Genomic DNA, 230,686 nt, shown 5'->3' on the forward strand with positions numbered 1-230,686 from the left:
TTATAATGAATTTGGAAGTATTTATCTGGCACAAGGCGATTATGAAAAATCCTTAAATTATTATTTAGAAAGTTTGGAGACCACGAAAGAGCTTAATGACGAAATGGGAAATTCATCCCAATACATCAATATCGGAAACCTATATGCGGAGCAGGAGGATTTTGAAAAAGCCCTTGAATACTATGAAAAAGGCTTGGCCATTGATGAAATACGAAACGACATACTAGGCATTGCCGTAGCATTATCCGGTATTGGAAATGTATACTATAATCAAAAAAACGAAGATAAGGCACTTGAGTACTTACAAGAAAGTTTAAAACTAAGCGAAAGTATAAATCATCTCCAAGGCAGCAGCGTCACTTTAGGTACACTTGGAGACATCTATCTGAACCTTGGGAATAATGGGAAAGCCATAACCTACTGTAAAAAAAGTTTAGCCTTGGCAGAAGAAATAGGCGATTTGAGCGGGCAAGATTACGCTTGCGAATGTCTTTACGAAGCGTATAGGGATATGGGAAACACGAAAGTGGCCTTGGCCTATCATGAACAAATGATCAGGATATCGGATAGTATAAAAACCGAAGAAACGTCCATTAAACTGCAACAAATGGAATTCTCCAAACAGGTAATGGAAGACAGCCTGGTACAAGTAGAAAAAGACTTACAAATTGAAATGAAGCACCGAACAGAGGTGCAGGAAAAAGATACGAACCGGAATATTGCGATAGCCGTTGGACTCATATTCTTTATACTGGCCATTGGATTCTTTACGAGATGGCGATATGTAAAAAAATCCCGCGCAATCATAGAAAAAGAGAAAGATCGCTCGGAAAGTCTGCTCCTGAACATATTACCCGCGGAAATTGCAGAAGAGCTTAAAAGCAAAGGGGAAGCGGCCGCCCGCGATTTTGACATGGTCTCTATTTTATTTACGGATTTTAAAAGTTTTACTGAAAAATCAGCAGAACTAACCGCAAAAGAATTAATAGGCGAAATAAACAATTGCTTTAAAGCCTTTGATTTAATCTGTGAAACGCATGGCATTGAGAAAATTAAGACGATAGGCGATGCCTACATGGCCGCTGGTGGGCTACCGGTACCGTCAGAAGATTCTGTAGACAATACAGTTTTGGCAGCCTTAGCGATGCAAACCTACATGACAAAACGGTTTGCCGAAAAAGAATCTACTGACGGATTTACCTTTGAAATGCGCTTAGGCATCCATACCGGGCCTGTTGTTGCAGGTATCGTTGGTGTTAAGAAGTTTCAATATGACATCTGGGGAGACACGGTAAACACCGCAGCAAGAATGGAGAGCAGCGGAGCAGTTGGCCAAGTAAATATTTCGCAGTACACCTATGAACTTATTAAGGACAATCCTGCGTTCAGTTTCACCCATAGGGGTAAAATAAACGCAAAGGGCAAAGGAGAGATAGATATGTGGTTTGTTCAAAAAAAATAGAATGCTTACAAAACTCGCTGTAACGAACAAATGCTAGTATGTAATGTAAAGCCTTTAGGGTGCGAACGGCTTTCAAAATTCTAGAAACCTTTTTTTGTATAGAGCCAAACGGTAAAAGCCCGTTTTTTAAAATTCTAGTTTAAAAACTGAATAATTGTTCTTTTTACAACGCTTTAAAACAATTATCTTAGGCTCAAAAGAAAGGAATGCTCAACAAAATTAGTATCATTAACCCTGAATTATATTCAAAAGCAAGTATTCAGAATAATACTTCTAAAAAGTTTACAATGAAAAATTTCTTGATTATTGTTTCTTTGATGGTGAGTCCCTACTTAATGGCACAGGAATTCCAGGCCATGTCCTACAATATTAAATACGACAACGTTAAGGATACGGTAAACAACTGGAACGACCGTAAACAAGCTATGGTAAAACTCATAAACCATTATGCCCCAAGTTTTATTGGTATGCAAGAGGTATTACACCATCAATTAACATATTTAGACGAACAGTTGCCTGCTCATAATTATATTGGCATAGGCAGGGATGATGGAAAGCAAAAAGGGGAATACTCCCCAATTTTCTATGACACTACCACTTTTGATGTTTTGAGCAGTAATACCTTTTGGCTCTCTAACACACCTGAGCAAGTTTCCGTAGGTTGGGACGCCTCCATGGAACGTATCTGCACCTACGGTCTTTTTGAACACAAAGCTTCTAAACAAAAAGTAATGGTGTTCAACACTCATTTTGACCATATTGGTGAGGAGGCCAGGGCAAACTCCGCTAGGCTTATTGCAAAAAAAATCGCAGAACAAATGGAAGATAATATGGGTTTAGTACTCATGGGCGACTTAAACCTTACTCCGGAAACCGCTCCCATACAGTACTTGCTACAACTATTCTCGGATGGACAAGCAGTTACAAGCAAATCCTTTTATGGCCCTACAGGTACGTTTAGCGGTTTTGATGCTACCAGAAATCTAGATAGCCGAATCGATTATATTTTCACGGATGGACTAAAGGTCGAAAGTTATATCCATATTGATGACCGCATGGAAAACAACAAACATATTTCCGATCATTTGCCTGTTTTGGCAAAACTTAGCTTTAATTGATGTAAACAAACCTTCATGGTAACGCGCATTCTCTTAGATGGATAATTCTCGTTACACCAGTTGACCTAAACCTATGTACATACCCGAAAAGTATAAAAACGAAAACCTATCCGAAGTCCGCAACTTTATAAAGGATAACAGCTTTGGCATCTTAATAAGTCAGGTCCATGGAAAACCTTGGGCTACGCATATTCCCTTGGAATTGGATACGGACGACCAAGGAAACGATATTTTAGTGAGTCATATCGCCAAGGCCAATCCGCAATGGAAAGAGTTTTCGGAAACCTCTGAGGTACTTTGTATTTTCAATGGCCCACATAGTTATGTTTCCTCTTCTTGGTACGCTGACGAAGAAGTACCTACATGGAACTACATTGCGGTACATGTATATGGAAAACTTAAAATAATAGATGAGCAGGCAGTTATAGCTTCTATGCACAAATTGGTGGACAAATACGAACAGTATTCCGAGTGTCCTATTTCTATAGACAAGCTATCCCCAAAAACCATGCGCCAAGTAAAAGGAGTTGTTGGGTTTCAAATACAAATTACCAATATTCAGGCGGCCAAGAAATTATCGCAAGGCAGGGAACGGGACCATCCTAGGATTATTAAGGAGCTGGAAAAAAGGGATTCCCAAGCCATTGCCGTGGCAGAAGCCATGAAAATAAAAATAGATTAAATCATTGCGAAATAAAATGAACACACGACGAAACTTTATCAGAAAAACAAGCTTGGGAGCATTGGCACTAGGACTTTCAAATGAATTTATTTTTGCCAAATCAAACACCTTATTAGAAAAAGAGTTGAAAATTTCCCTTGCACAATGGTCCTTGAACAAAGCCTTTTTTGCTGGGGAACTAGATGCTGAAAATTTTGCTGCCATAGCTAAAAATACTTTTGATATTGACGCTATAGAATACGTAAATTCCTTTTATAAGGAAAAGGCCACCGATGAAAGTTTTTGGTCCATAATGCGAATAAAGGCGGAAGACAGCGGGGTAAAAAGCTTGTTAATAATGGTAGACGAAACCGAGCATTTGGGTGATTTAAAGACAGCTAAGCGTAAAAAAGCGGTAGAAGACCATTATAAATGGATACATGCGGCCAAGATACTTGGCTGCCATTCTATCCGAGTAAACGCTTTTGGAGACGGTTCACCAGATGAACTGGAAGTTTCCCTTGTTGACGGATTAGGCCGTTTAACAGAATATGCAGCAAAAGAAAACATACATGTGCTTTTAGAAAACCATGGCCTGCACACCTCCAACGCCATATATATGGCAGGTATTCTAAAACAAGTGGACAACCCCTATTTAGGCACCCTGCCCGATTTTGGAAATTGGTGTATGAGTGCGGAATGGGGCGGCACCAGTGAGGCACAAAACTGTGCGAACAGCTATTCACCCGTAGCAGGTTTAAAAGAGTGGTTGCCTTACGCAAAAGGAGTAAGCGCAAAGGCTTATAATTTTGATGCGAACGGCTACGACACCGTAGTAGATTACCCTAAACTGCTTAAAATGGTCAAAGAATCCAATTTTGATGGTCATATAGGTATTGAGTATGAAGGCGATGGCATGAGCGAGGAAGCTGGTATAAAAGCGACAAAAAAACTCATTGAGCGGGTTTGGAAAAGTGTTTAAACAATAAACATCCGGCTAGCATTGAACCTAGTACACAATTTTAGAAAGCAAAGATCAAACACTTTTTAAAACAAACATACTCCCAAAATCACAAGAACTAGCCCCTTTGAGCATAACATCAAAATAATCGGTTTAGGCAGTATTATAATTGATAGCAATTATGTTAAAAAAACGATGGTTTTGTTTAACTTTTAAGTTGAAATTTACTAGCTTTAAATTAACACTGACCATGTTCATTTAAACCGATGGATATAGATGACGTACTTCACCTATCAATTCAAAAAAATCCTCACTCCGTTTCAAGTTGATGGCTTTTTGGCCAATAGTATTTTATTGGTTCCCAGGATCATAGCAGGTTTTCTTTTGGCCTTTGTCTATGCTCCGGTAAAATTTGGGACGCCATGGTCGCCTAAATCCGCAGAACTAGCGCTTTTTGAAGTAGCGGATTGGTTCGTTCTCAAAGTAAACGAATTTGGCGCACCGTTCAACTTAATGCCAGAACTATTTAGTTGGTCTGCCGGATTTACGGAAGCCTTTGGCGGTATTTTGTTGGTATTGGGTCTCAATACCCGAATAACCGCCTTTTTTATAACAACTGTAATGGCCGTAACGATATATTTTAGGGAATGGGACGATACGTGGAGCATACTCCCTACCTTTTTATTCTTTTGTATCGGATTGTTTTACCTAGGTTTTGGTTCTGGAAAATATGGCTTGGACTATTGGTACACCCATCGAAAGTCTTAGCTTTACAAATTGTCCAACTGATTACTTCGCTTATCATCGCTTAAGGTCCAGAAGAATCCTACGACAAAAAAAGCATCTGCCGTAGGCCGTATGGCGCGACGGTCAAAAACACCATCCATATTGGGCGTATTTGCATACTGGTAGCCGTTCACATTTTTATATCCTGTAATATTACTTACCGAGAAAAACAGTATTTTCTGTTGTGAGATCAAATAAGCCCAATTCATATTCAAACTTTTGAAAGGTCTGGTCTTTTCTGCCAAGAATTCTTGGGTATTAGGGTTGTTGAAAGGCCTTCCGGAACCGTAATTGTAAGAAATCCCTATTTGTGAACGCCAAGCCTCTACCCAATATTTGGTAACTAAAGAAAGACTGTGCGCAGGGGCAAAATTAGGCCTGGCTTGTTCAGGGAAATTTCTAAAGTCGCGTTTCGTGTTCAAATAGGAATAAGAGGCCCAATAATCCAGGTTTTTGATGCTCTTGTTATCCCTCCAGAACACATCTATGCCGGCAGCATAACCACTACCGAGATTATTAAAGGTTGAATTGAACCGTGGCATTTCTGTATCGAATTTTACGAGTCCGTCATAGTCCTTGTAGTAGGCCTCTGCCCTAAAGGTCTTTCCATCGGAAAGGTATTGATAGTTTAAAATGTAATGCGAGGTCTTTTCAAAATCCAAAGTCCTATCAAACTTTAGGGATTCGGACAGCGGGTTTTGATAAAAATCGCCATAAGCCAACGAAAACTGACCTTTATCACCGCTCTTGTAGGCTATGGAAACCCTTGGAGCCATATTTGTATCGGCTAAAAAACTAGAGTGCTCTCCCCTAAGCCCTAGTTTCATTGCAAAATCATTGCTTAGAAAAATATCCGCCTCGGCAAAAGCGGAACTTAAATTATCACGAAAACCGGAATCGAACCGAAACCCATCCGGCGCTTGAAACTTTTCCTGATAATCGGTGATGAAATGCTCCCCACCAAAATTCAACTGAAAGCGGTTACTAAAGTTTTTCTTCACCTTTAGTTTTAAATGTCCCGCTGTTTCATTGGCGGTACTATTATTTTGTTCAAAACCGATATCATTTCGATCCGAAGAAATACTTGCCCCAGCGGTTAAGGTCCATTCCTTGTCCAAGAAATGTTTGTAGGTAGTATTCGCATATAAATTGGTGTTCCTTAATCGGAAATTTACAAAATCATCAAAATTGATATCCTCCTGATCCACATCAAGATTTGCCTGATTGAATCCGGTGTAAAATTTAAACATACCCTTGTTCGTTGTACTTCTGTATACCGTTTCGCCAGAAAAGGACTCATAAGGCTTGTTCCAGCGTGCGCCTTGCTCATTGGGAATAATGAATTGATAAGGAGCCAAATTGATATATTGTGCGTTTACACTTACCGATTTGTTTCCCCAAATTTCCGTCCTGCCTAAACCTGCCCCAACGGATAGTACAGAAATATCGGTCTTCTCTTGGTCGGGCTCATCGGTCGTATTCAATAACAGCACGCTAGAGAGTGCTTGGCCATATTCGGCAGAATAACCACCGGTACTAAAGGTAATTCCCTTAAAAAGAAACGGGGAAAATCGACCTCTGGTGGGGATGTTGTTGGCAGTGGCATTAAAGGGCTGAAAAACTCGGAGACCATCAATAAATACTTGTGTTTCACCTGCTTGTCCGCCCCTAACAAAGAGGCGACCGTCCTCACTTACATTAGAGGTACCCGGCAAAGTCTGTAGCGCACCAACGAAGTCCCCTGCCGCCCCCGCGGTGGTAACAATATCCAGCGGTTTTAAAACCGAAACTTTTGAATTATCACCGGCTTCAAAAGTACCCGCGGTCAAAGTAACCCCCGTTAGCTGATTGATGGCTTCTCGTAGTTCAATTTTCATATCGTTTAAAAATGACACATCGCCATACTGCATAAAAGGTTCGTAAGATATCATGGAAACCACTAAGTTTTGATTTCCCGTTTCAGTGGTTTCAAAACGAAATTGCCCTTTGTCGTTTGTAGTTCCGCCATCATAGGTACCCTCTAAATAGACATTGGCACCGGCAATAGGATTCTTTTTCGTATCGGTTACGGTTCCGGACACCATCTGCTGTGCGTTCATAAAAGGGATGCTTACTATAAAAGCCAGGATACATACTACTTGTTTCATGGATGTTAATTTAATTGATGCCACAAAAATGAAGGGGATGCCAAACCTATCCCAATAGGAACTACCGAAGTGTAGAAAATCTCTCCTGAAATGTAACTATGTTCATACATAGCTATATTAAAAAGTATCCTTTAAGGATTCCGTTCCTAGCTTAAATTGTATTTTTAACCCTTATATTAAAAACAATAGCACTTTTAAATCCACGGTCCGTTATGAACAAAATACTCGCATTTTTAAGCTCTAAAATTGGGAAAGATTCTTCCGATTCCATTTCTCCTTTAATGCAATGGATGAATCCTACTTTAATACGCGCAGAAGAAGGAAAGCTGGAATTTTCACATACCATTCGCAAAGAAATGACCAACCCATTACACATACTGCATGGAGGTATAACGGCCGCCATCATAGACGACGCAATGGGTGCTGCGGTGTATTCCCTTAACAATAGCCACGCCTATACCACGGTAAACCTACATGTGGACTATTTTGCTCCGGCAAAAGAAGGAGATGTAGTTATTGCCCAAGCATCGGTCGTTAAAAAGGGTAAACAGATCATGAACGCAGAATGTCTGTTATGGAACAGCGATAAGACCAAGCTCATAGCGAAAGGAAATTCCAATTTAATTCGCACCAATCTAGAATTGGACACCAATTAATTTGCCCCACTTCATAAACCGTATTAAGAGGGTAAATCCGTATCTTTAATACTATGGACAATAAGCGAAGAAGATTTCTAAAAAATGTAGGTGTTGGCGTTGCGGGCAGCCTAGCCTTACCTGCCCAGAGTTGGGCAACTAGCGCCCAACCGATACAAGCTTCATTAGCACTCCTTAAACAATTTAGGAACAAAAACACCGAAGCCTATTGGGAAACGGTGGCCTCCCAGTTTAGATTCGCCAAAGGCGTCCATTATTTTAACAATGGCTCTTTGGGCGCCTGTCCACTGCCCATTAGGGAGGCAACCAATACCTTTAGAAATACCTTGGATGATTTCCCTTCTAAATATATGTGGGGCGGTTGGGAGACCGAAAAAGAAGCTACCCGAAAGAAAGTAGCTGATCTTTTCTCCGTCTCCGAAGAAGAGATAGCACTGATCCATAATACCACGGAAGGCATGAACCTTATTGCCCGTAGTCTGGCACTGAACAAAGGCGATGAAGTCATCCTTGCTGATCATGAGCATACCAGTGCCGTAGCACCATGGACGGTTTGGCAGGCAGAAAAAGGGATAAAATTGGTTCGCCCGGTGCTTCCGATCTTACCAAAAACAAAAGCGGAGATTGTTAGTGTTTTTAAAAATGCGATTACCCCGAAAACAAAAGTGATTTCCTTATGCCACATCGTAAACACCAATGGCATGATGCTGCCCATCAAGGAAATTTCAAAAATGGCCCATGAGCACGGAATTTTAGTAGCGGTAGACGGTGCGCAAGGAGCCGGAATGGTAGAGACCAATTTAAAAGAAATGGATTGCGACTTCTATACGGTAAGCGCGCACAAATGGCTATTTTCCCCAAAGGGAATCGGTATTTTTTATGCCAAGAAAGAAAAACAGTCGCTGCTAAAGCCTTTGATCGTGGCACGCGGCTACAAAGACAATAGCATTAGACGGCTAGAGAATTATAACACGAGAAATCTTCCGGAACTTTTGGCCTTGGGCGCGGCAATTGATTACAGAAATACGATTGGCGGCGCTATTATCCATAACCGAACCTATGAACTAAAACACTATTTCTTAGCAAAAATAAAGGACGTAGATAGTATTATTCTTAAAACGCCATCCAACGACGAACTATCCGCAGGAATACAGGTAGTGGAACTAAAAGAAAAAGACGTGAAAGATGTTAAAACTATGCTTTTTGATCACTACGGAATAGATTCTAGACCTATGACCAAATTTGGATTGAATGCCGTGCGTTTGTCCTTTGCCATTTTCATAACCAAAAAGGATATTGATATGCTAGTCGATGCCTTAAAAACCATTGCTACATAACTAAAAAACAAAACTATGGAATCGAACTACATAAAAATTTATAGCGGCAATGCCATAATAGGAAAACGAATTGAGTTGGAACTATTGGAACTAGGTATTTCGCCCATTTGCAAAGACGAAGGAGAATCCGCACGACTTGCAGGTTTTGCTTCTTCCATGCTGGGCAATATAGAACTTCACGTAAACCAAGACGAAAAAGAGAAGGCCTTGGCCGTTGTTGCTAAACTAACCGCTAAACCGTAATTAACTTCGAGGCAGGATAATAAGGAATTCGCAAGAAAACGAACCGTAAAATCACACGGAAGTAATTCACGTATTTACTTGCTTTTTTGATAAAAGTTTAATTCGCAATTGGGGTTATTTCCAATTTCCTGAACTCCACGGGGCCGTGATCGCCCTGAATCATAATAGGACCTGGAGCGGCCTCATCGTTATCCAAGGCACCACCGGTCATTCCCGCTATATTCTGCTCGGAAATTATTGTTTTCCCATTGGCTACAATGGTCACTTTTCTACCTATCAAAGTAATGTCGTACGTTTGCCATTGCCCGGCACTTTTTGCCGCCATTTGATTGGGCGTAAGCAAACCATAAATGCCTCCGAACAATATATCGGATGCTTCTGAACCTTTGTTATCCGCTATTTGCACTTCATAGCGCCCTCTTAGATACAAACCGCTATTACTGCCTTCAGGGTATCTAAATTCCGCATGTAGTTTAAAATCGGTGAATTTTTCCTCCGAAATTAAATTTGCACCCGATTTGTCACTGGTTAAAATTCCGTCCTTTACCTTCCATTGGTTATCGCCATCCGCTTTCCATCCGGATAAATCCTTACCATTAAAAAGTTTTTGGGCCTTGCCCCATTTAGGTTTGTCCGTTACCGGTAACTTTGGAGCCCTTGTTCCCGTCCATTCGTATGTTTTTCCATCGGTATAAACCATGGTTCCCTTTAAACCATCTCCTGTCCTTTTACCCCTAAACTCCATATTGGAAGCACCTTCCTCCCACTGCGGCGGAATAGAGAAATAAAATACATCGTCAAATTTTTTAACCTCCGCTATGGGTCTAGCGCTTCCCATGGCATAAGTAAACCTTCCTATTAGGGTATTCATGCCCGATTTTCTAATTTCCAACCAAGACGGCAATTCCTTACCTTCGTAAGAAACCGTGAGGTTCCAAGCACCTTCTAAGGAAGACGATTCCTGTGCATTCATTTTACCAATTCCCAAAACCGCTAAAATAATGAATGGCACTACTGAGCCAGCAAATATTTTTTTCATAACCGTAATTATTTTCATTCAAAGATAGCATTAAGTTAGAAATTGCCCTATGAAAACTATACACGAATTTCCTAGTGGCCTTACACCAGTTTTCCTTGATAATTACTACTTTTAACCGTTTTAGCGTACCAAATACCACCTAATGAAAAAGATAGTATCCAAAACCTTGATGCCCTTAGCCTTTCTAATCGCTGTAGCATCCTGCGAAACAAAAAAACCGAAAGAAAATCCACTAACGGTATACGAAGACTCCACAACTGTTCTGGAGCGTTCACAAGCCATAAGAAAAAGTGTTTCTGCCGTAGTGGCAGACGGATTGGAACTGAGCCTCTGGGCAACGGATTCCTTGGCACCTGATCCCATTGCTATGGATATTGATAAATACGGTAACGTTTATGTTACCAGAACCAACAGGCAAAAAAATTCCGAATTTGATATTAGGGGACACAGGGACTGGATGACTCCGTCCATTGCCCTACAGACAGTTGAAGATAGAAGGGCATTTCTGCGCGAAACCTTTGCTACGGAACGAAGTAATGAAAATGACTGGCTAAAAGACCTCAACAAGGATTCTATTCACGATTGGCGCGATCTTACCGTAGAAAAAGACGAATTGTGGATGCTACAGGACACCGACAAGGATGGCATTGCCGATGTTTCTACACGAATACTCAATGATTTTAACGATGAAATAAACGATGTTGCAGGAGCACTCTTGGTTCGCGATAATGATGTTTTTGTTGGCATAGGCCCGGATATGTACCGCCTAAGGGATTCCAATAACGACCTTGTTTTGGACGACAAAACCAATATTGCCCATGGCTTTGCGATCCACATTGGTTTTGGAGGTCATGGGATGTCCGGTGCTACGGAAGGTCCGGATGGGAAAATCTATTGGAGCATTGGTGATATTGGCATGAACCTTACCGATCAAGAGGGCATCAACCATAAATATCCCAATCAGGGCGTCATTGTTCGCAGTAATCCCGATGGCAGCAATTTTGAAGTTTTTGCCCATGGTCTGCGAAATACGCATGAATTTGTTTTCGATGCTTACGGAAATATTATTTCCTCCGATAACGACGGTGACCACGCTGGTGAAAGCGAACGATTGGTACATATCGTAGAAGGTTCCGATGCCGGATGGCGCGCCAACTGGCAATACGGAAAATACACCGATGAGAAAAATAACGGTTATAACGTTTGGATGGACGAACAACTGTTTAAACCTAGGTGGGATGGCCAAGCCGCCTACATTATCCCTCCCCTACAGAATTTCCATAATGGCCCTACTGGAATGGTCTACAACCCAGGCACCGCATTGGGCTCTAAGTGGACGGACAAATTTTTTCTGGTCGAATTCGTGGGCGACCCTAGCCGCTCCAATATATGGGCCTTTGACCTAAAGCCCAAGGGAGCATCTTTTGAGCTGGATACCGACCAAAGTATATTAAGCGGCGTACTACCAACGGGCATTCAATTTGCTCCGGATGGCTCCCTATTCCTTGCAGATTGGATCAACGGTTGGGGCACTAAAAATTATGGAAGAATCTGGAAGTTGGATGTTTCCGATGCTGAAAACGACCTGGAGGCAAAAAGAAAAGAGACAGAACAACTGATGACCCATAATTACGAGGATGACGACACCGATAATTTGGTGAAATTGTTACGTTATGAAGACATGCGTATTCGCAAGAAAGCACAATTTGAACTTGCTAAAAGAACCTTTTGGGGCTATCGGGCACTTGAAACGGCAATAACGGAGGAAACAAACCAGCTTGCAAGAATACATGCCATTTGGGGCATTGGCCAAATAGCCGATGGGGATAGCAAAAAAGCAGCCCCGCTAACCAAGCTTTTGTCGGACAAGGACCCGGAAATAATTGCGCAAGCATTGAAAGTTTTGGGCGATGTCCGCTATTCCGGCGCAGAAAACACCATGATTGCCTTATTACAACATAACAACGACCGTGTTAAATTTTATGCGGCCCAAGCGCTCGGTAGGCTACAAGCAAAAAATGCCGTGCAGCCCATACTGGATATGATCGTCGAAAACAATGATAAGGATGTCTATCTACGACATGCCGGTGTACTGGCCTTGGCACGCATAGGAGATACAAAATCCATGCTTGCCCTTTCCAACAACGATAATAGAAGCCTTCGGTTGGCCGCAGTATTGGTTTTGCGGAAACTTCAGCATCCGGAAATTGCACAATTTCTTTCGGATACGGATGAATATATTGTGACGGAAACGGCACGGGCCATTAACGACGACTGGTCCATTGAAACGGCACTACCCGCTCTGGCAGCCACCTTGAACGAAGAACGTTTCTCATCGGAACCCTTGTTACGAAGAGCAATAAACGCTGCCTTACGAGTTGGAACGGACAAAGAACTGGAATACCTCGTTAGTTTTGCAAAACGCGATGATGTTTCCAGCATTTTACGAGGTGAGGCCTTGGCCGCTCTTGGAACTTGGGCAGAACCTTCCGTTTTAGATCGGGTCGACGGCCGTTACCGAGGTGAAATAAACAGGGACGCGACGCCTTTAAAACAAAAATTAGAGAAGGACATCCCAAAATTCCTCGAAACCCAAGACCCCGAAATCTTGATCGGAATATCCAAAACATTAAGTGCCTTGGGCTTGGATTCCTACAACAACCAACTGTTTTCGATTTTTAAGTCGAACAAAGAGGCCAAAGTGCGCTCTACCATTCTCAGTACCTTAGGAAACCTTGGATTTACCGATATGGAAAATGCCATGGCCACAGGTATGAAAGATTCCAGTATGGAGGTACGCAGTGCCGCAGTAGGCCTATTGACCAAATTGGATCTCCCAAAAGAAAAGCTTCCCGGTATCGTAGGACCAATTTTTAAAAACGGTTCTATAAGGGAGCAACAGCGTATGCTCGGCGTACTGGGTGACCTTTCCGAAGAAAAAAGTAGTGCCATTTTAAGCAACCTTATCCAAAAGGCAAGCAACAACGGAATAGACCAAGGCGTGGTGCTCGATCTAATGGAAGCTGTAGAAGCGACGGAAAACGAAGCACTTATTGCGGAACTAGAGCAATTAAAACAAGGGGGGTACACCTCGGAATCCTACCAGGAGACCTTATATGGTGGCAATTGGTGGAGCGGCCGTGGTGTTTATAACAATAATCCTACGGCGCAGTGTGTTCGTTGCCATGCCATTAACGGTGCAGGTGGGGAAGTTGGGCCGGCTTTGGACAATATAGCGAATATCCTCACAAGAGAGCAAATTTTAGAATCGCTAATCGAACCCAGTGCCAGATTGGCACCCGGTTATGGTTCCCTTACACTTACGCTCAACGATGGACAAGTTGTACAGGGCGTGCTCATAGAAGAACGTGAGAGCGAACTGCTTTTACGCACCTCCGAAGCAGAGCCGATGAAAGTACCACTACGTCGCATCGCCAAACGGGAAAATTCAATTTCTTCCATGCCCGCCATGGGACGTATGATTTCCAAAAGGGAATTAAGGGATTTGGTAGCGTATTTAGGAAGTCTAAAACAAGAAGGGGTCTAATCTTATAGGGAAAGAACAGTCAACAAGAGAGCATACTTGTTTTTAACTGGCAAGTATTGGATTGGATTGGATTGGATTGGAAAATAAGAAATCTTGTCATTTTCTATACAATATGGGAACGATGCTATTTGGCATTCTCAAAGGAAGGACCTTTTATAAAAACAGGCACTTGACGGAAAATTAAACACTCGATTATTGAACTAAAACATCAATTTTGGTGCATTGGCATTGTGTATCGAATATTGTCAGCAATCAACTTTGGTAAAGCAAAATAATTATATTTTCTAAGTCAAATACAACTTTTTTAACATTTTATACGTTTAAGTGTGAACCAATTATACCAATTACACCAGTTATGGCCAATATACAGATGAAAGAAAGAAACATAAGTATCGATGTCATAAAGTTTATTGCCGCCGTGCTTATAACCAACTCGAGTTTCGAAATATTATATCCGATTAGTTCCTTAGCCACAGGCGGAACAATGGGAAACTGCCTCTTTTTCTTTGCTTCGGGATTCACTATATTTTTGAAACCACTAGGCCGGTTTGACCAATTTTATAAAAAACGGATAAATAGAATCTACCCAACAGTATTTGCTTGGGCCTTGTTAAGTGCTATCTTTTTCCACAATTCTAAGAACATGCTTGAAATTATCCTTTATGGAGGAGGATGGTTTATTTCATGTATAATGATATTGTATATTTTTCTCTACGTAGTAAATAAAACATTGTCAAAACAGCTTATTTTGAGTGGTATTATATCGTTTGTAGCTGTCATGATATGGTTCTTTATGATTGATAAAGATTCCAATTCCTCATTCTATGGTGATAATTCATTTTTTAGGTGGAGTTTCTATTTTCTATTTATGCTTTTAGGAGCCATTTCGGGGGTATATCAGGAAAAAATTACGCATAATTTTGGTAGCAGCTTAGCTATTCTGATACTTTCTATCTTGGTATTCTATGCGATGCTATATTACTCAAGACAGAATATTATTCCAAAAGAGATAGAAATCATATCGATTTTACCATTGTTAGGAATGACAATGTATTTTTATAAACTAGGTGGCACGGCGTTTTTAAAGAAGATTTATAATCATAAAATATTTGGGGCTGCAATAAAAATAATAGGTGGACTATGCCTAGAGATTTACCTGGTACAGGCGTCTTTACTTACAGCTAAGATGAACGATATTTTTCCCTTGAATTTAATCGTAATGTTCCTAATTATAGTAATAGCTGCATATATCCTTAGGTGTACTGCAAGGTTATTTTCACAGATTTTTAAAGATCAGGATTTGGATTATAAGAAAATCTTTCGATTATACTAAAACGAAGCAAATAGTTATCCTACTAAGACCGTAATTCAGAACCGCCGTAAATCACCAACCCTATCAACAGCGTTTTTAAAGTCGGCAAGAATCTCGTTAAGAATCTCGGCAGCCGGTTTGATTTCATGGATCAAAGCCGAAACCTGACCAATTTCCAGTTCGCCCTCCACCAGATCGCCCTCGAACATTCCTTTTTTGGCGCGCGCCCTACCCAACAATTGTTTGAGCTGCTCCGGGGTATAGCCGTTGGCATAGGCATTTTGCACATCTTCATAAAATTTGTTCTTTAACAAACGTACTGGCGCTAATTCTTTCAACGTTAATTGTGTATCGCCTTCTTTGGCCTGCACCACTTTCTCTTTAAAAAGTGGATGGGAAGATGCTTCCACACTTGCTACGAACCTACTTCCTATTTGCACGGCATCGGCACCAAGAACCATAGCGGCAAGCATGGCTTCGCCCGTTCCAATGCCACCGGCCGCTATCAAAGGGATGTTCACCTGCTCTTTTACGGATGGAATCAGCACCAAGGTCGTGGTCTCGTCCCTACCGTTATGTCCGCCTGCCTCAAAACCTTCGGCCACCACGGCATCCACTCCGGCAGCTTCGGCCTTTAGTGCAAAAGCAACACTACTGACCACATGTACCACGGTAATACCGTTCTCCTTTAAATAAGAGATCCATGTCTTGGGATTTCCCGCAGATGTAAATACAATTTTCACACCTTGATCTATAATGATGTCCATCAATTTTTCAATATCCGGATAAAGCATAGGAACGTTTACGGCAAAAGGTCTCTCCGTTGCCTGCTTACATTTTTGAATATGTTCCCTAAGCACATCTGGGTACATACTGCCAGCGCCAATGATACCCAAACCGCCGGCATTGGAAACCGCGGAAGCCAAGCGCCAGCCACTTGCCCATACCATTCCTGCTTGTATGATGGGGTAGTCAATATCAAAAAGTGCCGTTATCCTGTTTCGCATCTTTTACTCGTCTTAAGTGGATATCAAATCAATCTATTTTATGAAATAACCCCTGAACCTATCAGCTCATCGGCCAAATACCAAGCCACGAACTGACCTTCTTGAATGGCGGATTGTGCCACTTCAAAATCTACGTACAATCCTACATCTACTTTATACAAGGTGGCTTTTTGTAATTCTTGTCGGTATCGAATACGTGCCAATACGGAACGTTCTTCATCTACTTCCAAGCTCAAATCCGGTCGTACCCAGTGCAACTCTTCATTCTTAACGAACAAGGTGCGCCTGTACAAGCCTGGATGTGATTTGCCCTCACCTGTGTAGATGATGTTCTCGTTCACATCGGTCTCAATAACGAACAAAGGCTCCTTGGTACCACCAACGTTAAGGCCCTTGCGCTGCCCCTTTGTAAAATAATGCGCACCTTGGTGTTTCCCTACTATGCTGCCATCTTCTACACGATATGACGCTTTTTCAGCAAAAAACGCGAGCTCTTCGGCCTTGTTTTCAAATTTGGGAACTTCCCGTTGATATACCGGAACAGTTGCCGGCACCTGAATTATTTTACCTGTTTTGGGCTTTAATTGTTGCTGTAAAAACTCTGGTAGGCGTACTTTACCGATAAAACAGAGTCCTTGGGAATCTTTTTTATCCGCGGTAACCAAATCCATTTTAGCGGCTATTTCCCGTACTTGGGGCTTTGTAAGTCCTCCTATAGGAAAAAGGGTTTTGGATAATTGCTCCTGGGAGAGCTGACATAAAAAATAGGATTGGTCCTTATTGCCATCTTTTCCTGCCAAAAGTTGATAGGTTTCGTTGCCATCTTCATCGCTTAAAACTCCTTTTCTACAATAATGACCGGTAGCTACAAAATCCGCCCCTAGTTGTAGGGCAATCTTCATAAAAACATCGAACTTAATTTCACGATTGCAGAGGACGTCAGGGTTTGGCGTACGCCCCATTTCATATTCCCGGAACATATAATCAACGATACGTTCCTTATACTCCGAACTTAAATCAACGGTCTGGAACGGAATTCCTAATTTTTCGGCCACAATAAGCGCATCGTTACTATCCTCCAACCACGGACATTCCTCGGAAATGGTAACGGAATCATCATGCCAATTCTTCATAAAAAGTCCGATAACATCGTAACCCTGTTCCTTTAATAAGTAAGCGGCTACACTGGAATCTACCCCACCGGACAATCCTATTACTACTTTTTTCATATACCCCTTTTGTCGCTACAAAAATACAACATTACATGGTTACACTCCACTTGTGTGTCTAGGCTACTCCAATCATTGCAATAATTAATTCAAACTTTTGGCGAAGAACAAAACAGTCACATTCCATTCATAAGCTTATTTTTATTTTGTTAAACTTTTGTAAAAATTAAATAAACAAACGCAACCCTTTAGAAAACTAATCATCATAAGAATAATGTTTATAGATTCATACGCTTATACTAAAGATTAGTTATATATAGGTGAAACACTAATCGTAAAACATTAAATCAAGTTTTAACAAAAACTTTAAACAGATTAATTATTGTGTTTATACTTTTATATTTTTTATTAAACAATTTAACTTAAAATTTACTACCATGAAAGATTTATTAAAAATTTTTAAACCTACTTTGGTCGCATTTCTATTGATTTTTGCGGCTTCTTGTGATGATGACAGTGACGACAACAAACCTGTGGTAAACGTCGTAGAACCCTCTAACATAGTAGAGACCGCTCAAGGGAATAATGGCTTATCCAGCTTAGTATCCGCATTGGCAAAAGCTGATGAAAGTGCGAACAATGATTTGATAGCTGCTTTGGGTAACGAAGCAGGAACCTTTACGGTACTAGCGCCTTCAAACGATGCTTTCGCGGCGCTACTGGGTCGTTTGGACGGTTTCCAATCTTTAGATGATTTTAATGAGCAGCAACTTCAAGATCTACTAGCAACTATTCTAGCTTATCACGTAGCCTCCGGTGCAGCCTTGGCGTCCACAGACTTAACAGAAGGGCAAACTATTACTACGCTACAAGGTGAAAGTATAACGGTAAGCTTAGACGGAGGTGCAGCTTTTATAGACGCAGAGGGAAAAGCGTCTAACGTGGTAACTGCAAATGTAGAAGCCACCAATGGTATCGTACATGTAATTGACAGGGTGTTGTTACCCCAGGAAGCAATTGATGCGTTGGAGGGAATTTTATTAAATTCAATTACGGATTTGGCCATTGCAACTCCGGCTTTAAGCAATTTAGTTGCCGCCTTGGTTGCCGCGGACGGTGATTTACCCACGGTACTGGCAGGCGATGGACCCTTCACGGTGTTTGCACCAACTAACGATGCTTTTGATGCTTTCCTAGCTGCAAATGGCTTTGCCGATTTAGCCGCGGTTCCAGTACCAGTGCTTACACAAATACTGCTGAACCACGTAGTTGCAGGTGCAAATTTTTCAACGGACTTAACAACGGGATATGTACCTACATCTTCTACCGCAGGTGTAGACGGTAAAAACTTGAGTATGTTCGTAGACCTAACGGAAGGGGTTAGATTAAACGGAGTATCTAATGTTAATCTGGAGTTAGCTGATATAAAAGCTACAAACGGAGTTGTTCATGTTGTAGATGCAGTAATTGGATTACCGAACATAGTAGACCATGCGCTGGCTAATAGTGCACTAACATCTTTAGTAGGTGCATTAACCGCGGATGGCAATACGACCTTCACAGATCTATTATCCAATACCGAGGAAAAGTTTACCGTATTTGCACCAATAAATAGTGCATTCGAGGCTTTTGAGAATCCAAATGCAAATGAAATCGCAAATGTATTATCCAATCATGTAGTAGTTGGCGCGTCCGCTTTTTCCGCAGACTTAACCAATTCTTACATCCATACAGCAGCAGCCAATGCTGACGGTGATAATTTAAGTTTGTATATAAACACGGACGACGGTGTTACCTTTAACGGTTCCGGGGGAGTTGTTGCAGGCAACTTCGATATCGTAGCTACGAACGGTGTAGTGCACGCTGTAAGCGAGGTAATCGATATTCCTACCGTTGTAACTTTTGCCGTTGCAGACCCAACTTTTGCTCCGTTAGTAACGGCGTTGACCAGTGGAACTCCAGATACTGATTTCGTAGCTACACTGTCGGGTGCAGGTCCTTTTACCGTATTTGCTCCAACTGATGCCGCTTTTAAAGCTTTGCTGGATAGCAATATGGATTGGAACGAGGTCGCAGATATCGATGAAAGCTTGTTAACGGATGTACTGTTTCACCATGTAGTTAGTGGAAATGTGAGATCCGGCGATTTAACAGCAGACGGTGCTACTGTAGCGCCTTCTTTGGAAGGAGATAACATTACGATTACCCTTCCCGGCACTAATCCAAATATTGCCGATGTAACAGATGGCTCCGGAGCTACGGATATAGGAATAATAGCTGTTGACGTACAAGCAGGAAACGGAGTAATCCACGTACTTAACAAAGTGATGATTCCTGATACAACGAACTAAATCGTATCAAATATTGAAATTAAAAGCCGCTCTTACCAGCGGCTTTTTTATTTCTATTATTCGAAAAAGAGGAAGTATCATATCTATTTTGTTAAACTTATCTAAAAATTAAATAAACAAAAGCAACCCTTTTAAATTTTACACATCTCCTAAGTATAAATAAACAAAAAGGTAGTGCTGTTTAAAAAATTACCGATATATCAACAACAACCGGAAGATGACTCCACAAAAACTTGTAACTGTTGAAAGATATCCAAACAACAACATTGTCTATATAGTTTTATTTTATAAAAAATAAGTTAAACAATTTACCTAAAACACACATTATGAAAAAAGTAGTATCCTTTAAAAGCTTACTCGCGCTCTTGGCGATCGTTTTCGTTGCATGGTCTTGTGACAACGACGAAAATGATGAAACCGCAAAAGCCGCGATCGAAAAAAACATTGTAGAAACAGCAGTTGGTAACGATGCATTACAATCTCTCGTAGCGGCATTGACGAGCGCCGACAACAATGAAGGTACAGACCTGATCGGAACGCTAAGCGGAGAGGGGCCGTTTACGGTTTTTGCTCCAACCGATGCCGCATTTGCAGCATTATTAGAATCGCTTGACGATTTTGACTCTTTAGAAGACTTTGACACACCAGAAGAAAGAGCTATCCTAACCACCATATTAACATATCATGTTGTAAGTGGAGTTGCTGCCAAATCTTCTGATTTATCCGGTGGTCAAATGATATCCACCGTACAGGGGGAAGATGTAACCGTAAGTCTTGAAGGTGGGGTTTTCATTAAGGATAAACAAGCAGAAGAGGTGGCGGCCGCAAAAGTGGTGATAGCGGACGTAGAAGCAAGTAATGGTGTTGTTCATGTTATCGATAAGGTCTTGTTGCCCCAAGCAATAATAGATGCTTTGAATAGCGGAGATATGACAAACGAGATGGGAACCCTAGTTGATGTTGTCGTTGCTACGGAAGCATTATCGATTCTAGAGGCGGCCGTAATTAAGGCAGGCTTAGCAGAAACTTTGTCCTCCGAAGGTCCTTTTACGGTATTTGCCCCAACAGACGATGCATTTGTTGCTTTATTAGAAGTGTTGGGCGACGACTACAATGGGTTGGATGATTTTGATACCGAAGCTGAAATGGCTTTATTAAAGGATATCTTATTATACCATGTAATCGCTGCTAAAGTAATGGCTGCTGATTTAGCTCCTGGTTCAGTAGGTACGGCACTTGCTGAGAATAGCCTAGAAATAATTGCGTCCGGAGACACATTTACAATTGGAGACGCTTCCGGTACTGATGCGAATATTACAGCTACGGATATAATGGCTTCTAACGGTGTAGCACATACAATAGATAAAGTATTATTGCCACAATCTGCCATAGACTTTGTTGCTACTCTTTCACTCAAAAGTATCGTAGATACAGCTATTGCGACCGATGATTTAAGTTTATTGGTAGATGCTTTAATTCAGGCTGATGCCGGATTGGTGGAAACCTTGAACGGTGATGGTCCTTTCACAGTTTTTGCACCTACAAACCAGGCATTTGCAGATTTATTGGATGTGTTAGGAGATGATTTCAACAGCCTTTCCGATTTTGATACGGAAGCTGAAAAAGCCCTCCTGGTTAAAGTATTAACGTATCACGTAGTTGCCGGTACAGCTGCTTTCTCAACAGATTTGAGCAACGGTCAGAATATAGAGACTTTTCAAGGAGAAAACGTAGGAATCAATCTTAAAGACGGTACGGTACATATTATTGATGCGACTGAAACTAACGCGGCAGTTATAGCTGCAGACGTAAAAGCAACGAACGGTGTAGTTCATATCATCGACAAGGTATTATTACCTCAGGAAGTACTGGACCTGCTTGCTGAAATGAGCCTACAAACTATTGTTGAAATAGCTGTGGCAACCGATGACCTTAGCTTACTCGTCGGAGCTTTAGGACAAGCCGATGCTGGATTAGTGGAAACACTGAACGGAACCGGGCCTTTTACCGTATTCGCCCCTACAAATGCGGCTTTTGTTGATTTATTGAATGCTTTAGGAGATGATTTTAACAGCCTTGCAGATTTCGATACCGAAGCTGAAAAATCATTATTGGTAAAAGTATTGACGTATCATGTGGTAGCCGGCACGGCAGCTTTTTCTACAGATTTAAGCGACGGACAAAACATCGAAACTTTCCAGGGAGAAAATGTTGGCATCAATATTAAAGACGGTACGGTACATATCGTAGACGCAACAGAAACAAACGCAGCTGTAATAGCAGCGGACATCAAAGCAAGTAACGGCGTAGTGCATGTAATAAACAAAGTGTTATTACCTCAGGAAGTATTGGATATCTTGAACCCTCCAGTACCTAATATCGTGGAGACAGCGCAAAGTGTTCAGGACCTTAGCCTATTGGTTGAAGCCCTAATACAAGCCGATGCTGGATTGGTAGGTGTATTAAGTGGCGATGGTCCGTTTACGGTATTCGCTCCTTCTAATGCGGCGTTTGCAGCTTTATTGGATGCTTTGGGTAATGACTATCATAGTCTTGCAGATTTTGATACAGCTCAGGAAAAAGCATTATTGGCCAGGGTATTGACCTATCATGTCGTTCCGGGTGCAGCCGCCTCTACAGACCTTTCCAACCATCAAGAATTGGTGACGGTACAGGGAGAATCTCTTTTTGCCATACTTAACCATGGTGTACAAATTAGAGATAAATCGGCCGTAGACGCCAATGTAACAACAGCTGATGTAATTGCAAGCAACGGAATTGTTCATATCGTTGACAAAGTATTACAAACGCAAGAAATAGTAGATATCCTAAATCCAGGACACTAAATCTAGCTTCACTTATATTGGTTAAACATAATAAAACCTTCCAATTTTTTGGGAGGTTTTTTTTTGAAATCATTTTAAACAACAGAAGTAGATAGGTTAGCATACAAATACAACCACTTTACAACTCTATTTTTTTTTAGGTGGATTTTAGAAGCATATTTACCGTCCCAAATCTTACCACACCAAACCTTAATCAATGGCAAAAGCCGCTACAAATTGTAGCGGCTTTTTACTTTGTATACCTCCGGGTTATGACCAAATGATAAGAAGGCGGACAGCAGTAGCGATAACGCTCTACTTATAGACGCATTAAAACACTTTTAGGAAAGAAGAGATTAATTGCCTTATGATCGTACCACCGCATTACTATGAACGGTCGTGGCCATAAGCAGTTGTTGTAAAACGTTTTTTATTTTTTAGTTAATTGATTTACTCATTAAAAGTATTTCTTTATTAATTACTTCGGCATTTTCTTTTTTTGTAATTATGGAACCGTGATTTGCATCAATATAAAAATGTTTTCCTTTAGTAGATAAATTTTTCAATTCTTTTTGCATTTCGAACCATATTTCAGGGTCGCCATACTGTTTTTTTGCTGTAAAAACTAAAACGGGCAATGAGTCTAATTTGCTTGTTTGACTTGCTCTTGAAAGAATAGCATTATTTATGCTATTTTCCTTTAAATATCTACGATAAACTTTTCCCGAATAAGAAGTGAGATTACGTTTACGATTCTGACAATCTTTTGGTAAATCCTCATCTATAGATTTTGGATCGCTTATTGAATTATATACTCCTAATAGTCCCATATCGGAAAGAACTGCAAGAGTTTTTATGAGACCAATTTGGTTTTCTTCAAATAATCCATTTTCAGTCAATCGTTCCCATTGTTCTGGATGACTTGAGTCTATAAAGACCATTCCTTGTACTTCATTTGGATATAGGTCTCTGAATATTCGATTATACGGACCACCCATTGAGTGACCAATTAAAATATAAGGTGGTTTTTCTCCATTCTTTTCTAATAACGAATGTAATTGGCGAGCATAAAATTCTGGTTTAATACTGTCTTCACTAGGTTCGCTAAACCATTTTCCTTCTCTGTCATAACGTATAACTCTCATATTTTTTTTCAAACCTTCGGCAATCCAATGAAACACGTCTGTATCATTTCCCGCACCTGATTCAAGAATAAGAGTTGGAAAATCATTTTTTTGACCTTCTGCTCTTATATGAAGATTAGTACCATTTACGTCGACTAATTTTCCAGGAGGAACAGGTTTTGAGCTAAATAATCTGAAGCATAAACCTGAAGTTAACAGTATGATTATAAATCCAGCTAAAATTTTACCAATCCATTTGAATATTTTCAGTATTAATTTCATCGTAGTTTTTTCGTAAATGTTTTACAACAACCATTTTTCTATCAGGTACCGGCATTAAGTATTCTAAATAAACGGCGAAACAAATAGTATTATCAACTATTTGCCTCGCCGTTTTTAGGAATTAATCCATTGAAATTTACTTATTCTTCTTTTGAGCTTCGGCTTGCTCCATCATCTCACGCATTTTTTTCTGGAACTTATTTTCTTTCTTTGGTTTCTTTTTATTTTCCTGTATCTGGGCATGTATTTTATCATTGTCCAGGATAAAGTTCTTGATGACCAACATAATTCCAATGGTAATCATGTTAGAAACAAAATAATACAAACTCAATCCACTAGCATAGTTGTTAAAAAAGAACAACATCATAAAAGGCATCAAATACATGATAAATTTCATATTGGGCATGCCAGGTTGTGTTGGCATGTTCTGCCCCGTTGTCATCATCATATAAAAGAAAATGGCGATAGAGGCCAAAATAGGAAATAAACTAACGTGATCCCCGTAAAATGGTATAGAAAAACCTTCTGGAAATTGATAAATAGTATCAAAAGAAGATAGATCGTCCGCCCATAAAAAAGGTTTTTGACGTAAGGCAAAAGAAGTCGGGAAAAACATAAACAAGGCATAGAAAATTGGCATTTGCAAAAATGCAGGCACACAACCACTCATAGGGCTTACCCCGGCCTTGCCATACAATTTCATGGTTTCCTGCTGCTTTTTCATGGCATTGTCCTTATACTTTTCGCCCAACTCCGTTATCTCCGGCTTCAATACCTTCATTTTTGCCTGCGACAAATAAGACTTATAGGTTACGGGAGACATGGCCAAACGAACCAAAATAGTCATAATGATAATCGCAATTCCAGCAGGAAACATTCCGCCTAATAAGGAGTAAAAAGGGGTGAAAATATACCTGTTTATCCACCCGAAGATTCCCCAACCAAAAGGGATGGAATCCGCTAGGCCCAAATCCTCATATTCCGACAACACGGCTACATCGGTAGGCCCAAAATACCATTTCATGTTTTTTACCAGCTCCCCTCCTTTGATTTCCAATGGAAGAACCGATCTGTATTCTTTTGTAAAGCCAAATGTCCTGCTTTCTTCCTCTACCAGATCTTTGGAAGAAAGCTCTCCACTTTTAAACGGTTCATCTGTAGCTAAAATAGTACTGAAAAAATGCTGTCGGTAAGACAACCACTTAATGTCTTCTTCCGTCTCCTCGTCATCACTGCGTTCGGAGAGTTTACTTATTTTATCATCCTCATGATTATAAGTAAGACGTGTATACCTATTTTCATATTCGATACTCTTAGAATGTCGAATCGCTTTCAACCCCCAATCCAGAGAAACCGGCCTACCACTGCTAATGACCCGGTCCAAACCTTGGCTCCTGATGGTAAAATCCACCAAGTAATCCTCCGGTCTCATTTCATATCGGTATTCCAAATACTGGCTGTTGGATGTTTTAGCCTTTAAGGAGAGAACCTGATTTCCGTTGGAATTGCTCAATGAAGGCTCAAAAAATAGGTCTTTAGTGTTCAGCACACGATTGTCCGTTGTAGAAAATGTAAGTCCAAACTGCGAATTACCGTCCTTAACCAAGTAGACGGGAACGGAATCATGGGTTACAAAATTCTTCATTTTGGCCTCTACTACGGTTCCACCTTTATTGGCTATCCGTAAAAATAAGAGGTCATTTTCGAGAACGGTAGTTCCTTCCTTTGGTGCCGTAAATCCAAATGCCCCGATCTGACTTTTATAACTAGCTACGGCTGTGGAATCGTTTATATCCAACACCGGTGTTTCGTTAGGTACGGGTATTGCTCTTTCCGCTTCGACCGCTGCCGCTTGGGCATCGACCTGTTCTTGTTGTGCTTCTTTTTCAGCTATCTCTTCCGGTGTTGGGCGGTTTTGATAAAACATGAAGATGAGTATTCCAAAAATCAGTACGAAACCGATTATAGAATTCACATCTATTTTCTTTTCTTCCATCTAAAAAATATCTCGTTAATATGGTAATCTTACGGTTTATACTTCAAAACCCTTCTTCGTAAGCGCAAATATATGCCCAAATAGGGAGTATATGCCATAGTGGCATTGTTTTATGCCTTTTTATGCGCTAAGGCAGCCTTTACAAATCCAACGAACAAAGGGTGCGGGTTTGCTACGGTACTCTTATATTCCGGATGGTACTGCACCCCTATGAACCAAGGATGCTCCTCTAGCTCCACAATTTCTACCAAGTTTGTTTCACTATTTATACCAGAGGCGATCAGTCCCGCGTTTTCCAGTTGCTCTTTATATGTATTGTTAAACTCGTACCTATGGCGGTGGCGTTCCTTGATCTGTTTTACCCCACCGTAAATCTTCCGCACTAGGCTATCCTCCTTTAATACACAGTCCCAAGCACCTAAACGCATGGTACCGCCTTTGTTCGTGATGGTTTTTTGCTCCTCCATTATACTAATGACCGGATTAAGGGTGTCCTCTGCCATTTCCGTAGAACTGGCATCCTCCAAACCAAGAACATTTCTTGCGTACTCTATTACTGCCATTTGCATGCCCAAACAAATACCCAAAAATGGAATGCCCGACTCCCTTGCATGCCGCACCGCCTGTATCTTACCTTCTATTCCGCGTTCCCCAAAACCAGGAGCTACCAGAATACCGTCCAGGTCTTTAAGTTTTGCCTGATAGTTTTGATCGTTTATATATTCCGAATGTATGGAACGAACCTTCACTTTTACTTCGTTCTGTGCACCTGCATGTATAAAGGCTTCTAAAATGGATTTATACGAATCCTGTAGCTCCACATATTTACCTATCAAACCAATGGTAACTTCATCTTTTGGATTCTTATGTCTCTTTAGAAATTCTTTCCATTGAGTTAAATCCGGTTCTATTTCATCCGGAAGGTTCAATTTTTTCAATGTAACCGTATCAAGACCCTCGTCCTGCATTAGAATTGGCACATCATAAATGGTAGAGGCATCAATACTCTGTATAACCGCTTCTCGCTTTACATTACAAAAAAGCGCAAGTTTTTCTTTAATATCGTCCGAAATTTCGTGTTCGGTCCTACAGACCAGGATATCGGCCTTTATACCGCTTTCCATCAAGGTTTTAACCGAATGTTGTGTGGGTTTTGTTTTTAGTTCGCCCGCTGCAGAAAGAAAGGGTACCAAGGTCAAATGGATGACGATAGCATTATTATCGCCCATTTCCCATAGCATTTGCCTAACGGCCTCTATGTAGGGCAGGGATTCAATATCACCTACGGTACCGCCAATCTCGGTAATAACAATATCATAATCGCCACTGTTGCCCAACAGTTGAACCCGTTCCTTTATCTCATTGGTAATATGTGGTACAACTTGCACCGTTTTTCCCAAAAATTCCCCTCTTCGTTCCTTATCTATAACACTTTGATAAATTCTACCCGTAGTTACATTATTTGCCTGGGAGGTGTTTACGTTTAAAAAACGCTCGTAATGCCCAAGGTCCAAGTCTGTTTCCGCGCCATCGTCCGTAACGTAACATTCGCCATGCTCATAAGGGTTCAAGGTTCCAGGATCTACGTTAATGTAGGGGTCTAACTTTTGAATGGTAGTTCGGTAACCGCGTGCCTGCAATAATTTAGCTAAAGATGCGGCAATGATTCCTTTTCCTAGGGATGAAGTAACTCCTCCCGTAACGAAGATGTATTTGGTCTGTGACATGTGTGATTTCTGTGTTACGGGACACAAAGTTACAAATTGACTTTAAACTTACTTGGTTTCCTTTGGAAAATCTTTTTGAATTCGTTTAACCAGCGATTCCAATTCGTTTATCTTGATTTCCAAAACAGATTGAAGCATTTCTCCCAATTTCCCAGCGGGAAATCCTTTTTGTCTAAACCATATTAAATAAGGCTCTGGCAAATCTATGAGATACCGGCCTTTAAACTTGCCAAACGGCATTTTATAATGTGCCAACTCGATCAAAGCGCGTTTATCGGGTTTTAATTCCATTTTTTAAATCTAAAAAAATTATATTTAGAATCGCTTTAAAAAACCATAGAATGCAAAGACGTAAATTTTTAGGCACGTCGGCAGTGGCCTCGGTAGGTCTTCTCGCCGCTAGCTCGCTACAGGCCAAAGAACATCAAATTGCCGCCGCCACAAAACTAAAACACAATATAAACCATAGTGTTTGTTATTGGTGTTATAATACTATTGAGTTTGAAGACTTTCTTAAAAACCTGAACGAACTCGATATTAGGGCAATAGACCTAGTTGGACCAAAAGACTGGCCGTTACTTAAAAAATATAATATTCATGCCGCTATGTGCTGGGGTGCGGAAATTAGCCTTACCGAAGGGTGGAACGACCCACGGTACCACGACACCCTGATCAAGAATTATACGGAGATGATTCCGAAAGTAGCCGAGGCCGGCTACACTAATCTCATTTGTTTTAGTGGCAACAGAAGGGGAATGGAGGACACCACGGGGTTGGCAAACTGTGCAAAAGGCTTAAAGCAGATTATGCCAATGGCAGAAAAACATGGGGTGGTCATACAAATGGAACTCCTTAATAGCAAGGTAGACCACAAAGATTACATGTGCGACCATACCGCTTGGGGAGCGGCACTTTGTGAGGCAATTGGTTCCGAAAGCTTTAAACTTCTGTACGATATTTACCACATGCAGATCATGGAGGGTGATATTATCAGGAACATAAAAGAATATCATAGCTATATTGGCCACTATCACACGGGAGGAAATCCGGGCAGAAATGAAATCGATGAAACCCAAGAACTGTATTATCCCGCGATTATGAAAGCCATTTTGGAAACAGGCTACAAAGGTCATGTAGCGCAGGAGTTTATTCCAACTTGGGCGAACAAAATAGATGCGCTAAAGCAAGGGGTTACGATTTGTGATGTGTGAGGTAGGTTATAGAGGGTGGTTGGTCGTATTTGGATGTAGACAGTTGATGTACGTAGACAATTCTATGTGCCTATAAAAAGGAAAAAATGAACAGTTTAAACGGTTTAAAAGCTGAGCAAGAAAAACTAACGAAGGGCACCTCGGCCTTTGGAGGAATCCTAATAGTTATGGTCGTGGTCTGCGTTTATGGAACCGTACAAAATGGGGTAGATTTTATGACATTTTTACCCATTTTCTTCATTCCTATACTTCTAGTAAATATTTTTAAAATAGGGAAACTAAGGAAGGAAATAAAATCCAAGGAATAGGGTACAAAAAAAAGGAGTACTGCTTAAAAATAAAATTTCTTGAAACTTCCAATCCCCTAGGCAGAAGCTATCGGTGAATTATTAAGAATAAATTGACAGTGGGTAAATACCGGTAGTAGCGGTATCCACGACTATTCTTCTTGCAAGGCGTTTGCTATTTTTACTATCCATTCTTCCTGTTTGGCGCCATCACGAGAAAAGTTGGTCTCTTTATCATATAATTGCTGAAAATTTGCCAGCTCTTCATTTATTTCCCGATAAATCAATTTTACCCTTGCCTTGACCGTACCGTAGGTAAACTTTTCATTCTCCAAACGCTTTTTGAACTTTCTAGCGAATAGCTCGGAGATATCAAAATGTAGTTGTTCATGACTTAAAATAACGGAGTCGCATAGTGCTGGCTGATACCATGATTTAGCTGGATAAAAAAAAGTATCTATTTTAAAGTCGACCTGTATGTTGTCTTTAGTGCCAGAGGTAGAAAAGCTATAGGTAATTCCGCTCGCGGTAATTGCGGCTGCCCTGGCATTTTGCGGCACATCGCCCCTAAAATCATCCCAAGAAAGACGTTCTTCCGCTTTCCAAGAAACGGTTTCAAAATCTTGTGGTGATGCTAGTTGGATCATCACTAGCAAGAGAAAAAAAATATTAAATTTTATAGCTCCCAATAAAAGGTTATTACTTTTTCTATTTCTGGATGTAAGCTATAATGCACAGGACAGGTATTTGCCGTATGTTCCAATATTTTCCTGTTCTTTTCTGAAATATCAGCGGGAAGGTTCAATTCAATTTCAATTTTAGAAATTCGTCTTGGAGCCGAGGCCATGTGTTTAACTACCTCGGCAGTAGCGTTGGTAATATCGATGTCCAAGCCATTGGCCTTTATACCCATCATCGTAAGCATGCAGCTTGCCAAACCCGTTGCAACGGTATCCGTAGGTGAAAATGCCTGTCCTAGACCATTATTATCCAATGGAGCATCGGTCGTAAAGGAATCGCCGGACTTTAGATGTACACACGATGTTCTTAACCCTCCGTTATAGGTAACCTTAGCCGTCATATTACTCTAGTTGTTTTATTCGCATATCCTCGTAAGCCATGATATAGGAAGCTTGATTAAAATAGCCCGAAGTTGCATCCTTGGCATAATCGAACTTATTTCCAGCATACTCGGTCGTGCCAATAAATTTTGCGGCTTCCATAAGATTGTTCGTATAGGCCAACTTTAAAAGTATGTCATAGGTTACATCAAACCCTCTTACCGCATACTTATCTGGCTCTTCGCCAAATTTTTCGCGATACCGTGTCACAAAAGAATTGGCAGAAACTTCCCTGTAAACAGAAGGATAGGTGAAATTAAGGTTGGACAAATGGGTGCTGGAAATAACATCGTTCTCAAAACCATTGTTATGATCCGTGGTAAACATCCTTAACTTTAATTTCTCGGTACTTTTTTCCATATCCAATAGCGAGTTATTAAAAGCATTTAGAATTGAAACAACACTGGAAATCAACTTGAAATTATCAGATTCTACAAATACCCAATTCTCTTGTGTTTCACTTAACAATCCTCCTAGTTTTTCCCTATTTATCCCTATATTTTTTTCCTCTTCTTTTACCTTTACAACTTTTGCATTTGGAAAACTCCGCACTAACATATCTTGGGCTAGCCTACTTTTATCATCGGCAATAATAACGATGTTTTGATCTGTATAATTCTTCTTCACATAGTCTACCATGTGTTTTCTTAACAAATCATCATCGGTATACGAAAAGAAGACATTGTTAAGGCTAATATCACTTTTCGCCCGGACCGGAGCCACGACCGGAACCTTATAATTGGCTGCCTGTACAGCCACCTCTTTCATGGACAGCTCATCCAAAGGGCCAAATATGGCATTATATTCCGACAATCTTTCCCCTGCCAAGATCTCTTTGGTCTTATCGGTGTCCAATTGATTATCAAAAGTCTTTACATCTATAGAAACCCCTAATGCCGCTAAGGAATCCAGCGCTACAAGAGCACCAGAGTACAACCCTAAGCTAAATTTTAAACTGTTTCTGTTTTCAATGGCCCAAGCAACCTTTTCACTATCCGAAAGGTCCAGTTTATCCAATCTAAAGGGCAACATAAACATCACCTTGGGCCGTATAGCTGTATTTACGCTATCCAAAAGGTTTACCTTATCCAAGATCAGGGAATTCCTAACTTCAAAATTGCCTACCTGCTCTTTCGGCAGCTTTAAAATCATCCCCGCGTTTAATCCGTTTTTTAAATCGGGGTTCAAGCTAACCAAATCCGCCCAGGAAATTCCGAACTTTCTGGTTAACCTAAACTCGTTCTGTTTTGGCTTTACCTCATAAAAGATGTAGTTATCCGTGTTTATTTCACCTGGGGCAAGTTTGGTTTCCGGAATACGTATCACCATCCCTTCTTTTAATCCGCCTCTTTGGGTAATCTCCGGGTTCAAGCGTACAATTTCATCGGCTTTGACACCAAATTCCTTTTCCAGCCTGTAAAAGTTCATCTTAGCAGGTACGGTATAGGAAGTATACAATTGTGTCTGCTGTTCTGCAACCGTACTACCTGCTATCTTAGGCATTAATAGTTCGTACCCCTCCGCCAAGTAGTTTGTGTTTTGGGAGAGTGATGGATTAAGCACCAACATGCTGTCAATGGTAATTCCGTATTTATGGGCAATACTCCACCTGGTTTCCTTTGGAGCTACCGTATACTTTTCATACGCATCCGGATCAATGGAATTCTCCTTTTCAGCTACCTTTCGGTATTTTGGGATACGGATTTCCATTTTCTTTTTTAGCTGAGAAGCGTACAACTGTTTATTATATTTTTTAATCTCGTCCTCCGTAACATTGTACCGCTTTGCGATTCCATACAATGTCTCCCTCTTTCTTACTTTATGACTCGTAAATCCAATAGGCTCTCGGGTTTTAACAGAATCTTGCATCACATTTTTCATCAAGTTCTGGACATCGGATGTATTGGAAACATTTTTTGACTTGGCCTCAGGAACTACCAAAATCGTATTTATTGGCAACGAATCACCTTCCTTTATCTCTTTATTATACTTGAGAATACTTTCTGTGGATACCCCGTACTTTGCCGCAACGCTATACAAGGTCTCACCGCGCTTAACCGCATGGGTGGTGAATTTTTGCGCTAGCAAGGTTGTACTTGATACGATGCAAAGCACTACGGTTACTAAAAGTGTTGTTAACTTATTTTTCATTTTATTCCCATTCTATAGTTGCCGGAGGTTTTGAACTTATATCATATACGACACGATTCACTCCAGGGACTTTATTGATGATGTCATTTGACGTTTTTTGTAAAAACTCATAAGGCAGGTTCACCCAATCTGCCGTCATTCCGTCCGTACTTTCTACAGCTCTCAATGCAACACATTTTTCGTACGTACGCTCGTCTCCCATTACACCTACACTATTTACGGGCAATAACATAGCGCCTGCCTGCCAAACTTTATCGTAAAGGCCCCAATCCTTGAGTCCCTGTATAAAGATATGGTCCACTTCCTGTAAAATAGCTACTTTTTCCCTTGTAATATCCCCCAAAATACGGATGGCCAGTCCCGGACCTGGAAAAGGATGCCTGCCTAACAAGGCCTTATCAATACCTAAACTGGCACCTACCCTGCGCACTTCGTCCTTGAACAACATCTTTAAAGGTTCCACTACTTTTAGCTTCATATAATCTGGGAGTCCGCCTACATTATGGTGACTTTTTATCGTTGCCGATGGGCCTCCCGTTGCGGAAACGGATTCTATTACATCCGGATAAATTGTTCCTTGCGCCAACCATTGGGCGTTTTCTACCAAGTGGGATTCATCGTCGAAGACCTCAACAAAAACACGTCCTATCGTTTTGCGTTTGGTTTCCGGATCGCTCTCCCCTTCCAGTCCGTCCAAAAAACGTGCCGAAGCATCTACCCCTTTAACGTTAAGTCCCATTCCCTCGTATTGCTTTAAAACGGCACTAAACTCGTTTTTACGCAAAAGGCCGTTATTTACGAAGATGCAATGTAAATTTTTACCGATGGCCTTATGCAGCAACACTGCCGCTACGGACGAATCAACTCCACCAGATAATCCCAGTATCACCTTCTCATCGCCAATTTTTTCTTTTAAATCGGCCACGGTCGTTTCCACGAACGCATCGGGTGTCCAGGTTTGGGCAATACCCGCTATACCTACCAAAAAGTTTTCCAATAGTTGCTTCCCATCCGTAGAATGGTATACCTCCGGATGAAATTGGATACCGTATGTTTCCTCCCCATCAAACTTAAAGGCCGCATTTTCCACATCGTGAGTGCTTGCCAAGCGTTGGGCATTATCAGGAAGTTGTTTTATCGTGTCGGCATGGCTCATCCAAACTTGACTTCCGGTAGCGATATTTTTTAAAAACGCGTTTTTGGCATCTACCATGGAAAGGTTAGCCCTACCGTATTCCCGCGTATTGGACTTCGCTACACTACCGCCGTTAAAATGGGCCAAATACTGCGCGCCGTAGCACACTCCTAATAAAGGTACTTTTCCTCTTATCTGAGAAAGATCAGGATGTGGTGCGTCTGCTGCCCGCACCGAATATGGAGAACCCGAAAGGATGACCGCTTTGTATTCCGTTAGGTCTTTTGGTGGTTTGTTGTACGGTTTTATTTCGGAAAAAATGTTCAGTTCACGTACGCGTCTCCCTATAAGTTGGGTATACTGTGAACCGAAGTCTAGGATTAGGACTTTGTTTTGCATGCGCAAAAATAGCAAAATAGCAAATTTGGAGAAGCGTTCTTTAGAGTTATTTACGATAGGTTTTTAACAAGAAATACGGTTTTACCTAAAATCCCGGTTCTTTCTTTTGATCAATAGTATGTCCGTTTCAAAAATACGCTGGCCGGAAAGCGAAATACATTTCCAAACATCTTGCGGTTTTAAGCACGTAGCAACCAACAACATTTACCCAAATTTACCGTTCCTGATTAAAAGCGTTAAAATGAAACACATAACAGCGATTATTTTTGGAGCGGCGATCGTCATAGCCGCTTATTTTTTGGGCAATGCCTATGTGAACAGGGCCAATCCGCCACAGATTATATCGGTTACCGGATTGGGAAATGAAAATTTTACCTCCGATCTTATTGTATGGGAGGGACAATTTTCTACCACCAACGGCAATCTTAAAGCCGCTTTCGAACAATTGAAAAGTGACAAGGAAATCGTACGTTCCTACTTGGTATCAAAAGGCATAGTAGAGGACAATATTATTTTTAACAGTGTACAGACCACGGAACAGCGTGATAATAAATACGAAAACGGAAACTTTGTAGGCAGTACCTTTAGAGGATATATGTTGACACAAACCGTAAAAATAGAATCCCAGAACGTAGCCGTAATCGAAGGGGTTGCCCGAGAAATAACGGAACTATTGAACAAAGGGGTACAATTTAACTCCTACCCACCGCGGTACTATTATACAAAATTGGCCGACTTAAAAATTGAAATGATCTCTAAAGCTACCGAAGATGCACGTCTTAGGGCAGAAAGCATTGCCCAAAATTCCGGTAGTGGCCTAGGCGACCTTATTTCGGCCAAAATGGGCGTATTCCAAATTACCGGACAAAATTCCGGAGAAGACTACTCTTGGGGCGGTTCTTTTAACACTTCATCCAAAAACAAAACTGCGTCCATTACCATGCGTTTGGATTATAAAGTAAAGTAGTTATAGCGACAGGCACTAAAAAACGACGGAAAAAGTTCTGCCTTTTATATTATCTACTTTTTTCAAGGTATTCTATACAATCTAAACTAAGATGGTGCTATTGTATCAATAGTTCTAAATTTCTATTTCCCTTACCATCCTTATACCAATCCGCATTGGTTTTTCCTCCGGATGTGGCCCATGCGGCAAAAAAGTTATAGGCTTTAACTACCGATACTTTTTCCCTTGGAACTTTAAAATCATGTACAATATTAATAGCCCAGGGCAAGCCTTGCTCTGTCACATAATTTCCGTCTGGATCCTTATTTACGCCATCTTGGTCCACCGTCTTTTCACCTAAAGAGGTAGTATTAGCAAATGGCAAGTGTATTTCTTTTTTTCTTGTTTTATTAACAATAATGAAAGGATTAAAAGGCGCGGCACCCAGTTCTGCCGTCGTAATAGGCTCCGTGAACTTAATAGAGATGGTTCTATGTTCATTGAGTACTGCATTATTATTATCATAAAAAACTACCACCGCGTTTTCTTGATTCGCTTCTGTACCATTTGCGTTTAACTCTATATACCCCTCGCTAAGAGCCTGACCGGTCACCGATTCTATTTGAGAAGGATTTAAATTTTCAAATTCTACAGCAAAGGCATTTACGAAACTAGCTCCATTAGACTTAGCGGTGATATTAAAATCTACCTGAACAACCTCGTTTAAGGCATTTTGTACTGCAATTATTTTGTAGTTTACCGCTACATCATTAAAGTCGTAATCACCGGAATATGGCCATAAATCTTCAAAAGCAACGGTTCCAAAACCATATTTACTAGGAGTAAATACTTCAAACGCTTTGTCCGCATCTTCTGGAAAGCTATCATCACCATCAAAAATACCATCACCATCTGTATCTACTGGCTCTTGATTTTCGTCGAACACCCTAAACGTAGTTAAGTCATTTATAGTCCTTCCCACATTCGTGTTATTGTTAGCACTTATACCATATCTATACTCCCAACCTCCTGTTTCCGTATCCATTATTATCAAATCGGAACTGGAAGCATTATTGGCCAACCACAACTCTTGATTGGAATCAAAGGTCATGGATGTAGGCCTAAAAGGCAGGTTGTCCGCGCTAATACGGTCGGCCAAATAGTCTCCATCCGAATCTAGTGTAAGCTTGTATAAACCTGAAAAGGTGCACATGAACAAAATACCTTCCTTATTAAAGGCTAGATCTCCACCACCCTTATTATCCAGTCCTTTTATTTTCCAACTAGATATAAATGTACCGTTTAAAGGATCTATAGTGTATAAAACATCGGCATTGGCGAAATAAAGTAGCCCATCGTTTACATTATAATCCAACCTGGGGCCACCCCTTCCCAAATTAGAAACAGTCTCCCATTGGTTGTCCTGTATGGAATATTTCATTAAGGGGTACGGACTGCTCCTTCCTATACTATACAATACCTTATTTTCTTGATCAATTGCTGCAGTGTAACTGCCCATAGGCATTTCTGAAATAGCAGTATAAGCACCATCTAAGGGATCTATCTGATAAAGTTCAGCATTACCGTTTACACAGTAGAGATAGTCCAAAACACCCGATTTACCGGTAGTATTTGATGTTCCTTTATATTCATACTCCGCTTTTTTATCTACAATACTTACCACCTCGGAACTGTATTTATTATTTAGCTTACTCCTAATATATAGCTTGGTATAATACGAAGGAAGCACTATTTGATGCGTTAGTTTTCCATTTATCGTTACTCCTGTAAATAATAATTGATTAAGTATATCTGTTAGAAACTGAGGTTCAGTTATAAATTCCCCTTCTTGATTTTCGTAGGTAATAATTTCTCCCTCTATGAGCTCATCATTGTAGGCGTATACATCGTACTTGACATTAGCCCTTGCATCACTTATAAGTACGGTAATAATTTGCTGTGTGCCAAAATCGAACCCTTCAGGTATTGTTAAATTAGTAATCTCCAACGGTAGGTTTTCTTCTTGGTCATCGCCTGAGAGGGAGCTATCACGATTGTCCTCCAAAGTGGAATCAAAATTATCCTTTATACATGAAGCGAATAATAACATGAATAGTAGACTGAACTGATATAGTTTTTTTTGGGACATAGTTTTATATTATGAAATTTTATAACGTATTTTCTTACAGAATAGTATATTTAAGCATTTTGATGACAAAGATGTTATATTCATAGAAATTCTTTAAAAACTACAAGCTGGGCCATAAGTTTTGCAGGGTGAATAACACTAAGCTATAGACGAAGAGCAACCAGAATCCTCCCTAACACATTAAACCCAAAATATGCATTAAACAAACTACTACAGCACCGAGCTACTGCGACTACCACAGCTGCGCTACTTTTTTACGATGTAACCCTTGCGGTGCTATGCTAAAATAGATGCAACCACAGTATTCATTGTATCTCGAAGCTTCATAACGAAGTTCCAATACATAATTCGAATTAAATTATTCTATAGCGATCAGTAGCTAAATACATAAATTGCGAACAATGTAATGTGTTGAAAATCATAATATTAAATTATCACAGCGTTGTCAGTCCCAGCGCTCCCGAAGTTGTGGGAGAGAACACTTGATTGGCAAAACCGGACTTCGACTGCCTGCCTCGCTTGCAATTTAGGCGGGCACACAGCCAGACATATTTGCTGTTATTTCAGTTTAAAATAAGTAACCAACTGCTGACCTCTATAATTTTTACCACCAATTACTTTAATTCATTAAACTTAAACAAGGCCAATTATCCTGAATCACATAGACCGTACAACATGGAATTTTAATGAAAAGGACATTTTAAATTCACTAAGATGATTATCAGCTTTGATAAACTAAAGAAAATAAAAAACGAAAAAAGCTTGGGAACCACCCCAAGCTTTTCTTCGAAATCAAAAACCAACCAAAACGAATTATTCCATGAATAATTCAAAATTCTTTTTCACGACATTTATGATATAACAACCTAGTTTCGATTTACCCTACTTTTGAATATTTTTTTTATATTTTTAAGAAAATATAATTTTAATGACTCAGCAATTTTTAGAGGAAGCGAAACAAGAATTAAAGCATAGCCTTGTCAAAAAAGGCCATCCGTTTCGCTATTTTACCTTGGCAACCGTAGGTTTAGACCCAATGGCACGCTTACGCACCGTAGTGCTGCGTCAAATCACAGAGGATTTTAAATTGATTTTTTATACGGACAGGCGCTCTAAAAAAATGACGCACATTACCGAAAACCCCAAAGTAAGCTGTTTGTTTTATCATCCTAAACAACTGCTTCAGCTAAAAATAGAAGGAAAAGCACGTGTGGTTAACGACGAAAAAATCTTAAAAAAATACTGGCACGGTATACAACCCAACAGCAGAAAAGACTACTTAAGTGAACAAACTCCGGGAAGCACCCTAAATAACCCGGACGAACTCCAATACCTGAACGATGACAACCATTTTAGCATGGTAGAAATAGAACCGTTCAAAATAGAATACCTAAAACTAAAACGTCCCAATCATTTGCGGGTTCGTTTCTCCAAGAGCAACAACGATTGGGACGGTGAGTTTTTGGTGCCGTAGATTTCTCCGACCTAATTTTTTAGCACTACTCCATACTTTTTAAAATAGCTACAATATCCTCCTCGGTGGTATCTGGATTAATAAAGCAAAACCTACTTACGGTCTCATAGCCGCTACCGGTTTTCCATTTTGTTGGCGTTACCAGGGCAAATCCGGCATCATGGTTTTTATAGGTCCAATTGCGATAGTCGGTCGGTGTCCATCCTTTACGACGATACAGCACACAGGAGAGGCTTGGTTCCCGTACCAATTCCAATAAGGGATGTTCCATAATCAGTTTACCTGCTATATTGGCCAACTTTATGCCTTCTTCGACCGCCCAAGCGTATTTTTCCGTACCGTGTGTCGCCAAGGAATACCAAAGTGGTAAACCACGCAAACGCCGGGTCAACTGTATTTGATAATCGGAGGGATTAAAACCATGCGCACCTTCATCCTTAAAAATTTCCAAGTAGGAGCCTTCTTGCGCATGGGCTTCTTTGGCCTCTTCTGGGTTTTTGTACAGTACAGCACCACAGTCATACGGAGAAAACAACCATTTGTGCGGATCAATGGTTACACTGTCTGCCCGCTCAATACCGTTGAACAAATGCCGAACGGATTTCGCGGCCAAAGCGCCACCACCATAGGCGGCATCTACATGAAACCACACCTGTTCCCGTTCGCAAACCTCTGCCACTCCTGCAAGGTCGTCTATAATCCCTGCATTGGTAGTACCCCCTGTAGCCACGACCGCAAAGACGCGGGCCCTTTGTTCCGCATTCAATCTATTGATCACTGTTTGTAGTGCGGTTCCTGACATGGCATCTTCGGTATCTACCAAAAGCACATCTACATCTATGACCTTTGCCATGGCCTTTATGGAGGAATGCGCGCCAATAGCGGTAATCATCAATCCTTTTACATTCTGATTTTTTGGATTTTTTCGCCATTTTTCGCGTGCGGCCACCAAGGCAGAAAGATTCGCCGCCGTACCACCGCTGGTAAACACCCCAAAAGCAGGTTTGGGCATACCGGTTAGGGACACCAACCATTGCATGGCCTCGTTCTCACAAAAAATTCCACCGGCACCTTCCATCCAATACGCCCCGTGGATACTAGAGGCCGAAGTCACCAAATCGAACAAAATAGCCGCCCTAGTGGGCGCTGCCGGCACAAAAGCCAAGTGTCTGGGATGATCAATGGGCACCGTAGCCTTGACCAAAACATCACGGAAGAGCTCAAAGGCCTTCTCCCCTCCTATTCCCCTATTCGTAACGGTTTCGCCAACTAATTGTCTCAGTTCCGCTTCTGTTTTGGGCTTGCCCAATTCCGGATTGGTTTTGGTGATGCGGTTAATGGCATACTTGACCACGTCCAAGGTCATTTCCACCATTTCTATATCTATATCGTGCATTGTATCCTGATAAATCTTGTTCAACTTCAAAAATAACTACTCCGTAAGCGGTACAATAAATAATGTATCCTTTTCTTTTCCAAAATCCCAACTAGCATCTAAAGACACCTGCTGTGGATATCCATATTGCGTAATAAGCGCCCAATGGCCTCCCTTGCAAAATAGCTTTGCGTAGAACAATAATAACTCGTCCATTGAAAACACCTCCGACCTCGTATGCAGTAAACCTCTATTGTCCCAGTTATACCTAGCATACATCAAAAAGTAATATAAATAATAACCAAGGTGCCGTATTGTTTAAGCATCACCCCATTTCACAGCTGAGTCCTAAGCTTTTAAGATGCAGCTAAACCGCATGTAAAGTTTAGCGAACTTTTAGGTAAAAAATATAAGCGCGACAAAAACCCTATTCCCTGGATAAAAGTATTTACAAACAGGAAGCTGAACTTTTTACAAATTTAACAATTCATTAACAATCAAAAAAAAAAAAAAAAATAGTGCTTAATTTCATAGATTTAAAATGGCTTCGGTAATCGGTAAACTTTATGTAGATGAACATATTTCGGATTCTTATTATAGATGACCATCCCTTTATTTGTTTGGGGCTTAAACTATTTTTGGATAACTGGTCGGAAAAGGAACCAACAACTAGAGTCAATTGCACCCTGGCGAATACCTTAACTGATGGCCTTACTACCTTTAGTAAGGACCCGCTAGCTTTTGACTTGGTGATTCTGGATATAAGAATGCCACCGTGTCCGAATGAGAAACTGTTTTCGGGGGAGGATTTGGGCCTCAGGATAAAACGCTTGCGCCCCAAAATAAAAATTATGGTCATAACGAGTCTTATAGACCAACACCAGCTCTTCTCCATTTTCAAATCGCTCAACCCAGACGCCATGTTGGTAAAAAGCGATATAGACGATGTAACGTTTATAAAAGCCATAAAAAATGTTATGAATAACAAGCCGTATTACAGCGGCGAATTTTCAATGGCAATACGGCATCGGTTACAAAATGATCGCTTGCTACCGGAAGACCGTCAAATTTTATACTACCTTTCCAAAGGAATACCTACCAAGGACTTACCAAAAAAAATAGCACTTTCGTTGTCCTCCATAGAAAAAAGAAAGAACCTATTACGCAAACACTTTGGACTTAACGGACACAACGATCTGGAATTGGTGCATTTGGCACGCGAGAAAGGTTTCCTTTGAGCGTGCAAATTATGTTAAATTTACCTTAAAAATATATAAACCGTAAAACTGTACGGCTTTTTTGTCCCTAGAATACGCATACAATTGTACCTTGTTAAGGTTCAACGTTATTTTATGTATACCCTATGGATAATTGCGTAGCTGTAACAGATACTCTACTTGGCCGTTTGAAGGTAAAGCACACCCATGAGTTCGTTGCGGATACCGTACTTTCCCATGGTGAGCATCCTAGCTTGTTGGCCATAGCCGATACCTTGGAAAAATACAATACAGAGACACTTGCCGTGAAAATAGACTTCAAGAAGCTAAGTGAAATACCGTTACCCTGTGTTGTTCAATTAAAGGAAAGGCTTCAAGAAATTTTTGTGGTATTGAACGCCATTTCTAATGAAAGCGTTTCGTACGTTGCCGACACGGGCAAACCAATCCAGCTTTTAAAAGAGGAGTTTATTAAAAAATGGACGGGTATAGCCCTATTGACCGAAACCACTGCCGAAACCAAAGAGCCTGGCATCGAAAAGCGTTTGACGGTTAAAAGAACCCGTAGGTTTTTACTAGCTGGTATTTTTGCCTGTTTGGGTCTATGGATCCTACTGGCCTTACGCACAATTGCCGTTGCCGGCACTACCGATTTACTTCTGGCCGCAAGCTATACCCTACTAAAAGGGATAGGCTTGGTGGCGGGCGTTCTGCTCTTATGGTTTGAGGTGGACGAATACAATCCTACCTTACAAAATTTTTGTTCAGGCGGGGGTAAGGTCAACTGCAATGCCGTATTGAGCTCAGCACAAGCAAAGCTTTTTAATGGTACGGTAAGCCTAAGTAGTATAGGGTTCTCCTATTTTTTTGCCACCCTGGCCATCTTACTTTTAACCGATTTTTCCTCCTCCTCTTTGGCCTTGTCCGGTTATCTAAGTATAGCGACGCTACCCATTATTTTGGCCTCGGTCTATTATCAAGCGGTGGTTATCAAACAATGGTGTAAGTTCTGTATTGTGGTGCAGGCCGTATTGGTACTTGAAATCGTGCTAACTGTTTTGGGAGGGTACTATAAAGCTGCCCTTGTTTTGGAAAGCACGTCTTTATTGGCGGTGTTTTTTCTTGCACCTCTCTTATTGTGGTCTTGGGCAAAACCCTTGATCGACACCAAAAAAGAGACAAATCTGTACAAAAGAGGCCTCAAAAAACTAAAGAACAACCTTAATGTGTTTCATGGACTCTTGTCCAAATCACGGAAAATTACGAATACCACCGAAGGGCTGGGCATTATCCTGACCAACAAAAATGCAAAATATGATGTTATTAAGGTATGCAACCCCTATTGCGGCCCCTGTGCCGATGCACACCCTGTGTTGGAAGCGCTGGTACAAAAAGGCATTATTAATTTACAGATTTTGTTTACCGCAAGGATAGAAGATGACCATATTGCCAATCCAGTGCGCCACTTTCTTGCCATCGATACCTTGGGCAAGCCAAAAGAAACCCAAAAGGCATTGGACGCTTGGTACAATGCACAAACCAAGGATTATGCCCTGTTTTCGAAAGCATTTCCGCTAAACGGGGCATTAGCGGTACAAGATGAAAAAATAACAAAGATGCGTGCATGGTGCGATGTAGAAAACATTACCCATACCCCAACCCTGTTCATAAACGGCCATGAACTGCCCAATGAATATAGTGTAGAAGATGTAAAGGAAGTACTGGTATAAAACTAAAAAAAGCCCAAAGCAAGCTTTGGGCCATAGACGATATTCTCTCGAGAAGAATAGGCACAAACCTTGGGTGCCTTGAAACGTCCAAGGCAAAGACAAATTTTAAAACTTATAAAATGAAAAAGTTAAGTTTAGAAAAGTTAAATTTAAGGTCTGATGACCTTTTACAGCAAGAACAGTTGAAGACTGTTTTTGGGGGGTATGACCTATGTAAACGTGTTGCTTTTGATACAGTTGAGTCAATGGAAGCAGAATATGGTTGCTATAACGCCAGCCAATATAATTATGCGTACAGTCAAGCTTATAATAGATGTAGAAATCAATAAGCCTAAGTAATAACATTGCACTCATCTCGGGACTTAAAGCTCGAGATGAGTTTCACAAATACTACAATATGAGATATCTAATTCCATTGTTTATATATTTTTTTATGGGTTATTCTTATGGCCAGATTAAAGATACGACTCAGATACTGGGCATTAAGAAAATTATGGGGAGCACGCCTACAGAAGATATATATAAATATGTAAATAAAGTCTTGCCTAAATTTATACTTTCTGATCTTGAAGGCAATATGATAAGTTCTGAGAGCCTTAAAGGGAAACCAACGGTAATTAACTTGTGGTTTACAACTTGTGCGCCGTGCATAGAAGAAATGCCCCTGCTCAATGAAATAGAAAGCAATTATGAACAAAAAGTAAATTTCGTAGCGGTAACCTTTCAAGACATCAGTACTATAAAATCTTTTCTTAGAAAAAAGCCATTCAATTTTTTTCATCTTGTAGATTCAGAAGAATATTTAAAAACCTTCGGTTTGTTTGGTTACCCAAAAACTTTAATCCTGGACAAAAACCTTAAAATACTTCAAATTGAAAAAATGTTGCGAAAAACTCAAGATACAAGTGTTGACACTGGCATTGAATTTAAGGAAAGTATTAATACGCTCTTGGATACCTTATTGTAAACCTTAATGCTTTTAACTACAAACTTGAAACAAGGTTTTAGAAATAATCTTCAGGACGAGCACACGAGTAGTTTCTTGTAAGATAGTTTTTAGATTGGTTAACAGCCATTCTTTTTCAAACTTCGCTCCAAAAAGCAATGCAAGTCTCGGGCAATTAAACCCGGTTTAAAACTAAAAAAGGCCCAAAGCAAGCTTTGGGCCATAGACGATATTCTCTCGAGAAGAATAGGCACAAACCTTGGGTGCCTTGAAACGTCCAAGGCAAAGATAAATTTTTAAAACTTTTATATCATGAAAAAGTTGAGTTTAAAAAACTTGAATCTGGAGCCAAGTAACATGCTCCAAAGAGAACAATTGAAAACTGTTTTTGGAGGGTATTCTAATAATGGATGCCTCTGTTCTCATACGTGTGCCGGCATAGGAACTAGTTGTACCAACACAAATGGAACGACAGGAACATGTAAAGTTGGTAAATGTGATGGATGCGATACTAGAATGTGCTACACTTAATTTCATAAAAATTACCGGTCAGGTAACTTCAAAAAAGTCTGTCCGGTAATTCTGAATAAATCTATTTGATTAATACAAATAACCTATATTATTATCCTTGGCTTACCTAATTGTTCTAAATAGTCCCTAATCCATCGTTTAGTATTTAATTTAGGGAATGCGGACAACCAAGCTTACGATAGCTTATAAAATTTAAAAATAGGTTTTAAGTCTTAAAACTATTATTCAACGAAGAAACCGAATCAAGATAAAACTAAAATAATCGTAATGCGCAGTAATCCAATAACTATGAAATATTTATTCAATATTACGTTTATTCTCTGTATTTGCCTTATCAGCTGCAAAAAAGAACGTAAAGAGAGTAATGGTTTTGTGCTACATGGAAATATTAAGGGTAAAATAGATGATTACATCTATTTGGAATATGGGGGGAAACTTGATAGTTCGTTGGTGAAATCCAATACATTCCTATTCAACGGAAATGTAGCATATCCTACAAAAGCTACTATTCTTCCTGCCTCCCCAACTTCTGGAAAGGACATGACCGTAGGATCGTTTATGATAGAGAATAGCAGTATAAAAATATATACCAAATATAATCTCGGCAATCATAATGGAAAGTTGCTATACTCACTAGATATTGATAGCCTTATTGGTTCAAACAGTAACACCAATAAGGTTGGTTTTGATAAGTATATCCAAAAAATTATTAATTCGGATAAGTCGGTAAACCAAAAAGAACTTCTGCTGATTACTAAAATTGAGGATTTCATTAGAACCAATCCAACTTCTGAGCTATCGGGAGACTATGTTCTTGACTTAAGTAACTTTTACGGTCTGTTCAATAGTAACCAATTATCAGAATTACTGAACATGATGGATAAAAACTACCAAAATGAAGAAACACTATCTAAAATAAGTTTACTTATAAATCAAAGAAGAGTACTGGACATTGGAAACGCAGCACCTCCGTTTGAACTTCCAAGTCTGGACAATCGACTTGTAACAAAAGAACAATTTTTTGGAAAATATCTTCTTATAGAAATTTGGGCTTCTTGGTGCGCTCCTTGCCGTCAAGCAAATCCTGCATTATTAAAAACCTATAATTCTTATAAGAATAGAAATTTTGAAATTCTTGGTATTTCTCTGGACAAAGACCTCAAACAGTGGCAGCAGGCGATTAAACAGGATAGCATAAACTGGCTTCATGTCATAGATACGGCAAAAACCACACAACTAACATTTAAATATCCTACGATACCTTTTAACATATTGGTTGATAAAGAAGGTAAAATAATAGCCCGTAACGTTACTCCCGAAAAATTAAGTGAAATTCTGAACAGATTATTGCAAACAAATTGAAAATTTCATTTATGACTAATGACACAAAACTTATTTTACTGAATAATAGTACAGGTAAATCATTTGAGCATAAATTCTGTACACTTTTGTCATTTAAAACAAAGTACAAAAAAAAGCCCAAAGCAAGCTTTGGGCCATAGACGATATTCTCTCGAGAAGAATAGGCACAAACCTTGGGTGCCTTTAAACGTCCAAGGCAAAGATAAATTTTAAAACTTTTATAAAATGAAAAAATTGAGTTTAGAAAAGTTAAATTTAAGGTCTGATGACCTTTTACAACGAGAACAATTGAAAACTGTTTTTGGCGGGTATGGCAATGGCTGCCCCGACGGACATGCAAGATGTAGTTGTGCCGACCCTGGAGGTGGAGTCACGGTAGGTTGTTCTTCTACTGGTAACTGTGCAGGCTTTTGCGATTGACAGATTATAACATGGCGCGAAAAGCATTTCGCGCCATTAATCCCATATTTTATGTTAAAAAAAATCAAAAAATTTACAGCCTCTAGTTTGTTGGCGGTATTAACGATTTGGATTTTTTCTTGTTCCGAAATCACCAAAAAAAATGATGAAATAAAGATTACAGGCCTCGTAACTACTGCATCTGATTCGTCCTATGTCAAATTCCATAGGTTTTTAAATACAGACGCCACCAGTCATTTTAGAGGTTACGACAGTGTACCCACTATTAATGGTAAATTTGAAAAGACTTTCGATTCACCAGAAACAACGAATGTAATTGTTTTGGCAAGCAATGAACATATTCCCAGTATCCATATCATATGTGATGGCGATAGCGAAATAGGTGTTACTATTGAAAGATCAATACCGTATTTTGACATAACCTTTACGGGTAAAAATGCTAAGGGGCATGACCTTATTTTTGATTCGAGTCTCTTGCGCGTCATACATCTCGTAAATGTACTGGATGAATCCATTGGACAAGGTGTTGACTCACCTGCAAAAGTCATAACCACTACAGAAAGGGTTTTAGATAGCCTTTTCGCCCCATTTGATAAACTATTGATAAAAGAACGGATTACTACTACTTTTCATAAACGTGTGCAGATTCAAGCGGAGGGCAAAATGCTACACGCAATACATCACATCATAGATCATGCATACCGCTACCCTAAGACCTCGGCACTTAGCAAAGCGGCCAAAGATAAAATTCTGAAATATTTCTTTACGAAATACGACCCATTTTCCGATCGATATAGGTACAATCTTGGCATCAACCGCACCATTAACGCAGAGAACAAATGTAGACTCATAGGCCGTGGACTGCTCTCAGGAAAAAAGTTAGGTCTGGACATTTGGGGCAACAAGTATCAAGAGTATGACTATGCGCCCATGGAGCTTCAGGAAAAGATGATGGCCACACAAATAATACTCAGCAGAACTCATGAGGAGAAGCCGATTTGTGAAGATTTAGAACTATTTTATAAATTTAAAAAAACATTTCCGGAGAGTGCCTACAATATCGAGTTTCAAAATCGATATTTCAACAGACTTGACTGCGCCAATCAATCCGTGGCTCGCGCCAAGTATCCTTTTGCATCAATGAGTAACGATAGCCTAACCCTTATTGTGGAATACGGGAACAACAATCTGGACTCTTTGTTACAGAAACAATTTTCTAATAAAAAGGTCTTTGTGGACCTATGGGCTACATGGTGCGCCCCTTGCATTCAGGAATTTGGGCTCATCGATGAAATAAAGCCTACGCTAGACGAGTTGGGAATAAAGCAACTGTATATCTCAATAGATCGTCTTAGGGCTCGTAAAAATTGGAAAAATGCAATACAAAGCTATGGTTTAAATGGCAGCCACTTCTTGGCAGGACATGAGATTGATTCTGTACTAAGATCCAAATTGGAAAAAAACAATGAACTGAGTATACCGCGCTATCTTCTCTTTGATGAAAATGGTAAACTAATGGACGATAACCTTCCTTGGCCAAGTACGGGAAAATTAATTGGGAGGCTACAGGAACTATGCAAACCTAAACCGTAACATACTTTGTATTTTTCTTTCTACGAACAACCCGTGCCTTAACTCAAAGTCTCCAAAGAACAATTTTAAACTCAAATATTACGAACTACAACTTAAATTAAAACCGTAAAAACATACGGTTTAAAATGAAGAAAACCCAGTTTAGAAACGTAAATTCCAATAAAATATGCCGCAAATCTAAGCTGTTAGCCTTTTTTATAAGCAGGTTTATTAAATATTTGATACAATTGGGGTGCGCCCTTGTGGGTGCCTTAAAATAAAAAGCCCAAAGCAAGCTTTGGGCCATAGACGATATTCTCTCGAGAAGAATAGGCACAAACCTTGGGTGCCTTTAAACGTCCAAGGCAAAGCTAAATTTTAAAACTTTTATAACATGAAAAAGTTGAGTTTAGAAAACTTGAACCTAGAGCCAAGTGACATGCTACAAAGAGAACAGTTGAAGACTGTTTTTGGAGGGTATGGTGGTGGTTGTGGTTACCGCCATCCCACGCCAGGTGTATATGCTTGTAATGTTACTGCGTCTCAAGCACAACATTGGCAAAGCACCCTTGGTGGATGGTGGTGTTGTTCAAGCTGTGCTTCCAATGGAGGTAGTGCATCATATTGCTAAAAGAATAAACTAATAGGTCGTCATGAATTGTCATTTCGACCTTTTTCAGAACCAATATAATATGAAAAAGAAACACAGTATCCTATGTGCCATAACTGCTTATGGCATAATTTGTATATTCTTGGGTTGCAAAAACAAAAAAAAAGTTGACCATTCTACTTCAACGGAGATGGCTGGGAAAATAACGCTAATTTTTAATTCTCCTCCCGAAAATTGGAAATTAAACAAGCTTGACGGTAGCTATATTCACACCGGCAAACATGAAATAAAATATTATAAAAATAATATCATTGCTTCTTATTGGTCACCGGACTACTCCAAGAACACCGATACTCTAGTCATTGAAAATGTCTCTAAACCTATTGAAATACAACATAAATTTAGAGGAATTGAAAATTTAAGCTACTTAGTACGCCCAAATGATACCATTGAATTTGATTACAATGACTTCATGCCAGTCCCTAAATCACTCCATAGAAAATTGCGTAAATATGACCTTTTGTTTGAGAATTTAAAAAGAGAATTAATAATAGAAACTGATTTCTCACACTATGCAACACACAATTCAGTTATCTATACTTTAATTTCGATGAACCATAACCGAGGTGTAGAAAAAAACATAACAAGCCGCACCAATAGAGCTTTAGTTGAACTAAAAAAAGAAGAGGAATTATTGGATTCGTTGCGGGCGGCTTACCTAATATCTAAAGAGTATTATGATTTTTACGGCTTCAGGAATCAGTTTCAAAAAAAGACCTTACAAATAAAAGAAACAGATTCCATTTATAAAATGTCGGATTTTCATCCCTATGGGGCAGATTTTAAAAAGTTTTCTTCCTATAAAGAATATTTAGAAGCGATTGTTGAGAATAGATTTAGTAGAAATGAGTTACAGATAGCCGTACCCAATGGAAATATTCCAGATTATAAGGCAACCTATGATTCCATTAATGCACTAGCTATTTTTGATAATTATGACAAAAAGTATCTTTCCTACATCTATTTAAAAAGGATTATTGAAAATCTTTCTGTACAGGACATCAACGACTATTTTCTAAAATTTAAAGAACAGTTTAGGGATACACTAGTTACGCAATATATTGCTGAAAATTATAATCTAACCACTAAAATTTCAGATGAATTTATATTGGCCGATTATCAAAATAATATTATAAGTTTTGAAGATATTCTAAAGATTCCCAATAAGAAGTTATTATATGTTGATTTTTGGGCCAGTTGGTGTTTACCATGCAGGAAAGCACTACCTAATTCAAAAAAACTTAGGGAAGAGTATAGTAAAAGGGATATAATTTTTGTTTATCTGGCTTTAAATGATGACCAAACAAACTGGCAAATCGCATCTCAAAAACATAATCTTCATAATTATCACTACAGTTTCTTTATTAAGAATTCAAAAAGTTCATTACTCATTGATGATTGGAAGATTAATAGTATACCGAGATATATGCTTTTTGATAAAAATGGAGTTGTGTTACATCAAAACGCTCCTGGTCCCGAAGGACCAGAAATCAGAAAGCTTTTAGACAAATACTTGCTTGAATAATTACAAGTGAAAAAAACCTTCCCATTCTACAAACAACCCGATGCCAAAGACTGTGGCCCTACCTGCCTGCGCATTATTGCCAAGCATTACGGCAAACTGGTTTCCTTGGCCGAGATACGTGAACTCTCAGAAACCACACGCGAAGGCAGCAACCTCTTAAAACTAAGCGATGCGGCAGAGGCTATAGGTTTTAAGTCCTTGGGCATTAAAGTAGATTTTAACAAACTCCAAGAAGCCCCGTTGCCTCTGATCGCCCATTGGAACAACAGCCATTTTGTGGTGGTCTATAAAATCAAAAACGGCGAAGTATTTATCTCAGATCCTTCGTATGGCCTTATCTCCTATTCCAAAAATGAATTCTTAGCCCATTGGATCGGCAACAATGCCACCGAACAGACCAAAGAGGGCATCGCCCTTTTGCTGGAAACCACCCCAAAATTCAAAAAACTGCATTGGGAAAATACCGATAAAAAGTCCTTCAAATTTCTCTACCAATACCTTTTTAAATATAAAAGTTTGTTAGTCCAGTTGGTCATTGGCCTTTTGGTAGGCAGTCTTTTGCAATTAATCGTACCTTTTTTGACGCAGAGCATCGTAGATGTTGGCATACAGAACCAAGACATCAACTTTATCTATGTGATCCTCTTGGCGCAATTGATGCTCTTTTTTGGACGTACAAGCGTTGAAGTTTTTCGCAGTTGGATCTTGTTGCATTTGAGTACCCGCATCAATATTTCATTGGTCTCCGATTTTTTCATCAAACTCATGAACCTGCCCATCGCCTATTTCGATACCCGTATGACGGGCGACATTATGCAGCGCATCAACGACCACCAGCGTATAGAAAACCTGTTAACGGGTTCTACCCTAAGTACCTTATTCTCTATGACAAATTTGGTCGTTTTTAGTTTGGTACTCGTGTATTACAACCTGACTATCTTTTTCATTTTTGCCACGGGCAGTATTTTATATGTAGGCTGGATCATCTTCTTCTTAAAACGAAGAAAGGAACTGGACTATAAGCGGTTCTCGCAAATGAGCCAAGAACAGAGCACCGTGATAGAACTCATCAACGGCATGCAAGAGATTAAAATGCACAATGCCGAAAAGCAAAAACGCTGGAAATGGGAGTATGTGCAGGCGCGGCTGTTCAAGGTCTCCATAGAAAGTTTGCGTTTGGAGCAGACCCAAAGTGTAGGCTCTTCGGCCATTAATGAAGGTAAGAACATTTTTATTACGATCAGCTCCGCCCTTTTGGTCATCAACGGATCCATTACCTTGGGGATGATGTTGTCCATACAGTACATCATTGGCCAATTGAACGGCCCCATTACCCAACTGGTCTCCTTCATCCAATCGGTGCAGGATGCCAAGATTAGTTTAGAACGCTTGGGCGAAGTACACGATAAGGACGATGAAGAAAGTAAGGCCAAACAATTGATATCCATGGTAAAGCCCTATCAAAACCTAGCGGTCGAAAATATCAAGTTTCGCTATCCCGGCAACGATGAATATGTATTGAAGGGCATTACGATAAACATTCCCGCTAATAAGACCACGGCCATAGTGGGAGCAAGTGGCAGCGGCAAGACCACCTTGATGAAATTATTGCTGAAATTCTATGATCCCATCTCGGGGAAAATATATTATGGCGATGATGATCTGGGTGCTATCTCGCACCGTGCATGGCGAGACCAATGCGGGGTGGTCATGCAAGAAGGTTATGTATTTAACGACACCATTGCCTATAATATCGCTATAGGAGAAGATTCCATTGATCAGGCACGCCTATTAAAAGCGGTAAAAATCGCCAATATTTATGATTTCATTCAATCGCTGCCCTTGGGCTTCAATACCAAGATCGGGAACGAGGGCATTGGGATAAGTGCCGGGCAAAAGCAGCGGCTTTTTATTGCGCGGGCCGTGTATAAAGAGCCTAATATCTTGTTTTTTGACGAGGCCACCTCGGCCTTGGATGCCAAGAACGAGCGCATCATCATGGAAAACCTGAATACTTTTTTCGAAAACCGAACGGCCATTGTCATCGCACATCGCCTAAGCACGGTAAAAAACGCAGACCAAATCTTGGTTATCGACGAAGGCTTGGTAAAAGAAATAGGAACGCATCACGAACTTTTGGTCCAACAGGGCATTTATTACAATTTGGTAAAGAACCAATTGGCCTTGGAACAAATAACGGAAATCGAAAATGCCTGAAAATAGCATAGCGAACGATCTAAATCTACGGTCCGAGGAGGTTCAGGAAATCCTGACGAATCCGCCTGTTTGGATTGTGCGTTGGGGCATTACTTTGGTCTTTATATTTACCCTAATTATTACGCTGTTGTCCTTTATAATCAAATACCCGGATTTTGTGACCGCCAAAGTGGTAGTAACCACCCAAAAACCTACCCAAACGGTAGTTACCAGAAATGCCGGGCAATTGGAGGAGGTTTTTGTAAAAGATAGGGACACGGTTACCATAGGCCAAAAACTGGCCATTATCGAAAACCTGGCCGAAATGGAGGATGTGTATCTTCTAAAAAGTATAATGGATACCCTGCTGTTCGACAAAGAACACTTTGAATTTCCCCTTGAAACCACCACCGACCTGATATTGGGCGATCTGCAAAATGCCTATATCGATTTTGAAAAAAGCTATGTGGATTATTTTCTGTTGCGCGACCTGGAGCCCTACTCCAATAGGATTTATGGCAATCAACAAACTATTACCGAAATACGGCTACGATTGATAGACCAAATAAAGCAAAAACAGTTGTTGGAAGAGGAATATGCCTTGGCACAAACCGATATGGAACGGCACAAACAGCTTTTGGACAAAGGAGTCATTTCACAACAGGAATTCGACAACAAAAAACGTGAATTATTACAACTGCAAAAAAATCTGAGCAGTATGGCGATTTCGATATCCCAGATGCGAGAGGCCACCTCCTCGGCAAACCAGACCTTACGGGAAACCAAAATAGGACAGTTGGAGGACGATACCCGCCTGTTGAAAAACTTGGTACTGTCCTATAACGCACTAAAGAAGGCCGTTCGCGATTGGGAATACAAGTATGTATTGAGCTCTAATATAGACGGTGTAGTCAGCTTTCAGGAGTTCTGGGGCGTGAACCAGTTCGTAAACGCCAACGAGGTCATCTACACCATTATGCCTTTAGATAAATCAAAACTTGTTGGTAAATTGGTTTTACCTGCCCAAAATGCAGGAAAAGTAACTATCGGACAAAAAGTATTGACCAAACTGGACAATTACCCCTACCAACAATATGGCATGTTGGTGGGGAAAGTGGAAAACATGTCCGTTTCACCCGATACCGAAGGCAATTACTTTGTGTATATCTCCCTGCCCGATGGCACCAAGACTTCCTATGGACAAGAATTAGGTTTTGATCAGGAGCTATTGGGCAATGCAGAAATTATTACCGAAGATTTAAGCGTGGCCCAACGAGTATTTTATAAGTTCAAGGATATTTTCAAATATTAAATTTTGAAACACGATTTAGAAAATATAGCACATTTTTTATGTATTAATTCCGAGGCCATAACCCTTACAGGACTTCAAGGCAAGATGGGTTTACTATATTTTCTTTTTTCGCATGGTAACGATTCCAAAAAACAGTCTTATGTGGATTTTTCGTTCGAACTACTTGAGGAGTGCTTATCGGAGGAGCTGCTAAAAATACAATCCTCAAAAAATGAGTCAATAGATTTTGATATTCAAATTCTAGAGTTGGCATGGAGTCTACAAAAGTTCATTTCTATGGGATTTTTTGAATGTGAGGACAGCAACCCTATTTTAGAGCCTTTCGATAAAATGGTGGTTCAAGAAGCCGAAAAGGTAAAAAACAAGCCATTGCTCAAAGAAACACTATGTAGGACTGTTTTTATATACGACTATTTATCTGGTCGATTACCTTTATTAAAATCAGGATCACTTAAATATTTAAAAATAGCATCCACCCTAGAGTCGCTTTTCCCAGCAGTAAACAATTCGGAACTTATTGAAACTGAATTTCCAATGGTATCGACCCTCATAAAAAAGGATGTCAACTTTAATTTAGAAGTTATGACGAAGCTTACCCTTACTGTTCAATACATAGATGACCAAAATGATAATGACAAAGATACTGGGCAATTGCCCCATAAGGTTAAAGACGCTATGGGCAAACTTTATAAAGACCCAAAAAAAGGACGTAACCTGCTTCTGAATAAGATTATAATGGGCGGAAACCTAATACTGAATCTAAAAAAGGAAGCACAGCAAGAGTTCCTAGCGTACTATTTATTTTCCAACTTCAATAAAAACAATTAAATCCATTTACCATGAGCAATCCAAAACCAAGAATTTTCATGGTAAACCAAGGAGATGATTCCCAACGTTTCGGAGTAGGGAGATATATTTCTGAGATGGTAGGTGAAGCCAAAAACAGGAAGCGAATCTTAGAAATGGTATTGATAACGATCGGGGTAAATGATATTTCTAAAGTAGAGATTAAAAAGGATGGAAATATTACCCATTTCAATGTTCCAAAACCTTTTTTGGTAGGACAAGGTTTAATGTACGGAATTTCCAAACAGCTATCCAGTGGCGTCTTTTTACTACTGACCGATTATTTTACTTTTAACAGCAGCGATATTTTTCACTTCAACAGCAATATGCAGCACTTCCTACTTCATAAGATCAAACAAAATACCACGGTTAGAATTGTCTATACGGTTCATGTTTCTATGTGGAACGTTTTATACAATAATGATGAGGAAAAGTTTCTTTCAGAATGGAACGATCGCGAATGTTTCTCCTTATCGAAAAAAAACATTTTGGCCGAAATAGAAAATTGTAAGCTGGCCGACTTAATTATCGGACTTTCGAACAATACTGTGGAAGATTTGAGAAAGTATTATAAGGTACCAAAAAACAAGTTAAAACGAATTTTTAACGGAATAAGTACGGAACCACCGGAAATAGATGAGAAAAAACTAAAGAATATTCGCAAACAAGTGGGCTTGCATACAACGGATTTTATTTTTCTTTTTGCAGGCCGGATAAATGAACAAAAAGGCATTTCCGACTTGGTGGAAGCTTTTATAAGGCTAACCAACGGTGGTCATGGAAACATAAAGTTAATTGTTGTGGGCGATGGTCCGTTAAAGAAAACGTTGGAGGATAAGACAAAAGGCGATTATCCATTTATAAAGTACATCGGTTATGTCCCACAAAACGAAATTCAATACTACTATAAATTGTCGGACACTATTGTAATTCCTAGTCTTTACGACCAAAACCCCTATTCCATATTAGAGGCAATGGCCTATAAAGTTCCAATGATCCTTACCGATATTGATGCATTTTTGAAACTTCAGAACGGTTTGGTCTGCTTAAAAGTACCCCTGAAAAATGAATATAAAGTAGCCGTAGCACAATTAAAAAAACAGATGCAACACATTATCGAAAAACCTGAACTACGAATTCAATTGATAGAAAACGCGCATCGAATGTTAGTATCAAATTTTAGCGCTGCCCAAATGTTCAATAAAACCTACACTGTCTAAAAACAAGCTTTCAAAATATCGCCTATGGAAACCATACAAATGCTTTGGATCGGTAAAAAACTCTCAAAGATAGAACGCTTATCACTACTATCCTTTTTAAAAAATGGCCATGAGGTGCATTTATATTGCTATGACCCTATTGAAAACATACCGAATGGGGTTACAATATTAGATGCTAACGACATTGTTGATAACTCGAAAATATTTAAGGCACACGGGGAAAGCTACGGTGCTTTTTCTGATTTGTTCCGCCACGCACTGCTCTATAAAAAGGGTGGTTGTTGGGCAGATACGGACGTTATTTGCTTAAAACCCTTTACGTTTGAGGATGAAGCAACGCTGTGTGCCGAAGATATGGCAAGGATATCCACTGCCGTACTTAGGCTACCTAAAGGCAATATAATTTCCGAAAAGATTTTGGAGAATTTTAAAACTCCCTGGAGGTTTCTGCCAAAAAACAGTGAAGCCTTGATCGAGAAGATAAAAAAAGAACATGGCAACGGTTTTTTAAAAGAAATATATCAATATACCCAATGGGGCGAATTGGGCGGGCCCATGGCTCTAACAAAAATTTATGCTGAATTGAAACTAGACTATACCTTACTGGTGCCGGAAACTTTTTACCCGGTACATCCTACGGAATGGTGGTCTACCTTTTTTGATCCGCATTTAAAATCAAGAATCAAATGGGACGACTGTTATGGGATTCATTTATGGAACAATATGTTCTCCACCTATTCCCGTTTCGATAAAACGGCAGTGTTTCCAAAAGGAACTATCATTAATATGCTTTTTGAAAAATATGGTATTACCACTTAAAAATTCAATTATCAATACCCCAAACAGTTGTTACTATTCGCCGTAATTACAACTACAAAGTTTCTAAACATTATGGATAATAACTGTACAATTTTATTCTATGAGATAAAAGTGAACGATATCGTAAAAAAGTTTCAACCAAAATTTATAAATTACTCATACTTGACCACGTCCAAGGTCATTTCCACCATTTCTATATCTATATCGTGCATAGTCTGCTAATAAATCTAATTTTTCATTCAAAAATAACTACTCCGTAAGCGGTACCATAAATAATGTGTCTTTTTCTTTTCCGAAATCCACCAGCGTTTCCACCGGAATTCTGCCCTGCAGGCTTTCTTTGCCCAGAACAACTTCTACGCCCTCTATTTCACCAAGTTTGGAACTTGGCAGGGAAAAGTCGTCCCGTGAGAATACTTCCTTATGCGGATTCAAGATACGAATGTTTCCACCGTAGGTGACATCCGGGAGCATCCATTGTTTATTTGCGTAAGCATCATTCAAAATTGTAGAAAGCGGTTCAAATCCAAAATGTACGGAAGACGGTATTCCCAAGGATTTTTCTACCGGGGTACGCCCCACTTGGACACTAATAACCGCTAAAAACAATACAAACAAATAACGGGAAGCGCTACCAGGCATTTTAAATACCATACTCCGCATCAACAGCACCATATACGGCAAGACCAATGGTAACAACCAGCGTTCCTCCACTTTTTGCACATTCAGAAAGGTAAAGAAGAGCAGCAATACAAGCGACTGGGCAATTGCGAATTTGGCCAACCAATCCAGCTTTGGTTTACGAAACCTTACTTTTTTAAATACAACCGCCAAACCGACCACCGCCAAAAGTGGTGCCATCAATTTTACCAATGTCAGTACTAATGAAAATAAAGGACCAATGACATAAAGAACGGTTTGGGTATTACTTTCCGTTTTTAGGGCAATACTTTCGCGTAGTTCCGCGAGATAGCCATTAGCACCTAACAGCCAGCACAAATGGGGCGACAATAGCAGGCAAACAAGTAAAACGGTTACCAGGATTTTCTTATTGAAAATGATTTTCTGCAATCCCTTATCAAAAAACAGGGCCAGACCTAAAGCACCCAAGAACAGCACATAATTGTATTTACTTAATACTCCTACACCGATTACAAGTCCCAAAAGCACATAATTGACGAGCGACTTTTTCTGTAACAAACGCTGCAAGACGATAAAAGATGCCAAAATAGCCAAGCACAGCAGCGAGGTATGCGATAGCCGCCTAAACGTAAAATCGATAAAAACAGGCATCAATACCAAGGCCAAGACCGCCAGTTCCGACTTGGTCTTGTTAGTGCCCATTCTACGGGCAAAATGCCATAATGACAACAGGATACCAGCAAAAATGCTAGCCCTTAATACTGAAAAAGCGCCTTTTTGCACCCCAAAAACCTGATTTACGGCATATTGTAACCAGGTGTATAAGGGTGGTTGGTCGTCATAGCCCCAACGTAACCATTGGGAATAATAGGCTTGTTCCGCATCTTCCAGTTCCAGTGCACTTTTAAAAAAGGTAATACAGGTAATGGCCAAAAAAGAAAGCAAGGCCAGCAGACCGATTTTCTGTTTGAAAAGGGGGGCAAAAAACATACTAATCTGCCGTAAGAATGACAAATTCCTGTTTTAGCGGATCCAAGGCCTTGAACAGCATAGGAATAAGCGATTCTCCATATTCCAAGTACAGTTCCGAGAAATTAAGGTTACGTTCTTGTAAGGATTTCCCGGGGAAAAGTTCGTTTTGTATTTCCGCCAAGCGGCTCACGTGGTCGGCCAGTTTCCGTTTTTGTGCTTTAAGCAAGCGCTTTTCCAAATGGTCCAGTCCTTTTTTTTGCTTCACTTCTTGCGCCTTTACGGCACCTAGAAAGGATTTATCGGTCTGTTCTGCCAATTCGTATAATTTTTTGAACTGCGTTTCCAGCAACTCTTTTTGGGGCGAAAAATCGATATCGATATTGGAGACCTGCCGTATTTTTTTATTGATAAGGGTATTCTGTTTTAAGAAAATAGCTTCCAAAGAGACATCTAGCTTTTGTAGTTTTTCCTTTTGTTTTTGGGTAATGACCAAGGCGGAATTCCGCAATAACAACATCGGAAAAGGTACCTGCATCGCCGCAAAGGCCGACTTCAATTCCAGCCAATAGGCCAACTCACCGCCACCGCCTATATAACACAGGTTGGGCAATATCACTTCTTGATACAAGGGCCTGGCGATCACGTTGGGCGAAAACCGTTCCGGATGTGCGTCAAGCTCCGCCATCAATGCTTCTTTTGAAAATTTTATTTTGGTATCGTTTACCGCATAACCGTCATCCTGCATCACAATGCGTTCGCGTAGTCCATCCGTCAAATAAAAATAATTGATTTCCCTAGGGTTTACCTGAACACCATAATCGCTCGGTTGGGCCTGTATTCTTTCAATGGTTCTAGAAACGGCCTTATGAGCGGTCTGTTCCAAAATATCCTTTTTTGCATAGGGTACCAACAATCGTTTTAAATCTGCATCATCACCATCTACGATAACGAGTCCGTATTCCCCGAACAGGGCATTGGCCAAAAACCGTGTTGCTTCCGTTAAGGTATCATGCTTTAAATAAGCTTCTTCAAAGAGTTTCTTTAGCGCAATTGCATTGTTACCGGTACCCAAAAGATTGGCATAAGTGGTCAAAACCTCTTCCAGCCCTTCTGTACTTAGGTGTCCCACCGCACCGGAAGCTTCCTTGTTCCAATGCACCTTTTTCCCCTTAAAGTTAAAAAAATTTATTTCCTCAAAATCATGGTCCTCCGTTGCCATCCAATATACCGGTACAAAATACTGCTCAGGATACTGTTGCTTTAATTGCTTACAAAGATTAATGGTAGAAATAATCTTGTATAAAAAGTACAATGGTCCGGTAAACAGATTTAATTGGTGACCTGTAACCACGGTAAAGGTATTTTCATTGGCCAAAGCCGAAATGTGTGCTTCGGTATCCTTGGAAATTAAGTGGTTTTTATATTGCCCCCTTAAAGCGGTCTGTAAGACCTTTCTATTCTGTAATGGAAAACTGGCCTTTTTCTCCGCCATTTGCTGCTCAAAGTTTTCCAAATGTGGATAGCGATTATAAAAATAGGCCAACGCTTCCTCCTCGGTGACATAATCACATATAAGTTTTGAGAAATAACCTGTGTTTTTAAAGGGCAAACAATCAATATCCATAAGTACAAAAAGATAAAAGCGATTATAAAGGTTCACTTTATTAGCGGTCCTAAAAATACGGTAATTAGATGAAAATCGAGTTTTTGGGTCGATAAACAAAAATAGAAATCCGAAAGGTCCGGTTCAAGTTTTATTTATTAGATTTGAGGTCATCACATTTTAAACGGTTTACATGAAAAAATTTCTACTTACCCTGTTATTTACGCTACCCTTGCTAACTCTTGCTCAACTGAAATCTCCATCGGAATTTTTGGGTTACGAACTGGGAAGCCAGTTTACGCGTCATCATCAGGTATTGGATTATTATGAATACCTGGCAGAACAAGAGCCTGACCGTATGGTTTTAAAGGATTACGGGTTAACGAACGAACGCAGGCGTTTGGTCCTTGCCCATATATCATCTGCGACCAATATGTCGCAATTGGAGAATATACGTGCAGAACATTTAAAAAGTACCAAGGGCGAAGGACAACCAGAAAAGGCTATAGTTTGGCTAAGTTACAACGTACACGGTAATGAAAGTGTAAGTACCGAAGCATCCATGCAGACCATTTACGACCTGCTCACCAAAAAAAGTGATTATTTAGAGAATACGGTGGTCATTATGGACCCTTGTATCAACCCCGATGGGCGTGACCGTTATGTAAACTGGTACAACCAATATAAGAACACCCCTAATAATGTAGACCCCTATTCCAAGGAACACAACGAAGGCTGGTGGAGCGGCAGGAGCAATCATTACATGTTTGACCTAAATAGGGATTGGGCTTGGCTAACGCAGGTAGAAAGCCAACAACGCTTAAAGGAATTTAATAAATGGTTGCCCCATATCCATGTAGATTTTCATGAGCAAGGGGTAGACAACCCTTATTATTTTGCTCCGGCAGCAGAACCTTACCACGAAGTTGTCACCGATTTTCAACGCGATTTTCAAAAAACAATAGGTAAGAACCACGCCAAGTATTTTGACGCAAATGGCTGGCTTTACTTTACAAAGGAAGTTTTTGACCTCCTGTATCCCAGCTATGGCGATACGTACCCTACCTACAACGGCGGTATTGGCATGACGTATGAGCAAGGTGGCAGCGGCCGTGCGGGACTGGGCATTATCACCAGCATTGGCGATACCCTTACCCTAAAAGACCGTATTGCGCACCATTATACCACAGGACTTTCTACCGTGGAAGTGGCAAATATGAGCGCCCAAAAATTGAACGATGAATTCAAGAAATTCTATGAAAACAAAAACTTTAAATACAAGAGTTTTGTTCTAAACGGGAACGAGGATAAAATAAATTCCCTGGCCCGTTTACTGGACCAACATGAAATTGAATATGGTTTTGGAACCAATACCTCTGTAAAAGGGTATAACTATAGTACGGGTAAAAGTGGAAGCATGAGGATTACCGAAAATAGCATGGTTGTATCCACAGACCAAACTAAGGGCACCCTGGTCAAGGTTCTTTTTGAGCCAAAAGCAAAACTTAGTGATTCTGTAACCTACGATATTACGGCCTGGTCCCTACCCTATGCCTACGGTTTGGATGCGATAGCATCGGAAAGTAGTGTAAACCAAAATAAAAAAACAGTTAAAAAAGGCTCGTCAAGCGATGAAGTTAACGCTTCGAACTATGCGTATATAACGGATTGGAACAGCCTTACGGATGCAAAATTTTTGGCCTCCATGCTCAAACATGGTATCCGGGTACGCACAGCACACAAACCCTTTTCGGTAGACGGTGTATCACATGACCGAGGGAGTTTGATCATTACCCTGGCGGACAATAAGAACCATAAAGATTTTGTGGGTACTATGAAAACCATCTTAAAAGATCATCCAGAAATCGAACTACATATTGCCACCACAGGTTTTGTGGATAGTGGTAAGGATTTTGGGTCTAGATATGTAGATATGATTCCGGACACCAAGGTTGCCATATTGGCCGGCGACCCCACCTCTACCCTTCGCTTTGGTGAGATATGGCACTTTTTTGAGCAACAATTGGAATACCCTTTAAGTGTTTTGGACGAAAGCTATTTTAACCGTGTAGACCTTTCCAAATACGATGTTTTAATATTACCGGACGGTCGCAGCTACGGTAGTTTTTTAACGGAGAATACGACAAAAAAAATAAAGGATTGGGTAACCGGTGGTGGCAAACTCATTGCCATGGGCGGTTCCATAGATGGGCTATCGGCAAATGACAGCTTTGCCATCAAGAAAAAAACTACCGAAAAAGATACTACGATAAACCTAAATTCTTTTGATGTTACGGAACGGGAGCGCATAAAATTTGCAATTACCGGTGCCATTTTTAAGACCACGGTAGACCCTACAAATCCTTTGGCCTACGGATACGGTGATAGCTACTTTACCTTAAAACTGGGCAACCGAGCTTTTGACTACCTAGATGGGGGTTCCGCCGTATATCTTGCTGCCGGACAAAATAAACCTATCTCCGGTTTTGCTGGGAGTGAAGCCGCTAAGCAAATTGATAACACCCTTGTGTTTGGAACGCAAAATATGGGTCGTGGTAAGGTGATCTATATGGTAGATAATCCTTTGTTCAGAGGTTTTTGGGAGAACGGAAAATTGTTTTTTGCCAATGCCTTGTTTATGGTAAATTAAAGCCTGGCATACATAAAAACAAAAGATTGAAACACTGAATCCAGTATAGTAACATTACACCGGACACCAAACATATTGCAAATTCATCAAAAGCGGATATACAGTTAAAATTGGATGAATATGCAAAATACGGATGGTGTTTGGTCGTTACAGATGCTACCAACTTTGGGGTCGCAGTTTGTATTTATCGCTAATTTTGAGGTTAAGGTTTTACTAACCTTGTACCGATCAATTACCTATTACACCGTATTCAGGGAGTTACCTGAGTAAAAACCAGCTTATCTTGCCAACAAATATGAAATTGCGGCGTTCTACATCCAATGGCAAATCCATTGCTGAACGCTATAAAACCGAACTTGTATGGCCAACGATCAAGAACATCTGGGTAAACTTCTAGAAAAATTAGAGCTGTTGTTACGTAGACAGGAAGGCTTTAATCTGGAAGTAAAGGAGCTAAAAAAGGAGATTTTAGAGCTGCGCAATGGTTCTGTAAAGGCAACACAGAAAGCAAATGACCTTACTAAAGCAGTAGAGACCAAAGTACCCGAAACGGTTAAACCAACAGCCGAACAAACGATCGACTTCACAACACCGGTTGCAAAAAGCATAAAAGAGCGAACACCCAAGAATCGAAAACCAAAAGGCAAATCCAACATAGAAAAATTCATTGGAGAAAACCTCATCAACAAAATAGGAATTCTTATTACCATTATCGGGGTTGTCATAGGCGCAAAATATTCCATAGAGAACAATCTTATCAGTCCGTTAACCCGGATCATACTGGGTTACGTACTGGGCTTGGGACTTATCGGTTTCGGTATAAAACTAAAGGCAAAATACACCAGTTATAGTGCTGTTTTGGTGAGTGGCGCCTTGGCCATCATGTATTTTATCACCTTTGCCGGCTACGGTTTTTACGCCCTTTTCCCACAACTCTTTGCGTTTGGGCTTATGTTATTGATAACCGTTTTTGGAGTAGTGGCAGCCTTAAATTATAACAAACAAATCATTGCCCATATTGGATTAGTAGGTGCCTATGCCGTACCCTTTTTATTAAGCAACGATTCTGGGAACATTACAGTGCTGTTCAGCTATATCGCCATAATTAATCTGGGTATCCTTTTTATTTCCATCAAAAAGTATTGGAAAGCCCTGTACTTTGTTTCTTTTGTCTTTACATGGTTGAGTTATCTCGGATGGCGCATTTTCTCTTACGAACCGGAACAACATTTTCAGCTGGCACTGGTATTCTTGACCCTATTCTTCCTGATATTTTATGCCACTTTCCTTGGATATAAACTGATAAAATCAGAAAAATTCAAGGTTTCTGACGTATTCATGCTGTTACTCAATTCCTTTATCTTTTATGGGTTGGGTTACAGCCTGCTCGAAGGGAATGAAACAGGTCAATATCTTTTGGGACTGTTTACGCTTGCCAACGGCATCGTACATTTTGGTGTCACTACCCTAATTTATAAAAAGAACCTTGGAGACAAAAACCTGTTTTATCTGGCCGCTGGTCTGGTGCTAACGTTTATCACCATTGCCATACCTGTACAATTGGACGGAAATTGGGTTACCCTATTGTGGAGTGCAGAGGCTGCTTTATTGTTCTGGATAGGTAGATCCAAAAAGGTAAAGGCTTACGAGTATATGTCCTACCCCCTTATGATACTGGCCTTCTTCAGCCTTATACAAGATTGGGGAGACGCCTACGGCGTAAATTACCTGTACAACGAAAATAAACAGCCCCTGAACACAGTATTAAACAGCACCTTTTTAACATCGGTCCTGTTCTTGATAGCTACTGGATTTATTAATTGGGTACAAAACAAGCATACGTTCATCTTATCCAACGGAAAGAAACCGTTTATTGCAAAAGTGATGGAATTCGCCATCCCAACTATTTTACTAGCAGTACTGTATGGCGCAGGTTTTCTAGAACTGGAATACTACTTTTCTAAACTGTTCCATGCATCTGAAATTACAATACAGGATTTGGACGGCTATGACCTTACGAACCAAAATTACAACCTAAACGATATGAAGAGTATTTGGCTCATCAATTACACCCTGTTGTTCATATCATTACTGGCTATTGGAAATATGGCTAAGCTACAAAACAGAATACTGGGTATAGCTACCCTGGTACTTGCTATTTTAGCCGGAAGCATATTTTTAACAGGCGGACTTTACACCCTTAGTGAACTTAGGGACAATTACCTTATGGCCGAACTAAACGAGTTGTATAACATTGGTACGTACAATATCTGGATACGCTATGTGGCATTTGCCTTTTTTGCTTTCTTACTAGTGGCAATCCATAAGTTGATACGACAAGATTTCATGCGTATTACATTCAATATTCCTTTTGAGCTACTATTACATACCGCTATGGTATGGGTGTTAAGTAGTGAACTTATCAATTGGATGGCCATTGGGGAATCGGATCAATCCTACAAACTAGGACTTAGTATCCTTTGGGGGCTATATGCACTACTTTTAATCGTTCTTGGAATTTGGAAAAATAAAAAATACCTGCGGATTGGAGCCATTATACTTTTTAGTGTTACGTTGGTAAAACTATTCTTTTATGATATAGCATCGCTTAACACGATTTCCAAAACCATTGTTTTTGTATCCTTAGGAGTTTTACTTTTGATTATTTCCTTTCTGTATAATAAATACAAGCATAAAATTACAGGGGTAAATGACTAATGCCCGTTACTACGAACAGAGACAGCGTATCAATCTTAGAAATTATAAAAAATATGGACTGCTATCCTATCGATAAAATGAAAAAAACCACTTTTATAATAGTATTATTCTTCTGTCCTGTTGCACTAATAGCCCAGCTAAGGGATTACAATACCCAGGTACCGCTTGATCAACCCACGGACACTTGGCACACCCTAACACTGCCAAAATCTGTATTCTCCAAGATTAAAGACGATTTTTCGGACCTGCGTATCTACGGCACCACAGAAACAGATACAGTAGAAGTACCCTATGTATTGCGTTCCTCAGCTCCTACGGGTTCAGAAGAAATTCGGGATTTCAAGCTCATCAATAGTACCTCTAATAGCAGTGGTTATTTTTATACCTATGACGTTCCTGTGGACGAACCCATTAACAAAATCGAACTTTCCTTCGAAAATCAGAATTTTGATTGGAAAATTACGCTAGAAGGGAGTCAGGATCAAAACCAATGGTTCACCATAGTGGAAGACTATAGGATATTATCCATTAAAAACGAGCATACCGATTACACCTTTACAGACCTCACCTTTCCGGATACCAAGTACACCTATTACCGTATTCAGATAAAAACTAAGGATACGCCCAAATTAAAATCGGCCAGTATTCTATTGAACAATACCGTTCCTGCCACCTATGTGGATTACAGCACCAACAACATTAGCACATCGGAAAAAGGAAAAACAAGCCAAATACAGGTAGATTTAAAGGATCGATTGCCAGTAAGTTATCTCAAAGTAAATGCAGCGGACGATTATGACTTCTATAGAGGCGTAAGCGTTTCATACATAATAGACAGTGTGAAAACGGACAAAGGTTGGAAATACAGTTATAGAAATCTATTTACGGGCACCTTGACCTCATTGGAAAAAAGGGGGTTTTCCTTTCCAAACACACTCTTGAACAAATTGCGTATTTCTATTGTAAACGATGATAATCCACCATTGGAGATCACCTCCGTAGACGTAAAAGGATATTCGTTTGAACTAGTGGGCCGTTTTACACAACCGGCCAACTACTATTTGGCGTACGGAAATACAAACGCATACCCGCCTAAATATGACCTACAGCAAACCGGTTTTGAACTGCCCAAAAACGTAACGGCCTTGCAATTGGGGAAACCGATAAAAATAGAAAAACCGACTGTCTTGGAACAGGCTCCCCTTTTCGAGAACAAATGGTGGCTATGGGGCATTATGGGGCTTATTATTCTGGTATTGGGTGGTGCCACCTTAAAGATGATGAAGGAGAATGGGTAATTAGTTGGTAGAGGATGGTTTTTTAGAGGGTGATAAAAAAAGTAGGCAGTTGCAGTTTGCAGTATAAAGTATTAAGTAAAAAGTAATTAGTGAAGCTTGTTTTTTTTGAATTTAACAGCATTTCCCTAGTACATCTCTATTCTTTCTTGTTTCCTGCTTCTTGTATCTTACTTCTTGATTTTAGCCTCGGATAAATGCTCATTCTTTAGATAAAGTGTAGTTGAAAAAAGTAAGAAGAAGTGGTCTACACCAAGTAGCACAGCTTTCACTCAAATCGCAATACCCCAAAATAAGCGGGCTGGTGAAAATCCGGTCGTTCCGTACCTACTGGGTTCCATGTAAGGTAATGTGGCCGGGAAGTATCATCGCCACATTTATAAAAATTGGCATTTGCGGTTAGTTGCTGCAATTGAAGTTGAGGATTGTGAATAAAAACCGACATAGGAATAACCACGGTCATTTCCCAAGAATATGCTCCGCTTTTTTCCTCAAAAGGGGTATCGCCTAAAGAGGATACAATTTGAATGTTGTTTTCAATTAGTTCTGCAGGAATAAAAACACGATCATGTCGCCCGGCGCCATAGGCCAAATGCACTGTACCAATGCAGTTGAACTCAAAATTATAATACTTCCCCTTCTGTTCCGGATCTACAAAGAACTCCACACAGCTATCTTTATGCGTAGCCGAGTTGGTTTTGATGTGTTTCGCTAGAATATGCTCCTCCGTTACATAGAACTTTAACCAAATTTGGTCCTTGTTATGCGCTATTCTAAATTTCACCTCAGGTTGGTATGAAAAAGCATCCCAATTAACGACCGCTATTTCCTGAAGATCCGTTTCTTTTTCCAACAGCACGCCAACTTCAGCGAGTGAACTGGTCTTAGAATTCCTAATTTGTTTTACGAACAGTTCTTTTTTCATATCGGTTTGGGAAAAACTGGTTAAGGACTTCAAAATTAATAATAAGCCTAGAAGACCTATCCTGTTAATAATTATGAGGAATTTCATAGCACTAGATTTATCTTCAACTAATATAAGCCTTCAATGTGTTAGTTGTTAGAATACTCCGCTATAAGTGGGCACAGACCCTTTTTATTAAAAGCCCTTGTTTTGTTCATAGTGATCAAGCAACGGGCTCGCCATACAAATCAAAATCCGCCGCCTCCGTAATTTTTATATCCACAAACTCGCCTTGCTTTACATAGTGCTTGGCAGCATCTATCAATACTTCGTTATCCACGTCCGGCGAATCAAATTCGGTTCTGCCCACAAAATAATTCCCTTCTTTGCGATCAATAATACAGCGGAAGGTATGGCCAATTTTCTGCTGGTTCAGTTCCCATGAAATTTGGCTTTGTATCTCCATAATCTCATTGGCGCGTTCTTGTTTTACCTCCGCCGGAACATTGTCCTCCAAGTTATAGGCATGGGTATTTTCCTCGTGACTGTAGGTGAAACAGCCCAAACGCTCAAAACGCATTTCCTCTACCCATTGCTTTAAGGTCTGGAAATCTTCTTCGGTCTCTCCTGGGTAGCCAACGATCAAGGTGGTACGGATGGTCATATTGGGCACTGCCGCCCTAAAATCCTGCAACAACTTCGTAGTCTTGGCCTGTGTGGTACCCCTACGCATACTTTTTAAGATGCTATCGGAGATATGTTGTAAGGGGATATCCAAATAGTTGCAGATTTTGGGTTCACGGTTCATCACATCCAACACATCCATAGGAAAACCTGTGGGGAACGCATAATGCAAACGGATCCATTCAATACCCTCAACTTTTACCAGCTGCTCCAAAAGCTCCGCTAAATTTCGTTTTTTATACAAATCCAATCCGTAATACGTTAGGTCCTGCGCAATCAAAACCAACTCTTTTACGCCTTTGGCTGCCAATTTTTCCGCTTCGGTGACCAGTTCCTCCATTGGCTTGCTCTTGTGCTTACCGCGCATTAATGGAATCGCGCAGAACGAACAAGGCCTGTCACATCCCTCGGCAATTTTCAAATAAGCATAATTCTTTGGCGTGGTTGTTAAACGCTCCCCTATCAGTTCATGCTTGTAATCCGCGCCCAATACTTTTAAAAGCCCTGGCAGTTCACTGGTCCCAAAGTACTCGTCTACATTTGGAATCTCCTTTTGTAAATCCGGTTTGTATCGTTCACTCAAACATCCGGTTACAAAAACCTTATCCACCGTGCCTGCTTCCTTCTTCTGCACATACTCCAAAATGGTGTTTATACTCTCCTCTTTGGCATTGGCAATGAACCCGCAGGTATTGATCACCACAACGTTACCTTCCTCCTCATGCACCACCTCTTTGTTGTTGGCCTTCAATTGCCCCATGAGTACCTCGGAATCGTAAACATTCTTGCTACAACCTAGGGTTACTACGTTGATTTTGTTCTTTTTAAGTGATTTTGTACGCATAGCTTTTTTTATGGAACGGAATACCGTTTAAGGAGGTGCAAAAATACAATATGGCTACCGAACGCCACCTATTTCACAAGATTTCTTTGATTTTTACGTTAAACCATAAGGGCAAATAGGTATCCAACATAAAATTGACAGTTATGAAATCTAACCTTATTTTACTTGTTTTGGCGGCAGCAGTCGCTGCTATGGGTTGTTCTACCGACTCAGAAAACACGGAAGAAAACACACCGGATATGACATCGGCCTATTATCCGCCCATTGGATCGGACGACTGGGAAACCGTCTCTGTAACCGAATTGGGCTGGAACGAGGAAGCGCTACAGCCTTTACTTGATTATGTAGCATCCAAGGACACCAAGGCTTTTCTAATTTTAAAAAACGGAAGAATAGCCGTAGAATGGTATGGGCAAGATTTCACAAAAGACACGCCTTGGTACTGGGCTTCGGCGGGAAAGACATTAACGGCGTTTACCACCGGTATCGCCAAAGAAGAGGGCTTTTTACAAGTAACAGCTAAAACATCAACGTATTTGGGTGACGGTTGGACATCCATTCCAAAAGAAAAAGAAGATTTGATCCTTGTTCGACACCAGTTGACCATGACTACCGGTCTGGACGATACCCGAGGTGATTGCAAAACACCGGACTGCCTTGTGTATATAGCCGATGCCGGAACACGCTGGGGCTATCATAATGCACCATATACCCTTCTGCAAGATGTCATTGCCAACGCCACCAATACGGATTTTGAAAGTTACTACAACACTAAATTAAGGAACCGGATAGGAATGACCGGGCAGTGGCTTTCCACTAACGGTTCCAATAACGTGTATTGGAGCAACGCCCGCAGCATGGCACGTTTCGGGCTTTTAAATCTACATGACGGTGTTTGGGAGGACACTACAATTTTGGGAGATGCCGATTTTATGGAAGAAATGAAAAACAGCTCCCAAGAATTGAACAAGTCCTACGGCTACCTATGGTGGTTGAACGGGAAGGAAAGTGCCATGGTTCCGAAATCCCAAGTTGTTTTTAACAGAAAACTAATACCAAGCGCTCCAGATGACCTGTATGCAGGCCTAGGCAAGAACGACCAAAAACTGTACCTTGTCCCCGGTCAGGACTTAGTGATCGTTAGAATGGGAGAAGAAACGGGAATAGCCACCCTTGGCCCCTCTAGCTTTGATGATGAATTATGGGGATTTATTAATAATGTAATCAACTAATTGTTTTCAAAACAGGTGCTCCTCTAGTTATTCGTATCCTTTAGGACTTTCTCGTTTTGGAAACGCATTCTCAAAAGCGGCTCCCATTTGTAATAATTTCGTCTCGTTAAATGGTTTTGCAATAAAGGTGAGACTGATCGGTTCCCCAGAATTTTTATAGCCCATGGGAACGGTAAGCGCCGGATATTTTGCTACCGCGGCATATCCTGCATGGTAGTTGTTTATGGATAGTACGGCATCCAACTCAAGGGTATCCAGTGCGGCATCAAAAAAACTACGCCCATTCGCTTGTAAATTTACCTTGATTTTCTCCAAGCCTTCCGCACTTGTGGTATCAGCTAAAATACCGTGAAAAAGTGCCTGTCCGTAGGGGATTCTTACCAGTGAATCGGCTGAATTAAATGCAACAACATCCGCAATATCCTTGATCTTTATAGTATCGGTTTTTGTATGGTTTTTTAGATAGTTGGGCAAATCGTTTCGCATATCAATATTCAAAATGCTTAAAAACCCGTCCATGGAAGTCTCCGGAGGTGTAAACTCGATAACCTGGACCCCAAAACTCTTTAACTGCGCTACGGTGGCACTGTAGATAGTATCACCTTCCAGCAAAGAAGAAAAAGCCCCGAGTCGCATTTCCTTAAGATCGGTAGGATGCAGTCCGGCAGTGCCAATCCCGGGAAACTCCTCTTGAATGGATGCGCTATCCAATTCATCATGCCCCGTCATGGCCGATAACAAAATGGCGTTATCGATTGTATTTTTAGTCATGGGACCTGGCGTATCCAGGGTACTGGAAATAGGTACGATTCCGGAGCGACTTAACAAGCCCACCGTGGGTTTTAAACCCACAACGGAATTCTGGCTACTTGGTGACAAGATAGAGCCAGAGGTTTCGGTTCCAACCGCCGCAACCGCGTAGTTGGCGGCAACCGCCGTACCACTTCCCGAGCTGGAACCACCCGTTTCAAACTGTCCACGCCCGTACGGATTCATGGTCTGGCCACCAACGGCACTATACCCCACCGGACAGCCAGAGCAAAGAAAATAGGCCCATTCGCTTAGGTTGACCTTCCCAAGGATCAAAGCCCCGTTTTCTTTCAGCCGTTTTACGATAAAGGCGTCGTCTACATCATTATCCATCAAGGCTATACTACCAGCCGTCGTTTTCATTCCAGCGGTATTGATATTATCTTTCAATAAAATAGGCATGCCGTATATGGGATGATGACCGTTGGGATGGGTGCCTTTGCGCATCTTTTCATCCAAGCTTCGGGCTTCTTGCAGCACCTTTTCATTCAACGTAATGACGGTATTCAAGGTTGTTTTATTATCCAGTTCGTACTTGTAGATGCGATACAGGTAAAACAACACTAGTTTCTCATAGGTCAACAACCCTTTCTTAATACTATTTTGAAGGGAAAGAATGTTCTTTTCCAATACCAATGGTTTTAAGGCTATGTAAGCTGCATCGGTCATTTCGGAAACCTCATCATAGAGCGGTAGAAAAACATCGTTTTTGTCCAATACTTTGGATTGAATAAGCTTGTACCGCATGCGTTCCTTTTCATGGTCTGCATTTGCTTCTATATCCTTCGTATCATCATAAGGCTCCCAAATACGCGGGGCCTCCGTAGTTTCCGAAGTATGCTGTTTACAGGATGTGACTCCTATTACTATAAGTAGCAGTAGAACTTTTTTCATTTTTAATCCGTATTAGCACCATACAACTTTTTCCAATTCCTTATGTTCCTTTGATTCAAACGAACAAACTCATCCTTTCCTAAAGATTGCGAAATCTTTTGAGAAGTTGTCGCGGATAGCACCGCTTGCCGGTACAAACCAAGTGCGGCCTGTAACTCCGATTTTACCCGATAAAAATAATAGGTCTCCCCACCTAAATCCAGTGCTTTGTTTACGTAGTCCAAGGCTATCGCGGTTTTTACACCCTGTTCCTGGTAGTACCGTGCAATTTCGTAGTAGGTCTGTGCGGTAGTGCTATCTTGAAGTTTTTGCCGTATCCGTGCTTCCATTAGCTCCGGAGTGTTGAAAGCTACAGGAACGGTTATTCTCGTATTTGCCCATTGCAAGACCATTTCTGCGGAATCATGGGTAATTGCATCGAAAGAAATCATAAAATTCTCTTGATAACTTAGCACTTTTTCAGGGGTAACGGTAACTCTTAACACATCTTCGGAAGGATCGTACCGCTCCCTCCCGTCTCCCCAGTGTGCGGTATTGGCATGAAAAACGATTTCCCATTCGGTAGCGGCGGGAAAGGCATACAGCGCGTAGGTACCTTTAAGCAATCTACTCCTATTAACGATTACATCGGTATCAAAGGTGATTTTGGTAGATTCATTGGCACCAACCCGCCATATACGGCCATAAGGAACCACGCCCGGCAGTCCTAGGTTATCAGTACCAAAAATATGCCTTCCTTTGGCAGAAGGTCTGGAATATTCGATACTGATTTTGGATAGCCCTACTTTTTGTTCTATTGAGGCAAAAGGACTGGCTTTAGGATGCTCCAATTGCGCCCATGAGGTAGATGCGGCACATAGAAAAACTATACAAAAAAAGCGTTTCAAGAATTCATTTTAAAGAAGGAATCCACAAATTCGTATTTATTGAATACCTGTAAATCTTCTATACCCTCTCCTACCCCAATATATTTTACCGGAATCTGAAATTGGTCCGAAATCCCTATGACAACGCCACCTTTTGCGGTGCCGTCCAGTTTTGTCACCGCCAGGGCGGTTACCTCCGTAGCCTTGGTAAACTGCTTGGCCTGTTCAAATGCATTCTGTCCTGTAGAACCGTCCAATACCAAAAGTACCTCATGCGGTGTACCCTCTACCACTTTTTGCATCACCCGTTTTACTTTGGTGAGCTCGTTCATTAAATTTATCTTATTATGTAAACGCCCGGCGGTATCTATGATTACGACATCTGCATCTTGGGTTACGGCAGAACTAAGGGTATCAAACGCCACCGAAGCCGGATCGCTGCCCATTTGCTGTTTAACGATGGGCACTCCAACACGGTCCGCCCATACCTGTAATTGGTCTATCGCAGCCGCCCTAAACGTATCCGCAGCACCTAGCACCACGTTATGACCTTGTTTTTTAAATTGATGGGCCAACTTTCCAATGGTCGTTGTTTTCCCGGCACCATTCACCCCTACAACCATAATTACATAAGGCTTTTTATCCTTAGGAACTTGAATTTCCGTAGCATCCCCGGTATGGGTTTCGGATAAAAGTCCGGCTATTTCCTCCCGCAGTATTCCGTTCAATTCATCGGTACCCATATACTTGTCCTTGGCCACTCTGGCTTCTATGCGTTCAATAATCTTTAGGGTGGTGTCCACGCCAACGTCCGAGGAAACCAGTACTTCCTCCAGATTATCCAGTACATCGTCGTCTACCTTGGATTTTCCGGCAACCGCTTTTCCCAACTTGGAAAAGAAGCTTGTTTTGGTCTTTTCCAGTCCTTTATCCAAACTTTCCTTCTTCTGTGAAGAAAATATCTTTTTAAATAAACTCATTTTTGGTATCTAAATAGTTACTCAAATATAAAAATTAAAAAGCCCCTTTCGTAAGAAAGAGGCTTAATAACGTTATAATAAAGTTGTATTACTTTTTTGCAATCCAAGCATCTACCATTTCTGGTGCCATAACCGACTCAACAAAAACGTAAGCACCGGATTTTGGTGATTTTACCATTTTGATGGCTTTGGTCAATCTTTTGGAACTTGTCTGTAAACTTGCTACGGTCTTCTTTGCCATGACTCTTTATTTTGTTGTCGTTTCCGTTAAAACGGAACCTTATTTAATTTCTTTGTGAACTGTCATTCTCTTTAGGATAGGATTGAATTTTTTAATTTCCATCCTTTCCGGAGTATTCTTCTTGTTCTTGGTCGTTATATACCTAGAAGTACCAGGTTGCCCCGATTCTTTATGCTCGGTACATTCCAATATTACCTGTATCCTATTGCCTTTTTTTGCCATCGTAATCTATATTTTCGGGATTATTTTACCAATCCTTTAGCTTTTGCCTCTTTCAACACTGCTGAAATGCCTTTTTTATTGATACTTTTTAAAGCTCTTGCCGAGACTTTTAAAGTTACCCAACGGTCTTCTTCCGGAATATAAAATCTCTTTTTGGATAGATTTACATCGAATCTTCTTCTGGTCTTATTGATAGAGAAGGAAACGTTATTTCCGAACATTGCTCTCTTTCCGGTAATCTCACAAACTTTAGACATTGTGTCGAATTTTTCTTTTAAACAGGGTGCAAATTTATATCATTTTTATCTTACTGCCAACATTCTACTTCACATTTTTATAATTTCTTTTTGCAGCAGTTCAAAGGCCTTATTTACAGCCTTTTGCACTATGCGTTCCCTGTGTGTTCCCATCTGAAATTTCTCTACAAAAACATCCTTTGGGGTGGCTACTGCAATACAGACCGTTCCCACCTCGGCGTCCGAATCGCCTTTGGTTGGGCCGGCGTTACCTGTTGTGGCTATGGCAAAATCCGTTTTCATAAGTTGTTGCACGCCAGTAGCCATGGCTTTTGCTACCTCCTTACTCACCACCGAATGTTTCTCTATAAGGTTTGTTGGTACCTGAAGTACTTTACTCTTTGTTTCGGTCGCATAACTAACCACACTACCTTTAAAATAAGCGGATGCACCTGGCATAGAGGTAAGTATAGCGGCTATCTTGCCTCCCGTGCAGCTCTCTGCCGTTGAAAGGGTGCATCCCTTTACAACCAATAATTTCGCCACCACTTCCTCAATGGTTTCCTCATCTTCTAAGCCGTATACAATATCGCCCAACAGCGGAAGTAATTTCTTATGCTCGTTTTCTATGGCCCGGAGCAAAACGTCATAATCGGGACCTTTTGCGGTAAGTCGCAACCTTACCTTACCTAAGTTGGGCAAGTAGGCCAATCTCACAAAGGAAGGCAGTTCGTCTTCCCAGGTTTCGATCTTCTGTGCAATGGCACTTTCGCCCAAACCATAGGTAACTATCGTCCTGTGAATAATGTAGGGTCGTTTGTAAAACGTGGTTAATTTGGGCAATACTTCGGCCTTCATCAGATTTTTCATTTCAAACGGAACGCCCGGTAGGGATATAAAGGTAGTATCGTCCTCATGGATCCACATGCCAGGAGCTGTACCATGGGCGTTGTGCAATACGGTTGCCTTGCTTGGCAAAAGCGCCTGCATTCTATTTACATCGGAAATAGGGGTTGAAATATGTTTGGCAAAAAGGAACTCTACATGTTCCAATACCTTTTTGTCCTCTACCAGCACATCATTAAAAAAAGTACAAAAGGTATGCTTGGTAATATCGTCTTTTGTAGGGCCTAGACCTCCTGTAACTATAACAATATCGACTTTTGACTTTGCCTCGGCCAAAGCAGCGAGAATATGCGCGCTCTCATCTTGAACGGAGGTTATCTGGTAGACCGAAATACCGATTTTATTAAGCTCCTTAGCAATATAGGCGGAATTTGTATCTATAATCTGACCTATAAGTATCTCATCACCGATGGTAATAATTTCTGCGGTCATTAGCAGTCAAAGTCATTTTGTAATTCGGAAACAACTTGGTCTATATCGTTCTTTAACGAAGGAAAAATCCGTTTAATTTCTTCCATATTGGATTCACTTTTCCCAAGTGTCTCCATCTCCAAAGCCGCAGCACGGGTCTGCTCCATACCCAACAAATCTACATTAGGTTTAATTTTGTGCGCCAGCTGATACACCTTTTGGTAATTGTTTTCTTCCAAAGCCTTTTCCAAGGCCAGTAGATCAACTGGAACTTCTTCGAGAAAAACGGCCACTACGGAATTTATAAAATCCTGATCTCCTTCGGCCATTTCATTGATCTTATCCAGACTGTAAATCATTACTTTATTCTTAGGTTAAAAAGTTCCTTACGTTCCAAGCTTCCGGAAAGGTAGTCATTTGCCGTTACTTTCCCAACCCCGGCAGGTGTCCCCGTAAAAATAACATCTCCTTTTTTTAACATGAAAAAGGTAGACACATAGGCAATGAGCTCATCAATCTTCCAAAGCATAAGGCCAGTATTGCCGGATTGTACCACCTCATTGTTCTTTTTGAGCTCAAAATTAAGGTCGTTCAAATCCTTAAAGGCTGTTTTTGACACCCATGCCCCAATTACGGCGGCACCATCAAAACCTTTGGCCTTTTCCCACGGCAAACCCTTTGCCTTCAATTGGGCTTGTACATCCCTGGCCGTAAAATCGATTCCCAAACCAATTTCATCATAATAAGTGTGTGCAAAAGATTCGTCTATGTGCTTTCCTACTTTTTTTATTTTCACCAGCACTTCTACTTCATAGTGAATGTCATCCGAAAAATCCGGGATATAAAAATCCTGTTCCTTTGGCAAAACGGCAGAATCCGGTTTTATAAAGACTACGGGTTCCGTAGGCCTTTCATTTTTAAGCTCGGTAATATGATCCGTGTAATTTCTTCCGATACATATAATTTTCATAGGTCTCCTACTTATTCTTTGATACTTTAATACTTATTGCGGGGACAAGGCTCTCCCCGTTTCCTGGAGATTTTATAGCAAAATCCGACCATTCGCCCAACCCGTAAACCATCGTCCTAAAGTTTTGATTTTTCTGGTATACAGCTGCAAAGGTAGGTGCAAACCGGTCTTCGGAAACTGGTTTATTCGTCAGCGGATGCTGGTAAGCGTTCACATACCAATTGGACGGCAGAAACAACCATTCCAGACCAATATAAATACCTTCGCGTGGTATTTTAATACCCATTTCAGCTAGGTCTATGCTAACAAATTCTTTGTTTATATCGGATTCCAGAACAATACTTTTTTGCACCAGGTCACGGCTTGGCTTTTTGGTTTTAGGGTCTACATCGTAGATCCGTAATCTAAATTTAGAGAATTCGCGCTTAAATTTGGCCTCCTTTCTTACAAATACGGTAATTGTTTCCAGATATTTTTTGGCTGCACCGATATTGGGAAAATACAAAGCCAAAACCCAAGGTGTGGCGGCAGAAGAAAAACCACTTTTTATGCTATAGGAACTAATCGGGTTCATCACCTGACTATCACCAAGGCTTTGTGCCACCACTACCTCATCCAAAGCATAAGTCTCCTCGATCATTCGTACTTTCTTACCCAACTGCACGGCACTGCCCAGTGCTATGGTATCCTTGTACCCTAGAGAGGAAATATGCACTTTTTTATCGAGGAAGCGCTCTGGAATTTCTAAGTAAAAGTGCCCATCTTCGTCGCTTGAAGTACCTTTTAGGGAGTTTAAAAAACTAAGGTTGGCGTAGGGAATAGGATTCCCGGTTTTACTATCAACAACATGCCCTTCAAAAAAAACACTTTGTGCATTGCCCATAACGGCAACAAACAACAGCATACAGCATAGTCTCATCTAACCAAGTTTGGTATTTAATTTACTCAACTTTATTTGTGTCAGTATTTTTTTAGTGTACAACGGAAAATCGGCATTGAGCATCCAACCAAAATAACCTGGCTCCTTTTCCAGAACATCGTGCACTTTCTTTCCCTTGTGCTTTCCAAAGGAAAAAATCTCCTCCCCATCTTCGTCCATCGCAATAAAACCTGCAAAATCTACGGATTGCTTTCTCCTTGAAAATTCGGATAATTTCTTAATGTTATTTTCCAACTCCGGATAGCGGTCCAATTGCGAGAGCAAGACCTCGTAGGTAGCATTGGTATCCGCGGCGGCGCTATGTGCATCCGTCAAATCCTTATCACAATAGAATTTGTAAGCGGCCTCCAGGGTACGTTTCTCCATTTTATGAAAAATCGTTTGAACATCTACCGAAACCGTATTTTTCATATCAAAATCGATACCTACGCGCAAAAGTTCCTCTGCCAGCAAAGGAATATCGAACCGATCGGAATTAAATCCGCCCAAATCGGCATCCTTTATCATCTTATAGATTTCCTTGGAAAGTTCTTTAAAGGTTGGCTCGTTGGCCACTTTTTCGTTAGAGATACCGTGAATGGCAATTACCTCATCCGGAATCGTCATTTCTGGATTTACGAGCCATGTTTTACTCTCTTTGTTTCCGTTTGGAAACACCTTTAGAATGGCAATCTCCACAATGCGGTCCTTGGCCACATTGGTACCGGTAGTTTCAAGGTCAAAAAAGCAAATAGGTCTTGTAAGTTTTAATTCCATGTATACGGGACTTTTTACAAAGATAGGTTTAATCATACTTTTCTTGGCCGAAATAGTTTGTTTTTGACCCTTGACCTTACAATCTAAGATTGATTATATTGTTATAGGTAGAACCAAATGTATATCGCAAGCCTACCCTAAAACCTAGTTCAAAATCTGTAGCTATCTGCTTTTGTTGAAGGAGTACATCCTCTAGGGATGCATCTCCGGCAGGAAGCCCTATCTGATCTCGTATGACCTCAAAATCCCCCCTGAAGGTTACCGCTAATCCTTTAAAAACCCGAATGGCCAATCTACCGAACAACTGTATCCTATTTTTTCTAAAATCATTTAAAAATGCAGAACCACGCAAACGGGTGTAAATATTGCCCCAGGGCTGGCGATAGTTCAATTGAATATCCAGGGAATGGTTAAAAATTCCCTCCGCTTCCTGCTCAAAAATAGTGGTGTCTATGTAATTATTATAAAAATATCCGATGCGATAGGCAAACACGATTTCTCTTCGCAGTACTTCGTTATAAGGAAAAATATTGTACTCGATTGCGGGATTTACGTATGTTGAAAAATCCAAATTAGTAAACGTATTGTGACGGGCACCACCAAAAAGTCCGGCCGACCAGTGATCCGATAGACTCCGAACCACACTAGCATCTATAGAATATCGAATACGTTCACTGACAAACACCTCATCGCTTCGTTCAAATTCGCTTCTGGATTCGTTTAGCTCCCCATCTGCCCGAATTCGCCATTTTTCCGTTACGCGATCGCTTTCAAATCCAAATTCATATTCAAACTCCTTCCTACTCGTTTCCTTGTCCAGTCGCGCTTCGCCATACACTTCAAAAATCCAGTTGTTCCAAGGGTCCTCAAAATCGATGTCCTGCAGTTCCTCGGCCCCTTCGTTATCTATGGTATAATTGACTTTGTCCGCCAGATCTGATTGTATTACATAGCGCAAAAGACCTGCCTTGATCTGTTTTACCAAGCCTATCCTAATTTCATCGGAGGTCATGTTGGGATCGGTCTCGTAAGACGCATCACCCGTAATTCCCTCATAATCCCGCGTGCCTTTAAAATCAAGCACATACGTTCTACCGCCGGAACCATTGGCTACGTCGTAAATGAACAACTGAATGTTGGCCAAAGCCTGGTCACGGACATGGCTCACGAATTTTATTTCCTGTTGAATATACCGCCGTTCGCAGTTACACTCCACAAATAACTTCAGGGCTTCTTTATTGACGGGAACCGGCGGTCGTTGGCCATTTATAGTAAAGGATAAAACTAAAAAGAAAACGAGGGTTGCCCCAAATTTTAGAGAAACAGGTATGGTCATACTCAAGATTACGTACAAAATTAACCCTGAATATAAACGATTACGAACGCTATCCAGAAACTTATTAGCTCAACAACTTCGGACACTGGTCAAACATCAAATCTCGCGATTCACGTCCCAAGCTTCTAAATAATCGGCCACCGCTTTTGCGAACATACTTCCCAGCGCTCCGTTCACTACTCTGTGGTCATAGCTGTGAGACAAATACATTTTACTTCTGATACCGATAAAATCGCCCTCGTTTGTTTCTATAACGGAGGGCATCTTACGAATGGCACCAAGCGCCATGATACCTACTTGTGGCTGATTGATGATCGGGGTGCCAAATACACTTCCAAAAGTACCCACGTTAGTTACCGTATATGTACCATCTTGGACCTCATCCGGTTTTAAGGCGTTGTTTCTAGAACGGTTGGCCAGATCGTTCACCACTTTTGCCATACCCACCAAATTCAACTGGTCGGCATTTTTAATAACGGGCACAATAAGGTTGCCGTCCGGTAGGGCGGCCGCCATTCCGATATTGATGTTCTTTTTCTTGATGACCGAATCGCCGCTTACCGAAATATTCATCATTGGATATTTCTTCAAGGCTTTGGCAATGGCTTCCATAAAAATAGGTGTAAACGTAAGTTTCTCCCCTTCTTGCTTCTCAAAGGCCGATTTCATTTTTGCCCGCCAATTGACAATATTGGTCACGTCGACCTCTATAAAACTCTGTACATGTGCCGATGTCGCCAAACTATCGGTCATGTGCTTGGAAACCAGTTTACCCATACGGGTCATCTGGATTACCTCATCTCCTTGGGCAACCTTTACGGGAGCTTGCGCTGGTTTTTCCTTGGTTTCCATGGGTATTTCTACCGTTTTTTCGACCACCGGAGCTACCTCTTGTTTCTCCTCTACTTTAGGTTGCGAGGATGCTACCGCAGGACTGGATGCCGTACCTTTATTGCCTACATAGGCCAAAATATCGGTCTTGGTTACGCGACCGTCCTTTCCCGTTCCCGTAATAGCTTCCAACTCATCAAAAGAAACTCCTTCTTGCTTGGCAATGTTCTTTACCAGTGGAGAATAAAAACGTTCGGAACTACTGTAATCCGGGGTAGGTGTACTCACCATATCCTGCGCATTTGACAAGGCCTTCTCCGCGGCGGCCACCATTTCCTCCGCCTCGGCAGGGTTTTCCTCCAAAGTTTCTTCCATACTGGCCGCAGTTTCGGACTGCTCACCGCTAATTTCTATGATAGCAACGGTCTCCCCTACCTTAATGACTGCATCAACTTCAAAACACTTTTCAACCAACACACCATCTACCTCACTTGGCACCTCACTATCTACCTTGTCGGTCGCTATTTCAAAAATAGCTTCGTCCATTTCAATCGTATCCCCTACTTCCTTCAACCAAGACGTCAATGTTGCCTCTGCAACACTTTCTCCCATTCGTGGTAGCTTCAATTCAAATTTTGACATATCGATAATTTATAAGTGCTTTTGTTCGTATTTTTTGCAAAAATAATAAAATTTAAGGCTATTTTGTCGTTTTACATCAGGATAATCAACGTTAATTGGTTCTTAAGGAACCTTCAAAAGGCACCCTGTTCAAGATACTCCTGCCCAGCGTAACCTCATCTGCATATTCCAGTTCATCCCCAACGGCAATGCCCCTTGCAATGGTAGAGGTACGTACTTCCAAGCCTTCTATCTGCTTAAAAATATAAAAATTGGTAGTATCTCCTTCCATAGTAGAGCTTAACGCAAATATAAGCTCGTTTATTTCGCCCTGCTTCACTTTGTTGACCAAGGAGGCAATGGTTAAATCTTGGGGTCCGATGCCTTCCATGGGCGAGATTTTTCCGCCCAGAACATGGTACTTGCCCCTATACTGACCCGTATTTTCTATGGCCATAACATCGCGGATATCCTCAACCACACATACTAGAGTTCCATCTCTTTTTGGGTTTGCACAGATTTCGCATAGTTCCGTATCCGAAATATTATGGCAATTAGTGCAGAAGCGTACCGTACTCCGCAATACTGTAAGTGCGCTGGATAATTGCTCGGTTTGCCGTTCGGACTGTTTTAACAAATGCAATACCAAACGTAGGGCCGTGCGTTTACCGATACCCGGTAATTGCGACATTTCGTAGACCGCATTTTCCAATAATTTAGAAGAAAACTCCATGCATTTAAGTTTCGGGTAAAATTACGCACTATTTTTACTTTTTGTACTTTGCCTTAAAATAATTTCAAATGACCTCCCTACATATCCTCTTGCTTATAGGCGGCTACTTCGCCCTGCTGTTGCTCATCTCCTATTTTACGGGAAAGAACGATTCCAACGAGGATTTTTTTAAGGCCGGTAAACAGTCGCCCTGGTATTTGGTCGCCTTTGGCATGGTGGGCGCATCGCTTTCGGGCGTTACCTTTATTTCGGTTCCTGGCTGGGTAGATAGTTCGCAATTTAGCTACTTGCAAGTGGTCTTTGGTTATCTGGTTGGTTATCTAGTTACCGCTTATGTGCTGTTGCCCATCTACTACAAACAAAACGTGACCTCTATCTATCAATTTTTGGACGACCGTTTTGGATTTGTAAGCTACAAAGTAGGTGCCGTTTCCTTTTTTGTCTCTCGGGTGCTGGGAGCCGCGTTTCGCTTGTTTTTAGTAGCTATCGTATTACAACAATTTGTGTTCGATGCGTGGAACGTACCTTATGAGATTACGGTAGTACTTTCTATTTTACTGATATGGATCTACACGTTTAAAGGTGGCATAAAAACCATTGTGTGGACCGATACCTTGCAAACACTATTTATGCTGGTTTCCGTGGGATTATCCATTTATTTTATATTGAACAACCTAGAGTGGACTTTCTCCGACTTCCTTGCATCTGACGAGCTATCCGGTTTTAGCAAAACCATTTTTACCGATGACCTGTTCGCTAAAAACCATTTACTGAAATCTTTCCTGGGCGGTATGTTCGTAACCATTTGTATGACAGGGCTAGATCAGGATATGATGCAAAAGAACCTTACCTGTAGAAATCTAAAGGATGCCCAGAAGAACATGGTGTCCTTTAGCGTGGTGCTGGTGGCCGTCACCTTTGTCTTTATGCTTTTGGGTGCGCTATTGTTCATTTATGCCGAAAAGTATCAGATTGCAATTCCCCTAATGGACGGGCAACCCAAAACCGACCTTCTCTTCCCTGAAATAGCACTGAACAGTGGCTTGGGCATGACCGTGGCCATCACCTTTATGCTTGGCCTTATCGCAGCTGCGTATAGCAGTGCAGATAGCGCCTTAACCTCTTTGACCACTTCTTTTTGCGTCGATTTTTTGAACACCGAAAAGAAATCCGAAAAAGAAGCCAAAAGTATACGGCAACGCACCCATATCGGGATGAGCGTTTTACTGATACTGGTTGTTATTTCCTTTAAATATATTCTGGACCGAAACGTGATAGACGGACTCCTCACGGTGGCTTCCTACACCTATGGGCCCTTATTGGGACTCTTCTCCTTTGGTATATTTACCAAACATCAAGTAAAGGATAAATATGTATGGATCGTGGCCTTGGCCTCGTTGACCATTATTGTCATCCTAGGAAAACTACCGGCGGAAACCTTAGGGGGTTATGAAGTTGGTTATGAACTGCTTCCCCTAAATGGCTTGTTGACTTTTATTGGATTGTGGTTGATTAGGAGGAAGTAATGTAATTGAAGTGGTTTGCTTACGCGTTACGGCACGAGCGTGACGCTCGCGCTAGCGAGGAGGTTCATTAGGAGGAAGTAAAATTTTCAATTTAATATGTCTCCGCTCCCGCTAGTCTGTGACTAGTGGCGTACCGAGTAAGCAAAATATAGCGATTCAAAAAAAACCGTGATTTAACATTGTGCCTTTTTGTATTTTTAGAAAATGAGCAGAAACTACAAATTCCATAACAGGGACGGTGCTTATTTTGTTTCTTTTGCAACGGTATATTGGATAGATGTATTTACAAGGCAAGACTACTATATGGTGTTGGCAGAAAGCTTGGACCATTGCAGAAAAGAAAAAGGCATGGAGGTATATGCCTATTGTTTCATGCCCAGTCATGTTCATTTTATTTTTCGGTCGGTCAACGAGGACCCTTCGGGCGTTTTGCGCGATTTCAAAAAGCACACCTCCAAACAATTACTCAAAACCATTGAAGAAAACCCACAGGAAAGCAGAAAAGAATGGTTGCTTTGGATGTTCGAGAGGGCAGGTAAGAAAAAGGGCAATGTGTCCAAGTATCAATTTTGGCAGCACCATAACAAACCTATTGAACTTTGGAACACAACGGTTATAAAACAAAAATTGGAGTATATTCACAATAATCCAGTCCAAGCTGGTTTTGTAACCGAACCAACGGAATGGAAATACAGCAGCGCAAGGAACTATGCCGATGACCATACCGTTTTGAAAATAGACGATATTGGTTTTTTAGGCTAACAATTCACCTGCTTACGGTTGTGGCCACCAGTTACAAACTGGCGGTAGCCTTGGTTCCTATTCTGTTATGTATGCCTTACTCATACCCTACTTACTCTGTACGCCACTAGTTACAAACTAGCGGAAGCGGGGGAGACACAAGGGATGCTCTTCCGCCTTATCGATACCGTACTAAGGGATACCAAGGCCAAAAAGGCATATTTATGAAGGTGGCCACCAGACCCAAGGAGATCATCTATTTTTTCTTTGTGCCGGTGCAGACCCAACAGGGTACGGCCTATTTCTTCAATGCGATGGATGCCTATTCGGAATATGTCATCGATCTTGGTACTTCCCTTTCTATTGACGGGGATACCATTATCTCCCATATCAAAAAACTGTTGAAACACAGGGATTTTAAAAGGTCGCCAAAAAAACCGTTTACCTTGGTGTGTAATCTAGATGGGGATATCCAGCAAAGGATACGTGCCATTTTATTGCCCGAAAAGGGAAAGCTCGTCGTCGATGCCGATGCCGTGCAGGAGAACACCAAGTCCTTTAGAGCGTTCTTCGACAAAAAAAGGGAATGAAAAAACCACGACATTGCTGCCGTGGTCATTTTCAGTATTTCTTACTCGGTAAGCCACCAGTTACAAAATGGCGGGAGCGGGGTTCTCTAAAAAATTATTAGTATAGATTAGCTTCCAAAAAAATAGTAAAAGAAGTCAAGAATAACCTTAACCCAACTTTTCTTTTTATCATTCCCTTCTGAAGATTCCTTATCACTTACCTTTTTTGTCTGTTTCACTTTTCCCTTTTTGAAGTAAACGTAAAATATAAACTAATTGTCAAAATTAAAAAGCATAAAACCATCGCTGGAACAATAGTTTTATAAACTAATGTTAAGTCCAATGCATACAAATTTTCATTAACCTTAGGGGTAATAAAAAATACTAAAGCATTATAAAGTGCATGGGTAAGAAACACTAAAATAAAACTATTATAAAAATTATAAACAAAACCAAATATCAGCCCTGCCAAAAATACAGCAAGCAAGCTTGTATCTGTAAAATAATGTGTGAGCGCAAAAACTAAAGAAGATAAAATCAAGCTTTTCCTAAAAGAATATAAATTCATTAACCCTTTTAATATACTTTTTCTAAAAAGTAGTTCCTCAATAAAAGGAAATATGAAAACGGATAAAAGCCCAACTTTAAAATTACCGATATACATCTTTAAGTTTATTGAAAAAGTATCCCCATACAAGAAGATACTTAGTAAAATTTGCGCTGAATAAATTAACCCGTATAAAGAGATTACAATCAATGGTAAAAGAAGTATGCTTCTTTCATACCCATCTATTGTCAATAAATTAGTTACTATACGTTTTAAATCAAAATCATTAGAATATAGTATCAGTATAAGGTAAGCCAATATCATAATAAAAATACTCCAATCGTAGTGATTAACCGCTATTAAACTGGTAACGTATAATATGGTTGCTAACAGCAACCATATTATTATTAATTTCATTATTGATATACCAGAAGTCTTTATAGAATGATTCTTTAATAATTGAAACTTAGTCTTTGAGTATTTCAGTAGAATTAATCCTTTTTGTCATCATAAATTTGACGATTTTCGCACTATCCACTTCTCTCTGACTTGCATTTCCAGGCAAGCCTAATCTTCTTCTTTCTACTAGGCCATCTTCAAATTTATTTCCCTCCATTGGAGAAAAGTAACTACTACTCCTTCCAACCTTTAGTATTTTTTTGATTACTGCATCTAACCCTTTTTTTAGCCCACTCTGGATTCCTTTATCAACTGTTTTGCTAAACAAGTCAACATCACCTCCAAAGGAAAATCTTGTTGTATCTCCATCGATAATACCAGCATCTAACTTGCCATCTTCATTTAAATCAGCAACTTCAACTTGTGTATTTTCGGTTGTATTTCGACCACTTAAAAAAGTCTCATTAAACTTTTGATCGCTTAAGACGTCCGATTCAGGAATATCAACAACATCACCAACTTCAACATTAGACTTCAGGCCACCATCCTCGCCAATATAATTTTTTCCTAGTTGACCTTCAACAATTTCATTAGCTCTATCCATAGAAATACCAGCATCTTCAGCTAGTGTTGCTGCGCTATCTCCGGCTTCAGCTGTATATGTTCCATCGCCATTATTTATCCAAAATGGTTTCATCCCATCGGGATCTATAAAATTAATTGGATTACTAAATGCATAGTTGTGTGGGCTATGCCTTCTCATATCCTCTGCCAACGGGTCAATATTCATCCATCTACCGATAGCAGGGTCATAGTTCCTTGCGCCGAAGTCGTAGGTCTCCAGACCAAGGCTTTCGTCTAGTTCCTTGCCCCCGAACTTCCATTTCTGTGCTAGGTCGTTTCCAAGGGAGTTGTCGCCGCCGTTGTTGTACCCTTTATGTTTCAGTCCGAAGGGATGGTAGTTGTTCTCCTCGATGACGGTCGGTTCCCCGGGATTGCTCGGGTCTTCGGTATAACTCAACCTTACATTTCCGAGGTGGTCCTTGTACTGGTACACATAATCGAACCCCTGTGTATAATCGTTTGCGTCTTTCGGGAATGCATATCCCTCCGGTGTGCTGAAGAACTGAAGTACGGGGATGCCACCCTGTGGCTTCTCATAGATATAGTTGCCGGTATACTCGGTAGTTCCGTTTGCAGAACCCACGACCACTTTACAAAGCTTAACACCCCTAGCATCGCATACGTATGTTATGTTTCTACTAGCCTGTGAGCCACTTACATTTATATTAACTGGCAGATTCAAGTGGTTATATCTTATCGCAGAGCTGTCGGCCGTAAGGTACATAGCTTTATTTCTATCAAAGATCATATTGCCGTTAATATCATATTCAAAGTCGTCGTTGGTGTTCGTATTGTCCGTTGCGCTTGTGATTCAATCGAGGGGTTTGGTAAACTCAGCCATAATCTACTCCAACACTCTCCCCGGCGTATAAGGCGCTCCTGCAGCTTGTAACTTGGCCTCGTACTGCATCAATTCCGTCATGTATGCCTTCATATCCGTTTTAAAGGTTTTGAAATCCGTTTCAGCGATCCGTATGTTCTCTTGTTGTGTTTCCGTGGGCATTTGGCGGGTGCCCCAATGTCCGTACGCTACCGAGCCAGCTCTGGACATGATAGATGGTGCCGTTGCTTCGTTGAATTTATTTTTAATCGGGTGTCCGTAAAGTCGCTCCCTAAGTTCCGCTAGTTTGGTTTCCAAGGTTTTGAGCCCTGCAAACAATGCTGTATTTGCCTTTGGGGTTTCCAGTAGGGCCGCCTTCATGTGTCGTATACGATCGGCTACCTCCCCAATTTTGGAACTGGCGCCGTACATGTCCTTCAACAAGGCATTGGTTCGTTCCTGAAACTTGGCCACTTCTTCAAAATTGATATCGGATGGACTATTTGGCGTGGGTTTCAATTTAAATTGCTGTGGCGCACCTACTTGCTCTAAAGTGCCGTTTTGGAGCAGGTATAAGCTTACGCTGTAGGTACCCGGTGCCGCTAAGGGCCCTTCGGCGTCTCCGGCCCATGGCGGAACAAAGTCGGGCGTACTTAAATCGATAGCATCGGGCGGGGACAGCTTTAAATCCCAATGGGTACGGTGAACACCTGCTTTGGTTTCCCCTTTGATCCAGCGGATAGGCGTGTTGTTTTTATCGCTGACCAACAACAAAGTCTCGGATTTTTCTTCAAGTGATTCTTCTTTTAGACGTTCCCAGCCCGGAAAGGGAATATTGGCATTATTCTCCCTAGACTTCTTTTCGATAGCCTTTCGTTTTTCTTCCATTGTTTCTGGAAGTGCTTCTATATAATAGGTGAACATAGCTCCAAAAGGTGGATTTTCCGTCGCAAAACTCGTTGTTCCCTGCCCCGGCATTCCTTTGGCCTGCATGGGCACACTAGGTACATACCACCACGTATCCCTAACCGGAAATAGAACGGACGATTTATTTTCCATAGTGTTTGCTATGTTCCTTAGCGGGGTATAATCGTCCAGAATATAAAAACCCCTGCCAAAGGTAGCTCCGATCAGGTCGTTGTCCCTAGGGTGCAGTTCCAGATCACGAAATGCAATGGTTGGCGCTCCGGCTCCCAATTTGATCCAGTTGACCCCTTTGTTCGGGGAAAAGTATATGCCGTACTCCGTACCCGCGAACAATAGATTTTCATCGACCGGGTCTTGTTTGATCACCCACACAATGGTTCCTGCCGGCAAATCGCCTGCAATGGATTTCCATGAACGGCCACGATCGGCGCTCATAAAAACATACGGACTGTAATCCCCAAATTTATGAGCATCGGCAACCGCGAAGACCGTATTTTCGTTATGGCTGGATGCCTCTACATCATTGATAAAAGACCGTATTGGCACCTTGGGGAGGGCGGCACTTCTCCTCCAGTTTGCCCCAGCGTCTTCACTCACCTGCACCATACCGTCATCAGATGCGGTATACAAAAGTCCTTCTGCCAAAGGGGATTCCGATATACCTGTCAACGTGGCGTATTTGGACATTGCGCCTGTATCATACAACGCGTCTATACTCCATACGCGGCCCAAGGTCTCCAGTTCGTACCTGTTTGTATTGGTCGTTAAATCCGGACTTATGGCGGTCCAGGAATTTCCGCGATCATCGCTTCGCCAAAGTCGTTGTGAACCAAAATACAATCGTTTATGGTTATGCGGACTAATGATCAAAGGGCTGTCCCAATTCCATCGTTCCGGAGCATCACCTGGTGCGGGCTGGGGCTGAATGTTCAAGACCTCCTCCGTTCGTCTGTCCAAACGATGCAACAGTCCCTGCTGAATTTCCATGTAGACCGTATTGGGGTCCTCTGGATCAAAAACAGATTCATAACCATCCGCACCCAAAGGCACATACCAATCCTGATTGCGAACACCCTCTACATTGGTGGTACGCGATGGCCCTATTAAAGTACCAAGATCCTGGGCACCACCTACGATATTGTAAAAGGGCTCGGCATTGTCTACCCCAACTTTATAAAACTGTGAAATAGGCAGGTTGGGAAAGTGACGCCATGTTGTCCCTTCATCAAAAGACTCGTAAAGGCCACCATCGGTACCGGACAAGAGATGCTTCCCGTTATTTGGGTCTATCCATAAGGCATGATTGTCACTATGCTTTTCGCGACCGTTACCTAAGATTTTAAAGGTTTTACCACCATCGCGAGAAACCCGATAAAAAACATCCATCTGGTACACTAGCTCGGCAGTTGTGGGTGACGCCTCTATTTCTTGATAATAATGTGGCCCTGTTCCGCCAGAAATATAGCTGTTTCGTTTTTCCCAACTTTCGCCCTTGTCCATAGATCTATAAAAACCTTTTTCATCGTCATTGGCCTCAATAGTAGCATACACTCGGTTGGGATCGGCAGGGGTAACCGCCAAACCAATTTTTCCCACATCACCTTTGGGCAAACCCATGGTCACTTTTTTCCAGCTTAGGCCATTATCTATCGATTTATAGATGCCCGATTTAGGCCCACCAGCCAAGAACGACCAAGTTTGCCTGCGTCTTTGATAGGCAGCCGCATACAGCACCTCTGGATTACTGGGGTCAAATTCCACATCGGTTACACCCGTATTTTCATCGATCTCTAAAACCAATGCCCAACTTTTCCCACCATCTTCACTTCTGTACAGACCACGCTCCCCGCCAGAAGACCATAAAGGCCCCTCGGCGGCTACAAAAACAACATCACTATTTCTTGGATCGATTAAAATTTTTCCGATATGTTCGGATGTTTTCAATCCCATAGACTCCCAAGAAGCTCCACCATTATCACTTTTGTATACACCATCTCCCCAAGCTACGTGACGGCCACTTACATTTTCGCCAGTACCCACCCAAACGGTTTGCGGATTGTTGGGGTCAATGGTAACCGAGCCAATAGAATACGATGCCTGATCATCAAAAACGGGTTTAAAAGTTATACCGCTATTGGTTGTTTTCCACACGCCTCCGGAACCCACCGCAATATACCATGTACTGAAATCGGTAGGACTAATAGCAATATCGGCAATACGTCCACCCATAAAAGCAGGGCCGATACCACGTAGTTTCATCGCTGATGCAGCTTTTTTAACCTTATCTATCGTTGCGGTTTGGGTATAACTATTTGGTACGATAAAAAAACAAAAGAGCACTAGGGTAAAAACGGTCAGAAAATTTCTCTTAAACATAGGAACATCGATTATAGGTTGGCTTATCTTTTTGTTATTTAAATTTAAAACATCCTAATTTAATCAATGTATGCTTGTTTTTTGCATAACAAAACTATTTTTTGCCTAATACTGCCCCGTACTAAGCAGTACCAAGGTACAGGCAACTTCCACCGCTATGCCATTATTTTCCAATAACTCATAAAATTCGGGATTCTCCGTTCCGGGATTAAAAAGCACTCGTTCTGGTTTTAAGGCAATGATTTCATCATAGTAGGCAACTTGTCTTTGAGGGTTCAAATACAGGGTTATGGTATGGATTTCATGAATTCCATCTAGACTAGTTTGGATTTCCACTCCATTAACGGTTCCCTTTTTTAGACCAAATGCCTGTGTTGGGATTCCTTTTTCTACTAGGCGGTGTATGGCAATATTGCTGTAACGATTTGGTTTTAAGGAAGCTCCCAAAACTAGTGTGTTTTTCATAATGTTACTAGGTTGTTAAACTTTGATTTTGACTGTAACTATTCAATAAAAAATTCGTCTCTTAGTAGTCGCTTAGAAGAAAATGGTCTTAAAAACAGGAATAAAAGACATATAAGAGAGTTGATAACGCTATATATTTATAGTTAATGGTTAGTGTTTAGTATAGCCTATCAGCGTAGAAACCCAAGCAATTGCTTGGGTTTCGTTTTTTAAGTCCTGTTCAAACCTACGTTAACCATCTGTTAAATCCCAGTTTTGGCGTAACAAATGAAACTTTATCTCGTCTATTCCCTTAGAATTGATTTTGTTTCTGCAAAAGGATTGGTTGGTTTTCTTTTGCAGTTGATATCAATTTAGAAAACCCTTGGCGTTGCCAAGGGTTTTTATATTACCATTTTATAATAGCACTTCCCCAGGTAAATCCACTACCGAAGGCGGCCAAGACTACCAAATCCCCAGAATTTACGTTTCCGGACTCCCACGCCTCGGTCAAGGCAATAGGAATAGATGCAGCGGTGGTGTTCCCGTATTTCATTATATTATTGAATACTTGATCATCCGACAAGCCAAATTTCTTTTGAATAAACTGCGATATTCTAAGGTTGGCCTGGTGCGGTACCAAAAGATCAATATCGCTTGGATTTAAGTCATTCTTATTTAGCCCTTCCATAATCACCTCGCTAAAACGGACCACGGCATTTTTAAACACAAACTGTCCGTTCATATAAGGAAAATAGGATTCATCATTTGGATCATTATCCTCTATGATGTCCGTAACCCATCTTTTGCCCATACCGGGGGCTATCAATGAAAGTTCCTCTGCATGCTGACCTTCCGAATGTAAATGCGTAGATAAAATTCCTTTTGTCGTATCTTCTTCCCTACTCAAAATAGCGGCACCGGCTCCATCGCCAAAAATTACGGAAACCCCTCTACCTCTGGTGGTCATATCCAAACCATGGGAATGTAGTTCGGAACCAATGACCAAAACATTCTTGTACATACCACTTTTTATATATTGATCTGCAACCGATATACCATAAACGAACCCGGAACATTGGTTACGTACATCTAGGGCTCCTACCGTTTTAATTCCTAAATCTCGTTGTACCAGAACCCCTGGGCCTGGAAAGTAGTAATCCGGACTTAGGGTCGCAAAAACTATAAAATCGATGTCATCCTTATCTATACCTGCGCGCTCAATCGCAATTCTTGCCGCCTTAACGCCCATTGTTGTGGTAGTATCGCCATCTCCCTTAACAACGTGGCGCCGTTCCTTTATACCTGTACGTTCCTGGATCCAAGCGTCATTGGTGTCCATTTTTTTTGATAAATCATCGTTGGTCACCACGTTTTCAGGAACATAATAACCTAAACCTGCTATTTTTGAATTGTACATATCTTTAAAATTTGGTCTGTATGGTTTTCTTTAAAGTTGTTCTGCAATATAAAGAAGATCTGGCGACCTATCCCATTTTCAAGGAAAGCTTATCTAATTCCTTTAGATATCCCCTAAAACTATTTACCTCTATGTTGGCCTTTAGATCATGAAGCAGGTTGTACAGTCCAAAAAATGTTCGGTTCATGTATAAAAAATGTTTAGAACCCCTGTTACCATTCATTTTACGGATTTCCTTGTCAGCCGAAAAACGCTCTCCCAGCTCGGCAATTTTTGCCCAAAATTCGGAGTTTCCGAAGTCAAAGGTTTCGGCATGAAAAGGTAAGGTGAACAAACTTAACATTTCATGAAACAAGCCTTTAAAGAATTTAATTTCTTCCGGACTATCCGTAGGAATCAAAATTTCCAGATCGTACAGTGTTTTCGTAAACACGGCATCATTGGAAATATTCTCCGGTTTGGCCAATTCAAAATACGGGGTGTAAAAGGAATCCGGTACTTCTTTTATACAACCGAAGTCAATAGCTATAAGTTCTTCTTGCTCGTTTACCAAAAAGTTGCCCGGGTGCGGATCGGCATGCACCTTACGCAGACCATGAATTTGAAACATATAAAAATCCCAAAGGGTTTGCCCTAGTTTATTTCCTAATTCGGGCGAAAAGTTCGTCTTGGCGAACTCGCTGAGATGTTGCCCGGCCATCCAGTCCATGGTAATAATTTTTTCACTGGATAACTCCGGATAATATTGAGGAAACTTTAAGTTCTCTATTATGTGACACGCTTGCGTGATTTCCTGACTTTGGGCTATTTCCAATAAATAATTGGTCTCTTCCACCAATTTATCCTCTACCTCTTTAAAATATTTGTCCGAGTCTTTTCCTTTAATGTTAAACATTCTTAGGGCAATGGGTTTTACCAAAGCAAGATCACTACTAATACTTTGCGCCACCCCAGGATACTGGATTTTTACGGCCAAATCCTTACCGTCTTTTGTAGCTTTGTGCACCTGTCCAATACTAGCGGCATTTATGGAATCCTTGGTAAAGGTATCATATACCTCTTCTGGATAGTTACCCAAATATTTTTTAAAAGTCTTACGCACCAGAGGAGCGGACAAAGGCGGAACGGAAAATTGTGAAAGTGAGAATTTTTCGACATAAGCATTTGGAAGTAGATTTTTTTCCATGCTTAACATCTGCGCCACTTTCAATGCGCTTCCCTTGAGCGTTTTTAATCCGTCATATATATCGGAAGCGTTATCCTCGTTCAACTCATCTTTTGTGGTATCGGAATTAACTAGTTTTTTGCTATAATACTTAACATAGTTACCACCAATTTTTACACCGGTCTTAACAAGTTTGCTAGCTCTTTCAATTTTTCCCGTAGGTATTCTGTCGAGTGTTTTCAATAGATTTGGGATTCAGAAGTTAGGCAAAGGATTCTTTGTAGAGGAACTTTCCAAAATCAAGGATATTTTCTAATGGGGTGTTGTCGAAGACGTCAAAAATCGTATTCACCGATTTTTCAATGGCCATATCCGTCTTTTCAAAACGGGCGGAATCATCTTTCGTCCAAAACCGCAGAATGAACATGAACTGCAACCAAGCCCCTTCCGAGAAGAGCTGTGGATTGTGTTTCGTAATCTTTAGATTTTTTTCTGCATTTCCATCTTCTATAAGGTCCTTCGCAAAATGTTTGATATGTTTTCGCAGCCCTTTTAATTGTCCCATATTTTTCATTGGATTCTTCTCCTGCCCTAAAACAAAAAGCACATAGCTGCGGTTCAAGGTCAGGATTTCAAAAAAGGTAAAAAAGAAAGTGAGCATTTTGTCTTTATTACTAAAACTTTCAAATTCCTCGTTTTTCTCCATAACAGCAATGGTATTCACAAAAAATTGTTCCCAAATACCTTTTTGCAAGGAATCCAAGGAACCATAAAACAAGTAAAAATCCTCTTCTTTTATTCCACTTACTTTACAAAACTTATAAATGGATTTTGGAACCATCTCATGGTCCAGTACATAGTCCATATATTTACTTATCAGTACATCTGCCGTCGTTTTTTTCGCTTTTGTTGCCATCTGTATTTTCTTTTAATCAATTACCTCGGTGCAAACACACGAGATATGCGTTAGGAACTAAACTAATTTTTCGAAGCCGGCCCCAGGGAACCATGCCACCTTATAATTCGAAGTCGGAAATAAAGTTACAACTCATTTTACACTTCTAAACACGTTACAAAAAGTTTAGGTTTTATTTAGCAAAAACGTGCTTCCCGGGGGCGGAAAGCACGTCTTAAACAACCTAACCAATAAATAATCAAAACGTGATTATAACCTTAGAAACTTTTTCATAGCAATTTCTTTCTTTAATCACAATTCAAAGATACACAATGTTTAATGTTTTTACAAATTAATTAAACATAAAAAATGTTAAACTTTTATTAGGGCAAATATGTCAGTTTGTCACAGTTCTTCGTTGTGGTATTTTTTTTGACATAAGAGAGATGAATAATTAAAATAAACAATACTAAAATGGCTACAGGTAAAATAAATGTTTCGGTAGACAACATATTTCCGCTTATTAAGAAATTCTTGTACAGCGATCATGAGATTTTTCTAAGAGAATTAATTTCCAACAGTACGGACGCCACGCTTAAATTAAAGCACCTTACTTCTATTGGAGAAGCTAAGGTAGATTATGGCAACCCCATGATCGAGGTAAAAATTGATAAGGAAGGTAAAAAGCTTCATATCATTGACCAAGGACTGGGCATGACAGAGGAGGAAGTCAAAAAATACATTAACGAAGTTGCCTTCTCCGGAGCCGAGGAATTTCTGAACAAATACGAAGACTCTGCGAAAGACTCAGGTATTATAGGACATTTTGGTCTTGGTTTTTATTCTGCCTTTATGGTGGCCGAAAAAGTAGAGATCATTACGAAAAGTTATAAGGATGAACCCGCAGTGCATTGGTCTTGTGACGGCTCTCCTAATTTCAATTTAAAAAAATCAAAAAAAGAAACACGTGGAACGGAAATCGTTTTGCACATAGCCGAGGATTCTTTGGAATTTTTGGAGGACAATAGGATAAGTGAACTGTTGGGCAAGTACAACAAGTTTATGCCCATTCCGATAAAATTCGGAACCAAGACAGAGACCTTGCCAAAACCCGAGGATGCAAAAGAAGAGGATCCTGCGCCAACACAAGAGGTAGATAACATTATAAATAACCCGAAGCCGGCTTGGACAAAACAACCTGCCGATTTAAAGGATGAGGATTACAAGAGTTTCTACAGGGAAATGTACCCTATGCAGTTCGAGGAGCCGCTATTTCACATTCACCTAAACGTGGACTACCCTTTTAATCTAACAGGGATATTGTACTTTCCAAAGCTTACCAATGATCTTAGCGCACAAAAAGACCGTATTCAACTGTACCAAAACCAGGTATTCGTTACGGATAATGTAGAAGGTATCGTTCCTGAATTTTTAACGATGCTGCGTGGTGTAATCGATTCTCCGGATATTCCGTTGAACGTTTCACGCTCCTATCTGCAGGCCGATGGTGCCGTAAAGAAAATATCATCATACATTACCCGTAAGGTAGCTGACAAGCTTAATTCATTATTTAAAAATAATCGTGAAGACTTTGAAGCTAAATGGAACGATATTAAGATCGTTATTGAATACGGAATGCTTTCCGAAGACAAATTCTTTGATAAGGCCGATAAGTTTGCCCTGTACCCCACCGTAGATGGCAACTACTTTACTTTTGAGGAGCTTCAAGAAAAAATCAAGGCAAACCAGACCGATAAGGACGAAAAACTGGTGATTCTTTACGCATCTGACAAAGAGGCCCAGCACAGTTACATCGAAACTGCAAAGTCTAAGGGATATGAGGTTTTACTAATGGACTCTCCCATTATTGGACATTTGATGCAAAAACTGGAAACAAGCAAGGAGAAGATATCCTTTGCCCGTGTTGATGCGGACCATATTGATAAGTTGATACAAAAAGAGGATACACAAATCTCTAAGTTGTCCGATGAAGAAAAAGAAAAACTGAAGGCAGATCTAGAGAAAGTCTTTGGCGAAAAGAGCAGCTACACGGTGCAATTGGAAGCGATGGACAGTGATGCCTTGCCATTTACGATTACGGAGCCTGAGTTTATGCGCCGTATGAAAGAAATGCAACAGACGGGCGGCGGCGGCATGTTCGGTATGGGCAATATGCCGGAGATGTACAACATTGTAGTCAATACCAATCACGAACTGGTAGGCGAAATATTGAACACCAAAACGGCCAAGAAAAAAGAGCGGCTCATTAACCAATCCTTGGATTTGGCAAAACTATCCAAAGGCTTGTTAAAAGGAGCCGAGATGACCGAGTTTATTAAGCGAAGTTATGAAATGGTAAAATAGATAGTAGATTTGAGATGTTGGAAATGAGCGTTGATACGTGAAATTTTCATCTTGTATCTTGCTTCTTGACTGTTAGATTTGACGCTTAAAAGCCACCTTGATGTATTCAGGGTGGCTTTTTTTATGGTATACGCTTGGGTCATTATTCAACTTTTTCACTATTTTTCTTCTAACTAACCAACCCACCCGCAGATGCAGGACGAAAAAAGCGATGCCAAGTACCGAGAAATTCTAGATGAACTACAAGTGCAAAGTTGGCAACTGGAATTAGTAATATCAGGTTTTGCAATTTTTGGATTGTTCAGTGCCTTGGAACCGTTGCAAGATCTTGCAATGTTAAAACGTTTTGAAAGCCAACCACTACAGTCGCTTTTTATAAGCACGATCTATATTACCTGTATCCTTGCTATTTTCAATTTAATACTTCATGTCTTGTTACGTGGCTTATGGATCGGTGCTGTGGGTATCCGGTCAGTCTCCGGGGATATCGATTTTAATCAATTGAACATTGCAAAAGTATTTAAAACTCATCTTAAAAAGAGGATAGGTTCTTTTGATAAGTACATCATCAATCTTGAAAATTATTCCAGTATTTTATTTGGAGTGACTTTTTTAATAGCATTTATTACGATTGCAGTATCTCTAAACTTTCTGATTTTTTTATTCTTTACGCTATTTTTGGTAGAGAACGATTTTTTACCTTTCGAACTGAAAGCTGTACTTGGTTTTGTACTGTTTCCAGCATTTTTCCTAGGACACCTTATTACGATCATAGATTTTGTGATCCCCGGCATTGTAAAGCGCTCTCCGGACGTTGCCAAAGTGTATTTGCCCGTTTACAAGATTTTTAGTGTCTTGACACTTTCCTTTATTTACAGACCCATTCTTTATAACCTGCTGGACAACAAATTCGGCAAAAAGATTATCTACAGCTTAATTCCCATTTACGGCATCTTACTCTTCTTTTTTTCCTTAGAAATGAACCCCAGTAATTTCTTCGATTCTAGTGACCCCTCGTCAGAAAAAATTGGACATCGGCGTAATTATAGCGACTTGATCGTTAGCGAAAAAGAGCCTCTGTTAATGGCAGGAATTCAATCAAAAACAATTACCGACCCTTTTTTACAGGTTACGATTCCATATCGCAAGTTTTTGGAGGACGACATCATCAAGTACGACTCTCTCTTAAAACCAGAGTCCGATGAACGCATCTATAAGTCAACCTTCAGCTTCGTGCAATTTGAGAAAACCGAGGACAGCACTAAAATAACGCCCGAGGCATATTTAAAAACTATCAATGAAATGTTCCAGTTTCAACTTGATAGTAAAGTAATTGAAAGTGATTTGATTATAGTAACGAACGAAAACAAACGTTTGGACCTAGAGATGTACGTTGATCTTTTGGGATATAGACGAGGAAAACATATTCTTACGATTAAAAACAAGGAGTTTAATACCGATAGCGTATACCACAAAGATTGGGTAGCTATCCCCTTTTGGTATTTTCCGGAAAACCCTTCTGCAGTACTTCATACCAGTAGTACAACCAAAATGAAAGAAATCGACAGTGTGGTTCATTAAAAACAGTTTTTAAATAACTACCTGAAGGAGGTCCACGATTAACAAGCTTTTTTTATCTTCACAACATGAAGGTCATCGCAACAAATATAGGAACGCCAACAACTGTTACCTGGAACGGTGCCGAAGAACAAACAGGAATTTTTAAATATCCCACCAAAGAAGGGCTCTTTCTTACCAAAAACGACGTTAAGGGAGATACGGTGATAGACCGGGTACACCACGGCGGCATCAATAAAGCTTGTTATCTATTTTCCGCCGACTATTATCCTTACTGGAAGGCCCTGTATCCCCGCCATGAATGGGACTGGGGCATGTTCGGGGAGAACTTTACCATTTCTGGCATGGACGAATCCAAAATACGTGTCGGGAATATATATAAAATCGGAACCGCCACGGTACAGGTATCACAACCACGGGAACCATGTTATAAACTGGGCATCCGTTTTGGAACGCAAGCGATTCTGAAACAATTTATAGTGCATAACCACCCGGGTACCTACGTCAAAATTATAGAGGAAGGCAACGTAATGGAGGGCGACAATCTAAACTTATTAAAAGAATCCAAGAACAGCCTTACCGTACAACAGTTCTACGAACTTATGTTCCAAAAAGAAAAATCACAGGACATTTTAAAGCTGTTTATGGCCAACGAGTCGGTTCCCCAATACAAAAAAGACCGATTTTTAAAATATATCAAATGAGTTTAGCCTATCCTTGGCACCTGTACCTTATGGCCGGCATGTATATATTTGCGGGCGTTTATCACTTTATAAAGCCAAAAATGTACATGCGCATTATGCCCAGATACCTACCCAACCATAAGGCCTTGGTCTATTGGAGCGGTGTGGCGGAAATTGCCCTTGGTATAGGATTATGCTTTGCCTTAACGCAACAGTTGGCCATTTATGGCATCATAGCCATGTTGGCCGTATTCCTACTGGTGCATTTCTATATGCTAAGCAATGAAAAGGCCGGTGCCGGCATCCCTAAATGGATATTAGTGCTGCGCTTACCCCTGCAGTTTGGACTTATGTACTGGGCCTACGCCTATTTGTCCCTGTAGCAAAAGCACCTTCGCCCAAGATTCCGTGGCCAATGCAATTATCCGTAACATAAAAATTGGAACAAACAGGGACTGCCGCGCCAGCTTCCGATTTAGCTATAGCAGAGGCTTTTGGAGTCATGGTTGACCATAAAAAAAGGGGACGTTTCCGTCCCCTTCTACTTCAAAAGTAATTAACTCAACTTAATCAACTATGAAATTTTCAGCGTAGCTGTTCTTCGCATCGGTCACTACTATTCTATAATTTCCAGCAAAGGCTTTTTTAAAATCAAAGGCTTTTTCTACGATCATTTTTTCCATAATGGTTTCTGAGAATACCAACCGGTATTCGGCATCGTACACTTTGATTTCAACCTTGGACTTGTCCAAGTTTAAAAAGTTTATGAACATCTTTTCCTTTGTCTTACGAAAATGAGGCTTGGCAATATTTTCCTCAAGTAGAATATTGGCCTCTCCATTTTTTAAGGATACCGTGTAAATCAATGTTTTATATACATCTGAAGTACTAATATAATACATACCCTCGGGCAGGTTGCGCATATCAAAACGTTTTACCAGAGTACCGTCGGCCAAGGTTTCGGCATATAATAGATTATCATCGGCATCGGTAATGCGTACCGTTACATCGCTCAGCACTTTTTCCATGGTAAGCACTACGCTTTTTGCTTCTTTAGTAGTTCTTAAACTCACTTCCCCGTCCCTGGCCATTCCTATGGCAGTTGTTAATACGAAGGCTATTACTGCAGTTGTTTTTACAATTGTTTTCATACGATTTTGTTTTTTAAGGGTTCTTAATAACTACACTACAAAACTAGGCTGGCTTTCCCCGTTACACTACATCGTAATTTTCTATTTTCTATGCTATTTTATCCTACTTGAAGCACAAAATACTGTAATAGGTTAATACAGCACATATTTTGGTTAATTTTACAAACCTTGACCTTAAAAGTGTTGTTTACTTTTATATTAGAATTGTACATTATATGATGACCCCAAAACCCAAGTTTGAAGCCATAGCACCCACGTTTGGGCACTCCTTTACCTTTCAAAAATTCGATGAATCCAAATTGAACAAGAATTATGAGTGGCACTACCACCCAGAAATAGAACTGGTATATGTTAACGGTGGCTCCGGTAAAAGACAAATTGGTAGCCACGTTTCCTATTATACCAACGGAGAGCTTATTTTAATCGGAAGTAATTTACCGCATTGCGGTCTTACGGACAGACTCACGGGAAACATCAGCGAAACGGTTATACAAATGAAGCCGGACTTCCTAGGCAACGATTTCTTTACTATTCCCGAAATGAAAAAAATTCGGACACTTTTTGCAACTGCAAATGGAGGTATTACCTTCTCCGGAAAGACCAAAAAGAAAATAGGTGAAAAAATAGAAGTATTGGAATATCAAACAGATTTCCAACGTTTGTTGTCCATTCTCAATATTTTTAATGAACTCGCAAATTCAAAGGAAGTAAATTTATTGAACGCGAAGGGCTTCTCTCTGGCTACTGACGTAAAGGACAATGATAGGATAAACGTGGTCTTTAACCACGTAAAAAATAATTTTAGGGAGGATATTACCCTAGCTGAAATATCTAGTATGGCAAGTATGACGATTCCTAGCTTTTGCCGTTATTTTAAAAAAATCACCAATAAGACTTTTGTGCAGTTCGTAAACGAGTATCGTTTGGTGCATGCTTCCAAGCTATTGGCAGAAAAACATATAAGTATCACCGAGGTATGTTTTGAATGTGGTTTCAATAATTTCTCCCATTTCAATAAATCGTTCAAAGCATTTACCGGACAGAATCCCTCCGAGTATAGAAATCAACTTAAAGCAGTTATATCCTGATGAAAGAATTGTTCAATAGCGAACCCCAGCAGCTCAACCTCCCCGACAGTACCATTAGCTATTATCCTAATTTTATAAGCAACGAATTAGCTGATGTTTATTTTAAAAAATTCAAAACCGATATCGTATGGCAACAGGACGATATTAAAGTTTTTGGAAAGGTCTACCCCCAGCCCAGACTTACGGCCTTATATGCGAATAATAACAAACCGTACTCCTACTCCAATATTACCATGCAACCGCATCTGTTCACCAAGGAACTCCTAGCCATCAAGGAAAAAATCGAAAGGGTTGCCCCATGCAGTTTTACCACCTGCCTATTAAATTTATACCGAGACGGAAAGGACAGTAATGGCTGGCATGCGGACAATGAAAAGGAGCTGGGGCAAAATCCGGTTATCGCTTCGATTAGTTTGGGCGCACCGCGGTTTTTTCATCTAAAACACAATACCGTCAAGGAACAAAAACACAAACTGCTCTTGGAACACGGAAGCCTACTTTTAATGCAGGGCGAAACACAACACTTCTGGAAACATCAAATTGCCAAAACAATGAAGCCTATTGGTGAACGCATTAACCTTACGTTTAGGGTGATCAGGGGCTAGAATACAAGTGTCAATTCTCAAGTTCAAGTGTCAACTTCAAATACAAAATCAAGCTTGCCCGCCGGCAATCTATGAGCTGTAGTCGGATAGAATCTCAGTGTATACGGGATAGTGTAGTTTTTGCAATGGATGAAAATTGTAACATTGAGCAAAGTCGAAATGCCAATGAGACCATCCATTCCTAGGTCTTCGACTGCGCTCGGACCGACATTTTTTAAAAGGTTCAAATTCAAGTGTCAGACTAGGAGCACCCAGCATTTTTACTACCCTCTACCCTCAAAAAACTACCAACTACCCGCTACCCTCGAAAAACTAACAACTACCCGCTACCCTCTAAGAACTACCCACTAAAAAACCTGAAACAATAAAAACTTGAAACTCCGAGCATCGGACATCGAGCATCAAACAATTTTCTAATGTATATTTGCACCGCTATGGAGAAAGAATTTACAGACCGCGAACTGGACCGCATTATAGAAATGGCATGGGAAGACCGCACTACTTTTGATGCGATCAGGTTTCAATTTGGTATATCGGAACAGGAGACGATCGAGATTATGCGCCGGGAAATGAAACCTAGCAGTTTTCGTATGTGGCGCAAAAGAGTTCAAGGCAGGGCCACAAAACACGCCAAATTACGTACCGATGGTGTAGACCGATTTAAATGTTCGCGCCAAAAACAGATTACCGGAAATAAAATCTCAAAACGGTAATCCTTCAAAAAGCGGCACTTACTTAAAAATGGCATTCAATACGGCAGCCAAACGAATACCTCCTTTTTGCAATTGTGTTTCTACGGTAGCCCACCATTCATAACTATATCTATAACCGATCTTTTCGCCAACCTGCACAGATTCGTACACCTCATTGGCCAATTCCTGAGACTCCTCTACCCAAGTATAGACATCGCCCTTTTGCAAGAACTTCACTTGTTCCTTCGAAATCCTGGGCAACGTAGCCGCAAGCTCTGTATATCCCATGCCAAAATCATCTATCATATTACTGTCCCAGACCCGGTGTAAATTACTGCCCCTTCCAAACCATTGCACCTGTATATCATTACCTCCTTTGTCTTCCTTCCTACCCACATGCATGGGCTGATGAAGGTCACCTATAAGGTGTACCAAGAATTTTAAATAAAACTGCTTGTCTTCTAATGAACTGCTTTTATCCTTGATTATGGCAATACTCTTTTCTATACCCATGACGATATCCCCATCTGGGCTGGGCGCTACGTCGGTATATTTTTTATCGCTTGGAAAATTTACATAGTGCCAAGGACTAAACTCCCTAAATTTTCTATCGGCTTTAATTTCATCGCCGAATGTAGAAACATCGGCAAGAGTTTGTCCGTTCAACAGTTTGTCTATCGCCTTTTTAGCTTTGCGGCTAAGGTACTTTTCGGCTACCTCGCCCGTAACCCTATGTCCGGTCTTGGACCATTCCATATCGTTTGCGAGCCCTGTTTGAACAATTAAAAACGATACTAAAAGGAACATCTTTTTCATTCTCATAATTTTGCGTAAAAATAGGGCATCCGCTTTTAAGGTATTGTTAAATATATCCTTGGAACGGAATTTAATTTTAGAAGTCCTTTAAACTTTTACCGTTCGCTAAAAAATTGCTCTTTTTCACATCGCGCTTCAGCTGGCTCCTCATTCAAAAGCCAAATTGTCGGCTTTTGTGTCGGCCCTGTCTTTTTTTACCTCCGTAGCGATGCTAGGCAACTGAAAAAGGTCTTCAAATGTTCAAAAAATCAATTTTTACCTCGGGAACGGCATCCCAAATCCGATCTACCTATGGCCTTAAAAACGATATTGCGGGAAATACGGGCAACACCCAAAACAATTAAGGATGCGTGGTTCATTGAGGTAACACCAAAGTTGGTCCATGTTACCTGGGTGGGTCTGGACAACCATGAAATCGGCTTTAGAAATACAAGTCTGGGCCAAGGGGCAAATGCCGCCTTACCCCTATTTGCCCTGTTGTATCAAAAACTAAATTCCGACTCCGAGTTTACTACCATCACGAATGCCAAATTCCCTAAATAATCTGTATCTGTACAAGCCGCTTTGGATTACGATCCTGTAAAAAAAGACGGATTCTTTAAACGATTTTTTAAAAATCCGAAAAAGACAAAACGTAAAAAATACAGGAATACCGGTGAAAGTTTAAAATAAATTGATATATTTATGATATCAATTTAATATCATATACCATGTCAAACGAAAAAAACCACAGCCCGATCAACGGTTACATTATGCTTTTTCTACTACTCGCCCTGCTCATTGGCGGCGTTTTACTTTTACGCATCTATGTTGGTGCTTTTATGATCGTAGCGGCAGTACTCCTTATTCCCGGGTTTGTACTCGTAAACCCAAACAGTTCTAGAGTGCTCCTTCTTTTTGGAAAATATATGGGCACCATAAAGCAAAACGGCCTATTTTGGGTAAATCCGTTTTACACAAAAAAGAGAATATCCCTAAGGGCAAGCAACTTTGACAGCGAACGGTTAAAAGTGAACGACAAGCTCGGAAATCCCATTATGATCAGTACTATCTTGGTTTGGCGTGTTACGGACACCTACAAAGCCGCTTTTGAGGTAGATGACTATCAGAATTTTGTTCGTGTACAAACAGATGCCGCCGTGCGTAAACTCGCCAGCATGTATCCTTACGACAATTTTGCGGACGAAGGTTTGGACGAGGACATTACATTACGCTCCAGCGTAAACGAGGTTAGCGATGCCTTGGAAAAAGAAGTTCAAGAACGACTCTCCATGGCGGGTATAGAAGTTTTGGAAGCTCGAATAGGATATTTGGCCTACGCACAGGAAATTGCAAATGCCATGTTAAAACGGCAGCAAGCGACGGCAATTGTAGCCGCCCGGCATAAAATTGTAGAAGGCGCGGTAAGCATGGTTGAAATGGCCCTGACAGAACTAAGTAAAAAAGAAATGGTCACCTTGGATGAAGAGCGTAAAGCAGCGATGGTGAGCAATCTCATGGTGGTGCTCTGTTCGGACAAAGATGCGGCGCCGATCGTAAACACAGGGACTTTAAACCATTAGAATATGCGTGTTTTCAACGAGACACAACGATTTAACCAATGGTGGTTATGGCTAATTTTAGGAGCTTCTGCTTTAGTTGTTATCAATAAGCCCATTATTAATTGGATACAGTCCGATTTTAAGGACACCAGTGCTTTTGATACCGGTTTCTTGATCGGCTGTGGTACTGTGTTGTTTGTACTTTACCTATTTATCCTTTTTAAATTAACGACCAGTATAGATGAAAGAGGAATCAGCTATCAGTTTTTTCCGATGCAGCTACAACCTAAACTGCTGCTTTGGAAAGAAATTGAAAAAGTCTGGACCAGACAATACAGACCACTTATGGAAAATGGTGGTTGGGGATACAAATGGGGAACAAGCGGAAAAGTAATGACTGTAAAAGGAAACAAAGGCATCCAGATCAAAATGAAAAATGGAAAATCCCTCCTTCTTGGAACACAAAAAATGAAAGAGGCACAGGCAGTATTAAACAAATATCATACTACAAATGAAGGAATATAAAGTGGTTACATGGAAAATGGGCTTTACCAATAACGACGATCGGCTAGAGGACACCCTTAACACCTATGCAAAACAAGGATGGCGTTTGGTACAATTTGCAGATAGTTCTGCAAGGCTCGTTTTTGAAAGAGATAAAAATAGATAATCAAAAAAATAAAGAGCAGAAGGAAAATACTAGAAGCCAATAGCATGCTAAAGTGAACTACGGGCAAGCCCGCGAGGCATTCGAAGGAAACGAACCTTTAATTTCGAGGCAAGCCTCGGGGTATTATACCCTTTGGCGGTGCCAATAAAAATTCCAGGGCTAACATAAAAGCCAACTCGCGTAATGGATGCTATAAGCGATTAAAGGAGTGCTAAAACGGTTTCATTGTAACAGAAGGAACCGTTTTAGCACGCTCAAATAAAAATCAAAACTGTAAACCTACCAACACTCAAAAACAATTAGTATTGGACAGTATAGTAACAGTATTTAGTAAGGATAATGAGTAAAAAAAAGGCATTTGCATTACGGGTAAACGAGGATATGCTCAAGGCGATCGAAAAATGGGCCGCGGATGAGTTCAGAAGCACCAATGGGCAAATTGAATGGATGTTGATGAAAAATCTCAAAGAAGCCAAACGAATGCCAAAACCCAAAAACAAGGAATGATTTTAGGATTGATTTAACACTTTAAACCCTTAAATTTGAAGTCAAGTTAATTCGAACAAAATGACCAAGATTATAAGTGTATTCACACTTTTCTTTCTTACCCTTACTAGTTACGCCCAAAACCCTGAAAAATCATTCACAGTAAAATATATCTCGGACGCCATTCAATTAGACGGTTCACTTGACGAACCCATTTGGGAAATGGCAGATAGTGCCGCAAACTTTCAACAATACTTTCCAACAGATTCAGTACAGGCAAAGCAGCAAACCGACATAAAAATGCTGTATGACGATAAAAACCTGTATATAGGAATACGCGTCAACGCTATCGGTAAGGATTATGTTATCACATCCCTGGAGCGCGATTTTAGGGCGGGAGGAAATGATAACATAAGCTTGCTTTTTGACACCTTTAATGATGGCACCAACGCATTTTTATTTGGAATAAACCCGCTTGGCGTAAGACGCGAAGCCTTAATTACCAACGGAGGTTCCGGGCTAAACGGTTTTACGACCTCATGGGATATTAAATGGAAAGGTGAGTCGGTTATTTATGATGACCACTATACCTCGGAAATGGTTATTCCCCTGACTTCGTTTAAGTTTAGAGAAGGGGAGACCAAGTGGCGGTTTAATAGTTACCGTTTCGATATGCAGTCCAACGAGCAAAGTACGTGGTATCCAATACCCCAAAACCAACTTATCTTTAATCTGGCCTTTATGGGAGATATGGTTTTTGAAAAAGGATTGGGAAAATCCAGAACACCATTGGCCTTGATACCATACGTAAACGGAATTTCGGCAAAAGACTTTGACACGGGCGATAACAGTACTAATTTTAAAGTTGGTGCAGACGCCAAAATATCCGTAGGAAATAGTTTAAACCTTGACCTCACCTTAAATCCTGATTTTTCTACCGTTGAAGTCGATAATTTTATAACCAACCTTACGCGGTTTGAAATTGCATTACCGGAACGCAGACAATTTTTCATAGACAACAACGACCTTTTTGGAGGTTTTGGAGGTAGTAGGGATTCCAATCCATTTTTTTCAAGAAGAATAGGTATAGCAAGAGACACAGCAAACAACACCATTGAAAACCGTATCATTGGAGGAGCCAGATTAAGTGGCAAAATAAACAAAAACCTGCGATTGGGCTTTTTAAACCTTCAAACCGAGGAGGACAACGAAAATGGCATCCCATCCAACAACAATATGATGTTCTCGCTACAACAGAAACTGTTCTCGCGATCCAACTTGGGTGTTTTCTTTATAAACAGGCAGGCTATTGGGGCTTCGGATTTTTTATCGGAAGATGAAGAATTTAATCGCGTCGTAGGTATTGATTACAATCTGGCATCGGCGGACAACAGTTGGATAGGCAAATTCTATGCGCACAAATCCTTTCAACCCAACGACAATGAGGGCAACCACTCGCTTGGTTTCTTCTTGGGGAAGAACACCAGAAATTTTTCGGTATTTCTAGATGCCGTTAAAATCGACGAGGAGTTCAACTCGGATCTTGGCTTTATCCCAAGAAAGGATATCGTTAAGTTGGTCAATATTTTTGAGGGTCGCATCTGGCCCAAAACAGGTATCGTAAATAATTATGAAGCACAATTGTTCCATGAGGTAATTTGGCGGCCAGGTTTGGACTACAAACTTACGGACCAAAGTCTTTCATTACAAACGACTGCCGAATTCAAGAGCCTTGAGCAGGTAAGCGCGGAACTGTCCAGAAGGTTTATCTTTCTTTCCGAGGGTGACAACTTCATTCCATCTGGCAACGATGATGACCTACCCCTACCGGAAAACGTGGGGTACACGGTGAACACCTTTGTTATGTCATTTGAATCCGATAGAAGAAAAGTATTCTCTTACAGCTTGGAACCGGGAATCGGAGGTTTCTTTAATGGCAACCGATATTCCTTGGAAACGGAGTTCCAAGTTAGGCTACAACCAAAATTAAGGATAGGTTTTGAGGCTCAGTATGACAGAATAGACCTGCCAGCGCCTTATTCCAGTGCCGATATCGTACTTATAGCACCAAGGGTAGGCGTTACCTTTAGCAAGTCTGTTTTCTGGTCTACCTTGGTACAATACAGTAACCAAAGGGATAACTTGGGCGTTAATTCCAGGTTGCAATGGCGCTTTGCTCCTTTGTCCGACCTTTTCATAGTGTATAATGACAATTACTCGGTAGACCTTTTTGCCCCTAGATTTCGCTCCATCAACCTAAAACTATCTTATTGGCTTAACATCTAACATCAAACATCAAACAAAAATAATTGGAATTAAAATTTATGACCATCAAACTTTTTAGAAAATATAACATTCAAACAACCGGAGTATGCTAAGGTTTGTTTCGATGGTTGTATTCCTATGCACATTTTTGACCGCCTTTAGTCAAAAAGAGCAAAAATCGTTTACCGTACCTTTTATCTCAGAAACGATTACACCAGATGGCGTACTGGATGAGCCCATTTGGGCAAAATCCAGTGATGGTGCCGTAGAATTTTGGGAGTACTTTCCTCTAGACTCTGTACAGGCAAGCAAGCAGTCCTCGATCAAAATCCTTTACGACGACAAGAATTTATATGTAGGAATTAAGGCCTATTCCAGCGGAAAAAAATATGCTACCACAAGCTTACAACGCGACTTTAGAGGTAGCGGAAGCGATAGTTTTTCCCTAGTTTTCGACACGTTTAACGATGGCACCAATGCATTTTTGTTTGGCATAAACCCCTATGGTGTTCGCCGGGAAGCACTGATTGCAAATGGAGGAACGAGCCAGAACGACTTTAATCTTTCCTGGGACATGAAATGGAGAGGGGATGCTAAAATATATGACGACTATTTTACGGCCGAGATGGTAATTCCGCTCACCTCCCTAAAGTTTGAAGAAGGTGCTACCAAATGGCGCTTTAATAGCTACCGCATCGAAACACAGTCCAACGAACGAAGCACTTGGACAAGAATACCCCAGAATCAACTTATCTATAACCTAGCCTTTATGGGGGATATGGTTTTTGAAAAGCCTTTGGGCAAGTCAAGAACCCCATTGGCACTTATTCCTTATGTAAACGGTATTACGGCAAGGGACTTTGACAATGGTAAAAATCTGGATAATTTTAAGGTGGGTGCAGATGCTAAAATATCCGTGGGAAACAGTTTAAATTTGGACCTAACGCTGAATCCGGATTTCTCTACCGTAGAGGTCGATAATTTTATAACCAACCTCACCCGTTTTGAAATTGCCTTACCCGAAAGACGTCAATTTTTCATAGATAATAACGACCTTTTTGCAAGCTTTGGCAATGGTTTTGATTTTAGCCCATTTTTCTCTAGACGTATCGGTATCGCGAGGGACACCGCAGGGAATACCATAGAGAACAATCTTATCGGAGGGGCGCGCCTTAGTGGGAAAATTACAAAAGACCTTCGTGTTGGATTATTAAACATTCAAACGGCAGAGGATTTGGAAAATAGAATTCCGTCCAACAATAACACCATGCTGGCATTACAACAGCGGCTCTTCTCCAGGTCCAACATCGGTGTTTTTTTTATCAACAAGCAGTCCTTCAAAGACTATGACTTTGTAGAACGCGAAGATGAATACAATCGCGTTTTAGGGGTCGATTACAATCTAGCCTCTAAGGACAATACTTGGAACGGATCGTTTATCGTGCATAAATCCTATCAACCGGACGACAATGAAGGTAATTTGGCCTCGAGTGCCCTTATCCGCTACAATACAAGAAAATTCAATGTTTTTGCCAAAGGTACTTTTGTAGATGAAGATTTTCGTTCAGATTTGGGCTTCGTACGTAGAACCGATCTTTTTAAGACACTACTGAGCGCTGAACGCGTTTTTTGGCCTAAAAAGGGAATTGTCCAAAATCATGCTCTTCGCTCTTTTACCAACATACGTTGGAGTCCTAGCAGAAATTTTCAAAATACCGATTATGACCTTCAAGGAAGTTACGAGGTACAATTTAATAATCAGTCCCAGGCAAGGATCGAATATACCAATAGCTTTACGTTCCTGTTCGACTCGTTCGACCCCACAAGAACGCAGGGCGCCGTAGAGCTTCCGGCCAACCAAAATTATCATTATAACAGCGTTGAGGCCGGATATCAATCCGATCAACGAAAATTGTTTTCTTATGAAATTGAATCGTCCGTTGGAAGGTTTTTTAATGGGAATAGATTCTCGCTTGAAGGCGGCATGGCCATGCGTTTTCAACCTAAAGCACTGGTATCCTTGCTCTTCAATTACGACCAAATAGATTTACCAAATCCATTTCCTAGTGCCGCTATCTGGTTGATCAGCCCCAAAGTAGATATAACCTTCAGTAAATCTATTTTCTGGTCTACCTTGATACAGTATAGCAACCAGAGAGATAATTTAGGCATCAATTCCAGGTTACAGTGGCGCTTTGCTCCCCTATCCGACCTGTTCATCGTTTACAATGACAACTACTCGGTAGATGTATTTGCTCCCAGATTTCGCTCCATTAACCTAAAACTTTCCTACTGGCTAAACATCTAAAATGACCTATAAAGTACTATGTTCCGACTTGGACGGAACCCTACTCTCTACCAAAAGTGATGTTTCGGAATTCACCGTACAACAAATCCAACGCATACGCAAAACGGTTCAAATTATTTTGGTATCCGCAAGAATGCCCAGTGGCATGTATTATCTACAGGAGCGCCTGGGTATTGAACATCAACCTATAATCTGCTATAACGGCGCCTTGGTTCTGCAAAATGGAACGACAGTTTTATCTATACCCATTCCAACCAGTGTTTTATGGGCCGTGCATGAAATGACTTCCCCTTTAGGAATAGATTTAGGAATATATGTAGATGATAACTGGTTTGTGCCCAAAACCTCCGAACGAGTAAAAAAAGAGATTAAATACACAAAGACCCAACCCACTTTCCGGCCAACAGAAGCTACGCTTACCGCTTTGCAACTTACGGGTGCGCACAAAGTAATGCTAATGTGCAGTAAAGAAAGTGCAGCTTTGGTAATGCCACACCTGCAAAACCAGTTCGGTAGCGACCTACATATCTACAGGTCTAACGACACTCTTATAGAAATCGCTCCTAAATCTGTTTCCAAAAGCTCTGCAATAGCACACATCCTTAAACCCACAGAATCATTACGGGACGTCATCGTATTTGGGGATAATTACAACGATATTGAAATGATCAAAGATGCTGGGTGCGGAGTAGCCGTGGCAAATGCCCGTGCAGAAGTAAAAGTGATTGCGGACCATATTACATTGGCAAATACAGACCATGGTGTGGCCCACTTTATCCAACAACATCTGCTTATTTGATTATATTTGAAAAACTTCGCCCTTAACCATGGAAAACACGACCTTAGAACCTCTTATTACCAATGATACCGTTGTATTTGGGCTTTTGGCCATAGCACTTGGATTCATTTTTTATACCTCTAGTATCAAAACCGGCTTTTGGAGAAAATTCTATTCTATTGTACCGGCCGTGCTTATGTGCTACCTACTCCCCGCTATTTTGGCAAGCAGTGGTCTTATTTCGGACAAGATATCTAACCTTTATTTTATGGCGAGCCGGTATTTATTGCCGGCAGCACTGGTGCTGATGACCTTAAGCATTGACCTAAAAGCTATTGCGAACTTAGGCTCAAAAGCCTTGATCATGTTCCTTACAGGAACGACCGGTATAATCCTAGGTGGCCCTATCGCGATACTACTAGTTTCTATTTTCTCACCGGAGACTGTTGGCGGAAATGATTTTGATGCTACATGGCGAGGACTATCTACCATTGCGGGAAGCTGGATAGGCGGCGGTGCAAACCAAGCCGCTATGTTGGAAATATTTAAATATAATCCTGAAAAATATGGGGGAATGGTTTTAATAGACATTGTAGTCGCCAATGTTTGGATGGCCATTGTTCTCCTTGGCGTAGGAAAAACGGAACGAATAGACAAATGGTTAAAGGCGGATACCTCCAGTATTGAAAGACTAAAGCTAAAAGTAACCGAGTTTACAGACAAGATTACGAGGGTCCCAACCTTAAACGACTACATGCTCATGGTTTGTCTTGCTTTTGGAGCCGTAGGTATTGCGCATTATTTTGGTAATAATTTAAGTGATTATTTATTGCTGAATTTTGATGCCGTTAGCAATAAAAAAAGCTTTCTATCCTTTTTAGGATCTAGCTTCTTTTGGATGGTAGTGATTGCCACGACCATTGGTATACTGCTTTCCTTCACCAAAGCAAAAAATTATGAAGGTGCAGGTGCCAGTAAAATAGGAGGTGTGTTTATTTATATCCTTGTCGCAACCATAGGTATGAAGATGGATCTGGGAAAAGTATTGGAAAATCCCGGTCTTATAGCCGTTGGGTTTATATGGATCGCCATACATGCAGGACTCATGATCTTGGTCGCAAAACTGATAAGGGCGCCCTACTTCTTTTTGGCAGTAGGGAGTCAGGCCAATGTTGGTGGTGCGGCATCGGCACCGGTAGTGGCAGCGGAATTTCATCCATCCCTCACCTCGGTAGGTGTGCTGCTTGCCGTTCTTGGGTATGTTGTAGGCACCGGCGGTGCCTTATTCTGCGCATATTTGATGGAAGTGGCCTCTGGCTTATAGATCAACAACCTTAGTAGGAGTGCACGAATTATGTTTACGGAACTAGTTTTACATTTCAAGGCAAACCTAGGGGAATCAATCCTACTATGGGATTCAAAACTAAAAATTTTACAGCACCTATATTTACAAAATTTTATTGATATTTGCGCCCTAATAAAAAAACATGAAACGATTCCTATATTCCCTTGGCCTCTTATGTCTGTTAATTTCCTGCACGAGTGAAACCGAAAATACAATGACCATAAACGGCACGATAAAGGGACTCAAAAAAGGCACCTTGTATCTGCAGCACATAAACGATACCACTCTTGTTACGGTAGACTCGCTTGAAATTGAAGGTGATGGAAAATTTACCTTTAAAACAGAGCTGGAAAGCCCCGAAATTTTCTATCTATATCTTGATAAAAAAGACAACAACGACATAAACGACAGAATTTCTTTTTTTGCGGAACCGGGACTCATAAACGTGAGTACCCATTGGAATTCCTTTGACACTAAGGCTAAAATTACAGGGTCCAAAAGCCAAGAAAAGCTTGAGGAATTTAGAAAAGTTATGTCCGACAACAACCTCAGAAGCCTTGAACTGACACAACTCATCTCTAACCAGAATGCGACATACAGTGCAGAAGAACTAGACTCCATTGCGTTGCTGTACAACAGAAAAATACAACGCAGCTATGTTTTCGCCATTAATTTCGCGATCAACAACAAAGACTCCTATATAGCCCCTTACATTGCAGTTAAGGAAATACCGGAAGTGAATGTAAAATACTTGGATTCTATAGCTTCCGTGCTGCCAACTGAGGTAGCCAATTCCAAGTATGGCAAAGAGCTAAGCTTATTAATAGAAAAAAGCAAAGAATAAAAAAAAAGCATCCAATGTAGGGATGCTTTTTTTAGTTTAACCCATTTTGTTGGATCTAACTTAGTTTATTTAAATCGTCTACCAAACTTTTTGCTTTTGTCTCCAACTCGGATCGTACCGCTGTTAAGTGTGATTTCCTGTTTTCAACATCTTTTTGGTTCACTTTTGCAATTAAATCATCAAAGGTCGCTATTGCATCGTCAATGACTTTAGCACCCTCCTTGGAATCTTGCTTTCCATTAGCTGCTTCTACTATATAAACCGCTTCAATGATATCGCCTAGAACATAGTTGATATCCTTTTTTAAATCTCTAACGCTTGCCATTTTACTAAATTTTTTTACAAAAATACAACTTTAAGCTTGTAAAAATAAGATTCGTATTAAATAGTGACTTCCAATAGTTGTACACCGTTGGTTTCAATGTGAATTCTGTTTGCCATTGCCGGCACTAATACTGTTTCTCCTTTGTTGATCCTGGCGCTACCCTCATTGGTTTTTAGATCCGCAACACCATCAACGGCCATATAGATGGTAAAAGAGTCCCTTGATGCAGTATCTTGGATAAAGTCTGTTGTTAGATTTAAGAAATTGGTTTTAAAATAAGGGGAATCCACCATACTGTTCGTAGCATCCAAAGTCCTGTCGTAGCGTACCTTAAAATCATCCTTTTTTTCGTAATCGATTGCGTCCAATGCCATTTCTGTATGTAGCTCTCTAAGATTACCGTTTTTGTCCTTTCTGTTAAAATCGAAAACACGATACGTTACATCCGAGGTTTGTTGTATCTCCGCAAGTAGCACTCCGGCGCCAATAGCATGTATCTTACCTGTGTTTATGAAAAAAGTGTCTCCCTTATTTACGGTTTCATAGTTCAATAATTCCAACAAGCTGTCGTCTTCCAAACTCTTGGAATACTGTTCCTTTGTTACATTTTTATTGAAACCAACAATAAGTTCAGCTCCGGCATCCGCATCCATAACGTACCACATCTCGGTTTTACCAAAAGAATTATGGCGCTTTTTAGCCAATTCATCGTTGGGATGTAGTTGAATGGACAGGTCCTGTTTTGCATCGATAAATTTAATCAGAATAGGAAATTCCTTTCCAAAACGCTCCACAACACTTTTACCTAACAGCGCTTCCGGAAATCTATCTATCAACGTACGCAAAGACGTATTGGCGAGCTCTCCGTTAGATACAACAGAAACATCGCCGGAAACGGCAGAAAGCTCCCAACTCTCTCCCGTAATATCGCTAACTATGGGTTTTTGCAATACTTTTTCCAATTTGGTGCCTCCCCAGAGCCGCTCTTTTAAAATAGGACGAAATTTTAACGGATATATACGCATTACCTAGGTATATTAAAGTTTATTTGTTCATTGAAAGCAAGGTTTTTAATGCCCTTTTCTTATGTTCCGATGCATTTATACTGTTAAAGACCATGATAACCGTGCCTGTTTTATCAATAACATAGGTTTCCCTTCCCGGTAACAACAATAGACTATTCTTTATTTTAAATAGTTTGCGAACCGTGTTATGCTTGTCTGACAACAAAATAAAGGGCAAGCCATATTTTGCACCAAAGCGTGCGTGACTTTTTGCCGAATCCGCACTAATGCCAATTACTTCGGCACCCAAGGCTACAAAATCTTCATAACTATCCCTAAAATCGCATGCTTCCGTTGTGCAACCAGGGGAATTATTTTTAGGATAGAAATAAATAACTAAAGGTTTTTTTCCAAGGAGTTCCTGTATAGAAAAATTATTTCCATTACTATCGGGAAGCGTGAACAACGGAATTTTAGTACCTACTTTTAATCCCATTATTATCCTGAAAAGGTTACAAAATTTCGTGGTGTCTCGTAAAGCACAACTTCTAAATCCATTTCCTTATTTATGTGCGGTCTTAGTTTTTGCCATGTAACCACTGCAATGTTCTCTGCCGTAGGATTCAGTTCCATAAACTCAGGTACTTCTTTGTTGAGATTCTTATGGTCAAATGCATCCTCGATTTCTGATTTTATCAAATCTTTCAGCACCTTTACATCTATCACAAATCCGGTTTCAGGATCTATCTTGCCGGTTACACTTACAATAAGCTCATAATTGTGTCCGTGAAAATTTGGATTACTACATTTACCGAATATTTCGGTGTTTCGGGTATCGCTCCAATCTTTTCTATAAAGCCTATGGGCTGCGTTAAAATGCGCCCTTCTACTAACTTTCACCTTCATTTTTTTTCGATGTTATCCAACAAGTGTTCGTAAAACTTTTCAAATATTATTTTAAACCAAGCTGTGTAGATATGGGGGTTGTTACTTATATCCTCCTTAATGGCTCTAGGGGTCATCCATTTCCAACTCGCCACTTCATCGGTATTTATGACTGGCGCATCGTCATAATAGCCTACCATTACGTGGTCCAGTTCATGTTCCGTTAAACCGTTATCAAAAGGGGCTTTATAAATAAATGAAAAAAGTTCTTTAAGGTCTGCCGAGAAACCCATTTCCTCTTGCAAACGTCTTTTACCAGCTTGTATATTAGTTTCACCCACACGTTGATGACTGCAACAGGTGTTGGTCCACAATAAAGGGGAATGGTACTTATGCCCTGCCCGTTGTTGCAACATAGTTTCCCCTTTTTCATTTAATATAAAAACGGAGAATGCCCTGTGGAGTATTGCTTTTTCATGAGCTTCCATTTTAGGCATGGTACCTATTTGCTCATCGTTTTTATTGACTAAAATTACCTCTTCTTCCTTCATTATGTAAAAATAGCATCTTTACATAAGCTAAAGTACACATGGCGATAAAATAATTAGATATAAGTATAAGATGGAAGCTGTAATCGCCTAAAAGAACCTTGGTGACTTCAAATTGTCCTTTATAGAAATGAAATCATACCTTAAAATAACTTCAAAAGATCCATCGTTAAAGGTTGCTCCACCCAATGCCGTAGTTTCTCTGTCGTAGGCTATACCTAACAAAAATCCTTCGGATATATTAAAACCTACCATACCACTTAACGCGGCATCCCAACGATATCCGGCACCAAGAATAAACTTTTCGTTGAACATAAAGTTAGCGGAAACATCTACCTGTAAAGGTGCACCTTGGGTCATCTTGGTTAAAATGGTTGGCTTAAACTTCAAAAAAGGATTCACGTCCCAAACATAGCCCGTAATCAAGTAAAAATTCATTTGTTCTTTTGCCGTCGATAAGGAGGATTCTTCAAAATGCGATGTTTCCAAAAATCTAGGAACCGAGAGGCCTGCGTAAAACTTGTTCGTATGATAGTATATCCCAGCTCCAACATTAGGAGACAGTCTATTATCGATATCCTGTTGTAATATTTGGTCCGATGTAAATTGGTTCAGTTCAGAAAAACGGATATCCAATAAATTTACACTTCCCTTAAGTCCAAAACTAAGCCTGGCCTCACTAGCCATTTTTATGGTATAAGAAAAATCCGCATCAAAATTGGTCTCAGAAGTTGGACCTATTTGGTCATTCACTATAGAAACACCCATTCCCAAACCTTTGTAACCAATTGGAGTATGTATGTTAACGGTCTGTGTAACCGGAGCCCCTTCTAAACCTACCCATTGCGATCTATGCAAAGCAGCAATACTAATTTGACCTCTTGTACCTGCATAAGCAGGATTAATACTTACCGTATTATACATGTATTGTGTATACTGGGCATCTTGTTGTGAAAATGCGGCAAATCCTATAAAAAATAAGGCGATAAGCAAAAGCTGCCTAATCCTATGTATGTGGTTGATGTATTTTGGTATACCTAGCATGCTTTTATCTGTTTATATATAAATAACCTGAAAGTGATTTCATATTTCCACTTGGCTCTTTGTACTCAATGATATAGAAATAGGTGCCTACCGGTAATTGATTATCCTGATTTACGGTGACCCTGCCTTGAGAAGAACCATCGAACACATTACCATCGGTATCATAGGCTTTAGTAGTAAAGACAGATACGCCCCATCTATTATATATCCGAACTGTATTTTCTGGAAAGTTTTCCAAGCCATCTATACGAAGTACATCATGAACCCCGTCACCATTTGGCGTAATTACATTAAATACTTCCACGGTTTCTCCTTGAGCCTCTAAATCAGAATCTAAATAATTTGGAATACCGTCGTTATCACTATCGTCATTTAAATAATTACCATCGCTATTTAAGTCTTCGTCGATCGTGGCAATACCGTCATCGTCATCATCGGTGTCCCTATAATCGGATTCTTCATCATTATCCGTGTTTGGCAAGTCGTTAATTGGGTCATCTGTTTCGTCATTGACATCGTCATCGGTGATATTAGCCCCTTCATAACCATCATCAAGTCCATCACCATCGGCATCGGCGCCTACAAATAAAGTATCGGCTATACCATCTTGATCATAATCATGAGCCTCTATACGATCAAGTATATTATCATTATCGCTATCCTCATCTAAATAATCCGGAAGACTGTCGCCATCGGTATCAACAGGGAATAAGCCTTGCACCCCTGATACCTCGTAAGCATCGTCAAGTCCATTTCCATTACTATCCATACCCGTTGGTGCTATATAGGCCACTGTAGTCTGTGCTTCTACATTGTCCGGTATACCGTCATTATCACTGTCTATATCTAAATAATCGGCAATACCATCACCGTCGGTATCCGTAATATCCGTAGCGGGATTATTGTCCCCATCAAGGTTCAAGTCTTCAAAAGTGTTTAAAATACCATCATTATCGCTATCCAAATCCGCTCCTGAAGGACTTATTATAACCGTAACCGTTGCCGTACTACAATTTCCTAGGCTATCACACACCGTGTATTCAAACGTATCCGTACCTACAAAGTTATTATTTGGAAAATAGTTGATTATGTCATCTGATGGGTCGCTAGGTGTGCCATTATCATCAATGGTAAGTGAGCCATTTGTTGGTTGAGTTGCGCTATATGTGCCTACTGTAGGTAAATCATTATCATTTAGACTCCAAGTATTTATGTTTATGATTTCATTTACGTCTATAGTAACAATATCATCGTTTGTGTCTACAATTGGCAACACATCTATGGTCACCGTTGCGGTACTGCAATCACCTGATGCATTACAAATGGTATAATCAAAATTATCCGGTCCATTATAATCTGGGTTTGGCGAATAGGTAACAATATCATCCGTAGGGTCGTTTGGTGTTCCGCCATCATCCACAGTTACGGTTCCGTTCGCCGGATCTGTTGTTGTTAGGGTTCCTGTAGTAGGCAAATCAGTATCATTATCGAAGATATCTACTATTGCTAAAGTATCCTCATCTAACGAGACAATATCATCTACCAAGTTGGCGGCCTGACTCAAACACACCACTGTAAAATTGGGCAGATTTATGTTATTACCTGCCTTGGTTAAGGTTGCGGTATATTTAACCACGGTTTGGTCTGCAGTAACAGTTGGCTGCGTTTGATCTCCTGTAAGCATAGGCGACCAACTTACGGTAGCACCAGCAGGAATATTAGACCTAATATCCAGTGTTACCTCATTATTAGGTGCTTCACAATCCGTAACAATAAAGTAACCGGTAGCGTTGGAACCACATAGCGTACCATCATAGGTAGCAAAATAAATCCCGGGAGCTGTTACTTCCAAGAAAAATTCCGTTCCTAAAACCGTAGCGGTATCCGATGCCTCATACCATTGGTAATTATTTTCATCGGTGCTGTTTGGCGCCTGCAATAAAAACTGGGCGTTGGATACAAGTGTCCCTAGCATCGTAAAAACAATGCTAAGAACCAGGGTTTTATATATAGTGATATGTTTCAAATCGATTTGAGGTCGTTGCTGTGATTAAATTATTTTACTACAAAAACTACATTGATCAAGGCATTGTAATCCGCGGGTGAGTTGTAAATGCGATAGGTTAAAATACCATTGGCATCCACGCTCATATTTTGAACTGTGGTACCATTTCCGAAAACGCTAGGGTCTGCAAAGGTTACGTGATAATCGAGTTCCGTAGCTGCATACGTAGGTATGGTACCAGCACTACTGACAACTGGAGATCCAAATTGCGCTATGTACTGTGCATGCAAATCAATTGTTCTATTTGTTGCAGGGTCCGGTGTTGAAGCATCTATTGCGATGGATGGTGGATAAAATACCTTGGATGCCCTTAGACTATTGACCTGCCTCATATTTCCGTTCGCGTCTGCGGTAACCAATTGGTCGGTGTCGGCAGCTGTGGGAAGATTTCGCACCCGAGCAGTGCCATTTACATCCAAATTACCGGTAATATCGGTGTCTTGATTTAAGCGGATATTGTCGGTTCTGATGTCCATAACAGTAGTCATGGTTGGAGCAGCACCGGCGGTTACGTTATCTGCCAGTTCAAAATGCATTCTTGATGTGCTTGCATCCACATCGGTACGAATACGGGCACTAGATCCATCGCTATCAGGTATTCTATTCGTATGGTTAAAGGTAATGTTAGCATTACCCCCACCATCATTTAGCGTCATTGCCACAGCGGCCGAACCATCTGTCCCTACCTGCAGCCTACTGCCGGGCAGGTATATACTCGTATCCCCATTTTCGGCAACCGTGTCATCTGCAGAATTGTTGAATGGATTGTCATTAAAGGTTGTTGCACCCACTTCAATAATATCACCATCTGCGTCTACTGCAAGAATATTGGTAGCTGTTCCAGTAATTGTACCTGATCCATAGTCTGAGAACCTGACTGTTCCGTTTTCAACATCCAATTTGGCATTTGGAGTTTCCGTTCCGATACCAATATTCCCGTCGGGTTTTATCGTCATGCGAACTTCTTTGGTAAGTGAGCCCTCAGGGGTGGTAATGAAATCCATTTTACCGGGAGCGGAGGTGTTACTGACTGTACCGTCCATCGTAACACTGATTTCTGCTGATGTTGCGAAAGGGGCCAAAATGCCACTTGCTGCACCTACCAACCCATTAAATCGTATTCCGCCAAGGGCATCCCCATCTTGAATAGGAGCAATTGAAGTTCCTGCCAAACGGGTTCTATACATATCCAAATCCATATCATTGGATGGCGTATTACTTGAGGAAGAAAAGATGACATCTTCACCTGTCAAAGTACTGACATGTAATTTACCCAATGGTGTATCAGTGCCGACGCCTACCCTATCGTTATCACCACTTACCACCAAGGTGTTGGCATCAAAATTGAGGTCGAAATTGTTCTGGGTAACCGCTCTATCACCAGTTAGAATACCATCTACAGTATAGATATTATCCCCGAAGCCAGTTATGGTAGAAAGGTCTACACTATTACCGTTTGAAATTTCCAGGTTAGCGGAATTCAATGTAAGTTGTTGACTATCCGTATTGGTGACCCAACCCGAACTGGTATAGGTGTATATCCGTTGTTCATCCGTGTTAAACACAGAAGATCCAACATAAACCCCGGTTGCACTATTCATTTCGGCTGTAGTTAGGTTAGGCAAACTTGGAAGGGAAGTACCTTCAATCTGTGCACTTGCCGAGACACCAACAATAAACAACCCAATAGCTATTATTACTTTTTTCATTCTTTTAGACTGTGGTTAGATTTTACTTAAGGAATTAAGATTACCGTGAACATGAACTCTAAATCAATATCGTCTTTCTGCGTACCGCCATTATCACTGTCCCCAATATTGACCCTAAATCCTGTTGCCGTCTGGTTATAATAAGTAATCCCAGGGTCGTCATAATTTGTTGTTGTATTTCCAGGGCAGTCACCACCGCAGTCCAAGGTTGAAAGCTGAATCACGTAGTTGGAATTAGCCAAAGCGGTATCAAAAGTTACTTGATAATCACCTTCATTTATTCTTGTTACCGTAGCTTGGTACAAACTGCTATTGGCGGCGTCCACACCAGGGGTACCCACATATTCAATGGCTACTTTTCCTGTGGCATAAATAGATGGCATCGCGAGTAGAAAGGCGCCCCCATCTGACCCAACCGAAATCTGGTTATTGGCTTGAGCACTAACGACATTGGCCGTTTGGGCAGGTCCGCCATCTTCGTCCAGATAAGTTATCACACCCGTGCCGTTATCCTGGGACAAACTTGTCACCGTTTCATTGATATCCACCGCAGTAATTCCAGGTTCTGAAATTGTTGCAATTCTGTTACCCGCGACCGTATTTGTAACAGCTACATCATCATCAGAAAGTGTATTGAGGTTAACGGTGTTTCCTCCTGTAATGCCTAATGTAGTTCCGGAAAGTGTCAACGTTTGGTTATCTGTATTAACACTTGATAAGGTCACGGTCTCATTTGGTGCACCATCTTGGGTTAAGGTCAGTGTTGTTCCGTCGAAAGTAAGGCCCGTTACGGATTCATTTCCTATGACAGCATCCGCATCATCTACATTATCAATATTATCACCAAACCCTGCCGGGATATTGGTAATGTTTGTCCAATCTGGGTTCAATTCAGAATCGTTAACACTAAACTCAGTGCCGGTCAAATCCAGACCAGTGCCCGCAGTATACTGTGTGTCGGTATCAATTTCCGCTGCAATATCCGCAAGAGCAAGGGTCACCGTGTTGCCATCGCTGTCCGTGATGATAAGGTTGGTGCCATCCTCCGTTAAACTGGTGTTCGTGGTGTTGGTATCGACTCCACTGGTAATGTCCGCCAAGGCGACCGTTACCGTACCGCCGTCCGTGTCCGTAATCACAAGGTCCGTGCCTACGACCGCAAAAGTCGCGTTCGTTGTATTCGTATCGGTTTCCGCTGCGATGTCGGCCAAGGCCAAGGTCACCGTATTGCCATCACTGTCCGTGAGGATAAGGTCGGTGCCGTCCTCCGTCAGGCTTGTATTCGTGGTATTGGTGTCGACTCCGCTGGTAATGTCCGCCAAGGCGACCGTTACCGTTCCGCCGTCCGTGTCCGTAATCACTAGGTCCGTGCCTACGACCGCAAAGGTGGCGTTGGTGATGTTCGTGTCCGTATCAATCTCGGCGGCCAAATCAGCCAAGGCCAAGGTCACCGTATTGCCATCACTGTCCGTGATGATAAGGTCGGTGCCGTCCTCCGTTAAGCTGGTGTTCGTAGTGTTGGTGTCGACTCCGCTGGTAATGTCCGCCAGAGCGACCGTTACCGTTCCGCCGTCCGTATCCGTGATGACGAGGTCCGTGCCGACTACCGCGAAAGTCGCGTTCGTTGTATTCGTGTCGGTTTCCGCTGCGATGTCGGCCAAGGCCAAGGTCACCGTATTGCCATCACTGTCCGTGATGATAAGGTTCGTGCCGTCCTCGGTCAAGCTGGTGTTCGTGGTGTTGGTGTCGACTCCACTGGTGATGTCCGCCAAGGCCACAGTTACCGTTCCGCCGTCCGTGTCCGTAATCACAAGGTCCGTGCCGACAACTGCAAAGGTGGCATTCGTTGTATTCGTATCGGTTTCCGCTGCGATGTCGGCCAAGGCCAAGGTCACCGTATTGCCATCACTGTCCGTGATGATAAGATTGGTGCCGTCCTCGGTCAAGCTGGTGTTCGTGGTATTGGTGTCGACTCCGCTAGTGATGTCCGCCAAAGCGACCGTTACCGTACCGCCGTCCGTGTCCGTGATGACGAGGTCAGTGCCGACAACTGCAAAGGTGGCATTCGTTGTATTCGTATCGGTTTCCGCTGCGATGTCGGCCAAGGCCAAGGTCACCGTATTGCCATCACTGTCCGTGATGATAAGATTGGTGCCGTCCTCCGTCAAGCTGGTGTTCGTGGTATTGGTGTCGACTCCGCTAGTGATGTCCGCCAAAGCGACCGTTACCGTACCGCCGTCCGTGTCCGTGATGACGAGGTCAGTGCCGACAACTGCAAAGGTGGCGTTCGTTGTATTCGTATCGGTTTCCGCTGCGATGTCGGCCAAGGCCAAGGTCACCGTATTGCCATCACTGTCAGTGATGATAAGGTCGGTGCCGTCCTCCGTTAAGCTGGTGTTCGTAGTGTTGGTGTCGACTCCACTGGTGATGTCCGCCAAGGCCACAGTTACCGTTCCGCCGTCCGTGTCCGTGATGACCAGGTCGGTGCCCACAACTGCAAAGGTCGCATTGGTGATGTTCGTGTCCGTGTCAATTTCGGCGGCCAAATCAGCCAAGGCCAAGGTCACCGTATTGCCATCACTGTCCGTGAGGATAAGGTCGGTGCCGTCCTCCGTTAAACTGGTGTTCGTGGTGTTGGTATCGACTCCGCTGGTAATGTCCGCCAAGGCGACCGTTACCGTACCGCCGTCCGTGTCCGTGATGACGAGGTCAGTGCCGACAACTGCAAAGGTGGCATTCGTTGTATTCGTATCGGTTTCCGCTGCGATGTCGGCCAAGGCCAAGGTCACCGTATTGCCATCACTGTCCGTGATGATAAGATTGGTGCCGTCCTCCGTCAAGCTGGTGTTCGTGGTATTGGTGTCGACTCCGCTAGTGATGTCCGCCAAGGCGACCGTTACCGTACCGCCGTCCGTGTCCGTGATGACGAGGTCAGTGCCGACAACTGCAAAGGTGGCGTTGGTGATGTTCGTGTCCGTATCAATCTCGGCGGCCAAATCAGCCAAGGCCAAGGTCACCGTATTGCCATCACTGTCCGTGATGATAAGGTCGGTGCCGTCCTCCGTCAGGCTTGTGTTCGTGGTATTGGTGTCGACTCCGCTGGTAATGTCGGCCAAAGCGACCGTTACCGTTCCGCCGTCCGTGTCCGTAATCACAAGGTCCGTGCCTACGACCGCAAAAGTCGCGTTCGTTGTATTCGTATCGGTTTCCGCTGCGATGTCGGCCAAGGCAAGGGTCACCGTATTGCCATCACTGTCCGTGATGATAAGGTCGGTGCCGTCCTCCGTTAAGCTGGTGTTCGTGGTGTTGGTGTCGACTCCACTGGTGATGTCCGCCAAGGCCACAGTTACCGTTCCGCCGTCCGTGTCCGTAATCACAAGGTCCGTGCCTACGACCGCAAAAGTCGCGTTCGTTGTATTCGTATCGGTTTCCGCTGCGATGTCGGCCAAGGCCAAGGTCACCGTGTTGCCGTCACTGTCCGTGATGATAAGGTTAGTGCCGTCCTCCGTTAAGCTGGTGTTCGTGGTGTTGGTATCGACTCCGCTGGTAATGTCCGCCAAGGCCACAGTTACCGTTCCGCCGTCCGTGTCCGTAATCACTAGGTCCGTGCCTACGACCGCAAAGGTGGCGTTGGTGATGTTCGTGTCCGTATCAATCTCGGCGGCCAAATCAGCAAGGGCCAAGGTCACCGTATTGCCATCACTGTCCGTGATGATAAGGTCGGTGCCGTCCTCCGTTAAGCTGGTGTTCGTAGTGTTGGTGTCGACTCCACTGGTGATGTCCGCCAAGGCCACAGTTACCGTTCCGCCGTCCGTGTCCGTAATCACAAGGTCCGTGCCTACGACCGCGAAGGTCGCGTTGGTGATGTTCGTGTCCGTATCAATCTCGGCGGCCAAATCAGCCAAGGCCAAGGTCACCGTATTGCCGTCACTGTCCGTGATGATAAGGTCGGTGCCGTCCTCCGTCAGGCTTGTATTCGTGGTATTGGTGTCGACTCCGCTGGTAATGTCGGCCAAAGCGACCGTTACCGTTCCGCCGTCCGTGTCCGTGATGACCAGGTCGGTGCCAACGACCGCGAAAGTCGCGTTCGTTGTATTCGTGTCTGTTTCCGCTGCGATGTCGGCCAAGGCCAAGGTCACCGTGTTGCCGTCACTGTCCGTGATGATAAGGTCGGTGCCGTCCTCGGTCAGGCTGGTGTTCGTGGTGTTGGTGTCAACTCCACTAGTGATGTCCGCCAAAGCGACCGTTACCGTACCACCATCAGTGTCCGTGATGACCAGGTCGGTCCCTACGACTGCGAAGGTGGCGTTGGTTGTATTCGTATCGGTTTCCGCAGCGATGTCGGCCAAGGCCAAGGTCACCGTGTTGCCGTCACTGTCCGTGATGATAAGGTCGGTGCCGTCCTCGGTCAGGCTGGTGTTCGTGGTGTTGGTGTCGACTCCACTAGTGATGTCCGCCAAAGCGACCGTTACCGTTCCGCCGTCCGTGTCCGTGATGACCAGGTCGGTCCCTACGACTGCGAAGGTGGCGTTGGTTGTATTCGTATCGGTTTCCGCAGCGATGTCGGCCAAGGCCAAGGTCACCGTGTTGCCGTCACTGTCCGTGATGATAAGGTCGGTGCCGTCCTCGGTCAAGCTGGTGTTCGTGGTGTTGGTGTCGACTCCACTAGTGATGTCTGCCAAAGCGACCGTTACCGTTCCGCCGTCCGTGTCCGTGATGACCAGGTCGGTGCCAACGACCGCGAAGGTGGCGTTGGTGATGTTCGTGTCCGTATCAATCTCGGCGGCCAAATCAGCCAAGGCCAAGGTCACCGTATTGCCGTCACTGTCCGTGATGATAAGATTGGTGCCGTCCTCGGTCAAGCTGGTGTTCGTGGTGTTGGTATCGACTCCACTGGTAATGTCCGCCAAGGCGACCGTTACCGTACCGCCGTCCGTGTCCGTAATCACAAGGTCCGTGCCGACTACCGCGAAAGTCGCGTTCGTGGTATTTGTGTCGGTTTCCGCTGCGATGTCGGCCAAGGCCAAGGTCACCGTGTTGCCATCGCTGTCCGTGAGGATAAGGTCGGTGCCGTCCTCCGTTAAACTGGTGTTCGTGGTGTTGGTATCGACTCCGCTGGTAATGTCCGCCAAAGCGACCGTTACCGTTCCGCCGTCCGTGTCCGTGATGACAAGGTCGGTGCCCACGACCGCAAAGGTGGCGTTGGTGATGTTCGTATCCGTATCAATCTCAGCGGCTAAATCCGCAAGGGCCAAGGTCACCGTGTTGCCATCGCTGTCCGTGATGATAAGGTTGGTGCCGTCCTCCGTTAAACTGGTGTTCGTGGTGTTGGTATCGACTCCACTGGTAATGTCCGCCAAGGCGACCGTTACCGTACCGCCGTCCGTGTCCGTGATGACGAGGTCAGTGCCAACAACTGCAAAGGTGGCATTCGTTGTATTCGTATCGGTTTCCGCTGCGATGTCGGCCAAGGCCAAGGTCACCGTATTGCCATCACTGTCCGTGATGATAAGATTGGTGCCGTCCTCGGTCAAGCTGGTGTTCGTGGTGTTGGTGTCGACTCCGCTGGTAATGTCCGCCAAAGCGACCGTTACCGTTCCGCCGTCCGTGTCCGTGATGACAAGGTCGGTGCCCACGACCGCAAAGGTGGCGTTGGTGATGTTCGTATCCGTATCAATCTCAGCGGCCAAATCAGCCAAGGCCAAGGTCACCGTGTTGCCATCGCTGTCCGTGATGATAAGGTTGGTGCCGTCCTCCGTTAAACTGGTGTTCGTGGTGTTGGTATCGACTCCACTGGTAATGTCCGCCAAGGCGACCGTTACCGTACCGCCGTCCGTGTCCGTGATGACGAGGTCAGTGCCAACAACTGCAAAGGTGGCATTCGTTGTATTCGTATCGGTTTCCGCTGCGATGTCGGCCAAGGCAAGGGTCACCGTATTGCCATCACTGTCCGTGATGATAAGATTGGTGCCGTCCTCGGTCAAGCTGGTGTTCGTGGTGTTGGTGTCGACTCCACTGGTGATGTCCGCCAAGGCCACAGTTACCGTACCGCCGTCCGTGTCCGTAATCACAAGGTCCGTGCCTACGACCGCAAAAGTCGCGTTCGTTGTATTCGTATCGGTTTCCGCTGCGATCTCCGTCAAGGCTATCGTAACCGTGTTGCTGTCACTATCCGTCAAAATAAGGTTCGTACCATCTTCCGTCAAGCTAGCGTTCGTTGTGTTCGTGTCCGTCAAAGCCGCGATGTCCGCCACAGGGACGCTTACCGTGCCGCCGTCGCTGTCCGTGATGACAAGGTCCGTGCCGCTAACCGCAAAGGTGGCGTTCGTCGTGTTCGTGTCAGTGGCCGCTGCTAAAGCTGCAAGAGAAACGGATAATATAGTGCCGTCGGAATCTTCAAGTTCCAAATTGGAACCATTGATTTCCAACCTATCATTTGTAGTATTTGTATCAATATCAGCTAATGGAATGGTCACCGTATTGCCATCACTGTCCGTGAGGATAAGGTTTGTGCCGTCCTCCGTTAAGCTGGTGTTCGTGGTGTTGGTATCCACTCCGCTGGTAATATCCGCCAAGGCCACAGTTACCGTACCGCCGTCCGTGTCCGTTATCACAAGGTCCGTGCCTACGACCGCAAAGGTGGCGTTGGTGATGTTCGTGTCCGTATCAATCTCGGCGGCCAAATCAGCCAAGGCCAAGGTCACCGTATTGCCGTCACTGTCCGTGATGATAAGGTCGGTGCCGTCCTCCGTCAGGCTTGTATTCGTGGTATTGGTGTCGACTCCGCTGGTAATGTCGGCCAAAGCGACCGTTACCGTTCCGCCGTCCGTGTCCGTGATGACAAGGTCCGTGCCTACGACCGCAAAGGTGGCGTTGGTGATGTTCGTGTCCGTATCAATCTCGGCGGCCAAATCAGCCAAGGCCAAGGTCACCGTATTGCCATCACTGTCCGTGATGATAAGATTGGTGCCGTCCTCCGTTAAGCTGGTGTTCGTGGTGTTGGTATCCACTCCGCTGGTAATGTCGGCCAAAGCGACCGTTACCGTTCCGCCGTCCGTGTCCGTGATGACCAAGTCGCTGCCCACGACCGCAAAGGTGGCGTTGGTGATGTTCGTATCCGTGTCAATTTCGGCGGCCAAATCGGCAAGGGCGAGGGTCACCGTGTTGCCATCGCTGTCCGTGAGGATAAGGTCGGTGCCATCCTCCGTCAGGCTTGTGTTCGTGGTGTTGGTGTCGACTCCGCTGGTAATGTCCGCCAGAGCGACCGTTACCGTACCACCGTCCGTGTCCGTGATTACCAAGTCGGTGCCAACGACCGCAAAGGTGGCATTGGTGATGTTTGTATCCGTATCAATCTCGGCGGCCAAATCGGCAAGGGCGAGGGTCACCGTGTTGCCGTCACTGTCCGTGATGATAAGGTTGGTGCCGTCCTCCGTCAGGCCGGTGTTCGTGGTGTTGTCGTTATCGTCTCCGTCAGCTATATCTGCAGGGATGCTCGTAATGTTCGTCCAGTCCGGGTTCAGTTCTGAATCGTTGACCGTAAACACGGTTCCCGTCAGGTCGAGCCCCGTTCCCGCGGTATACTCCGTGTTCGTGTCCACTTGGGCAGCAATATCGGCTAGATTAACCCTAACCTCGTCTCCATCACTATCTACAATTACTAATTCATTTGCACCAGCATCAACTTCAAAAGTTGCGTTCGTTGTGTTCGTGTCCGTCGCTGCTGCTATACCAGATAGAGAAACCCGAAATTCCCCACCTAAATTATTCAAAATAACAAGTTCTCCTACTCCTGGATCTATAAAAAAATCGGTAACCACAGTATTGGTATCTATTATAGCAGCCAAACTTGCTAAAGAAATTGAGAAGGAGTTTAGGTCACTATCCGTTAAAACCAGGCTATTCGTACCTGAATCTATATCAAAATTTGTGATTGTGGTATTAGCATCTGAAAAGGTGTCTTCCAAACTACTTAAGTCAACGGTAACAGATCCTCCGTTTTCCAAATCCAATGTTAACTCATTGGTGCTATCATTAAATATAAAACCCGTAAGTTGCTGATCGTCGGTAGATGTTAATTCCCACGAATCCCCGTCCCAGAAAAAGATAGTTCCAGTCGTGGTATTTACATATAAATCTCCTAAATCGGCACCGATAGGGCTGGACACGCCAGCGATGGAGACATCAGTTCCCTGGAGTACCTCACAGTTGCATTGGTCCTCCAACGTAACCGTTGTCTGTGCAAACGTGAAACTGGACACTAAAAATAGCACCCACAAAATTCTTTTGTCCATAACAGCCTGTTTACTTGAAATATAGTTTTGTAACATCTTTTTATTCCCTAGTTCCAAATTCAAAATTTACCCAGTTACGCTAACTAGAAACAGCTCTGAAATTCAGTGAAATTCTTTTACGTAACCCTAATAGCCTACAAAATTAACGTTAAGGCTTCCTTAGAGAAATAAATGTTGTGTAACGATGAAATAGTATTGTATAGCTATTAATTTTTGAGGTTACCGATTCATCTTAAAATAAAAAAAAGAAGTTTATTTCATCGATAAGGTCAATAAATACAATATTTGAGGAATGTGCCAAAAAGTTTTACGGAGAAGAATTTCTCCATCTTTAACAATGGTGAAAAATATCTTTTTTTCAAAAACCTAAGGTAATCCAATGGAAAAATTAGTATCCCAATTCGATTATAAAATGCAGGTTAGATCGTAGTTTATAATTTCATTGATACCAAATAGATTTCTATACTTATAGCTATGGAAGTCATGACTAAAATAACAGAATATGAATACGTTCTAACGAGTCATTTCACACACAAAACACTAATCTCTGCAATCTTCGTAGTCAACAGGATTAAAAAGTCTACATAAACAGTCTAACGGGAAGTATAGCGCAGCCTTATTCAAGAAAACAGAACTTGACCAACCTTTAAAATTGAGGTAATAAATCAAATAATTTTTACTATTAGAACGAGCCTTACACTATTGAACCGAACTCGCCCAATCTAGACGATAGCTAGGGATTAATTCATCGAAACAAAATCGAAATCAGTCTATTCTTTAAGTTCCTAATCCCCGATTTTTTTGTGCTTAAGACCTGCCAAAAATAATTTTACCAATTATCTTCAACCAGTAAATTCATCCACCACTAAAAAATATGAGAATTAACAATCATTTATAGCGTCGTTCGATGAAAACCTAATTTATTGATCTCTAGTCCATAATTATGAACTCGGAACGTCTATTTAAATCGTGTTGCTGAGATGAACACTTCATACCGTCATAACAATCATTTATCAGCTTGGTTTCCCCGAAACCTTCACTTGCTAATCTGTCCGCTGAAATTCCTTTAGAGATCATATAATTAATCGTAGACTCCGCTCTTTTTTTAGAAAGCCATAAATTATACTCAGCAGGACCTCTGCTATCCGTATGGGAATTTACTTGAATTTTTAAACTTGGATATTTTTCCATAGCCGCAATGACTTTCTCTACCTCTATCTCAGAATCTTGACGAATGTTATACTTATTAAAATCAAAATAAATAGTACTTAACTGTAATAGCTTAGCCAAATCATCTCCAAACCCACCAGTTACAATATCTCTTTCCAAATAGAAATCTATTATTTTTGGTTTGCCGTCCGAGACACCTATATATTCTTCAGAAGGAACGTACCCTTCCATTAAAGCTCTCACAAAATTTCCCTTATTGCAATCCAACACCAGACTATAATTACCATCGGAGTTGGTAATATCCGATAATATCTCTTCATTATTCTCATTTATTATCTTTACCGTGGCACCTACCAAAACACTATTCGAAATTTTATCCCTAATGGTTCCCGTTATTTTTTGAGTACACTCAAATACCAAAGGTTCCTTTTCCAGAAACTTATATATATCGTCATCGCCTAAACCACCTTCTCTATTAGAAGCCATGTAACCTTCTTTGGTAAGTTCATTAAAAATAAAGGTGAAATCGTCCTTTTTGCTATTTATAGGTTCGCCTACATTAAGGATTTTACCAGTGAAATCCTTTCGCTTTATTCTTGTTGCAAATACATCCAATCCTCCCAAACCTGGATGACCGTCCGACGAAAAGTATAATATTTCATTTTGTGTAACAAAAGGAAACGTCTCTCTTGCTTCCGTATTTATATTTGCACCAAGATTTTCTGGTGTACCGAACGTACCGTCATCGTTAATGTTTACCATAAAGATATCGGACAATCCATAAGTTCCTGGCATATCCGAGGCAAAATAGAGTGTTTTCTCATCTGGACTTAAAGCCGGGTTGGCCACAGAGTATTCATCGTTATTAAAAGGAAGCTCCTCTATTTCCGCCCATACCCCATCAATCTGTTTGGCCCTAAATATTTTAAGCCTGATAATTCCTTTTTTATCTTTGACGGATTTTCCTTCAACAACGTTATTTCTCGTAAAGTATAATGTTTTTCCATCTTTAGTAACAACAGAGGCAGATTCATGCAATCTTGTATTTACATCATCACCGAATTTGGTTACCATATCCATGGAAACACTGTCGGAATTTACTTTATATAAATCCAAAAAATCCTTAGCATTCCAAGTATGTCTGTACCTAGCAAAATTACCCGTATCCCTATCCGATGAAAAAATTAGACCATCCTTATAATAAGCAGGTGCAAACTCGGAGTAAACAGAATTATATTCGAAGGGGGATAATTCATATCGACCTGAATTTGCTGCAATTTCAGCTAAATAGTCCCTTTCTTCTACAAATGCACTAGCTCTAGCATCACTAGTGGTCATTGCCGTAAACTTGGACATAACTTGATTAGAACCCTCATAATCGCCCAATGACTTCAAGGTTTGGGCATATTTGAAATAATCTTCCGGAGCTACATTATCAGGAAACTCCATAACCAATTTTTTAAATGTTTCCGCTGCCTCGCTGTAGTTTGAATTATAGTAGTACGAATTACCTAATTTTTTTAGTAAATCTGCCGATACAAACCCCTTCTCAAGAACCTTTTCGTAAATATCGATTGCTGGTCTAAACGAATACTCTTCGTACTTTTCATTTCCCTTGGTCACCAATCTTTCCTGTCCCCATGTTACGCCAAAGGCAGAAATTAAAAAGAAAATAACCAGTATTTGATTTTTTTTTGTCATGATTCTTTCCGTATTAGAAGAAACGAGGTGATACCAATCGTTGAAAGGACTTAACTAATTCATACCTTAAAAATACTTCGAAGGAGCCATCATTAAAACGGGTACCTCCCAATTCCGTAGTTTCTTTATCATAGGCCAATCCAAGCATTAACTGATCAGAGAGCTGAAAACCTGCCATTGCGCTCACTGCGGCATCCAATCTATAGGCTGCTCCAAACGTAAATTTATCTGCAAACATAAAATTTGCGGAAAGATCTACTTGTAACGGTGCCCCACCAACCATTTTCGTCAACAACGCAGGTTTGAACTTCAAATTTCCATTTAGGTCAAAGACATAACCCGTAATCAAATAGAAGTTGATTCTTTCCTTTGATAAAAACTGTACTGCATTGGCATCGGTAGCAGAATTATCAAAATGTTCGGTTTGAAGCAGATTAGGAGCTGATAGCCCGGCATAAAACTTATTGGTGTGATAATAAAATCCTAAGCCAACATTTGGAGAAATCCTATTCTCTATGTTATCCACATTAACCGGTTCCGCATCAAAATTTCGTAATCTATTGAAATCTAGATTTAAAACATTTAAGCCAGCTTTCACCCCGAACGATAGTTTAGCGTCCCTGGCAACCTCAATGGTATAGGATAGAACACCATCAAAATAAGTTTCCTGAACAGTGCCATCACCAATCTCGTCGTTTACCACAGATAATCCATAACCTAGTTTACTGTTTCTAATAGGTGAGTGAATATTTAAGGTCTGTGAAGTGGGCGCGCCCTCCAATCCTACCCATTGAGCCCTGTACAAAGCGGCTACACTTAATTGCCCTCGTGATCCTGCATAGGCGGGATTAACACTTATGGTATTAAACATATACTGGGTATATTGGGCGTCTTGTTGCCCGTTTGCCTCAGTTACAAAAACTAATGCCAAAAAAAGTAACCCTAAGAAATAATTCCTGATTTTCATTTGGTTATGCTATTATCTGCTTATGTAAATATACTCACTATCGACAACACTTTCACCTGTTAGGGTCGTATAGTCGAAGATGTAATAGTAGACCCCGGAAGGAAGGTAATCTTCCACACTTAATGTAGACCTACCCCTAGACCGACCATCGAAAACATTATTCTGATTGTTATAATTTTCCCCTTCATATACTGCTACACCCCATCTATTGAAAATTTTCAAAGTACTACTACGTATATTTTCAACTCCACGAATAAACAAAAAGTCGTTTTTACCATCGGCATTAGGAGATACAATCTGATTGACTTCAATAGCTATAATCTGTGGTTCATTGACCACTATGGTAACAAGAGCGGTATCACAGTTGCCTAAAATATCACAGACCGTATATTCAAAGGAATCGGTTCCGCTAAAACCGGCATTTGGCGTATACGTGACAAAATCATCCAAGAGGTCATCCGGTGTTCCAGCATCATTTTGAACAACTACACCATTGGAAGCTCCGGTAAAAGTTACACTTCCGTCATTCGGAAGATTAATATCATTTAAAAATATATCAATATCCACCCCAGTTTCCGGGTCAGTAATAGAAGAATCATCTACCACATCCAATAGAGGGAGGGTTCCAACCGTAATTATTACGGTTGCCGTGTCGCAATTTCCATTGACATCGCAAATCGTATATTCAAAACCATCCGTTCCATTAAAATCCGAGTTTGGTGTATAGGTTACAAAATCATCCCTTAAATCGTCTGGAGTTCCACCGTCATTTATCGCTACAGTTCCATCCAAAGGTTCTGTAAACGTAATGGTCCCATCTCTAGGTATACCAAAATCATTTGCCAAAATATCAATATCTACGGGGCTATTGGAAGGAGTAGTGGCAAAATCATCTACTGCATCCAATATTGGGCTATCGGGGTCCAGATAATCCGGGGTGCCGTCGTTGTCCCCGTCGTCGTCAGTGGGGTCCCCGTTGCCGTTAGGGTCCTCCTCCTCCGTGGGCGTTCCGTCGCCGTCGTCGTCAAGGTCCCGGTAGTTCACGTCCTCCGTCCCGTCCGTGTCGGGAAGGTCGTTCGCAGGGTCGTCGATCTCGTCGTTCACGTCGAACCCGTCGTTTACGTCACCCCCCTCGTAGCCGTCGTCCAGTCCGTCGCCGTCCGTATCCGTGCCCGTGAAGGCCTGGTCCGGAACTCCGTCGAAGTTGAAGTCGTTGCCCTCGTTGTTGTCGCGTACCGTATCGTTGTCGCTGTCGCCGTCAAGGTAATCGTCCGTCTCGTCACCGTCCGTATCAACCGGCGTAATGCCGTCATTGTCCGTTCCTTCGTAAGCGTCGTCAAGACCGTCGTTGCCCGAGTCGTTCCCGCTGGGGGCGATGTAACCGTCAGTGGTCTGGCCCTCCACATTGTCCGGGATGCCGTCGTTATCGGAGTCGATGTCCAAATGATCGGGGATGCCGTCGCCGTCGCTGTCCAATGGGTCGGTCAGGGGATCGTTGTCACCGTCTAAATTGGGGTCCTCGGTAGTGTCCAAAAGTCCGTCGTCGTCGTCGTCAAGGTCCGTAATATCGGGTACGCCGTCCCCGTCCGTGTCCTTGCCCCCGCTATCGGGGTCCAAATAATCCGGGGTGCCGTCGTTGTCGCCGTCGTCGTCAGTGGGGTCCCCGTTGCCGTTAGGGTCCTCCTCCTCCGTGGGCGTTCCGTCGCCGTCGTCGTCAAGGTCCCGGTAGTTCACGTCCTCCGTCCCGTCCGTGTCGGGAAGGTCGTTCGCAGGGTCGTCGATCTCGTCGTTCACGTCGAACCCGTCGTTTACGTCACCCCCCTCGTAGCCGTCGTCCAGTCCGTCGCCGTCCGTATCCGTGCCCGTGAAGGCCTGGTCCGGAACTCCGTCGAAGTTGAAGTCGTTGCCCTCGTTGTTGTCGCGTACCGTATCGTTGTCGCTGTCCGGGTCCAAATAATCCGGGGTGTCACCACCGTCAGTGTTCACCGGTACGATGCCGTCATTGTCCGTTCCTTCGTAAGCGTCGTCAAGACCGTCGTTGTCCGAGTCGTTCCCGCTGGGGGCGATGTAACCGTCAGTGGTCTGGCCCTCCACATTGTCCGGGATGCCGTCGTTATCGGAGTCGATGTCCAAATGATCGGGGATGCCGTCGCCGTCGCTGTCCAATGGGTCGGTCAGGGGATCGTTGTCACCGTCTAAATTGGGGTCCTCGGTAGTGTCCAAAAGTCCGTCGTCGTCGTCGTCAAGGTCCGTAATATCGGGTACGCCGTCCCCGTCCGTGTCCTTGCCCCCGCTATCGGGGTCCAGATAATCCGGGGTGCCGTCGTTGTCCCCGTCGTCGTCAGTGGGGTCCCCGTTGCCGTTAGGGTCCTCCTCCTCAGTGGGCGTTCCGTCGCCGTCGTCGTCAAGGTCCCGGTAGTTCACGTCCTCCGTCCCGTCCGTGTCGGGAAGGTCGTTCGCAGGGTCGTCGATCTCGTCGTTCACGTCGAAACCGTCGTTTACGTCACCGCCCTCGTAGCCGTCGTCCAGTCCGTCGCCGTCCGTATCGGTGCCCGTGAAGGCCTGGTCCGGAACACCGTCGAAGTTGAAGTCGTTGCCCTCGTTGTTGTCAGGTACCGTATCGTTGTCGCTGTCAGGGTCTATATAATCCGGGGTGTCCTCACCGTCCGTGTTCTCCGGTACGATGCCGTCGTTGTCAGTGCCCTCGTAAGCGTCGTCCAGTCCGTCGTCGTCCGTATCGTTCCCGCTGGGGGCGATGTAACCGTCCGTGGTCTGGCCCTCCACATTGTCCGGGATGCCGTCGTTATCGGAGTCGATGTCCAAATGATCGGGGATGCCGTCGCCGTCGCTGTCCAATGGGTCGGTCAGGGGATTGCCGTCCCCATCAAGGTCAGGGTCCTCCGTAGTGTCCAATAGTCCGTCGTTGTCGTCGTCTAGATCCGTAATATCGGGTACGCCGTCGCCGTCCGTGTCCTTGCCCCCGCTATCGGGGTCCAGATAATCCGGGGTGCCGTCGTTGTCGCCGTCGTCGTCCGTGGGGTCCCCGTTACCGTTAGGGTCCTCCTCCTCCGTGGGCGTTCCGTCGCCGTCGTCGTCAAGGTCCCTGTAGTTCACGTCCTCCGTCCCGTCCGTGTCGGGAAGGTCGTTCGCAGGGTCGTCGATCTCGTCGTTCACGTCGAAACCGTCGTTTACGTCACCGCCCTCGTAGCCGTCGTCCAGTCCGTCGCCGTCCGTATCCGTGCCCGTGAAGGCCTGGTCCGGAACTCCGTCGAAGTTGAAGTCGTTGCCCTCGTTGTTGTCGGGTACCGTATCGTTGTCGCTGTCCGGGTCCAAATAATCCGGGGTGTCCCCACCGTCCGTGTTCACCGGTACGATGCCGTCGTTGCCAGTGCCCTCGTAAGCGTCGTCAAGACCGTCGTTGTCACCGTCGTTGCCGCTTGGAGGTACATAACCTTCGGTCGTCTGGCCCTCCACATTGTCCGGGATGCCGTCGTTATCGGAGTCGATGTCCAAATGATCGGGGATGCCGTCGCCGTCGCTGTCCAATGGGTCGGTCAGGGGATCGTTGTCACCGTCTAAATTGGGGTCCTCGGTAGTGTCCAAAAGTCCGTCGTTGTCGTCGTCAAGGTCCGTAATATCGGGTACGCCGTCCCCGTCCGTGTCCTTGCCCCCGCTATCGGGGTCCAAATAATCCGGGGTGCGGTCATTGTCGCTGTCGTCGTCCGTGGGGTCCCCGTTACCGTTAGGGTCCTCCTCCTCCGTGGGCGTTCCGTCGCCGTCGTCGTCAAGGTCCCGGTAGTTCACGTCCTCCGTCCCGTCCGTGTCGGGAAGGTCGTTCGCAGGGTCGTCGATCTCGTCGTTCACGTCGAACCCGTCGTTTACGTCACCGCCCTCGTAGCCGTCGTCCAGTCCGTCGCCGTCCGTATCCGTGCCCGTGAAGGCCTGGTCCGGAACTCCGTCGAAGTTGAAGTCGTTGCCCTCGTTGTTGTCGGGTACAAGATCATCATCACTGTCGTAATCTAAAAAATCAGGCTTGTTAGGTCGCGGGGTACCATCAGTATTCACTGGTGTTAATCCACCAATATAAGCGCTGTTTATCCCATTGTTAGAAGCATAAGTTGCTTCATCGTCATCATTTGGAGCAATATAACCAGAGGTAGTCTGCGCTTCCACGTTATCCGGGATACCATCATTATCCGCATCTATATCCAAGTGGTTCGGATATATATCAGAATCTCTAGAAAACGGTACTATACCTTGTCCAGCGCCAGGATAACTTTCATAAGCGTCGTCCAGACCATTACCGTCACTATCAATTCCCGAAATAGGTTTATACAAATGAAAATTCGGCGCCTCCAAATTGTCCAGTATGCCGTCATTATCTGAATCGATATCCAAATAATCGGGCACTCCGTCACCATCCGTATCGGTAGGGTTGGTCTCCGGATTATTATCATTGTCCAGATTAGCGTCTTCCGTTACATCTGTAAGACCATCGCCATCGTCGTCTATATCGATATGATCGTACACTCCATCTCCATCAGTATCTATTGTACTAAAGTTTCCGGGTAGCTCCGCCCCATAAACAAAAGGATTATTGCAAAGTACAAACAGAAAAATAATTGAAGCCACATATACACCATGGGAAATCCATGGTTTGTCAATTGAAAACATATTTTTTCTCATAACGACAGTTTAATTTAAACGTATCACCATGACATGTAGGATTTTATTTCGGTAGGACGTGGGACCCCTATTTTGAAATTAAATGCAAGATACTCGTAATATTACTAGCTTCTTAGTTTCTAGGATAACTTGTTAATAAATCTACACGAAACACGTATCACAAAGCCAGTTTATATTAATTGATTATAAATATAGGAAACAAAATTATCATTTTGGTCACAATAAATCGAAGGGATAATAACATAGCTTGACACTAAAAATCAAGGAAAAAACCACGAAATTCATGTATTTTTGACCTCAAATTACTATAAATGAGTTTTAAGGAGGAAATTGAAAGAAGACGAACTTTTGGAATCATATCCCACCCAGATGCCGGTAAAACTACCTTAACCGAAAAACTTCTGCTTTTTGGGGGAGCAATCCAAGAAGCGGGTGCTGTGAAGAACAATAAGATCAAGAAAACAGCTACCAGTGATTTTATGGAAATTGAACGTCAAAGAGGGATATCCGTTGCAACTTCTGTTTTGGCTTTTATTTATAAGGATAAAAAAATAAACATACTGGATACGCCTGGTCACAAGGATTTTGCCGAAGACACCTTTAGAACCTTAACCGCAGTCGATAGTGTTATCGTAGTAATCGATGTTGCCAAGGGCGTTGAGGAACAAACTATAAAACTTGTGGAAGTATGCCGAATGCGGAACATCCCTATGCTGGTTTTTATCAACAAACTGGACAGGGAAGGACAAGACGCTTTTGACCTTCTAGATGAACTAGAGCAAAAACTTGGGCTTTCGGTTACCCCGTTAAGTTTTCCGATAGGAATGGGTTACGACTTTAAAGGAATTTACAATATCCACGAAAAAAATATTAATCTTTTTAGCGGCGACAACAAGAAAAACATAGAAGAAACGATAGCTTTCGACGATTTGGAAAGTCCTGAACTTGAACAGATTATAGGTAGCACCGCAGCAAAGGAGCTACGGGAGAATTTAGATTTGGTTTGGGGCGTTTATCCAGCATTTGACAAGCAACTGTATCTGAGTGGTGAGCAACAACCAGTGTTCTTTGGTTCCGCACTAAATAACTTTGGTGTACGGGAACTATTGGATTGTTTCATAGAAATTGCACCTCCGCCGAAACCCAAAATGGCCGAAGAACGCTTAGTCCAACCAAATGAAAAAGAGCTTACGGGTTTTGTCTTTAAGATTCATGCCAATATGGACCCCAAGCATCGTGACAGATTAGCCTTTATAAAGATTGTATCCGGAACTTTTGAACGTAACAAACCTTATTTACATGTAAGACAGAACAAAAAACTAAAATTCTCCAGTCCCAACGCTTTCTTTGCAGAGAAGAAAGAGATCGTGGATATATCTTATCCAGGAGACATCGTTGGATTGCATGATACGGGAAACTTTAAAATAGGCGACACCCTTACCGAAGGAGAATCCTTGCATTATAAAGGCATACCAAGTTTCTCTCCGGAGCATTTTAGGTATATTAACAATGCAGATCCAATGAAATCCAAACAGTTATACAAAGGAATCGATCAACTGATGGACGAGGGAGTTGCACAACTGTTTACGCTAGAACTTAACGGACGTAAAGTAATAGGCACCGTAGGAGCGCTACAATTTGAAGTTATACAGTACCGTTTAGAGCATGAATACGGTGCTAAATGCAGCTATGAAAACTTTCCAGTTTTCAAAGCTTGCTGGGTAGGTAAGGAAAACAGAAAGAGTGATGAATTTAAAGACTTTATTAGAGTTAAACAGAAGTTTTTGGCAAAGGACAAAAGGGGACAATTGGTATTTCTAGCAGATTCCCAATTTTCGCTACAAATGACACAGGCAAAATACCCCTTGGTAAAATTACACTTTGTGTCGGAGTTTGAATAAAAAAAGCCCAGCTACGGATAGCTGGGCTTTTTTTATGCCTCACCGATTGGGCCAAAATTAATAGGTACAGGTGTTTGTTCATAATCCTTTATAGCACCATGCGCCTTCTCGAAACGCTGCACGTTATCGTTTAAAGCTTTAAGAAACTTCTTGGCATGCTGCGGCGTAAGCACTATTCTACTTTTTACCTTAGCTTTTGGCGCTCCGGGCATCATACTAATGAAATCGACGACAAACTCGGATACCGAGTGGTTGATAATCGCTAAATTTGAATACACACCTTCAGCCATCTTTTCATCAAGCTCTATATTTATTTGCTTTTGATTTGATTTTTTTTGGTCGCTCATACTAAATACTATTACATAAAAAAGCCCTCAATTAAAAACTGAGGGCTTTCAAATTTAAAATCTCAAGGCTTCTTTTCTTGCCATTATTTCATCATATTCCTCTTTAGAACCTACGATTATACTCTCATAGTCCCTCATTCCAGTACCCGCCGGAATTCTATGTCCTACAATCACATTTTCTTTAAGTCCTTCCAAAGTATCTATTTTACCACTCACTGCTGCCTCGTTCAACACCTTTGTTGTTTCTTGGAACGAAGCGGCCGATATAAACGATTTAGTTTGAAGCGATGCCCTTGTAATACCCTGTAGTATTGGAGTAGCAGTTGCCGCAACGGCATCTCTAGCCTCTACTAAGGCTTTATCGTTTCGCTTTAACAATGAATTCTCGTCTCTAAGTTCACGCGGAGTAACAATCTGACCAGGCTTTAGATTTTCTGACTCACCGGCTTCCATAACCACTTTTTTCCCAAAAATCTCATCGTTTTCACTGATAAAGTCGTCTTTATGTATTAATTGGTTCTCCAAGAAAATGGTATCTCCCGGATCTACAATTCTAACTTTACGCATCATTTGCCTAACAACAACCTCAAAATGTTTATCGTTAATTTTTACACCTTGCAACCTATATACTTCCTGAACTTCGTTCACCAAGTATTGTTGTACCGCTGATGGGCCTTTAATTTTTAATATATCCTCTGGTGTAATAGAACCATCTGACAATGGCATACCTGCACGCACATAATCATTTTCTTGCACAAGAATCTGATTTGAAAGCTTTACAAGGTACTTTTTCACCTCGCCCAACTTGGATTCGATAATGATTTCTCTATTACCTCTTTTAATTTTACCAAAAGAAACAACACCGTCAATCTCAGAAACTACTGCTGGATTAGAAGGGTTACGTGCTTCAAATAATTCGGTAACCCTTGGAAGACCTCCCGTAATATCACCCGCTTTTGCCGATTTACGTGGAATCTTGACCAAAATCTTACCCTCCTTTATCTTATCACCATCATCTACCATGATGTGTGAACCAACTGGTAAGTTATAAGACCGCAAGGTTTCTCCTTTTCCGTCCTGAATAAGTAAGGTTGGAATCAACTTCTTGTTCCTTGATTCCGAAATTACTTTTTCTTGGAAACCGGTTTGCTCATCAATCTCTACTTGGTAGGTTACACCTTGATCTATATTCTCGTAGGCAATTTTACCGGGAAATTCCGATACTATTACTCCATTATACGGATCCCATGAACAAATAACGTCTCCTTTAGCAACCTTAGCTCCGTTTTCTATAAACAGATGTGAACCGTAAGGAATATTATTGGTACTCAGTACTATACCGGTTTTAGCATCTACCACCTTTATTTCCGAAGTCCTTGATATTACAATATTAGCAGGTTCCCCTTCTGAATCAACACTTGAAACAGTTCTCAAATCTTCGATTTCAGCAACACCGGAAAACTTAACTTCGAGTTTATTATCCTCTGAAATGTTACCAGCGATACCTCCTACGTGGAATGTACGAAGCGTTAACTGCGTACCCGGCTCTCCAATAGACTGTGCAGCAACTACACCAACAGCCTCTCCCCTTTGCACCATTTTGTTCGTAGAAAGATTTCTACCATAACATTTGGCGCAAATTCCTTTTTGAGCTTCACATGTGAGTGCCGAACGCACTTCAATTCTTTCGATCGGGGAGGCTTCAACTTTTTTAACATCGGACTCCATTATCTCTTGATCTGCACTTAACACCAATTCCTGTGTCAACGGATCGTAAACATCATGTAAAGAAACACGACCAAGAATGCGCTCTCCAAGCGTCTCAACGATTTCCTCGTTCTTCTTAAGCGCTTCAACTTCCACTCCCCTTAGGGTCTCACAGTCTTCGATATTGATGATAACATCTTGTGAAACATCAACCAATCTTCTTGTCAAATATCCTGCATCCGCAGTTTTAAGTGCAGTATCCGCCAAACCTTTACGTGCACCGTGGGTTGAAATAAAGTACTCTAAAATCGATAAACCTTCTTTGAAGTTAGAAAGAATAGGATTCTCTATAATTTCACCACCACCTGCAGTAGATTTTTTAGGTTTGGCCATTAATCCACGCATACCTGTCAACTGACGAATCTGCTCCTTGGAGCCCCTTGCACCAGAGTCTAGCATCATATATACAGAATTGAAACCTTGTTGATCTTCTCTAATACGCTTCATAGCCAACTCGGTTAGCATAGCGTTCGTTGAAGTCCACACGTCAATTACTTGATTGTAACGTTCATTATTGGTAATAAGACCCATGTTATAGTTGGCCATAATACCATCTACCTGCTGATTGGCATCTGTAATCATTTCAGGCTTCTCTTTAGGGATAATAATATCACCAAGACTAAAGGAAAGACCACCTTTGAAGGCAAATTCATACCCCATGGTCTTTATCTTATCCAAGAAATCTGCTGTTGTTGGTACATCGGTAACTGCCAAAATACCTCCGATAATATCTCTTAAAGACTTTTTGTTCAATACATCATTTATGTATCCTGCAGCTTCTGGAACTTCCATGTTGAACAAGACCCTGCCTACCGTTGTAGGTATAATCTGGTTGACCAACTCACCCTCTTCATTAAAATCTTTCGCTCGTACCTTTATACCTGCATTTAAGTTAACCATGCCTTCATTGAAAGCAATTTCAACTTCTTCGTAAGAGTAAAAAGTCAATCCTTCACCCTTAATTGGCACTTCAGGCGTCGATTTTCTTTCCTTGGTCATATAATATAGACCTAAAACCATATCCTGAGAAGGTACGGTAATCGGTGAACCGTTTGCAGGGTTCAAAATATTATGTGATGCCAACATTAAAAGTTGTGCCTCCAAAATGGCCTCTGGGCCCAATGGTAGGTGAACCGCCATTTGATCCCCATCAAAATCGGCATTAAACGCGGTACAGACCAAAGGATGCAGACGAATCGCTTTTCCTTCTATCAATTTTGGTTGAAAAGCTTGGATACCTAAACGGTGCAGCGTTGGCGCACGGTTTAACAGTACTGGGTGCCCTTTCAATACGTTTTCAAGGATATCCCAAACTACAGGTTCCTTTTTGTCTATTATCTTTTTAGCCGACTTAACGGTCTTCACAATGCCTCTTTCTATCAACTTACGGATAACGAACGGCTTATATAATTCTGCCGCCATGTCCTTAGGAAGTCCACATTCGAACAATTTCAATTCCGGACCTACAACGATAACAGAACGCGCGGAGTAATCCACACGTTTACCAAGTAGGTTTTGACGAAAACGCCCTTGCTTACCCTTTAATGAATCCGAAAGTGATTTTAAGGGTCTGTTAGACTCGGTTTTTACGGCCGAAGCTTTTCTTGTGTTATCGAAAAGTGAATCAACGGATTCTTGAAGCATACGCTTCTCGTTACGCAAAATAACCTCAGGGGCCTTAATCTCTACCAATCGTTTTAAACGATTGTTACGAATAATAACTCTTCTATATAAATCATTCAAATCTGAAGTAGCGAAACGACCGCCATCCAAAGGTACCAATGGTCGTAATTCTGGGGGTATTACCGGAATTACCTTCATGATCATCCATTCCGGTTCGTTTTCCCTATTTTCTTGAGATTCTCTTAAAGCTTCTACGACTTGGAGCCTTTTTAAGGCCTCTGTTTTTCTTTGTTTTGAAGTTTCTGTATTCGCCTTATGTCTTAAGCTGAAAGACAACTCTTTCAAATCGATTCTTCCCAATAGATCAATCAAACATTCGGCTCCCATTTTAGCAATAAACTTATTAGGGTCGGAATCTTCTAAATATTGGTTCTCTTGCGGGATAGATTCCATTATGTTTAGGTACTCCTCCTCGGTCAAGAAATCCATTTTATTAATTTCTTCACCCTCAGGACCTTTAGCTATTCCGGGCTGAATTACCACATATCTCTCATAGTAAATAATCATATCCAATTTCTTGGAAGGCAATCCAAGAAGATATCCTATTTTATTGGGAAGCGAGCGGAAATACCAAATATGCGCCACAGGAACGACTAAATTAATGTGTCCTACCCTATCTCTACGTACTTTCTTTTCCGTAACCTCTACACCGCAACGATCGCAAACAATACCACGGTAACGAATACGCTTATACTTTCCACAAGCACATTCGTAGTCTTTTACAGGACCGAAAATACGTTCACAAAAAAGACCGTCTCGCTCTGGTTTGTGGGTTCTATAGTTTATGGTTTCAGGCTTTAAAACTTCTCCTCTAGACTCTGCCAAAATTGCTTCGGGAGAAGCTAATCCTATGGAAATTTTATTAAACCTTTTTATTGGGTTATTATCTTTTATTCTAGCCATAATAGCGTGCTGATAATGATTTTAAATGTGTTTTTAAATAGTCTCCTGAACTATAAACTTATTCCTCAAGTCTAATATCCAAACCTAATCCTTTAAGTTCGTGCATTAATACGTTGAAAGATTCCGGTAAACCGGGTTCTGGCATAGTCTCACCTTTTACAATGGACTCATAGGTCTTGGCCCTTCCGATAACATCATCCGATTTAACGGTCAATATTTCACGTAGAGTTGCAGATGCGCCATAGGCTTCCAGTGCCCAGACTTCCATCTCTCCAAAACGCTGACCTCCAAACTGAGCTTTACCTCCCAATGGTTGCTGTGTAATAAGCGAGTACGGTCCTATAGAACGAGCGTGCATCTTATCATCTACCATGTGTCCTAACTTCAACATATAAATGACTCCAACGGTAGCTGGTTGATCAAATCGTTGTCCGGTGCCACCATCGAATAGATAGGTATGTCCGAATCTTGGAATTCCTGCTTCATCTGTATACGAATTGATTTCATCTAACGTAGCACCATCAAAAATCGGAGTTCCAAATTTCTTGCCTAACTTAAGTCCTGCCCATCCCAATACGGTTTCATATATCTGACCAATATTCATACGTGATGGTACCCCTAAAGGATTCAACACGATATCGACTGGTGTTCCATCTTCCAAGAACGGCATATCCTCCTGACGTACTATTCGAGAAACAATACCTTTGTTTCCGTGACGCCCGGCCATTTTATCACCAACCTTAAGCTTACGCTTTTTGGCTACGTATACCTTAGCCAATTTCATGATACCAGCTGGTAACTCATCTCCGACAGATATAGTGAATTTATCCCTTCTTAGGTTACCTTGAAGGTCGTTCAATTTAATCTTATAGTTGTGCAACAAATCAAGTACAGCGGCATTGTTGTCGCTGTCCGTTGTCCAGCTTCCACCGACTAAATGGGCGAAATCATCCACAGAGTTCAACATTTTCATGGTGTACTTCTTTCCTTTCGGAAGTACTTCCTCTCCCAAATCGTTCAATACGCCTTGAGATGTCTTACCGTTAACTAAGGTGAATAATTTTTCTACTAAAATATCCTTGAGCTCTTGGAACTTCACTTCGTATTCCAACTCTAGCTTACCAAGTTCTTCCTTATCTTCTGAACGTTTCCGCTTATCTTTCACGGACCTGGAGAATAGTTTTTTCTCTATAACAACACCCCTTAACGAAGGAGATGCCTTTAACGATGCGTCTTTAACATCACCTGCCTTATCACCAAAGATTGCTCGTAATAGTTTTTCCTCGGGAGTTGGATCAGATTCCCCTTTTGGAGTAATTTTACCAATTAGGATATCGCCTGGCTTCACTTCCGCACCGATACGTATCATTCCGTTTTCGTCCAAATCCTTGGTGGCCTCTTCAGAAACATTGGGTATATCATGCGTTAATTCTTCCGCACCTAATTTGGTGTCCCTAACTTCCAAGGAATATTCATCTACGTGAATTGACGTGAATATATCTTCACGAACCACTTTTTCGGAAATTACGATGGCGTCTTCAAAGTTATACCCCTTCCAAGGCATGAAGGCTACCGTTAGGTTTCTACCTAGCGCTAACTCTCCCTTTTCAGTAGCATACCCTTCACACAGGACCTGTCCCTTTTTAACCCGGTCGCCTTTCTTTACAATAGGTTTTAGGTTAATACTTGTACCTTGATTCGTTTTTCTGAACTTGACCAAGAAATATGTCTTTTCATCCTCTTCGAAACTAATAAGTCTCTCAGCATCGGTACGGTCGTACTTGATGGTTATCTTTTGAGAATCTACATATTCTATAACACCATCGCCCTCTGCGTTTATCAAAACTCTAGAATCTGATGCAACTTGTCTTTCCAGACCAGTTCCAACAATTGGAGACTGAGGTTTTAATAATGGCACCGCCTGGCGCATCATGTTTGACCCCATCAATGCACGGTTAGCATCATCATGCTCCAAGAACGGAATTAATGAAGCTGATATAGACGCAATTTGATTGGGTGCAACATCGGTATAATTAATTTCAGAAGGATCAACGACCGGAAAATCGCCTTCTTCTCTTGCAATAATTTTATCGGCATCGATTTGCCCGTTCGCCTTCATAGGAATGTTCGCTTGCGCTATTTTCATTCCCTCTTCCTCCTCGGCACTCAGGTATACGAAATTATCGATATCTACCTTCGCCTTTTCCACCTTCCTGTACGGCGTCTCCAGGAAGCCCATTGAATTTACTTTAGCAAATACAGAAAGTGAAGAAATCAAACCAATATTGGGTCCTTCAGGAGTTTCAATAGGACATAGCCTACCATAGTGTGTGTAATGAACATCACGAACCTCAAAACCAGCTCTTTCTCTCGAAAGCCCTCCTGGTCCTAATGCGGATAATCTTCTTTTGTGCGTTATTTCCGCCAACGGATTTGTTTGATCCATAAACTGAGACAACTGGTTGGTCCCAAAGAAGGAATTAATTACCGAAGACAAGGTCTTGGCATTAATCAAATCAATTGGTGTAAACACTTCATTATCACGTACGTTCATTCGCTCACGAATCGTACGTGCCATTCTAGCCAAACCTACCCCAAATTGCGAAGACAACTGTTCTCCAACAGTTCTCACACGTCTATTAGAAAGGTGATCAATATCATCTATCTCCGCTTTAGAGTTGATCAACTCTATCAAATATTTGATAATGGTAATGATATCTTCTTTAGTCAAGACCTGCTTGTCCATTCCGATATCCAAACCTAATTTTTTGTTCATTCTGTAACGGCCAACCTCACCTAAGTTGTAACGCTGATCGGAGAAGAATAATTTATCTATAATTCCGCGCGCAGTTTCCTCATCTGGCGGTTCGGCATTACGTAGTTGACGATAAATATGTTCAACGGCTTCTTTTTCAGAGTTCGTTGGATCTTTTTGTAGGGTATTATGAATAATTGCATAATCAGATTGTGCGTTATTCTCCTTATGTAACAATACCGTCTTTACGTCGGCTTCAATTATTTCGGCGATGTTTTCTTTATCAAGAATTGTATCACGATCCAATACAATCTCATTTCTCTCGATAGACACTACTTCACCCGTATCCTCATCGACAAAATCTTCGTGCCAAGTGTTCAACACCCTTGCGGCCAACTTGCGGCCCAATACTTTTTTAAGTCCGGCGTTAGAAACCTTAATCTCCTCAGAAAGATCAAAAATCTCTAAAATGTCCTTGTCCCTTTCAAAGCCAATAGCTCTGAACAAGGTAGTAACCGGTAATTTTTTCTTTCTATCGATATAGGCATACATAACGCCATTGATATCGGTAGCAAATTCTATCCAAGAACCCTTGAAAGGTATTACTCTTGCAGAGTATAATTTAGTTCCATTTGCATGGAAAGACTGTCCAAAAAAGACCCCTGGCGAACGGTGTAACTGAGAAACGACAACGCGCTCGGCACCGTTTATAACAAAGGTACCGCTTGGAGTCATGTAAGGAATAGTTCCCAAGTAAACGTCTTGAACTATAGTTTCGAAATCCTCATGTTCCGGATCGGTGCAGTATAGTTTTAACCTGGCCTTTAACGGAACGCTATAAGTAAGACCACGCTCTATACATTCTTGAATTGAATATCTTGGCGGATCAATGAAGTAATCCAAAAATTCCAATACAAACTGATTTCTAGTATCAGTAATTGGAAAATTTTCCATGAAGGTATTATACAAACCTTCGTCACCTCTTTGGTCAGATTTTGTTTCTAGTTGAAAAAAGTCTTGAAACGATTTGATCTGAATATCTAGAAAATCCGGATAATCCGGTGTCTTCTTAGCGGATGCAAAATTTATTCTTTCAGTCTGATTTGTGAACATCTACGGACAGTGTTTTGATCGTGAGTACTAATGGGGTAGTATATTTCATCATATACATAATTCTATAAAATGGCTTAGGTCTAGCCGCAAATTGCGAAAAGACCTAAACCAAAACTGATATAGCTGTCGTTATTACTTAAGCTCAACTTCAGCTCCTGCTTCTTCCAAAGATTTTTTGATACCTTCTGCTTCGTCCTTAGAAACACCTTCTTTTACTGCTTTTGGTGCGCTATCAACGATGTCTTTTGCATCTTTCAATCCTAAACCGGTTAATTCCTTAACCAATTTAACAACTGCTAATTTAGAAGCACCTGCGGCCTTCAAAATAACGTCGAATTCCGATTGTGCCTCAGCAGCTTCGCCACCTTCTGCGGCTCCGCCACCAGCAGCAACCGCAACTGCAGCAGCAGCAGGCTCAATACCATACTCATCTTTTAAAATATCAGCTAACTCGTTTACTTCTTTTACCGTAAGGTTAACCAATTGTTCTGCGAAATCTTTTAAATCTGCCATTTTCTATCGTTTAATAAAATTTTAAAATATACTTAGTTTTTAGTGCGTACTTATCTTTCAGATAATGTTTTAAGGATACCTGCCAGTTTACCACCACCAGATTTAAGTCCAGAAATAACGTTTTTGGCCGGAGATTGTAACAACCCGATAATTTCGCCGATCATTTCTTCTTTAGACTTAATGCTCACAAGAGCATCCAAGTTTTCATCACCTATATAAACTGCCTCTTCTACAAAAGCTCCTTTTAATAAAGGTTTTTCAGATTTCTTTCTGAAATTTTTTATGAGCTTTGCCGGAGCATTACCAACCTCTGAAAACATTAAAGAGGTACTCCCCTTTAACACACTTGGAAGTTCGCCGAACTCTCTGTCCGAGGCCTCCATTGCTTTTGCAAGCAATGTATTCTTAACTACAGCTAATTTAATATCGGCCTTAAAACATGCCCTTCTTAAACTTGATGTAGTTGCTGCATCCATACCAGATATATCCGCTAAATAAATAATGGAATTATCTGCTAACTGAGCCGTCAAATCTTGTACAACCGTTGCCTTTTCTTCTCTTGTCATAATTGAAATTTTTAACCAGCAGCGCTTAAACTGACTTTGGGTCTAATTGAACACTAGGACTCATGGTACTGGACATAAAAATACTTTTCATGTAAACACCTTTAGCAGCGGTAGGTTTAAGCTTGTTTAAAGTATCCAACAATTCTTTGGCATTGTCCGCAATCTTATCCGCCGTAAAGGAAGCCTTCCCAACTGCAGCATGAACAATACCAGTTTTATCAACTTTGAAATCAATCTTACCTGCTTTCACTTCGGAAACTGCCTTAGCAACATCCATAGTTACCGTACCAGTTTTTGGATTAGGCATTAAACCTCTTGGGCCTAATACTCGGCCTAAAGGCCCTAACTTACCCATAACACTTGGCATGGTGATAATTACATCAACATCTGTCCAACCGCCTTTGATCTTATCCAAATACTCGTCCAATCCAACATAATCAGCTCCAGCCTCTTGTGCCTCGGCCTCTTTGTCCGGTGTTACCAATGCCAAAACCTTAACATCCTTACCGGTACCATGAGGCAGTGTAACTACACCACGTACCATTTGATTTGCTTTTCTTGGATCAACACCCAATCGTACCGCTAAATCAATTGACGCATCAAATTTTGTATTGGTTATCTCTTTTATTAAAGCGGAAGCCTCGTCCACAGAGTACAATCTATCCTTCTCTATCTTCGAATGTGCTTCTTTAAGCTTCTTTGTTAACTTTGCCATTTAATTGCTTTTAAAGATTTAAAAAGGTCTTTTTCCCGATACCTTCATACCCATTGAACGCGCTGTACCTGCAATCATACTCATTGCAGACTCTACCGTAAACGCGTTAAGGTCAACCATTTTGTCCTCGGCAATTGCCTTAACTTGGTCCCAGGTTACATTCCCTAATTTTACTCTGTTAGGTTCGCCAGATCCTTTTTTAATCTTAGCCGCTTCCAATAGCTGAACTGCCGCTGGTGGTGTTTTTACAAGAAAGTCGAAAGACTTGTCCTTGTAAACGGTGATAACTACGGGTAAAACTTTACCTGGCTTATCCTGCGTTCTAGCATTAAACTGCTTACAGAATTCCATTATGTTAACACCGGCAGCACCTAAGGCGGGTCCAACCGGTGGCGACGGATTCGCTGCACCTCCCCTAACTTGTAGTTTAACTACTTTACCTATTTCTTTTGCCATTGTTTAAAATTAAATTTTAAGTGTGTCAATGGAAGCGACACGACTCATAAATATGTAACAATTATCTTAAATCTTTTCTACTTGCATATAGCTTAACTCCAATGGTGTTTTTCTTCCGAAAATCTTTACCATCACCTCAAGCTTGCGCTTCTCTTCGTTTATTTTCTCTACCGTACCATTAAAACCGTTAAAAGGACCATCGATAACCTTGACCGTCTCACCAAATACAAAGGGAATGGCTACGCTATCGGTATTTACCGTCAACTCATCCACTTTACCTAGCATTCTGTTTACTTCGGATTTTCTCAAAGGAACTGGGTCACCCCCTTTTGTCTCACCGAGAAAACCAATAACATTGGTTATAGACCTAATAATATGCACCATCTCCCCGCCTAAATTGGCTTTCACCATAATATAGCCTGGAAAATAAACTCTTTCTTTATTAATTTTTTTACCGTTTCTGACCTGAACAACTTTCTCGGTCGGAACCAAAACGTCTTCCAAATAATCGGCAAAACCGTGACGCTCTACTTCGCTCTCGATATAGCCTTTGATTTTATTCTCTTGACCACTTACAGCTCTTACTACGTACCATTTCTTTTCCAATACTTCTGACATAGTACTTACCTTAATTTAGAACGTTGTTGAAATATAACTTTATAACTTTACTAAAAACGGTATCAACTCCCCATGTAGCTAAAGCAAAAAGAATCGAAAACACGGCCACAACCACCATCAGGTTCGACGATTCTGCCCTTGTAGGAAGTGTAACGTTATTTCTTAGCTCCTCTACCGCTTCTTTTATATATGTGATCATTTCAACGAAATTTTTAGCTTCTATAGAAAGTTTTACCAACCTCCTTAAATTATGCACGGGAGGAGAGACTCGAACTCCCGACACCTGGTTTTGGAGACCAGTGCTCTACCAACTGAGCTACACCCGTATTTATATAAGCATACCAGAATTAAAAACAACAACGGCACACCCAATTATATTTACATCGAAAGGTATCCGCCTGTTGGCGGACACCCTTATGATGTAACACTATTTTAAACTATTGTTTGAGACTAAAGAATCTTAGTAACTTGACCAGCACCTACAGTTCTACCACCTTCACGAATAGCAAAACGAAGACCTTCGCTCAATGCGATCGGCTGAATCAACTCAACGGTAATCGTTAAGTTATCACCAGGCATAACCATTTCAACTCCACTTGGAAGAGAAATATTACCTGTAACATCCGTAGTTCTTACGTAGAACTGTGGACGGTAGTTATTATGAAATGGTGTATGACGACCACCTTCTTCTTTCTTAAGGATATAAACCTCGGCCTCGAATTTATCATGTGGCTTAACAGAACCTGGTTTACAGATAACCATTCCACGACTAATTTGGGATTTCTCGATACCTCTCAACAAGATACCAACATTATCACCGGCTTCTCCTCTATCCAAAATCTTACGGAACATTTCAACACCTGTAATCGTAGAAGATAATTTTTCAGCACCCATTCCAATAATATCAACTGCATCACCCGTATTGGCAACACCTGTCTCTATACGTCCTGTTGCTACGGTACCACGACCAGTAATCGTGAAAACATCTTCAACCGGCATCAAGAAATCCTTATCAACATCTCTTGCTGGAAGCTCGATCCAATCATCCACGGCCGCCATCAATTCCATTACCGTATCTACCCATTTTTGCTCTCCGTTCAAAGCACCTAATGCAGAACCAGCAATTACAGGTCCATTATCCCCATCATACTCGTAAAAAGAAAGCAACTCACGCACTTCCATTTCAACTAGCTCGATAAGCTCCTCGTCATCGACCATATCCACTTTGTTCATGAATACAACGATTCTAGGAATACCAACCTGACGTCCTAAAAGGATATGCTCCCGTGTCTGTGGCATTGGACCATCAGTTGCGGCAACGACCAAGATAGCACCATCCATCTGTGCAGCACCGGTAACCATGTTCTTTACGTAATCCGCGTGACCAGGACAGTCAACGTGTGCGTAGTGACGGTTTGCCGTAGAATACTCTACGTGCGATGTATTAATGGTAATACCTCTTTCCTTTTCTTCCGGAGCATTATCGATAGAATCGAAGCTTCTCATTTCAGAAAGACCTGCGTTAGCCAAAACAGTTGTAATAGCCGCAGTTAACGTGGTTTTACCGTGATCTACGTGTCCAATGGTACCAATATTTAAGTGCGGTTTGGAACGGTCAAATTTTTCCTTTGCCATGTTTAATGAATTTTAATCTTAGTTTATATTAGTGTACAAATTTATTGCTTTGTTGAGCCAATGACGAGATTCGAACTCGTGACCTCTTCCTTACCAAGGAAACGCTCTACCCCTGAGCTACACCGGCGTAAAGTGTTGAACTTACCCTGAAACCAACAGAACAAATCTCTGCCTTCGCAGGAATGAAAATACTTTCAAACACCATAGAGCCTACAAGTGAAAAACGCTACCACAACCCCATCAAACTTCAAAAGCGATTTTCCAGTAACAACAAAAACTATTGTGCTACGAAAGAAAATTAGAGCGGGAGACCGGGTTCGAACCGGCGACATTCAGCTTGGAAGGCTGACGCTCTACCAACTGAGCTACTCCCGCTTATAAATTTCAAAATTTCAAACAAATACATTAAAAAAAATAAAGTGGGGAGAGCAGGATTCGAACCTGCGAAGACGTAGTCAGCAGATTTACAGTCTGCCCTCGTTGGCCGCTTGAGTATCTCCCCAATTATTCAGTATTTTAAGAACTTATGAGCCGTTGAAGGGACTTCCTTCGACTCCGCTCAGGATAAACTTCTTCTCCCCTACAAACAAAAGCATTTTTAGGCACTTTTTGATTGCATCCTGATACATTTTCACTATTTCAAGAGCCGATGGAGGGACTCGAACCCACGACCTGCTGATTACAAATCAGCTGCTCTAGCCAGCTGAGCTACATCGGCACTTTTAATACGCTTTTCAGCATAAAAAAGTCCGCTATTTCTAACGGACTGCAAATGTATTGATTTATTTGTTTATTCAAAACAAAAATGAAAAAATTTTAATCACGCTGTCAACCTTAATTTTTCTTTTCTTTTGATCAGCTTTCTTTCCAAACAACTACATGCGGAATCTACAGCCTCCTCAAAGGATTTACACTGCTTTTTAACAACGTACTTATCCTTGGGTATGTTTACCTTGATTTCAACTATTTTGTTGGCCTTGCCGCTCACACTTACCACTTTCATATAGATATCGAAACTGATCGCCTTATCATAAAATGTTTCCAACTTATCCAAACGTTGCTGTAAGAAATCCAGCAGCGATTTATCTGCGTTAAAATTAATACATTGGGCATTTACCTTCATATCGTTTATGTTTTACCATCCTACAGGCTAGGATGTTGGATTAGACAATTTTAGTTCTTAGCTCTGGGATGGGCCAAAGCATGCACTTTTTTTAGCTCGGCAATATTATTATGCGTGTATACTTGCGTAGATGCCAAACTAGAGTGACCCAACAATTCCTTAACAGCATTTAAATCAGCACCTTTATTAAGCAGGTGCGTAGCAAATGTATGCCTAAGCACATGAGGACTCTTTTTTAGCTTACTGGACACCTCCCTAAAATACTTATTTATAGTTCTATAAACAAGCGTTTCATATATTTTATTGCCCGAACCGGAAACAAATACATAATCATTTTCGACTATACGTTCCAATTTGGCGCGCTCCTGATAATAATTCAAAAAATGAGGCTCCAAACTTTTTAGCATAGGAATAATACGCTCTTTATTTCTTTTTCCCAATACCTTAATACTCATGGTCTCAAAATCAACATCGCACATCTTTAAGTTGATAAGCTCCGCCCTTCGCATTCCGGTAGCATACAGAAGATGAACCATAAGCTGATCTCGCTTACCCTTAAAATCATTAGAATACCCAAAAGCAGAAAGTACGGCATCCATTTCAACTTCGGAAAACGGAATCTCCACTTTTTTTGATGTCCTTAATGCTTTATGTTGACTTAAAGGACTTGCACCAATGTCCCCTATTTTTTGAAGAAAGCGATAATATGCTTTGAGCGAAGCTATTTTCCTATTTATAGATCGATTAGAAAGGCCCATTTCGGATAATGATACGATCCAATTTCTAATGAATACATACTGCACTTGTTTTAGATTCCTCTCACCGACAGTAGTGACATAAAATGCCAAAAACTCCGTTAGATCTTTTTCGTAAGCAGTAACGGTGTGCCCGGAATAGTTCTTTTCTAGTTCCAGATACCTTACAAATTCCTTGACCATCATAGACCAAAGTTATTAAACCTTGGTCGAATTTAAAGTTTTGACAAAAAAAATCCCGCAAATTGCGGGATCTTATTATTTTGTGCTGAAGGTTTTAGATTTCTTCTGCATCTCGTAAACCTTGAATATACTGTGCTTTTTGCAATTGTGCTCTACGCACAACAGAAGGCTTATTAAACTGCTGACGTTTTCTCAACTGTCTCATTGTACCTGTCTTATCGAACTTTCGCTTAAAGCGCTTTAAAGCTCGGTCTATGTTTTCTCCTTCTTTTATTGGTATTATTAACATGGGCTACAACCTCCTTTCTTTAGTGATTAAGAGCGCAAAGATAGTACTATTTTTAAGATTCAAAAGATTATTTGAACAATAATTCCATTGAATGAGAAAAACCTACTCCCTTGGCGCCCTGTATTCTTTTTTATCAATGATTATCTTCGCTATAATTTCACGCAAAATTTCCGAGGTTCCTCCGCCTATGGGGCCAAGCCTACTATCACGGAACATCCTAGCCATTGGGTAATCTTCCATATACCCATACCCCCCCAAAAACTGTAAACATGAATAAATAACCTCGTCTGCCATTTTGGTGGACTTAAGCTTAGAAATAGTGGCTTCCTTTACCACATACTCGCCTTTATCCATCCTATCCACTACATAGTAATTGTACTGTCTACACATTTCCATATCCGCATAGAGATCAACCAAACGATGGCGTAACGCCTGGTATTGGTTTATAGTCTTTCCAAATGTCTCTCTCTCTGCCATGTAATTAAGTGCATAATCCAGGGCGAATTCTGCTCTTGCGTGCGCGTTTACGCCCATTATTAATCTTTCTAGCGCAAAAGCCTCCATAATGAACGTAAATCCATTTCCTTCTGCCCCCATTAGGTTAACGGAGGGAACAACAACATTATCAAAAGCAAGCTCTGCCGTATCGGATGCTTTCCAACCTAGCTTGTTCAATTTATTGGCGGACACCCCTTTACTTTTTAAATCTACGATGAAAATACTAATGCCTTTATTTCCCAGTTCTGGATTCGTTTTAGCGGCCAATATCACATAATCCGCATACACCCCATTGGTAATAAAGGTTTTGGAACCGTTTACAATATAATTGTCACCTTGCTTGATTGCGGTCGTTCTCATACCTGCAACATCGCTACCCCCAAAGGGCTCTGAAACTCCCAAACAACCAACAAGTTCGCCACTCACGGAAGGTTTCAAGTACGTATCCTTTTGATAGGTGCTCCCATTTTTGTTCAGATGGGTCATTGCAAGGTACACATGCGCCCAAATAGCCGCTGCAAATCCGCCCGAGTTAATTTTTTGTAATTCCTCCAACAACACCACCGTGTAAAACAGATCCAAACCCAAACCACCTTCTTGTTCAGGTGTGGCAAGACCTAGAAAACCCATTTCACCTAATTTTTTCCAAATCGACGCATCTATCTTACCGGCATCCTCCCATTGTTCTATGTTCGGTACTACTTCTTTTTGTAAAAAATCCTTTAAACTTTGCCTAAATAATTGATGTTCTTCAGTGAAGTACATTCCGTTCATAGCATTAATTTTTTAACAGCAAATATAAGGCAATTCTGTTAATTCGATCCGCTGGAAAAGTCTCTATTTCCAACAACTCGTCAAAAGAACGAATACCACCGTTATCCTCTCTAAAAGCGACTATGTCGTAAGCTGCCTTTTTTGGAATGTATACGATTTGGGCCAACTCTTCCGCCGTTGCGATATTGATATCCAATTTTCTTATCTCGGGTACCTGCTTCACACGAAATAGCTCCAAGGTTCTTGCTACCACCTCTGGTTTTAATCCATACACATCCGAGAGCTGTTCATCCATAAGAAAACCACCCAGCCTATCCCTAAACTTGATTATCCTTGCCGCAAGCTTGTCTCCAATACCATTAACGCCTTTGAGCTGCTCTTCCGTTGCCGTATTTAAATCTAGCAGGACCGCTACCGCTTTAGGTTTTTCTATTGTAGCACCAACCTTCGTTCTAGCTTTAGTTTTTCCTGTCTCGGTTACCCAATCCGGAAATTTAAAGTAAGGAGCGATACGATTCAAAATTGAATCTGATACCTTGGTCACCTTTTGAAATTCGGCAGCAGTATTTACAAACTTTTTACCTTCCCTAAAACTATGCAATCTATCTATTTCAGCCACGGTAAGCCCAAGCGTATATCCTTTATAATCCGTAATAAAATTAGGGTTGAACGGATATAACTCTACGGTATCGTTTGCCATGGATTTTTTACGTAATAAATCGATTTCGTTCTGGGTCTCTTTGTCCGGAAGCATACCTTGTGAAGTGATGGCAACAACATCCTTAAAAAGGAAATGACCTACTTGTAATAGGATGAGCAATAACAACAAAAAGAAAATCCCACTTCGTTCTTGTTTATTGAACTTTAAGTGGGATTTTAAATTTTTCATCAGTACTTCAAATGTACATTATTTGGCTTCTACTTGTCTTTTGAAAAGCTGGTTCGATTTTAATTTTCTCCAATATTCTCCCAGGTCGGTTTTCACCTCCCCTGACAAAATGTAAAGTCCGATAATATTAGGGAAGGACATGGCCAAAATCATCATGTCCGAAAAATCCAGAACCGCACCCAAACTTACCGAAGCACCTACTACCACAAATACCAAAAAGAACATTTTGTAAACCATTTCGGACTTCTTGCTCTTACCGAACAAATATGTCCAAGATCGCATGCCATAGTAGGACCATGATATCATTGTTGAAAAAGCGAACAAAAACACTGCCAAGGCCAACACATAAGGGAACCAAGATATTTGGCTGCCAAATGCATCCGAAGTCAATTGCGCACCAGCCAATCCTTCAACCTCGTGCATACCGGTAAAAATAAGCACTAAGGCAGTTAAGGTACATACTACCACCGTATCTATGAACGGCTCCAACAAGGCTACGAAACCTTCTGAAGGCGGATGGTTAGTCTTTGCCGTACTATGGGCTATAGCAGCCGAACCTACTCCTGCTTCATTTGAAAAAGCGGCCCGTTGGAATCCTATTACCAGCACCCCAATGATACCACCTTTTAAAGCCGAAGGGTTAAAAGCACCCTCCCAAATCGCCGAAAATGCCGGACCAATATTTTGAATATTCATTATGATCACCGCTAAAGCAGCCAAGATATAAATAGAAGCCATAATCGGTACTACACGTCCCGTTACTTTAGCAATACTGTTGATTCCACCAATAATCACCACACCTACCAAAATTGCCGTAACAATACCAAACCAAAAACCGTTTCCGACAAGGGCTGGAAACTGTCCGGCCAACTGTTCAAAGGACTGATTGGCCTGAAACATATTGCCCCCACCAAAAGATGCCCCCACACCAAGTACGGCGAACAAGCCTGCCAAAACCTTTCCAAAACCTTTCATATTTCTTTTTTCCAAACCATATCGCAAGTAGTTCATAGGGCCTCCAAATACCCTGCCATCAGGTAGTATATCTCGATATTTGACACCCAATGTACACTCCACGAATTTTGAGGACATGCCCAATAATCCGCAAACGATCATCCAAAAGGTTGCTCCGGCTCCTCCTAAGGATACCGCTACGGCAACACCGGCAATATTCCCTAGACCAACGGTTCCTGAAACCGCAGTCGCCAATGCTTGAAAGTGGGTTACTTGACCCGGTGCATCTGGATCATCATACTTTCCTTTTGCCAAATCCAAGGAATGTTTAAATCCTCTTATGTTAATAAAACCCATTCGAATGGTAAAGAACAATGCCCCTAGCACAAGCCACATCACAATAAACGGTATGGGCTTGGTAATGGAATCACCGTTAGGATGGGTCATTACCATTGGTTCATCATACTTGACCTCTGCCAAATAATGCGCCCCTTGCTCAATGATATGTTCTTGATTTTCGGAATTGTAAATTACGTTTCCTTCCGCCGTTAGGTGGTTCAGTATTCCTGTCGCATCTGAAATAACGGTCTCGTCCGCTCCATTGGTTTTGGATATAATAGCAACGGCCTCACCTTTTCTTACTTTTACACCGTTATCCTTGAGCCATTCTTTTAATGTGTATTTGTTTTCTACATCAGGTGACCATCCAGGAATGGAAATTCGTTTCAAATCTGCGTAGGCAATAGGATCATAAATCCCTACAGCCGCAAAAGGATCCCAAAACAAAACTGAGCCCAAAGCGCTTACCGCAGGCGTCATTACCCCATTAAACACTTCTGTTATTGCTTCTGAATCCACCTTAAAAGCCTTGGTTACGGATTCTCCATTTGCGTCCGTAACAACAACATTATACGAAACTCCTTCTACCAGACCGGATGCCTTATTTGATTTTAAGGGTGTACTCTGATTGCTCCATTTATAGGTATAAGGAGGGGTACCACCTGTAACCTCTAAGGTAATAACACCATCGTTTATAGTACTCGATGGATTAAGTGTCTTTCCTTTGACCTCAAGTTCCTGTGCAGATGCTGACAGACAAATAAAAAAGGAAAAAAAATAAAGTAATTTTTTCATGTGGACCATGGATCTAATTTAGTTTTAGTTGGTTTTTTAATCACTATGTGGCAATATCATAAAAAATATGTGGGTAATCAAATATACGCTTAAAAGATTCTTAGGCGATGTGAAACATTTCATTCAGTTTTTTAATTTGTTCCGGACGCCCTAGAACGATTACCTTACTTTTTAGTTCCAATTTCAAGTCTGCTTCTGGGTTAATAATGTAATCCCCGTCCGGAGTGATATAGCCAATAATTGTACACCCTGTCTTTCTGCGCAGATCCAGATCCCGTAACGAGTTACAATCTACTTGATCCGCAAAGCGCTCAATTGCAATCTCCTCCAAATTAGTGGTGTGTTCGCCCTCGGTGGATAGCTTATCCATAAAGGTAATGAGGTCCGGCATCACTACTAAAGATGCCATGTGGTCGCCACCGATCTTATCTGGCATAATTACTTTATTGGCTCCGGCCAAAAGCAACTTTTTCTGCGAAGTTACTTGAGAAGCCCTACTGATAATGAACAATTTTTTATTTAACTGCCTTGCCGACAATACAACAAAAAGATTTGTAGCATCGTCCGGTAACGCCGTAATCAGATACTTCGCACGCTCAATGCCAGCGGCCAAAAGCACATCGTCATCATTAGCATCGCCTTCAACAAACAACACTTCACCTTCATACTTATCTATAACTTCCTTTTCTCTTTCTATGATTACAAACGGCCTATTATACGCTTTTAGCCGTTTTGAAGCTTGCATGCCATTTCTTCCAAACCCGCATACCACCGTATGTCCAGCCAAATTATCTATTGTTTTTTTCACTCTCTTTTTTTTTAAGATTTGTAACGAATTACGGCTTAATATGTATTCCGTAACTACCGAAATAGCAAAACCGACTATAAAAACACTGGTAACAATCAAAAGGACCGTGAAAATTTTACCTTCGGGACCCATAGGCCTCACCTCCGAGAAACCTACCGTGGTGACCGTAATGATGGTCATGTAGAGGGCATCTATCCAAGAATAGTCGGATATAAACCGGTAGCCGAATACACCGAACGAGAGTACTACCGCTATTAAAACCAATGCCAAATAAATCTTGGACCTAAAAAATTTTATCATTGCTATAAATCAAAAACAGACGTTCTTTTGGTGTGAACCAGATCTTTAATTTTTAACCAAAAAGCTAGAAAAAGATACAACGCAAAACCAAAACCCAAGGTTACAAAAGTCAAGTAAATAAAAGAGGTACGCACAACCCTGGTGCGAATCCCCATACGTTCCGCTATTCTGCGACAAACCTCGAAACCTCGCTTTTGTAAATAATGAAGTAAGGTGTAAAAACTGTTCATACCCGCTAATTAAGTCTTTAAAGTTAATAATTCCACCCCTACGGCACATTGCAAACACTTATTTTTTGTACAGTAATTGGTGTAAAGTTCCAGTAATACCTGACTATCCTTTGCATTATTGACCTTTAAACCAAGTGTTCGGTACTTTTGCACAATGCTATTCTTTTCCGATGCAATATCCGCAACAGGTTTGGTAAAGGAGTCATCCAATGAAATTCCCTGATGCCGTAGGTAACAGAATTTTAACGGCAAGATCGTATTGACGACCAAAAGATCAATAAACTTTTTAGTCGTCCTTTTTACACTTTTTTTGGAGGTTTTGTTAAATGTAAAGTGCGTTTCCCAAAACGTACTCGTAGGCACCACAAATAAACTATAGAAATCAGCTGTCTCTGCTTGTATTGCCTTATTGAACAAGGAAGACTCAGCGGCGTATAATTGCGCGAACTGGGACAGGCGTATGGTAGGAAAATTTGATGGCCGTAATTTAAAAAACCGAGGTTTAGACAGTACGGTTGCATCCAACTCGTATTTTCGACATAAATAATCATAGGTCTGCCGTAATTCCTGTTTATAGGTGTTTGGCTGTTGGTCATCTTCCAACAGCCCCGACAAACCAAAAAGAAGTGCCTCCAATTCCAACGGTTTATTCTTTAATTTTCTAATCATGGAGAAATCTATGGACAGACCCAAGTCAAAAAAGAAGTCGCCGTTAATTTTTGAGCCAAAATTTTTAAGTAACATTATAAATAGTACCTTTTCCCAATCGTTGTTGGACTCCTCCAAAAGTTTAACTACAATTTCCGATTTTCGTTCTAAACGCTCAAAATACAAACGCTCCTTCCAATTATCAAAACTGAAACTGGAAATGGCGGTGATATCCGTACCACAATTGATAAATCTATTGGGCCGTTGCTGAACAAGCTTTTTATAATTGGCAAGTAGATCATCGCTTATATAATTCTTAAGCTCAAGTGTAGGCACCTCTGAGCCATCCAGCCGAAAAACTGCAACATCATCTTCCCAGACCACATGGAGTATTACATTATCATAGTTCGTATCCATTTCGTGATTATGGGCATACCAATCAGATGATTTTATGTGAATTTCCACATTGCCGGCCCACAGTTGTTCATCAATGATGAGCTTTGCGTTAAAAAAATCCGGACCGCTTAACTGATTATGAGTTCCCGATGCCTGAACCACTATACCATGACCTTTCGTTGTTCTAATCCGAGCAACAGGATATTTTTTATACTTCCAGATGTAGTGCAACAAATCCTCCTTCATACCCTAAAAATAAAAAACCCGCTCAAAAGCGGGCCTTTTATTCGTTAAATTCTACTGTACATATTTTGCTAGAACCTAAGTTAAGCCAAATACGATGATATTCTTGGTTTAAAAAAGGGAAATGGTGATCCATATAATTCTGTTGGAAACCAACTAGGTTGAATTCGTTCACCTTTGATAACCGATTACCCCATTTCAAACCCATAAAAAATTACTCCGCAACTTCACCTTCCCAGTTCATAAAACCTCCGGCCAAGTTGTAGGCATTTTCAAAACCGATACTGTTCATTACTGCACAGGCTTGTCCGCTTCGGTTTCCAGACCTACAATACACGTAATAGTTTTTTGTCTTATCCAATTTTTCGAGCTCATCTATGAACCCCTGCCCTAAATAAATATCGATATTCTTTGCATTGGGAATACGTCCTTCCTCCAATTCTTCTTCGGTGCGAACATCGAGAATAACAGCGTTGTTATCCTCTCTTAGTTTCGCCGCCCATTCGTCTTGCGATAAATCTGCCATAGTGCTACAATATTAGTATTTGCATTCAAAAATAAGGGATTCTGTAAAACTACACTAAACCCCAAGACACGACAACTCAAAATCTTAACCATTTTGCTGCAAACGTCACTCCACTTAAATCTAGAAACAAGACAGTAACGAAAACAGGCCATCTTAAAGTTTCCTTTGTCAAAAATATCAATTGACCTATACCCGATACTACAATCCAACAAAAAACGCCTCCTAATACAAAAACCACAACCCCCAAGGTGCGCCACCTAAGTATTAAGCTCCCAATAGGTATCCGGTATCATTTTGGTTAAAGGCTAAAGACGGATACTCACAACTCGGGACTATAAACTTACCTACCCGTCCCGTTCGGGAGCCGCAAAAGACAGTTCCCACTTTGTGTATTTTTTTCTATGGTCGTTGGGTTCAAGAATAACCACAGAATAGAAAATCCCCTGGCAGCGCCCTTAGGGAACAATCCCGATTAAATCTCTATTATCAATCTCGAAAGTATAGAAATAGTTAGACCTCATCAATTCAAGTTATACTCGCGACCAGTTCAATATCCATTTTTTAACAAAAATTTAATTAACAAATCAATTTGGAATCGTTGCAACAACACTACATTTGTATAGACAATAATTGTTTCTACATGAATGTTGAAGAGGCTATAAAAACAAATGCACGGATCCCTTTAAAAAAGAGGACCATTATTCATTTGTCATTGGTCTATAACAAAGTTAACGAACAAGTGGCATTAACACTTAAACCATTTGAAGTTTCCGTACAACAGTTTAATGTGCTTCGTATTTTAAGGGGGCAAAAAGGCAAACCTGCAAATTTATCTACCATTAATGAACGCATGGTAACCAAAATGAGCAATACGTCCAGGTTGGTAGACAAACTTATTGTTAAAGGATATGTGAATCGTACAATCTGTGAACATAATCGCAGAAAAGTTGAGATCAATATCACCAAAAATGGCTTACAGTTCCTAAATGAAATTGATGGCATGCTATTTGAAAAAGAAGAAGAAATACTTAGTGATTTTACCGAATTGGAATTGGTTAGATTAAATGAATTATTAGATAAATTTTAAACACATAAATGAACACCATTTTAGAGAACAGGACTTGGCGTTATGCCACCAAAAGATTTGACCGTACCAAAAAGATATCCGAAGAAGAAATGGAACTGTTACTCGAGGCAACGCGGTTGAGCGCATCTTCCTACGGACTGCAGCCTTACCATATCTTTATAATTACGGACACGGAAATACGGGAACAGTTGAAACCGGTATCTTGGGGACAATCGCAAGTTACGGATGCTTCACACCTTATTGTTTTTGCGCATCAAACGGATTTTGGTGGGGAACTCGTAGATGATTTTATTAAAAATACCGCTGAAACAAGAAATATACCAAACGAAAACTTAAAGGGCTACAGCGATTTCGCAAAATCAAAATTAGTAGACCTGCCCCAACAAACAAAGGAAGAGTGGACAGCAAAACAAGTATACCTTGCACTTGGAAATCTCATGCAGGCAGCAGCGGAATTAAAGATAGACACATGCCCAATGGAGGGTTTTGAAGCCGAAGCCTACGATACCATTTTGGGCCTTAACGGCAAGAACCTTACCACTTCTGTTGTTGTTCCCATTGGATATCGTTCCACCGATGATGCAACGCAACATTTACCAAAAGTGCGTAAGTCGAAAGAAGAATTATTTACCTATATATAACTGAGAATTTTACACAATTACATTAAAACAAAAACGATGAAAAAAACAGTATCAAGTATCTTTTTAGCATTATTGTTCAGCTATTCCGCAACAGCGAACACAACGGTTGACAATGAAAAAAAAGAAGTAAACGTTAGTCAGAGCAAAGTAACCTGGAAAGGCTATAAGGTAACCGGCGCACATGACGGAACCATGGAACTAAAATCCGGTCATTTGGAGATGGATGGCAATAAACTGGTGGGAGGCGAATTTGTAGTGGATATGACTTCTCTTACCGTTACGGATTTGAAAGCCGGAGACGGAAAAGAAAAATTGGAAGGTCATTTAAAATCCGATGATTTCTTTGGCGTAGCAAATCATGCAGAATCAAAATTGGTTTTCACTTCCGTAAAACCACTTAACAAAAACTCCTACACCGTGGTTGGGGACCTAACCATAAAAGGAATTACAAAACCTGTAACCTTGGTAATCTCTATGTTTGAAGGAAAGGCAACGGCAACCGTAAAAATTGACAGAGCCAAGTACGATGTTAAATACGGTTCAGGAAGCTTTTTTGATAACTTGGGAGACAAAACCATCTACGATGAGTTTGACCTGGTTGTTGATCTAGTACTTTAACAGTTACGAATACCGTACAAATCAGATTTAGTATTTAGAAATCCCTTTGAAGAAATTTCAAAGGGATTTTTATTTTTTAGGCATAGAAAATTTGTGCCTTTAAAATTCCTTTCTATATTTGAACTTATGAAAGTAATAAACAACACTTGGTGGTGGAATATTTTACGACAACAATCGTGAACTAGTCCCCTATTTAAAAATATAAAGGCTTGTCATCACGACAAGCCTTTTTCTATTTAAACCATAGTAGTATTGTTTCCATACAGACAGATACCCATTAAAACGACATCATGCAATTTGAACTAAAAACCCATCATAAAAAAATTCTAGCGGACACCATCACTCCAGTTAGTGTCTACCTGAAAATTCGCGATAGATTCCCCAATAGTATCTTACTGGAAAGTAGCGATTACCATGCCAACGACAATAGTTTTTCCTATATCTGCTGTAATCCGATCGCTTCTATAACCGTAGAGAACGAAATCATTACCCAAGTATTCCCGAACGGCAATAAAAAAACCACTCAAATAACCGATACGGTAGATGTAATGCAAGAAGTTGATGCTTTTGGCAAACAGTTTAAAACAGCTGATCAAGAGTTCAAGTTTATTACCAATGGACTATTTGGGTTTATGGCCTATGACGCCGTGCGCTATTTTGAAGATGTATCCATAACCAAAAAAGAGAATTCTATAGAAATTCCCGATATGCACTACGCGGTGTACCAGAACATCATCGCCATTAATCACTTTAAGAACGAGGCCTATCTTTTTGCCCATTGTTATAACACGGAAAACAATATCCCCGAACTGGAACAGGTATTAAAGGTGCGTACCTTTGCCTCCTATAATTTTATAAAAGAAGGTGCGGTAAAAACGAATCTAGAAGATGATGCCTTTAAAGAACAGGTGGCGCTGGCCAAAAAGCATTGCCAACGTGGCGACGTTTTTCAATTGGTATTGTCCCGCAGGTTCTCACAAGGGTTTAAGGGAGACGAATTTAATGTCTACCGTGCCCTCCGCTCCATAAATCCTTCTCCATACCTGTTCTTTTTCGACTATGGGGATTTTAAGATTTTTGGCAGTTCACCAGAAGCGCAGATTATCGTAAAAGATGACAAAGCGGAAATACACCCCATCGCAGGTACCTATAAAAGAACCGGCAACGATGAAAAGGATGCGGAGCTGGCCAAACAACTGGCCCAGGACGATAAGGAAAACAGCGAACATGTAATGTTGGTAGACCTGGCCCGGAACGACCTTAGTAGAAATGGCAACATGGTAAAGGTAGATACCTATAGAGAGGTGCAGTATTTTTCCCATGTCATCCATTTGGTGTCCAAGGTTACCGGTATAAAAAAACCGGACATATCAACCTTAAAAATAGTGGCGGATACGTTTCCTGCGGGAACCTTGAGTGGTGCACCCAAACACAGGGCCATGCAACTTATTGAACAATACGAAAAAACAAGCAGGGGCTATTACGGGGGTGCCATAGGATTTATGGATTTTAAAGGCAATTTTAACCATGCCATTATGATCAGGACCTTCCTGAGCAAAAACCATGAATTGCATTTTCAAGCAGGTGCCGGGCTGGTAGCCGCATCAAATGCAGAAGATGAATTACAGGAAACCTATAACAAATTAGGTGCTTTGAACAAAGCACTGGAAATCGCTGAAACAATTTAAATGGGACAGAGGATATTAATGATAGACAATTATGATAGTTTCACCTATAATCTGGTGCACTATCTAGAGGATTTGGACTGCAAGGTTATTGTAAAAAGAAACGATCAATTGACCTTGGAGGAGGTAGATGCCTTTGACAAAATCGTATTGTCCCCTGGGCCAGGTATTCCGGACGAAGCCGGACTTTTAAAAAGCATTATAAAAACCTATGCCGGTCATAAACGTATTTTTGGGGTGTGCTTGGGACAACAGGCCATAGCAGAGGTATTTGGAGGAAGTCTTACGAATTTGGACCAGGTGTACCACGGAGTGGCCACGACCATAACAATTACGCAAGACGATTATATCTTTAAGGACCTTCCGGCAAAAATTGAAGTAGGCCGCTACCACTCATGGGTAGTACATACCGATCTACCGGATTGCTTGGAAGCAACATCGTTTGACGAAAACGGACAGATTATGTCCCTTCGCCATCGAGAATTTGATATAAGGGCGGTACAATTTCATCCAGAGTCGGTCTTAACGCCAGATGGTAAGCAGCTATTAAAGAATTGGATAAAGCGCTAACGCTTTAGTAATAAGTAAAAAGTATTGAGAATTATTTTTTTTCAAAATATACTTACTACAAATTACTTAATGAAGTGGTTTAAACTTTTCGCGTTCAAGCGAAAATTAGAAATTTTATGACTATTTGAAGGCTTTTTTGAGTTGCATAGCATAGCTATGGAAAGAAAAAAAGACAAAAAATGGGCGAAAAAGAGCAATTTTTTAGCTAACGGAAAAAGTTTAAATGACTTCAATACTTAATACTAACAAAAAATGAAAGAGACATTAAATAGATTGATCAATCATGAAATCCTTGAAAAACAGGATGCCAAAAAGATATTGGTCAACATCGCAAAAGGCGATTACAATACCAGTCAGATCGCATCTTTTCTTACGGTGTACATGATGCGTAGCGTTACGATCGAAGAATTGGAAGGATTTAGGGACGCCCTGCTTGAGCTTTGCTTGGCGGTAGATTTATCGGCCTATAATCCTATCGATCTATGTGGCACCGGCGGCGATGGCAAGGACACTTTCAACATCTCTACCCTAGCATCCTTTGTTACCGCAGGGGCTGGCATTAAAGTAACCAAACACGGTAACTATGGCGTATCGTCCAAATGCGGCAGTAGTAATGTGATGGAAATTTTAGGCATCAAATTTAGTAATGATGTGGATTTCCTAACCAAGTGCATAGAAGAAGCCGGTATCTGTGTATTGCATGCGCCCTTGTTTCACCCGGCCATGAAAAACGTAGCTCCGATCCGAAAAGAATTAGCGGTAAAGACGTTTTTTAATATGTTGGGGCCCATGGTTAATCCCGCGTTTCCTAAAAATCAAATGGTAGGTGTTTTCAATTTGGAGTTGGCGAGGATGTACGGCTACCTCTATCAGAATACGGATAAGAACTTTACGGTCCTGCACGCCTTGGACGGCTATGATGAAATTAGCTTAACAGGTGATACCAAAACAATTTCCAATGGCTCCGAAGGCATTATAAAACCAAATGATTTTGGACTGACGGCGATTGATGCCAAGGCAATTGTTGGCGGGGACGACATAGCGGATTCCGCTCAAATTTTTATGAACGTACTAAACGGTAAAGGCACGGAAGCACAGAACAACGTCGTATGTGCCAATGCCGGGATTGCCATTGCGACCGTCGAGAACGCAACACCAAAAGAAGGGTTTGATAAAGCAAAAGAATCCTTATTAAGCGGCAAGGGACTAAAGGCATTGAAGCATTTGCAGGAATTGAGTAAATAAGCCACTTGGCTTTCCATAAGAAGGGACTGTTAAGACGTCTTGGCGAGGCACAAAGCAAACCGTTCTTTTGGAACACGGAATTGAATTAGCGGGTATAAAATTGAATTTAGTTGACAAATAAATTGAAAAGATGAAATGAAAGGGAGCATAACATAATGAAGTAAGCCTAGGATTTTTACATATTACCTCACTATGCTCGCAATGACAAATACCTATGAATATACTGGATAAAATAGTAGCGGATAAATACAAAGAAGTTGAACTAAAAAAGGGTTTGATTCCGATGGGCCAACTGGAAGCCTCCATACTTTTTGATAGAAAAGGAGTGTCCTTAGCTACCGCTTTAAAAAATAGCGACACCGGTATTATTGCCGAACACAAGCGCCGCTCTCCCTCCAAGGAAACCATTAATCAAAATACAAACGTGGGACAAGTTGCCCTTGGTTATGAAAAGGCAGGTGTATGTGGCATGAGCGTACTTACCGATATCAAGTATTTTGGGGGTTCCTTAGAAGATTTGTTGTTGGCAAGAGCGTCTGTAAGTATGCCTTTGCTCAGAAAAGAATTCATTGTTGATGAATATCAAATCCTAGAGGCGAAAGCCCATGGTGCAGACGTAATCTTATTGATCGCCGCAGTATTGACCAGAGACGAAATTAAAAACCTTTCGGAATGTGCTAAAAGTTTAGGTTTGGATGTGTTGTTAGAAGTACATAACGAGGAAGAATTGCATAAATCGATCATGCCCAGTTTGGATATGTTAGGGGTGAATAACCGTGATTTAAAAAGATTTACGGTGAGTTTGGAAACCAGTAAGTCCTTATCACCGCTGATCCCAGACGAATTTGTAAAAGTGTCTGAAAGTGGCATTAGTTCTGTGGAAGCAATAAGCGATTTGAAAACATACGGATACCAAGGTTTTCTTATTGGAGAGAACTTCATGAAGACGAATAATCCAGGTAAAAGTGCAGCAGATTTTATTGATTTACTAAAATGAAAAAAATAACCGACAATAAGCTAGATATAACTCCCTCTCCTTCGGGGAGGGCTGGGGCGGGGCTTAAAATTTGTGGCATGAAATATAATCCTGAGGCGGTTGCGGCATTGCGACCCGATTACCTGGGCTTTATATTCTGGGAACCTTCTTCTCGTTTTTTTAGCGGAGAAATTCCCTCCTTACCAAAAGAAATTAAAAAAATAGGGGTGTTTGTAGATGCTACAATAACCGATGTAACAGCAACTATTGAAAAATACAATTTAGATGGAGTACAATTACATGGGAATGAAAGTCCCGATTATTGCCTAAAACTTAGACCTGTCAGGTTTTCAAAACCCCACAGGTCTATAGAAATTATAAAGGTGTTCTCTATTAAAGATGAATTTGATTTTTCCTTATTAAGGCCTTTTGAAAATGTTTGCGATTACTTTTTATTCGATACCAAAGGCAAATTACCAGGCGGCAATGGGTATGCATTTGACTGGAGCGTACTAAAAGCATATCCGTACACAAAACCTTATTTTTTGAGCGGTGGCATTGGCTTGGAAAACAAAAACGATATTACCGAATTTTTAAAACGACCGGAGTCAAAATACTGTCATGCTATTGATGTAAATAGTAAATTTGAACAAGAACCAGGATTGAAAAAAATTGCTGAATTAAAGGAGTTTATAAACGTGGTTAGTAAATTATAAAAAAGAAAATAAATTGAGCAGTACTAAGTGATTACGTATGTGCTAAAGGAGTTAGAGATTGCTTCGCTTTGCCTGCAACGACAAAAAAAGAAAAAGAAATGCAAAAAGAAATTGAACAAAGTGCCCATAAGGAGAACCTAGGGGGCTACCACGCAGACGAAAAAGGCTACTATGGTGAATTTGGAGGTGCCTTTATACCGGAAATGCTATACCCCAACGTAGAGGAACTACGCCGTACCTATTTGGATATTATGTACACGGATTCTTTTCAAAAAGAGTTCCACCAATTGCTTAAAGACTACGTGGGCAGGCCTTCTCCGCTTTATTATGCGAAGCGACTTTCGGAGAAGTACAACACCAAAGTATACCTGAAGCGTGAGGACCTCAACCATACCGGAGCGCATAAAATAAACAACACCATTGGGCAGATACTTATGGCCAAGAAACTGGGCAAGACAAGAATTATCGCCGAAACGGGGGCTGGCCAGCATGGTGTTGCCACGGCCACGGTATGTGCCTTAATGGGTATGGAATGTATCGTATACATGGGCGAAATAGATATTGCCAGACAAGCCCCTAATGTGGCGCGGATGAAAATGTTGGGGGCAGAAGTGCGTCCGGCACTTTCTGGAAGTAGGACCTTAAAGGATGCAACCAATGAAGCCATTCGCGATTGGATCAACAATCCCGTAGATACACATTATATTATCGGTTCTGCGATAGGCCCCCATCCCTACCCGGATATGGTTACCCGGTTTCAGTCGGTCATATCGGAGGAGATCAAATGGCAGCTAAAAGAAAAAGAAGGCCGTGAAAATCCGGATTACGTGGTGGCCTGCATTGGTGGCGGAAGCAACGCCGCTGGCACATACCATCATTTTCTTAACGAACCGGAAGTGGGCATTATTGCCGTAGAAGCCGCGGGAAAAGGGGTCCATACCGGCGAGAGTGCCGCTACCTCGGCCTTGGGCAAGGTGGGTATCATCCACGGCTGTAAAACCATGCTCATGCAAACCTTGGACGGACAAATTACCGAACCGTACTCCATTTCGGCCGGACTGGATTATCCGGGCGTTGGCCCCATGCATTCCCATTTATACAAGTCGGGACGGGCAGAATTTTATTCGGCCACGGATGACGAGGCCATGACCGCAGGCTTGGAACTTTCACAGTTAGAGGGCATTATTCCCGCCATTGAAACAGGACATGCCTTTGCCATTTTTGCACATAAGAAATTTAAACCGGACGATGTTGTCGTCATCAGTTTATCAGGGCGTGGGGACAAGGATTTACAAACCTATATAGACTATTTCAAACTAGCATAATGACCAATAGGATCAACACCAAACTACAGGAAGACAAAAAGCTCCTCTCCATCTATTTTACGGCAGGCTACCCCGCTCTAAACAATACCGTACAAATCATTCAGGATTTAGAAAAAAACGGTGTAGATATGATAGAAATAGGATTGCCGTTTAGCGACCCTCTAGCAGATGGCCCTACCATACAGGAAAGTTCCACGGCTGCGTTACACAACGGAATGACCACAGAAGTGCTTTTTGACCAATTAAAGGACATTCGCAAAACAGTTTCCATACCACTTATCGTAATGGGTTATTTTAATCCCATGCTCCAGTACGGCGTAGCGGCATTTTGCAAAAGGTGCCACGAAATAGGGATAGACGGTATTATTATGCCGGACCTGCCTTTGGACGTGTACCAAACGGAATACGAAGCGATATTTAAAAAATATGGATTGATAAACGTCTTCCTGATCACCCCACAAACCAGTAATGAGCGCATACAACAAATCGATGCCGCTTCGGACGGATTTATTTACATGGTGAGCTCCGCCAGTGTAACAGGCTCTAAATCGGGCTTTGGAACAGCGCAATCGGACTATTTTGGGCGCATTGCGGCCATGAAGTTAAAAAATCCCCAGATCGTAGGTTTTGGGATCAAGGATTCGGAAACGTTTCAACAGGCTACCGCATCGGCAAAAGGTGCCATTATCGGTTCTGCGTTTATCAAACATTTAACGCAACATGGAGTGGAGGCAATTCCATCGTTCATAAAAACCATTAGGCTCTAATGAAAAATGTTATCAACGATTGGAAACTAATACTCCTATTATGCCTTACCCTGGGTTTAGCACCCTTTTTTCCCGAACCCCATTTGTGGGGAAAACTAAAATGGATAGCAGGGGGCGCTAACGGTATGGGTGCTTTGGACTGGTTCGATGTTTTGTTCCATGGCTTTCCTTTCCTACTCCTTATCAGAAAAACAGTACTGTCTTTTTTTAATACAGCTTAGGGCATAGCATTCTATCTTTTATCCTTATTTTTCGGTATTCAAAAACACTTCTCATGAAAAATTATTGGTGCATCCTGTTTCTTCTTGTATTAACAAACACTACCACGGCACAAACACCTGAAGACATAAAATCATCCGTACGGCATAGTATTGACGAACTCAGACAATTTGTAGCCTTACCGAACGATGCCCTTAATGCGGACGATATTGATCGTAATATTAGGTGGTTAGGTGATAAATTCAACCAAAGAGGTTTTAACACCTCTATTCTGGAAACCGAGAATCTTCCCTTGTTCTTTGCCGCATTGCCTATGGAGGATACCAAGCCAACCCTATTATTCTATATGCATTTGGACGGCCAATCGGTAGACCCCTCTAAATGGGACCAAACCGATCCCTACGAAACCATTTTAAAGTCCCAAGATGGCGAAGGCTGGAAAACCGAGGATTTTGCAGATCTGGATGCCGATATAAATTATGATTGGCGCTTATTTGGAAGATCCACCTCAGATGATAAAGGCCCCATTGTTATGTTTTTAAATGCCATCGATTTATTAAAAAAAGACGGAAAAGAACTCGCTTTCAACGTAAGGGTGCTTTTGGATAGCGAGGAAGAAAAAAGCAGCAAGCCCTTACCAAAGGCGGTACGGACCTATAAAGAACTGCTACAGGCCGATTTTCTAATTATAAATGACGGTCCGGCACATCCGTCGGGCAAAGCGACGGTTATCTACGGTTGCCGTGGCATAACCACCTTGTCCTTAACAACCTTTGGCCCCATTAAACCACAGCACAGCGGACATTATGGGAATTACGCCCCAAACCCCGGATTTCAATTGGCGCAGGTGTTGGCCGGTATGAAAGATACCGATGGAAAAGTAACCATTCCTGGTTACTACGACGGAATTACCATAAACGAGGCTACCCAGCAAGTCTTAAAAAGTGTACCGGACAGTGATGAGGCCATATCCAATAAACTCCAGTTTAAAACTGCTGAAAAAGTGGGTGCTTTCTACCAAGAAGCACTTCAATATCCTAGCTTAAACATTAGAGGCTTAGGTTCTGGATGGATAGGTGATAAGGCACGGACCATAGTCCCTGCAACCGCTACCGCCGAACTGGATTTGCGATTGGTTCCCGAAAGCGATGGTACACGGTTAAAACGTCTAGTGAAAAAACACATACAAAACCAAGGTTTTTACATCACCGCTACAGAACCTACAATAGAGGAGCGTATGGCGCACGATAAAATAATGATGATAAAGGAAGGTTCGGTAACCGATGCGTTTAGAACCGAATTGAACAATCCTTACGGACAATTTTTGGTCAACACCATGTCGGATACCTTTAAAGAAGATGTGGTTCAAATTCGCATTATGGGCGGTACAGTTCCTATTGCCCCTTTTATAAACGAGTTACAGATTCCGGCATTCGTGGTTCCCATGGTAAATGCGGACAATAATCAGCATAGTCCCAACGAGAATTTAAAAATAGGGCAAATTGCGTATGGGATACAGACCTTTTACGCTTTATTGAGCACCCAATTGCCAAACTAAATAGGGCTCAGAAAAATAAATGAGAAGTAAAAAAAGCCCCCGGCGTTATGGCGGGACCATTTTTGTGATGGGATAGTACCCTAATGCTACCTTAACGCATCTTATGCCGAATTCCTACTGGCGTTAATATTTCCGTATAAAGATCTGGTAACTATTTTCTCGTATAGCTCTTTATGCGCATTTCCTTCCCCAATTTTCTGCAGGGCGTATTGCTGTATGACCAATAACGGCAATACAATGTTCTCCCTGATCTTAATCGATTCCCTGGATACGGCTTCTTTTTCCATCAGTATTTCCATGCCGGAAAGTTGTAATAACATTTCTTTGGAAAGTTCGTATTCCTCGTGCAAGATTTCCCAGAATGCCCCATACTCTTCGTTCTCTTTCATATAACTGGTAAGTTCAAAGTAACACTTGGAAAGGCTCATCATACTGTTCATCATAAGCGCTTGAAAAAAGGGTACTTCTTCGTACAATTTCTTTGCCTCTTCAAATCTGCCTGCATCGGCCAAGGTCTTCAAGGCGGTACCAATACCAAAATAACCGGGAACGTTTTGTTTAAGCTGGCTCCAAGACCCTACAAAGGAAATTGCCCTAAGGTCCGATAGTTCTAGCTTCGCCTTGTTTCCCCGTTTTCCAGGTCTACTTCCAATATTCGCTTTGGTATAATACTTTAAGGTACTCATGTTCTCCAGATAGGGCATAAACTTGTCGTGATGTTTTAGGGCATCGTACTTGGCGAAACTTAGTTCGGATAATTCCTCTATAACCGATCTGGACTCTTCGGATATAACGATTTCCTTTCCCAATATGGTATTTGAAAGTCCGGCCGTTAGCAATTGTTCACTGTTGTATATGAACTGTTCTTTAGTGCCATAGGTACTTGTAATCGTCTGTCCCTGTATGGTAAGTTGAATTTCATTGTTGGCCACCTTATTTGTTTGCGCCGCATAAAAGCGATGTGTTTTACCGCCACCTCTTGCCGGTGGGCCTCCCCTGCCATCAAAGAAAATAGCGGCAACATCGTTATTTGCACATACTTGGGAGAGTTCTTCCTTCGTCTTTAAAATGGACCAATTCGCCTTTAAATAACCGCCGTCCTTGGTACCGTCGGAAAAACCGAGCATTATCGTCTGCTTGTTCGCCCTGTTTTCCAGATGACTTCTATAGTCTTCCAAACCGAACAACTGCTGCATGGTAGCCTCTGCGTTATCCATTCCTTTCATAGTCTCAAAAAGTGGAACGATATCAAAGGTGATATCCTTGTTTGCCCATCCGCACCATCTAAAGAGTGCATAAACGTATAGAATGCTAAAAATATCCTCGGAATTGCTTATAATATATCTATTGCAGCCCTCTTCCCCGTTTTTGGCCTGAATATCGGCCAATTGAGAAACGTTCTTTATGGTATCCTTTACAATTTCCTCATCGTAGTCATTGGCATTAAGCGTAATGTTCTTATGTAATAGGATATTGATCAATTCGGTTTCGGACAACTCGTTTACATCATCTATTATAAAACCATTTTTAATCAAAACGGCATTTATTACTTTGGTGTGCATACTATGGTCCTGACGGATATCGATGGTCGCAAAATGTATTTTAAAGATTTTTACTTTATCAATAAATACATCCAATTCCTTTAGATATAAATTATGGTACTTTTGCACCAATGCTTCACGTATTTGGTTCAGAGGGCCAATAATATCCTCATAGCCTACGTCCTTACTAGGGTCGAACATGGCCCTGTAGAGGTTTCCCCGTAATTTATTTATGGGTTCTTGCACCTCTTTAAAGGTTAATTTGTTTTGAAGTCCCTTGAGGTCATTGTAGTAACACTTCATTAGCGTTACCCGTAGTTCGTTCACCACGTCTTTTGTAATGTCTGCGGTTACAAAAGGGTTGCCGTCCCTATCGCCACCGGGCCAAAAGCCAAGTTTAACAATATCATGATTGGAAAACCTCTCGTTGCCAGCACTCCCTTTAATGTAAGCATATAGCTCACCTATAGCCTCATAATACACATGGCGCAAGGTGTAAATAATATTCTTGGCCTCGTCCAACGGGGTGGGTTTTTTAGCATTGACCAAAGAGGTAAGTCCCAATTGCTGCAAAACCACGTCTATCTCATCTATACGATTCTCCAATATTAAGGTTCTTAAATTTGTGATGATATCCAGTACGGCAGGGGTATAGAACTGAGTTGGGTGGGCGGTAAGTACAATACGGGCACTAAAACTATTGAGCTTGTCCAAAATGGAATCCCAATTCTTGTTATTGTCTACCAATTGAAAATAGTCTTTTAAGGAGAGGGAACTGCTGTGTTTATGTAGTTTAGGAAAAGCGGCATCCTCTACACTATCGTACAGCACCACTTGGCGCTCTACGTACTGTATGATCCGGAACATAAAATCTATACGTTCCTTTTCCGTTTGCAAATCGGCGAAGTTCTCAAAAAAGGCTTCTATGATTTCTTTTGGATTAAGACCTGCTTTCAATCCTTTTTCGGATTGGTCCATAAGTAAAGGAATAAGCATTCCTACATTGTCTATGTTTCGGTAGGGTAAATTCAAGAACAAGCTATTATACACATTGAATTTGTTCTGAACCGATTTCTTAAATGCCTCTACTCTTTCTATCTGCTGCATACCTATTCTAGTTTTGAATACTAATTTTATGATACTATAACATTATAGCACAATTGCGCTATAAATATCGCTATTCTATAAAGATCTTGGGTCTAATTTTATGGTAAATAACAAAATTGAAGCACCACACCACAAAAACAACAGCATTGACAACAAAAACTGTTCAGTACCTGTTCTTGGCTCTATATTTACAGTGTAATTAGTTACTTAAATTTTTTCATTTTCATATAATGTTCTCGTAAAAGAGTCCGGTCCAAATGGCCGGACTCTTTTTAGTTTTATGGGTATTTGTTAAGAAAACACAGGCAAAGATTTTATCCAAATTATTCTCGGTTTACTCTTGAAAGCATTAAAAATCCATTAGATTAGTACTCACATATAACAAATAAACATACCTAGGTACGTTTAGCGAATTTTTGTAATCGATACCCAAACGAGAAACTTTGAGCAGACTATTTGTTGATAAAATAAGAGATTATGATGGATATTCTGACCATAATGAATACACTTATGACTTTTTAGACAGAAGCTCAAAAAAAGAATTTGGAGAAGTTCGTGATTTACTAAACGATTGGTTTTCTATTTTCCCAGAATCTGAAAAAGCCGAAATAAAGTCTCGAATTAGAAAAGACTTTGATTCCACTTTTTATGAATTATTTCTTTACCAATTATTTCATAGACTTGGATTTGACATATTAGTTCATCCTAAAGTTCCTAAATCAAAAAAACGTCCTGATTTTTTAGTAACTAAAAATGATTTGGAATTATATGTAGAAGCAAAAGTCATTACAGGAAAATCAAAAGCGGAAGAATCCTTTGAAAGAAAGAGGAATGAATTTTATGATGCTCTAAACAAATTAAATTTTGATAGATTTTTAATTAGTTTAGAAACATTAATTTTTAAAACTGACAAACAACCGAACTCTAAAAAATTTATTAAAAATATTCAAACTAAAATTGAAAAACTCAATCCTGATAAAATATCTGAAAGTATTAATTCTGGAGAGATTTCAACTCTACCAAAAATAGAGTACGAAGATGAATATATCGAGGCTAAAGTTGGCATAATACCTTTGATTAAAGAAGCAAGTTCTGAAAAGCATAAAAGTCCAATAGGAATGTATCCAATGGAATCGTTTTGGGGAAATGGCGACAACTTATTAAAAAAGGCTATTAACGATAAAGGAAAATACTACGGAGAATTGGACAAACCTTTTATAGTTTGCATCAATACTATTGACTTTAAGACTGTAGTGAAATCTGATGTTGACAATGCAATTTGGGGTTCTAAAGCATTATCTTGGTCTACCAATCCAGAAAACAAAGATAAAAAGTGGATAAGAAAATTAGATGGAACTTTCCTAAATAACAAAGGCCCAAGGTTAAAAAATGTTAGCGGAATTGTTTTCACAAGAGTAATACCTTTCAATATAAAAAATGCCGATTTTGTATTATTTAAACATCCATTTTCAACGAATAAATTTGACTTTGATAAGTTAAATTTAGAATATGAATATGTCAAAGAAGGTCAAATTTTAAAAAAGGAAGGACAGAATTTATCAGACATATTTAATGAATAAACTACTGCCCTCTCTTTGTGGATAATACAGGAAAAATCGTTTGCAATTCGAAATCAATTTTAAAAAAGTTAAATTTGTAAGGATGATAACAAAAAATCTTTACATAATCTCTGGGTGCAATGGTGCTGGAAAAACTACAGCTTCATATACCATTTTACCTGAAATAATTGAATGTAAAGAATTTGTAAACGCAGACGAAATCGCAAAAGGATTATCACCTTTTCAACCCGAAAAAGTTGCGTTCGAATCTGGACGAATAATGATAAATCGAATCAATGAACTTTTGAAAGAAAACGAGAGTTTTGCATTTGAAACAACATTATCAACAAGAAGTTATCGAAACAAAATCATTCAAGCGAAAAAACAAGGATAAAACGTTACTCTATTATTTTTTTGGCTTAACAATATAGAACTTGCTAAAGAAAGAGTAAAAATTAGAGTAAAAGAGGGAGGACACAATATTCCAGAAAAAGTAATTGAAAGAAGATATTTAAAAGGAATTTATAATTTATTTGACATTTATCTTCCGATTATTGATGGAGTTTTGATTTTTGATAATTCTTTCGGAAAGCACGAATTAATCGCTCACAAAATGGGAACTGATGATTTAGAAATAATTGATTCAGAAAAGTTTAAACAATTAAAAAAGGCTTATGACACAAAAAGATAAACAAATCGAATTAAAAGACAAGATTGTGAAAGGACTTGAAAAGGTTTATGAACGACTTCTTGAATTCAAAAAAACTAAGAATAGCGAACTTGTAGTAATGCGAGGAGATAAAATCGTGAAAATAAAACCAGAATAGTAAAAGCTATGCACAATCGAGTAGACGGGTCTGCCCTTAGTTAAAAAATGACTTACGGATTGTCAAAATTTTACTTGTTGTACCAGAATTTAGCGACGACTTTGTTACAGACTGCGAAATGGACACTGAAATGGATTTATCATTGATGACAGCTTCTTCTCTTTCGAATATTTCAGAGGCTTTTAAAACATCCAAGTATTCGGAATTCCCACACGTTTTATTCCGTGACATTGTAATAAACGAAGAGCGAATAATAAAAGCATTGCGTAAATAATTGGAATAAAAGCCAGTGCCTAACAACGGTAACCGTTGCACAAGTCATTAATCGCGAAAAAAAACGGATGCATATAAGGCCCTCTACGGTTTTTTTTCTTGTCGCCTTAGAAATAAAAAGCTAATTTTTGATACCTTGGTGAGGCACCTAACGATAATTCAAGGATACTTTTGACCCATGTTGCAAAAGCTGGTGTTCCATTCCACTTTTCACCAGTTTTTGTCCGAATTTCAGGTACTCCTACCTGCCGGCAGACAGGTCTTAAGGTTGTAGGCGATGGCCGAGAGGTGTATTACCTTGCTGGCCTATTTGAGGCCTATCTTATTTGTCTTGCGCATACTCATATACTGGGGATATCACTGTTTTTCATTTCTGGTTTCGCCTAATCTGATCGCCGCAATGGTCAATTTAAACTTCTACATTACGTTCAAAAAAGGTGCAAAAGCGCTAAACCATCATAGATAGGTTTCCTAAATGAAATCATTAACTTTAACCCATTCTCTAATCTGCGGGTGAAATCATCCATCGGGATATTGAACAACGTAATATTGTACAAGGACTTATAAAACATATTAAGGAGGATAAAGATGATCGGTATAGTTGGCGGTGTAGGGCCATATTCAGGAATAGATTTACTAAAAAAAGTATTTGATCATACCTTGGCCAACAGTGATCAAGAGCACTTAGATGTTGTACTGTTATCCATGTCTTCCGGCATTAAGGACAGGACTGAATATGTACTGGGCGAGGTAAAGGAGAATCCAGGAACAGCTATTGCAAAAGTGCTTCTTAAACTACAGGATTCAGGTGCTACAATTGCCGGGATTCCTTGCAATACAGCGCACTCCTATGAAATTTTTAACCGTATCAATCTTGAATTAAAAAAAAATACTGCAACTATTACCGTATTACACATGATCGATGAGACCCTTAGTTATATAGCTGCCAATCATCCAAATATTACTAGAGTTGGTGTGCTTTCTACTACGGGCACCTATAAAACCGGACTCTATACAAACGCCCTACAATCCAAAGGATTTGAAGCGGTTACGCCATCTTTAGCGATACAGGAAGAGTTAATTCATCCGGCAATATATCATCCAAGCTATGGAATTAAAAGTGAATCCAATCCGATCGCCCCACAAGCCAGGGAAAATTTAATGAAGGGAATTTCTTTTTTAAAGGAACGAGGTGCCCAGGCGATCATCCTTGGCTGTACCGAAATACCACTGGCTATCACAGAAAAAAAACTGGACAATATCTTGCTCATAGACCCGACCACTGTTTTGGCACGGGCATTGATCCGATTTTCAAATCCGGAAAAATTAAAACCCATTTCACCGATATGACCAAACCGCTACTACTCTTTTTTCTGTTATTACAACTACCGCTATCCTCTACTGCCCAAGAAAAGCTAAGAGCTAGAGAACACGGAATAGCACCGGGCATTTTAACACCGGGCCCTTTAAATACCATTACAGACGTGGCGGGGGTGTCCGTAGGCCAAAAAAACTTGGTTATCGGGGATTCGATACGCACGGGAGTCACGGTGATTCTGCCGCATCAGGGAAATATTTTTCAAGAAAAGGTACCTGCCGCAATTTTTGTGGGCAACGGGTTTGGCAAGGCGATAGGTACAACACAGATCGAGGAGCTTGGTAATATCGAAACACCCATTGCCCTAACCAATACCCTGAACTCATTTTTAGTAGCAAATGCTTTGATAGACTACACCCTTTCGGTTCCGGAAAACACGAAAATAAGATCCGTGAACCCTGTAGTGGGCGAAACCAATGATGGATGGCTTAATGATATAAGAGGGCGCCATGTTAAAAGTTCCGATGTTATGGAAGCGATAACATCAGCGAGCACAGGCGCGGTAGAAGAGGGAAATGTAGGTGCCGGAACAGGAACCAGATGCTTAGGTTTTAAGGGAGGTATCGGAACCGCTTCCCGTAAACTACCAAAAGAAAAAGGCGGTTACACGGTCGGTGTCCTGGTGCAGACCAATTTCGGGGGCATCCTTACCATTAACGGTGCACCGGTGGGAGAGGAACTGAACAATTTTTACATGGCGGAAGATGTGCCCTATGTGGTGGATGGATCATGCATGATTATTATTGCCACGGATGCCCCCCTATCTGCCAGAAATCTAAAACGTTTGGCAACAAGGTCTTTTTTAGCTTTTGGCAAAGTGGGTTCCTTTTCATCAAACGGTAGCGGAGACTATAGTATAGCGTTCAGCACACATCCTTCGGTACGGGTTCCTTATAGTTCAACCGAGACCGTAAGAACCATTAAGACCGTACCCAATGACGAAATGTCCCCTCTTTTTTTAGCCGTTGTCGAAGCCTCCGAAGAAGCTATTTACAATTCTCTTTTTATGGCAACGGATATGGAAGGTCAAAAGGGTAGGACAATGAAAGCCTTACCTGTAGAGAAAACGCTTAGCATATTGGATAAATATAACGCACGCAAAAAATAATGCGATACTATTCCCTACGCAACCTTGTACCAACAAAAATCAACTTTAAGTTTTTATGTATTTTGAAAAAATACACCAATTAACTACGCTCCAACCACAATTCTTAGCACGCTAATTTCCTAACACAACTTTCCTTCTAAAAAATATGACAGGGGAATTTAAAACCGATACGATATATGCAGCACACATACGAAGTTCAATTTCAATAGTACAAAGGGAAATCAATAAAGCAATAGTTGGTTCATTTTCTCAAATCAAATAAACGATCAGCAAACCCATGGGTTGATTCCCGAGCAATAGAAAACTGAATTTTACGTTGGCATTATACGAATTCAATTTAGAAACAGAATCATAGATCAAAGCTCCTAAAGCTCTAAATTATCTTAACTTTACATTATATTCAATTAAAAGTACAATTATGAAATATTTTAAGCTACTTGCCGTATTAATTTTTAGTGCGGTCGTTTCTTTAACTTCCTGCAAGGATGCGGCAAAAGCACCAAAACAAGAAACGTCACCACCGGCGAACGTTGCAGAACCATTTACACCACCAAGTAATCCAACTCAAAACATAGCTACTCCGGAACCAGCTCAAAATGCAATGGGAGTATGGCATTACACCTGCGCTCAAGGTTGTGCCGGAGGCGCTGGATCACCGATTAATTGTGCCACTTGTGGAGCGCTGTTAGCTCACAACCAAGGGTACCATACCAATCCCAACAATGCACCGATGGCTTCTCCCCCACTTGCCGCCGCACCTGCTCAAAATGCCGCTGGAATATGGCATTACAGCTGTAGCAAAGGATGTGCCGGAGGTTCTGGCACCGCTGGCAATTGTAGCACCTGTGGTGATGCCCTGGCGCATAACACGGCGTACCATTAGAAGATGATCTCCGGAAAAGGCTACTGGGCCTAAAAATCAGTATTGATTTTGCCCTAAGCGTCGCAGCATAGTAAATATGGACTGCCGAGTAATAGCATTTCCCAATTAAAAATAAGCCATGGCTAGGCAATGCCTGATTTTTCTTTTTCGCAGGCCAAAAAAACAATTCAATTTCTATGGCTGAATTTCAAAAGAGAACTGGTATGAAAAGTATAGTGCGCTGACCCAAGCTTATGGGTTACGGTGTCAATGGTGTCAAAGTGATAAGGCAAAAAAACTCACGGACAACGGCCAAAGGTATTCTGGGACCCCATTCTTAGTTCATTACCTACAAGCACTTTTACAAGGCTTTTTTATATCGATAATATGAGAAGTCAATTTTAAGGCTTTGTTTATGGTAAAAAAGGGTCTTACGTATCTTTTTCAAACCATCAATTACCATTGAACTAGACCGCTATGGATTTAAAATTCAAAGGTTTTATTGAAGCAATGAAATTGCAAATGGTTATTATTTTACCTAGTTATTCAGTTATTTACTTCAAATTACAAAATAGCCTGTTAATCATTTAACTAATATCTAAAGTGGCTTAAATGTTTATTGACTTAGGCACTTAATCAATACTCTTTATTAAGAATGGGCCAAGCCCAATATCATTTGGTTGCCCGATTTCTAAGCTCGGGTCCGTTCCATGTTTTCATGGGAAGGACCGTTAAAGGCTCCTCTCTTGAGATCCCTGCCTCCGACGAACGAAGTATGAGTGAGAGGAAGGCACAGGTGTCCGCCAAAGGTGGACGGAGGGTTTGACCCGCAGACTTGCCCGTGCCAGCCTGGCTCTTGACACGCATGCCGTTACCGACGCCAAGCTGAAAGAAGGCACCAAACTTCCCCGGATTATGCGATAACGCCCCATACGTGGGCAATTTTGCGGTCATATCTCCCCGTCAGCAAAGCTGCCGCCCCTCTTTTCTAAAGAGGGGAGCAAAAAACTATGCATACACGATATAACCTTAAGCCGGAGTTTAACAGGTATGATGGTAAAGCAAGCTTAATAAATTACTAAAATCCAATAAACCTAGGGCTTAACATCTATTAACTATGTGGCTACGTCAATGAAAACATTTTAAAGTTATATGAAACCCCACTTTTTCAGAAAAACTCCCGATACTGCATTATCCTAAAATCAATGGTATTTAATTCGGGGTTTTCAGCTTTCATTCGTTTATAGGCTTCTAAACTTCCAACTGCGCGGTTTGCAGCACCGGATGGCGCAGTCAACGAAACCGTTTTAATTTTAAGAGCCGTTTTAGGGTGCACAAAGGAGTGAATTCGTGGCACAGTATTGGAAACCACTTGCAAACGAACTTGATACGCTTTGAGATGTTTTCTAAAAAAATATTCAGGTCCATTTTTACTGTTTCCGCCTGTAAACAATAACGTTTCTACCTTGGTGTACCGTTCTAGATAGCCCAACAGGTTCCTAAGTTGTATATGGGCCATTCCCAAATCGGAAGCATCTATTTTCTCCCGTTGGGCAGATGCTACAATATCACAAATACCAATATTTCTATCTTTTAGAAAATTCTGCCGTTGTACAATGGCTTCCGTTGTGGTCTCATACTTCAAATTCAAGTTGAATATTCGGTCCAAAATAGGCCAGAGCTGTCCGTCCCTACTTCCATAAGAGAAGTTCACGTCGCCCTGTTTTAATTCCCCTTGTGTAAATCTAGGAGGCGGCAGGGTTCCAACGATAAGTTTGGTAACCCCTTTGAACAAATAAGGTTCGTATGGGTGGGTATGAAGAAACAAAGGATAATAGGTTTAAGTAACGATTAACTATAGGCAGCGCTACATTCAATATCGAATTTACTAACTTTAAAGGGATATACAGAAACAGCGAAACGATAAATAGGTTGTTGAGCATAAAAAATTAAAAATGGGCAAGGGAGACAAAAAATCCAAAAAAGGAAAAATAGCCAACAATAGCTACGGAGCCAGGAGGCCAAGGAAGATTAAAAAGCGTCCTACCGTGGAGGAAAAAATAAAAGTGGGTAAAAAGAAATGATCAATAGTTAGTCTATCTTAAAATTTAGGTCTAATTGGTCGTTGTTCTGCAAAGTCAGCTCATAGGTATAAAAACCAATAGGCAGAGCGTCTTCCAATTGCGTCATGGACCCGTATTCGAAGGTGGTAGAATCTGCCACCACGGTTAAGGACATATCAGGAAAAGCTTGGTTGTATTCTAAATATTCGGAGAATTCACCTGCTGCAATATTTTCATAGACAGTGTCTTTACCTGCAATCCGTACTTCTTGAAAAAAAGAGTCCGTACTGTTTTGTATCCGTATGTTTACGGTAGTTACATCATCATCCCTGTCTGTACAAGCTGCCAGAACACCTACTGCAAAAAATGCCAGGATAAAATACTTTTTCATACCTATTTTGTATTACCGTTCGTATTACATGTAGAACGGTATTAGCAATAGAATATTTTACCGAATAAATACCGGCTCGTTTTCTTTTAGGGTATGCTCCTTGCTGTATTGATACTCATCTAGATTAAAACCCCTGATATCATCCAAGGTCCGGGCATTGGAATCTATGATATAGCGTACCATGGAACCTCGTGCTTTTTTGGCGAAGAAGCTAATTATCTTTAATTTATCGTTTTTCCAGTCTTTAAAAACAGGAGCTATTACGGGTACTTTTAAAGCTTTGGTATCTACCGCACCAAAATACTCGTTACTGGCCAAGTTTACGAACAACTCGTTTTCCTCTAATTCGGAATTTAAATGATCCGTAATACGTTTCTTCCAATACTCGTATAGGTTTTTGCTTTTTGCTACAGGCAAGGATGTTCCCATTTCCAAGCGGTAGGGTTGCATAAGGTCCAAAGGGCGCAAAACACCATATAATCCAGAAAGGATACGTAGGCTATTTTGGAGTGTATCCAATTTATCCTCCGGTATCGTGTAAGCATCCAATCCCTGATATACATCTCCATTAAATGCATAAACGGCAGGTCTGGCATTATCCGGTGTAAACGGTAGGCTAAAATCTTGGTTGCGTTCCCAATTAAGCTGCGCCAAATTATCGGAAATGGACATCAGAGCGGACAACTCCTTTGGTTTTTTCTTAGCTAGCACTTTATTAAGTTTCTTGGCGGATTCCAAGAATACAGGTTCAGTATATTTTGATGTGGGCACCTGGGTTTTATAATCCAATGACTTCGCAGGCGATATTACAATCTTCATAAGCTTATTATTTAAATCTCTTAGTAATGAATTCCCAGATGCTTTATTTATACCAATTTAAATTCTAGATGTCGCATAAAACAAGTTTCTTTTTTACTCAATTGTCGTCATAAAATAGAACCATAGCTAATGCTATGCTTAAATTTCATTCCTAAACTGAGAAAAACTAATTCAAATTTTCAATACGACATTCAAAACCTAAATTGGTACTATTCTTCTTTTGGGTCTTAAAATTTATCTTTTGGCTGTTAGACGCTACAAAGGCGCGCTTCTTACATAGCGATGTTTTTTTGATGGATAAAAATAAAAAGGAACGGAGACAATACCTACACCTGTGGGAAAAGAGTTTTGATACCACTATTGCGCAAAACTATATTCCAGTACTATTTTGACTATAATTGCGCCACTTTTCTATGCATTGCTGCATATCCTCCGGAATTTCAGAATCAAATCGCATGGCTTTGCCCGTTACCGGATGTACAAATCCCAAGGTTTTTGCATGCAGGGCCTGTCTTGGCAAGACCTTAAAAGCATTTTCAACGAACTGCTTGTATTTGGTAAAGGTAGTCCCCTTTAAAATACGCTCCCCACCATAACGCTCATCATTGAACAGGGTATGCCCAATATGTTTCATGTGCACGCGTATCTGGTGGGTCCTTCCGGTTTCCAACTGACAAGAAATTAGGGTAATATACCCCAATCGTTCCAATACCTTAAAGTGGGTAACGGCTTCCTTTCCTTCTTCTCCTTCCGGAAAAACATGCATTTGAAGTCGGTTCTTGGGGTGCCGTCCCACATGCCCGGTTATGGTACCTTCGTCCGCTTCAATATTTCCCCAAACGAGGGCTACATACTCGCGTTCCGAAGTTTTGTCGAAAAACTGTTTTGATAGATGGGTCATCGCGGCCTCGGTCTTGGCAATAACCAAGAGTCCGGACGTATCCTTATCTATTCTGTGCACCAGTCCCGGACGCTCATTGCTGTTGGCCGGTAAGTTATCTATATGGTAAATTAGGGCATTTATGAGTGTTCCGGAATAATTTCCATGACCCGGATGTACTACCATACCTGCCGGTTTGTTCACTACCAACAACACCTCGTCCTCATAAACAATATCTAAGGGAATATCCTCTGGAACCAACAAAAACTCATGTGGTGGATGCTCGAACATGACTCGGATTTCGTCACCCGCCTTTACTTTGTAGTTCGATTTTACAATTGACCCATTTACCCACACATGACCATCTTTCGCCGCTTGTTGTATCTTATTTCGTGTAGCGTTCTCTATAAAGTTCATCAAAAACTTATCTACCCTAAGCGGTTCTTGGCCTTTTGAAGCTACTACGCGGTGATGTTCAAAAAGCTCATTATCCTCTGGTTCCTGATCTGTTGTAATTTGCATACTTATTCGGAATCTGCCTTAATAATCGCTCTACTGGTAATGGAACCGTTGCCGCAGATAAGTTCTACTTTAGAAGTCTTGGGCAGCTTATCGCCGGGTTTTACATATTTTCCCTTGTACTTTATTTCATAGACCATGTCCTTGCCCAATTCGTCGATATAGGTTACTCGTTGTACATCCAGGCCTACTGCTTTTAACATGGAAGTGGCGTTTCTTTTGGTCACCTGTTTAATATTGGGTAAGGTCACCTTTTTATATCCGGAGGGATTGACCGTAAAATAAATCTTACGGTTCGTTTTTACCTTGGTTCCCGCCAGAGGATCCTGGTCTATGATGGAGAATCTAGGGTAATCGGGATTAAAATTGGCAGAATCCAACACCTCGTACCTCAACCCTGCATCCTCAACAGATTTACGCATTTCCATAACGGAAAGCTTTGCAAAATCGGGAACTTCTACAAACTCGCCATGATTGGTAGTACTCTTTAACCAAGATAAGGTTACAAAAACCAAAACAACGGTCAACACTAGGGCCAGTCCCAACTGAATCAAAAATGATTTACTTCTTAAAAAATTGAAAAAATTTCTCATGTGGCTAAATAATCCTCCAAAGATAATAAATGCGCGTGTACAAAACGGATTCCTTTGTATTTCTTCCTGGCCGCCCATAAGCTGGGTATCTCATTTTTGATTGGACTCCCCTTTTTTCTTTCTCAGGAATAGTACATCTTTGTGTAAACGATCATCCCTTTAGTTTTTAACATGAAGAAAAAGATAGCTATTATCATGGGAGGCTATTCCAATGAATATGAAATCTCCCTACAAAGCGGCAAGGTTGTGTACGACTTTTTGAACAAGGATAAATTCGACTTGTACAAAATTCATATTTTTAAGGAAAAATGGGTCTACGTAGACAACACCGATACCGAACATCCTGTAGATAGGTCCGATTTTTCGATACGTATCGATGGGGATAAGGTAAATTTTGACTGTGTATTTAATGCTATCCATGGTACACCCGGGGAAGACGGTTTAATGCAGGCCTATTTTCAGTTATTGAATGTACCGCAAACATCCTGCGGTTTTTATCAGGCTGCGCTTACCTTTAACAAAAGGGATTTATTGAGTGTTCTAAAACCTTACGGGATTAAATCTGCCGCATCCTATTATTTGAACAAAGGCGATAGTATTGATGAAGATGCCATTATAGAAAAAGTACAACTCCCCTGTTTTGTAAAGGCGAACAAATCGGGCAGTAGTTATGGTATTAGCAAAGTCTATAAAAAAGAGGATTTACAACAGGCTATAGACGTAGCGTACAAAGAAGATGATGAAATAATCATAGAAGCCTGTTTAACGGGAACCGAAGTATCGGTTGGCGTTTTAAAACTTGACGGTAAAACTACCGTACTTCCCATTACCGAAATTACGACCGAAAATGATTTTTTTGATTATGAGGCCAAATACGAAGGAAAATCCCAAGAAATAACCCCTGCAAGACTATCTCAGGCTCAGGAAAAAAATGTAAGATACTGGGCCAAAACCATCTATGATATTTTAAAGATGAGCGGTTTTTCTAGAAGTGAGTTCATTTTTATAAAGGACGAACCCTATTTGTTGGAGGTGAATACCACACCGGGACTCACCACCAACAGTATATTGCCCCAACAAGCAGCCGCGGCCGGTATAGATCTGCCATCGCTTTTTGAAAATGCCATTAATGAAGCCTTGAACTAAATTTGCCTATATTTAACCTTTTAGCCGATCAGTATGAGACGTGCAATTTTCCCGGGATCCTTTGACCCGTTAACCTTAGGACATTATGACATAATCATGCGTGGTATTACCGTGTTTGACGAGCTCATTATTGCGATAGGCAAAAACGCGGATAAAAAGTATATGTTCTCTTTAGAGGAACGAATGCACTTTATCAGCGAAGCATTTAAAGGAGAAAAACAAATTAAGGTGCTTACTTATGAAGGACTAACCGTAGATTTTTGCAAAAAAGTGGATGCCGATTATATTCTAAGAGGATTACGGAATCCCGGAGATTTTGAATTTGAAAAGTCCATTGCGCATACCAACCGTAAATTATCGGAAATAGAAACTGTTTTTTTACTCACTTCTTCCGGTAAATCATACATCAGTTCTTCCATCGTTAGGGATGTTATTAGAAACGGAGGAGATTATACAGGATTGGTGCCGGATTCTGTTCGGGTGTCCAAATAAACCCAATTATCCCATGTCAATGTAGAGACGGTAAACCGTTTATATAAAAGAAGTCATTTAAACTTTTTCCGTTAGCTAAAAAATTGCTCTTTTTCGCCCATTTTTTGTCTTTTTGTCTTTCCATAGCTATGCTATGCAACTCAAAAAAGCCTTCAAATGGTCATAAAATTTCTAATTTTCGCTTGAACGCGAAAAGTTTAAACCACTTCAAAGCATACAATTATTCCTACAAATATGACATGCTTTATTTTTTAATAAAAGTAAGAAAATTCTATCTTAAAACTCCTTAATTCTTCAGTTATACCAAACACTTCCAGTACATGTGTTTGGGATAAATCATTCTCCGCTTTTTAAAAAAATCAGTACTATCTAACTCATAGTGGATAACGACTACCAACTATTTCGACCATTTCAAAACTCCAATAACGCTTGCGAATAGTTGATTTCAGGATGATCTAAACCACTAAACGTGAAATTCTAGATGAGAAAAAGCGTAAAAAAATGGACATAGTTCAATAAACCAAAACATACCCTTTTTGTTAAAAAAAGTCTACTTTCCCAATAATCACAACAAGTAATAGATAGTTCACAACAAAAATTTATAATATTGAACAATCCTTACAACCTTGTAAGAAAATACGACATTATGTTGAAGGACTTTCAAACTATTTCCACTTCATTTTTGGTAAAACAATTGCCAACGGCTACGCTTTTCGTAGATATGAAGTTAAGGGTAGTTTATGCATCCGATAAACTAATTTCCTTATTCTGTGACGAAAAGGTGAATTTCGTTGGACAAAGTCTATTTACTATTTTCCCAGAACTAGACTCCAAGTGGGAGACCGTTCTAAAAGAATGCCTAACTGGAAAATCTAGCCCAATGGGTGTTCAAAGCTTTACGGATGCGGAAGGTAAGGAGAAATTTTACGAATGGTCCAACGCAAGTTGGTACGACTCCGATGAGAATATCATAGGTGCAATTATTCAAATAAATGACATTAGTTTAGCCATTGAAAGTGATGTTGCTTTAGACAAAGCCAACATTCTGTTAAAACAACAATCCGAACTTTCCAAGATCGGTATTTGGGAATACGACCTACAAAAAAAAACAGTGTATTGGTGTGCAATGACAAAAACAATACACGAAGTAGCTTTGGACTATGTACCGGATATAGACAAAGCTATAGATTTTTATAAGAAAGGTCACAGCAGAAATGCTATTTCCATGGCCGTTTTTGAAGCTACGGACAAAGGCAGACCGTGGAGTTTAAAATTACAGATCGTCACTGCCAAAGGAAACGAAAAGTGGGTGTTGGCCGCTGGGAAACCCATATTCGAAAAAGGGAAAATAGCTAGGATCATGGGAACCTTCCAGGACATTAATGAAGAGGTTGTAGCGGAAATAAAAACAAAGGATAACGCAAAACTCCTTAAAACATTGATAGACCATTTACCTTTAAATGTTTTTATAAAGGACAGGGATTCGAAAAAAATACTGGTAAACAAGTCCGAATGTGATTACTTGGGCGTTGCCAACGCTAATGAGCTTATAGGGAAAACAGATTTCGACGTGTACCCTTTTGAAACTGCAAAATTATCTAGAGACGAGGATTTACAGATATTGGAGACTTTAAAACCGATACTTGGCAAAGAGAGTATCAGTGTAAAAAAAGATGGTTCGGAAACCGTTTTTTTAAGTTCAAAAATCCCTCTTTTAGATGAAGATGGCCATGCAACTGGCATTGTAGGTATTAGTCTGGATATTAGCGACCTCAAACAAAAAGAACAAGAATTAAGGAATCTTATCAACGTAACGTCCTTACAGAACAAAAAGCTCATCAATTTTGCACATATCGTTTCGCACAATTTAAGATCCCACAGCGCTAACTTTTCTATGTTACTGGATTTTTTGGTACATGAAAAAGATGAGGAAGAAAAAGTGAAAATAGTGAACATGCTCACCCAGGCATCCGATAATTTATTGGAAACATTAGAAAACCTAAATGAGGTGGTAACGTTAAGCACCAACACACAGGCTAAAAAGGAGAAAGTTAACCTACATACTAAAATCTCCGAGATCCAGCAAAACCTGTCCGAAATAATCCAAAATAACAAATTGAAGATCATTAACAAGGTTTCCCAAAATATTGATATTAGAATTGTGCCTGCCTACTTGGATAGTATCTTAATGAATTTTATAACCAACGGCGTAAAGTACAAACATCCGGACAGGGAACCCCAACTTGAGTTTAGCACAGAGGTAATTAAGGACTACACGGTACTGAGTATCAGTGACAACGGAATAGGAATAGATTTAGAAAAATATGGAAGTAAACTGTTTGGCATGTATAAGACCTTTCATACCAACAAAGATTCAAGAGGTATAGGATTGTACATCACTAAAAACCAAGTAGAGGCCATGCACGGTAAGATCGAAGTAGAAAGCGAGCTTGGCGAAGGAACCAAATTCAAGGTATTTTTTAAATGAGAAAAGTAAATTTCATCAGTATAGTGGATGATGACCCCATAACGGTATTCGGTATTAGGAAAATGCTTAATGCAACGGTAGAATGCAATATAGTAGAGTCGCACATTAATGGAAAGCTAGCTTTGGAAAGCATCAAAGAAAGAATAGCCATGAGCAAGCCACTCCCGGAAATTATTTTTTTGGATATCAATATGCCTATTATGGACGGATGGCAGTTCTTAGAGGAATTCATCAAATTGCCGATCACAAAAAACGTAAAAGTAAATATAGTTACGTCTTCCATAGACCCCTACGACATTGAACAGTGGAATTTTTTTAAGAGTAAAACGAAACATACCATCACCTTCAACAATAAACCCATAAAAAAACTGGAGATGGTTGAAATTACCAGAGTAGCCTAGTATACATATCTTGTTCCGGTTTTTAGCTATTTTTACGCTCGATATACATTTAACAGGCGAGCATGAAAACAGTATCCTTTCGACTATTTATAGTATGTACTACCATCTTTTTTCTCTCCTGTGAAAAAAGGACAACATCCAATAGTACAGACCTTAGGACACCTTTTGAAACATCAAAGGGCAAGGAAACCGCAACGTACCAGCAAACGATCGAATTCTACATAAAACTGGCAAAGGGATTTCCAGAGATAAATATCCAGACCATTGGAAACACCGATAGTGGCAACCCATTGCACATTGTAACCTATAATCCAGACGGGGATTTCAACTATAAACATATTCATGAAGAAAAGACCGTAATTCTTATAAACAATGGTATTCACCCGGGGGAGAGTGATGGTATTGATGCTACCATGTTACTTTTCAGGGACTTGGCAAACGAAAAAATAGACACCCCTGTAAATACCGTTCTAGTAACCATACCCATTTATAATATTGGAGGATCCCTAAACAGGAACTCAAACACACGAGCGAATCAAAACGGTCCAGAATCCTATGGTTTTAGGGGGAACGCACGAAACTATGATCTAAACAGGGATTTTATTAAAAGCGACACCAAGAACGCCAAGACCTTTGCGGAAATCTACCATTTGGTGAAGCCGGATATATTTATAGACAACCATGTAAGCAATGGGGCGGATTATCAATACACGCTAACCCACTTGTTTACCCAACACAATAAGTTAGCCGGTGAAACCGGCAGCTACCTTCACAAAATACTTATGCCGGCATTACAGGACTCACTTTCCGATGCAAACTGGGATATAACGCCTTATGTAAATGTTTTCAACAGAACACCGGAAACAGGTTTCCAACAGTTTATGGATCATCCTAGGTACTCCACTGGGTACACCACCCTTTGGAATACCCTAGGTATGATGGTAGAGACCCACATGCTAAAACCATACAAAGAACGCGTTAACGGAACCTATTTACTCATGAAAAAGATGATAGGTATTGCCGAAAAAGAAGGAAAACGTATTACAGAAATTAGAAAAAATGCACTAACGGAACAATTTAAAAGCACATATTATCCCATAGCTTGGCAAGTAGACACGAGCAAAACCTCCCAGCTTAATTTTAAAGGATATAAAGCGGATACCGTTATAAGTAAAATTACCGGTTTTAACAGGCTCAAATATAATCGCAAGGCACCCTTCACCAAAAAAGTGGTTTATCAAGATCATTTCATCGCCTCGGATTCGATTAAGATACCTAAGGCATATATCATTGGAAAACAATGGGTAAATGTCATAGACCTGCTCCAACGTAACAAAATAGAGTTCACTTCCTTTAAAAAGGATACGATAATTGACGTAGAAATCTATAAAATAGCTGACTATAAAACCGTTGACAATCCTTATGAAGGACATTATTTGCATTACAATACCCAAGTAAAGACTGCATTGAGCCAACAAAAAGTGTTCTCGGGAGACCTCTTGGTCCATACAGACCAAGCTGGTATCAGATATGTATTGGAAACCCTTGAGCCTGCTGCAGTTGATTCCTTTTTTAACTGGAATTTCTTTGACACTATTTTACAACAAAAGGAGGGTTTTTCTCCCTATGTATTTGAAGATACCGCATTGCTAATGCTAGAAAACGATTCGGTTCTTAAAAAGGAATTCGAACTAAAAAAACAAACAGAAAAGCATTTTTCGGATAATTGGTACGCACAACTAAGCTGGCTGTTCAAACGCTCTAAACACTATGAAGAGGCACACATGAAATACCCGATATATCGACTGCCAAAATAGCATTAAAAGACTAATCCCCTTCAAATAAGATTTTGATATTGGCATAGGAATTCTGAAGCGCAATTCTTATTTTCTCGGGACCTTTCCACCTTACCTTTACTATACCTTCCTTTTTTTCGGGCTTTAGTTTGCCTTCAAATTCGGTTTTCATTGCGTACCAATGTACCTGTTTTAATGTAGGTATGCCGTTATAATTAAAAACGTGATAGGTTGTTTTTAAAAAATTTTCTATACGTAATCCGCTTACTCCGGTTTCTTCCATGACCTCGCGCATGGCACAGTCCTCTATGGATTCACCTTTGTCCAACTTTCCTTTAGGCAAATCCCACTTGTCGTTTCTATAGATAAACAACACTTTTCCTGCATCATTTGTTACCACGCCGCCCGCTGCTACGATCAACGGAATTTCTTTGGTAAATTTCTTTAAAATCTCCTCGTGATTTGGATGATAAATGTAAGCCTCTGTCAGCTTTTTCTTTTTCAAGGCCTTTATTGCTCCATGTATGGCCTCCTTGTTCAACGGAAAATACTCGCCGTTGGCAGTTTCCGATAGTTTATTTGTTAAAATCAAAGGCAGTTCATTAACAAAAACTTTATACATTTGCGTTATGGTTTTAGATAAGAATACCGCAAAAAAAACAGCAGAGCTTCTATTGCAAATTAATGCAATAAAATTGAAACCGGAAAATCCTTTTACATGGGCCTCCGGTTGGAAATCTCCCATTTATTGCGACAATAGAATTCTATTGTCCTACCCGCCCATACGAAACTATGTAAGGGATGAAATGGCAAAGCAGGTAGAGACACTTTACGGCAAACCAGATGTTATTGCCGGGGTTGCCACAGGGGCTATCGGTATTGGCGCATTGGTAGCAGATGTGCTAGGTTTACCGTTCATTTACGTAAGACCGGAGCCCAAATCGCATGGCAGAAAAAACCAGGTAGAAGGCCATTTGGAAAAAAACCAGACCGCGGTGGTCATAGAAGATTTGATAAGCACCGGCAAAAGTAGTCTTAATGCGGTAGACGCTCTAAGGAACGAAGGCGTAAACGTCAAGGGAATGCTGGCTATTTTTACCTACGGATTTGAGACTGCGACAACCAATTTCATTGAGAAAGACCTAAAACTTAACACCCTTAGCAGTTACGACTATTTGATAGAACAAGCCTCCGAAACGGGCTATATCAAAGAAGATCAACTTAGAACACTAATGGAATGGAGGATTGCACCTTCAAAATGGAACCAACACTAGTACTATGTTTATAGAAACACCCAAGACTGTAGTATCCAAAAGCGATAAAGAGACGTTTGAATTTTTAAACGACCTCGCAAATTTTGAACAATTGATGCCGGATAACATTGATAAATTCGAAGTACTTAACGAAAATAGATTTCTTTTTGCGTTAAAAGGGATGCCGGAAATTGTTTTGGAGAAAAAAGAACAAACACCACCCCACAAAATGGTGTTGGGCGCTGCAAGTGAAAAATTGCCATTTACACTCTCTGCGGATATCACCGCTATCAGCGAAAACGAGAGCGAAGTACTGTTAAGTTTCGCGGGCGAATTCAATGCCATGATGGCCATGATGATAAAAAACCCCATTACAAACTTCATGACCACACTTTCTACAAACTTGACGAAAGTTTAATAATGTAACTTGATCTCTTTTAAATCATATTCCTTAAAAATGGCATTTTCTAGCGCAAGCCTTAGTTTACCCTCTTTTGTTATCCCTTGAATAATACCGGTAAACAGCGGTCCATTTGGTTCTTGAAAAGTTGCCGGGCTATTTTTTCTAAAAAGAACACTTTCATATTGATATAGCAAACTACTCCAAGTAGCCGAACCCATACCATGTAAGTATCTTTGAAGTGAGAGAAGAATACGCTGTAACAGATCTTCCAAATCTACTTCCCTACCCAAAAGCAACTTTAACGAAGATGCTTTTACCTGATTAGGAAACAATTCCTGATTTACGTTTAAACCAATTCCGATTATAGAAGTTTTAATTTCCTGCCCGGCAATACTGTTTTCTATCAATATGCCACATATCTTAGAAGTTCCTGACAGAATGTCGTTAGGCCATTTGATGCGAAGCTGGGGCAAACCTAGGTTCAACAGCACATCGTAAATTGCACAGGTCACACACATACTAATCATAAAATGATTGTCCAAAGATATACCTTCATGCCTCCTTAACACACTAAAAGTCAAATTTTTACCGGGTTCGGATTCCCACGATGCACTCACTTGGCCCCTTCCCTTTGTCTGTGCAAAAGCAGTAACTACGGTAAAATCCTCAAGTGATTTCAAGGACATTAGCCCTCTTAAATAACTGTTTGTAGATTCCGTGGCATCAAGTTTGATTATTTTCATAGGCCAGCGCTTTTACCAATCTATAATCTATTGTTAAAAACTAGGGGTAAAAGAACAAAAATATAATAACTTTGTAAAAATAAAATTTTTGAATGCAGAATAGGAAAAATGGTGCAGATGAGTTAATTGCATTAATTTTACAAGGAATAGAAGAAGTAAAAGGACAGCACATAAATTTACTCGACCTTAGGGACATCGAAAACACCGTTTGCGACTATTTTATTGTATGTAACGGTACTTCCAACACGCATGTAAATGCAATCGTAGGTTCTATCCAAAAAACAGTTAGTAAGTCGATACAGGACAAACCTTGGCACGTAGAGGGCGAAGCTAATGCTGAATGGGTGCTTATGGACTACATCAACGTTGTAGTTCACGTATTTCAGAAACAGGTTAGGGAATTCTACGACATAGAAGGGCTTTGGGGAGACGCTAAGTTTACAACAATAGAAAGTAGCATTAATAATTAAAAACATAAAATGGCTAAAGAAAATAGTACAAATCCCAAAAAACCAAAGTTCAGTACGTGGTGGATTTATGGCTTGGTGGCAGTATTACTTATCGGTTTTCAATTTCTGAACAGTGATAATCTTGCCAGTGTCGAAAAAACGACCACCTCGGAATTACAGGAGTACTTGCGCAACGGCGATATCGACAAAATATTGATCATTACCAATACGAACCAAGCAAAAGTTTTTCTCACCGATGAGGCCCTTGCCAAAGCAGTGCACAAGAACGTAACAGAAAAACCATTTTTACCTTCATCTGGGCAAATACCACAATATACACTGGATTACGGTGACCTTCAGATATTTCAAAACGAAATAACCGAAATAAAAAAGGAGAACAATCTGGAGACCATAGTAGAATTTGGCAAAGAATCCACTGCGATTTTAGATTTTCTTCTATCTCTGTTACCCTTTGTCCTTATTATCGGTATATGGATCTATCTCATGCGCAGAATGTCCGGCGGTGGCGGTGGCGGTGCCGGAGGACAAATCTTCAATATAGGAAAATCCAAAGCGAAACTTTTTGATGAAAAGACGGATACAAGAACCTCCTTTAAGGATGTTGCCGGCCTAGAAGGTGCAAAAGAAGAAGTAGAGGAAATCGTAGAATTTCTAAGGAACCCGGACAAGTACACATCGCTTGGAGGTAAAATACCTAAAGGGGCATTGCTCGTAGGCCCTCCCGGTACTGGAAAGACCTTATTGGCAAAAGCCGTAGCAGGCGAAGCAAAAGTGCCTTTTTTCTCGCTTTCCGGTTCCGATTTTGTAGAAATGTTCGTTGGAGTTGGAGCATCAAGAGTTAGGGATCTATTCAAACAAGCAAAAGACAAATCCCCGGCCATTATATTTATTGATGAAATAGATGCAATCGGTAGGGCCAGAGGAAAGAACAACTTCACAGGCTCCAACGATGAAAGAGAAAACACCTTGAACCAGCTATTGACAGAAATGGACGGTTTTGGTACAAACACCAACGTGATAGTATTGGCCGCAACCAACCGAGCCGATGTGCTGGACAAAGCCCTTATGCGTGCAGGAAGGTTTGATAGGCAGATCTATGTAGACTTACCGGATATTAGAGAACGTAAAGAAATCTTTGAAGTCCATCTAAGACCTATAAAAACCGCAGAAACACTGGACCTTGATTTCTTGGCAAGACAAACACCAGGATTTTCGGGAGCCGATATTGCCAATGTTTGTAACGAAGCTGCATTGATTGCCGCAAGAAAAGAACAAAAGGCAGTGAACAAACAAGATTTCTTGGATGCCGTTGATAGAATAGTAGGCGGACTCGAGAAAAAGAATAAAATCATTACCCCTGGAGAGAAAGAAACGATAGCATACCACGAGGCAGGGCATGCAACCACTAGTTGGATGTTGGAGCACGCCGCACCCTTAGTGAAGGTGACCATTGTTCCCAGAGGTCAATCTTTAGGGGCTGCATGGTACCTCCCAGAAGAACGATTGATCGTTAGACCGGAACAAATGCTGGATGAAATGTGCGCTACCATGGGTGGTCGTGCAGCAGAAAAAGTTATTTTCAATAAAATCTCTACAGGAGCCTTAAGCGACTTGGAAAAAGTAACCAAACAAGCGCGTGCCATGGTTACCATATATGGTTTAAACGACAAAATAGGAAACATCACCTATTATGACTCTTCCGGTCAGGATTCCTATGGGTTCTCCAAGCCTTACAGCGATGAAACCGCCAAGACCATAGATGAAGAGATTTCTAAGATTATAGAAGAGCAATACCAACGTGCTATCAAAGTACTTACGGATAATAAGGACAAACTTACTACCTTAGCGGAAAGGCTATTGGAAAAAGAGGTTATTTTTAAAGAAGATTTGGAAAAGATATTCGGCAAAAGGCCTTTTGAAAAAGACATCTTGGCGCAAAAAGAAAGAGACGCTGAAGATGTGGCCAGGGAAGAGAAAGCCAAAGCGGACAAAATAAAGGACGTAGAGGAACAAGAAGCAAAGGGAAAAGAAGTCGAAGAAAGTTAAAATTACACGTACTAGTTTAAAAGATGAAATGGGGCTCTTAGATATTTTATTTGGTGGTGGTAAGAAAAAAGTTTCAAAGGAGACTACTGAAACGCGAGGCCAACACATGCCCGATTTAAACCTTCCGGTAGACGAGAAGTTCACCATACATTTTAAACAAAACGGCGGTAAATTTTTATACTGTGTTTCCCAAAGTGAAATTTCAACGGCAATTGAGAACATAATAGCGGAAAATAGCTGGACAAATGCTCCTTTCTTTGCAATGGATGATCGCTTGATATCGAAATTTAAAACAGAAAATATTGTTTTCACCGATACGGCAAAGAATAGCGAAGTTTTTTTTACCACCTGCGAACATCTTATTGCCCAAAACGGAAGTATACTGGTCTGTTCCAATCAACTTCATGAGAAAAAAGTAAATGAACTTCCCAGCAATGTAGTAGTATTCGCTACAACGAGTCAATTGGTAGAATCTATAGGTGAAGGTCTAAAGACCATCAAAAAAAAATACGGCCCTAAAATACCTACCAATATTACCACATTAAAACACTTTAAAGCCACAAAAGAAAACTCGGATGATTTCCTAACGTACGGAAGTAGCACCAAAAATCTTTATCTTTTACTTTTGGAAGATTTATAGTATGAGGGAAATTTTACGAAGGTCATTAACCGGAGCAGTTTACATTATTCTACTATTGTCAGCTGTTTTTTTAAATTCCGATGCTTTTGATTTTCTTTTCATGACCTTTGGCCTAGCCTGTCTCTATGAGTACAAGAAATTGGTAAACCTCAGGGGCTATTACCTCTTTGCCGCCTATTTAGCGCTGTGGTGGGCCTTTATTTATTTGGTAAACGACCAAAGATTAATTAACGTATTAATGCTCATCACCATTGCTATTGATATTTACCTACTATTTTATCTCTTTACCAAAAAACCAAGAATTTTTGGTACACTTCAAAAATTTGTAATCGGTCTCTTTTATATTGGTGGCGGCTGCATATTTTTAACCATGATACCCTATAAGAACGATGCGTTCGCCAAACTTTTGATCATGGGTATTTTTATCTTGATATGGGTTAATGACTCCTTTGCATACCTTGTAGGCAAAAGTATTGGTAGGACAAAGCTATTTTCTGCGGTTTCCCCAAAAAAAACTGTTGAAGGAACGCTAGGAGGTTTTATATTTGCTCTGGCAGCTGCGTACATCATGGGCACCCAAGAAAAATTGATAAGCCCGTGGCAATGGATGATCCTTGCGTGTGTTATAGTAGTGGCCGGAAGCCTTGGAGACCTAATAGAATCAAAACTGAAAAGAGCTGCAGGGGTCAAGGATAGCGGTGCTATTTTACCTGGGCACGGCGGAATGTTGGATAGATTGGATAGCTTGGTCTTTGCAGCGCCATTTGCTTATTTAACCTTAAATATATTTACTTATGCTTCATAGAGAGGGCCAGTTTATAATTTTGATAACCTTTTTTATTGTAGGAATCGGAACCCTTTTAGCTCATTTCTTTATCGATATCCAGTGGTTAAAGTGGTTGGTTCAAGGATTTTTATTAGTTGTGCTGATTCTCATTCTTCAATTCTTTAGAAATCCCTCAAGGAGAGCCAATAAAAGTTTTGATGAAATCCTTTCTCCGGTAGATGGCAAAGTCGTAGTCATAGAAGAAGTAATGGAAAATGAATACTTTAACGAAATGCGCAAGCAGGTTTCTATTTTTATGTCGCCTATAAACGTTCACGTTACAAGGTACCCGGCCAGTGGTACCATTAAGTATTCCAAATACCACCCCGGAAAATATCTAGTTGCCTGGCATCCTAAATCTAGCGAGGAAAACGAAAGGACAACGGTAGTCGTTCGTACCCCAAAGTTTGGAGATGTCCTGTTCCGACAAGTTGCCGGAGCTTTGGCGCGTAGAATTGTTAATTATGCCGAGGAAGGAGAATCGGTACAACAAGGAGATGACTCCGGATTTATAAAATTTGGTTCTAGGGTAGACCTTTTCTTACCTTTGGATTGTGAAATCAACGTGGGCTTGAACCAGAAAGTAAAAGGAGCCCAAACCTGTATTGCCACTTTTGTAAATCCAAATGAAAAAGAAGAAGTTACATACTGATTTCGAAGCAGCGGTCACTTTTGTTAATTCATACACTACACCAATACCTGCGGATACCCTTTTAAAGCTATATGCGTACTATAGAATTGCGAATGAAAATTTTGACAATCCTGGTAGCAAGACCCCGTTAATTAATGCCTTTAAGGCAAACGCTTTGATACAGGCCCAGAATATTGACGGCGAAGAGGCAATGAAATCCTATATTAAACTTGTGAATTCCGAATTAAGATAGAATCGTTTTTATTCGTATAGATCTTCAATATCCGCATTGGAAAGTTCTATAAAAAGTAAAGCTACCTTCTCGCATATAGCAATAAAATAACGTTCTCCTTTAGCAGTCGTTGCATGCTCAGGATTCCCTATTCCGGTATCTTTGCTAACTTTGGACCATTGACGTTCTGCCCACACCCACCCTTCCGAAAAGGCCTTTATTCTAAACTTCTTTGCAGCACCGTTACCCCATTCCTTTTTAGGAAGAACCAGATCTGGCCTCAGGTACAGCATTAAACTTGTTTCCATTTCATCTGCATGGTCCCCAGCTTCATCAAAATAAGCGGACTTATCGAATATTTGAGGAAAAAAGCAGAAACTAATGAACATGTTCGGAAACTGCAATCCCAACTCCCTTACCAAAGGTTTAAAATTATTACCGCCATGGCCATTAAAAATTAGCAGTTTATAAATCCCTTGAGTATTTAGGACCGTAACAATATCCTTTAAAATAGTCAACTGTGTGCTTGGGTTTAGGTTGATATCCAAATAGATATCTTTTTGACCGGTATTTACCCCAAAGGGAATTGTAGGCAAAACCACCACTTTACTACCCTTTTCCCAAGCAATTTTTGCCGCTTCGGTAGCCATGGCCTCGGCCTGAAAATTATCCGTGGCATAAGGCAAGTGATAGTTGTGGGCCTCTGTTGCCCCCCATGGTAGTACCGCCAATTCAACACGTTCATCTTTCAAATGCTTCCAATTTGTGTCCGCTAATACGTAAGGTCTTATCATTTCATATATTTAAACAACAGGTTGGGATGTACTATTTGTATGCCTATTAAAATTAAAATAGAGCACCGCAACGAAGGTGAGCAATAAATAAAGGAAAATCGCAACTCTTCCCCATATCATAAGGTCGCTTGTAATGAACCAATTATCATTGGAGAGCAAGAAAACCATACCAACTACAGATCTTGAAACCTCTATCCAAAAACCATAGGAGACACCATCCATTAAACTCGTGTAACCATAAATGCCCATAAATATAAAACCACCATAAACCATAAGTTCTACCGTATCCAACGCACTAAAGTTAGAAAACAACAAGAGTAACAAAAATGTGGTGGACAACAGCTGAAAAACGATGTACATGTTAAACAGCACCGAAGAAGGTGTTTCATACTTTCGAAAGGAATAGACATCGGTAATAACGTCTTCAATGGGATATTTGGCCTCAACGTCCGCTGGTCTCCATCCGGTTGGCATAAACCAAATTCGCAATTTATCCCTATAGCTAGTGGTACGCCATGCATCTTGCAATAATCTCCAAAAGTGCTGAAAATTGATATGCACCGGATTCCAGGTTTTAGCAGGCTTCAAAACCCCGTACTGCGGCGGAACATTATCCAACTCTTCTTGAAACGTACCAAAGCACCGATCCCATATACAAAGAAGCTGACCCAAATTTTTATCGATATATTCCGGGTTTATAGCATGATGCACCCGATGTTGCGAAGGTGTCACAATCACATATTCCAGCCACCCCAATTTACCAATATGCTGGGTATGGTACCAAAACTGGGCAAACAAATGAACCGGCGCCAAAACCGCGACTACCTGGTTGGGAACCCCCAACAGTGCAGCAGGAATCAATAAAAAAGCGAAATACCCAAAGAGATTGGAAATAGGCTGCCGCAACGCACAGGCCAAATTAAATTCCTCACTACTATGATGAATAACATGTTGGTTCCAAAAAATATTAACCTTATGACTAAGCCTATGGTTCCAATAACCGGCAAAATCAATGGCTAAAAATGCAACAAACCAGACTACCCAACTAGTATGAATCTCAAATAGCGATAAATGCTCCAACAGAAAAGGATAGGATATCAATACCAGCCCAATACCAAGAGAGTCCTTGATTATATTGGTAAGGCCAGAACTGATGCTGGATACAGAATCCATTAGCTTATGTTTTTGATTCTTTACGATATACCCGTAGGTAATTTCAAAAACCAACAACAACATAAAAAAAGGAATAGCATACAGCAATGCCTTGGCATAGGTTTCCATTCGGCGATACTTTAATTAAAAGGCCCTATCATAATATGCGCCCGAAACGTTCCGGGATCCATAAGCCAAGGCATGCCTTTGGCATGGGGCTTGTCCGGAAGACCCGTAGATTCGGTCGTAGCAAATGCGGTGTATATAACATACCTGAACTGACCATCTGACAATTCCCCCGTTTCAGGATTATAGCCCTCATCGGTTCCATAATAAATGTAGGTCATACTGGGTTCCTTGGGCATTTCCAATTTACCTTGGGCAACTTCCATACCCCTTATTTCCCGCTTTTCGTTAAAGTCCTTTCCCTCTGCGGTCAGTTCCCTTCCCCGTTTCATAAAAGGCTCTAATTTCTTTGAATAACAGGACACACTAATCCCTTTCTTTTTAGGGTCATCGGCCAAACAGATCAAATTATTAGTCCCCTCCCTTAACACGACAAAATCACCTTGCGCATTATAACCGTACACCATGGCACCATCCTTGTCCGCTTCAGGAGCGGGTAAAACCGCAGTTTTTATTTGGATGGCTTCCGGCAACACGGTTAGGGAGGTTTCTTGGGCACTGGCTACAACACCCACAAACAAGATACTTAAAATCACTATTTTTTTCATGGTTTTTATTTTAATAGGCTCTGTAAGTTATACAATTTATTAAAATGACAGTAAATTTTAACCATCAAGATTTTCACTACAGGCTAGACTTACAAATCCCATCGCAGCATACGAATCAAAGGTTATGGAAGCACGTGCCTATCTGCAACTAGCCCCGCTGTAAAAGGTAAGAAACCTCATCTTCCTCAAAAGACTACTTAGGGTGTTGTTCATATACTAATACCAATTTAAATTCTAGATGTCGCATAAAACAGGTTTCTTTTTTACTCATTTGTCGTCATAAAATAGAACCATAGCTAATGCTATGCTTAGATTTCGTTCCTAAACTGAGAAAAAAATAATTCAAATTTTCAATACGACATTCAAAACTTAAATTGGTATAATATGTATCCGTTAGTTTGATGAGAAACAGGAAAATCTAAACGAATAAGATTATAATCGATTAGACGAATATTCTAAAGTAGTAGCAAAATTATGACAAGTGCCATGCCAGCAGCCGAAAAATATAATCCTTTTTTAAATATAGAAGTCCCTGGCAAAAACATCCAGAAAGAAGAAAGGACAAAGAACAACAATGCAACACCAAAAAATATATTCAATATGTACAACGGATCTGCGGATTTTGCTTTATGCAAATGTGTCATTTTATCCAACACCAGCGGAAGTGCTTTTTTAGTATAGGTTACTTCGCCGGTCTCCACGTTATAATAACCTTGTTCAAAAGCGGCTATGGTGCTGTCTAAAGACTGAAACTCCAAATTTTTAATCTTAATCTCCTTCCCAACGGCTTCGGCATTTAAGCCTGGTTCAAGCTTTTTTTCGTGTTTTGTTTCTCTCTTTAAAAAATCGGTATCCCTAAAAATCAACACAATTCCACTGATGGCGTACATCGCCATAATACCTGCCAAAAAGAAACCAAGATACCTATGATATTCCCTTACCTTATTGGAAATTTCTCTTTGTTTAGACATAGTTTAGAACGGTTTTATCCAAAAAAAAGAGAATTTTTCAAAGCATTCTAACCTCAACCCCTTTTTTAAGCCCATTTACTTTGCGATCAATAGTAATTACCTCTGCATCATTTAATAATTGAGTAGCTACTGCAAACTGGCCAAACTCTTTTCCAAGGTCTCTATTTTCGCCTCCGCGTCCGCAACTTTTTTCTTTTCCATCGCCACAACTTGTTCGGGCGCGTTGTTTACAAATCGCTCGTTGGATAGTTTTTTCTGAACCGATTTTAAAAATCCCTTTGTATAATTAAGTTCCTCCGTAATCTTCAGAACTTCGGCCTCGATATCAATGGCACCGGACATGGGAACAAAATATTCGTTACTTTTCACTCTAAACGACAGCGCTCCTTCAAGTGGGGCGTTTATATACGAGATTTCAGAAACATTGGTAAGTTTCTTTACAACGACATCCCATCTGGCAGGCGTCTTTTCTTCATTTAGCAAAGATAGCTCCAAGGCCTCTTTCATGGGAATGTTCTTATCTTTTCGGATGGTGCGCACTCCCGCAATAACTTCTTGCGTAAACTCAAATTCCTTGATCAAGCCCATATCTACGTTACCTGCTTTAGGCCACTGTGAAACCACAAGGGCATCTTCGGGCTTTCTGTTAGAGATATGCTGCCAAATTTCTTCCGTTAAAAAAGGCATAAAAGGATGAAGTAACTTTAAATTATTCTCGAAGACTTGAATTACGGCATCGAAGGTGGTTTTATCTATAGGTTTTTGGTATGCCGGTTTCACCAGTTCCAATAACCAGGAACTGTAATCGTCCCACACCAATTTATAGATGCACATTAGCGCATCGGAGATACGGTATTTACTAAAATGATCCTCTATTTCCAACACGGTCTCGTTAAACTTGGAATCATACCACTCCAAGGCCAACTTCGAGGCTTCTGGTTGCGGTAGATCACCTACTTCCCAACCCTGTAAGAGTCGGAATCCGTTCCATATTTTATTGGCGAAATTTTTCCCCTGTTGGCAAAGGTCCTCATCGAACATTAAATCGTTACCTGCTGCAGAACTTAAAAGTAGGCCTACCCGAACGCCATCCGCTCCGTAGTCATCAATTAGCTTAAGTGCATCTGGAGAATTACCAAGCGACTTGGACATTTTTCTGCGTTGCTTATCGCGCACCAAACCAGTAAAGTATACATTTTCAAAAGGGCGTTCACCTCTAAATTCATATCCCGCGACGATCATCCTAGCCACCCAAAAGAAAAGAATATCGGGTCCTGTGACCAGATCGTTGGTGGGATAGTAGTAGTTCACCTCCTCATTTTCGGGCTCCAAAATTCCACCAAAAACACTAATCGGCCATAACCAAGAAGAAAACCAAGTGTCCAAAACATCGGGATCTTGTCGCAAATCTTCCAACACTAATGATCTATGCTCTCCTTTAGCCGAAAGAGCCGCCTGAGCTTTGGTCAACGCTTCGGCTTTGGTTTCCGCTACTACAAAATCGTTTTCCCCATCGCCATAGTAATAAGCAGGAATTTGTTGTCCCCACCATAACTGGCGCGAAATATTCCAGTCCCGTACATTTTCCATCCAATGGCGATAGGTATTTTCGAATTTTTTGGGGTATAGTTTCACATCGCCCGTGCTCATAACGGCATCCAAGGCAGGCTTTGCCAAATCTTCCATTTTCAAAAACCACTGATCGGACAGTTTGGGTTCAATAACAGCTTTGGTACGTTCTGAAGTACCCACTTTGTTGATATGTGTTTCCGTCTTTACCAAAAACCCTTTGTCTTCCAGTTCTTTGGCTATTTCTTTACGAACTACGAACCTGTCCTTGCCTTGGTAGTGAAGTCCAAAACTGTTAAGGCTGGCATCATCGTTAAAAATATCTATGGTTTCCAACTGATGTTTTTCGCCTAAAGCCTTATCGTTAACATCATGGGCAGGCGTAACTTTTAGGCACCCGGTTCCAAATTCCATATCTACATAGTCGTCCTCTATAATCGGAATAACCCTACCACAAATAGGAACAACTACGCGCTTACCTTTTAAATGCCCAAACCTGTCGTCATTTGGGTTGATACAAATGGCTGTATCCCCTAAAATAGTCTCGGGCCTAGTGGTAGCAATGGTCACTTTTTCATTGGAACCTTCAACTTGGTAGGCCAGATAGTACAATAGCCCTTGCTTTTCCTCGTAAATTACCTCTTCATCGGAAAGCGTAGTTTTGGCCTCAGGGTCCCAATTCACCATCCTATGTCCTCTGTAGATCAACCCTTTATCAAACAGATTTACAAAAACCTTTATCACGGAGGCTGACATATCGTCATCCATGGTAAACTTCGTACGGTCCCAATCGCAGGAACATCCCAATTTTTTAAGTTGATCTAAAATAACACCTCCATATTCGTCTGTCCAGTCCCAAGCGTGCTTCAGAAATTCTTCCCTACTAAGATCTGCCTTTTTTATACCGTCGGCCTTTAGTTTGGCAACCACCTTTGCCTCTGTGGCAATAGAGGCATGGTCCATACCGGGCACCCAACAGGCATTTCTCCCCATTAAACGCGCCCTTCTTATCAATACATCCTGTATGGTGTTATTGAGCATGTGCCCCATGTGCAGGATTCCCGTAACATTTGGTGGTGGTATTACTATGGTGTATGGCTCTCTAGCATCTGGTGTGGAATGAAAAAAATTGTTTTTCATCCAGTAGTCGTACCATTTGCCTTCTACACTCTTAGGGTCATATTTGGACGGTATTTCCATAATTGGAACAGTTTTTGGTAATGTTTAGGTTGATGGGATTAAAAAACAAAGCCGAAAAGATATGTTAAATTATCTAATCGGGCCCTTTTCTTCCCTATTGTAAATACGAAACAAAAATAAGTAACGTTAGAGTATAACAAAAGGATTTTGAGGTTGTTCTGAAAAGAATTAGCTTTGGTATCCCTTAAATTTTAAAACAATGAAAAAACTAGTACTTTTCTTATTTGTAGGATTATTAGGATTTAGCCTTACGGCCCAAGATGTTGCGGCCAAGATAGAGTTCAAAACCGAAACGGTGGACTACGGTGAAATTACCAAAGGAGCAGACGGTATTCGTGTATTTGAATTTACCAATACCGGAAAAGCGCCACTCATAATTAGTGATGTAAGGTCTAGCTGTGGTTGTACGATTCCAAAAAAGCCGGAGGCTCCGATTATGCCAGGTAAAACAGGTGAGATCCAGGTAAAATACGATACAAATCGTGTTGGACCCATCAGAAAAGCGATTACCGTAATCTCAAATGCCGATACACCAACAAAAGTCCTTAAGATCAAAGGAGAGGTTAAAGGAGAAGGCGCTAAGTAAGCGTATATACTTTTAGAAATTTTAATTGCGAAAGGACCCATTAATTTGGGTCTTTTTTATTTAAACAATTCTTTTAGCTTAAGACTAAAAATCAAATCCCGATTAAGCCTGGAGACCCGAACCTTTACGCTTTCATGTTTCCCTTTGTTAAGCATCTGCAAAATCTCCTGTAGTTTATACCTATGGACCCGCTTACCGTTGACCGCTAAAATTACATCTCCCTCTTTTAGACCGGCCGAATATGCGGGACTACCAACCCTTATTCCGGAAACAACGATCTCGGGTACCAAACTTAGTCTTGTAGCACCGGCCATCATTATTTGCACATTACCATACTCGGTGTTTTCGGTTACGTTCATGATACGTTCCGAAATATAACGAACCCCTGCATGTTGCAGGTTTATACCACTTATATTGAACTGAAACGGTAACTTAAAATTTCGGTTCTTTTTTAATGAAATACGTTCATTTGGATAGTCAAAAACGATATTGAACCGTTTTAGCAATGCACCTCCAAGGGTACCGTTCCTATCTCCTAAATCCGTTATAGCCCCAAAAACGGACATGTTCGGGAAAGCGGCTTTTGCATCCTTTAATACAAAACTTCCTATTTGAATATGCGATATCCTAGTTCGTTTTCCATACACGTCCCCTGCCAGTCCTTTACCTAAAAAATCTTCATAATTATTGCTTGGCAAAACAATACTATCGTTTTCAAAAAGCCAAATAGCATCGCTACTTCCTGTATCCAACAGCATTTTAACAGCCACGGTTTCATCGTTCTCCAATCCTACTTTGGCATTTAAATAGGCCTTGTTATGAACCAAGGAAATATCAAATGATTCACTATTGGCGTTTCTTTTATAGCTATATGCTTTTGGGTCATAAAATTTTAGAAACCGTTTTCCATAATCTATTTCTACAACAAAATCCCTAAACAGATCAAACCCGATAATGCCGTGCACGGGAATTCCTAAAGTTGGGGAAAAATTAATGGCCGCATCCATGACCACAAATAATTCTTGAGACGCATTTTCAATAGTTCCTAGGCGAAACCTATTACCGTGAGACCTCAAGGCGTTCACGGCTTCACCCTCCCCAAGTCCATTTATAGATACTTCCGAAACATTGTTCAGTTGAACAGAATCTTGATCGGCCAAATTAAAAAGTATAGGCTTGTTTACACCGGAATCCAACACAAAGGAAAGGGCTACTCCATTGACCTCCATGGGAATTATCATTAAGTTGTTCAGCAGCTCAAATTTTATTTTTTCCGCTTTCCTACCGTCCTTCAATTGGTACCGCTGCCCAAACAGCTCCAATTGTGAAAAGCACCCGAAAACCAACATCAAAATCAATAAATTCCTTAAACCTCTCATAACTAATATTCTAATCCCTCTTAAGATACATAATATTTACCTTAAGACGCTTAATTTAACATTCATAAGCGCTATAAATAATAGGTAGTTCTGTTGTAATATCGGTTATGATTTATCACTTTTGTGAAAAATAAAATTGTATGCCATCTGTATCTAGAAAAGGGCTTTCCATGCCTCAATCCCCAATAAGAAAACTAGTTCCTTTCGCAGAAAATGCCAAGAAAAAAGGCGCAAAGGTTATCCATCTGAATATTGGCCAACCCGACATTAAAACTCCGCAACTCGCTTTGGACGCGGTTAAGAACAATAATCTTTCTGTATTGGAATACAGCCGTACAGAGGGGTCCGAATCCTTTAGGGAAAAGGTTGCCGGTTACTATGCAAAACATCAAATTAACATTACAGCAAGTGAAATCATAGTAACTACAGGAGGTTCGGAAGCGTTGTCTTTTGCCATGGGCAGTATAGCGGACAATGATGACGAAATTATTATACCCGAACCCTTTTATGCCAATTACAATGGCTTTGCGACTGCGAACGGCGTAAAAGTCGTTCCTGTGGTCTCCAAGATCGAGGATAACTTCTCCCTGCCTCCTATCGAGGATTTCGAAAAGTTGATAACCCCAAGAACCAAGGCTATTCTAATCTGCAATCCAGGAAATCCCACGGGCTATCTTTACAGCAAGGAAGAAATAAAAAAATTGGCATCTATTGTAAAAAAACACGACTTATTTTTAATCGCCGATGAAGTGTATAGAGAGTTTACCTATGACGATAAAGAGCACTATTCCATTTTACAGGAAGAAACTTTGGACCAACATGCCATCATTATAGACTCGGTCTCCAAAAGGTATAGCATGTGCGGGGCCAGAATAGGTTTTTTAGTCACAAAGAACCAAGACGTTATCGCTACGGCACTCAAATTTGGCCAAGCTAGGCTATCACCGCCTACCTATGCTCAAATTGCCGTAGAAGCTGCTTTGGATACACCACAAAGTTATTTTGACGACGTAAAGACAGAATACCTACAAAGGAGGAATATCCTTATCGCCGAACTTGAAAAGATAGATGGAATAAAAGTCGCAAAACCTCAAGGAGCATTCTATTGTATCGTAGAGCTACCAATAGCGGATGCCGACGACTTTGCACAATGGCTATTGGAAGACTTTAGAGTAGATAATGAAACAGTAATGGTTGCACCGGCGGGTGGATTTTATGCCACTCCCGGACTGGGAAAGAACCAAATACGAATTGCCTATGTCTTGGACCAAGATAGTTTAAAGCGGGCTGTACATATTCTAGGAGAAGCATTAAAAAGCTATATTGGCTAATGGAAATTAATAAAGATTTTTCCCTTAAAGCTTACAATACCTTCGGAATTGATGTGAAAGCAAAATTCTTTGTGCAGGTACAAACAGTAGATGAGCTTAGCGAAATCTTAAAACGCGACGGGTTTCACCAAAAATTCATATTGGGCGGTGGTAGCAATATGTTACTGACTACCGATATAGACGCACTGGTCATACATATAGCCATTAAGGGAATCACTGTTATTTCCCAAACCGATGAGCATGCAATGATTAAAGTAATGGCGGGGGAAAACTGGCACGAAACCGTACTTTGGTGCCTAGAACGCGGATATGGCGGACTGGAAAACATGTCCCTTATCCCCGGGAACACGGGCACCGCACCGGTACAGAATATCGGAGCCTATGGAGCCGAACTAAAAGACTGTTTTGTTAGTTGCGAGGCCATTAATAGAATCACACAGGAATTACACCACTTTTCAAAAGATGATTGTAAGTTCGGATACCGAGAATCCTATTTTAAAAACGAGGGCAAGGACAAATATATTATCACCTCTGTTACGTTTAAACTTACAAAGAAAAACCACAAACTAAACACGAGTTATGGTGCTATTGAACAGGAGTTAACAAAACACAACATTTCAAATCCTACTATAAAAGAGGTTTCGAACGCAGTCATAAATATTAGGAACAGTAAATTACCGGATCCAAAGGATTTAGGGAATAGCGGCAGCTTCTTTAAGAACCCCGTTATTGACCATGATACCTTTAATCGGTTTAGCCAAGACAACCCCCAAGCCCCCTTTTATAAAATCTCGGACACCCAATACAAAATACCAGCTGGCTGGCTCATAGAACAATGTGGTTTTAAAGGAAAACGTTTTGGAGATGCCGGGGTTCATGAAAAGCAGGCCCTTGTTTTAGTTAATTACGGAAATGCCACAGGAAAAGAAATACTGGAACTTGCGAATACCATCGTTGCTTCCGTAAAACAGAGGTTTAATATTAAAATTGGGCCAGAAGTAAATCTAATAAAATAGCCCTCACAATTAAAATTATGAGAGCTAAACCAAACCAAACTAACCAAAAAATAAGTAGCAGTTACCAGCTGCGTACTTAAAAAGATATATATCTTAGAGCCCTAAGCCTTAACAATCAATTTTATAAATTAGCGTTTAGAGAATATACGGACTACACAACCGTTCGGATGTTTAAACCCTAAAAGTTCCGTACCCTTTTATGAGCACACTTCTGGAAAAACATATTGTGGAATTATTACAGGAACGAAATGACAAAGCCATTTCCCTGTTGTACGACAATTATGGAGATACTTTACTTGGTGTAGCTAAAAAAGTGGTCCGTAGTGATGATCTTGCACAAGATGTACTGCAAGAAAGCTTCGTTAAAATCTGGAAGAAGGCTGATACCTACGACCCCTCAAAAGCAAAATTATTTACCTGGTTATTCAGAATTATAAGGAATACCGCCATTGACAAATTAAGAAGTGTAAACACAAAAACCGATAAGGAAATCCAAATAGACGTTTCGGACGTATATAACATAGGTGTTGAAAGTACCAGACCGGAACTTATGGACATCCAGCAGCATTTGGATAAGATAGAGGACAAGTATCAAATAGTTTTGGATGCCCTCTTTTTTCAAGGAATGACCCAACAAGAAGCTAGTGAAGAATTGGATATCCCGCTGGGAACGATAAAATCCAGACTTAAAATTGGCCTTAGGGAACTGCGTAAAGTCTATGGGCCGGCAACTTTAGCACTGCTTTTAAATATGATACAATGGTAGAAAAAATAAAAATATTTTTAGATTCGGACATCCTTGAACGATATCTTTTAGGTAGTACTACAGAAATGGAAACCTTACAAGCGGAAAGATATATTGCAATGTATCCGGAAGTACGAAAGGTATACGACGAACTTCAAGAAAACCTGGAAATCTACGCAAAGCTTCACGCTGTACAATCACCAGACGGACTTAAAGAAAAAATCGTTGCTAGGATCCGTTCGGAACGCGCGGGGAGGCGTAAGTTCTTTAGATATGCAATGGCTGCGAGCATCGTTGCATGTATGTTTGCCAGTGCCTCTTTTTTCTTCTGGGACCAAAACCAGAGCCTACAAGAGGAAAACACCATGGTAAGCAACAAAATAAAACTGTTGGAAGAGGATATGAAACAACAATTGGAGGATGTAAGAAACCAATTTATTGTCCTTAACAATCCACAGACCAAAAAGTATAACGTTAGGGGAAATACGAAGGCCAAGGAGCTAAAAGCTGTTGCATACATAAATCCGGTAAAAAGATTATCGTACATCAATGTAAAAAAATTACCTAATCTTCCCGAAGATCAATGTTTTCAAATGTGGGCAGAGGTGAACGGAGAAATGGTTAATCTTGGCATTATCGAAGAAGCGGCGACTAATGACAACCTTTTGGCGCTACCTTACGCCAAAAATGCAGTAGGGTACATTACGATTGAGCCAAAAGGGGGAAATCAAAATCCTACCGTAGAAAATATAGTTGCGAATATCGCCTACTAAACATCCGTATTAAAGTAATGCTAAAGCCCCTAAATGGGGCTTTATTTTTATATCTTTGTTTGTTGTAGTGCCGTATACACCAAAAAAATTACCTTTTTTATATTGTGTAATGCTAGTGTAACGTGCTACGGATAGATTTACATTTATTGATTTCTTGAAATTGTACACGGATGAAACTCTTACTTCTTACTATTGCACTTTTAGGTATTGCTTTCTTAGGTATCGCTATAAAAATATGGGCCAAAAAAGACGGTAAATTTGCGGGAACCTGCGCAAGCCAGAGTCCGTTCCTTAATCAGGACGGCGAAGCTTGCGGCATGTGCGGCAAACTACCAGGTGAGCAGGATTGCAAAAATGACAACATTGCCTAGCTGGTTTACACTATTTACAGCTATAAAATAATGATATAAGACTAGGATTGGATAACACGGAGGCTATAGAAGAGACTATTACCAGAGCCAAAATGGGCAACCAAATTGCTTTTAGTCGTTTATTGGATACTTTTTGGAACGATGTTTACGGTTTTCAACTAAAACGTACCGAAAACGAAAACGACGCAGAAGACATTACCATACAGACCTTCTCCAAAGCATTTGACAAAATAGACACTTACAAGGAAACGTACGTTTTTAAAACCTGGTTAATTACAATTTCCAAGAACATACACATAGACCTTGTCCGCAAAAGAAAAAGAAACATTCTAGATACCAGAGGCAACGGGGAAGCCATAAAAAAAATGTTGGACGACGCACCTTCTATGGAAGATCGCCTGATCCAAGAACAAAACCTTGCAGATTTGCTTCGCGATATCAAAAAACTAAAACCTCATTACCAAGAGGTCATCAACCTACGGTATTTTAATGAGCTTAGCTATGCCGATATTGCCGAAAAACTGAATGAACCTATTAATAATATTAAGGTAAAATTGTTAAGGGCAAAAAAACTGTTGGCTGAAATTATTTCCAGTAAAGCGTAATTTTTATCTTAAGCGAACAACTACCTTTAGATCAAAGACCTCGGCCCAGATATATTAACCATGTTTTCAGCACTCTAGCTATTCTAATGATAAACCGGGGAAGTTCTACCAAGAATCATCAAGAAAGATAAAAAAATCGAAGACTTCACCTATCATTTGCGAGTCTTTGCATCCATGATATAGTTTGTATATTTGTCTAAAAAAGTAGCATGTCCGTAGCAGTAAAAGAAAACATAGCACCACCAAAAGGCAAGCCAAAATGGTTACGAGTTAAACTCCCAACGGGTAAAAAATACACTCAATTAAGGGGCCTCGTAGAAAAATACGACCTACACACTATATGTACGAGTGGAAGCTGTCCCAATATGGGAGAATGTTGGGGAGAGGGCACTGCCACTTTTATGATTTTAGGTAATATCTGTACGCGGTCTTGCGGCTTTTGCGGTGTTAAGACCGGAAGACCGGAAGATGTGGATTGGGCAGAACCGGAAAAAGTGGCACGCTCCATTAAGATTATGGGTATAAAACATGCCGTAATCACCTCTGTGGATCGAGACGATCTTAAGGACATGGGTTCGATCATCTGGGCAGAAACGGTACAAGCGATACGCAGAATGAACCCCGAAACCACGCTGGAAACACTGTTGCCCGATTTTCAAGGAATAGAGAAACATTTGGACCGTATCATTGCGGTTTCGCCCGAAGTAGTTTCCCATAATATGGAAACTGTTAAAAGACTTACGCGCGAGGTACGCATACAAGCAAAATACGAACGCAGTCTAGAAGTACTCAGATACTTAAAAGAAAAAGGAATCAACAGAACCAAATCTGGCATTATGCTGGGACTTGGAGAGTTAGAGGAGGAAGTAATCCAGACACTAAAAGACCTTCGAAATGTGAACGTAGATGTCGTAACCATAGGTCAGTATTTACAGCCCTCGAAAAAGCATTTACCCGTAAAGGAATTCATTACACCAGAACAGTTTAAAAAATATGAGGAAATTGGGCTGGAAATGGGCTTTAGACATGTGGAAAGTGGTGCTTTGGTAAGATCTTCTTACAAGGCACATAAACATTTACTTTAAACGAGGGTACATATTAAATTAGTGCTACTTTTCGTCATCTTATATTAAAAAAGCAACCTATCCGTGAATACCATGGGCCACCAACTAAGTAAAAAAAGCTGACGCCGTCCCTATGAAACAAATAAATGTAGGAATCAATGGCTTCGGAAGAATAGGCAGAACCTTCTTTAGGTTGGCACAAGAGCACCCCAATATCAATATCGTTGCCATAAACGACCTATCGGACACCAGAACCTTATCCCATTTATTGAAGTACGATAGTATACATGGCATCCTTTCTACGAAAATTGGGTTTGATGAAGAACACATCATTGTTGGCGACCATAAGGTTAGACTTACCAGTGAAGTCCACCCCACCGAAATTAACTGGAAAAGTTGCGCTGTAGATGTTGTAGTGGAATGTACGGGCAAGTTCAAAACTCGAAAGCAGCTTGGCCATCATATCGCCAATGGAGCAAAAAAAGTAATACTTTGCGTTCCACCAGAAGAAGAAGACATTAAAATGGTTGTGTTTGGTATTAACGAACAAACCTTGAAAAAGGAAGATGATATTATCTCAAATGCTTCGTGTACTACCAATAACGCTGCACCAATGATCAAGGTAATACAAGGACTTTGCGGTATTGAACAGGCCTATATCACCACTATTCACTCCTACACGAGCGACCAGAGCCTGCACGATCGGCCCCACAGAGATCTAAGACGTGCAAGAGCTGCGGCCCAGTCCATTGTTCCCACGACCACGGGTGCGGCGAAAGCGCTTACCAGAATATTTCCCGACTTGGCAGAAGTCATTGGTGGTTGTGGCATTAGGGTACCTGTTCCAAATGGCTCTTTAACGGATATTACCTTTAATGTAAAAAAACCTACCAGTATCCAAGAAATTAACGATACTTTTAAACGTGCGTCGGAAAATGAGTTTAAAAATATACTTTTTTACACGGAAGACCCTATTGTATCCATCGATATAAACAATAGTTATCACTCTTGTACGTTTGATTCTCAGATGACCTCGGTAATCGGAAAAATGGTGAAAATTATTGGATGGTACGATAATGAAACAGGGTATAGTAGCAGAATTATAGACCTGATCGATTTTATGAGCAATAAACAGTTTGTTTGAAATTTATACGTTCACATAAGAAGCTAAAGCACTTTTTTGCACTACTCCTGGTTTTAAGCCTAGGAAGTCTCACTATTGCCCAAGAAACAACACCTTACAAGGATGTTGCACCCTACCTAAACGAAGCCCGGAACCTTAGAAACCAAAACAAAATAGATCTTGCCTTGGAAACCTTGGACAAGGCAGCTGAAGAAGCGGAAAAAAACGAAGATGTAAAAGCTCTTATAGATTCCTACCATGAATTAGCCATTTTATATCTTAAACTAGATCGTGAAGCAGATACACAATTTTACTGGGATAGGGCCAGTGTTCTCTTAAAGGATACCGCCTACCCCTATGGCGATGCCATACACAAATATATCGAGGCTATTTTGTTGTATAGGAGCGACCAGAATTTTCAAGCACTGTCCATGTTGGAAAAAGCAAAGCAGATCAATAACGATCGAAATTTTTTTAACAACATTCTATTGGCAGAAGCCAAAGTTTATCTAAATCTTGAAAAATATGAAAGTGCCACAAAAAATCTTAATTCCCTTGTTGTAAATACCGATATCTATGAAAAGGATTTTTTAAGAACCCAAGCTTATTTAGGGCTTGCAGAACTCTATTTAAAAAAGGGCGAGCTCAACGAAAGTGCAAAAAACGGGGAGGATGCTTTAAAAATGGCAAATACCCACGGTTTTGTCATGGAATCCAAAAAAGCGAACGTGCTGTTGGCAAAAATCTATGAGCAATTAGGGCTCTATGAGAACGCCTACACCAAAAGTCAAAATTTATTACAGATCAACGATTCCATTTTTAATGTCGAAAAGCTTAAGGTAGAAGTAAAGACAGCGGATAAAATACGCGATGATATAAAAACGAATCAGATCGTTAGCCTGGAAACCAAGGTAGACGAACTTACCGAATCCCAAAATAGGTCCGAAATTACCGCAATTCTAGCGTCGGCTTTCCTTATTATCATCTCATTATTGGCGGTATCCCTGTTCCGAAACAATCAAATTAAGGTAAAGACCAACGATCTGCTGCATACGAAGAACAAGGAACTCCAAGTGGCAAGGGACGGAGCGGTACAGGCAATGGAGGCTAAGACCAACTTTTTATCTACCGTTAGCCATGAACTACGTACACCTTTATACGCAGTAACCGGGCTTACCCATTTATTGCTGGAAGAAAACCCGCAAGAACATCAGAAGGAGCATTTAAAGGCCTTAAAATTTTCAGGAGACTATCTCCTGAACTTTATTAACGACATTCTTCACATCAATAAAATAGACGCCAACAAATTGGAACCCTTGAATATGGATTTCAATTTAAAGAAAATTATGAACGAGGTAATGGATTCGCTACAACAAAGTGCAAAAGCGAACAATACCAAACTTGTATTGACCTTTGATAAGAACATTCCCGGACATTTAATGAGCGACCCCTTAAAGCTCTCACAGGTTTTTATGAACTTGATAGGAAATGCCATAAAATTTACAAAAGACGGCCAAGTTACCGTTACCACTAAATTGTTGCACAAAGAGAATGAAGATGTAAAGATATTCTTTGAAGTAAGGGACAATGGAATCGGCATATCCAAGGAAAAACAAAAAAGTATTTTTGATGGTTTTGAACAAGGTTCCATTCAGATCAATAGGGAATATGGAGGCACAGGACTTGGTCTTACCATCGTAAAAAGCTTATTAAGTCTTTTTGATAGCGAAATAAGATTAGAAAGTGAACTTGGAAAAGGGAGTGCCTTTTTCTTTGAAATAGATATGAGAAGCCTGGACGACCTGCCAGAGGATATTAGCTTTGAAGTTACCCAGCGCGATTATGATTTTAAGGGGCTACACCTTATGATTGTGGAGGATAACAAAATAAACCAAGTAATCACCAAAAAAATGCTGACCAAAAAAGAGATTACCAGTGATATTGCCAGTAATGGGGAGAAGATGCGGTAATCCTAGCAAAAGAAAACGTTTACGATGCCATCTTAATGGACATTCACATGCCCGGTATTAGCGGCGAGGAGGCTACCATACAAATTCGAAAATTTGACCAACGCACCCCTATAATCGCACTGACGGCCATTTCCCTTGACGATAGTCTAGAAAGCTTCTATGCCGCCGGATGTGACGATGTTGTAACCAAACCTTTTAAACCTGAAATTTTTTATCAAAAAATAGGGGAGAACATATTCGATAAAAAAAAGAATATTAGCGAGTCATAAGTCCTTCAAGTGCCTGTTCTAAAATCACTTCTCCATTGCCTAAAAAAGAGTGTGATACGGGAATATACCATAGATTGTCCAAATCATCCTTTAATCTAACATAGTCCTTTTCCGTAGTAAGAACGTACGGTTTCTTTTTTAAAACTTCCAATTCGTTTTTTGTAAAAAAGTGATGGTCGCCATACGCCAAGTGTTCAAATCCGATATTGTTTCTTTTTAAATAAGTTGTCAAGGGCTTTGGATCGGCAATACCCGTAACCAAGCTAAGTTGCTTATCCTGGAAAAAGCTCAAGAAAACGCTACCATCTTTTCCTATGACGCGTTCTGCATAAGTCAAATAGGCAAACAACACGGTTTGATGCTCCTTAGGATCTATTTTTTTCTTGATAACAGCTTGCTCCTCTTGCTTTAGTGTTACCGGACATTTGGTTACTACGATACAATTGGCCCTTCGTGCAGCATACTTTGCGTCCCTTAGATCACCGGTAGGCAAGTACCAATCTTCCATGTATAGGTTATCGTACGTAGTTAATAAAATAGAATAACTTGGGCTTACCTTTCGGTGTTGAAATGCATCGTCCAATAAAATAACATCCGGTTTAATCTCCTGTTCCAAACGCTCTATACCATGTTGTCTATGGGCATCTACGGCAACGGTAATTTCCGGAAACTTAGAGAAAATCTGAAATGGCTCGTCCCCTATTTCCCCTACCGTTGTTTTTTTATTGGCCAGTACAAATCCGGTTGATTTTCTTTTATACCCTCTACTTAACATGGCCACTTTATATCGTGGAGCCATGATACGTATAAGAAACTCTGTCATCGGTGTTTTTCCGGTACCCCCTACAGACAGGTTACCCACGCAAATAGTGGTGGTAGAAAAGGTTTGCGATTTAAATATACCGATGTCGTATAACCAGTTACGGACCACGACCACTAGGGCATACATTACGGAGATAGGAAAAAGAAGTTTTCTTAGCAGTTGCATCGGAACGAAAATATAATAATTTATCTTTGATAACCTTATATTTTATCGAAAATGACAGTAAACGAAGTAGCCCGTATTTTAGAACAATTAGCACCTTTGGGATACGCAGAGGATTTTGACAACGTAGGCTTGTTGGTAGGCAATTCTGGAATGGAGGTAAACGGCATCCTTGTCACCTTGGACACCTTGGAACATGTTGTGGATGAAGCCATCGAGAAGCATCTTAACCTTATCGTTAGCTTCCACCCTATTATTTTCGCCGGACTAAAAAAAATTACGGGCCGGAACTATGTGGAAAGAACCGTATTAAAAGCCATAAAGAACGACATTGCCATCTATGCGATACATACCGCACTCGATAACAGTATTTCTGGAGTGAACCACAAAATATGCAAGGTGCTGGGACTAACCAACACACGGATATTAATTCCACAAAAGGAAACCATTAAAAAACTGGTCACGTACATTCCTGTAGCAAATGCCACCAAGGTCAAAAATGCCCTGTTTAAAGCCGGAGCAGGAGCTATTGGCAATTACAGCGACTGTAGCTTTAGCGTCGAGGGCACAGGAAGTTTTAAACCAAATGAAAAGGCGCAACCAGTAAAGGGAACCATTGGCGAAATACATTTTGAAAAGGAAACCCAAGTAAGTCTTACCTTTTCCAAAAGTGAGGAGAAGCAAATACTTGCAGCACTATTCGAACATCACCCTTATGAAGAAGTGGCCTATGAAGTTACCACGCTTGCAAATACCGACCAGAACATTGGGATGGGAATGATAGGTGAATTGGAGAACAACATGTCCGAAACAGACTTTTTGAACCACTTAAAAGAGAAAATGAACGCTGCGGTGGTGCGCCACTCGGAGCTTAGGAACAAGGACGTAAAAAAAGTCGCCGTTCTAGGCGGTAGCGGTGCATTTGCCATTGGTGCCGCAAAAGCTGCGGGAGCGGATGTTTTCGTCACCGCCGATGTTAAATATCACGAGTTTTACCAAGCGGAAAAACAAATGGTCATTGCTGATATTGGACACTTTGAAACTGAGCAGTTTACAAAAAACCTTTTAGTTGATTATCTTACGAAAAAAATTCCTAATTTTGCAATCCATTTATCGGAAAGTATAACAAATCCTATCAAGTATTTTTAAATATGGCAAAAAAAGAAGATTCGTCCGTAGAAGCAAAGCTTAGAGCATTGTACGATTTGCAATTAATTGACTCTAGAGTTGATGAAATACGCAATGTCCGTGGCGAACTACCGTTAGAAGTTGAAGATTTGGAAGATGATGTCCTAGGCCTAAAAACTAGAATGGATAAACTAAAAAGCGATTTAGAAACGATTAATTTTGAAATCGGTGCTAAGAAAAACCTTATCGAGGAATCCAAGGCGCTAATCAAAAAATACACGGAACAACAAAAGAACGTCCGCAATAGCAGGGAATTCAACTCCATTACCAAAGAATTGGAATTTCAAGAATTGGAAATACAACTTGCCGAAAAAAACATAAAGGAATTCAAAGCCCAAATTGACCAAAAAAAGGCAGTAATTTCCGAAACAAAAGAACGGCTCGCTGAGCGTGAGGCGCATTTAAAGCATAAGAAAGGCGAATTGAACGCTATTTTGGCGGAGACCGAAAAAGAAGAAAAAGCCCTATTGGAAGAATCCTTGAAATATCAGGGAAAAATAGAGGAACGTTTGGTGAAAGCGTACGCAAGAATCCGCAACAATGTAAAGAACGGATTAGCGGTAGTTCCAATCGAAAGAGGAGCTTCTGGCGGTTCTTTCTTTACCATACCACCGCAGGTACAAGTTGAGATAGCTTCGCGAAAAAAAATCATTACCGATGAGCACAGTGGTAGGATTTTGGTTGATCCCACTCTAGCTGACGAAGAATCCGAAAAAATGCAAAAGATGTTTGCTAAATTATAATCATCCTCGCAAAATAAGGAAAAGCCGTCTATCTTTGATAGTCGGCTTTTTTTATGTAGCTTAGGCTAAGATGTTATACAACAAAAGCATAATCCTTGTTCTTTCATTAGCACTAACCCCTATGTTATTTGCCCAGAATATAAGTGATTACAAATGGGAAAACAGGCTCATTTTTCTGGTAGACGAAGAACCGGAAACAAGCATTATGAACTCCCAACTCAAAATTTTGGAAGCAAAATCCGATGAATTAAAAGAACGGGACATTATGGTTTTTCAACTCACACCTAAAACCATCCTTTTATCAAACGGAGAAGAAACAAGGCTTTCTTCCATTGAAACCTATCGTTCGCTTGCTATTCCAACGGATTTTAAAGGGATTATTCTCGTTGGTAAAGATGGTGGCGTAAAACTCAAGAAACCTTATATAGTCCCTGTAGCCAACATTTTCACATTAATTGACGGTATGCCCATGCGAAAATCTGAGATAAAAAGGAAGAAAGAGGGTTAAGGGTTAAGGGTTATTGGGTTACTGGGTTACTGGGTTATTGGGTTATTGGGTTACTGGGTTATTGGGCTATTGGGGTATTGGTTATTGGTTATTACAGAATATTAATATGCGCATCAACAACCTTGATGCTAGCACACGAAAGTGTTTGGAACTGGTCTTACATTAAGAGGCAAGTCTCGAGGATTCAAACCCACAGGTGGGATTAAAAAATATGAACTTAAAATACAGTTTAGGCGTTCTTATATCGGTTCCACTTTTGCCTATTCTTTATGTTCAGGGTAAAAAAATAAAATCCACGGTTCCAAAGTTACCAGAAGCAAAGGGAAACCAAGGGTCATATTCCGTTTCTTCTGAACGTACCCTCAGTATTATTACTATCGGTGAAAGCACTATTGCAGGTGTTGGCGTCCAAACGCACGAAGAAGGCTTTACGGGAACCTTGGCCAAGGAACTGGCGACAGCCTTAAAATCCAATATCAATTGGAAGGTGCACGCAAAAAGCGGCTACACGGCGAAAAGATTAAATGACCATATTATCCCTGATATTACAGAAAATCCAGTTGACTTGATCGTTATCGGTATTGGAGGGAATGACGCCTTTGAACTGAGCACGCCTAAAAAATGGAGTGAAGATGTTCGTGAACTGATTAAAAATCTCCGATTGAAATTTGAAAACGTTCCGATCCTATTTATAAATATGCCGCCAATCAAGGAGTTTCCAGCGTTTACCTCTTTAATTAGATTTACCATTGGAAATCTGGTGGATATTCTTGGAAAAGAATTGGTAAAAATAGTAGCCGATTTTGAAAACGTTTACTGCTACGCCCGTGTAGTTCGTTCCAACTATTTTATCGAGCGCTATAAACTAAATATAACTCCGGCCGACTTTTTTAGTGACGGTGTGCACCCCTCAAAAATAACTTATCAAATATGGGCAAAAGATGTTGCTACGTACATCATGGAATCCAAAGAAATAAAGAACCATTTAATACATGACAAAAATTAATTGAAAATAAAATGTCAGCCAGAGCCCGGTCCAAGACCAAGCAATTTGTATTTTAACTATGTTCGCTACACTACTTTTACATCTATCCTTTGTCTTATCAAATAATAAGAAATGAAACCAAAATTCACGACCATAGAACTTATATTCCTCTTTATGGCCGGTATTGGAGTTGTTGCTACTTGGTATTTTAATGCGCTCTTTTATTTGGAGTCAGAAGATACCTCAATTACCCATTTTATAGCGCAAACCGTAACCACATTACCTGCAAAATCAATAAGTGCGGACATTAGTGTCGTCGCAACCACTTTCCTTATTTGGATGGTCTATGAAGCCCGAAAAATAAAAATGACCTATTGGTGGCTGTTTATCCCGTTTACCTTTTTGATAGCTATTGCCTTTACATTTCCCCTTTTTTTATTTTTCAGGGAACGAAAACTTAGAAAAAATAGGCTACTCGGCCAGTAAGGAAAGTATTTTATTTTCTACTTCCGAACTGTCCCATAGCCTCTCAATATTGGGTAGTTGCATTACTTTCTGCATCAATTCTTCCTGTGCATCCCCAAGGGCCAAAGCCTCGGCATAAGGCCTATTGGAGAAGGTTACCCTGCTATAGGCAGGAATCCATTTCTCAGGATATTTTTGTGCAAACCGCTTTTCTATTTTTTTCTGGAGCAGGAATTTTGGGTCGGCAGTTTTACTACTCATTTCCATAAAATTGCGGTAACTAAGTTCCGCAATGGCATCCGCATTGGGCTTTCTGGATACTTGATATTCCCCAAAAATTGCCTCCCAGTCGTTTTGATGTTTTTCTATAAGTTGATTTAAAACAAAGATGTCCTCAAAACCGGCATTCATACCCTGACCGTAAAATGGCACTATGGCATGTGCGGAATCCCCCACCAAGGCTACTTTGTCCCAGTAGGTCCAAGGATAACATTTCATAGTCACCATCGCACTGGTAGGGTTTTTAAAGAAGTCCTCCAGCAAATCATCCATTACCTGCATCACGTTCGGGAAATAGGTGGCGAAGAATTTTTGCGCCTGTGGTTTCGTCTTAATATTCTCAAAGGAAACGTCACCCTCAAAAGGCATAAAAAGTGTACAGGTAAAACTACCGTCCAGATTGGGCATGGCGATCAGCATAAACTTTCCTCTAGGCCAAATATGAAAAGAATTCTTATCTAACTTATGACTCCCATCCTCGTTAGCCGGTATGGTGAGCTCTTTGTACCCTACATCAATAAAATCTTGGGAATAATCGAACCTACTGCGTCGCTGCATTTTATGGCGTACCCTTGAAAAAGCCCCGTCACAACCAAAAATGATATCATACCGGTACTCTTTCCACTCGCTCTTTTCCGTTTCACCGGTAAATATTTTGGCCTCCGGCAGGTCTACATCCCACACTTTTTCGTTAAAGCGAAAATTTACACCGGCATGCTCTGCAAGATCGATCATTTTTTTATTGAGCACACCTCTGGAAATAGACCAAATGGCCTCTCCCTCCTTTCCATACTTTTGATAGTATTCCGGTTGCCCCACCACATGCATAGCGCGTTTATCCAAAGGGATACCAATTTTTTTGATTTCTTCCTCGATACCTACCGCTCTTAGAGCCGTCCACCCTCTATTACTCATTGCTAAATTTATAGAACGGCCAGAGAATTTAATATTTCGAATATCGGGCCGTCTATCAAAAACAGTAATGTCATGCCCATGTTTTCTAAGGTAAATAGCAAGTAATGATCCTACAAGACCGGATCCAATAATGGCAATGTTCTTTTTCTTTTGCGGCATGGGTAGCGGATTTATATCCAAATTCTAACGAATCATAAAAATAATAAATATTAATGGACAACAGGCAGCAAAGGGCTACCCGTATTTCCTAGAATTTGATACTGTTTTATTCGCTTCTTGTTTAGCTTTTATTTATTTTTGATAAACAAAATAAATATCGTTTGAAACATTTTACTACTTCAATCTTAGAAGAACTTCCTAGCAGATACCGAGCGAATTTGATAAATAGCTGTACGGGCTATAAATCCAGTAACCTTTTAGGTACCATTTCTCCAGCGGGACATACAAATTTGGCAATTTTCAATTCCGTGGTGCATATTGGCAGTAATCCTCCAATGCTCGGTTTTATTCTTAGACCATTAACGGTAAGAAGAGATTCTTACAACAATTTTAAATCAGCGGGCGCTTTTACGGTGAACCAAGTTTCCAAAAATATGATAAAAGCAGCGCATCATACTTCGGCCAAGTACGACGAAGGTACTTCGGAATTTGAAAAAAGCGGACTTACAGAAAGTTACCTAGATGGCTTTGAAGCACCGTATGTGAACGAAAGTCCCATTAAAATTGGATGCAGGTACATTAATGAATACGAAATTAAGGAAAATGGATGTCTATTGATTATTGGTGCAATCGAACATATTTACATGCCCGAAGAAAGCATTGCCGAAGATGGCTGGGTACACTTGGACAAAACTGAGGCGATAAGTGCCGTTGGAATCGATGGCTACGCCTTACCAAAAATCATAGAACGCCTTGCCTACGCAAAACCAGATGAACCGAGCAAATCAATTCTAGATGGCTCATAAAAAAGTAAACCTTCCTAGCAAAACATGCATTGTGTGCGGCTTGGATTTTAACTGGCGTAAAAAGTGGGAGCGCAATTGGGAGGAAGTAAAATATTGTAGTGAAAAATGTAGGAGGTCTAAATGAGTGGGTAGTGGGTAGCTTTTAGAGGGTAGCTTTTAGAGGGTGGTAAAAAATACGTGAACATCTTTGCGAGGAGGCACGACTAAGCTAATTGATTATCGTAGAACCGTACCGTCGTTGATTACACTAAAAACGCATTTTGTGAGTAATTGTTGCAGTTGAAATTTGCCTGTGTATTTGAACTTGAGTTTGTATATTTTATTTGTGTTTGCGCTTGTATTTGACTTTTGAATTTGTAAAAAAAGCTATGAAAAATCTAATGTGGTTCCGAAACGATTTGCGGGTTGCCGATAATCCCGTGCTAAAATCCGCTTGTACAGGAGAAAAAGTTATAGCAGTATATTGTTTTGACCCAAGACATTACCAAATAGATAGTTTTGGATTCAAAAAAACCGAAAAATATAGAGCCAAATTTTTAATTGAAACCATCACGGAGCTGAGAGCATCTTTACGCGAGCTGAATATTTCTTTATTGGTATATCATAAAAAACCCGAGGATATTATTCCACAAATTGTGAAAGATTACGGTATTCAGAACATCTATTCACAAAAGGAATGGACCAAAGAAGAAAACGCGGTTTTGGACGCCGTTATTGCCAAAGTACCAGCACTAGTGAATTTTGAGGAATATTTTGGTCAGTTCTTATTTCATCCAGACGATATTCCTTTCAACAGTGTTCAGGACATTCCGCAGGTATTTACAGCGTTTCGAAAAAAGTGCGAAAAGTACAGTAAAGTAAGACCTCTTATTCCTGTACCTAACGCAATGGACCGTAGTAATCTATTGGAAGGAGACACCCAGATTCCGTCCCTTAAAGAACTAGGACTATCTGATTTTGAAATGGATACACGAACAGCTTTCCCGTTTAAAGGAGGGGAATCCAGCGCCATGGAACGCATACAGCACTATTTCTGGGAAACCAAAAAATTAGCCTATTACAAAAAAACCAGAAACGGTTTGATAGGTATCGATTACAGCTCTAAACTATCGGCATGGCTAGCCAATGGAAGTATCTCAGCTACAACTATTTATTGGGAGGTGCAACGGTTTGAAAAGGAAGAAGTAAAAAATCAGGACACCTATTGGCTTGTCTTTGAGCTTATTTGGAGGGATTTCTTTAAATACATTTCCCTAAAACATGGGAATGCTTTTTTTCTACAAGGCGGAATTTTAGATAAGAACTATGACTGGGAGTATTCTGAAAGTAAGATGAAAAAATGGATTACCGGTGCCACACAAGAACCTTTTGTAAATGCCAATATGAAAGAATTGGCAGCTACGGGATGGATGAGTAACCGGGGAAGGCAAAATGTAGCGAGTTTCTGGTCAAAGGAATGGCAGCAGGATTGGCGTTACGGAGCTGCCTATTTTGAGAGTATCCTTATTGATTATGATGTGCATAGCAATTGGGGCAATTGGATGTATAACAGTGGCGTAGGTAACGACCCAAGAGATCGTAAATTTAATATTGCCCGCCAGGCCGACATGTACGATGCACAGGGAAAATTTCAACGTTTGTGGTTGCAGGATACGCTATTCTAGTCTAGTTGAAATTCAAGTTCAAGTTCAAGTTCAAGTTCAAGTTCAAGTTCAAAATTAAGCATTGCTAGGTGTAGGTGAATTCAAAACATTACACGAATTAAACTATTAGAATGAAAACACTCAGACTCATATTAGGAGATCAGCTCAACCAAAAACATTCTTGGTTCCAAACCGTAGATGACGATATTACCTACGTCATGGCAGAAATGCGCCAAGAAACCGATTATGTGAAACACCATATACAAAAGGTAACGGCATTCTTTTTGGCAATGCGCAATTTTTCCGAAGACCTATCCGCCAAGGGACATCAATTTATATATCTGAATATTACGGATAAAAAGAATCCGCAAGACCTTGAAAAAGTAATTACAAAGTACATAAAGGAAACCAAGGCCGAAAAATTTGAATACCAACTCCCAGATGAGTTTCGGTTGGACGATCAGCTGAAAGAAATCTGCAAGAATCTAGCGGTAGAAACCAATGTGGTTGATACCGAACATTTTTACACGGAACGTTACGAGCTCAAAAACTTCTTTCAAGGAAAGAAACAGCTTATTATGGAGTCCTTTTACCGTATGATGCGAAAGAAACACGACATCATGATGGTCAATGGCCAGCCAGACGGAGGTAAATGGAACTACGACCAAAGCAACCGTAAAAAATGGAAGGGTACCCCAGAAATCCCACAGGAACGAGCCTTTAGAAAAGACGTCTCCGCTGTTTTAGAAGAAATAAAAGCTGCCGATGTTGAAACCTTCGGGGAAATAGAACCACAAAACTTTAGTTGGCCTACGAGCCGGGCAGAGTGCTTATCCGTTTTAAACTACTTCTGCGAAAAATTGTTAGTCCACTTTGGAGATTACCAAGATGCCATGCATACGAACGAAAAGTATCTTTTCCACTCTCGTGTCTCCTTTGCCATGAACGCTAAAATACTATCCCCTAAAGAGGTCATAGATACCGTTCTGGAGCATTACTACGAACACACGGGCGAAATCGACATATCACAAGTAGAGGGATTTGTACGACAAATATTGGGATGGAGAGAATATATGCGTGGCATCTACTGGAAAGAAATGCCAGCCTACTCCAACTTGAACAAACTGGAAAACCACAATCCCCTGCCCGATTTTTTTTGGACAGGCAACACCAAAATGAACTGCCTTAAACATGCCGTTGGACAAAGTTTGACAGATGCCTATGCACATCATATCCAACGTTTAATGATTATTGGCAATTACGCCTTGCTGACCCAAATAGACCCGGATAAAGTTGATGAATGGTACCTAGGGGTCTATATCGATGCCATTGAATGGGTAGAAATCACGAATACGAGAGGCATGAGTCAGTTTGCAGATGGTGGTATCGTAGCTACAAAACCCTATGTGAGTAGCGGTAACTACATTAATAAAATGAGTAATTACTGCGGAGACTGCGTTTATAAGCATACTCAAAAAACAGGGGAAAATGCCTGTCCTTTCAATGCTTTATATTGGAACTTTTTGGATGAGAAGAAAGCGCATTTCAAAAATAACAATCGCATGGCGATGATGATGAATTTATTGAATAAAAAAGATAAAACCGAACTTAAAGAACTTCAAGATAGAGCTCAGAAAATCATTGCTCACCCAGACCAATTTTAAAAAATCAATGATAATTTAAGTTCGTCATACGCCTTTAAAATAACACTTTACTTCATATAAAAAAGCTCCATTAGGCCATTCCGTTTATCGATGAGCCCTAGACATTCATGTGCATATTTCCTCCACTCACCGATAGATAAGTAATAAAGCCTGAATTTTTTTATCGCTAAAATCTGCGCTTCAACTAAAAAAAAACGCTTTGGCGAAACAAGGTGCTTTTCATCTGTAATCTCTTATCCGTCAAAGAAATACACAGTTATTTTACAGGCGAGAACGTAACCTAAAAAAATACCTGTTCAATTTTGAGAATGCTGTGTTGAATATAAAACTAAAAACTTAAACGAAGGTATAATTCCCAAATCGCCTACCTATGCAAAATGCAATCAACAAACTTAGAATAACGAGAAAAGGTACAAGCTTTATGTTTGCCTTTATTTCCTTTTTGCTCTTGAGCGTAAAACTTAATGCTCAAAGTATTTCTTCGGGGGTGACCTTCCACTGGGAAGATGTTCAAAACAATGTAAGCGAACCTGCCACAATCAAATCTATTACCATTAATGGTAAAGAATACAATTCATTTGTTGTTCCTTCATCCTACAAGATGACGCGTGTTGGACACTCTGGACATTCTAGAAATAGAATTAAAAGAAACGGATCTACTGTAATTGAAAATAGTAGCAGTTCAAATTGGCAACAGAAAGCGGAGGAAGCCTATCAATCCTTAAATTTAAACCATTATTTTGAGTCTGCCAGTAACGGTGACGATTTGTGCAATAGTACTGGTCAGGCCATTTCGAACAAAACACAGATACAAACTATTAGTTTCTCTCCAGGTATCCCGTCTAATGAAGACGGTATAATAGGTGTTACGGAAAGAGGTGGTAATAATTGCCTCTATGTTGAGCTATATGGTAAAAAAGGAAATGGGAATAGCGAAGAATTATTAGGGTACACTTTAGTGAAAACAGGTGGTGACCTAAGAGGTGTTGGTCCACAAGCCGCTCCAACAAATAGTTCCGATTACTGGCGTAGTGGTAGAAACAATGAAAATGACCAAGTAATAGGTATCGCCTTATTCGAACTTTCAAAAATTGCTCCCATTGGCTCCATTATCACATCTATAAGATATTCCGCAGCTACAGAGGATCATGGGGACGGTAAGTTCTTTTTAATGCAATCGTATGCGGTCGATGACATTTTTGAAACTGAATTTGACCAAACGCTAAATGGTAATATCGAATTAAACGATAACGTTCCAGAGCATTCAACATATACCTTGCAAACAAGTCCAACACCTATTAACGGGAGTTTACAACTAAATACAAACGGTACATTTAGCTATACGCCTAATG

The 230,686-nt window shown here is 40.9% G+C and carries 198 protein-coding genes, 5 tRNA genes and 1 pseudogene (2 of these 204 only partly in view); 108 read left to right on the forward strand and 96 right to left on the reverse strand.

The features are described from left to right. The 5 genes from ACFQZJ_RS10920 to ACFQZJ_RS10940 all read left to right on the forward strand — a co-directional run. Window positions 1–1,462, forward strand: the 3' portion of a protein-coding gene (locus tag ACFQZJ_RS10920) for an adenylate/guanylate cyclase domain-containing protein (RefSeq protein ID WP_379934506.1). It extends 530 nt beyond the left edge of the window; 1,462 of the gene's 1,992 nt are visible here — the last part of the coding sequence; the start codon falls outside the window, past its left edge; the stop codon is at window positions 1,460–1,462. Window positions 1,463–1,749: 287 nt separating this feature from the next. After that, window positions 1,750–2,580 (forward strand): endonuclease/exonuclease/phosphatase family protein, encoded by an 831-nt coding sequence (locus ACFQZJ_RS10925; protein ID WP_379934508.1) that lies wholly within the window; start codon window positions 1,750–1,752, stop codon window positions 2,578–2,580. 73 nt (window positions 2,581–2,653) lie between these two features. Further along, window positions 2,654–3,262, forward strand: coding sequence for an FMN-binding negative transcriptional regulator (locus ACFQZJ_RS10930; protein WP_379934509.1), 609 nt, complete (start codon window positions 2,654–2,656; stop codon window positions 3,260–3,262). 16 nt (window positions 3,263–3,278) lie between these two features. Beyond that, window positions 3,279–4,223 (forward strand): sugar phosphate isomerase/epimerase family protein, encoded by a 945-nt coding sequence (locus tag ACFQZJ_RS10935; protein ID WP_379934511.1) that lies wholly within the window; start codon window positions 3,279–3,281, stop codon window positions 4,221–4,223. Window positions 4,224–4,478: 255 nt separating this feature from the next. After that, window positions 4,479–4,970 carry a DoxX family protein gene (locus ACFQZJ_RS10940; RefSeq protein ID WP_379934512.1) on the forward strand — a complete coding sequence of 164 codons (492 nt, stop codon included), beginning with the start codon at window positions 4,479–4,481 and terminating at the stop codon, window positions 4,968–4,970. Window positions 4,971–4,972: 2 nt separating this feature from the next. On the opposite strand, the gene ACFQZJ_RS10945 is transcribed toward ACFQZJ_RS10940, so the two are convergent. Then, on the reverse strand, window positions 4,973–7,135 hold the full coding sequence (locus ACFQZJ_RS10945; RefSeq protein WP_379934513.1) for a TonB-dependent receptor: 2,163 nt from the start codon (window positions 7,133–7,135) through the stop codon (window positions 4,973–4,975). 212 nt (window positions 7,136–7,347) lie between these two features. Between ACFQZJ_RS10945 and ACFQZJ_RS10950 the strand changes: the two genes are divergently transcribed. The 3 genes from ACFQZJ_RS10950 to ACFQZJ_RS10960 are packed head-to-tail and all read left to right on the forward strand — an operon-like array spanning window position 7,348 to window position 9,371. Next, window positions 7,348–7,791: a PaaI family thioesterase gene (locus tag ACFQZJ_RS10950; protein ID WP_379934515.1), complete on the forward strand. Its 444-nt coding sequence runs from the start codon at window positions 7,348–7,350 to the stop codon at window positions 7,789–7,791. A 53-nt stretch (window positions 7,792–7,844) separates the two neighbouring features. After that, window positions 7,845–9,128: an aminotransferase class V-fold PLP-dependent enzyme gene (locus ACFQZJ_RS10955; RefSeq protein WP_379934516.1), complete on the forward strand. Its 1,284-nt coding sequence runs from the start codon at window positions 7,845–7,847 to the stop codon at window positions 9,126–9,128. Window positions 9,129–9,143: 15 nt separating this feature from the next. Continuing rightward, window positions 9,144–9,371 carry a DUF2007 domain-containing protein gene (locus tag ACFQZJ_RS10960; protein WP_379934518.1) on the forward strand — a complete coding sequence of 76 codons (228 nt, stop codon included), beginning with the start codon at window positions 9,144–9,146 and terminating at the stop codon, window positions 9,369–9,371. A 97-nt stretch (window positions 9,372–9,468) separates the two neighbouring features. Here the strand turns inward: ACFQZJ_RS10960 and ACFQZJ_RS10965 are convergent, their stop codons facing one another. After that, a complete protein-coding gene (locus ACFQZJ_RS10965) occupies window positions 9,469–10,410 on the reverse strand; it encodes a 3-keto-disaccharide hydrolase (RefSeq protein ID WP_379934520.1) in 942 nt (313 codons plus the stop codon). A 142-nt stretch (window positions 10,411–10,552) separates the two neighbouring features. On the opposite strand from ACFQZJ_RS10965, the gene ACFQZJ_RS10970 reads away from it, so the two are divergent. Next, complete coding sequence (locus tag ACFQZJ_RS10970; protein WP_379934521.1) at window positions 10,553–13,957, forward strand: HEAT repeat domain-containing protein; 3,405 nt, start codon at window positions 10,553–10,555, stop codon at window positions 13,955–13,957. A gap of 355 nt (window positions 13,958–14,312) precedes the next feature. After that, on the forward strand, window positions 14,313–15,290 hold the full coding sequence (locus tag ACFQZJ_RS10975) for an acyltransferase family protein (protein WP_379934523.1): 978 nt from the start codon (window positions 14,313–14,315) through the stop codon (window positions 15,288–15,290). 35 nt (window positions 15,291–15,325) lie between these two features. On the opposite strand, the gene ACFQZJ_RS10980 is transcribed toward ACFQZJ_RS10975, so the two are convergent. Both ACFQZJ_RS10980 and mnmA read right to left on the reverse strand, forming a co-directional pair. Further along, window positions 15,326–16,276 carry an NAD(P)H-dependent flavin oxidoreductase gene (locus ACFQZJ_RS10980; protein WP_379934524.1) on the reverse strand — a complete coding sequence of 317 codons (951 nt, stop codon included), beginning with the start codon at window positions 16,274–16,276 and terminating at the stop codon, window positions 15,326–15,328. Between the two features lie 38 nt (window positions 16,277–16,314). Further along, window positions 16,315–17,505 carry a tRNA 2-thiouridine(34) synthase MnmA gene (mnmA, locus tag ACFQZJ_RS10985; protein ID WP_379934526.1) on the reverse strand — a complete coding sequence of 397 codons (1,191 nt, stop codon included), beginning with the start codon at window positions 17,503–17,505 and terminating at the stop codon, window positions 16,315–16,317. Window positions 17,506–17,882: 377 nt separating this feature from the next. Here mnmA and ACFQZJ_RS10990 point away from each other — a divergent pair, with 377 nt between their 5' ends. Next, window positions 17,883–19,796, forward strand: coding sequence for a fasciclin domain-containing protein (locus tag ACFQZJ_RS10990; RefSeq protein ID WP_379934528.1), 1,914 nt, complete (start codon window positions 17,883–17,885; stop codon window positions 19,794–19,796). Window positions 19,797–20,122: 326 nt separating this feature from the next. Then, window positions 20,123–22,642, forward strand: a complete 2,520-nt coding sequence (locus tag ACFQZJ_RS10995; RefSeq protein WP_379934529.1) for a fasciclin domain-containing protein — start codon at window positions 20,123–20,125, stop codon at window positions 22,640–22,642. A 416-nt stretch (window positions 22,643–23,058) separates the two neighbouring features. Here ACFQZJ_RS10995 and ACFQZJ_RS11000 read toward each other — a convergent pair whose 3' ends face one another. The 4 genes from ACFQZJ_RS11000 to ACFQZJ_RS11015 form a co-directional block, all read right to left on the reverse strand. Beyond that, complete coding sequence (locus ACFQZJ_RS11000; RefSeq protein ID WP_379934531.1) at window positions 23,059–24,027, reverse strand: alpha/beta fold hydrolase; 969 nt, start codon at window positions 24,025–24,027, stop codon at window positions 23,059–23,061. Between the two features lie 136 nt (window positions 24,028–24,163). Further along, on the reverse strand, window positions 24,164–26,023 hold the full coding sequence (gene yidC, locus ACFQZJ_RS11005; protein ID WP_379934533.1) for a membrane protein insertase YidC: 1,860 nt from the start codon (window positions 26,021–26,023) through the stop codon (window positions 24,164–24,166). A gap of 110 nt (window positions 26,024–26,133) precedes the next feature. Further along, a complete protein-coding gene (locus ACFQZJ_RS11010; RefSeq protein WP_379934535.1) occupies window positions 26,134–27,750 on the reverse strand; it encodes a CTP synthase in 1,617 nt (538 codons plus the stop codon). Between the two features lie 48 nt (window positions 27,751–27,798). Then, window positions 27,799–28,041: a DUF3820 family protein gene (locus tag ACFQZJ_RS11015; RefSeq protein WP_379934536.1), complete on the reverse strand. Its 243-nt coding sequence runs from the start codon at window positions 28,039–28,041 to the stop codon at window positions 27,799–27,801. A 50-nt stretch (window positions 28,042–28,091) separates the two neighbouring features. On the opposite strand from ACFQZJ_RS11015, the gene ACFQZJ_RS11020 reads away from it, so the two are divergent. Together ACFQZJ_RS11020 and ACFQZJ_RS11025 are read left to right on the forward strand one after the other, a co-directional pair. Then, entirely contained in the window at window positions 28,092–28,961 is an 870-nt protein-coding gene (locus ACFQZJ_RS11020) for a hydroxypyruvate isomerase family protein (RefSeq protein ID WP_379934538.1), read from the forward strand. A gap of 86 nt (window positions 28,962–29,047) precedes the next feature. Then, window positions 29,048–29,269 carry a hypothetical protein gene (locus tag ACFQZJ_RS11025; protein WP_379934539.1) on the forward strand — a complete coding sequence of 74 codons (222 nt, stop codon included), beginning with the start codon at window positions 29,048–29,050 and terminating at the stop codon, window positions 29,267–29,269. A gap of 131 nt (window positions 29,270–29,400) precedes the next feature. Here ACFQZJ_RS11025 and ACFQZJ_RS11030 read toward each other — a convergent pair whose 3' ends face one another. From ACFQZJ_RS11030 to guaA, 4 genes are read right to left on the reverse strand one after another with little or no spacing between them, the layout of a single operon-like run. Next, window positions 29,401–29,895 (reverse strand): DUF922 domain-containing protein, encoded by a 495-nt coding sequence (locus ACFQZJ_RS11030; protein ID WP_379934540.1) that lies wholly within the window; start codon window positions 29,893–29,895, stop codon window positions 29,401–29,403. Window positions 29,896–29,924: 29 nt separating this feature from the next. Then, a complete protein-coding gene (locus ACFQZJ_RS11035; RefSeq protein ID WP_379934542.1) occupies window positions 29,925–30,329 on the reverse strand; it encodes an OsmC family protein in 405 nt (134 codons plus the stop codon). Window position 30,330: 1 nt separating this feature from the next. Beyond that, window positions 30,331–32,520, reverse strand: a complete 2,190-nt coding sequence (locus ACFQZJ_RS11040; RefSeq protein ID WP_379934544.1) for a LysM peptidoglycan-binding domain-containing protein — start codon at window positions 32,518–32,520, stop codon at window positions 30,331–30,333. 1 nt (window position 32,521) lies between these two features. Beyond that, window positions 32,522–34,054 (reverse strand): glutamine-hydrolyzing GMP synthase, encoded by a 1,533-nt coding sequence (guaA, locus tag ACFQZJ_RS11045; RefSeq protein ID WP_379934545.1) that lies wholly within the window; start codon window positions 34,052–34,054, stop codon window positions 32,522–32,524. Window positions 34,055–34,295: 241 nt separating this feature from the next. On the opposite strand from guaA, the gene ACFQZJ_RS11050 reads away from it, so the two are divergent. Beyond that, window positions 34,296–35,021, forward strand: coding sequence for an SIMPL domain-containing protein (locus ACFQZJ_RS11050; RefSeq protein ID WP_379934547.1), 726 nt, complete (start codon window positions 34,296–34,298; stop codon window positions 35,019–35,021). Window positions 35,022–35,118: 97 nt separating this feature from the next. On the opposite strand, the gene ACFQZJ_RS11055 is transcribed toward ACFQZJ_RS11050, so the two are convergent. Then, entirely contained in the window at window positions 35,119–37,149 is a 2,031-nt protein-coding gene (locus ACFQZJ_RS11055; RefSeq protein WP_379934548.1) for an LruC domain-containing protein, read from the reverse strand. A gap of 928 nt (window positions 37,150–38,077) precedes the next feature. On the opposite strand from ACFQZJ_RS11055, the gene ACFQZJ_RS11060 reads away from it, so the two are divergent. Beyond that, window positions 38,078–38,623 (forward strand): pyridoxamine 5'-phosphate oxidase family protein, encoded by a 546-nt coding sequence (locus ACFQZJ_RS11060; protein ID WP_379934549.1) that lies wholly within the window; start codon window positions 38,078–38,080, stop codon window positions 38,621–38,623. Window positions 38,624–38,648: 25 nt separating this feature from the next. Here the strand turns inward: ACFQZJ_RS11060 and ACFQZJ_RS11065 are convergent, their stop codons facing one another. After that, on the reverse strand, window positions 38,649–40,019 hold the full coding sequence (locus ACFQZJ_RS11065) for a pyridoxal phosphate-dependent decarboxylase family protein (protein WP_379934550.1): 1,371 nt from the start codon (window positions 40,017–40,019) through the stop codon (window positions 38,649–38,651). 36 nt (window positions 40,020–40,055) lie between these two features. Further along, the gene (locus tag ACFQZJ_RS11070) at window positions 40,056–40,277 is read right to left on the reverse strand and encodes a hypothetical protein (RefSeq protein WP_379934551.1); all 222 of its coding nucleotides are present in this window, start codon (window positions 40,275–40,277) and stop codon (window positions 40,056–40,058) included. Window positions 40,278–40,570: 293 nt separating this feature from the next. On the opposite strand from ACFQZJ_RS11070, the gene ACFQZJ_RS11075 reads away from it, so the two are divergent. From ACFQZJ_RS11075 to ACFQZJ_RS11090, 4 genes are all read left to right on the forward strand, one after another. Next, on the forward strand, window positions 40,571–41,236 hold the full coding sequence (locus tag ACFQZJ_RS11075) for a response regulator (protein WP_379934552.1): 666 nt from the start codon (window positions 40,571–40,573) through the stop codon (window positions 41,234–41,236). Window positions 41,237–41,361: 125 nt separating this feature from the next. After that, window positions 41,362–42,945, forward strand: coding sequence for a vitamin K epoxide reductase family protein (locus ACFQZJ_RS11080; RefSeq protein WP_379934554.1), 1,584 nt, complete (start codon window positions 41,362–41,364; stop codon window positions 42,943–42,945). 119 nt (window positions 42,946–43,064) lie between these two features. Next, a complete protein-coding gene (locus ACFQZJ_RS11085; protein WP_379934556.1) occupies window positions 43,065–43,274 on the forward strand; it encodes a hypothetical protein in 210 nt (69 codons plus the stop codon). A 68-nt stretch (window positions 43,275–43,342) separates the two neighbouring features. Further along, window positions 43,343–43,912, forward strand: coding sequence for a TlpA family protein disulfide reductase (locus ACFQZJ_RS11090; RefSeq protein ID WP_379934558.1), 570 nt, complete (start codon window positions 43,343–43,345; stop codon window positions 43,910–43,912). A 306-nt stretch (window positions 43,913–44,218) separates the two neighbouring features. Here ACFQZJ_RS11090 and ACFQZJ_RS11095 read toward each other — a convergent pair whose 3' ends face one another. Beyond that, complete coding sequence (locus tag ACFQZJ_RS11095; RefSeq protein ID WP_379934560.1) at window positions 44,219–44,428, reverse strand: hypothetical protein; 210 nt, start codon at window positions 44,426–44,428, stop codon at window positions 44,219–44,221. 282 nt (window positions 44,429–44,710) lie between these two features. Between ACFQZJ_RS11095 and ACFQZJ_RS11100 the strand changes: the two genes are divergently transcribed. From ACFQZJ_RS11100 to ACFQZJ_RS11140, 9 genes are all read left to right on the forward strand, one after another. Next, window positions 44,711–45,784 (forward strand): thioredoxin-like domain-containing protein, encoded by a 1,074-nt coding sequence (locus ACFQZJ_RS11100; RefSeq protein WP_379934561.1) that lies wholly within the window; start codon window positions 44,711–44,713, stop codon window positions 45,782–45,784. A 225-nt stretch (window positions 45,785–46,009) separates the two neighbouring features. Further along, entirely contained in the window at window positions 46,010–46,204 is a 195-nt protein-coding gene (locus ACFQZJ_RS11105; protein ID WP_379934562.1) for a hypothetical protein, read from the forward strand. Window positions 46,205–46,255: 51 nt separating this feature from the next. Then, window positions 46,256–47,797, forward strand: coding sequence for a TlpA family protein disulfide reductase (locus ACFQZJ_RS11110; RefSeq protein WP_379934564.1), 1,542 nt, complete (start codon window positions 46,256–46,258; stop codon window positions 47,795–47,797). A 671-nt stretch (window positions 47,798–48,468) separates the two neighbouring features. After that, window positions 48,469–49,971, forward strand: a complete 1,503-nt coding sequence (locus tag ACFQZJ_RS11115) for a TlpA family protein disulfide reductase (protein WP_379934565.1) — start codon at window positions 48,469–48,471, stop codon at window positions 49,969–49,971. 6 nt (window positions 49,972–49,977) lie between these two features. Then, a complete protein-coding gene (locus ACFQZJ_RS11120) occupies window positions 49,978–52,188 on the forward strand; it encodes a peptidase domain-containing ABC transporter (RefSeq protein ID WP_379934566.1) in 2,211 nt (736 codons plus the stop codon). Beyond that, window positions 52,181–53,479 (forward strand): HlyD family secretion protein, encoded by a 1,299-nt coding sequence (locus ACFQZJ_RS11125; protein WP_379934567.1) that lies wholly within the window; start codon window positions 52,181–52,183, stop codon window positions 53,477–53,479. The genes ACFQZJ_RS11120 and ACFQZJ_RS11125 overlap by 8 nt, the downstream gene beginning before the upstream one ends. Before the next feature lie 3 nt (window positions 53,480–53,482). After that, on the forward strand, window positions 53,483–54,307 hold the full coding sequence (locus ACFQZJ_RS11130; protein ID WP_379934568.1) for a hypothetical protein: 825 nt from the start codon (window positions 53,483–53,485) through the stop codon (window positions 54,305–54,307). Window positions 54,308–54,318: 11 nt separating this feature from the next. After that, window positions 54,319–55,545 (forward strand): glycosyltransferase family 4 protein, encoded by a 1,227-nt coding sequence (locus ACFQZJ_RS11135; protein WP_379934569.1) that lies wholly within the window; start codon window positions 54,319–54,321, stop codon window positions 55,543–55,545. A gap of 24 nt (window positions 55,546–55,569) precedes the next feature. Next, complete coding sequence (locus ACFQZJ_RS11140) at window positions 55,570–56,364, forward strand: glycosyltransferase (protein WP_379934571.1); 795 nt, start codon at window positions 55,570–55,572, stop codon at window positions 56,362–56,364. A gap of 249 nt (window positions 56,365–56,613) precedes the next feature. On the opposite strand, the gene ACFQZJ_RS11145 is transcribed toward ACFQZJ_RS11140, so the two are convergent. Then, on the reverse strand, window positions 56,614–57,996 hold the full coding sequence (locus ACFQZJ_RS11145; RefSeq protein WP_379934573.1) for an ArnT family glycosyltransferase: 1,383 nt from the start codon (window positions 57,994–57,996) through the stop codon (window positions 56,614–56,616). A 1-nt stretch (window position 57,997) separates the two neighbouring features. Continuing rightward, window positions 57,998–59,602 (reverse strand): bacillithiol biosynthesis cysteine-adding enzyme BshC, encoded by a 1,605-nt coding sequence (bshC, locus tag ACFQZJ_RS11150; RefSeq protein WP_379934574.1) that lies wholly within the window; start codon window positions 59,600–59,602, stop codon window positions 57,998–58,000. 172 nt (window positions 59,603–59,774) lie between these two features. Between bshC and ACFQZJ_RS11155 the strand changes: the two genes are divergently transcribed. The 4 genes from ACFQZJ_RS11155 to ACFQZJ_RS11170 all read left to right on the forward strand — a co-directional run bounded on the left by ACFQZJ_RS11155 (window position 59,775) and on the right by ACFQZJ_RS11170 (window position 66,247). Continuing rightward, on the forward strand, window positions 59,775–62,231 hold the full coding sequence (locus ACFQZJ_RS11155; RefSeq protein ID WP_379934576.1) for a M14 family metallopeptidase: 2,457 nt from the start codon (window positions 59,775–59,777) through the stop codon (window positions 62,229–62,231). A 120-nt stretch (window positions 62,232–62,351) separates the two neighbouring features. Beyond that, window positions 62,352–62,501 (forward strand): hypothetical protein, encoded by a 150-nt coding sequence (locus tag ACFQZJ_RS11160; protein WP_379934578.1) that lies wholly within the window; start codon window positions 62,352–62,354, stop codon window positions 62,499–62,501. A 90-nt stretch (window positions 62,502–62,591) separates the two neighbouring features. Then, window positions 62,592–64,949 carry a DUF2339 domain-containing protein gene (locus ACFQZJ_RS11165; protein ID WP_379934580.1) on the forward strand — a complete coding sequence of 786 codons (2,358 nt, stop codon included), beginning with the start codon at window positions 62,592–62,594 and terminating at the stop codon, window positions 64,947–64,949. A 77-nt stretch (window positions 64,950–65,026) separates the two neighbouring features. Continuing rightward, window positions 65,027–66,247: a DUF3999 family protein gene (locus tag ACFQZJ_RS11170; protein ID WP_379934582.1), complete on the forward strand. Its 1,221-nt coding sequence runs from the start codon at window positions 65,027–65,029 to the stop codon at window positions 66,245–66,247. Between the two features lie 265 nt (window positions 66,248–66,512). On the opposite strand, the gene ACFQZJ_RS11175 is transcribed toward ACFQZJ_RS11170, so the two are convergent. Both ACFQZJ_RS11175 and rimO read right to left on the reverse strand, forming a co-directional pair. Next, a complete protein-coding gene (locus tag ACFQZJ_RS11175) occupies window positions 66,513–67,256 on the reverse strand; it encodes a carbohydrate-binding family 9-like protein (protein WP_379934583.1) in 744 nt (247 codons plus the stop codon). 115 nt (window positions 67,257–67,371) lie between these two features. Further along, on the reverse strand, window positions 67,372–68,676 hold the full coding sequence (rimO, locus tag ACFQZJ_RS11180) for a 30S ribosomal protein S12 methylthiotransferase RimO (protein WP_379934584.1): 1,305 nt from the start codon (window positions 68,674–68,676) through the stop codon (window positions 67,372–67,374). 143 nt (window positions 68,677–68,819) lie between these two features. Here rimO and ACFQZJ_RS11185 point away from each other — a divergent pair, with 143 nt between their 5' ends. Then, window positions 68,820–69,908, forward strand: a complete 1,089-nt coding sequence (locus tag ACFQZJ_RS11185) for a serine hydrolase domain-containing protein (protein WP_379934586.1) — start codon at window positions 68,820–68,822, stop codon at window positions 69,906–69,908. A 27-nt stretch (window positions 69,909–69,935) separates the two neighbouring features. Here ACFQZJ_RS11185 and ACFQZJ_RS11190 read toward each other — a convergent pair whose 3' ends face one another. The 14 genes from ACFQZJ_RS11190 to recR form a co-directional block, all read right to left on the reverse strand. Further along, window positions 69,936–71,612: an amidase family protein gene (locus tag ACFQZJ_RS11190; RefSeq protein WP_379934587.1), complete on the reverse strand. Its 1,677-nt coding sequence runs from the start codon at window positions 71,610–71,612 to the stop codon at window positions 69,936–69,938. A 2-nt stretch (window positions 71,613–71,614) separates the two neighbouring features. After that, window positions 71,615–72,499 (reverse strand): DUF2911 domain-containing protein, encoded by an 885-nt coding sequence (locus ACFQZJ_RS11195; protein ID WP_379934589.1) that lies wholly within the window; start codon window positions 72,497–72,499, stop codon window positions 71,615–71,617. Continuing rightward, on the reverse strand, window positions 72,496–73,458 hold the full coding sequence (gene ftsY / locus ACFQZJ_RS11200) for a signal recognition particle-docking protein FtsY (RefSeq protein ID WP_379934590.1): 963 nt from the start codon (window positions 73,456–73,458) through the stop codon (window positions 72,496–72,498). Before ftsY ends, ACFQZJ_RS11195 begins: the two co-directional genes overlap by 4 nt. Before the next feature lie 88 nt (window positions 73,459–73,546). Continuing rightward, on the reverse strand, window positions 73,547–73,699 hold the full coding sequence (locus tag ACFQZJ_RS11205; protein WP_379934591.1) for a DUF4295 domain-containing protein: 153 nt from the start codon (window positions 73,697–73,699) through the stop codon (window positions 73,547–73,549). A 39-nt stretch (window positions 73,700–73,738) separates the two neighbouring features. Continuing rightward, window positions 73,739–73,921 (reverse strand): 50S ribosomal protein L33, encoded by a 183-nt coding sequence (gene rpmG / locus ACFQZJ_RS11210; protein WP_099574372.1) that lies wholly within the window; start codon window positions 73,919–73,921, stop codon window positions 73,739–73,741. Window positions 73,922–73,941: 20 nt separating this feature from the next. Continuing rightward, window positions 73,942–74,178, reverse strand: coding sequence for a 50S ribosomal protein L28 (rpmB, locus tag ACFQZJ_RS11215; RefSeq protein WP_379934592.1), 237 nt, complete (start codon window positions 74,176–74,178; stop codon window positions 73,942–73,944). A gap of 69 nt (window positions 74,179–74,247) precedes the next feature. Continuing rightward, a complete protein-coding gene (locus tag ACFQZJ_RS11220; protein WP_379934593.1) occupies window positions 74,248–75,495 on the reverse strand; it encodes a competence/damage-inducible protein A in 1,248 nt (415 codons plus the stop codon). Further along, window positions 75,495–75,833 carry an Hpt domain-containing protein gene (locus tag ACFQZJ_RS11225; protein ID WP_379934594.1) on the reverse strand — a complete coding sequence of 113 codons (339 nt, stop codon included), beginning with the start codon at window positions 75,831–75,833 and terminating at the stop codon, window positions 75,495–75,497. The genes ACFQZJ_RS11220 and ACFQZJ_RS11225 overlap by 1 nt, the downstream gene beginning before the upstream one ends. After that, complete coding sequence (locus tag ACFQZJ_RS11230) at window positions 75,833–76,444, reverse strand: fumarylacetoacetate hydrolase family protein (protein ID WP_379934595.1); 612 nt, start codon at window positions 76,442–76,444, stop codon at window positions 75,833–75,835. Before ACFQZJ_RS11230 ends, ACFQZJ_RS11225 begins: the two co-directional genes overlap by 1 nt. Window positions 76,445–76,451: 7 nt before the next feature. Beyond that, window positions 76,452–77,363 carry a carboxypeptidase-like regulatory domain-containing protein gene (locus ACFQZJ_RS11235; protein ID WP_379934596.1) on the reverse strand — a complete coding sequence of 304 codons (912 nt, stop codon included), beginning with the start codon at window positions 77,361–77,363 and terminating at the stop codon, window positions 76,452–76,454. Continuing rightward, a complete protein-coding gene (locus tag ACFQZJ_RS11240; protein WP_379934597.1) occupies window positions 77,364–78,140 on the reverse strand; it encodes a 3'-5' exonuclease in 777 nt (258 codons plus the stop codon). It abuts the gene before it with no gap. Window positions 78,141–78,216: 76 nt separating this feature from the next. After that, a complete protein-coding gene (locus ACFQZJ_RS11245; protein WP_379934598.1) occupies window positions 78,217–79,476 on the reverse strand; it encodes a hypothetical protein in 1,260 nt (419 codons plus the stop codon). Between the two features lie 96 nt (window positions 79,477–79,572). Then, window positions 79,573–80,949, reverse strand: a complete 1,377-nt coding sequence (locus ACFQZJ_RS11250; RefSeq protein WP_379934599.1) for a dihydrolipoamide acetyltransferase family protein — start codon at window positions 80,947–80,949, stop codon at window positions 79,573–79,575. Window positions 80,950–81,040: 91 nt separating this feature from the next. Next, complete coding sequence (gene recR / locus ACFQZJ_RS11255; protein ID WP_379934601.1) at window positions 81,041–81,661, reverse strand: recombination mediator RecR; 621 nt, start codon at window positions 81,659–81,661, stop codon at window positions 81,041–81,043. A gap of 68 nt (window positions 81,662–81,729) precedes the next feature. On the opposite strand from recR, the gene ACFQZJ_RS11260 reads away from it, so the two are divergent. The 3 genes from ACFQZJ_RS11260 (at window position 81,730) to ACFQZJ_RS11270 (ending at window position 84,518) form a co-directional block, all read left to right on the forward strand. Further along, entirely contained in the window at window positions 81,730–83,187 is a 1,458-nt protein-coding gene (locus tag ACFQZJ_RS11260) for a sodium:solute symporter (RefSeq protein ID WP_379934603.1), read from the forward strand. A 204-nt stretch (window positions 83,188–83,391) separates the two neighbouring features. Further along, a complete protein-coding gene (locus tag ACFQZJ_RS11265; RefSeq protein ID WP_379934604.1) occupies window positions 83,392–83,949 on the forward strand; it encodes an REP-associated tyrosine transposase in 558 nt (185 codons plus the stop codon). Window positions 83,950–84,152: 203 nt separating this feature from the next. Further along, window positions 84,153–84,518, forward strand: a complete 366-nt coding sequence (locus ACFQZJ_RS11270) for a hypothetical protein (RefSeq protein ID WP_379934606.1) — start codon at window positions 84,153–84,155, stop codon at window positions 84,516–84,518. 214 nt (window positions 84,519–84,732) lie between these two features. Here the strand turns inward: ACFQZJ_RS11270 and ACFQZJ_RS11275 are convergent, their stop codons facing one another. From ACFQZJ_RS11275 to ACFQZJ_RS11305, 7 genes are all read right to left on the reverse strand, one after another. Beyond that, window positions 84,733–85,461, reverse strand: coding sequence for a CPBP family intramembrane glutamic endopeptidase (locus tag ACFQZJ_RS11275; protein ID WP_379934607.1), 729 nt, complete (start codon window positions 85,459–85,461; stop codon window positions 84,733–84,735). A gap of 49 nt (window positions 85,462–85,510) precedes the next feature. Then, window positions 85,511–86,815: an RHS repeat domain-containing protein gene (locus ACFQZJ_RS11280; protein WP_379934609.1), complete on the reverse strand. Its 1,305-nt coding sequence runs from the start codon at window positions 86,813–86,815 to the stop codon at window positions 85,511–85,513. Between the two features lie 96 nt (window positions 86,816–86,911). Continuing rightward, entirely contained in the window at window positions 86,912–90,190 is a 3,279-nt protein-coding gene (locus tag ACFQZJ_RS11285; RefSeq protein WP_379934610.1) for a WD40/YVTN/BNR-like repeat-containing protein, read from the reverse strand. A 105-nt stretch (window positions 90,191–90,295) separates the two neighbouring features. Then, window positions 90,296–90,655, reverse strand: a complete 360-nt coding sequence (locus tag ACFQZJ_RS11290) for a CoA-binding protein (protein WP_379934611.1) — start codon at window positions 90,653–90,655, stop codon at window positions 90,296–90,298. 388 nt (window positions 90,656–91,043) lie between these two features. Beyond that, entirely contained in the window at window positions 91,044–92,054 is a 1,011-nt protein-coding gene (locus ACFQZJ_RS11295; protein WP_379934612.1) for a 3-oxoacyl-ACP synthase III family protein, read from the reverse strand. Between the two features lie 67 nt (window positions 92,055–92,121). Further along, on the reverse strand, window positions 92,122–93,462 hold the full coding sequence (locus ACFQZJ_RS11300) for an ABC1 kinase family protein (RefSeq protein WP_379934613.1): 1,341 nt from the start codon (window positions 93,460–93,462) through the stop codon (window positions 92,122–92,124). A gap of 19 nt (window positions 93,463–93,481) precedes the next feature. Further along, complete coding sequence (locus ACFQZJ_RS11305) at window positions 93,482–94,135, reverse strand: TetR family transcriptional regulator C-terminal domain-containing protein (RefSeq protein WP_379934614.1); 654 nt, start codon at window positions 94,133–94,135, stop codon at window positions 93,482–93,484. A 453-nt stretch (window positions 94,136–94,588) separates the two neighbouring features. Between ACFQZJ_RS11305 and htpG the strand changes: the two genes are divergently transcribed. The 4 genes from htpG to ACFQZJ_RS11325 all read left to right on the forward strand — a co-directional run bounded on the left by htpG (window position 94,589) and on the right by ACFQZJ_RS11325 (window position 99,122). Further along, on the forward strand, window positions 94,589–96,478 hold the full coding sequence (gene htpG, locus ACFQZJ_RS11310) for a molecular chaperone HtpG (protein ID WP_379934616.1): 1,890 nt from the start codon (window positions 94,589–94,591) through the stop codon (window positions 96,476–96,478). A 192-nt stretch (window positions 96,479–96,670) separates the two neighbouring features. Continuing rightward, window positions 96,671–98,059 carry a hypothetical protein gene (locus ACFQZJ_RS11315; protein ID WP_379934618.1) on the forward strand — a complete coding sequence of 463 codons (1,389 nt, stop codon included), beginning with the start codon at window positions 96,671–96,673 and terminating at the stop codon, window positions 98,057–98,059. Between the two features lie 65 nt (window positions 98,060–98,124). Next, window positions 98,125–98,760 (forward strand): MOSC domain-containing protein, encoded by a 636-nt coding sequence (locus ACFQZJ_RS11320; RefSeq protein WP_379934620.1) that lies wholly within the window; start codon window positions 98,125–98,127, stop codon window positions 98,758–98,760. Next, window positions 98,757–99,122 carry a DoxX family protein gene (locus ACFQZJ_RS11325; RefSeq protein WP_379934621.1) on the forward strand — a complete coding sequence of 122 codons (366 nt, stop codon included), beginning with the start codon at window positions 98,757–98,759 and terminating at the stop codon, window positions 99,120–99,122. The genes ACFQZJ_RS11320 and ACFQZJ_RS11325 overlap by 4 nt, the downstream gene beginning before the upstream one ends. 183 nt (window positions 99,123–99,305) lie before the next feature. Here ACFQZJ_RS11325 and ACFQZJ_RS11330 read toward each other — a convergent pair whose 3' ends face one another. After that, window positions 99,306–99,890: a hypothetical protein gene (locus tag ACFQZJ_RS11330; protein WP_379934622.1), complete on the reverse strand. Its 585-nt coding sequence runs from the start codon at window positions 99,888–99,890 to the stop codon at window positions 99,306–99,308. Window positions 99,891–100,105: 215 nt separating this feature from the next. Here ACFQZJ_RS11330 and ACFQZJ_RS11335 point away from each other — a divergent pair, with 215 nt between their 5' ends. From ACFQZJ_RS11335 to ACFQZJ_RS11345, 3 genes are all read left to right on the forward strand, one after another. Then, window positions 100,106–100,978 carry an AraC family transcriptional regulator gene (locus tag ACFQZJ_RS11335; RefSeq protein ID WP_379934623.1) on the forward strand — a complete coding sequence of 291 codons (873 nt, stop codon included), beginning with the start codon at window positions 100,106–100,108 and terminating at the stop codon, window positions 100,976–100,978. Beyond that, window positions 100,978–101,583, forward strand: coding sequence for an alpha-ketoglutarate-dependent dioxygenase AlkB family protein (locus ACFQZJ_RS11340; RefSeq protein WP_379934624.1), 606 nt, complete (start codon window positions 100,978–100,980; stop codon window positions 101,581–101,583). Before ACFQZJ_RS11335 ends, ACFQZJ_RS11340 begins: the two co-directional genes overlap by 1 nt. A 434-nt stretch (window positions 101,584–102,017) precedes the next feature. Further along, on the forward strand, window positions 102,018–102,296 hold the full coding sequence (locus ACFQZJ_RS11345; protein WP_379934811.1) for a TIGR03643 family protein: 279 nt from the start codon (window positions 102,018–102,020) through the stop codon (window positions 102,294–102,296). Window positions 102,297–102,314: 18 nt separating this feature from the next. Here the strand turns inward: ACFQZJ_RS11345 and ACFQZJ_RS11350 are convergent, their stop codons facing one another. Next, the gene (locus ACFQZJ_RS11350) at window positions 102,315–103,097 is read right to left on the reverse strand and encodes a S1/P1 nuclease (protein ID WP_379934625.1); all 783 of its coding nucleotides are present in this window, start codon (window positions 103,095–103,097) and stop codon (window positions 102,315–102,317) included. 285 nt (window positions 103,098–103,382) lie between these two features. Here ACFQZJ_RS11350 and ACFQZJ_RS11355 point away from each other — a divergent pair, with 285 nt between their 5' ends. The 10 genes from ACFQZJ_RS11355 (at window position 103,383) to ACFQZJ_RS11400 (ending at window position 113,328) form a co-directional block, all read left to right on the forward strand. Then, the gene (locus tag ACFQZJ_RS11355; protein WP_379934626.1) at window positions 103,383–103,634 is read left to right on the forward strand and encodes a hypothetical protein; all 252 of its coding nucleotides are present in this window, start codon (window positions 103,383–103,385) and stop codon (window positions 103,632–103,634) included. Between the two features lie 167 nt (window positions 103,635–103,801). Next, on the forward strand, window positions 103,802–104,653 hold the full coding sequence (locus tag ACFQZJ_RS11360) for an SPFH domain-containing protein (RefSeq protein WP_379934627.1): 852 nt from the start codon (window positions 103,802–103,804) through the stop codon (window positions 104,651–104,653). A 3-nt stretch (window positions 104,654–104,656) separates the two neighbouring features. Continuing rightward, the gene (locus ACFQZJ_RS11365) at window positions 104,657–105,157 is read left to right on the forward strand and encodes a hypothetical protein (protein ID WP_379934628.1); all 501 of its coding nucleotides are present in this window, start codon (window positions 104,657–104,659) and stop codon (window positions 105,155–105,157) included. After that, window positions 105,144–105,302: a DUF4177 domain-containing protein gene (locus ACFQZJ_RS11370; RefSeq protein WP_379934630.1), complete on the forward strand. Its 159-nt coding sequence runs from the start codon at window positions 105,144–105,146 to the stop codon at window positions 105,300–105,302. The genes ACFQZJ_RS11365 and ACFQZJ_RS11370 overlap by 14 nt, the downstream gene beginning before the upstream one ends. Before the next feature lie 339 nt (window positions 105,303–105,641). After that, window positions 105,642–105,809, forward strand: a complete 168-nt coding sequence (locus tag ACFQZJ_RS11375) for an Arc family DNA binding domain-containing protein (protein ID WP_379934631.1) — start codon at window positions 105,642–105,644, stop codon at window positions 105,807–105,809. Window positions 105,810–105,869: 60 nt separating this feature from the next. Next, window positions 105,870–108,074 (forward strand): DUF5916 domain-containing protein, encoded by a 2,205-nt coding sequence (locus ACFQZJ_RS11380; RefSeq protein ID WP_379934633.1) that lies wholly within the window; start codon window positions 105,870–105,872, stop codon window positions 108,072–108,074. An 85-nt stretch (window positions 108,075–108,159) separates the two neighbouring features. Further along, the gene (locus ACFQZJ_RS11385) at window positions 108,160–110,361 is read left to right on the forward strand and encodes a DUF5916 domain-containing protein (protein WP_379934634.1); all 2,202 of its coding nucleotides are present in this window, start codon (window positions 108,160–108,162) and stop codon (window positions 110,359–110,361) included. Between the two features lies 1 nt (window position 110,362). After that, entirely contained in the window at window positions 110,363–111,160 is a 798-nt protein-coding gene (locus tag ACFQZJ_RS11390) for a Cof-type HAD-IIB family hydrolase (RefSeq protein WP_379934635.1), read from the forward strand. Window positions 111,161–111,188: 28 nt separating this feature from the next. Further along, window positions 111,189–112,463: a DUF819 family protein gene (locus ACFQZJ_RS11395; RefSeq protein ID WP_379934636.1), complete on the forward strand. Its 1,275-nt coding sequence runs from the start codon at window positions 111,189–111,191 to the stop codon at window positions 112,461–112,463. 163 nt (window positions 112,464–112,626) lie between these two features. Continuing rightward, a complete protein-coding gene (locus ACFQZJ_RS11400) occupies window positions 112,627–113,328 on the forward strand; it encodes a DUF4369 domain-containing protein (protein ID WP_379934637.1) in 702 nt (233 codons plus the stop codon). Between the two features lie 55 nt (window positions 113,329–113,383). Here the strand turns inward: ACFQZJ_RS11400 and ACFQZJ_RS11405 are convergent, their stop codons facing one another. The 12 genes from ACFQZJ_RS11405 to ACFQZJ_RS11460 all read right to left on the reverse strand — a co-directional run bounded on the left by ACFQZJ_RS11405 (window position 113,384) and on the right by ACFQZJ_RS11460 (window position 137,726). Next, window positions 113,384–113,653: a hypothetical protein gene (locus tag ACFQZJ_RS11405; protein ID WP_379934639.1), complete on the reverse strand. Its 270-nt coding sequence runs from the start codon at window positions 113,651–113,653 to the stop codon at window positions 113,384–113,386. 56 nt (window positions 113,654–113,709) lie between these two features. Next, complete coding sequence (locus ACFQZJ_RS11410) at window positions 113,710–114,678, reverse strand: type I phosphomannose isomerase catalytic subunit (protein ID WP_379934640.1); 969 nt, start codon at window positions 114,676–114,678, stop codon at window positions 113,710–113,712. 19 nt (window positions 114,679–114,697) lie between these two features. Then, window positions 114,698–115,153, reverse strand: coding sequence for a peroxiredoxin (locus ACFQZJ_RS11415; protein WP_379934641.1), 456 nt, complete (start codon window positions 115,151–115,153; stop codon window positions 114,698–114,700). A gap of 2 nt (window positions 115,154–115,155) precedes the next feature. Further along, entirely contained in the window at window positions 115,156–115,563 is a 408-nt protein-coding gene (locus ACFQZJ_RS11420) for a 6-pyruvoyl trahydropterin synthase family protein (protein WP_379934643.1), read from the reverse strand. Beyond that, window positions 115,560–116,093: an isopentenyl-diphosphate Delta-isomerase gene (gene idi, locus ACFQZJ_RS11425; RefSeq protein ID WP_379934644.1), complete on the reverse strand. Its 534-nt coding sequence runs from the start codon at window positions 116,091–116,093 to the stop codon at window positions 115,560–115,562. Before idi ends, ACFQZJ_RS11420 begins: the two co-directional genes overlap by 4 nt. Window positions 116,094–116,180: 87 nt before the next feature. Then, window positions 116,181–117,134, reverse strand: coding sequence for a PorP/SprF family type IX secretion system membrane protein (locus tag ACFQZJ_RS11430; RefSeq protein ID WP_379934646.1), 954 nt, complete (start codon window positions 117,132–117,134; stop codon window positions 116,181–116,183). Window positions 117,135–117,138: 4 nt separating this feature from the next. After that, a complete protein-coding gene (locus tag ACFQZJ_RS11435; RefSeq protein WP_379934647.1) occupies window positions 117,139–119,109 on the reverse strand; it encodes a T9SS type B sorting domain-containing protein in 1,971 nt (656 codons plus the stop codon). A gap of 80 nt (window positions 119,110–119,189) precedes the next feature. Continuing rightward, the gene (locus ACFQZJ_RS11440; RefSeq protein ID WP_379934648.1) at window positions 119,190–120,908 is read right to left on the reverse strand and encodes a hypothetical protein; all 1,719 of its coding nucleotides are present in this window, start codon (window positions 120,906–120,908) and stop codon (window positions 119,190–119,192) included. 26 nt (window positions 120,909–120,934) lie between these two features. Continuing rightward, window positions 120,935–129,202: a hypothetical protein gene (locus ACFQZJ_RS11445; protein WP_379934649.1), complete on the reverse strand. Its 8,268-nt coding sequence runs from the start codon at window positions 129,200–129,202 to the stop codon at window positions 120,935–120,937. Window positions 129,203–130,132: 930 nt separating this feature from the next. Beyond that, the gene (locus tag ACFQZJ_RS11450; protein ID WP_379934650.1) at window positions 130,133–132,073 is read right to left on the reverse strand and encodes an OmpA family protein; all 1,941 of its coding nucleotides are present in this window, start codon (window positions 132,071–132,073) and stop codon (window positions 130,133–130,135) included. Window positions 132,074–132,086: 13 nt separating this feature from the next. Continuing rightward, the gene (locus tag ACFQZJ_RS11455) at window positions 132,087–133,040 is read right to left on the reverse strand and encodes a PorP/SprF family type IX secretion system membrane protein (RefSeq protein ID WP_379934651.1); all 954 of its coding nucleotides are present in this window, start codon (window positions 133,038–133,040) and stop codon (window positions 132,087–132,089) included. Window positions 133,041–133,052: 12 nt separating this feature from the next. Then, window positions 133,053–137,726, reverse strand: a complete 4,674-nt coding sequence (locus ACFQZJ_RS11460; protein WP_379934652.1) for an Ig-like domain-containing protein — start codon at window positions 137,724–137,726, stop codon at window positions 133,053–133,055. Between the two features lie 311 nt (window positions 137,727–138,037). Here ACFQZJ_RS11460 and ACFQZJ_RS11465 point away from each other — a divergent pair, with 311 nt between their 5' ends. After that, window positions 138,038–139,627 (forward strand): peptide chain release factor 3, encoded by a 1,590-nt coding sequence (locus ACFQZJ_RS11465; protein WP_379934654.1) that lies wholly within the window; start codon window positions 138,038–138,040, stop codon window positions 139,625–139,627. 32 nt (window positions 139,628–139,659) lie between these two features. Here the strand turns inward: ACFQZJ_RS11465 and ACFQZJ_RS11470 are convergent, their stop codons facing one another. From ACFQZJ_RS11470 to ACFQZJ_RS11590, 25 genes are all read right to left on the reverse strand, one after another. Next, window positions 139,660–139,974: a DUF3467 domain-containing protein gene (locus ACFQZJ_RS11470; protein WP_379934655.1), complete on the reverse strand. Its 315-nt coding sequence runs from the start codon at window positions 139,972–139,974 to the stop codon at window positions 139,660–139,662. Window positions 139,975–140,028: 54 nt separating this feature from the next. Next, window positions 140,029–144,327 (reverse strand): DNA-directed RNA polymerase subunit beta', encoded by a 4,299-nt coding sequence (rpoC, locus tag ACFQZJ_RS11475; protein ID WP_379934657.1) that lies wholly within the window; start codon window positions 144,325–144,327, stop codon window positions 140,029–140,031. Window positions 144,328–144,385: 58 nt separating this feature from the next. Continuing rightward, on the reverse strand, window positions 144,386–148,195 hold the full coding sequence (gene rpoB / locus ACFQZJ_RS11480) for a DNA-directed RNA polymerase subunit beta (protein WP_379934659.1): 3,810 nt from the start codon (window positions 148,193–148,195) through the stop codon (window positions 144,386–144,388). A 132-nt stretch (window positions 148,196–148,327) separates the two neighbouring features. Further along, complete coding sequence (rplL, locus tag ACFQZJ_RS11485; RefSeq protein WP_379934660.1) at window positions 148,328–148,708, reverse strand: 50S ribosomal protein L7/L12; 381 nt, start codon at window positions 148,706–148,708, stop codon at window positions 148,328–148,330. A 50-nt stretch (window positions 148,709–148,758) separates the two neighbouring features. After that, a complete protein-coding gene (gene rplJ, locus ACFQZJ_RS11490) occupies window positions 148,759–149,274 on the reverse strand; it encodes a 50S ribosomal protein L10 (RefSeq protein ID WP_379934662.1) in 516 nt (171 codons plus the stop codon). 25 nt (window positions 149,275–149,299) lie between these two features. Beyond that, window positions 149,300–149,989, reverse strand: coding sequence for a 50S ribosomal protein L1 (gene rplA, locus ACFQZJ_RS11495; RefSeq protein WP_379934663.1), 690 nt, complete (start codon window positions 149,987–149,989; stop codon window positions 149,300–149,302). 18 nt (window positions 149,990–150,007) lie between these two features. Then, window positions 150,008–150,445 (reverse strand): 50S ribosomal protein L11, encoded by a 438-nt coding sequence (gene rplK / locus ACFQZJ_RS11500; protein WP_379934665.1) that lies wholly within the window; start codon window positions 150,443–150,445, stop codon window positions 150,008–150,010. A 66-nt stretch (window positions 150,446–150,511) separates the two neighbouring features. Continuing rightward, a complete protein-coding gene (gene nusG / locus ACFQZJ_RS11505; protein WP_379934667.1) occupies window positions 150,512–151,063 on the reverse strand; it encodes a transcription termination/antitermination protein NusG in 552 nt (183 codons plus the stop codon). A gap of 10 nt (window positions 151,064–151,073) precedes the next feature. Continuing rightward, on the reverse strand, window positions 151,074–151,262 hold the full coding sequence (secE, locus tag ACFQZJ_RS11510) for a preprotein translocase subunit SecE (protein ID WP_379934669.1): 189 nt from the start codon (window positions 151,260–151,262) through the stop codon (window positions 151,074–151,076). 54 nt (window positions 151,263–151,316) lie between these two features. Further along, window positions 151,317–151,389: transfer RNA gene (locus ACFQZJ_RS11515), tRNA-Trp, on the reverse strand. Window positions 151,390–151,513: 124 nt separating this feature from the next. Continuing rightward, window positions 151,514–152,698 carry an elongation factor Tu gene (gene tuf / locus ACFQZJ_RS11520; RefSeq protein WP_379934671.1) on the reverse strand — a complete coding sequence of 395 codons (1,185 nt, stop codon included), beginning with the start codon at window positions 152,696–152,698 and terminating at the stop codon, window positions 151,514–151,516. 55 nt (window positions 152,699–152,753) lie between these two features. Continuing rightward, window positions 152,754–152,825 (reverse strand) — tRNA-Thr (locus ACFQZJ_RS11525). 175 nt (window positions 152,826–153,000) lie between these two features. Further along, a tRNA-Gly gene (locus tag ACFQZJ_RS11530) sits at window positions 153,001–153,073 on the reverse strand. A 45-nt stretch (window positions 153,074–153,118) separates the two neighbouring features. Next, a tRNA-Tyr gene (locus tag ACFQZJ_RS11535) sits at window positions 153,119–153,200 on the reverse strand. Window positions 153,201–153,342: 142 nt separating this feature from the next. Continuing rightward, a tRNA-Thr gene (locus tag ACFQZJ_RS11540) sits at window positions 153,343–153,416 on the reverse strand. A gap of 102 nt (window positions 153,417–153,518) precedes the next feature. Then, complete coding sequence (gene hpf, locus ACFQZJ_RS11545) at window positions 153,519–153,821, reverse strand: ribosome hibernation-promoting factor, HPF/YfiA family (protein WP_379934673.1); 303 nt, start codon at window positions 153,819–153,821, stop codon at window positions 153,519–153,521. A gap of 50 nt (window positions 153,822–153,871) precedes the next feature. After that, window positions 153,872–154,762, reverse strand: coding sequence for a tyrosine-type recombinase/integrase (locus ACFQZJ_RS11550; RefSeq protein WP_379934674.1), 891 nt, complete (start codon window positions 154,760–154,762; stop codon window positions 153,872–153,874). A gap of 91 nt (window positions 154,763–154,853) precedes the next feature. Beyond that, a complete protein-coding gene (rpsU, locus tag ACFQZJ_RS11555) occupies window positions 154,854–155,048 on the reverse strand; it encodes a 30S ribosomal protein S21 (protein ID WP_379934676.1) in 195 nt (64 codons plus the stop codon). Window positions 155,049–155,150: 102 nt separating this feature from the next. Next, the gene (locus ACFQZJ_RS11560; protein WP_379934677.1) at window positions 155,151–156,320 is read right to left on the reverse strand and encodes an acyl-CoA dehydrogenase family protein; all 1,170 of its coding nucleotides are present in this window, start codon (window positions 156,318–156,320) and stop codon (window positions 155,151–155,153) included. A 4-nt stretch (window positions 156,321–156,324) separates the two neighbouring features. Continuing rightward, on the reverse strand, window positions 156,325–157,209 hold the full coding sequence (locus ACFQZJ_RS11565; RefSeq protein ID WP_379934678.1) for a ComEA family DNA-binding protein: 885 nt from the start codon (window positions 157,207–157,209) through the stop codon (window positions 156,325–156,327). A gap of 18 nt (window positions 157,210–157,227) precedes the next feature. After that, a complete protein-coding gene (locus ACFQZJ_RS11570; protein WP_379934680.1) occupies window positions 157,228–159,297 on the reverse strand; it encodes an amino acid carrier protein in 2,070 nt (689 codons plus the stop codon). A 100-nt stretch (window positions 159,298–159,397) separates the two neighbouring features. Continuing rightward, window positions 159,398–160,405, reverse strand: a complete 1,008-nt coding sequence (locus tag ACFQZJ_RS11575; protein WP_379934682.1) for a potassium channel family protein — start codon at window positions 160,403–160,405, stop codon at window positions 159,398–159,400. 2 nt (window positions 160,406–160,407) lie between these two features. Then, window positions 160,408–160,635 (reverse strand): PspC domain-containing protein, encoded by a 228-nt coding sequence (locus ACFQZJ_RS11580; protein ID WP_379934684.1) that lies wholly within the window; start codon window positions 160,633–160,635, stop codon window positions 160,408–160,410. Between the two features lie 9 nt (window positions 160,636–160,644). Further along, window positions 160,645–161,925, reverse strand: coding sequence for a DUF2851 family protein (locus ACFQZJ_RS11585; protein ID WP_379934686.1), 1,281 nt, complete (start codon window positions 161,923–161,925; stop codon window positions 160,645–160,647). A gap of 211 nt (window positions 161,926–162,136) precedes the next feature. Then, window positions 162,137–162,448, reverse strand: coding sequence for a rhodanese-like domain-containing protein (locus tag ACFQZJ_RS11590; RefSeq protein ID WP_379934688.1), 312 nt, complete (start codon window positions 162,446–162,448; stop codon window positions 162,137–162,139). 640 nt (window positions 162,449–163,088) lie between these two features. Between ACFQZJ_RS11590 and ACFQZJ_RS11595 the strand changes: the two genes are divergently transcribed. The 12 genes from ACFQZJ_RS11595 to ACFQZJ_RS11650 all read left to right on the forward strand — a co-directional run bounded on the left by ACFQZJ_RS11595 (window position 163,089) and on the right by ACFQZJ_RS11650 (window position 173,855). Continuing rightward, window positions 163,089–163,535, forward strand: a complete 447-nt coding sequence (locus tag ACFQZJ_RS11595; RefSeq protein ID WP_379934690.1) for a MarR family winged helix-turn-helix transcriptional regulator — start codon at window positions 163,089–163,091, stop codon at window positions 163,533–163,535. Between the two features lie 8 nt (window positions 163,536–163,543). Then, the gene (locus ACFQZJ_RS11600) at window positions 163,544–164,176 is read left to right on the forward strand and encodes an NAD(P)H-dependent oxidoreductase (protein ID WP_379934692.1); all 633 of its coding nucleotides are present in this window, start codon (window positions 163,544–163,546) and stop codon (window positions 164,174–164,176) included. A 36-nt stretch (window positions 164,177–164,212) separates the two neighbouring features. Continuing rightward, window positions 164,213–164,794: a YceI family protein gene (locus ACFQZJ_RS11605; RefSeq protein ID WP_379934694.1), complete on the forward strand. Its 582-nt coding sequence runs from the start codon at window positions 164,213–164,215 to the stop codon at window positions 164,792–164,794. A 290-nt stretch (window positions 164,795–165,084) separates the two neighbouring features. Continuing rightward, the gene (locus ACFQZJ_RS11610) at window positions 165,085–166,482 is read left to right on the forward strand and encodes an anthranilate synthase component I family protein (RefSeq protein ID WP_379934696.1); all 1,398 of its coding nucleotides are present in this window, start codon (window positions 165,085–165,087) and stop codon (window positions 166,480–166,482) included. Next, window positions 166,483–167,049: an anthranilate synthase component II gene (locus ACFQZJ_RS11615; protein WP_379934698.1), complete on the forward strand. Its 567-nt coding sequence runs from the start codon at window positions 166,483–166,485 to the stop codon at window positions 167,047–167,049. Window positions 167,050–167,301: 252 nt separating this feature from the next. Beyond that, entirely contained in the window at window positions 167,302–168,294 is a 993-nt protein-coding gene (gene trpD, locus ACFQZJ_RS11620; protein WP_379934700.1) for an anthranilate phosphoribosyltransferase, read from the forward strand. 214 nt (window positions 168,295–168,508) lie between these two features. Next, window positions 168,509–169,291, forward strand: a complete 783-nt coding sequence (trpC, locus tag ACFQZJ_RS11625; protein ID WP_379934702.1) for an indole-3-glycerol phosphate synthase TrpC — start codon at window positions 168,509–168,511, stop codon at window positions 169,289–169,291. Between the two features lie 77 nt (window positions 169,292–169,368). Further along, window positions 169,369–169,986, forward strand: a complete 618-nt coding sequence (locus tag ACFQZJ_RS11630; protein WP_379934704.1) for a phosphoribosylanthranilate isomerase — start codon at window positions 169,369–169,371, stop codon at window positions 169,984–169,986. A gap of 98 nt (window positions 169,987–170,084) precedes the next feature. Continuing rightward, window positions 170,085–171,311, forward strand: a complete 1,227-nt coding sequence (gene trpB / locus ACFQZJ_RS11635) for a tryptophan synthase subunit beta (protein WP_379934705.1) — start codon at window positions 170,085–170,087, stop codon at window positions 171,309–171,311. Next, window positions 171,311–172,078, forward strand: coding sequence for a tryptophan synthase subunit alpha (gene trpA / locus ACFQZJ_RS11640; RefSeq protein ID WP_379934707.1), 768 nt, complete (start codon window positions 171,311–171,313; stop codon window positions 172,076–172,078). The genes trpB and trpA overlap by 1 nt, the downstream gene beginning before the upstream one ends. Next, on the forward strand, window positions 172,078–172,299 hold the full coding sequence (locus ACFQZJ_RS11645; protein ID WP_379934709.1) for a hypothetical protein: 222 nt from the start codon (window positions 172,078–172,080) through the stop codon (window positions 172,297–172,299). Before trpA ends, ACFQZJ_RS11645 begins: the two co-directional genes overlap by 1 nt. Window positions 172,300–172,352: 53 nt before the next feature. Next, window positions 172,353–173,855 carry a M20/M25/M40 family metallo-hydrolase gene (locus ACFQZJ_RS11650; protein WP_379934711.1) on the forward strand — a complete coding sequence of 501 codons (1,503 nt, stop codon included), beginning with the start codon at window positions 172,353–172,355 and terminating at the stop codon, window positions 173,853–173,855. Between the two features lie 101 nt (window positions 173,856–173,956). Here the strand turns inward: ACFQZJ_RS11650 and ACFQZJ_RS11655 are convergent, their stop codons facing one another. After that, the gene (locus ACFQZJ_RS11655) at window positions 173,957–176,503 is read right to left on the reverse strand and encodes a phosphoenolpyruvate carboxylase (protein ID WP_379934713.1); all 2,547 of its coding nucleotides are present in this window, start codon (window positions 176,501–176,503) and stop codon (window positions 173,957–173,959) included. Window positions 176,504–176,946: 443 nt separating this feature from the next. Here ACFQZJ_RS11655 and ACFQZJ_RS11660 point away from each other — a divergent pair, with 443 nt between their 5' ends. From ACFQZJ_RS11660 to ACFQZJ_RS11685, 6 genes and pseudogenes are all read left to right on the forward strand, one after another. Beyond that, window positions 176,947–178,083, forward strand: a complete 1,137-nt coding sequence (locus ACFQZJ_RS11660; protein WP_379934714.1) for a hypothetical protein — start codon at window positions 176,947–176,949, stop codon at window positions 178,081–178,083. Between the two features lie 82 nt (window positions 178,084–178,165). Next, window positions 178,166–178,753, forward strand: a pseudogene (locus tag ACFQZJ_RS11665) (zeta toxin family protein). After that, a complete protein-coding gene (locus tag ACFQZJ_RS11670) occupies window positions 178,737–178,889 on the forward strand; it encodes a hypothetical protein (protein ID WP_379934715.1) in 153 nt (50 codons plus the stop codon). Before ACFQZJ_RS11665 ends, ACFQZJ_RS11670 begins: the two are co-directional and overlap by 17 nt. Before the next feature lie 861 nt (window positions 178,890–179,750). Continuing rightward, the gene (locus ACFQZJ_RS11675; protein WP_379934717.1) at window positions 179,751–180,512 is read left to right on the forward strand and encodes an aspartate/glutamate racemase family protein; all 762 of its coding nucleotides are present in this window, start codon (window positions 179,751–179,753) and stop codon (window positions 180,510–180,512) included. Then, the gene (locus ACFQZJ_RS11680) at window positions 180,509–181,648 is read left to right on the forward strand and encodes a DmpA family aminopeptidase (protein ID WP_379934719.1); all 1,140 of its coding nucleotides are present in this window, start codon (window positions 180,509–180,511) and stop codon (window positions 181,646–181,648) included. Before ACFQZJ_RS11675 ends, ACFQZJ_RS11680 begins: the two co-directional genes overlap by 4 nt. Before the next feature lie 418 nt (window positions 181,649–182,066). After that, a complete protein-coding gene (locus ACFQZJ_RS11685; protein WP_379934721.1) occupies window positions 182,067–182,531 on the forward strand; it encodes a hypothetical protein in 465 nt (154 codons plus the stop codon). A 1,147-nt stretch (window positions 182,532–183,678) separates the two neighbouring features. On the opposite strand, the gene ACFQZJ_RS11690 is transcribed toward ACFQZJ_RS11685, so the two are convergent. Continuing rightward, window positions 183,679–184,338: a uracil-DNA glycosylase family protein gene (locus ACFQZJ_RS11690; protein WP_379934723.1), complete on the reverse strand. Its 660-nt coding sequence runs from the start codon at window positions 184,336–184,338 to the stop codon at window positions 183,679–183,681. Window positions 184,339–184,465: 127 nt separating this feature from the next. On the opposite strand from ACFQZJ_RS11690, the gene ACFQZJ_RS11695 reads away from it, so the two are divergent. Further along, window positions 184,466–184,594: a 30S ribosomal protein THX gene (locus ACFQZJ_RS11695; protein ID WP_379934725.1), complete on the forward strand. Its 129-nt coding sequence runs from the start codon at window positions 184,466–184,468 to the stop codon at window positions 184,592–184,594. A gap of 7 nt (window positions 184,595–184,601) precedes the next feature. Here ACFQZJ_RS11695 and ACFQZJ_RS11700 read toward each other — a convergent pair whose 3' ends face one another. The 4 genes from ACFQZJ_RS11700 to ACFQZJ_RS11715 form a co-directional block, all read right to left on the reverse strand. Continuing rightward, the gene (locus tag ACFQZJ_RS11700) at window positions 184,602–184,964 is read right to left on the reverse strand and encodes a hypothetical protein (protein WP_379934727.1); all 363 of its coding nucleotides are present in this window, start codon (window positions 184,962–184,964) and stop codon (window positions 184,602–184,604) included. 57 nt (window positions 184,965–185,021) lie between these two features. Then, window positions 185,022–185,783 carry a peroxide stress protein YaaA gene (gene yaaA / locus ACFQZJ_RS11705; RefSeq protein WP_379934729.1) on the reverse strand — a complete coding sequence of 254 codons (762 nt, stop codon included), beginning with the start codon at window positions 185,781–185,783 and terminating at the stop codon, window positions 185,022–185,024. Between the two features lie 370 nt (window positions 185,784–186,153). Further along, window positions 186,154–187,185, reverse strand: a complete 1,032-nt coding sequence (locus ACFQZJ_RS11710; protein WP_379934731.1) for an RluA family pseudouridine synthase — start codon at window positions 187,183–187,185, stop codon at window positions 186,154–186,156. A gap of 2 nt (window positions 187,186–187,187) precedes the next feature. After that, the gene (locus tag ACFQZJ_RS11715) at window positions 187,188–187,775 is read right to left on the reverse strand and encodes a PASTA domain-containing protein (RefSeq protein ID WP_379934733.1); all 588 of its coding nucleotides are present in this window, start codon (window positions 187,773–187,775) and stop codon (window positions 187,188–187,190) included. Window positions 187,776–187,946: 171 nt separating this feature from the next. On the opposite strand from ACFQZJ_RS11715, the gene ACFQZJ_RS11720 reads away from it, so the two are divergent. From ACFQZJ_RS11720 to ACFQZJ_RS11740, 5 genes are all read left to right on the forward strand, one after another. Further along, window positions 187,947–188,921 (forward strand): D-alanine--D-alanine ligase, encoded by a 975-nt coding sequence (locus ACFQZJ_RS11720; RefSeq protein WP_379934735.1) that lies wholly within the window; start codon window positions 187,947–187,949, stop codon window positions 188,919–188,921. A gap of 33 nt (window positions 188,922–188,954) precedes the next feature. Then, window positions 188,955–189,413 (forward strand): pantetheine-phosphate adenylyltransferase, encoded by a 459-nt coding sequence (gene coaD / locus ACFQZJ_RS11725; protein ID WP_379934737.1) that lies wholly within the window; start codon window positions 188,955–188,957, stop codon window positions 189,411–189,413. A gap of 607 nt (window positions 189,414–190,020) precedes the next feature. Then, a complete protein-coding gene (locus tag ACFQZJ_RS11730; protein WP_379934739.1) occupies window positions 190,021–191,901 on the forward strand; it encodes a PAS domain-containing sensor histidine kinase in 1,881 nt (626 codons plus the stop codon). Then, window positions 191,898–192,302 (forward strand): response regulator, encoded by a 405-nt coding sequence (locus tag ACFQZJ_RS11735; RefSeq protein ID WP_379934741.1) that lies wholly within the window; start codon window positions 191,898–191,900, stop codon window positions 192,300–192,302. The genes ACFQZJ_RS11730 and ACFQZJ_RS11735 overlap by 4 nt, the downstream gene beginning before the upstream one ends. A 62-nt stretch (window positions 192,303–192,364) precedes the next feature. Next, window positions 192,365–194,119, forward strand: coding sequence for a M14 family metallopeptidase (locus tag ACFQZJ_RS11740; RefSeq protein ID WP_379934743.1), 1,755 nt, complete (start codon window positions 192,365–192,367; stop codon window positions 194,117–194,119). A 10-nt stretch (window positions 194,120–194,129) separates the two neighbouring features. On the opposite strand, the gene ACFQZJ_RS11745 is transcribed toward ACFQZJ_RS11740, so the two are convergent. Continuing rightward, window positions 194,130–194,720 (reverse strand): NUDIX hydrolase, encoded by a 591-nt coding sequence (locus ACFQZJ_RS11745; protein ID WP_379934745.1) that lies wholly within the window; start codon window positions 194,718–194,720, stop codon window positions 194,130–194,132. Between the two features lie 7 nt (window positions 194,721–194,727). Here ACFQZJ_RS11745 and pyrE point away from each other — a divergent pair, with 7 nt between their 5' ends. Beyond that, window positions 194,728–195,372, forward strand: coding sequence for an orotate phosphoribosyltransferase (gene pyrE, locus ACFQZJ_RS11750; RefSeq protein WP_379934747.1), 645 nt, complete (start codon window positions 194,728–194,730; stop codon window positions 195,370–195,372). 4 nt (window positions 195,373–195,376) lie between these two features. Further along, window positions 195,377–195,769, forward strand: a complete 393-nt coding sequence (locus ACFQZJ_RS11755) for an SRPBCC family protein (RefSeq protein WP_379934749.1) — start codon at window positions 195,377–195,379, stop codon at window positions 195,767–195,769. Here ACFQZJ_RS11755 and ACFQZJ_RS11760 read toward each other — a convergent pair. Next, window positions 195,766–196,497: a biotin--[acetyl-CoA-carboxylase] ligase gene (locus ACFQZJ_RS11760; protein ID WP_379934751.1), complete on the reverse strand. Its 732-nt coding sequence runs from the start codon at window positions 196,495–196,497 to the stop codon at window positions 195,766–195,768. The two genes, ACFQZJ_RS11755 and ACFQZJ_RS11760, sit on opposite strands and share 4 nt — an antisense overlap. A 92-nt stretch (window positions 196,498–196,589) precedes the next feature. On the opposite strand from ACFQZJ_RS11760, the gene rsfS reads away from it, so the two are divergent. Genes rsfS through ACFQZJ_RS11790 form a run of 6 tightly spaced genes read left to right on the forward strand, consistent with a single transcriptional unit; the run spans window position 196,590 to window position 201,363 of the window. Further along, window positions 196,590–196,967, forward strand: coding sequence for a ribosome silencing factor (gene rsfS, locus ACFQZJ_RS11765; protein WP_379934753.1), 378 nt, complete (start codon window positions 196,590–196,592; stop codon window positions 196,965–196,967). Window positions 196,968–196,976: 9 nt separating this feature from the next. Beyond that, window positions 196,977–199,013 (forward strand): ATP-dependent zinc metalloprotease FtsH, encoded by a 2,037-nt coding sequence (ftsH, locus tag ACFQZJ_RS11770; RefSeq protein ID WP_379934755.1) that lies wholly within the window; start codon window positions 196,977–196,979, stop codon window positions 199,011–199,013. 28 nt (window positions 199,014–199,041) lie between these two features. Continuing rightward, a complete protein-coding gene (locus ACFQZJ_RS11775) occupies window positions 199,042–199,653 on the forward strand; it encodes an LUD domain-containing protein (RefSeq protein ID WP_379934757.1) in 612 nt (203 codons plus the stop codon). A gap of 1 nt (window position 199,654) precedes the next feature. Then, on the forward strand, window positions 199,655–200,458 hold the full coding sequence (locus tag ACFQZJ_RS11780; RefSeq protein ID WP_379934759.1) for a phosphatidate cytidylyltransferase: 804 nt from the start codon (window positions 199,655–199,657) through the stop codon (window positions 200,456–200,458). Next, window positions 200,448–201,131, forward strand: coding sequence for a phosphatidylserine decarboxylase family protein (locus tag ACFQZJ_RS11785; RefSeq protein WP_379934761.1), 684 nt, complete (start codon window positions 200,448–200,450; stop codon window positions 201,129–201,131). The genes ACFQZJ_RS11780 and ACFQZJ_RS11785 overlap by 11 nt, the downstream gene beginning before the upstream one ends. Next, window positions 201,106–201,363, forward strand: coding sequence for an acyl-CoA-binding protein (locus ACFQZJ_RS11790; protein ID WP_379934763.1), 258 nt, complete (start codon window positions 201,106–201,108; stop codon window positions 201,361–201,363). Before ACFQZJ_RS11785 ends, ACFQZJ_RS11790 begins: the two co-directional genes overlap by 26 nt. Window positions 201,364–201,371: 8 nt before the next feature. On the opposite strand, the gene ACFQZJ_RS11795 is transcribed toward ACFQZJ_RS11790, so the two are convergent. The 5 genes from ACFQZJ_RS11795 to ACFQZJ_RS11815 form a co-directional block, all read right to left on the reverse strand. Continuing rightward, window positions 201,372–202,136, reverse strand: coding sequence for a creatininase family protein (locus tag ACFQZJ_RS11795; protein WP_379934764.1), 765 nt, complete (start codon window positions 202,134–202,136; stop codon window positions 201,372–201,374). Window positions 202,137–202,145: 9 nt separating this feature from the next. Further along, a complete protein-coding gene (locus ACFQZJ_RS11800) occupies window positions 202,146–203,417 on the reverse strand; it encodes a sterol desaturase family protein (RefSeq protein WP_379934766.1) in 1,272 nt (423 codons plus the stop codon). A gap of 11 nt (window positions 203,418–203,428) precedes the next feature. After that, window positions 203,429–204,022, reverse strand: coding sequence for a hypothetical protein (locus ACFQZJ_RS11805; protein ID WP_379934767.1), 594 nt, complete (start codon window positions 204,020–204,022; stop codon window positions 203,429–203,431). Between the two features lie 455 nt (window positions 204,023–204,477). Continuing rightward, the gene (locus ACFQZJ_RS11810) at window positions 204,478–204,993 is read right to left on the reverse strand and encodes a PepSY domain-containing protein (RefSeq protein WP_379934768.1); all 516 of its coding nucleotides are present in this window, start codon (window positions 204,991–204,993) and stop codon (window positions 204,478–204,480) included. A gap of 126 nt (window positions 204,994–205,119) precedes the next feature. Further along, complete coding sequence (locus ACFQZJ_RS11815; protein ID WP_379934770.1) at window positions 205,120–207,762, reverse strand: valine--tRNA ligase; 2,643 nt, start codon at window positions 207,760–207,762, stop codon at window positions 205,120–205,122. A gap of 199 nt (window positions 207,763–207,961) precedes the next feature. Between ACFQZJ_RS11815 and ACFQZJ_RS11820 the strand changes: the two genes are divergently transcribed. Further along, window positions 207,962–208,348, forward strand: a complete 387-nt coding sequence (locus ACFQZJ_RS11820; protein ID WP_379934773.1) for a DUF1573 domain-containing protein — start codon at window positions 207,962–207,964, stop codon at window positions 208,346–208,348. Window positions 208,349–208,404: 56 nt separating this feature from the next. Here ACFQZJ_RS11820 and ACFQZJ_RS11825 read toward each other — a convergent pair whose 3' ends face one another. Further along, entirely contained in the window at window positions 208,405–209,727 is a 1,323-nt protein-coding gene (locus tag ACFQZJ_RS11825; protein ID WP_379934775.1) for an aspartyl protease family protein, read from the reverse strand. Window positions 209,728–209,867: 140 nt separating this feature from the next. Between ACFQZJ_RS11825 and ACFQZJ_RS11830 the strand changes: the two genes are divergently transcribed. The 10 genes from ACFQZJ_RS11830 (at window position 209,868) to ACFQZJ_RS11875 (ending at window position 218,994) form a co-directional block, all read left to right on the forward strand. Next, entirely contained in the window at window positions 209,868–211,058 is a 1,191-nt protein-coding gene (locus ACFQZJ_RS11830) for a pyridoxal phosphate-dependent aminotransferase (RefSeq protein WP_379934777.1), read from the forward strand. Then, window positions 211,058–212,074, forward strand: a complete 1,017-nt coding sequence (gene murB, locus ACFQZJ_RS11835) for a UDP-N-acetylmuramate dehydrogenase (RefSeq protein WP_379934779.1) — start codon at window positions 211,058–211,060, stop codon at window positions 212,072–212,074. The genes ACFQZJ_RS11830 and murB overlap by 1 nt, the downstream gene beginning before the upstream one ends. 199 nt (window positions 212,075–212,273) lie before the next feature. Next, window positions 212,274–212,840, forward strand: coding sequence for an RNA polymerase sigma factor (locus ACFQZJ_RS11840; RefSeq protein ID WP_379934781.1), 567 nt, complete (start codon window positions 212,274–212,276; stop codon window positions 212,838–212,840). Beyond that, window positions 212,834–213,592, forward strand: coding sequence for an anti-sigma factor (locus ACFQZJ_RS11845; protein WP_379934783.1), 759 nt, complete (start codon window positions 212,834–212,836; stop codon window positions 213,590–213,592). Before ACFQZJ_RS11840 ends, ACFQZJ_RS11845 begins: the two co-directional genes overlap by 7 nt. 170 nt (window positions 213,593–213,762) lie before the next feature. Then, the gene (locus ACFQZJ_RS11850; protein WP_379934785.1) at window positions 213,763–213,963 is read left to right on the forward strand and encodes a membrane or secreted protein; all 201 of its coding nucleotides are present in this window, start codon (window positions 213,763–213,765) and stop codon (window positions 213,961–213,963) included. Between the two features lie 47 nt (window positions 213,964–214,010). After that, window positions 214,011–214,568, forward strand: a complete 558-nt coding sequence (locus tag ACFQZJ_RS11855) for an RNA polymerase sigma factor (protein WP_379934786.1) — start codon at window positions 214,011–214,013, stop codon at window positions 214,566–214,568. A gap of 209 nt (window positions 214,569–214,777) precedes the next feature. Beyond that, a complete protein-coding gene (gene lipA / locus ACFQZJ_RS11860; RefSeq protein ID WP_379934788.1) occupies window positions 214,778–215,653 on the forward strand; it encodes a lipoyl synthase in 876 nt (291 codons plus the stop codon). A gap of 112 nt (window positions 215,654–215,765) precedes the next feature. Beyond that, on the forward strand, window positions 215,766–216,776 hold the full coding sequence (gene gap / locus ACFQZJ_RS11865) for a type I glyceraldehyde-3-phosphate dehydrogenase (RefSeq protein WP_379934790.1): 1,011 nt from the start codon (window positions 215,766–215,768) through the stop codon (window positions 216,774–216,776). Continuing rightward, window positions 216,773–218,725: an ATP-binding protein gene (locus ACFQZJ_RS11870; protein ID WP_379934791.1), complete on the forward strand. Its 1,953-nt coding sequence runs from the start codon at window positions 216,773–216,775 to the stop codon at window positions 218,723–218,725. The genes gap and ACFQZJ_RS11870 overlap by 4 nt, the downstream gene beginning before the upstream one ends. A gap of 35 nt (window positions 218,726–218,760) precedes the next feature. Next, a complete protein-coding gene (locus ACFQZJ_RS11875) occupies window positions 218,761–218,994 on the forward strand; it encodes a response regulator (protein WP_379934792.1) in 234 nt (77 codons plus the stop codon). Here the strand turns inward: ACFQZJ_RS11875 and lpxK are convergent. Beyond that, window positions 218,981–219,982 (reverse strand): tetraacyldisaccharide 4'-kinase, encoded by a 1,002-nt coding sequence (gene lpxK / locus ACFQZJ_RS11880; RefSeq protein WP_379934793.1) that lies wholly within the window; start codon window positions 219,980–219,982, stop codon window positions 218,981–218,983. The genes ACFQZJ_RS11875 and lpxK overlap by 14 nt on opposite strands. Before the next feature lie 51 nt (window positions 219,983–220,033). On the opposite strand from lpxK, the gene ACFQZJ_RS11885 reads away from it, so the two are divergent. The 5 genes from ACFQZJ_RS11885 to ACFQZJ_RS11905 all read left to right on the forward strand — a co-directional run bounded on the left by ACFQZJ_RS11885 (window position 220,034) and on the right by ACFQZJ_RS11905 (window position 223,889). Beyond that, a complete protein-coding gene (locus tag ACFQZJ_RS11885) occupies window positions 220,034–221,128 on the forward strand; it encodes a Nif3-like dinuclear metal center hexameric protein (RefSeq protein ID WP_379934795.1) in 1,095 nt (364 codons plus the stop codon). A gap of 2 nt (window positions 221,129–221,130) precedes the next feature. Then, window positions 221,131–221,910: a zinc ribbon domain-containing protein gene (locus ACFQZJ_RS11890; protein WP_379934797.1), complete on the forward strand. Its 780-nt coding sequence runs from the start codon at window positions 221,131–221,133 to the stop codon at window positions 221,908–221,910. A gap of 121 nt (window positions 221,911–222,031) precedes the next feature. Beyond that, entirely contained in the window at window positions 222,032–222,418 is a 387-nt protein-coding gene (locus ACFQZJ_RS11895; RefSeq protein WP_379934799.1) for a DUF4174 domain-containing protein, read from the forward strand. Window positions 222,419–222,629: 211 nt separating this feature from the next. Continuing rightward, entirely contained in the window at window positions 222,630–223,424 is a 795-nt protein-coding gene (locus tag ACFQZJ_RS11900; protein ID WP_379934801.1) for an SGNH/GDSL hydrolase family protein, read from the forward strand. 111 nt (window positions 223,425–223,535) lie between these two features. Continuing rightward, the gene (locus tag ACFQZJ_RS11905) at window positions 223,536–223,889 is read left to right on the forward strand and encodes a DUF2834 domain-containing protein (RefSeq protein WP_379934803.1); all 354 of its coding nucleotides are present in this window, start codon (window positions 223,536–223,538) and stop codon (window positions 223,887–223,889) included. Here the strand turns inward: ACFQZJ_RS11905 and ACFQZJ_RS11910 are convergent. Next, complete coding sequence (locus tag ACFQZJ_RS11910; RefSeq protein WP_379934804.1) at window positions 223,875–225,221, reverse strand: FAD-dependent oxidoreductase; 1,347 nt, start codon at window positions 225,219–225,221, stop codon at window positions 223,875–223,877. The two genes, ACFQZJ_RS11905 and ACFQZJ_RS11910, sit on opposite strands and share 15 nt — an antisense overlap. Window positions 225,222–225,382: 161 nt before the next feature. Between ACFQZJ_RS11910 and ACFQZJ_RS11915 the strand changes: the two genes are divergently transcribed. From ACFQZJ_RS11915 to ACFQZJ_RS11935, 5 genes are all read left to right on the forward strand, one after another. Continuing rightward, a complete protein-coding gene (locus tag ACFQZJ_RS11915; protein ID WP_379934805.1) occupies window positions 225,383–226,027 on the forward strand; it encodes a flavin reductase family protein in 645 nt (214 codons plus the stop codon). Then, a complete protein-coding gene (locus ACFQZJ_RS11920; RefSeq protein ID WP_379934806.1) occupies window positions 226,017–226,151 on the forward strand; it encodes a DUF2256 domain-containing protein in 135 nt (44 codons plus the stop codon). The genes ACFQZJ_RS11915 and ACFQZJ_RS11920 overlap by 11 nt, the downstream gene beginning before the upstream one ends. Before the next feature lie 244 nt (window positions 226,152–226,395). Then, window positions 226,396–227,691, forward strand: a complete 1,296-nt coding sequence (locus tag ACFQZJ_RS11925; RefSeq protein WP_379934808.1) for a DASH family cryptochrome — start codon at window positions 226,396–226,398, stop codon at window positions 227,689–227,691. 110 nt (window positions 227,692–227,801) lie between these two features. After that, the gene (locus ACFQZJ_RS11930) at window positions 227,802–229,334 is read left to right on the forward strand and encodes a cryptochrome/photolyase family protein (protein WP_379934809.1); all 1,533 of its coding nucleotides are present in this window, start codon (window positions 227,802–227,804) and stop codon (window positions 229,332–229,334) included. A gap of 370 nt (window positions 229,335–229,704) precedes the next feature. Further along, window positions 229,705–230,686 carry part of the coding region annotated (locus ACFQZJ_RS11935) for a Calx-beta domain-containing protein (RefSeq protein ID WP_379934810.1) on the forward strand (this coding region is incomplete at its 3' end). Its footprint extends 2,229 nt past the window's final position, so 982 of the 3,211 annotated nt are shown.

This window comes from Maribacter chungangensis, from assembly GCF_042676845.1.
Classification (GTDB): domain Bacteria; phylum Bacteroidota; class Bacteroidia; order Flavobacteriales; family Flavobacteriaceae; genus Maribacter; species Maribacter chungangensis.

Coding starts and splice junctions, on each gene's coding strand:
- ACFQZJ_RS10925 (WP_379934508.1), top strand. CDS start 1,750: ATGAAAAATTTCTTGATTATTGTTTCTTTGATGGTGAGTCCCTACTTA.
- ACFQZJ_RS10930 (WP_379934509.1), top strand. CDS start 2,654: ATGTACATACCCGAAAAGTATAAAAACGAAAACCTATCCGAAGTCCGC.
- ACFQZJ_RS10935 (WP_379934511.1), top strand. CDS start 3,279: ATGAACACACGACGAAACTTTATCAGAAAAACAAGCTTGGGAGCATTG.
- ACFQZJ_RS10940 (WP_379934512.1), top strand. CDS start 4,479: ATGACGTACTTCACCTATCAATTCAAAAAAATCCTCACTCCGTTTCAA.
- ACFQZJ_RS10945 (WP_379934513.1), bottom strand. CDS start 7,135: ATGAAACAAGTAGTATGTATCCTGGCTTTTATAGTAAGCATCCCTTTT.
- ACFQZJ_RS10950 (WP_379934515.1), top strand. CDS start 7,348: ATGAACAAAATACTCGCATTTTTAAGCTCTAAAATTGGGAAAGATTCT.
- ACFQZJ_RS10955 (WP_379934516.1), top strand. CDS start 7,845: ATGGACAATAAGCGAAGAAGATTTCTAAAAAATGTAGGTGTTGGCGTT.
- ACFQZJ_RS10960 (WP_379934518.1), top strand. CDS start 9,144: ATGGAATCGAACTACATAAAAATTTATAGCGGCAATGCCATAATAGGA.
- ACFQZJ_RS10965 (WP_379934520.1), bottom strand. CDS start 10,410: ATGAAAAAAATATTTGCTGGCTCAGTAGTGCCATTCATTATTTTAGCG.
- ACFQZJ_RS10970 (WP_379934521.1), top strand. CDS start 10,553: ATGAAAAAGATAGTATCCAAAACCTTGATGCCCTTAGCCTTTCTAATC.
- ACFQZJ_RS10975 (WP_379934523.1), top strand. CDS start 14,313: ATGGCCAATATACAGATGAAAGAAAGAAACATAAGTATCGATGTCATA.
- ACFQZJ_RS10980 (WP_379934524.1), bottom strand. CDS start 16,276: ATGCGAAACAGGATAACGGCACTTTTTGATATTGACTACCCCATCATA.
- mnmA (WP_379934526.1), bottom strand. CDS start 17,505: ATGAAAAAAGTAGTAATAGGATTGTCCGGTGGGGTAGATTCCAGTGTA.
- ACFQZJ_RS10990 (WP_379934528.1), top strand. CDS start 17,883: ATGAAAGATTTATTAAAAATTTTTAAACCTACTTTGGTCGCATTTCTA.
- ACFQZJ_RS10995 (WP_379934529.1), top strand. CDS start 20,123: ATGAAAAAAGTAGTATCCTTTAAAAGCTTACTCGCGCTCTTGGCGATC.
- ACFQZJ_RS11000 (WP_379934531.1), bottom strand. CDS start 24,027: ATGAAATTAATACTGAAAATATTCAAATGGATTGGTAAAATTTTAGCT.
- yidC (WP_379934533.1), bottom strand. CDS start 26,023: ATGGAAGAAAAGAAAATAGATGTGAATTCTATAATCGGTTTCGTACTG.
- ACFQZJ_RS11010 (WP_379934535.1), bottom strand. CDS start 27,750: ATGTCACAGACCAAATACATCTTCGTTACGGGAGGAGTTACTTCATCC.
- ACFQZJ_RS11015 (WP_379934536.1), bottom strand. CDS start 28,041: ATGGAATTAAAACCCGATAAACGCGCTTTGATCGAGTTGGCACATTAT.
- ACFQZJ_RS11020 (WP_379934538.1), top strand. CDS start 28,092: ATGCAAAGACGTAAATTTTTAGGCACGTCGGCAGTGGCCTCGGTAGGT.
- ACFQZJ_RS11025 (WP_379934539.1), top strand. CDS start 29,048: ATGAACAGTTTAAACGGTTTAAAAGCTGAGCAAGAAAAACTAACGAAG.
- ACFQZJ_RS11030 (WP_379934540.1), bottom strand. CDS start 29,895: ATGATCCAACTAGCATCACCACAAGATTTTGAAACCGTTTCTTGGAAA.
- ACFQZJ_RS11035 (WP_379934542.1), bottom strand. CDS start 30,329: ATGACGGCTAAGGTTACCTATAACGGAGGGTTAAGAACATCGTGTGTA.
- ACFQZJ_RS11040 (WP_379934544.1), bottom strand. CDS start 32,520: ATGAAAAATAAGTTAACAACACTTTTAGTAACCGTAGTGCTTTGCATC.
- guaA (WP_379934545.1), bottom strand. CDS start 34,054: ATGCAAAACAAAGTCCTAATCCTAGACTTCGGTTCACAGTATACCCAA.
- ACFQZJ_RS11050 (WP_379934547.1), top strand. CDS start 34,296: ATGAAACACATAACAGCGATTATTTTTGGAGCGGCGATCGTCATAGCC.
- ACFQZJ_RS11055 (WP_379934548.1), bottom strand. CDS start 37,149: ATGTCCCAAAAAAAACTATATCAGTTCAGTCTACTATTCATGTTATTA.
- ACFQZJ_RS11060 (WP_379934549.1), top strand. CDS start 38,078: ATGACTCAGCAATTTTTAGAGGAAGCGAAACAAGAATTAAAGCATAGC.
- ACFQZJ_RS11065 (WP_379934550.1), bottom strand. CDS start 40,019: ATGCACGATATAGATATAGAAATGGTGGAAATGACCTTGGACGTGGTC.
- ACFQZJ_RS11070 (WP_379934551.1), bottom strand. CDS start 40,277: ATGTATGCTAGGTATAACTGGGACAATAGAGGTTTACTGCATACGAGG.
- ACFQZJ_RS11075 (WP_379934552.1), top strand. CDS start 40,571: ATGAACATATTTCGGATTCTTATTATAGATGACCATCCCTTTATTTGT.
- ACFQZJ_RS11080 (WP_379934554.1), top strand. CDS start 41,362: ATGGATAATTGCGTAGCTGTAACAGATACTCTACTTGGCCGTTTGAAG.
- ACFQZJ_RS11085 (WP_379934556.1), top strand. CDS start 43,065: ATGAAAAAGTTAAGTTTAGAAAAGTTAAATTTAAGGTCTGATGACCTT.
- ACFQZJ_RS11090 (WP_379934558.1), top strand. CDS start 43,343: ATGAGATATCTAATTCCATTGTTTATATATTTTTTTATGGGTTATTCT.
- ACFQZJ_RS11095 (WP_379934560.1), bottom strand. CDS start 44,428: ATGAAATTAAGTGTAGCACATTCTAGTATCGCATCCATCACATTTACC.
- ACFQZJ_RS11100 (WP_379934561.1), top strand. CDS start 44,711: ATGAAATATTTATTCAATATTACGTTTATTCTCTGTATTTGCCTTATC.
- ACFQZJ_RS11105 (WP_379934562.1), top strand. CDS start 46,010: ATGAAAAAATTGAGTTTAGAAAAGTTAAATTTAAGGTCTGATGACCTT.
- ACFQZJ_RS11110 (WP_379934564.1), top strand. CDS start 46,256: ATGTTAAAAAAAATCAAAAAATTTACAGCCTCTAGTTTGTTGGCGGTA.
- ACFQZJ_RS11115 (WP_379934565.1), top strand. CDS start 48,469: ATGAAAAAGAAACACAGTATCCTATGTGCCATAACTGCTTATGGCATA.
- ACFQZJ_RS11125 (WP_379934567.1), top strand. CDS start 52,181: ATGCCTGAAAATAGCATAGCGAACGATCTAAATCTACGGTCCGAGGAG.
- ACFQZJ_RS11135 (WP_379934569.1), top strand. CDS start 54,319: ATGAGCAATCCAAAACCAAGAATTTTCATGGTAAACCAAGGAGATGAT.
- ACFQZJ_RS11140 (WP_379934571.1), top strand. CDS start 55,570: ATGGAAACCATACAAATGCTTTGGATCGGTAAAAAACTCTCAAAGATA.
- ACFQZJ_RS11145 (WP_379934573.1), bottom strand. CDS start 57,996: ATGTTTTTTGCCCCCCTTTTCAAACAGAAAATCGGTCTGCTGGCCTTG.
- bshC (WP_379934574.1), bottom strand. CDS start 59,602: ATGGATATTGATTGTTTGCCCTTTAAAAACACAGGTTATTTCTCAAAA.
- ACFQZJ_RS11155 (WP_379934576.1), top strand. CDS start 59,775: ATGAAAAAATTTCTACTTACCCTGTTATTTACGCTACCCTTGCTAACT.
- ACFQZJ_RS11160 (WP_379934578.1), top strand. CDS start 62,352: ATGCAAAATACGGATGGTGTTTGGTCGTTACAGATGCTACCAACTTTG.
- ACFQZJ_RS11165 (WP_379934580.1), top strand. CDS start 62,592: ATGGCCAACGATCAAGAACATCTGGGTAAACTTCTAGAAAAATTAGAG.
- ACFQZJ_RS11170 (WP_379934582.1), top strand. CDS start 65,027: ATGAAAAAAACCACTTTTATAATAGTATTATTCTTCTGTCCTGTTGCA.
- ACFQZJ_RS11175 (WP_379934583.1), bottom strand. CDS start 67,256: ATGAAATTCCTCATAATTATTAACAGGATAGGTCTTCTAGGCTTATTA.
- rimO (WP_379934584.1), bottom strand. CDS start 68,676: ATGCGTACAAAATCACTTAAAAAGAACAAAATCAACGTAGTAACCCTA.
- ACFQZJ_RS11185 (WP_379934586.1), top strand. CDS start 68,820: ATGAAATCTAACCTTATTTTACTTGTTTTGGCGGCAGCAGTCGCTGCT.
- ACFQZJ_RS11190 (WP_379934587.1), bottom strand. CDS start 71,612: ATGAAAAAAGTTCTACTGCTACTTATAGTAATAGGAGTCACATCCTGT.
- ftsY (WP_379934590.1), bottom strand. CDS start 73,458: ATGAGTTTATTTAAAAAGATATTTTCTTCACAGAAGAAGGAAAGTTTG.
- ACFQZJ_RS11205 (WP_379934591.1), bottom strand. CDS start 73,699: ATGGCAAAGAAGACCGTAGCAAGTTTACAGACAAGTTCCAAAAGATTG.
- rpmG (WP_099574372.1), bottom strand. CDS start 73,921: ATGGCAAAAAAAGGCAATAGGATACAGGTAATATTGGAATGTACCGAG.
- rpmB (WP_379934592.1), bottom strand. CDS start 74,178: ATGTCTAAAGTTTGTGAGATTACCGGAAAGAGAGCAATGTTCGGAAAT.
- ACFQZJ_RS11220 (WP_379934593.1), bottom strand. CDS start 75,495: ATGACCGCAGAAATTATTACCATCGGTGATGAGATACTTATAGGTCAG.
- ACFQZJ_RS11225 (WP_379934594.1), bottom strand. CDS start 75,833: ATGATTTACAGTCTGGATAAGATCAATGAAATGGCCGAAGGAGATCAG.
- ACFQZJ_RS11230 (WP_379934595.1), bottom strand. CDS start 76,444: ATGAAAATTATATGTATCGGAAGAAATTACACGGATCATATTACCGAG.
- ACFQZJ_RS11235 (WP_379934596.1), bottom strand. CDS start 77,363: ATGAGACTATGCTGTATGCTGTTGTTTGTTGCCGTTATGGGCAATGCA.
- ACFQZJ_RS11240 (WP_379934597.1), bottom strand. CDS start 78,140: ATGGAATTAAAACTTACAAGACCTATTTGCTTTTTTGACCTTGAAACT.
- ACFQZJ_RS11245 (WP_379934598.1), bottom strand. CDS start 79,476: ATGACCATACCTGTTTCTCTAAAATTTGGGGCAACCCTCGTTTTCTTT.
- ACFQZJ_RS11250 (WP_379934599.1), bottom strand. CDS start 80,949: ATGTCAAAATTTGAATTGAAGCTACCACGAATGGGAGAAAGTGTTGCA.
- recR (WP_379934601.1), bottom strand. CDS start 81,661: ATGGAGTTTTCTTCTAAATTATTGGAAAATGCGGTCTACGAAATGTCG.
- ACFQZJ_RS11260 (WP_379934603.1), top strand. CDS start 81,730: ATGACCTCCCTACATATCCTCTTGCTTATAGGCGGCTACTTCGCCCTG.
- ACFQZJ_RS11265 (WP_379934604.1), top strand. CDS start 83,392: ATGAGCAGAAACTACAAATTCCATAACAGGGACGGTGCTTATTTTGTT.
- ACFQZJ_RS11270 (WP_379934606.1), top strand. CDS start 84,153: ATGAAGGTGGCCACCAGACCCAAGGAGATCATCTATTTTTTCTTTGTG.
- ACFQZJ_RS11275 (WP_379934607.1), bottom strand. CDS start 85,461: ATGAAATTAATAATAATATGGTTGCTGTTAGCAACCATATTATACGTT.
- ACFQZJ_RS11280 (WP_379934609.1), bottom strand. CDS start 86,815: ATGATCTTTGATAGAAATAAAGCTATGTACCTTACGGCCGACAGCTCT.
- ACFQZJ_RS11285 (WP_379934610.1), bottom strand. CDS start 90,190: ATGTTTAAGAGAAATTTTCTGACCGTTTTTACCCTAGTGCTCTTTTGT.
- ACFQZJ_RS11290 (WP_379934611.1), bottom strand. CDS start 90,655: ATGAAAAACACACTAGTTTTGGGAGCTTCCTTAAAACCAAATCGTTAC.
- ACFQZJ_RS11295 (WP_379934612.1), bottom strand. CDS start 92,054: ATGTACAATTCAAAAATAGCAGGTTTAGGTTATTATGTTCCTGAAAAC.
- ACFQZJ_RS11305 (WP_379934614.1), bottom strand. CDS start 94,135: ATGGCAACAAAAGCGAAAAAAACGACGGCAGATGTACTGATAAGTAAA.
- htpG (WP_379934616.1), top strand. CDS start 94,589: ATGGCTACAGGTAAAATAAATGTTTCGGTAGACAACATATTTCCGCTT.
- ACFQZJ_RS11315 (WP_379934618.1), top strand. CDS start 96,671: ATGCAGGACGAAAAAAGCGATGCCAAGTACCGAGAAATTCTAGATGAA.
- ACFQZJ_RS11320 (WP_379934620.1), top strand. CDS start 98,125: ATGAAGGTCATCGCAACAAATATAGGAACGCCAACAACTGTTACCTGG.
- ACFQZJ_RS11325 (WP_379934621.1), top strand. CDS start 98,757: ATGAGTTTAGCCTATCCTTGGCACCTGTACCTTATGGCCGGCATGTAT.
- ACFQZJ_RS11330 (WP_379934622.1), bottom strand. CDS start 99,890: ATGAAAACAATTGTAAAAACAACTGCAGTAATAGCCTTCGTATTAACA.
- ACFQZJ_RS11335 (WP_379934623.1), top strand. CDS start 100,106: ATGATGACCCCAAAACCCAAGTTTGAAGCCATAGCACCCACGTTTGGG.
- ACFQZJ_RS11340 (WP_379934624.1), top strand. CDS start 100,978: ATGAAAGAATTGTTCAATAGCGAACCCCAGCAGCTCAACCTCCCCGAC.
- ACFQZJ_RS11345 (WP_379934811.1), top strand. CDS start 102,018: ATGGAGAAAGAATTTACAGACCGCGAACTGGACCGCATTATAGAAATG.
- ACFQZJ_RS11350 (WP_379934625.1), bottom strand. CDS start 103,097: ATGAGAATGAAAAAGATGTTCCTTTTAGTATCGTTTTTAATTGTTCAA.
- ACFQZJ_RS11355 (WP_379934626.1), top strand. CDS start 103,383: ATGGCCTTAAAAACGATATTGCGGGAAATACGGGCAACACCCAAAACA.
- ACFQZJ_RS11360 (WP_379934627.1), top strand. CDS start 103,802: ATGTCAAACGAAAAAAACCACAGCCCGATCAACGGTTACATTATGCTT.
- ACFQZJ_RS11365 (WP_379934628.1), top strand. CDS start 104,657: ATGCGTGTTTTCAACGAGACACAACGATTTAACCAATGGTGGTTATGG.
- ACFQZJ_RS11370 (WP_379934630.1), top strand. CDS start 105,144: ATGAAGGAATATAAAGTGGTTACATGGAAAATGGGCTTTACCAATAAC.
- ACFQZJ_RS11375 (WP_379934631.1), top strand. CDS start 105,642: ATGAGTAAAAAAAAGGCATTTGCATTACGGGTAAACGAGGATATGCTC.
- ACFQZJ_RS11380 (WP_379934633.1), top strand. CDS start 105,870: ATGACCAAGATTATAAGTGTATTCACACTTTTCTTTCTTACCCTTACT.
- ACFQZJ_RS11385 (WP_379934634.1), top strand. CDS start 108,160: ATGCTAAGGTTTGTTTCGATGGTTGTATTCCTATGCACATTTTTGACC.
- ACFQZJ_RS11390 (WP_379934635.1), top strand. CDS start 110,363: ATGACCTATAAAGTACTATGTTCCGACTTGGACGGAACCCTACTCTCT.
- ACFQZJ_RS11395 (WP_379934636.1), top strand. CDS start 111,189: ATGGAAAACACGACCTTAGAACCTCTTATTACCAATGATACCGTTGTA.
- ACFQZJ_RS11400 (WP_379934637.1), top strand. CDS start 112,627: ATGAAACGATTCCTATATTCCCTTGGCCTCTTATGTCTGTTAATTTCC.
- ACFQZJ_RS11405 (WP_379934639.1), bottom strand. CDS start 113,653: ATGGCAAGCGTTAGAGATTTAAAAAAGGATATCAACTATGTTCTAGGC.
- ACFQZJ_RS11410 (WP_379934640.1), bottom strand. CDS start 114,678: ATGCGTATATATCCGTTAAAATTTCGTCCTATTTTAAAAGAGCGGCTC.
- ACFQZJ_RS11415 (WP_379934641.1), bottom strand. CDS start 115,153: ATGGGATTAAAAGTAGGTACTAAAATTCCGTTGTTCACGCTTCCCGAT.
- ACFQZJ_RS11420 (WP_379934643.1), bottom strand. CDS start 115,563: ATGAAGGTGAAAGTTAGTAGAAGGGCGCATTTTAACGCAGCCCATAGG.
- idi (WP_379934644.1), bottom strand. CDS start 116,093: ATGAAGGAAGAAGAGGTAATTTTAGTCAATAAAAACGATGAGCAAATA.
- ACFQZJ_RS11430 (WP_379934646.1), bottom strand. CDS start 117,134: ATGCTAGGTATACCAAAATACATCAACCACATACATAGGATTAGGCAG.
- ACFQZJ_RS11435 (WP_379934647.1), bottom strand. CDS start 119,109: ATGCTAGGGACACTTGTATCCAACGCCCAGTTTTTATTGCAGGCGCCA.
- ACFQZJ_RS11440 (WP_379934648.1), bottom strand. CDS start 120,908: ATGAAAAAAGTAATAATAGCTATTGGGTTGTTTATTGTTGGTGTCTCG.
- ACFQZJ_RS11445 (WP_379934649.1), bottom strand. CDS start 129,202: ATGGACAAAAGAATTTTGTGGGTGCTATTTTTAGTGTCCAGTTTCACG.
- ACFQZJ_RS11450 (WP_379934650.1), bottom strand. CDS start 132,073: ATGACAAAAAAAAATCAAATACTGGTTATTTTCTTTTTAATTTCTGCC.
- ACFQZJ_RS11455 (WP_379934651.1), bottom strand. CDS start 133,040: ATGAAAATCAGGAATTATTTCTTAGGGTTACTTTTTTTGGCATTAGTT.
- ACFQZJ_RS11460 (WP_379934652.1), bottom strand. CDS start 137,726: ATGAGAAAAAATATGTTTTCAATTGACAAACCATGGATTTCCCATGGT.
- ACFQZJ_RS11465 (WP_379934654.1), top strand. CDS start 138,038: ATGAGTTTTAAGGAGGAAATTGAAAGAAGACGAACTTTTGGAATCATA.
- ACFQZJ_RS11470 (WP_379934655.1), bottom strand. CDS start 139,974: ATGAGCGACCAAAAAAAATCAAATCAAAAGCAAATAAATATAGAGCTT.
- rpoC (WP_379934657.1), bottom strand. CDS start 144,327: ATGGCTAGAATAAAAGATAATAACCCAATAAAAAGGTTTAATAAAATT.
- rpoB (WP_379934659.1), bottom strand. CDS start 148,195: ATGTTCACAAATCAGACTGAAAGAATAAATTTTGCATCCGCTAAGAAG.
- rplL (WP_379934660.1), bottom strand. CDS start 148,708: ATGGCAGATTTAAAAGATTTCGCAGAACAATTGGTTAACCTTACGGTA.
- rplJ (WP_379934662.1), bottom strand. CDS start 149,274: ATGACAAGAGAAGAAAAGGCAACGGTTGTACAAGATTTGACGGCTCAG.
- rplA (WP_379934663.1), bottom strand. CDS start 149,989: ATGGCAAAGTTAACAAAGAAGCTTAAAGAAGCACATTCGAAGATAGAG.
- rplK (WP_379934665.1), bottom strand. CDS start 150,445: ATGGCAAAAGAAATAGGTAAAGTAGTTAAACTACAAGTTAGGGGAGGT.
- nusG (WP_379934667.1), bottom strand. CDS start 151,063: ATGTCAGAAGTATTGGAAAAGAAATGGTACGTAGTAAGAGCTGTAAGT.
- secE (WP_379934669.1), bottom strand. CDS start 151,262: ATGATCACATATATAAAAGAAGCGGTAGAGGAGCTAAGAAATAACGTT.
- tuf (WP_379934671.1), bottom strand. CDS start 152,698: ATGGCAAAGGAAAAATTTGACCGTTCCAAACCGCACTTAAATATTGGT.
- hpf (WP_379934673.1), bottom strand. CDS start 153,821: ATGAAGGTAAATGCCCAATGTATTAATTTTAACGCAGATAAATCGCTG.
- ACFQZJ_RS11550 (WP_379934674.1), bottom strand. CDS start 154,762: ATGATGGTCAAGGAATTTGTAAGGTATCTGGAACTAGAAAAGAACTAT.
- rpsU (WP_379934676.1), bottom strand. CDS start 155,048: ATGTTAATAATACCAATAAAAGAAGGAGAAAACATAGACCGAGCTTTA.
- ACFQZJ_RS11560 (WP_379934677.1), bottom strand. CDS start 156,320: ATGAACGGAATGTACTTCACTGAAGAACATCAATTATTTAGGCAAAGT.
- ACFQZJ_RS11565 (WP_379934678.1), bottom strand. CDS start 157,209: ATGAAAAATTTAAAATCCCACTTAAAGTTCAATAAACAAGAACGAAGT.
- ACFQZJ_RS11570 (WP_379934680.1), bottom strand. CDS start 159,297: ATGAAAAAATTACTTTATTTTTTTTCCTTTTTTATTTGTCTGTCAGCA.
- ACFQZJ_RS11575 (WP_379934682.1), bottom strand. CDS start 160,405: ATGATAAAATTTTTTAGGTCCAAGATTTATTTGGCATTGGTTTTAATA.
- ACFQZJ_RS11580 (WP_379934684.1), bottom strand. CDS start 160,635: ATGAACAGTTTTTACACCTTACTTCATTATTTACAAAAGCGAGGTTTC.
- ACFQZJ_RS11585 (WP_379934686.1), bottom strand. CDS start 161,925: ATGAAGGAGGATTTGTTGCACTACATCTGGAAGTATAAAAAATATCCT.
- ACFQZJ_RS11590 (WP_379934688.1), bottom strand. CDS start 162,448: ATGGCAGATTTATCGCAAGACGAATGGGCGGCGAAACTAAGAGAGGAT.
- ACFQZJ_RS11595 (WP_379934690.1), top strand. CDS start 163,089: ATGAATGTTGAAGAGGCTATAAAAACAAATGCACGGATCCCTTTAAAA.
- ACFQZJ_RS11600 (WP_379934692.1), top strand. CDS start 163,544: ATGAACACCATTTTAGAGAACAGGACTTGGCGTTATGCCACCAAAAGA.
- ACFQZJ_RS11605 (WP_379934694.1), top strand. CDS start 164,213: ATGAAAAAAACAGTATCAAGTATCTTTTTAGCATTATTGTTCAGCTAT.
- ACFQZJ_RS11610 (WP_379934696.1), top strand. CDS start 165,085: ATGCAATTTGAACTAAAAACCCATCATAAAAAAATTCTAGCGGACACC.
- ACFQZJ_RS11615 (WP_379934698.1), top strand. CDS start 166,483: ATGGGACAGAGGATATTAATGATAGACAATTATGATAGTTTCACCTAT.
- trpD (WP_379934700.1), top strand. CDS start 167,302: ATGAAAGAGACATTAAATAGATTGATCAATCATGAAATCCTTGAAAAA.
- trpC (WP_379934702.1), top strand. CDS start 168,509: ATGAATATACTGGATAAAATAGTAGCGGATAAATACAAAGAAGTTGAA.
- ACFQZJ_RS11630 (WP_379934704.1), top strand. CDS start 169,369: ATGAAATATAATCCTGAGGCGGTTGCGGCATTGCGACCCGATTACCTG.
- trpB (WP_379934705.1), top strand. CDS start 170,085: ATGCAAAAAGAAATTGAACAAAGTGCCCATAAGGAGAACCTAGGGGGC.
- trpA (WP_379934707.1), top strand. CDS start 171,311: ATGACCAATAGGATCAACACCAAACTACAGGAAGACAAAAAGCTCCTC.
- ACFQZJ_RS11645 (WP_379934709.1), top strand. CDS start 172,078: ATGAAAAATGTTATCAACGATTGGAAACTAATACTCCTATTATGCCTT.
- ACFQZJ_RS11650 (WP_379934711.1), top strand. CDS start 172,353: ATGAAAAATTATTGGTGCATCCTGTTTCTTCTTGTATTAACAAACACT.
- ACFQZJ_RS11655 (WP_379934713.1), bottom strand. CDS start 176,503: ATGCAGCAGATAGAAAGAGTAGAGGCATTTAAGAAATCGGTTCAGAAC.
- ACFQZJ_RS11670 (WP_379934715.1), top strand. CDS start 178,737: ATGACACAAAAAGATAAACAAATCGAATTAAAAGACAAGATTGTGAAA.
- ACFQZJ_RS11675 (WP_379934717.1), top strand. CDS start 179,751: ATGATCGGTATAGTTGGCGGTGTAGGGCCATATTCAGGAATAGATTTA.
- ACFQZJ_RS11680 (WP_379934719.1), top strand. CDS start 180,509: ATGACCAAACCGCTACTACTCTTTTTTCTGTTATTACAACTACCGCTA.
- ACFQZJ_RS11685 (WP_379934721.1), top strand. CDS start 182,067: ATGAAATATTTTAAGCTACTTGCCGTATTAATTTTTAGTGCGGTCGTT.
- ACFQZJ_RS11695 (WP_379934725.1), top strand. CDS start 184,466: ATGGGCAAGGGAGACAAAAAATCCAAAAAAGGAAAAATAGCCAACAAT.
- ACFQZJ_RS11700 (WP_379934727.1), bottom strand. CDS start 184,964: ATGAAAAAGTATTTTATCCTGGCATTTTTTGCAGTAGGTGTTCTGGCA.
- yaaA (WP_379934729.1), bottom strand. CDS start 185,783: ATGAAGATTGTAATATCGCCTGCGAAGTCATTGGATTATAAAACCCAG.
- ACFQZJ_RS11710 (WP_379934731.1), bottom strand. CDS start 187,185: ATGCAAATTACAACAGATCAGGAACCAGAGGATAATGAGCTTTTTGAA.
- ACFQZJ_RS11715 (WP_379934733.1), bottom strand. CDS start 187,775: ATGAGAAATTTTTTCAATTTTTTAAGAAGTAAATCATTTTTGATTCAG.
- ACFQZJ_RS11720 (WP_379934735.1), top strand. CDS start 187,947: ATGAAGAAAAAGATAGCTATTATCATGGGAGGCTATTCCAATGAATAT.
- coaD (WP_379934737.1), top strand. CDS start 188,955: ATGAGACGTGCAATTTTCCCGGGATCCTTTGACCCGTTAACCTTAGGA.
- ACFQZJ_RS11735 (WP_379934741.1), top strand. CDS start 191,898: ATGAGAAAAGTAAATTTCATCAGTATAGTGGATGATGACCCCATAACG.
- ACFQZJ_RS11740 (WP_379934743.1), top strand. CDS start 192,365: ATGAAAACAGTATCCTTTCGACTATTTATAGTATGTACTACCATCTTT.
- ACFQZJ_RS11745 (WP_379934745.1), bottom strand. CDS start 194,720: ATGTATAAAGTTTTTGTTAATGAACTGCCTTTGATTTTAACAAATAAA.
- pyrE (WP_379934747.1), top strand. CDS start 194,728: ATGGTTTTAGATAAGAATACCGCAAAAAAAACAGCAGAGCTTCTATTG.
- ACFQZJ_RS11755 (WP_379934749.1), top strand. CDS start 195,377: ATGTTTATAGAAACACCCAAGACTGTAGTATCCAAAAGCGATAAAGAG.
- ACFQZJ_RS11760 (WP_379934751.1), bottom strand. CDS start 196,497: ATGAAAATAATCAAACTTGATGCCACGGAATCTACAAACAGTTATTTA.
- rsfS (WP_379934753.1), top strand. CDS start 196,590: ATGCAGAATAGGAAAAATGGTGCAGATGAGTTAATTGCATTAATTTTA.
- ftsH (WP_379934755.1), top strand. CDS start 196,977: ATGGCTAAAGAAAATAGTACAAATCCCAAAAAACCAAAGTTCAGTACG.
- ACFQZJ_RS11775 (WP_379934757.1), top strand. CDS start 199,042: ATGGGGCTCTTAGATATTTTATTTGGTGGTGGTAAGAAAAAAGTTTCA.
- ACFQZJ_RS11780 (WP_379934759.1), top strand. CDS start 199,655: ATGAGGGAAATTTTACGAAGGTCATTAACCGGAGCAGTTTACATTATT.
- ACFQZJ_RS11785 (WP_379934761.1), top strand. CDS start 200,448: ATGCTTCATAGAGAGGGCCAGTTTATAATTTTGATAACCTTTTTTATT.
- ACFQZJ_RS11790 (WP_379934763.1), top strand. CDS start 201,106: ATGAAAAAGAAGAAGTTACATACTGATTTCGAAGCAGCGGTCACTTTT.
- ACFQZJ_RS11795 (WP_379934764.1), bottom strand. CDS start 202,136: ATGATAAGACCTTACGTATTAGCGGACACAAATTGGAAGCATTTGAAA.
- ACFQZJ_RS11800 (WP_379934766.1), bottom strand. CDS start 203,417: ATGGAAACCTATGCCAAGGCATTGCTGTATGCTATTCCTTTTTTTATG.
- ACFQZJ_RS11805 (WP_379934767.1), bottom strand. CDS start 204,022: ATGAAAAAAATAGTGATTTTAAGTATCTTGTTTGTGGGTGTTGTAGCC.
- ACFQZJ_RS11810 (WP_379934768.1), bottom strand. CDS start 204,993: ATGTCTAAACAAAGAGAAATTTCCAATAAGGTAAGGGAATATCATAGG.
- ACFQZJ_RS11815 (WP_379934770.1), bottom strand. CDS start 207,762: ATGGAAATACCGTCCAAATATGACCCTAAGAGTGTAGAAGGCAAATGG.
- ACFQZJ_RS11820 (WP_379934773.1), top strand. CDS start 207,962: ATGAAAAAACTAGTACTTTTCTTATTTGTAGGATTATTAGGATTTAGC.
- ACFQZJ_RS11825 (WP_379934775.1), bottom strand. CDS start 209,727: ATGAGAGGTTTAAGGAATTTATTGATTTTGATGTTGGTTTTCGGGTGC.
- ACFQZJ_RS11830 (WP_379934777.1), top strand. CDS start 209,868: ATGCCATCTGTATCTAGAAAAGGGCTTTCCATGCCTCAATCCCCAATA.
- murB (WP_379934779.1), top strand. CDS start 211,058: ATGGAAATTAATAAAGATTTTTCCCTTAAAGCTTACAATACCTTCGGA.
- ACFQZJ_RS11840 (WP_379934781.1), top strand. CDS start 212,274: ATGAGCACACTTCTGGAAAAACATATTGTGGAATTATTACAGGAACGA.
- ACFQZJ_RS11845 (WP_379934783.1), top strand. CDS start 212,834: ATGGTAGAAAAAATAAAAATATTTTTAGATTCGGACATCCTTGAACGA.
- ACFQZJ_RS11850 (WP_379934785.1), top strand. CDS start 213,763: ATGAAACTCTTACTTCTTACTATTGCACTTTTAGGTATTGCTTTCTTA.
- lipA (WP_379934788.1), top strand. CDS start 214,778: ATGTCCGTAGCAGTAAAAGAAAACATAGCACCACCAAAAGGCAAGCCA.
- gap (WP_379934790.1), top strand. CDS start 215,766: ATGAAACAAATAAATGTAGGAATCAATGGCTTCGGAAGAATAGGCAGA.
- ACFQZJ_RS11875 (WP_379934792.1), top strand. CDS start 218,761: ATGGACATTCACATGCCCGGTATTAGCGGCGAGGAGGCTACCATACAA.
- lpxK (WP_379934793.1), bottom strand. CDS start 219,982: ATGCAACTGCTAAGAAAACTTCTTTTTCCTATCTCCGTAATGTATGCC.
- ACFQZJ_RS11885 (WP_379934795.1), top strand. CDS start 220,034: ATGACAGTAAACGAAGTAGCCCGTATTTTAGAACAATTAGCACCTTTG.
- ACFQZJ_RS11890 (WP_379934797.1), top strand. CDS start 221,131: ATGGCAAAAAAAGAAGATTCGTCCGTAGAAGCAAAGCTTAGAGCATTG.
- ACFQZJ_RS11895 (WP_379934799.1), top strand. CDS start 222,032: ATGTTATTTGCCCAGAATATAAGTGATTACAAATGGGAAAACAGGCTC.
- ACFQZJ_RS11900 (WP_379934801.1), top strand. CDS start 222,630: ATGAACTTAAAATACAGTTTAGGCGTTCTTATATCGGTTCCACTTTTG.
- ACFQZJ_RS11905 (WP_379934803.1), top strand. CDS start 223,536: ATGAAACCAAAATTCACGACCATAGAACTTATATTCCTCTTTATGGCC.
- ACFQZJ_RS11910 (WP_379934804.1), bottom strand. CDS start 225,221: ATGCCGCAAAAGAAAAAGAACATTGCCATTATTGGATCCGGTCTTGTA.
- ACFQZJ_RS11920 (WP_379934806.1), top strand. CDS start 226,017: ATGGCTCATAAAAAAGTAAACCTTCCTAGCAAAACATGCATTGTGTGC.
- ACFQZJ_RS11925 (WP_379934808.1), top strand. CDS start 226,396: ATGAAAAATCTAATGTGGTTCCGAAACGATTTGCGGGTTGCCGATAAT.
- ACFQZJ_RS11930 (WP_379934809.1), top strand. CDS start 227,802: ATGAAAACACTCAGACTCATATTAGGAGATCAGCTCAACCAAAAACAT.